The following is a 230,686-nucleotide window of genomic DNA, read 5'->3' on the forward strand; positions in this document are numbered from 1 at the left end:
GCTTTTCGCGGTCCCAAACAAACAAGTGGTGATAGTACTGATCAAATTCATCTATGTCGGTGGCTTTTCCGGTCCCTTCACCAACCGCACGGAAATTCACTTCCCTGAGTCGGCCTAGCTCAGCCATTACCGAAGGAATGCGGCTCGCTAACGCACAATAGACATCAAACTGCCCGGAAGAGAGTAAATGCTCGCTATGATCAAGCAGGCTTATCTCAATAACAAGCTTTTCTGCCGCAACAGGAGACACTATGGGCTCAGCATACCCATCTTTTATCGCCAGCACAGGTTTATCAGCACTTCTCAGCTGGCTGCCTAGCAGGTATGTATTCAGCCTTAAATAGTTCACCAATTGCTTTTGGTCTTCAAAGCCTTTGATTTCATTAAAGCTGATGCTCTCGCCAATCGCCAAGTTAATTTGCCTATCGCGCTTATTGAGCAGCTCTCGTCCCAGCATGAGTGTTCGTAGCAATGGGTGGATGCGACCTGCCATATAAAACTTCCGGCTGTTCTTGCCATCAATATAAACCGGTACAGTCGTCGCCTTATTTTTACTAATCAACCGGCTCACTGAGTGACTCCAGTCTTTGTCAGTAATATTTTGCGTCTTATGGTTATAGGCAGAGACTTCCCCAGCCGGAAAGATCAATAACAGCCCACCATTGGCAAGGTGCTTATTTGCTTCACGTAACGCTTTCACATTGGCCTTAACAGCTTGGGAGCCATCAAAGACATCCACCCCAATAAACAGCTCATCCAGCTCTGGAACCGTTTTCAAATAATGGTTAGCGAGTATTTTGATGTCTTTGCGGACTGAACGGAGTAACTCTGCCAGTATCACCCCTTCCACACAGCCCAACGGGTGATTAGCAACGACGACTGTCGCGCCCAACGCCGGCACTTGGCTAAGTGAACCTTGCTGGATGGAATATTGAATACCCAAAGAATTTAAGGCATAGCGGAGGAAAGCAGATACATCACCACCAGCCGGGCGCGCCGCATAAAACTGATCAAGCTTTTTTAACCCTGTCGCCCACTCAGTTACATGCTCGCCTACGCCGAATGGCGTCTTTCGAGGGAGCCGGAAAGGACTTGTCACTTCCATGTCATTACCTGTTTGTTCATTCAAGCCATTAATAAAAATTATGAAACAGGCAGATGACCGAGCCATGGCACTTTTGCGGCAAAATTATGAGCGAAATACGACGATATGATGAAGCACCATTTCGCGCACCAAATTAAAGAGAATTTCACCCCAATACAGAGGAATTAGAAATTAGCGCCAAGTTGCTGCTATCATGATGGAAAATGATGGAGAAATAAGAATGAACTCAAAAATACTGCTTGCGGGACTGCTTGCCGCAACCACAGCGTTAAGTGGCTGCTCCGATAACGAAGTAGGCGATGTTGGCCTCGGCTGGTTTACGATGAAGGATATAAAAATCGGGCATTTGAAAGATGAAGTCGTCACCGGAGTCACTTGTCATATAGCCTCTATCGAAGCCAACTTAAGCCTTGCCGATCCTAGTGACAGTTCCATTTCCTGCCGTCAAACCGGCGATATTACCCCGGAGATGATTGCACAGATCGATAAGTCAAAATCTGGCGAAGTGGTGTTCAAAAAATCAAAAAGCATCTTCTTCAAAACGATGAAAGTGCGTCGTATCTATGATGCTGAAAACCAGACGCTACTGTACCTGTCGTACACCACTAAAGAGACTGAAGGTAGCTTCAAGCATAGTCTGTCAACTGTACCCTTGTATGGTACAAAAGCTTATCAAGCTCCGACTATTGCAGAATAAATTCGAATTAAGAAGGATGAATTAGCTTCATCCTTCTTAAAACGCAATCGGTTAAAAATTACCAGCATGTAACAAGAACTATTACCTAAATAGCCTTATACCGATTTTTGATTTAGAGCCACTAGATCTTCAATTCGCAGCCTTGCTTATCATCCAAGTTAACACTCTTGATTTTATATTTTGACTGCAAGTTTGCTTTTTCGCTTTACCCTTAACATCAGCCTTGCTGCAATGGCCCCATATATAATGGCCTGCAACCATAGCTGTACCCATAAAGAGAGGACTTGATTAAATTCAGCCCCCATTTGATTTAGGCGCAAAAACGCATTAATCGCTGGGGTTGAGGGTGCTAACTGCGCCAACCATGTAATTGGCTCAGGGATCATTTCAACCGGCCATATGAATCCTGCAGAGAAAACCAACGGCAAGGAGCTTAGCAAAACCACGACGGTTGCCAACTCACGCCGTGGGATCAATTGCCCCAAAATTATTCCCAGGAAGATTATCGCAAGCAAAAAAGGCACGGTGATCAATGATAATTCTGTCATCGAGGCCAAACGGCTGATGCTGTAGAAACTAAAGCTAAAGCCGAAATAGTACATCACTAGGGGCAGGTAAATGAGGGCGAATACAAACCCCCTCACCAACACCACTCGCCTTGCTGGATAATGAACCCAATAGCCGCTTTTTCCTGCCCGTAGGAACTCATTCTGGCCTCCCCCGAGCAAGCCAACCGCAATCAACAAAGTTTGATGCAAGATGAGGACAAAAACAGCAGGAACTACGTAGTTCACATATCCCATCGTCGGGTTGAACACTGGCTGGGCATTAAGCTTGATCGCCATATAGTGATCAGCAGCCAATGCCATGTCACTCCCCGCCATCACCATTCTGGCGACTTTCACCTCAGCACCCAATGTACCTGCAGCGGTCGCAATCCCTTCTGCAATCGTACCGTAGACTAGGAAGTAAGCCGCATCCCCACCGTAAGCCAACGTAGGGCTTTTCCCTAGCAGGACATCGCGCTGGAAATGATTCGGTATCACCAACAGCCCTTGTACAGCGCCTTGATTAACCAGCGCTTTGGCAGCATCTAACGATTCGCCCCTCTCGGCGATCATCACCTGCGGCGTGGCATCAACCATACGCTCAAGCTTGCGCCCCAGCTCCGACTGATCAAGATTAACCACTACAATCCGCTGCTCTCTTGGCAGCTGGTTGGCATAAGGCAGCGGATAGAGAAACGAGTAGATAAGCACGCCGCCAAACACCGTAAACATAATCGAAGGGTTGGTAAATATGGCCTTTAGCTCGAACTTGAACAGTGAGCGCCAACTCATAAGCTTCCTCCTTCCATTTTAGCCAGTTGACCAACCCGCCAAGCTGAAAGCACCAAGGTTAGTAGGAATGCGACTAGACAAAGCATCTGCGGCATTGCATTCAAGGCTGGTACGCCATGATTGACTTGATGTAATTGAATATCTAGGTAGTGGGTCACCGGCAGCAATGCCCGCCATAACAAGGCAAAGCCGGGCATATCCGTTGCCGGAAACGTCACCCCGACAAAGGCAAAGGCCGGTGCGGTGAACCCAGCAGCCAGACTCATGGCCTTGGTGGCATCTAGGGTGAATAAATAGAACAGGCACGCAACGCCCTGGCAGGCTAAAACCATCAACAACTGTGCAAGCAGCAAGATCCACCATTGCCCATGCATAGGCCAGCCAAGCTGGCCATATAGCGCGGTAAGGAAAATGAGGCCCTGAACAAGAAACAACAAGGTATAGGGGATCAGTTTTCCGGCAAAGTTGCTTAGCGGTTCAGTCCCTAGCCACTCATTAATTCCGGCGTTTCGCTGTTCAGCCGATAAGGCAATGATGGTGGCGATCACTATCGCAATTTGCCATATTGCCGGGATCGTCGCTGACACTAGGAATTGGCCATAGTGGCTATTACTGTTGTACAACGGCGTGATCTGATTACTAACAGGTACCGCTTGCCCCAAAGCTTGCAGGGGAACCCGGCTACCGGAGGCCATATTTTTCAGCGTATCAATTTGCGCATTGAGTGTGCCATGAGCCTGTGCCACTGCTGAGTTCACCAGCTTTCCAATCAGCACAAACTGGCTATTGTAGAACACGGTTGCCGTCGGTGATTTGCCAAGCTTGGTGTCCTGCTCCAAGTTTGTCGGTATTACCACCAGCGCATAGATCTCTCCCCCGCGCAGGGCATGGCTGCCTTCGGCCACGGAAGTATAAACACTCGACACTGCCAAAGTCGGGTTGGCATCATAAGAGCGCACCAGCTGGCGGGACACTTGGCTGTGGTCTAAATCGACCACACCTATGGGTAAATCTCTCGCGATACCCGCCGAAAAGATGCCCCAGATGATGGTAAACAGCACCAAGGGCAGCCAAGTCGTTATCGACAACAGCCAACCCTCCTTGCGGATTAATCGCCATTCACGTGCGAGTTGACTCTTCATTCGCTTACAATCACACCCATTCCGACACGAAGCCCACTAATCGGTGCTATCGGACGTGCTTCCACTTCAAACGTACGCATATCAAACCCTTGAGCTGCATCTGTTGTACGCCAAGTCGCAAAATCCCCCATCACGGCGATGTGTGTCACCTTGAAGGTATAAGTTTCCTCACCCAGGGCCGGGATCTTAACCTCAAACTCTTTGCCCCGAGGGTAATGCTTCAGGTTATCTTCACGCACATTGAACAAGGCCCAAGCGTCATCCATATCCACCACACTGACAACAGGGAAGCCTTGCGGCGCAAGCTCGCCTTCATGCAACAGTACCTGGCTCACTTCGCCCTCAAACCAGCTTGAAATTTGGGTATCTGCGGCATAAGCCTCGACTTCCGCGACTGCCCCGGCAGCCATACGGACCTTTTCTGCAGCGGCGCGTTTGGTTTCAACCCGCGCCCCCTCTTTGGCCATGGTATACATCTGGTAAGCCGCCTGTTCGGTATAGCGTGCCGCCTGCCATTGGGTATAAGCTTCATCGCGCTTCTGCTCGGCCATCACCCCTTCTTTGAAGAGGTTATCAACCCGGCGATAGGTCTTTTGCATCAAGGCTGCAGCAGCTTTGGCTTTTTGCCACTGGTCTTGCGCGGCAGCAATTTCCTGCGCCCTGGCCCCTTTTTCTGCCTGTTGAGACATGGCATCGGCAGCCTGTTCTCCGGCACGGGCCTGCTCGAGCTTGGCATCAATTTCCGGGCTCGAAAGAGTAAAGATCAAATCGCCTTTTTCAACCATGTCACCTTTTCGTACCAGCACTTGTTCGATACGGCCTGGTACCTTGGAAGAAATATTGTAATGCTGGGCTTCTATCTGCCCTTGCATACGCACTGGCTGTGGCTGGTAAGCCGACCAAAACTGATAGCCCAGCCACCCAATCACTGCAGTGACTGTCGCCGCCGTGGCGATCAACGTCGCTTTTGATTTGCCGTTTCTCATGACTGAACCTCTAACCCTTGATATTGCTGATATTGTTTAAAACTATTCATTTCACTGCTGACCGCTAGCAAGCGAGTCAAAGAGATAACGTATTGATAGGCAGCAGCCGCACGCTGGGTTTTCACACTCGCTAGGTAAAGCTCGGCATCGACAACATCCAACGAGGTAGACAGCCCTTGGCTAAACGCTTTTTCGCGCAAACTGACGTTTTCTTTGGCAAGGTCCAGACTTGAGGCTAGTCCGTTGTATTCTTCCAACGACTGCATCGCCTCGCGGTAGGTTTTCTCGACCAGTACCGTCAGATCCTGCTCTGCCTGCGCTCGCAGGTAGTTCACCTGGGTAACGGCACTGTGGGCGGCCTTGACTTTGCCCGAGCGCCCCGAGCTATCAAGCAATGGGATATTTACGCCTACGCCAACAGCCCAGTCCGGTGCGGTTTTTGCCGCCAACGTATCGTCTTCGTGTAAGTTGTAATTCCCGTATAGGTAGACCTCTGGATAATATTTACCCTTTTCGGCGGCCATCAGGCCCTGAGCCTGCTTTTTCTTAGCATCAAGGAGTTGCAGGCCAGGATAGCCAGCCAAGGTCTTATCAATAAATGCCGACATTGGCGGCAGCGACTCGTTAACGAACAACGAAGAGGTCGGCATAGCTGGTACATCGGCTTTCAACAACTTGGTTAATGCCACTTGGGCTATCTCCGTATCACGCTCGGCTTTCTGCCTCTCTACCCGTGCTTTATCGTATGAAGCCTGGGCTTGCAACCGCTCGACTTTGGCGATTTGGCCCTGCTGCTCCAGTTTCTGGGCCCGTTCGAAATGCTTCCTGAGGCCGTTTTCCACTTCAATACGGGTATCGAGTACTTGCTGGGAAAGTGCGACGCCGAAGTAAAACTTAGACAGGTCTTCAAAGGTCGCCTGCTGCTTCATGGCCAACAACTGGCTTGCTTCTTCCGTTTGGCCCTTGGCAATATCCTGCGCAGCGGTGATCCGCCCGCCAGTAAAGATTGGCCAAACGGCACGAATAGAGCTGGTGAACACTTCACGCTTTGTCAGTTGCGAGGTAAAGAACTGATCGAGAACGGGCAAGCTCGGCAGTCGGCTGCCAATAGGCATACTGTCGATTAAATCTGAAGGCTTGATCTCTACAGGCTTATCAAGCCGCGTGTACTTCGCCGTGGCGCTGATGGATGGCAGATACAAATCCCGCGCGGCATCTTGCAGGTTTTGGCTTCGCTCTACATTTGCCCGCTCGGCTGCCAGGCCATCATTCTGGTTCTGCACAATATACCAAGCATCAAGAAAGCTAACCGGATGCTGAACGTGTAGCGGACTTTCCGTGGACAACGGTGCTCGTGTTGCATCATTAGAAGTTGTGTCATTGGCACTTGCCGAAGCCGGAGCAAGCATCATTGCCCAGCAGGTGAACACCGCAACTGGCGTTATTCTCATCGTGTAATTACCTATTTGCCTGTTTTCATGGCTAGAATTACCAATTTTAGAGTAATAACTCTAAAAATCAATAACTGTGGTGCAAGTCACACAAGTTAGCGGTAGTCAGTAACTTGTACTGAAGTAGAATGCTGAAATAGAAATAACTAACTAAGGCTCATCGTTCAGACTCAGGACTATTTTCTGGTATACCTTTGGGGTAAGGCCGCTGATACGCTTAAAAGAGCGGGAGAAATGGGCAATATTTGAGTAACCCAACTGGCTGGCAATATGCGTAAGGGATAAATTTTCGCCCATCATATCCGCAGCAACAGTATAGAGGAGGTTATCTTTGATGCGCCTGAAACTGGTTCGCTCTTCGGTAAGCCTTCTTTGCAGTGTCCGCGGCGTCATGCTAAGTAGTTCCGCCGCTTCTTCAAGTGTCAGGTTGTGCTCTCGGACATAGGGCAGCAATGAAGTAAAAACGAGTTCAGTAAAATTCGCATGCCAACTTACCGAAGGCTTTTTCTCCTCAAAGGACTTGGAGCTAATTCTTAGCGGCAATGCTAACACTTCATCATCAATCAGCCATTCAACCCGCTCATTGCCGACAAAATACTGGATCGAGTTACCCAGGATTGATTTATAGACCTCTGCGTTATCTGATTGGATTTTAACCTGAGCAGGCAGCCAATCCCTCTGCGTCAACACACTGATAAACTCTACCGCGTAAAGCACGGCCCAAATTTCTGACCATATAAACAATGCACTATCATCGACTTTACGCTTGCACCAATACCACGTTCTGCCATGGTTAGTTTCCAGCCCCACATTGGCAACGGTAGAATCATAAAGAAACACTGCCTGGCTAAGTTCTAAAGCCTCTTTAACCGTTTTGCATTGTGAGAACTCCCCTATTAGCCTCGGGATTGCTTTACGCCGGATCGCCGATCGTAATATGTCACCAAACTGGGTGATCCCTAATTGGTTTGCCAATAAAAAAAGAAGCTTTTTCACTGGTTCCTGGGGAAGGAACTCCTGATCTAAATCGAACAGATCCGGGGGAAGCCCCGAGTCTTTGATCGCTTGGTGAGGGTCATGGTTATACTCGTAGAAAATCTCGACCAACACGCGGGCATAACCAGACTTTATCAAAGGAACAACAGGATCTTTACTACTACTCATACGCTGGATTCATCCGGCTATACTCTAACTTCTAAGGGTAGAGCGATACCGCTAGATGGCAAATACCAAAAAGAAAACCACCTTTCAATATTATAAAGGCTCAATGCTTCAGGGAGCCATTGAGCCTTTGAGATATGTCGTATGATTGTTAGGTCACTGAAATATCAAAATTACTTTTCACAGCCCCCAGAATAAGTGGAGCCAGACCAGTAATCTGATGGTTCCATATGGTAACTACCGAAATCGCCATATTTTGAAGTGTCATAACAATCCTCTTTCGGCTCACTATCCCCATAGTCTTTGTCATCTTTACCATGATTCAAGTTATCGACCTTGAAGTGGAAGGTTTGACCTGGTTTAACTGTAAAGTTAACGCAGAACTTCTGGTAACCATCATTATCGTAACCCTTCCCGTAGTAAGGATTAAAGACCTTACTTGCTCCCAGCCACTTAATGATCGGTGAGTCAGCAGATTTAATCTCTAGATCAAGCCTTTCATCAGGATACCCATCTTTATCAGAATCAACCAACCAAATAGGCAACCAACCCTGAGGAATATCTATTTCGCAAACCTTGTAAACTTTATTCGGAATCAATTTAACACCGAAATCTAGCTTACTCGGGGGCGTCATAGCATGAGTGTTGACCTCAGGGCCGTACAGCGTAAATAGCCACTTATCTTCAGTCGGGTAACCATTGGTGTGCTTTTTAATGACAACCATACCTTTTTCAATATTGGTATAGGTACATTCAACGGTTTCTCCTGGGTCTAGTTCAATATCGACAACCCGATTTGGTACGCTAATCTGGCTATTTTCTGTCACCGATTCAGTACATACTAGCTGCTTGAGGAAAAAGTCAGGGCCAGGATCGGCTTCCTCAACGTTGTAACTTCCAGGCTCGACATCGTCAAATACCTTGCTCTGACCGTGATCCAGTATAAATGAACCACTGCCATCAATATCCTGCATGAAGCTAAACCCTGAACCGTACTTAGGCTTAGTTATCTTTTTAATGATAATCTTACCTAGCTTCTCGTTCGTGAACTGGCACTGGAAGGTTTTGCCAGAATCATCAGGCAATTCGACATCAAACTCACAATTATTGCTGCCCGTTTGTACCCAACCCTCACGAGGAACCTCAGTGATGGTGTACGAGCCAGTAATTAACTCAAAGTCCGATGAATCACCCTGGAAGGTTTCATACTGATTCGGAGTTCCATCTGAAGTAGTCAGCACGATACCGTCAACACCTGTATTCGGTCCAATCAACACCATTTGCCAACCATTTTCTCCACCGGCAGGGAAGGTCACCTTGTCGACAGCAGCAAAAGCAGGATCTGAAGGTACTTCTGGCTCTTCCAGCTCCAAAACAATTTCGTCAGAGCAATCTTCAATAGTTGGCTCTGAGGATAAGTCGAAAGTCACGCTATCCATCATTTCACCAATAAAATCCCCACAGCTCTTGACCGTTGCGGTATACATATCAGGCTCAAGGTTTTCCAGAGTCTTGGTGATATCGTTAACAGAAGTGGTGAAGTTGTAAGTCAGTTCCTGAGAAAAGTCTCCGGTATTAGTCACTTCGACAGTACAATCCAAAGTTCCTGAATCAAGCTCTGGAATAATAAGTTGCACATCGAGATCAACAAGCGCAGTACTTGTCACACTCACTGAGATGGGTGACATTTCTGTTCCACTTGTTGCACTCGAACCATCAGAAGCAAGCAGTGTAACCCAGTCATCCAAAGAACCTGTCGCAGCAACTATTTCACCATCGGCTACGGAAACCGTTTTGGTAAACTCGACTGAGTCAACAACGCACCCGCTATCTTGGTTACATGCTACTGGGTTTTGGGTATCGGACTCCCAAACCAAAGGGTCATCAGTAGAATCACGTTCCGTACCGAGTGAATAGCTAGGAATGAAATCACCTAAATCATCGGACAAACTATCTACAGAAAAAACAAGGCTGTCACCTGTGATTTTTTCTCTTTCAGTAATCACAGCAGTCGTCGATGTATCATTGATGATCTGGATTTGATCGCCCAAATCAAACTCAACTTCTATCGGTTCACTAGAGAATGGGGGATTTCCAGGCTGTGCCGGATCTCTGATGATCGCAGAGGCTTTATCGCTAAGCTCTGAAACATCCTCAGGAGGAGCATCTATATCATAAGTGTGAGTGACGAAAATCTCACTGTTTGCCGGCACAAGTACATTATTGAACGTTTCCACGTCCAATAATTTCTTTCCATTGCCGTCATTAATATTACCGAAAATTTCATCAGTGATGTCCGCACGAACATCTCGTGATGCCGAGTTCGATACAAAGATATTGGTTATGACTTTGACGCTATCAGCCGATGACGGTATCACACTCCATTCAACAGTAACTTTTACTTCACCCGAATTATCAACTTGCTGATCACAGGTATTACCGAGGTCAAGATTTGTAGGGTTAACACTTTTATTAACATTCCAAGTGACCCCTTCACCCGATGAGGCCGTCATGTTCTTTCGGATCCCCACAGCTACGATATCTTTGACCGGGATAGGGACCGTGCGCTTACCTTTTTGGAAATCCTCGGACTCGAACATGTATGACTGTAATGATGACCCAGGAAACAAGCTTGCACCAATAGCCAACCTATTTGCCCAATCAATCACACAGGTCGAACCTGGACCTTGAGTTATCGTTAGTTCACGATAAATTACATCCTGAATACCACCTGTCACTGTTCCTGATGTATCTATCTGCTGACTGCCAACAGTAAGCTGACAAGAAGGATCTGAAAATACATTTTGGGTATCTGGCGCTGTGATAATTTGTACATCAAAAATCTCATCATAACCTTCAATACCATTGCTGTCGGCGTTGTCTGCAGCAATGAGCACATTATATTCAACGGTGCCACCGTTATTGCTGTTTGTGGCAATCAGGCGATGGGGAACATAATCGAGTTCATTCCAACCTTTACCCAAATTACCTGTTGTATAAGGGGTGTCATTCCCCCCTAACGACGACGGGTCTTGACAGGTGAAATTGCCATCGGTGTTAGGTAATGTGTTACCACCGGGAATAAGTGTTGGGTTACCATCATTGCGGCACCCTTCTAGCCTAAATTGTACTGTATTAGGCGCTTCATCAAACGCCCATACGGAAGCAGCTTGCATGCTCGCTAAAAAAGCAATACTTGGCCAAGCCCCCTTCCTGAATGTATTGAGGATTTTTGTTTTCATCTGTAACAACCCCTTCTACGACAAAATAACGCAAAGTCAGAGCCAAATAATTGGCTCTGTATGCCCCTGAGTACTTAGAAGTTAGTTACAATGAAGGAGTAAATATCCTTAGATTTAAGACCTTAGCAGTGATGAACCGCGTTATCGTCATCAAGACATATCCCAAAATCTGACCTTAATCACCAAATCCGAGATAGGAATAATATTACTCCCTCCGTAGCAATGACTTATGATACTGAGCAACCGTTTCATCGATTAAGTCATCATTACAGCCGAGATAGTGTTGCGGATCACATGCCTCATCAATCTCTGCTGGAGACAAGATGGCTGACACCGCATGATCCTGTTTTAGCACCTCAACCAAGCTTCCCACAGCAGGGGCATTGGCAATCGCTGATTTGACCTTGCTGTAACCTTCACCACGACCGGCTTTTTCAGCCACCTTCATCATTACCGCTTCTGACATAATAAAGTTGCGAGAGGCTTCGAAGTTATCAAGCATCTGCTGCTTGTTGACCACAAGATTGGCTATCAGTCTCTGAGCACGTTCCAATGCTGTCGAGACAGCCAATGATGATTCGGGCACCAAACTCCAGTTCAGGACCCGCATCGAGGCAGAGCGGACATCATGCTGATCCATCAAGTTCGGCGCACTACTGGCGTACATCCAACCCATACGTGACAAAGTCTGAATCATATTGGCTGCGCGAGGATTGGCTTTATGTGGCATGGTGCTTGAGCCACCACCGGCCTCGCCTTCTCGTACCTCAGCAACAGAGGCCCGCCCCATTGTTTCGGTATCGTTGGCAATACGGCACAAGGTGCCATGGATCAGGGCAAAGAACTGGATGAGCTCGGCAATATTATCCAAGCTCGCATTACCCAAGCCTTTTGGCTCTGTCAGGCCAAGGGAGGCAAATAGACCTTTACGAACGGCTAACCCTTGCGGGCCAATCGACGATAAATTCCCCACGGCCCCACCGTACATGCCTGTTGTTGCCCTAGAGTAAAGCTCATCCAAGCGGACGATATGACGGGTAATTTCCTGCAGATAGCTGCTTACCTGTAGACCCCAGGTCGTCGGCAAGGCATCCATCGCATTGGTTCGCGCTACCATCACGGTATGCTTGTGGGAAATCGCCATACTTTCAAGCAAGTCACCCAAGTTAACTAGCTGGGTGCGCACTAAGTCTAGTGTTTGCTTCACCCGCATTGCCAAACTGGTATCGAGCAAGTCTTGGGTTGTACATCCCCAATGCAGATACTTTTTGACGTTATCATCGCCTTGCTCTGTAAGTTGATCGACCAAAGGTTTGATAGCCATACCAACACGCTGGGTGTCCTGTGCCAAACGCGTCCAGTCAATCTTCTCGGCGTTGCAGAGTTGCTCTATCGAAACGGCAGCCTGCTGCGGGATAAGTCCGATTTCAGCCTGAACCTTGGCAATAGAGACCTCGAAGGTAAGCCAAGTTTGGATAAGGTTATCGTCGGACCATATCCGCTTCATTTCTTTTTGGGTAAAAAGCGGAGAGTAAAGTGTAGAGTCAAATACAGAAACGTTCGAACCGGGCATATGCTTTATCCTAAGCGCCAATCAATTGAGAGAAAGATTACTCTGGCATAAAAATGGTTACTGTACGCTTAATAAAAAAAAGCGGGCGTCTGCCCGCTGCAAATTAAGCCTAATCAAGCAACATCCATCTTGCTAAGAACCTTACGCTATACAGAACGCCACAATGTTTAATTACGGTGCACCGCACCATATAGACCTTCGCTATCTAAATCACATACATTGAGCACAAAGCGGCTCTTATTCTGCAGGAAAACTATCAAGTGCAACCAGACGCTTAGGCGCAACATAACAACATGGACCAAACTTATCTGACACCATGTTGCAGGATGTCTCTCATGCGGTTGTACTGGTATGCCGATTGAATTAGCCCCCATCATCTTCGAACTATGCGCGATCATTATCAGCGCAGCGATCTTAGGTACGCTTTTTTTATATGCCTGCCAACCCATAATCTTGGCTTACATTGCTGCCGGAATCGTCATTGGCCCTTACGGCTTTAACCTGATCCCCAATACCGAACACATTACCCAGATCGGCAATATCGGCGTAATTCTCTTGCTGTTTCTCATTGGCTTGAACCTGCAGCCAAGGAAGTTGCTCGACCTGTTCAAAGAAAGTGCCATTATTACCCTTGGTACCTGTGTCTTCTTTTTCACCATCACCTTGCTGTTCTGCCTCGCTATCCGGTTGTCACTATTAGATGCAGTGATCTGTGCGGCAGCCTTGATGTTTTCCAGTACTGTTATCGGTCTCAAGCTGATCCCAACAACGACCTTGCACCACCAGCGCATGGGGGAAGTGATCACCAGTATCTTGCTGGTTCAGGACGTTATCGCCATCAGTGTGATCATCTTCCTCAACATGGACGGTGGCAATGCCATGATGGTTGGGTTCTTATTAATGCTGGGTAAGTTCGTTGCGATCTGTACTCTCGCGTTTATTGGTGTGCGCTACATTATTTTGCCGCTATTTAGAAAGTTTGATGTCATCCAGGAGTACAGCTTTTTGGCAACATTGGCTTGGTGCTTCTTCTGGGCGGAATTGAGCCATCAGGTAGGGCTGTCCTACGAAAGCGGTGCCTTTATTGCGGGTATTTCGATTGCGACCAGCCGGGTATCACAGGCCATTTCTGTCCATTTGAAACCACTTAGGGAATTTTTCCTGATCCTATTTTTCTTTGCCATTGGCGCCAGGATGGACTTCAGCGAATGGAACCAATACACCTTCTTTGGTATCGCATTTGGTGGCTTGATGGTGGTGATCAAATACTGGGGATTCTCCACCGCGCTGAAACTGGCCAAAGAAAAGCCCACCATGCAGCATGAACTAAGTGCCAGACTCAGCCAAGCCAGCGAATTTTCCTTCCTCGTTGCCTATGCGGCTATGGTCAGTGGCCTGCTATCCATGGAGGCCACCTTGTTCATCCAGATGGCCACCATTACGACGTTTATTATCTCAACCTACTGGGTGGTAAACCGATTCCCGACTCCTATCTCCACAGTCAAGAAATTACGCAAGGATTAATCCGAAAATGGCTGACTCACTTGCAGTAAAATTTCATTGTTTTTCACAATGACTCGTACCAGCGTTAATCGCTCGAAACCCCGCTGAGGGTTATTGCCTTCTAGCCAGCTATCAACACTATTAATATCCGCTGTTACGGCTCGCTTGAAACTACGGTGATCTAGCAGGATAAATTCACGCCGCACCGAAAAATCACTATGGTTTGCCAGGGTAAACAGCTGGTCATCAAGGGTTTGTTGATCTAGCACTTTAAGGCCGGATAATACATCAAGCGTTTCACTACCGACGGTCACTTGGGCAAACACAAAGTTTTGACGGCGCAAGCCGGCAAGCACGGCATTGTAGTTGGCCAAGGACATTTCCAACCTGTACTCCACGCTATCGACTCCCCCTTCTAATATGAAAGCCGTGAGCATTCCATCTTTAGTATTGAACAGGTTGGTTTGGTCAAAGCAAAATGCCCCCCCTTCAGACTCAACGTCATCATCTGTTTGGTACAGAGCTGAACAATCAAAGCCTTCAGGCAGTGATCTCATGTAGTCAACAGAATCACCAAATTCAAAATCCTGCTGTAGTAGATTGGCACTCGAAAGTGGCGAAAATAATACCAAAGCAGCGGAAAGAATAAACAAGTAACAAGCTGATTTTTTGAAGAAAGCTGCAAGATAAGAGGGGTGGTTAAACGGGAAAACTAAAGGCATGATTAACGCTCCATGTAATCTGCCAATTATATACCCAAGTCACCGATAAAAAAAAAGCTGCAATCCCTTAGCCTAGCTGGATTGCAGCCACTACGGTCAGCATTAACGTAGTTAAAGTGGGATAACGCAGCTTCGGACACCTTGTTATCCCAGAGCGGTAATGGGTACCTTACTCGTCGAGTATTCGTATTAGCGAGTTAAGGATTGGTTACATTGACCAGATGAAGTAGATCTGGGACTTCATGCGGATAATGATGCCGCGGATGACATCTAAAAATGCCAAGAAATCAATCGGCTTCTCTGCACTTATCCATGCAAGGCCAACCGAGCCCACTGGAATGTCATAGTCACCGGGCTCTGTGAGTTTCAAACGGACAAAATGATGTTTATTCATTGCATTCTGGCCTGTGGTCTGGCGGACGTTATCATCCCTTGCCAGTAAACTGCCCTGAGATTCACCCGTCGCTTCGATAATGCCTTCTACCTCGGCGCTGAACACCTTACCCGGATAAACTGGTGAGGCAAACTCAGCTTGTTGGCCGACTTTGACACTACGGATTGCCTGATGGTTAACCCGCATCAGCACATACTTTTCATTGGTGTACATCTGGATACGCGGCATGACACCGACATACTGGCCTTCACGCATGATGTAGTTGGTCAGGTAACCGTCTGCAGGGGCATATACTCGGGTGTTGTCCAAGTTCCATTGTGCCTGTGCAACATCTTCTTGCTTGTTTGCCACATCCACTTTGCTGCTTTCTACAGATAGCCCTGCTTTCTCAAAAGCTAGCTGGGCACGCTGAGCGGATACTTTGGCTTTATCCAACTGTGACTGCAGTGTCACTTGCTTCGCTCTTGCCACATCCACAGCGGTTTGCTGCTCATCCATCTGAGTTTCGGTTATCGTGTGCTTAACAACACGATTTTGCTCTTGATAACGGCGCAGTGTGGTTTCTTTCCACTCCAAGTCTTCCTTCGCTGCTTCTATCTCGTTCTGTGCAATCTCAATATCTTTCAGAGCTGCATGATGGTTTTGCTTGGCAATCAGCACATCTTCCTTCGCGATAGAAAGAGCCACCTTTGCAGATCCCAATTGGGTTTCGGCTTTATTGAGTGCAATCTGGTATTGCTCATCATCCAAGGTATAAACCAGCTGGCCTTTTTCTACCTTTTCATTTGGCCGTACCAAAATTTCATCCACATGGCCTTTGATTTTGGTCGAGCCTGGACGTAGCTGGATGTGCGGCGACTGCACTACCGACCCGCCGGACATGTCCATTGGCGCAAAGGTGATCAAGCCAATCCACACAAATACCAGCCAACTGGCCCCACCAAGGTAGGAGAAAGCCTTGGTGAACTTATTCCACGGCATTCCTACCAAGCGAAGCAAATAAATAAACAGTGACCATACCGCTAGACCCTCAAGCATTTTTTACCTCCTCATCAGTCATGACCACAGCTTCAGAGGCCGAAGGCTTACTTACAGCAGGTTCAGGGTGGTTTTCTTTCTCTTTCCAAATATCACGGACATGGCGCAGCGCTTGCTCACCATCGACAAAAGCGATAATCACCGCCACAACCCAGACCCAATGCCAAATAAAGCCAATCCACGTCAAGGCCGTAATTAGCCCCAGTTGGTGGTGTTCACGCTTGTGGGCTTTTTGTATTGGCAATTCATGGATACGCCAAAACCCAAAAGCTGCTGCCGCAATAGATCCAAACAGAATGACTGCAGCAACGACATGAAGTGCAGTGTCGACACCGTTATCGACAAAAGGCATGCTGACGAGACTCATAACAGTTCCCCAATTCACTTACGCATAATCATTAGGCCGATACGCTGTCCGTGCTTGGCGCACTGAAAGGTATTGCCTGTTTTTCAATTTATTTTTGTTGGTGAGATTATGTAAATATTAGTGACAAGCATCACAACATTGGATAGGTTGAATCAATTAGGGTCTTAATTTGAAATAATCAAACCACGAGAAAGCAATAAAACGCCTATGCCACTACCTGAGTCACAGTTCCAAGCTGCCTTTGTCCGCTCGATTTTTTTCCAACCGTTTATTCGTGCATTGAGCAAACACTATGGGATCACCCTTGAAGATCTCGGTATACCGGTGAAGTTAAATAAGGAGCCAATGACGTTGGTGCCATTTTCGGATCTCAACCTGAAAATGGAAGAATTGGAGCGTCTTATTGGCGATCAGGCATATCTTTGCAAAATGGCCAAAGACATTAGCTTCAGCAACATGGAAAAATTAGGCGAATGGTTTCTTTCAACACCCGAGCTGGCTCTTACCTTTCGCCGGATTAACTACGGCACGTCCTGCTTACAATCGGGAGCCACGTTCCACGGAGAGTTATCTGGCAATATCATTAAATGGACCTATGACAACCATTTCTCGGCAGGCCGGGGACGGTTTCAAGACAGCTTACGTATCGCATTTATGTTCACCAATACACTGCGATATTTCATGGGGGAGGAATATCACCCTCTCACTGTAGAGATAAGCGGCCCACCCTGCGGCCAGGGCCAATTTGAGCAGTTTTTTGGATGTGATATCCGCTGGAATGCGCCTTCTACCCGAGTTTGGCTGGACATCTCGGTCCTTGAGCACGGCAATACTTTTCCCTTCGAACTGTCACGCCCCATGATGCTGACCAATTTGGAGCTGGATGAGTTCCTTAACATGCCACAGCCCCACGACGCGGCGAAAATGATGTACGAGATGATTAATTACTCTCGTTTCTATGGCTACCCAAGCTTGGATCTTGTTGCTGAAAAGTTCAACTTATCAAGGCAACAACTTCAACGCCGGCTTCACCAATTTGGTTGGAGCTTCAGCTCTATCACCAGCTATGTATTATGCAACCAAGCAATAAAGTACATGCAGGCAGATCTGAGCATAAAAGAGATAGCCCAAGAGCTTGGGTATAATAATGTGCAGAGTTTCAGCAAGGCTTTTCAGCGCCAGCGGGGGCAAACCCCCACTCAGTATAAGGAAAAGCTGCAAGAACGCAGTCGGCGATAAACGCCTTACACCATCGCTCGGGGATCTCGTTTTATGTTTGGCGAAGGCAGTTAAGGGTGAAACGTTGGTCAGGGGTAATGTGGTGGCGCATCACAAACTCGGCGCGATTATCACTTTCAAACTGCGGCTGGAAAAATATCCGGTAGCCGAGCAAATCACGCCTAGCATCACTATCGAACGGATTAACATTATTTTTGTCGACCACGAGATCACGGGTTAACTGCACGGGCTTTAACACATAGTCGATGCCATTGTGGTAAAAGCTGTAATCAACAGCTAATTTGAACTCCAGTTGGACCTGGTTGTTCTCTGACTGCCTCAACCACTCTTCAGAATGAATCGTACCATCAGGCAGAAATGTATACGATGTATTCTCCCTCATATTTTCCGGAGTGTCCGGCCGCTCACAAAACCATGTGCCACCTTCCAGCTGGGTAGCAAAAGTCGGTGCTGCAAACATGCTTCCCATCAGTAGTCCAATCAGTTTTAACTTCATCCTTGAATCCTGACTTAATTACTCTAATACAATTAGTTATAGCAGTATCTAACCAAACAAGACAGTGAAATTACCGCTTCTCTATTGCCACTGCAGAGCTCAGGCTGAACAGAAAAAGGGGAAAGCGCATGCTTTCCCCTTGGTTTCTTTCTGCTTGTTTATACCAGCAGAGATTTTAGAAACGGTAATCTACCGACCAAACAACTTGCTGAGAGTAATCGATCTTCGTACTTTCTTTGTTGTAGTCCTGATCAAGGTAGCGGTAAGTCAAATCAGTTGACCAATTATCATTAATTTCATACATCGCACCTACCTGGCCACCCCAAACGAAATCTGTTGAGCTCTTACTGCCAATTTTATTATCAGCCACACCTGCAGATACACCCGCAAATAAGTTCACATTCTGATGAACTGGCATTAGATAATCATAAGAAGCTAGGAACATGTTCTGAGATGACTTGTCCATATAGCTATATGTACCCATCACACGGTGATGGTCATTCATGATCGCACCACCACGTAGCTGATAAGTTGCATCCTCGCCGTTTTGGGCATTGGCACCTTTTACGTTATCTTCTTGGTAACCTACGCCACCACCCACGAACCATTGCGTATCAGCGGCGAACGCTGGAGATGCTGCCATTACTGCTAGTGCTAAAGTAGAGATTGCTGTGATCTTTTTCATGTATGTCTCCTTGGACTCCCAAGCCTCATTGTTAGGTTGTTTCCTAATGTGCCGGATAAGTCTTATATAATTTGTTTTGTTCGCTAATTAATATACGCCGACATACTGAACGTAAACTTAAGATATAAAACATTGTTTTCTATCTTAATAAATGCTGAACAAATAATGAAATCGCTCAATTATGACTCTCACCAAATAACCAATAATTAATCAAAAAAACCAAAAATGATTAATTGCCAGCAATAACACTATAGAGATAAAAATGCAAGCCCATGAAATATAACAGTTAAGTTATAAAACCAAAACTTAAACTGAATATTTTCTATATAATTGTTGAAAATAAAAAAAGAGGACAACATGTCCTCTTTTTTAAAATCATTCAGCTTAAATTAAAATTTGTAATCAACCGACCATACTACTTGCTGGGTGTAATCAATTTTATTCACGCCTTCTTTATAATCTTGATCTAGGTAGCGGTAAGTAAGATCTGTTGATAGGTTATTGCTCAACTTATATTGTGCGCCTACCTGGCCCCCCCAAACAAAGTCAGTTGAGCTGTTACTGCTAAAAGTGTTTTTGATCTTAGTATCAGAATAACCAACCGTAGCACCTGCAAACAAATTTACCTTTTGATGAACAGGGATCAAGTAATCATACGAAGCAAGGTACATGTTCTGCGTATAGTCATTAGAGAAAATGCCATCAAACTTACTTTCATAATAACTGTATGTCGCCGTGAATCGGTGCTGGTCGTTGATGATGGCACCACCACGGATCTGGTAGGAGGCATCTTCAACATTCTTGTTCGAATATAGCTGGCCACTCCTTTCGATTTTGTCATTCTGGTAACCAATACCACCACCAACGAACCAGTCTGTTGTATTCGCCAATGCAGGAGTAGCCGCCAAAGTAGAGAGAACAAGAGTTGATACTACAGCATACTTTTTCATGTGTGTTTTCCTTAATTCATTGTTTTGTTTACCCAAGTGTATTCTCGGTACTTGGTTTTTCAGTGCAGCTATTCTTGCTGCCCTTTTAATATTGAACACTGTACACAACAAACCTGAACCAAACCTTAAAATAGAAAACACTGTTTTATTTGTAATTTTTTATGTCCGAACACAAGAAAGTACTTAACGTTATCAGGAAAATCCTATATGTGACGCCTTACTTGGTGGCACCCCAAAATAGCGTTTGAATTCTCGGCTGAATTGAGTCGGGCTCTCATAACCCACTTTCAAGGCAGCGATATTCGCTGGCATGCCATCTTGCGACATCATAGTTTTAGCTTTATTGAGGCGAATCTTCTTGATGTACTGCAAAGGGGGATCGGTAACAACCTGCTTAAAGGCGCGGTGAAACGCCGACACACTCATTCCCGCCATATCGGCCAAATCGTTAATCGCCAGTTTTTGATCATAGTGTGATTGGACATGGGTGATCACGCGGGACACCCTCGACAATGCACTGTCTTGCTTACAATATTGTGCGAGCAAATGCCCCTGGTCACTTTTTAGCAATTGATAGTAAAACTCACGCAATAGCTGTTTGCCTAACACTTTGGCATCGAGAGGGTCTTTCAAACAACCTAAAAGGCGGCAAATACAATCCCGTATATCCGGCGTAATTTGGGTGACTGCAACACCACGGCCACTATCAGGTGAAAGGGGTATTTCACTGTGCTGGTGCTGCTCCAAGGTATCAACAAGCTCTTGGATGATGGTGAGATCAAAATCTATATCTAACCCAATCAAAGGCTCTTCCGCAGAGGCAAATGTTTCGCAGGCAATCGGATAAGGCGTTGCCACAATCAGGCAATGGTTCGTGTCGTAATCAAATCGGTAATCATTGAGATGCCCTACTTTATTCCCCTGTAAGATCACCACCACACCTTGCTGATACATTTGAGGCGTCATTTTATGGTACTGATCGATCCGAAACAGGCGAATACCTGGTATTGGCAGCTCAACAAGGCCAGAACCATCTGACAAACCATAGTAACTGCAGAGTTCCTCACCTTTTTGCACGCACTTTTTAGAAGCGAAATCTACGACTGAAACCATTTTACCTACCCTAGAATACAAAAGAATGACTGCCTTTTAGCACAGTAAAAATCACAGCGTTGAGTAAAAGACTAGCACCGCAGTACAAGCAGCAGAACAACAATCTACCATATTACCTCGGCTACCATATCATTAAAAAAGTAGATTTAGGCAAGTATTAAACAGTTTTGAGCATCCCTCTATTCGGATCATTGGCTTAGACTGTGTTCATCATATAGCAACATATACAAAAGCACTGGAGATACTTCATGGACAAGTTTACTTACCAGAACCCTACCCGTATCCATTTTGGTGAAGGCCAAATAGCTGCCATTGCCAACGATATTCCACAAGACAAAAAAGTCTTGGTTATCTATGGTGGCGGCTCTATCAAGAAAAACGGAGTATATGAACAAGTTAAAGCGGCTTTAAACGAGCATAGCTGGGATGAGTTTGCTGGTGTAGAACCAAACCCACAATACGACACTTTGATGAAAGCGGTCGAAAAAATCAAAGCTGAAGGCTTTGACTACCTGCTTGCTGTCGGCGGCGGTTCAGTCATCGATGGGACTAAATTCATTGCTGCGGCAGCCGCTTACCAAGGTGAAGATCCTTGGAATATTCTCGCCCAGCAGCACCCTGTAGAAAGTGCGCTACCACTTGCATGTGTATTGACTCTTCCTGCGACAGGCTCAGAAAGTAACATGGGCGCAGTGGTATCTCGCGGTAAAGACAAACTGGCTTTCATGACACCAAAAGTTCAGCCATTATTCGCAGTACTGGATCCAACAACTACGCTTAGCCTTTCCCCTCGCCAGGTGGCAAACGGTGTGGTTGATGCCTATGTCCACGTTATGGAGCAGTACCTGACTTTCCCAGCCAACGCCAAGGTCCAAGACCGTTTCGCAGAAGGCCTGCTTCTTAACCTTATCGAAGAAGGCCCTAAAGCTCTTGCCACACCTGATGATATCGATGTGCGTGCCAACATCATGTGGACCGCAACCCAGGCGCTTAACGGCTTGATTGGCGTCGGGGTGCCGCAAGACTGGACCACACATATGATTGGCCATGAACTAACCGGTAACTACGGTATCGACCATGCCCGTACACTAAGCATTGTCCTGCCAGCCGTAATGAAAGAGCGCCGTGGAGACAAAGAAGGGAAATTGCTTCAGTACGCAGAACGCGTATTTGGTATTACTGAAGGCTCAAACGACGAACGTATCGACCAGGCAATTGCCCAAACTATTGCCTTCTTCAAGCAGATGGAAGTACCAACCAGCCTAAGCGATGTCAAGTTAGGTAATGCTGATATCGACACCCTAGTTGCCAGCCTTGAAAAACATGGTATGAAAGCATTGGGTGAACGCGGCAATATCACTATCAATGAAAGCCGTGCAATCCTAGAAGCTGCGCTGTAAGTTTGCTCATTAGCATGAAATAAAGAATAAGGGAGGCGAAATCGCCTCCCTTGACAGTAATAACTCTCCCAAAAGCACGGCATCAGCTTTACCGGCGGATCACCATCTGGTTTTCACTGATCACATTTTCATTAGTAATGGGCTCATCAATAATAGACTCATGAAGAGTGTTAGACGCAAGTAATGACGGTGATGATTCTTGCCCTACCATCTCTGCATTAGCCGCAAGAATAATACTGCCCCCCTTGATGAGATCGATAATTTCACGGTTTTTTTCAGGTGGCAGAGCGGGACACCCCCAGCTCCAGCCAATAATATTATTGACAGCCAGAAAGTCAGGAGAGGCATAGTTAGCGCCATGGATGACAATAAGTCGGCGACGGGCATTATCATTGATGCCTTCGGACAGCCCATCCAACCGCAGAGAGTATCCGTATTTGCCATAGTATGTTTCGGCGGTTTTAAATACACCTAGCGACGTTTGTTTGGAGTTTACCGTATTGGAAAAGCGCCTGGCATATAAACCGCCGCTTTCTACCCCATGGGTGGTGTAAGTATGATATTTCAACTTTTTGTTTGCCAAATCGACCACATAAAACCGTTTCTCATTAGAAGGCCGACGATAGTCGATAATCACAAGGTTAGGGTTCGCCCCGGTTCCTTTGTTCATATACGCCGCAACGCCCTCTTTTAGCAAGGCATAATCCATTACCCCTTGCAATGCAGCCCCCGAATAGACTTCGTTGGCCAGATCCTCAATGTGTTCTTCGATATTCCCGGCCAGAGCGAAGGAGGAAAAAAGCAAAATTGGAAGTATTTTTTTGATCATAGGCAATAACAATAAGCGAATTTTTTACGACGATCTTATCTATCTAATATTAACAGATTAATCAGTAATGACTTTTTTATCTCACCAATTCGGACAGGTTTTCATAAAAAATTACAAATACAAGCTTAAGAATAGACAAAACCCTATCAGTCAAATCACCTACACTTAAACGATGATATCGATGTATATCCCGCAATCTGTGGTGTAGGGTTGATATATGAAGTGGATAATGCTGTATACATTTCTGGTCTTTTCAAGCCCAAGTCAAGCCGAAGCTGTTGATCTAACAAAGCTTTATGAAGTCCATACTGACTTTGACTACAGCGATTTAGTCATTGAGGTGCAGGGATTTAAGGTACCGACTCTCGCGGCCTTCAAGGGCTGGGTTTTGATGAACAAGAAACAGAAAGAGATCCAAGAAGGACATCAATATTTTCTAGATCAAGGTGTTAAAGAAGGCATACCTCTACATCTGATTTTATTGCAGGGTACCGATTGGCGATTGAGTAATACCAACGTTTTCAATCTTCCTGATAAGAAAAATTGGGATAACATGGTTCGCACCTTGCTGTTCATTCAAGAGCATGTCATGCCAAAAACCGGTTTGCTGATCCCTGTCTCTGGCGACAGAAGTCAAGAATACAACCAGCATGCTGGCGGGGCACCACGCAGTTCCCACCTTGATTTTTGCGCCCTTGACCTGGTTCCGGTCCGAAATATTTCTCGCACTGAGCTCCACAAAATACTGATGAGTGTTTACAACAAAGTCGGTAGAAAAAACAACATGGGGCTAGGCCTTTACAGTGGTGTCCGCTTTCATATAGATACCTGCGGTTATAGAAGCTGGTAAATGCTGATAGTGACAATCTACTCAAAAAGGGGGATTTCTCCTACTTCCCTTCCTTGATCGGAGTGATAAAATGTTCGGGTGAAAATAGACCAAAATACATACTTATCCGTTTTAATTCACATGCTAGAGCACAGCCCATATCCTGCAGGATTAAAGTCTAAGGACGGCATTTTCGCCTTTGCAAACAAAGCTTACCGCGACTTAGTCAATGCACCGTATGATATCGAGGGCCTCACTGACCGTGATCTACCATGTGACACAGCCCAATTTGCATCTGATTTTGTACAACAAGATAGACAGGCAATAACGGAAAACAAGACAGTGGTAACCATAGATGTGCATAAGTATGCCCATGGTTTCGATGCTTATACTTTTGAAAAACGCCCCGTTATCATCAATGGGGAGCCATGGGGTATCCAATTTAGCGCGACCAATTTAAGGGAACTGGTCAACTTGGCATCTTTCGCTGAAATCATGGCGCTGAACAGTACCAATACCTCTTTCAGTACGATAAAACCTGAATGTATGCAGCTCACGACATCACAGGAAATCGTCCTGTTCTGGTTATTACGCGGCCGTCAGACCAAGCAAATCGCCCAATTGATCCACAGAACACCCAAAGCCGTTGAAAAGCAGATTTCCAACTTGATTGCACGATTTTCTGGTGTGGGTGTGACCAATCGCGCTACATTGATTGAATATGCCCGCTGTAACGGCTGGCTCTCAGTGATTCCAGAACAGCTATTCAAAACCCCAGCCTCAATCATTGTGCAGTGACGCAAACTGCTCACTTTTTCAATCTAACAAGCACAGAAAAGCCAGCATGTTTAATCTGCTGGCTTTAGATACTCATCGACTAGGCTGAAGTGAAATCAATCCCACTCTGGGCAAAATCCGGGTTTGCCAAACGATGATTTCGATTTAATCATCTAACTTGTTCTCCATAGACTGACGGACAAATGCCTGTAGCGCTGTCAACCTGGCAGCATTGCGCAATGATGGTCGGTAGAGCATATAGAGGTCGACCTCAGGTAAGGTGTAGTCTTGCAAGATGCGCACTAGCGAACCGTCGGCCAGCGCCTCGCTTACTTGAAAGGTTGGCTGCAAGGTAATACCGGCGCCTTCCAACGCCGCTGCCAGCATGGCCTGACCACTATTCATGGTAAAACGAGAGCTCACCTGTGGGGTTTTGATTTTTTGGCCATCGAAGAAGCGCCACTTAAGCGGGGCTTGAGGCAGGTTACTTTGCAGACACTGATGTTGTTCAAGCTCGTCAGGATGCTGTGGGGTACCATGTCGCTTGAGGTAATCAGGAGAGGCGCAAACGATCATGGGATAGCTGTGCAACTTGGTCGCGACGAGGTAATCATACCCCTCCAAACGCTCCCGGAAGATCACGTCGTAACCTCCTTTTTGCATATCCGGCGGTTTGTTCTCTAAAGTCAGATCAATGTCGAGCTTGGGGTATTTCTGCTGGAACCGAGCAAGAATAGGTGCCAATGCCTTGATACCAAAATTCAAACCGGTCGCGATTTTCAAGCTACCACTGGGTTCATTCATATTACGGTAGATATCTTCCTGGGCCGCCTTCAGCTCATCCAACACCACCAAACATCGCTGGTAATACAGCTCCCCCACGGCCGTCAGGTTCTGGAAGCGGGTGGATTTAGCCAACAACTTGGCACCGACAGAGGCCTCCAAGCCTCTGACATGTTTGCCCACCATCTGGGCGCTGATCCCGCGCTCCTCAGCCACCGCGGCGAAAGAGCCTAGCTCTACTGCCCGTACAAAAATCTCAATACTGGTTAAGCGATCCAACAGCTTGCTCCATGATTACCAATCATTAGATTCTATTTTAATCAACATTAGAAACCAAGAGTTTCGATTATATTCCCTTTGCGTAGATTTATCGCCAGAGCAAATAGCAATAACATGCTCCATCGTTTTTACACAATATGAGAAGAACAGTGTCGTTTGCCGTTCCCCATGAAGTTGCCTTTGGTGATCTCTATCTTCCCCCGTTGCTGGTTGCCGCCCTGCTAGGGTTGGTATTCACCTCACTGACAGTCCGCGTGTTAAATCGGCTGCGTTGGTTTCGCCATGTCGCCAGCCCTCCTTTGGTCGAGCTTTCACTGACGGTCATATACACCGTTGTTGTTGGTACCTACGTTTTTCCTTCTTAATTTCATTCGGAGCCCATTTTGTTCAAACGTTTAAGTGTCACCCTTTGCTTGGTGCTATTGGCCATCGCCGCCACTGGTTGGAAATACCAACAGTATCTACAAAACCCTTGGACCCGAGATGGCCAAATCCGCGCTCAGGTTATACAGGTGACCCCGCGTGTTACCGGGCCTATCATTCGCTTGCCTATCCGTGACAACAGCGAAGTAAAAGCAGGTGATGTACTGTTTGAAATCGACCCTCGCACCTATAAGGCTGCCCTTGCTAAGGCCAATGCCAGCCTGACCCAAGCACAAGCTGTGCTGAAAAAAGCCCAGGATGAAGCCAAACGCGGCCAGTCGCTGTCTCGCCGCCAACCTGGCTCTATCTCGCAGCTGTCTCTAAGCCAACTTAACAATGCTGTTGAATCTGCCCACGCCGGGGTCATGGTCGCCAAAGCCGCGCTAGAAGAAGCCGAGCTCAATCTCAGCTTTACCAAAGTCATCGCGCCGGTTGACGGCTTTGTTACCAATCTCACACTGAGAATGGGAAGCCAAGTGGTTGCCAACCAGCCTGTTATCGCCCTAGTTGATAAGAACAGTTTCTGGATTGAGGGTTTCTTCAAGGAGACTGACATTCATGATGTCGCGCCCGGAGAGCAAGCGGTAGTCACTTTGATGGCATATCGCGATCAGCCACTTCAAAGTAAGGTCGAGAGTATCGGCTATGGTATTGCCCACCAGGATGGCAGTACTGGTGTTTCGCTTCTGCCTAACGTCAATCCCAACTTCCAGTGGATCCGCCTCGCGCAGCGCATTCCAGTACGAATTGCGCTTGATAACGTTCCTGCTCCTATCCAACTTCGGGTCGGGGCTACCGCATCAATCATGATCAACAAATCGCACCATCAAACTGCATTGTAAGGATTTGCCATGCTCAACCCGCGTTGTATCTTGCCATTGAAAGTGGCCATCGCACTGACTACTGCCATAGTCAGTGCGCTTTGGCTAGGCTGGGAGCGTCCCTATTGGGCTGGCTTTACCGTCGTGGTCATGGCAGCCACCGAAACAGCCGGCCACTCATTGAAGAAAGGCCGACACCGCCTGATCGGCACATTGCTCGGGGTTATGGCCGCTTTCATACTGGTTGGCGGCTTTGCCCAGCAACCTTTGCCGTTGCTGCTTAGCTACAGCCTTTTTGCAGCGATATGTGTCTACCTGCAAGGTAACCCGCGAAATGGCTACATATGGACTATCTGCCTGGCAGTCTGCTCATTGGTGCTAGTTATGGGCCAGCGATTACCTGAGCTCTCCTTTTCAATGGCGGTGTTGCGGGTACAGGAAACCGTACTGGGTATTCTCTGTTTTACGTTGGTTTTCAGCCTGCTCTGGCCAAGCTCTAGTCGCTCAGTTGTTATCTCAACCCTACGTCTGTACTTTGAAAACCAAGCTAAACATCTGCAAACCACCCAAAATGAGCTGCTCGAAAATAGCACCTTAACAAAAGATCTCAACCTGGGTGATAGCCTTAGGCAATTAACACGTTTAGAAGATCTCCTCTACGTCGCCAGCTCTGACAGCTACCATGTTGCTCAGGATCACCCACACTGGCAAGCCTTGCTTGATCAGCTCAACCAGTGGGCATTGTTATGTGGCCACTTGGCCGAACTCAGCGAGCAGACTAGAGGGGAGATGACACCTGAGCAATGCGCAGAATTGGCGTCCTTACTGGAAAGGCTAAGCCTCAGGGTCGATGATGCCTTGATCATGTTGAACACATCTTCGCCAGCCCGGCAAGAAAGCGAGCTGATCATCCCAAGGGAGGTGACATTGCTTCCCCCAAGACATTCAGGGATTACTATAGAAAGCGCTCATGATCTTCATGGCACAACCCTTATGTTAAGCTCACTTCTCACGCAGATTGACCAGTTGCACTATGACATAGTGTCAACACTTGCCACGGTGACAGGAAACACCACTACGGAAGAAACAAGACAAGCTAAAGCGAAACCAACCCAAGCGCCACATCAGGCTGCCTGGGCCTTTCGGCCAGATAGCGCCATCGCGGCGTTGAAGGTCTGCCTAGTGATCTGGATCTGTATGGCCTTGTGGATTTACGTCCCGATGCCCGGTGGTGCAGTTATTGTAATGCTCGGTTCGCTGCTCAGTAGCATTGTCCTATCGCTACCGTTTGCCAACGTCAAGTCCCTGCTGTTTTCGATATTTGCATGGTCATTGTTTTTCCTTGCCCAGTATGTACTGCTGATGCCTATACTGACCGAAGTGTGGCAGCTTGCGGCGTTTTATTTCATCAATGCATTTGGGATTTGGTATCAGCTCAACCAACCCCAACAAATACTTCAACGCTTGATAGGCACTCAGTTGTTGATAATGATGACCAGCGGTGCGATGCAACTGACACCGGTCTACGATATTCAGCTTGCCCTGCTTCAGTTGTTGCTGGTTGGCATCGTCATGCTGATCGTATTTTTAGTTAACCATGCTGTTTTCTCAGGGACTCCCGAGTCGGCCTTTTTGCGCGAGATAAGACGACTTCGATTAGGGCTAAAATCCAACCTGCAACATTTCAGCCATAATCCACACAAGCGCTTCCAATTCCGGCAAGAACCGTTGCGTTCAGTAGCAAAGGCCGAACAGGCTATGGCGAGAATAAACTGGGCTGGATATCCTGAACTCGACCCTGCAAGTGTCAATGTACTGATCACCAGTGCATACAAAGCCTGCCTGCTTCTCAGAACTTTCGAGGATAGCTATCAGAACTGGCTTGATTCATCGCACCAACAAGCGCTGGAAATATATATTTCAAAGATCTTGAAATCACTGGTGACTATTTTGGAGGAACCGACTATTAGCGAGGCGCTTACTTCCCACCAGCAGCTTGATGGTTTATTGAGTGAACTCCAGAATTACCTTATCGGGCTCGATAGAGAGTCTGTATTGCAATTCACTCTCAGTGCAGATGATGTCGATGCCACCTACCGGCTACTGACTTCACTGAAACTGCTTATCGTGTCGTTCAAATCCCTGAGCTTCAATGTGCATAACAGCGAAGTCCATCATTTGCGCCTGCAGCCTTTTGCCATTTAATACCAATCTGGATAAGTGATTAACCTCAATATTTGGCAGGTAAAACGCCACCGTCCCGCTCATGAGGGGACGGTGGCGTTTTTTATAGCGTTAGACAAGCATTGCTTACTATTGGATCAAACGCACCAGCAAGGTACCCGGCTCGCGCATCGGGTCAAGATTCACACTCAGCACATAGCCACTGGTTGGAGCGTGATAGCGCTGGATTTCATCACCAAAGCTGTCATATTGCACCGCAACTAACTGGCCCATCTCTACCTGATCGCCAATTTCGACCTTCGGCAGTGCGAAACCGCCCAGTGTGGCACGAACAGTGAAGATTTTCTTGCCTTCATAACACTCATGCTGCGGCTGGCTGGTATCCCCTTCTAGCACACCTTCTGATTTGAGGATATTGATCACCCCATCGACAGAGCGGGCAATCATATCCGGCTGCAGCACCTTACCTGCACCGACTTCAACGGTAATTGACGGGATCCCGCTACGGTTCCACACCGTTTCCAATACACCATCATCACCAGGATCATCGAAGATACAATCTGGGTTCATCAATCGAGCCATTTTCACAGTTTGTGGAATACGGTAATCCGCAAATACATAAAGTGGATAGGCCGCACCACGGGTTTGGGTATGCAGGTCTATGGCGATATCCGCATTGTGAGCCAGCAAGTCATACCATATCGAGGCGATATAGCGCTGTGCTGCATCCCCTTCGGGGTTACCCGGAAAGATACGGTTCAAATTGGTCGGCGAGGCATCCGGATCGGACATAATGAAGTCACGAGTGTGCATCAACATGCCGGATACATTCACCGTTGGGACTATCACTACCGTTCCCACCACCGACTGCTCAGCAAGGTGCTGGATAATATTCTGGGCAGTGATAACGCCATTGAGCTCATCACCATGCACACCTGCGGTGATCATCACCTTAGGCGCATTGCCAGTCTGCTCGCCGCGGTACACCACAACTGGCAAATGCCAACTCTGGCCAATACCGTTTTCCTGAGGACGGAACCAAAAACGATGACAGCCCATAGGCAATTCATCGACATCCAATCGGGTGATCACCTGATGACCTTGCAAAACGTCATCGGTATATCGGGTCTTCATTTTCGCCATTTTCTCCATCCCCACTCTCCATCCGCATGGTATTGAATTTTTCATATGCAAAAAAAATGGGCAGTTGCCTGCCCATCCACTCTAATCGATCTGTTAGCGATTAGGCAAAGCCCATTACGTGTGCACTCACTACGATGACGCTGGACAGCACAAACAGCATGGCGATAAAGCGCCACACGAACTTCGCCCAGTCCCCCCAGTCGATACGACATACACCCAGGGTTGCCATCAAAGACGCAGACGTCGGTACGATAATATTGGTAAAGCCATCACCCAACTGGAATGCCAGTACCGCTACCTGACGTGTCACCCCCGCCAAATCAGCCAGTGGTGCCATCAGTGGCATCGTCAATGCTGCCTGGCCAGAGCCTGAAGTCACAAAGAAGTTAAACACTGACTGGAATACATACATCAGCCAAGCTGCCATGACTTCCGGCAGTGAGCCGATAACGTTACCTGCACTGCTCAGGATAGAGTTCAATACACTCGCTTCGGTTGCGTCACCGCCACCACCAAGGATCAACAAGATACCTTTGGCACTACCGACCAACAGCGCCGGAGCCAGCATGATGCTTGCGCCCTCTTTGAACGCATCAGCCATATCATTGACTGTCATACCGTTAAGACGGAAGACTACGCCAATCAAGCCAGCGACAAAGCCCATGGTGAAGAACTGGGAAGCGATTTCAGGAATGTACCAAGCATGGGCGACTACGCCCCAGATCACCCACACCATAGTCGCAACAACGGTGAGCATGACAAGAGTATCGCCTAGGTTCCAGCGAGAAGATGTCACAGAGGCTTCTTGGTTTTTAAAATGAACATCGCCTTTGATGCTGAATGACTTGGTCGGATCTTTCTTCACGCCATTGGCATACCACATGGTGAATGCAATACCGATGATGGTAAACATGATCCAAAGACCGATACGTACCGAGGCACCAGAAAGGACAGGCACGCCAGCAATACCCTGGGCCACTGCAACCGAAAACGGGTTCATCCATGATGCAGCAAAGCCAATTTGGGTCGCGACGTACGTCACCATCACCGTTGTGATGCCGTCGTAGCCAATCCTGACCATCAGCGGGGCAATGATAATGGCAAATGCCACCGCCTCTTCACCCATACCAAATACAGCACCGCCCAGTGAAAACAGGGAAAACAGCACAGGAATAAACAGGGATTCGCTGCCTTTAGTACGGTCAATAAGACGAAGAATGCCGTTATCAATAGTGCCTGTGCGCATCACGATGCCAAACGCACCGCCGATCACCAGCATGAACATGATAACGCCGATGGCCGAGCCCCATTTCGAGCCGGATACCAAACCTTCGAACACGAAGTTCATCAGGCCAATGCCGCCACCACTGGCGAACAAACCTACACTGTTGTATACCAACTCGCCCTGCTCATCCGTCGCATAGGCGAAAGACTCAGGATCAAGCACAGTACGGGTCTTTTCTGCCCCGTCGGCAATGTAAGAAATATCTTGGGTTTCAAACATACCTGCAGGTACGACATAGGTGATTGCCGTCGCCAACAGGCCAATAAAGAAGATCAATACCAGGGTGTCTGGCATTTTCCAGGTTTTATTTTGGACAACGTCCGATGTTGTATCGCTCATTATAATTCTTCATCTACAGCTTAAAAATGAAGCATAAAATATCGATAATTTTGCATACAATGTCAATCATATTTTGCAAAATTGATAGATACGCACATTTATCACCATTATGAATGCTTTTATTTGCTCACGGTGGCAACCAAAAAGACAAAGCGCGCCACAATTGGCGCGCTTTTATATTAATTTTCAATGTAATGAAAATAGATGATTACTTTTTGCTGTTAAACTGCATTACCAGCATTTCTGTTGGCTTAACAATAGCCACAATCGCCTCATCGTATATTTTCGCGGCATCATTCAACTTAACTAGGTATTCATTTTGCTCTTGCTTGCTAAGTGACTGGTTGCTCTCCAGCTTGGCAATCAGAGCCTGACCCATCTGAGCCACTTCGATGGTTTTCTCTGCAATGACTACACTGTCCACCGAGCCAACATTAGCCGCAAGAATTGGCTTGGCGTTTTGTGCCGCATCCAACACCTTCGCGTAATGCGCTTTTAGTTCATCCAGCACTTCTTTTCTATCTGCAGCATACTCGCTAACCAGTTTTTCCATCGCATATACTGCATGGCTCTCAACCGGCAGTGCATCGACAAAACGGTTCAGGCGCTCATACTGGTTATATAGGTCACCATGGTTCGAGGTCTGAATCCACTTCTCCCAGTTACGTGCATAGTACTGTGCAGGCTCGGTGTACTCAGCCAGTGCCACCAGCGGCTGGACATCGTTGCCGTTTGCCAGACGCTTGTACATCATCATGGCTTTGTTGTGGTGCTGCAGACCAAGCGAGATTTCTGACCAGTTGTCGATAGCCGCCATACGCTGGTACATACTGTCTTCATCAGTCAGCTCAGCTGGTGACCAAAAACGCTCAGCAATGGCATAGCTGCGAGGCCATAGGCGGTTTTCAACCGTCATAGAGTCATAGTTTTCTGCCCAAGCCGTAATTTCACCACCGAGGATCAGTTTCTGCTGCTCCTCAGTCAGTTCTGCTGGGTAGCCGCCATTTGGCTCAGGGATCACAGAACCTTCAATCTCAGTACCGGCAATCAGCTTACCTGTGGTCGGCCAGCGCACATTACCAATCAACTGGTAGCTATTTTCCGCAAACTCTGTACCTTCGAAAGCAAGGTTGAATTCAGTGTAAGACATGAAGTTGTCAAAGTGGCCGCGGAATACTTTGCCCGGCACGTACTCAAGGATGTATACCTCTTCACGCGACTTGCCGTTGTAGTCGGTAAAGGCACGGAAGTTACCTTCTTTGTCTTCAATAATGGTGATCAAGCCTTTACGCGGGCCGCCCTTAGTACGTGGCTTCTCCCACTCGTATGTCGCAAATTTCTCGCCGCTATGTAACTTGTCATCAACCGTAATACCTGTTGGCATTGGGTCGTTGCGGTAGTGGTAGCTGGTTGGTTGCGGCTGATCGAGGTAGTAACCCGTTGATAGGATACCTTGGTAGCCTTCCTGTGCTGCACGGCCAATACTGTCATGGCCACGCCAGCTTTGGATCACTATCGAAGTCGGTAGATCTTTATGCCAGATTTCATCCCAGCCAATCATCTTCTTGCCGCGCTCATCAAGCATCTTCTCAACACGGCTGTTGAGGTAAGATTGCAGGCCGTGGTTACCGTCTAGGCCCTTCTCTTTGATATAGGCTTGAATATCTTCGTTTTCTGTCCACTGGGAGTAATTTGGCTCATCACCACCAATGTGGAAATACTCATCCGGAAATAGCTCAACCACCTCATCGAACACTTTACCCAAGAAGGTATAAAGGTCAGGGTTCGTTGGATCCATCAGTGGAACAAATACCCCCCACTCACGCTGGTGCGGATAGCTTTGGCCTTCGCCGCCAGACATCAACTCTGGATAAGCATGAGCAACCGCCGAGGCGTGGCCCGGCAATGAGATCTCAGGGATCACGCGGATACCAAGATTACGGGCATACTCAACCACACCACGGATTTCGTCTTTGGTGTAGTAGTCGCCGTCTGACGTCATCTGCCATAGTTTCGGGTAGCTATCCAGCTGAATACGGATTGCTTGGTCATCCCAGATATGCCAATGGAAAATATTCATCTTCGCCGAGGCCATCGCATCGAGCTGACGCTTGATCACATCGATTTCAACAAAGTGGCGCGAGGTATCGTATGACACACCACGCCATGGGAAGCGCGGTGTATCTTCGATGGTAACTTCAGGTACGAAATAACCGTTAGCGTCGGTTTCAACCAACTGAAGCAGTGTTTCAATACCACGAATCGCACCATATGGGCGTTCGGAGGCCAGTACAATCTTGCCGTTCTTGGCTGTCAGCGTGTATGACTCGTCAGCTTCAACAGTCTGTACAGCCGTTTTCGGTGCCTGGTCGATATCGATCACCAGTGTCGCTTTATCTTCGCTATCCACATACGGGTTAAGCATCGGTATACCGGTCTGGCGCTCAAGGCGTTTTAGCAAACGCTTGGCGGTGAAGGCGACACGCTCAGACTGATAGCCTTTAATGAATACCTTGAAATCACCATCAATCTCGACCTTGCCTTCTCGAAGCTCCACAGAGTGCGGATATGGCATTAAATTCAAATCGGTATTCGGGGCGGCAGCATTCACTGCTGGCGACAACATGGCTCCGGCTACCAAAGCAGACAAGATCGTTTTTTTCATGATCATTCCTCAGACATACTCATCATTTTTTATCGGGGCAGATATCCAGCATGGATTTGGGGTAGAACTGGATACCACTCTCACTCGCCCCTTGTGGGTTGCCGAAATATTAAATTCGCCATGCGAATTAAACAGTGAGAAAAACCACAAATCCCTTCTGCTTGTTTGATAGTTTCACACATAAAACAGGTTTTGATAGCAATACAGCCCCATAAATCAACCGCTTAATGCATGTTAGAAACAAAGACAAAGGCAGGTCTTTTTTGTAATTAATTTCATAAACTTATACCTTTATTCCATTTTCGAACAGGTAACAAATTATGAATTTAAGCCTTGTTACTGAGCTCAGGGTTTAGCTGATTGACACACATCAAGCTAACTTTGAAATGTCACGTCAACATCATCAAAGGATGTCGAGTTGATCACAAAAATTGATTACTATGCGGGTTCTATAATTTTTCGCTGATTGGACGAATCAATGTATAAACTGGTTGCCCTTGATATGGACGGCACACTGCTTAACTCGCAGAAGGCCATTTCTCCTCGAACTAAACAAGCTATTCAAGCCGCACGCGATAACGGCGTACAAGTAGTGCTAGCTTCAGGTCGCCCGCTAGAAGGTATGACCAAATACCTCGATGAACTGGGTATGACTGGCGAAAATGATTATGTCCTTAGCTACAACGCCTCCTTGGTGCAGCGCGTTGAAAGCAAAACGGTGATCCGCAAGCAAATCATGACCGGCCGTGATGCCAAAAACATTGCTAGCCTTGCCAGTGACTTCGGTACTTTCATTCATGCTTTCACCCCAGAGCGTGGCCTGATCACCCCAGAGAACAACCCATACACCGAGCATGAGTCGGTGATCAATGGCGTGCCAACTACTGTGCTTGATTTTGCCGAACTTGCTGATGACGAAGAAGTAATCAAGGTGATGATGGTTGCCGATCCTGAGGTGCTTACTGCAGCAATTAACCAACTGCCAGAGAGCCTATACACTCAGTACACTGTGGTGCAAAGTGCCCCATTCTTCCTTGAACTGATGAACCCGAACAGCAACAAAGGCACTGGCGTTGCCATGCTTGCCGAGCACTTGGGCCTGGACGCTAGCGAAGTGATTTGTATGGGTGATGCCGGCAACGATCACCACATGATCAAATATGCCGGCCTGGGCGTTGCAATGGGCAATGCTACCGACGATATCAAAGCGATTGCCAACCACGTCACCGACACCAACGACAACGACGGTGTAGCGAAAGTGATTGAAGAGTTTGTGCTAAGCAAGTAATCAATAAAAAAGCGAAGGTTTAACCTTCGCTTTTTTTTGACTTAATGATCCGGTCTCGCTCATTGGTAGCACGGGTACGGATTTCATGCATCACATAGGTTTGCTGATCACGCGTCCAAGCCTGGCCTGAATCAGGGTCGAACTCGCGTGGCATATCTAGCCCATGTGGTAAATACGCATCAATACCAGCACCTCGTGCGGTATCAACCGTTCGCAAGCTGTGCTCATAAAAGGCAACCACAGCGGTTTTACCCAAATTTGCCACACCACCTGCCTTTGATACTGCTTTCTCCGCAACACCTAAGGTACAAAGGTATTTCATGGTTCCTTTGCCTGAAAAACGCGGATAAATACCATGAAGAACTTGGGCAGGAATCCGGTTACCGATAGCTTCGGCGACCTCCCATTGTGCGTAAACAGGTACGCCGGTACGGCGATATAAAGACACTACCGTATCTGCGATAGCCTCGTTCATTGGACCAGGATGCTGATTGCCGTTTGGGGCAACCCTATTGCCAAACGCAAAGGCGAGAATACTTTCTACCTGTTCTACCGGGATACTCTCTGCCTGCCAATTCAGCAAAGAATCCATAATAAACTGTGCAGTTTGACCGGCAACATCCTTATTGTTCAACTGCTTGTTAAGCCTATCGGCAATTGCCTGCTGCAACTGCTCATCACTCAGCGACTCGATAGGATCGAAGGTCGGCTGATACATCATCGCTGCCATAACCACATCAACTCAATAGAAAAATAAAAAAGAGCCCAGCGACGTTATTGCTGCGAAATAGCGGAAGTAACAGGTATAACGGCGATAAGCTAGTACACATCTGGCTACAGCCTAACTGCTTATCTTTACAGCGGGATGTAACAAGAAAAGTCATCCCGTCCGGTGGGATGGTTTTATACCCAAGCTATTTCAAGATGCAGGTTCAGCGAGAATTTATAAGCTTATAGACAAGGCATTGTTTTGAAGATCTAGTGGCTCTAAATCAAGAAACAATAACGCGGTATAGAAGCTTAGAAAACTCGCCCTTCGGGAGGGTGTCAGCCCATTCACTCCTTCGTTGAAGCTTTTTGAAAGGGGCTGCCATTCCTGCAAACCTTCGCCTTACATTGAATGCGCTGACAACCCTCTGAATCCTGCACCTTGAGGTAACTTGGGTATAGTACTCACAGCTTAGTAATTGCGAATCCTTTTTGGATGCTAATCCAAATTCTGTCTTAAATCTGATACAAGTTTATTGGTACACAAGCACTTGAAGTACAGGTTAGTGTATATCGTGTCGCTAAAACTGCGTAGAGAATTTCAGTGAAATGAAATCGCCGTCTGGCCGGTTTGCAACTTCCAGCTCATTGATCCATTTTAATTCCGCCCTAACCCGCCTTCCTGACCATTTCGACTGATAACTGACAACTGGCCCGAGCCCAACAGACTTGCCTCTGAACCCTCCCTCCACAGCTCCGCTGCCTGAATCATCACTGATCTGTTGGTACCAGTAACCTGACAAACCAATCCCTGTGAATCCCCACAGCAGCGGCACGTATTGGATCACCGTGGAATCAACATACAGTTGGGTACCTGTCTGGTAATCGGTATCATCATTTTTCGTATTCCAATCAATACCACCTGACAGAGTAAATTCTTGCCCGGTCACAGGTTCGATATACTGCAGCCAAGCAACAGGCGAAAAGGTCCAATAGTTTTTACCGACATTGGCCAGCTTCCCAACGTCAAAACTGCCCGTTGGAGAGTAGATATTAAAATGCAGCTCAGATTGCCAGTATTCTGATATTGGGTAAGACAATATTAAGGGTGTGATCATTATATCTCCAACACCGCTATCCTTATCGCTTTGACGACTCCCGGAATCCAGCTTGGTTGGGCTGGCAGACACGTCGATTGAACGATAGGGCAGCGAAATGGCCATTGCATATTGCCAGCCTCCCTTCAATTCAACACCTGGATTCCAGAAAACATTCAGTGAGTAAGATTGATCATTAACATTAACATCGGCCACCGCCAAACCTGCCACGGGAACAGTTAACCCAGCATCGGTCTTACCTTCATACTCATTCAAATCGACAAAAATGTTTACTGATTTACTTGGCGGGATTTTATTTATCCTTGAGCACAGACTTCCAGGCTGATAGTGACCACTTGCACCTTCCTCGGCCAATACTTGGTAAGAACCCCCTATTGATGCCAATCCAGTTATTGATAACAAGGCTGCGTTAAGCACACAAAAACAATTGGCCAAATTGGCATGCATAAATTAATTCCTCAATCTCCCAATAAATTGAAATATAGATTGCTAGAACGGCTCTGACAGCAACTTCATAAAAAAAGAATTGCAAGTTAAGGAATATTCACGGATTAATAACTTATCAAATTAGAAAGGATGCAATATGAACGGGTTTATCATTTCCAGCTGGAACTTTTCATCCGGGGCAGCAAAGCAAAATTCACCAGAAGCAACAAAGCTCCTTGCAGATAATTGGTATCACTGCCAGCGTGATGTCCCTGAACTGAGAGGCTGGCTGGAAGATAACCAGATCCCCGAGTCAATTGTAGATTCTCTTCTCGCCGATGATACTCGGCCACGATTTGAAATGTACAATGATGATTGCTTTCTCATTATTTTACGCGGTATCAATCTCAACGAAGGCTCGGATCCCGATGATATGTTAAGCCTGCGCATACTTTGGTTTAAGGGCGCACTCATCTCTACCCGTAAAGTCCCCTCAAAAGCCGTTGCCAGCATAGTAAAGCGCTTAGAGCAAGGCGCTGGGCCACTTAGTTTACCCGACCTGCTTCAAGCCATGGCGAACAGCGTAAACGGTATTATCTCTGAGTTTTTATCCCCGGTTGAAGACACACTCAACCTAATGGACGACACTGCCTACGAAGACAGGAAATCACTAAACTCAATACATTCTCGCCTATTACGACTTCGTCGGTACCTCAAACCTCAGCGTTATGTATTGGAAGATTTGCTACATGCAGATATCCCCGTGCTAAGCGGACATAAAAACCATTTCAAGAACTGTCTGGATACCATCGTGAGAATGAACGAGTCCATTGAGTTCTATATCGACCAGGTCAATCTCTACCTCGCCAACGTCAGCCAGCAGCAAGCGGAAAGAATGAACAAAAATACCTATTTATTTTCTGTCATTGCTGGCATATTCCTGCCCGCAAGCTTTTTCACTGGTTTGCTAGGTGTCAACATCGGAGGGATCCCCGGGATTGAAAACCCTATGGCATTCACTCTGTTTTGTTTCGGGCTTATCGTCACCGTGGCAATTGAAGTCATTGTGCTCAAAAAACTGAGGTTCATTTAGTGATAGATTTTTTTCTTTCTAACCTGTTAATAAAGCAAATAGCATTAGGTATTTTACTCGTTGCCGGCTATATCATCTTTAAGCATATCGGCCGAAAATGGATTGAGAATTTAGCAAAAAACAAACGCGTTTCTCTTCAGCGAACCCAGTTTGTAGTGAAGTCTTTTACCGCCATCTCTTTTGTGCTTTTTGTGGCGATATTTACAATTACACTCGATCTTGGCTTTGGTGACATATCGCTGTTTTTGTCCTCGATCTTTGCGGTACTGGGTGTTGCCTTGTTTGCGCAATGGTCTATCTTGAGCAACCTTACGGCCAGTATTCTGATTTTTTTCGTTTTCCCTTACCGTATCGGCGACAAGATCAAGGTAGCAGACAAAGATGAAGATATCAGCGGCATCATTATCGATATCACCATGTTCCACGTCATTCTTCGCCATGACAACGGCAATATCATCACCTACCCCAACAACCTGATCCTTCAAAAAGGGGTCACTAAGTTAGTAGCCACAAAAGAAAAAATAGCCCCACTCAACGATTCCAGCGAAACAAAAAGCTAACGCCATTCGCTCTATAAACCCCATAAACCAGAACTTGGCCTATGGGGTTAACAACGCTATCGGCAATCAGTTGGAGCAGATTTAGAAGTTCGCCAAGAAGTACGGGATCATCAATGCATTAACCAAGTCGATGAAGAACGCACATACCAGCGGTACGATGATAAAGGCTAAGTGCGAGTTACCGTAACGCTGTGAAACGGCAGACATGTTTGCCATCGCTGTCGGTGTGGAACCAAGCGAAATACCGCCAAAGCCAGAGCAAATCACCGCCGCGTCGTAGTTTTTCCCCATCGCCGGGAATACGATAAAGATATTGATCAAAACGGCCACAACAAACTGCGCGGTGAGGATGGCGAAAATCGGACCGGCCAAATCAATCAACGTCCACAACTGCATGCTCATCAGTGACATCGCCAAGAAAGTCCCCAAGGCAATATCGGCAATCAGTGCTACTGCAGGTTTTCTTGCCGGCCAACGGGTACCGGTGATCCGGCGGAAGCCGATATTATGGACAATATTGGTCATGACAATACCGGCAAACAGACAGGTGACAAACAGCGGTAACTGCAAGCCCATTTCAGCAATCGACTCATTGAGTATGTAACCGAGAATGACACAGATATGAATAGATAAAATCGCATCAAGGAAATCGAAACCAGTAATTTGGCCATTCGTTTGATCATCCGCGACCCCGACATCCAGCGCTTCTTTTTTCTCCGGCTTCAAGTCGTAGCGGGTGATCAAATACTTGGCGATAGGACCGCCCATCAAACTGGCCAAAATCAACCCAAAGGTGGCACAAGCTACCCCTATCTCCATCGCATTGGAGATGCCGTAACCTTCAGAAATGCGCGGTGCCCACGCAATCGCCGTACCATGGCCACCAATAAGTGAAACACTGCCCCCCAGCATACCCACCGGGCTATCGAGGCCAAAGGCTTTGGCCACACCAATCCCGGTAAAGTTCTGCACCACCATATAGCCAATGGTGATAGCGAGAAGGATAACTAGCGGCAAACCGCCCTTGAGCAAGTCCTTCAGACTGGCATTAATACCGATGGTGGTGAAGAAATACACCAAGAGCACATCACGGGCGACCAAATCAAATTCAATAGCAATATCAGACACGCTGTAAACAATCGCGATGATCACCGAAAACAAGATACCACCGGTGACCGGCTCGGGGATGCTGAACTCTTTGAGCAGCCTGAATACATTGTTGAGCTGGCGGCCCACAAACAACACCAGTATCCCGATGGTGACAGCAAAAAAGGAATCAAACCTCAAAATACCATTGACCCAATCCATTTCCATGTTGTTATACCCTTATCGTTCCGATAACTTTCATTAACCCTAGCAAAACTGTATTAAAAATAGCCGTATCAAGGTCAATAAACGCTGACTGGCACACAAGAATCAGTGTTCTGAATTTCGAGACAAAGCCAGTAACAAAAAGCCAGCGATAATTATCGCTGGCTTAATCAATTAATTAAGTCTGCCAGAGGGTTAAAGCAGCGACTCGATGCCATACTCTTTGCCGTAGTGCTCGACCACAAAATCGATATCTTTATCACCGCGGCCAGAGAGGTTAATCAAGATAGACCCGGTTTCACCCTGTTTGGCGATTTTCAAGGCATAGGCCAAGGCGTGGGCCGATTCGATAGCTGGGATAATTCCTTCGCAACGCGATAGTTCGAAGAAAGCGTCTATCGCTTCCTGATCATCCGCGGTACCGTAGTTAACCCGGCCAATATCTTTAAGGTAACTATGTTGCGGCCCAACCGACGGATAATCCAAGCCACTAGCAACCGAGTAGACTTCCTGCGGTTCGCCCTTCTCGTCTTTTAGCATGTAAGACTTAAAGCCATGCATGATGCCCGGCTCACCCAGTGACAAAGTCGCGGCATGCTCACCGACTTCATCCATAGAGCGGCCTGCTGGTTCCACGCCGTGAATAACCACATCCTGATCGTCCAAGAACGCAGTAAACAGCCCCATTGCATTTGAGCCACCGCCGACACAAGCCACGAGGTTGTTGGGCAGGTTCCCGGTCATCTCCTTGAACTGAACGCGGGCTTCGTTGCCGATGATCGACTGGAAATCACGCACCATCATAGGGAATGGGTGTGGGCCAACCACCGAGCCGATGGCATATAGTTGGTTAATAGGATCTTTGAGGTAAGCTTCAAAGGCAGCATCTACCGCTTCCTTGAGTGTTTTTCGGCCATGGGTTGCCGGGATCACGTTGGCACCAAGAATACGCATCCGAACGACGTTCGGGTGCTCCTTGGCGATATCCACTTCACCCATGTAGATATCACACTCCAAGCCAACCAGTGCCGCTGCGGTTGCCAGTGCCACGCCGTGCTGGCCTGCCCCGGTTTCTGCAATCAGCTTCTTCTTGCCCATCTTTTTAGCTACCAGGGCTTCACCCAAGCAGTGGTTGATCTTGTGGGCACCGGTATGGTTGAGATCTTCACGCTTTAGGTAAATCGGCGCACCATATTTGGCCGATAAGTTCTCGGCATGGAAAATAGGGCTAGGACGCCCGACAAAATGCTTGTAAAGGCGTGCAAGTTCATCTTGGAAAGCGGGATCCTTGCGGCACTCATCATAGGCTGCCGTGATCTCCTCCATCACTTTTTGCAGCTCTTCGGGAATAAAGCTGCCGCCATATTCACCAAAATAACCTTGAGCATTAGGTAAAGCGTGATCAAACGAGTTCTTCATGGCTTCCTTGTCCTATTCAATGAGTACACTCCGTCATAATAAAGTGTTATATGCCATGGTTGAATAGTGACAAGATAAGTATTTGGAATAAGTGTGATCTTGAAGATTCTTTTTCGTTAACGAGCATTAGAAATGACGAAATATCTAATGCCGTTAAATTGAATACCCCTAGATTACAAAATGCTCTTCAACATCTTAATATTCTGCTTTTTTAAATTTTCATCAAGGGCATCATTTTGTTCAATGGCATAGTAGCTCTCCAAACGTTGGATATTTTGCTTTAATGTACTTTGAGCGGTTTTCACATCGCCACGACTTTTGGCTTTAATTTTTTCCGACAGCTCGATTAAAGTACGGTTATCACCCGAATTTGCCGCCATAAACCGCATTTGATCACCACTAAAAATCGCTTTATTAAGCAGAACCTGGGTGGTAGTCAGGTAGATATCATCAAGCTTGTTACTGTGTGCCAGATAAGGCTCGATAAGGGATTTATCTTGCGTCCAAATGGCATACTGAGCAGCACTCATTCCTGCTGCATCCTTGCTGTTGGGATCAACACCATGTTCAAGCAGCAACTCAATAAGATCAGGCCGCCTTGTGAAAGTAGCAATATGCAGTAAATTCCAGTTCCCAACAGTGAATGACGTTCTATTGCTATATTCTTTGTTGAGCTTCAATCGATTTGCTTCAGGCTTTTCTGCCATAGAAACAGAAAACATAAATGGCGCTTCAAGTGCGTTTGGCTGGTTGATAATACTGATAAAATAATCAGAATCGCTGTAATTAGAGCTATGGGCAAACTGCTGGGGATGGCTCTGTGTTTTAACGTCGTCAACATTTATCCCCTGGCTCTGATAAGCTTCGAGAATATATTTCACCTGCTTCTGCGTCGGTGCCTCGCTAAACAAGTAGAGAGCTAAAGGAGGCAGATTGAATGTGACAGCGAGACCCTCAACCCAGATCCCGTTTTCTCCCAGTGACGGCTCAGTAGGATCAAAACCTTCCTGAAGCATCCAGGCTAAAGCCGGTTTATCGACACCATCTATCTCCAAATACCGGGTAGATTGAACAGCTTTGGAGAAGCCTTCGTAATTAAGGTAAAACTGTTTTTTATTCAATTCTTCTCTGACAGAGAGCTGTAACCTATTGTCCAGGCTATCCTCGATAACGGATTCGAGTTCACTGACTTCATCAATATAGTCTGAAACGACCTCCTCCCCGACTGTCACTTGAGTCCACATTGTGCAGTTTTGGGCATCAAGCCAGCGTTCGTTAACGATGACCTCAGGCAAGGTATATTCAGAAACCTGTGATGTTATTTTTTTCGCGTCAGTGATCAACTGCTTGTCTTGGAATGTTTTATTCATCAGCAATTCATTGACAACGTGAGACTCTATCAGAGTTGTAATCGCTAAGATCGCTTGCTGCTCTGAGGCTTGGCGTAGGTCAAAAATAGAGCTATGCAAAGAAGCGTCATACTGTACAACGCCTGCTGCCACAATCTCACTCTGACTATGGCCAAAAGTGCTAACCCAGCTCGGCCTTTCTGAGCTAGCGTCAAATGGGCACACTTCAGCCAATGTTACCGCTGGTACAAATAACAGTGCTAGCGCCATTGTTGAGCCAGTTCTCATGAAATTACTGAATGACTTCACTCGTTAGATCCCCATTTACAAATGTTGTTATTTTGGTTTTTAGTACACTTCTATTGTTCTCTTTAACCGTAACGTACGTCGAAGTACGCTTTGTTATCGGAGCCATGCGCTTTATTTGCTTCGCTATTTTTTCTTTTTGCTTTTGTGGGACATGACTTCCGAACGCGTGAAGCCTTTCTAGCGAAAATGGCAAGGCATAAGCGGTTGAGCTGTTGATATTTTGGTTAAGGTGACCTTTAAAATAGGCAATTTTAAAGGCGATATAGCCATTGGTCTTCATTTGAGCATGTTGCTTAAGTAGTTCATCGGCAAAATCAAAGTTATCCATTTCTATTGCCAGTGCCAAAGCGGTATAACCATGTTTTGACGTTTTATCTAAATCTACACCGAGGGCTTTGAGTGGCTCTATCAGGTCAACCCGATGTTCAAGCACTAAAACGTGCATTAACCCAAACTCTTCCTCTTCTTTAGCAGAGACAAAGTTATACAACATGGGTGTCTTCACTTTGTAATCAAGCATTACTTCTACAAAGGGGTTACCCTCACTTTCATTTGGACGAGCTGTCGGCACGATAGAGCTGGCCATAGCAGGTTGAGGGTTTAGGAAGTTATATTGTGCCTTTTCAGCAAACGGAATAACCTTATTATATTGCTTACCTATTGTGACAACAGCTTGGTTCAAGTCGACACCGTAAGATTTCAGTTTGCCAAGCGCATAACTGATTTTCTCCGTCGAAGAGGCGGAGACAATCACGCTCATTGGTACGTTTAGTGCCGTCACTCCGTTGTAGAACAGTTTGTTGGAATAACGTATTTTAAAGGCCTGATTTTGCTGCTCTTCGAGCCAGTCGAAACCACTTTGCTGATATAAATCTGCAATATTGTATTCATTGCCACGATAGATGGCCGTACTGTTATTGAGTAATGCCTTGGTCGCGTCAGCCGTTGTTGGCGAAAAGCCGTTATCCGATAAGATCTGCTCAATATCTCGCTTGGTTAACTCATCAATGCGCTTAGTCAGCCGTTGCTCCACTTGATTGACGTAGGACTTAACCGCAAAGTCAGCACCTTGCTTGCTGACTTTTACGCGATACCACAACAGGCAGTTATCCGTATCAAGCCACCGCGCATCATCAATAACGGCTGACAAAGCAGTCTGACTCACAAGCTCTGATTTCTGCTTAACTTCCTTTCGAACCTCTGCCGCGGACTTGCCACTTTTTTGGCTTTCAATGGTTCGCTTGGTACTCACTTTGATGGAACTGCGAATAGAGCGGGACAAGTTTTCAATTGCATCATTACGAGCTTGGTTAATTAGCTCATTAATAAGCAGGTAACCATTAGCTGTTTTTCCACTTGCCCCACCGACCGCATAATAATAATCGTTGTCACGAATATCTTTACTTACCCAGTCGGGTGCGTCCGTCTTGGGTAGAAATTGGCACACTGCATTGTTGTTTGCATAGGCTTTGGAGCCAAACATCAATGCTCCACCCAAGACTATATAAAGCACTCTCATCGTCATTCCTTTAGCGTCAATCCGTGACTAGTTCATACTCGAGTTTGGTTAAGATAGCGGGTACTAAATCAGTCAGGCCAACAGCACTGTAGCCATAAAAGTTAGGCTTGATTTGCTGACGTAAACTCACAAGCGCCGAGCTGGTATCTTCTTCCATCATTAACTTATCGTTAAAGGTCGCAAGCAACTGAAGCTGGCTTTTAGTCAGGCTCGACAGATATTCACTGTATCCACCGACCGAGTTATAAAGCAGCTCGTAGCGCCCCCCTTGTGCTTCTTCGATATAGTAATTCCCACTGCGAGCAATGTTGGACACGGCATCGATTGGCAGGGAAGAATCTGCAAAGGTTGTTTCCAGATAGGTCTCATTACCTGCGTGATACTTTATCTCAGGAACAAAGCCTGGCTTTGGGAAGACCAAGAAGGCATCAATGGTGCCATTGGAGGTAATGGCAGAAAGGATGAACTTACTGTCCTTGTAATACTTGATCTCCACCTCGCCATCGGAGTACTTGGTGTAGACCGGAGAGCCGAATGTCTCCTCCAAAATACCGCTGGATGCCCGTATATAAATTTTCGCTAGACGCTCATTCGAGGGCGCATCCGAGAAGTTGGATACCACTAAGTCCCACCCTTTATTGGTCATGTCAATCGCATCATTGAACTGCCCGGCAGCAATGATAAGCGCCACAATGGCGAGAATAGGGTTGGGGGTTTTCTCCCTCAGTTTTTCGAGAATGTCTTGCTCCCCCTGCTCAGAGACAGAGGGGGTTTCTAAATCGACTTCAGCTGTTTGCTCTCTCATGTCACACCTTTACTCAGCAACAATTTGAGGCAAGCGAGCAACAACGCGGGTACATAGGAACTCATCAATATCTTTTTCTACCGATACTGACTCGGATACCCAAGTGTATTTCATCAACTGATTGGCAAGCTGTTTGGATGTCGACTTAGCCGTTATCGACGTGGTTATAATCTTCTCTTTGCGATCTGCCGTTTTTATTTTTTTCGTATCTGAGTTACTGTTCCTCTCAAGCTCTTTTTGCACCATGGCTTCCAACGAAGCAGCCAATGATGCACGAGCTTCCATCGCAGAGATATCCATATCCAGGGTGATATCCCCCATGCTCTCAACACAAGATACACCGGCGATCAGCCCCTCATCCAAATCTGCTTGCGGATTCATTTTCCATTCTGGAAATTCTGTAGCTGCAGAAACTTGGAACGCCATTGCTGTCATGGCGGTTAGCAGTAATGTCTTTTTCATGTTTTATCCCTAAATCATATTCTTTTCGTAGTTCAGCTCTGCACTGTGTACTTTCTTCAAGTAGTTACGGGTTTCAGCAGCCGCGTGTTTGGCTTGAATCGTCTTGAAGACTTTTTCTGGCGGAAGCTGGTTGATGTTGTTGATTGCAACCGAACGTTTGCCACCAAACATGTGGTAGATAGGCCCCATCCCACCGTTGTAAGCGGCAATAACGCAATATTTAAGGCTCTCTTCATTCTCGATCCCTTTGAAATACCGAGAGCGAAGCAGGTGAATATAAGCGGTGCCCACTTCAATGTTCTTTTCAGGATCGAAGAGATATTCGCGGTTGAGCAATTGCTTCTCACCGAACAGAAAGTTGGTTGCGTCAAGGCCTGCCGAGCTGGGGACAATCTGCATTAAGCCAAAGGCAGGAATGCGGGAGACCGCAGTTGGGTCAAAGGCACTTTCTGTCTTGATGATAGACAGCACAAATTCAGGCTCTAGGTGGTATTTCTCTGAATACGTCTCGACAGTATCAAAGAAGCGCTTCTCTTTACGGTTTAGCCATGTTGGCGGAAAACGTATTTCAGCCTCTACGACTTTATTCCCCTTGCTGTCTACAGATTCTGTGACCACCACATTTTCCAAGGCTTTTTCTAGCTCTTGTACCTGCGTTTCTTTGTCTTGGGCTACTGGCAGTAACGGGGCTTCACTCAACGCTTCGACTTTTGTTTCTTCTATCAACGCTGAGGTGTAAACATCGGCCTGCTGTGCTTCACCAATGGTTAGCTCTGACGTGGCAAGAATTTCTTCTTTGAGCTCTTCAACTGTTGTTGTATCACCGGCGATCGTGGTGACTTTGATAACATTTTTTTCAAAGTTAACTTCGCGTTTTAGCTCAAGTGACGGGCTATAACTCACCCAGGAATATTGATCGCTGAAGTTAGGCTCGTCCCACTTTTTATCAACTTTACTTTTGAAGTCATCAAAGGTTTTTTGTGCTTTAGCCAAGTACGCATCGAACTCGCAATTCTTTTGCACCTTATAAAGATCATACTGCGCTTCGCTACATAACTTATACTTTTCGAACTCGTCCTTTGCTTCAAAAGGTTGGCTGATAAAATGGCTCACGCTAGGACATTGAGCGGTATCGATCTTAAGTTCACAGACCTGCTGAAGGGTGTCTGCATGACTAAATGAACTGAATACCAATAACGCCAGTGGTGACAAACGCCAGAAAGTGTTTTTCATTTAATATCCTTTGCTTCATTCGGTTAGCTTTTGCTAATCGACAGCCTCTCCATGACAAACTCACAGTGGTCAAGGTACTTGAGTATCAAGCCAAATCCTGGGGTATCCGTTGAAAGGCGTGATTCGTCAAGTTTCTCAAACCGGGAGGTATCGATTCTTTGCGGGCATAGCAAGGCAACATTGGTATCGTAGGTCTCTCGCCCTTGGTTCAACAGCGCTTCAATACCGTCGTAAAATTTCTTATCGGGAAACTCGATATGGTCGCTTTCCGTAACCCTTTTATTCTCGATAAGAACACCGGTACTGCCATCTTCATAGACCTGGAACAAGGATAAATACCCCGATTGCTCGGCAGTTAGCTTAATAAAATAATAATCACCAGCCTTAAGACGTGTATTGGTTGACTCAATGTGCAACACCTTGGATGGATGATTAAAAAACAAGTGATTGTACTGGGCTTCGGGCAGCACGAGGTGACCCGCACTATTGGTTAATTGCCACCCTCCGGCAAAGCGTTCAATATCAATATTTGGCAAACATTGATGCTGCTGTACCCAGTTCTGAAGCATTGCTGCCTGCGACCAATACGGATGCAAGGTTGAGCGGCATGTCGATTGCTCTAGCCATTGAGAGAGCTTTTGGGCAAATGAGGTTGGGTCGTATTGCACTTCAAGATAAAACAGCCCGTCCTGCTCTTCGCTTTTACTCACCGTAACATTATTGCGAAACACGACATCGGATATGGCACGCTTTGACGACGACGCCGATTTGCTGAGCTGGCCGTCTTTGTATTCTTTAGACGACGAGGTGTCGCTAATCACACGGCTTTCGATTGTTTTTGCCAAATCGTAATAGGCCATATTTTTGGCTTGTTGATAGGTGCTTCCTTGACCAAAACCATAGCTCAATGAGGTATCAGAAGGCACCTCCCCATACCAAGATGGGGAGGCAAAAACACAAGAGCTAGCCAAAGCAGACAGTAAGGCTATATGTTTCATTAGTCTTCTTTCTTACCTGGGTTCGGTGCTTGCATAATTGTCCAACTCGCATCTAAACCATATTTATCATAAATATTAATAGCGATAGTCTTACCATTCTGGCTTGCGGACATAACGTAACTACCTCTGTAAACACCAAAATTAAGGTTGTTTTCAGAATTTTTAATTATTTTTTGGTAAATTGCTTCTTGAGTTATAGCTAATTGATTTCCTTTTAAAGGTCCATTCATTACTTGGCCTGTACGCTTATCGGAGTTTGTACATCCAATATTGTTAGCTGGTTTAAAGAAGCTCCAAGTCAAGCGACCATTTGAAGTAACTGAAGGCCCTTCAACAAACCAACTACAATTATTAGTATCTAAATAATGCCCAGGAATGAGCTGGTTAGCACTTGCAAATGCCACCGACTTCACCGAACTCATATTTTTAAAGATCAGGTTGCCATCCTTATCGGCAGCAAACTCAGCACTCATATCAAAAAACTGAGTCTCACCTGTATCCTTATTGGTGACAGGCACACGTAACATGGTTACCTGATTACCCGCGCCTTGGAAGTGGGCACCTTGAAATGCAATATCTAGATTGGTGTTGTCGATATCAGCGGCAAAAGCGGAAGTTGCAAGCAATGCAGCTGAGGTTGCTAATAGGGTTTTCTTAAACATGGATAATAGCCTTAATCAATGCTTTGAATTATTTAAAGTGAAATAGTCTGGTTACCGGTGATCGTTGGGTGCTGACGCTTCAAGTCACCCATTTCAAATGAAGCCGACTTCACTTGGTCATACACTTGCTGATAAAGCGTATCGATATTTCGATTACCTTCGATCATGGATTTCATGAGGTAGTAGCTAAACAGGCGATGTCCTTTCTCCTGGTACATGTTGGAATATTCTTTATCGCGACCAGCGGTGATCACCACCATGCGCTCTGGGTCGATACTGACTTTTTTCGGTGCCAGGCGAGAGGCTGCGACACCTTTGATAACGGAAACACCATCGGTTGCACCACTGAAGCAGCTATCAACCATGACAACAATCTTGCCGGCTTTACTGCTCGACAGTGTTTTGTAGACGTTATCCAGCTTGAAGAACGGATCGTCCGTGACGTAATCCGGGATTTTGTCTTGCGGCAAAATATATGGGTCGTTATCTGGAATGGCTGGGATACCGTGGCCGCTGTAATAGAAGTAAACGGTATCACCTTCTGCAACGTTATCGAGCATCAAACGCAGCTTGTCTTTAATTGCCCCACTGGTTGCATCACGGTCGATCAATTCGTAGATATGACGTTCTGGTACACCCAGCACTTTAGCCGCGACATCAGACATGATTTCACCACTATTTCGTGCATATGCCACCTGATCAGAATTGGCATAGTCTTCAATAGAGAGGTTAAAGAACCACGAAGAGGAATCAGCCTCGGCAGCGGTGACATTGGCCAGTAAGCTCTTCAGCTCATCGGCTGCTGTGTTATCAGCAACCGATAGCCTTGAATCAACTTCAAAGCTATCAATCAAGTTGGGGTTTTGCATTTCCAAACCAGGAACACTAACGTCCGCTTTGCTCTCTAAAACCACCGAAAGGGCTTCAGGTTTATATTGGCTTTTTGCCACATCCCCCACGAACTCATTGTCTTGATATGAACCTGAAATGTTGATCAGCTCGAGTTGTTGCTGGTCGTAGTTATAGGTAAGCGCCAAATCTAGCTGATCGATGTTGTTATAAACCTCTCGCGCCTGCTCCAAGGGAACATTGAGCACGATATCGCGTTGATAGTTTTGGTTAGACGCTTTGAACAACAAATGCATTTGCTGGTTTTCAGCATCGTAGCTTTTCGTGGTAACAACAGGTTGCCCCATCACGTCCCTAAAAGCGCGGGCAACAAGCTGAGACTTCTTGTCGTCTAGGTTTTCTTTGCGCAGGTCAATGTTGCTCTGCAAGGCTCGGATTTTAGCGTTTCGAGCTTCAACTTGTTGGCGATACTTTTGTTGAATCGCTGCAATCTCTTGCTGGCGCTGCAAACGCAATTTTTCAACGCGCTCTTCAAATTGCGCCTTGGTCTCAAATTGATCTTTGACGATTTCTGGCGCTTCAGGAAGGTCGGGCTCCGGAATAGGCGCAGGAATATCGACACTGCTTAATGTTGTAAACTGTTTTTCGTACAAAGAAGCCACGGCACCGACCAAAGCAATCGGGTCATCGCTTTCAATACAGCCGATAGCCTCTGTCATGTAATGCTGTGTTTTTTCTTTTCCACTGCCGCTTAACGCAGCTAGCGAATTTTGCGGCGCCTCTTTTCCTTCACGAGTAATAAGCGTCCCATTAATGCTTATTGGCGCATCTACTTTCAGCTCACCGCCAAGCAGCCACACATCAGGGTTGACTGAACAAACCGTACCATGAAGGGTATTTGAAAGCTCAAATTGATTACTTGGGGTTGCGAGTGCAACGGTCGGGCACAGTGCGATCAGTAAGCCACTGACAATACGATTCCGCTTCATTAAATTGATTATCCATATGAGGTTGATATCACATCATTTGGGTAACTTATATATTCAACGAAACTAATACAACACCAAGCACTTATAACGAGATCGCTGTCAATAATATTTTTATTAATACGGAATCAAAGTTGTAATATTTTTTGTTAGAGTGTTTAATTCGCCTTCAAAATAAGTCATTTAAACGAACCCTCTACTCTCTGTACGCATAAATAAGAGGGTAAGAGTCAAACACACAAGTGACAACGTCACAGCCAAAGCGGTAATTATTGCACAAAACATGAACAAATACGGATTTTCACCGATGCCATTTACACAGTTTGATGCGCTAATCGAACGATTACGTGGAAACGACCGCGTCATCGTTCAGGCTCATGACTTTCCAGATCATGATGCAATAGGTTCTGCTTTTGCATTGGCTTACCTGCTAAGGAAAAAGGGGCTAACACCCTTTATCACATACCAGGGTTTTATTGACCGTATTTCTCTGCGTAACTTGATTGATTGGCTCGATATCCCTATCGCAAAATCCCATCTGCTTGCTCTCAAACCGGACGACAAAATCATCGTTGTCGATGGGTGTATCGGAGAGAAGAACGTTACCGATCTCCCTGGCCTTGAAGTCGGTGTGATTGATCACCACGAGGTAACGGTGCCAAGTTTTGTTGGGTACAAAGACGTGCGCCCTGATTATGGTTCAACGGCAACTATAATGATTGAGTATTTCAATCACTACCAAATTGCTATCCCGAAAAAAATCGCTACCGCCTTATTGGTTGGCCTGACCTTTGATACCGCAAACTTTACCCGTGCAGTGGGACCAGCAGATACCCAAGCCCTGCTCCAACTCCATAAGTGTGCAGATAGAGAGATGGTCAACCGTATTTGCCGCAACCAAATTGAATTTCATGAGTTATCCCTATTCGATTCTATGCTCAGCACTATGAGGCGAGAGAAAAACTGTGCTTTCGCATCCCTACCAGAAGGCTGCCCCAAAAATATGCTGGGTGTACTTGGCGACTTTTTAATGTCAGTCGATGAAATTGATGTCGTAGTATTAAGTGCCAGGAACAGGGATAAAACCTTTATATCTCTACGCTCTGAATGCCAACGTAACAATGTGGCCGCTATCGTAAAGCGAGTGCTTAATGATTCAGGTATCGGGTTTGGTGGTGGTCATGCTCACATGGCCGGTGGGGTGATTAATGAACACTTCCAGCTTGCGCAAGAGTCCGAATACATTTATGCCCTTTTCCGGCCCCAAGTAGAGCTGAGCCAATGATATTTGAACCTTCCATAGAAAGTATGCAAGTTGTCATTGCGCTGTCTGCACCTGAGGCATGGTGGCCAGAACGTATGGTTGAGGATATCAACAGCCAGATGCCAGCAAACGGGTCGGTTGATGCGATATTGTCATGGCATCCAGAAGCCGAAGCCATACCAGAAACCGATGTGGTCAGTAATATCAACATCTTGCTGAGCAACACACCTGAAGACCCAGCAAGCGCGACGAAGCTACTGGTTACGGTAAAGGAAAAACTGATAGGCCATTCAATGCCAAATAACGTCGACATTGCTGACTTCCGGACATTGCAGCAAATGGGTAAGCGGTTACTGGGGTTTTATGATCTACCAGAACTGTTCAGCTACCTTCGCGAGTGCAACGAAAGCCTAGTCGGCGGCGTGATACTGCTCGATAGCCAGTGCTTGGATGAATATCGCCAGACATCCAACCAAATCAGTGCCTTGTTTCCGGGGACGGCGTATTTATGCTTTAGTACCTCCCCTCGGGCGGGTTCAGGACTGGCGGCGGTGATTGCAATCAGCTAATTGAGGAATGACTCAACTCAATACATCTTTTTTGCACTTTTTACTTCCAAATCAATCCACAATAAATACCCCGTTATTGAACAGCTCATTGATGATTTCATTTGAGGTCGAGCCTGTTCCCAACCCTAATGCCGCGACATCAATGTTTTCCACAGCGATGTTCTGCTGGGTAGTATCGCTTACCGCAACCGATATATTCACTGTCTCATCAGCATCGATACCGGCCGTGATGTTATTGAGCAGGCGATCGAGATCCTCTTCGCCGTTATCCGGCAAGATCTCTGCAATATCGAGCTGATCCAGATTGATTTCGAAATCTTTCACTGTATCGGTAAACGGCGTACCGGAAGTGGATATATCCGCAGACTGCCAGATAAAGACATCAGAGGCACCGTCACCGTTGCCATTGAGCTCGCCGCCCCACAGTTCATCGTTCCCAGCACCGCCAATTAGCTCATCGCTGCCACCCGCCCCCACTAAGATGTCATCTGCTAATCCCCCCAACAAACGTTCATCGGCACCGCTACCGACAACTAGGTTCTCGCCATCGTTATCCCCCGCGCCGACTTCATTACCCGTATTAGCGAGATCATCAATACGAACGCCAATCAGCAATTCGGTCGATTCGGCCTCGCTGCCATCGATTTCCTGCGAGATACCAACTAGGGTCAAGCTATTTGCCCCTTCGGGAAGGTCTGCCACGAAGATATTGTCGAGCTCACTGCTTGCCACCCGCCAGCTACCATCACCATTTTCAGTACCGATTTCAGTACCAGTGCTATCAACCAACCTTCCGGCGCCAAGGTTGCGGACTTCAACAAAAAGGGCTTCATCGGCATCAGCGGGGATCACTACCAACCCCAGCAATGGCACTATGGTACCGAGCGCCGCTCGCGTATCTGCCAATTGGGGAACCGTGAGCTCCAGCGTCGGTGGCTCAGGTTTAGGGGTAACCGTGACATTAATCGTAGAAGTCGCCTGCTGCGGTCCACCCGCCCCCACATTGCCGTTATCGTTGGCAACCACAGTGATCACGTCGTCGCCTTTGAAATCAGGGTTACCGAGGTAGGTGATCCCAGCCGCTAAGGCAGCATTGATATCGGCAAGGCTGCCTTCCAAGGTGACAGCGGCACTGCCATTGTCAGTGATGGTGACACCGGCCGTTTCAACTGCCGTCAAGCTGCCATTAATTGCCGAGACAGTAACTATCATCACTCCACTACTACCCGCCTCGTCGAAGTCGATATCAGTTACACTCAAGCCATTGATCGCTAAAGGTGAATCTTCTTCCACGATCTGATCGCCAATAGTCGGAAGCTCTGGGGCATCGTTAATGGCTTCGATATCTAGGTTAATCGTCACGAACTGGGCAATATCATCCGTTGCTACATCGGTTTGGTCTACCGCGCGGATTTCCAGGTCTAGCTGGCCATTCCAATTGTCACTGTTGGCATCACCAGGGATAAACACCAAACGGTCTAAGTCCGAGCTATCGACCGTGACCAGCCACACTCCGCTACCCTGATCCGTTACCGTGCCCGTTACCCCATCCGGCAGGGCAATTTGGCTTGAATCGGGTACATTACTGATTTGGATCTGCAAGGTTTCAGGTGGGTTTTCCGACACATTTGTGCCTGTACCGGTGTAGCTATCACTGTCATCAAACGCTTCAATATTGAGGACAAGGTCGATATTGTCGTCTTCGGTGCCTTCTGCGGTTGGAGTGACATCAATATCCACCCTATCAGCTATCGGGTTCACGACGACAGTAAAGTTTGCCGTGTTTTCGACTGGCAGATCCAGGCTATCTTCCTTGGAGAAAACCACAATCCCTAGCTCGACCGAGCCGCTGAAATCTTTTGGCGGGATGAGGCCAAGGCTACTCAGATCAAAAGCGTCGCTACCGGGAGGGACAGCCACACTCCATTCCCCGCCACCATTATTGTCAGCGCCACTGATGATGAAGCCTTCAGGTACATTGACGATTTTAAGCGATAAGATCGACTCGGAGCCGTCTATATCGACGACATTACCGCTGATACCGGCAAAACTGATCGACCCGCTATCCTCATCGCCCTCTACCGGTGTATCGATGCCAACAAAATTCACTTCATCATTAACGGCAATGACTTCAAACGTAATGCTACCGTCAAAGCTTGCGGTATCCGTTTGGGTCGATGCCCCTGTGGTTTCGTCATAGTCTGCCGTATCGACAATCGTCACCGTGACATCAAGCGATACGTCACCACTAAAATCTTGCGGCGGGACATACTCAATAGCACTGAGCTCACTGCTGTCGGTAATGGTCAGGCTGGTGACCTGCTCACCCGCCGCATTAAGCAAGAAGCCACCGGAGCCACCCACGCTGATCACGGCTTGTTCGATGGTCTCAAGGCCTTCCAAGGTTGTCGTGCTGATATCAGCAACCGTGGCGGTGACATCCAAAATAATGGTGCCATCCTCATAGGCTATGTCGGGATAGATAACCTCCGGCTCGCCGTCTTCAACAGGCTGCCTATCGGCATCGAGCCCCTGAGTTTCCACCACAGACACACCAATATCCGGCACACGCTCGTTGTCCCCTGTGCGTCCAGGAACATCAACAATCGGGTCTATCCGGACAGGTATCGTGTCGGTCACTTCGTTGAAGTCACCACTTTCGGTATCGGTATTGACGTATTTCACATCCAGCAGAAAGTCACCGGCAAAGTCCTGGGGAAGGTTCAATGTGATGCCCGACAGATCAACACTGCCATCCGCCTGCACGGGCACTTTGATCACATACTCACCGGTCACAAAGTTGAAGTCCATACCTGAAATCGTCGCGCCATTAGGCAAGCTCGCCGCGCTGATAACCAAGGAAAACTCATCATCACCCTGGTTCTCGCCAACTGTACTGAGGCTAACAATCTGATTGAGGAAGGTGCCCAAATTCACCGCTGTATCTTCCTCACCAGTGACGATAATGCTGTCATCAACAACAATATCAGCCGCCAGTTGGTCGTTGAGCGCATTACCTTGGAAATCAATCGTCAGCGTACTGTTGACGATCTCAATGGCACTAGGATTGACATCGTCACTCTGATCTTGCACCTCGGCAGCAATCGCGACCACCACCTCACCCGTAAAGTCGGCGGGGGCGAGGATCTGGATATCCTCCAAACTGCCTTGCGGCACTGTCCAGCTTCCATCACCGTTGTTAATACCACCAATCACCACGAAGTCGGCTTCAGGATCGGGGAAGGTGATCACTATCGATAGGATGATCTCATCACTGCTCGGATCGAGATCTTCAAATACGATCTGGCCGTCAGAGGCAGGGCCACCACCAAGATCCAAGCTGCCATCAATAGACACAATCGTATCGACAAAGTCCGTAGTGCCTGTCGGGATCACACCTATCTCGGCATCCGGCTCAACGACAGCCTGAATGATGACATCCAAAGTACCATTGACCACTTGGACATCGGTTGCCGGCGAGTCGACATCAACTTCAGTCACCGTCACCTCAGTAGTAATCGCCGATGCGCCTGTCAGGTTTAAGTCGGAGTCTTCCGGTGCCAGTAGTTGCAACTGCGCCCCGTTCAGCAATTGGGTTAACTGCGCTTCGGTCAAAGTGACTGAACCTGTTGCATCAACCGTTAATGTGGTAATCGTGCCGCCATCATTAATCTGCAAGCTGTAATCCGCTTGGATATTGTTCACCACCAAGCCAGTGATTTGCTCTTTGCTATCGGTCAGTACAGGTTGCCAGTTGAGGTTAATCGGCTCATCTTCCAGCCCATTGCTTTGCCTAGCGTAGTCCTCGGCATCGACCACGGGTTCGATATGGATCACCAACTGGAACTCAAATTCCCCTTGGTCACCATCGTTTTCTGTCACCACAATATTGGCATCGAGCACAATATCTTCTGTGCTGTTTTCCGGCGGGCGAATACTAATAGCAACCGGTTGGTCAGGGTCGCCAATATCTTCCCCGGTTAGCTTCACTTCGTAGCGAGGGAGGCCATCGTCATCAAACCCCACAAAGACCAAGGTTTGTTCGTTGCCCTCGGCATCAAAAATCCGGGTACCTTCAGGAATATTGGACACCACAAAAGTCAGGGTTTCGGATTCATCCAGCGGCGCATTGGCTATTTCCCCCGAGACCAAACTGAAATCGAGAACAGCATCGGTATCTTCATCAATCGTGGTTTCGATGCCGGGAACTTCACTGCCGACAATATCGGTCCAGTTACTGCCACCGAGCTCAAATTCAGGCTCATCAACCACGCCGGTCAGTGTCACTTCGATAAACTGCTCGGGGGTGACCAATACGTCTTCGACAGTCTCGACCTTGCCGTCTTCAAGGGTAATATCGACCACATCCTTAACAACCCCTTCCACTTTGATTTGAAAATCGACATTACTTTCCGGCACCGGGATCAGCACGACTTGATCCAACTCCTCATAGAGAATTTCATACACGCCGCTGGCATCTGGCGTCAGTACAGTGCCATTTTGTGACAACTGCGCGCCATCAGGTAACTCTGAAATACGCACAAACAAGGTTTCAACCCCGAAATCATCATCGAGATCATCCAGTTCAGTCAGTTCAATAAGCGGAGCCAGGGCAATGGGCTCATCCTCAAGGGATTCAACCCGACTCACTTTCAGTTGGGCATCATCGGCCACAGGCAGAACATTGATCAGGATTTCTTCAGTAATTTCTGCGGTTTCCGAGCCCGGTACAAAATGCCCAAGCTCGGTGCTTTGTGCGGTGAGGTTCAAGCGGATATCGCCGCTGAAGTTATCGATAGGGTCTATCTCTATGGTGTCGACGGCCGTGACTGGCACTTCAAACACCCCCGGCTCTACTTCAGTGATACCCTCACCAATGATCTGGGCTTGGCCTTCGGTAATTGTGATGAAATACGTCAACTCTTCAGAGCCATCGGTATCTTGCAGCAGTGCCTGGAATGACTCGCTGAGGCTGATGTTATCGCCGTCCTCCTCGCCGTCGCCGTAATAAAATACCGCGGTATCAGCAAATGCCGGTTGATCGGCAATGCCCAGCACACTGATAGACAAGGTGCCATCTTGCAGCGGCTGGTTAACCCCATCGGTGGTCACCACTTCGGCAGTCACAGTGAAGTCCAGCAAATTGTTTGGCTCAAACAGAGTGGAATAATCAGGCTCAGGCACAAAAGTGACGCCTTGCAGCTCAAACACGCCATCGCCATCAGGATCGACAAATGCAGCAGGATCGATCAGAACTTGCCCTCCGGCTGGCACAATCTCGACGCCGTTAAGAAAGAATTGGCCGTGGGGATCGGCGGGAAGAATAATAAACACATCGCCGATCTGCTCACCGCGATCCGCATCGCCGATGTCAATCGACATATTGATCGGGATCCCTGTAGTGGGATCACCCAAAGATTCACCAGGATTACGCCCCTGATCTTCGACACCTTCTGAAGGCTGCACTACTAAGGTCGGCTCTTCATCGGTAATGGTGATCGTCAATGTGCTTTGGCTGATATCGTTATCACCATCAGTGACTTCAAAATCCACATTGGCAACAATTGGCTCCGCACCATGGTCGAGACCGGATAGCGAATTGAACAGCACTTGCCCTTCGGCAGTGATCAATAACTGGCCGAGCATTTGGCCGTCTTGGTTAATATCAAAACTGAAGAAGCCCTGTGCATCCGGCGTGCCTGTCAGCTCTTGCCGCACACCTTCAATAATGACCGCAGTGACTTCGGCATCATCAGCTCCTTCTTCTGGCACCGTGAGTACATCCAGGGTTTCTGTCGATTCCCCCTCTTCAATAGATTGGAAGGCCGCATCTTGAGTTTGCGGGATGTCATCTTCAATCGTTACCGCAAAGGTGACGGCAGCGCTAGCGTCGTCATCTTGGTCGATTGCAGTCGCCGAGAACGCAATCGTCAGCTCGGTATCGTTATCTGGCTGGGCATGATCCAGTGCACCCAACAAGGTAAAGCTATAGCTATCATCAGCGGCCGTGCCCGTTGCGCTAAACGCCAAAATGAAGATAACCACACCGTTAACTTGGCCTTCATAGGTATTGTTGGTGGCGTTGAACACCAAAGTAACTTGCTGCCCGCCTGCCGTTAGCGTACCGGTATTGGCAGTATTAAATGCATCGACATCAACTTGGTAATTCACAATTTCATCCGAGCCAGAATCAATCGTGATGGTGCCTGTCGCCACCTGCCCATCTCCATCTGGGTTTGAGCCCGGGTGGAAATCGCCTCCTTCATCAATATCACTTTCCAGTACAGTTACCGAGGTAATGGTGTCAATTTCCGGATCGGTTCCGTCAGTAATGGTGGTCGTGATAAGTGCAGGGGTTATAAGGAAATCACCATCGGTATCTTGCACCTGAATTGGCAAGTCGAACACTATGGTGTCGTCTTGCTGGCGAACCAAGCCGGTATTGTCTGTGCCATTGTGATCCAGCGGTTTCAGCTGGGTGACTGTCGTCGTGATATCAACCTGTTCACCATCGGCGTTTTGCACCGCGGTGATCACCGCAGTCAGTACCGTCTCTCCCCCGGCCGCCTCCCCACCAGCAATTAACGTAAGGGTTCCGGTGCCCGGCTCCCAAGTCGCAGTAACCGGGAGTCCTCCTGCCGTAATTTCCGTCTCTAGCTCTGCCAATAGCGTGGCTAGCTGAGCAGGATCAATATCAACCGTATCAGGATCTAACCTATCGACTCCAGCGGCGATCGTGATCGCCGCATCTCCAGAAACGGGGTAACCTTGTTCACCGCCAGGATCGCTGTCATCGGGCGTCAGATCGACCTCGGTGAAAGCAATTTGTGCCGTATTTCCACCGGCAGGATCCGTTCCGTCTTCTATCGTTACCGTGATAGAACCCAATGCTGTGTCGTTGTCTCGATCTGTTACCTCTACCGCTAAATCCAGTGTAGCGAGATCTGAAGCATCAATTTGATCCAAGGGCTGCAACTGAGTGACACTGTAACCCCCATTAATATCAATCGAGATTTCCAACACCACAATATTTGGGTCATCAGCCCTTACAACCATAATTTGATTGCCTGTTACGGTAAATACCAGCGCAAACCCGTTGCTCGTCAGTGTTTCTAACGAAGGTTGAGCGGCAGAGAAAAGGACAGAAATTACATCATCGCTGCCTTGAATAACTTCGATATTACCCGTTCCCGATGAGAGGCCGTCGTCACCTTCATTGAGAGCTAGACCTGAGTCATTGCCAAAGGCAGGATCATCACCATCTTCAATATTGATAGTGACAATACCAGTGTTGGTATCACCGTCATCATCGGTAACAAGCACATTTAGCGGAAGTGATAAGGTGTCATCAACAAGGTGGTCGAGGTTGTTGTTGAGGGTAAGGGTGTAGTCACCTGTCGGTGTCATAAGTACCGTAAACACAGCCTGCGGGGTGCCGTTAACATCAATGAAGGCATTGATGGTATTGCCACCGACCACTTCGAACTGCACCGGTAGGCCGTCGCTCAATAGCCCCTCAAAAGCAGGCTGATCATCAGTAAAGATAATCGATGCCACCGCATCACTGCCCACATCAACGCCAATTTGCCCCGGTGTCGGTGTGTTAATATCAGCGGTTTCATTGACCGTAATACTGCTGCCTTCGGCCAATTCCGGTTTTGGACCATCAGTAATGGAAACCACCGCGCTGACCAATGTCGTTAGGTTATCACCGTCAACATCTGTGGCTTGCAAGGGAAGGTTAACCGCTATCAGCTCTCCGCTGACCGATACAAACCCCTCGCTGTTGCCATTTGCATTGTGATCCAACGGAGCCAATTGGGTCACCGTCATAGTCAGATCGACATCCTGACCATTGGCGGACTGCACCGGGGTAAACACGATAGTGAGCACCGGTGTGCCGTCACTCAAGATGCCAGTTAAGGTATTCGTTGCAACATCGTAGCTGAACATCAGTGCCCCGCCACCGCCAGAGGTCAGCTCGCTATTTAGCTCTGCGATAATCGCTGCCAGTTGGTCTGGATCAACCTGGACAGATTCCGGCACCAAGCGATCAGAGCCAGAAACAATCACTTCAAGCTGCTGCTCGGTGAGCGGGTATTCGCTCGGGGCTTGATTGGGTGGAGAAAGGTCGGGCTCGATAAACTCAACCTCAATGGTGCCGCCACCCGCAGGGTCATCACCGTCATCAATAGTAATAGCAATTTGCCCCGGCGCCTGATCGCCATCGTTATCGGTGATCACCACCTCCAGCGGCACCACCAAGCTATCACTGTCGGTATGATCAAGTGTGCCGCTAAGCGTTGCCTCAAACTCTCCATCACTGTTAATAGTCACCAGCAAGATGGTATTACCCAGAGAATCCACCAAGGTAATTTCACTGCCTGCGGGCGTGCCGCCAACCACTACACTGACTGGATTGCCATCGCTGGTGAAACTCAGTGCGGCCTGTGTGTCAGCAAATAGCAAAGAGGCAATATCATCACTGCCTATATCAATACTGATCGCCCCTTTAACCACCTGGTTAGCGTCACTGGTTTCATCGAGGATCACTCCGGCACCATCTCCCAAAGCCGGAAACTCACCATCGGTGATCGTCACCGAAACGCTGGCGGGCTGGGAGAGATCGTCACCGTCAGTATCCGTTGCCATTAATGGCAAAGTAAGGACGATTTCTTCACCGCTACTGGTGATATAGGGAGAATCTAGAGTCGTATCAAGGTGATCAAGGGACTGAAGTTGGGTAGTAATGACCGATACTGTTAGATCATCGCCATTGGCTGCCTGTACGCTGCTAATCGCAACCGTTAGCACCAAGCTGCCATCAGGCAGGCGGGCTTCGAGCAGTCCGCTGGCCTCATCATAGGTCACCGCCAACGCTTCGCCTGCTGAGCTCAGCACCGCTTGCAGATCAGCAATCACATTATTGATCTGGCTCTGGTCTAGGGATATCGAACTCGGATCCAATCTGTCTGCACCCGCAACGATTTTCAACGTTGCCTCAACAGACCCAGGGTAATTGCTGGGTTCAAGATCTGGCTCAATCATTGCCACAGCAACACTTTCGCCACCAGCAGGATCGGAGCCATCATTGAGTGTCAGGACAATCTGGCTGTCGTCGGTATCGCCGTCGTCATCTGTTGCTCTTACATCGACAGTCAGGACCAACTGATTAGTATCAATCGGCTGGTCTAGCGAATCACTTTGTTCAAGAGTATAGGTACCATCGTTGGCAATGGTAACAGTAAGAATGGCTTCATTTTGGCTATTGAATATCTGCAGTTGGTTCTTATCAATTTGGTAGCTAACTGGCTCGCCATTGCTGGTAAAGCCTGCAATCAAATCCGCTAAATCGGTGCTATCAACAAACACCACGCTGGCAATTGCATCACTGCCCACATCCAGTTCGATGGCACCGGTGGCCGTACTGACTTGACTCGGAGGAGTGTTGTCAGGATCGGTGATCTCAGCAGCTGAATCGATACCAAAGACAGGAATATCACCATCAATGATGGTGGTCGTGAGTACCGCTGGCGTGTCGAGAAAATCACCATCAGTATCGTTGGCCTGGATAGGCACGGTCACGACGATTTGTTCCCCGTTGACAGAAACCAAGCCACTGCTGTTTCCGCTAGAAAGGTGATCGAGCGGCAGCAATTGAACCAAATCGGCGGAAATGGTGATCCCAAGCCCATCGGCGCTTTGAACAGATGTCAGTGTCAAGGTGACAGCCACCTCACCATTCGGTTTTGCGCCCGATAGCACATCCGTTGCATCGTCATAGGTGAAAGTAAGGGGATCACCGCCTGAACTCAGCTCTTGCTCTAATTCACGGATAAGATTCAGGAGCTCTTGTTCATCGATAGTGACAGTGTCGGGATCCAGACGGTCGACACCCGGTGTGAGTTCAATAGTATCTTGACCACTGCCCGGGTAATTATTGGGTTGCAGATCGGGCTCGGCAAAAATGATATCGCCGGTTTCTCCGCCAGGAGGGCTATTGCCATCAATACTGATCAACACAACAGTGCCGTCAGTGCTGTCGCCGTCAAAATCAGTCGCGGTTACAGCGAGTTGCAACACCAACTCAGCACGATTGAGCTCGTCAAATGGCTGCATCTGGTTAACGACATAAGAACCATCAGTATCGATAGCAATAGTAAGCACTAACTCTCCTCGGCTATCCACCAATTCAAGCTGATTGCCGTTGACCGATACCGATGTCTCAAAGCCATTACTAGTAATGCCTTCCAAGTCAGGCTGATCAGCATCAAACACCAAGGTGTTGATCTCGTCACTGCCCACATCCAAGGGGACTTCCCCTTCTATATCAACGCCCAGTGAATCAGCCTCGTCGATGACAGTACCTGCATCAGAGCCAAATTGTGGGTTTTCCCCGTCAACAATGACAGAGCTCACCTGCAAGGGTATATCTAACGGGTTTCCTGCTAAATCAGCCCCCTGCAATGGCAATAGTACTGTTAGAGCATCATCGATATTAGTAACCCTGCCGCCACCTCCGTCTGCAATATGATCTACTGGCCGCTCAAGCAATGTTGAGACAGTGACCGTGACATCCCTGCCACTCAATTCGGCCGATATTTGAAATGTCACGACCGTATTGCCATTGCTGGTACCAATAATCACATTACTACCAGCATCGAAACTGAAAACGACTGGCTGCCCGCTGGCAGTCACTTCACTATTGAGCTCTGCCAGCAAGTCAGCCAGTTGTGCGGGATCGAAGGTAAACGAATCAGGATCAAGCGGCAGCGAGCCAGCACTTACTATCACTTGGGTGGAAGACTCGGAAGGGTAGGTATTGGGCACAAAGTCAGCTTCTGTAAGCAGCATGGAGCCTGATTGGCCGCCGGAAGCCGCAAACAAAGGCGGAGTTTCATCTTCGGCAGTCTCCTCCCCTCGCTCGAAGCGGGTATCAAATCCCGCTTCAGCCAAGGTTGAATCGCCATTGTAGTTAATAACGACAAAGCCACCGTTTGCCGCCTCACCAGAACTCCCTACCCCACCACTGCTTCCAGCGCCGGAGCTACCCGCCGCAGGAGGTGCAAGAATATCAGTGGGATCCGCGCCGGCTAAGATTTGCTGCTGTATGTCCGCTAACTCTTGCTCGCTCAAACCAAGCTGGGCAAAAGAAGCCTCATCAATAAACTGCCCCAGCGGCTGGACTGTGTAGCCTGGCGGGAAAACCTCCAGACTACTGTCTGAGCCGCCTGCAGGCGCCACCAGCACACAAGTTGGGCAAGGCCAATCGACAAACACTGGCGCGCCATTTTGCATGACCACGTATTGTGCGCTGTTGCCTGCCAATAGCAGTTGACCGGAAGCAATACGGGCACCTTCTGAGCCTACTTCAGCATTTTCCTCACTGGGTTGTATCGGTTTCGAAGACGAGCCTATTGACGATGATTCAGCCATACAAACTACTCTTGACTGGTGAGGGAGAATTTTATTCCCTACAAGTCTAGTCTCGGATCCGAGTCAGCTTTCACAAACCCTAAACGGATCTCAGCTTTTAGAATTCCCAAACTCGCTACGCCATGGCTCCTCGACGTGCTCTATTATCTTGAGCAAGTGTCTGCTCTTACAAAAGCCATAAATAACAAACAAAGAGCAGGTAAATAATTGTTTCCGTTACCACTATATGGATATGGGTTGGCTAACGTGTCTTTCAGTACGAGGTTAAGTACGAAGGCATGACAAAGAAAAATAGTGATATCAAACCACAGCATCTCGATTATGTTCGGGATACTCACTATGCCTTACTACTTGAGGCATCGGGCAAGTCACGCCTGCTGCTTTGGTGTGTCGGGCTGTTTTTTATCGCTGCGATCATCTGGGCCGCTTTTGCCCCCATCGAGCAAGTCACCCGTGGCGAAGGGAAGGTGATCCCCTCCTCGCAGCGTCAGATCATTCAAAACCTTGAAGGCGGGATTATCAAGGCCATCTTGGTACGTGAAGGTGAACAGGTTACTGTCGGGCAGCCTCTCATCCAACTGGATGACACCCGCTTCAAGGCCGACTACGAAGAAAAGAACCAAGACTTGCTTGGAATCAAAGCCGACAGTATCCGCCTCACCGCTCTGCTTAGCAGTATCAAAACATCACCTCCTGACAAGTCACCCAGCAAGCTATGGCGCCAATCTGTCACTATCTCCCCGGCGAGCCTGACGTTTCCTGATCACTTCCACCAACAAAATGCCGATTTGGTAAAAAGGCAGCAGAACGAATACCGTGACCAACTCGCCAGCCTCGATAACCAGCTCACATTGATGGCCCAGCAAATCCAGCAGAAGCTGCGGGAGTTGGAGGAAGCAAGAGCCCGATTGCAAAACCAGAAACAGAGCTATTTCCTTGCCAGTGAAGAATACCGCATCACCAAACCACTGGCCGATGAAGGGGTCGTGCCAAAAGTTGAGCTACTGAAACTGCAACGGCAGGTGAATGAAACCCGCCGGGATATGACCTCGACCGAGCTGCAGATCCCGGCGATGAAAGCCGCCTTGAATGAGGCCATTTTCAAGCGGCTCGATATTGCCCTCAACTTCCGCTCTGATACCCAATCAGAGCTGAACCAAACTTCCGACAAGCTCGATGCCTTGAGCCAATCACACCTTGGCTTACAGGATAAGGTAGTTCGCACCCTTGTCACCTCCCCCGTCAATGGCACGGTGCAAAAAATCCATATCAATACCCTCGGCGGTGTTATCCAGCCCGGGATGGATCTTATCGAGGTGATCCCCACAGAAGACAGCTTGTTGGTCGAGGCGCAGATCTCACCTAAGGACATTGGCTTCCTGAGGCCCGGGTTAACCGCAATGGTCAAATTCACCGCCTATGATTTCACCCAATACGGGGGGCTTAAGGGAACGCTGGAGCACATCAGCGCCGATACCTTGCTCAATGAAGAAGGTCACAGCTATTACCAGATCAGGATCCGGACTGATGAAACCGCTTTTACAGACTCAGCGGGCAATCAGCTGCCAATTATTCCGGGCATGAACGCGGTAGCCGATATCATCACCGGCGAAAAAACTGTCTTGCAGTACTTGCTCAACCCAGTGTTAAAAGCCCAGCATACGGCACTCAGGGAGTGATTTATAAGTTTCTTAACAATGATTTAGGGGCTAATGCTCAATGAAAAAGATGCGAATAACAACACGATTTGTGTCGATCAAGCTCGGATTGATTGCATCATTGTTAAACATTCCGTTAACGGTGGGGCAATCGCTGGAACAAGCGGTGGCTGAAACTCTCGCGACCAACCCTGAAATAAAAAGGGCGTACAATGAGTTCATGAGCCGTAACCAGTCCACCCGCTCCTCGGTTGGTGATTACCTGCCCTCTGTCGATCTCGAGGCCAGTGCCGGATATGAAGACTACGACAACACCACTAACAGCACAGGGGATTATGAACCTCTCGGCGCTACAATCAGCATACGCCAGCTGATCTGGGATGGTTCCATCACCTACCATGATATCCAGCGCAACAAGGCCGAAGCCGAAGCACAGCGCTACCAGCTATTAGCGGATGCACAAGACAAAGCCCTGCGGGTGACAGAAATATACCTTGATACCCTTGAAGCCCAGGAAGTATTAGCCCTGTCGCAAACCAATTATGCCGTGCACCAGAGGATATTTACCGACATCAAGAAACGCACAGATTCCGGTATCGGCTCAACCGCTGATTTAGCCCAAATAGAGGGACGGCTCGCCCGCTCGCGCTCCAACCTGATTGCCGCCGAAAACAACCTTCAGGATAAAATTACTGAATTTTACCGTGAAGTTGGCAACAATCCCGTCAACCTCGAGAAGCCTGAAGTTGACCAGAACTACATCCCCACCTCGCTTGATAACGCGTTGAGCCAAGCAACAGACAATAACCCGGTACTGTTTGTCGCCAAGAACGATATCGATGCCGCCAACTACCAATACAAACAAGCCAAAGGCAACTTCTACCCAACGTTTTCCATCGAAGCCTCCCAAGAGTGGGGCGAAGACTTAGAGGGTACCCCCGGACATACCGATGAATTCAAGGCGATGCTGAAAATGGAGTACAACCTGTACAACGGTGGTTCCGACCTTGCCGAAAGCCGCCGCGCTGCATATCAGTACAGTCAATCTAAAGATGTAAGAGACCGTGCATTACGTTTGCTGGAAGAAAGCACCCGCTTGGCATGGAGCGGCATGGAGCTGGCGCTCAGCCAAACCCAATACCTGCAAAAGCATGTCGATGCCTCCGCCCGCACCGTTATCGCCTACGAAAAGCAATTTAAAATCGGCAAGCGCACATTGCTCGATGTACTCAACACGGAAAACGAACTGTTTGAGGCAAGGAAAGCTTATCTCGACGCCCACTATGCCGGCATTCTTGCCAAGTACCGTGTTCTTAATGCCACCGGGCAGCTGCTGGAGGAAATGCGGATTGATGTCCAGAACCAATGGTCGCAATCGGTTCGCTAGGGGGAGCCATGAAAAGACTTAGTATTTATCAATGGTTGCTGGGTCCACTTCCCTCTGTGTTCGCGGTTGTTGTGTTTGTAGTAACCGTGTTCGTGGTAACCGTGCTAGCAGGATGCTCGACCGAAGCCGAAGCGCCGCCCGTTGCCGAGCAATCACGGGATCTGATGGATGACGATGGCGACGGGGTGATCAACGCACGGGACAAGTGCCCAGGAACGCCACATTCCGCCATCGTTGACAACGATGGCTGCCCGACATTTGTCGAACGCTCCGAGTCCAATGACCTCCACATCTTATTTGCCAATGACTCAACAGTCATTCCTGATAATTTCCTACCGCAAATCAAGCGAATGGCGGATTTCCTCGCCTCCTACCCAGAAGCCCGGATCGAGTTGAAAGGCTATGCCAGCCCTGTGGGCGCATCCGAATATAACCTTGGGTTGTCAAAGCGCCGGGCAACCGTTGTTCGCCAGCAACTGATTGATTACGGAGTTAGCCCCAACCGGATAAAAACGCTCGGCTTTGGTGACAGCGAGCCGGTGGCTGCCAGCACTCGGGAGCAATCCAACACCCTCAGCCGGCGTGTTACCGCCCGGGTACGGGGAGAGCGGGGGAATGTGCTGGAAGAGTGGACTATTTTCTCGCTGCGCGCCGACTAAACGCCAATGAAGAGGACGGAGGTTAGAATGCTATTGATCTCGCTGCTACTCAGCGGTAGCTGGTTACAGCCGGCCCATGTTGCAGCCAAGAAGCCTTCTGAGGAAGCAGTCCAGCTGAGCGCCGAGGAAATACAAATTGCCAAGCGTATCGAACAGGCCTACAGCAAAAAGGCCGCCATGCGGGTAACAGCCTGGCGGAAACTACTCAAGGAAACAAAGCTGCAGGATGAGCTTGACCAGCTCAAACAAGTCAATGATTTCTTTAACCAGCTCAAGTTTCTCGATGATATCGACATTTGGGGCAAAAACGATTACTGGGCCACCCCGCTGGAATTCTTGGGAGCCGGGGCGGGAGACTGCGAGGAATTCAGCATCGCCAAATACCTTTCACTCAGGGAGCTGGGCGTAGAGGATGAAAAACTGCGGCTCATCTATGTCAAAGCTCTCACCCTAAATCAGTTCCATATGGTATTGGCCTACTACCCAACGCCTAGCTCGGTGCCTTTGCTGCTGGACAACCTGACTCCAGAGATCCTGCAGGCAAGCCAACGTCCTGATTTACAACCTATCTACAGCTTCAACGGTAGCAAGCTATGGCTCATGAAACAGCGCGGACAAGGCCAGCTCGTCGGTGATGCCAGCCGGATCAAACATTGGCAATCCCTGCAACAAAGAGTCTTGCATCAACAGTTTGCCAAGCCCATCCTGTGGCTGGACAGGGAATAGGAGGCAAAGCAGAATATGTCACTCTATCGCCAGTTGTTTTTGGGGTTGAGCCTGCTGTTCTTGTTGTTGCTGGCAGGCATTGCCTTCAGCCAATTCACAACGACCCGAAGTTATTTGGTTGAACAGCAAACCATCGAAATAAATAACGCTATCCATGCCGTTGGCCTGGCGATCTCCCCTTACTTGGAGCAAGACGATATTGTCGCCATCGAATCGGTGATCAATGCCATGTTCGATGGCAGCCTGTACCAGACAGTCACGCTGGAATTACTAGAGGACAATACCGTTATTGAGCGTGCTTATCCCTCCCAGCCCAGCGATGTCCCGCATTGGTTTCAACAATGGGTCTCGATCCCCACGGTTACCCGGCAAAACACTTTGACCAGTGGCTGGCTCCAGTATGGCAAGATAACGGTGACCAGTTATCCAACACTCGCTTACAGCAAGCTTTGGCAAAGTAGCTGGCAGCTGTTAACCACCTTCATTATCGGCTTTGTGATTGGCATACTGGCCTTGAAACTCCTGCTGGATCATTTTGTCAAAAAGCCACTCAACCAGTTCCAACAAAAAGCCAACGATATTGCCGAAAAACACTTTGGTCAGCCACTGCCAACACCACCAGCTAAAGAGTTTATCCCGCTCACCCACGCCTTCAACCAGATGTCAGCCAAAATCGAACAGCATTTTAACCAACAAGCTCAAGAGGCCGATCTGCTGCGCAAGCGCGCCTACCAGGACCCAGAGTCTGGCCTCAATAACCGCAAGCGGCTACTTCTCCACATGGAAGATTGGCTGGAGCAAGATTCGTCTGGCGCTTTGGTGATCATCAAGTTAGAAGCCATCAGCCATTTAAGAAGGAAAAAACACTTCAAGAAAGCCGCCCTGCTGGCAGAAAAAGTCGGCCAGCACCTCAGTAGTACAGCTGCTGCCCAGCAAAAGCTCGGCCGGCTGAGCCATAGTGAATTTGTCATTATTCAACCTGAGCACAGCAGTGTGAATAACCCAGAACAAGATCGCAGCGCCATATTGAACCTCATGGATCAGCTCGGCCATATTCAGGCCAGTAACTCGCCTGAGAGCCTCCAGCCTATTTTGGGCAGTATCATCATCAAACATACCCAAAGTTCATTGAGCCTCTCTGAATTACTGGCGCAATGTGACAATGTCCTATCCAAAGCCCAGCACAGCCCTCAGCGATTCGCCGCCGTTCACCACCAGAATGGCTTACAGCAAGCGCAGGCTTTGCCAGCCGAAGCGGGGCAACACATTACACACCACAGTTCACTGCAAGAGATGCACCAGCCCGAACACTTGTTGTGGGGCAAGCAGCAGTGGTTCGAACTGTGTCAAACCGCGATTAAAAACGACAATATTACCCTGTCGTTCCAAACTGCAAGAGACAGCCAGCATCACCCACTTCACCAAGAAGTCTTTGCTGTGCTCAAACACCACGAGCAGTGCTATTCTGCCCACCTGTTTATTCCAGCCCTCAATGCTCTTAAACAGACTGAGGCGCTGGATCGCCATATGATCCAGAAAGCTGTCCATTACCTGTCACTGCACCAGACTTTTCTGGCCATTAACATCGCCCCGACATCCATCGCCGATACGGGATTTATCCAATGGTTAGACAGCTTCCTTGCCGAGCACCCCGTTATCAGCCAGCAGCTGATATTCGAACTGCCAGAAATCGCGTTTCTTGAAGACGGAGCTCAAACCCGTTTGTTCTGTCTCGTGCTCGACAAACACCACTTTACCTATGGTATCGATCATTTCGGCCACCACTTTGATTCTGTTGGCTATTTACGCCAATTCAGTCCCCTGTATGTAAAAATCGATACCGATTTCACCCGCCATCCAACGGATGATGCCCAGCAAGATGCGCTACGTGCCCTTATCCAGACAGCCCATCATCGCAATATCAAAACGATTGCCACGCGGGTAGAACACCAGCCTCAATACCAAGCATTGAAGGAGTTAGGCATTGTTGGCTTCCAAGGCCACTACATCACCGTTCAGAAGGAGGCAAACCATGGCAGACCCACTTCTTAACGCCTTGCATTACCTTTGTCACCATTACGGCCAGCCCCGATCAGTGAACTGCCTGCTGGAGGGCCTCCCTTTGCAAGATGGCCTGCTCTCCCCACATTTGCTACCTCGGGCGGCTCACAATGCCGGTTTCCAAGCCGAGGAAGCAAGACTCAGCCTGCCCCAGCTTTCCCCATTATTGCTGCCAGTAATTGCCTTGCTTGATAGCAACCGGGCCTGTGTACTGCTTGATATCGATCAGGAAAAGCAACGGGCAGAAGTCGCCCATCCCTGCCAGCAAAGCTATGATCCAAGAGAAAGCAATGCCTCAGAAAAAAGCGATGCCCCAGAAAAAAGCTGGATGAGTTTTGATGAGCTGGAGCAGCAATTTCTCAACCGCGTATTTTTACTGAAAATGCCGTTTCAGTTCGATGCCCGGGCTGAAACGGCCGCTGACTGTGATAACGCGAACACAGCCCAAGTAAAACCAACGAACAGTGCTACGTCTCCCCAAACCACATCTCACTCCAGCCAAGCCTGGTTCTGGCAAACACTATGGCAATCCAAGCCCCTGTACCGCGATGTTCTTATCGCCTCGGCTTTGCTCAATGTTTTTGCCTTGGCCATTCCGCTATTCACCCGGCTGATCTACGACAAGGTGGTGCCCAACCAAGCATTCGATACCCTTTGGGTACTGACCAGCGGCATCGTGGTCATATTTGGCTTTGACTTCCTGCTCAAATACCTGCGCAGCTACTTCATCGATATAGCCAGTAAAAAATCGGATATCCTGCTATCAGCGGCAATCTACCGCAAAGTAATGGGCTTGAAACTCGCTGCCCGCCCCCCTTCCGTCGGCGCCTTTACCCGCCACTTGCAAGAGTTCGAGTCGGTCAGGGAATTCTTTACCTCCGCCACCATCACCGCGTTGATAGATTTACCCTTTGCCCTGCTCTTTTTACTAGTGATCTACACCATTGCAGCACCGGTAGTTGTCATTCCCATTGCCGCCATTATTATCCTTGCGATTTACAGCATGCTGATACAACGACCTTTGCAAAAAGCCATTGAAGAAGGCTCGCAACTCGCGGCGCAAAAGCATGCAAACTTGGTCGAGAGTGTGGCCGGGCTGGAAACGGTCAAACTATTCAATAGCCAGCCCCAATACCAGTATCGCTGGGAACAAGCCGTTGCCCACATGGCTAACTGGGGCGTCAAGTCGCGCAGGCTGACTGACTCGGTCCATAATCTGGCAAGCCTCACCCAGCAATGTGTCTCTGTGGGGGTGATTATCTATGGGGTTTACCTTATTGCCGCAGGCGCGTTGAGCGTCGGGGGCTTGATCGCCGTATCTATGCTCACTAGCCGGGCTATCGGGCCCATGGTCCAGCTGTCACAGCTATCGACCCGTTACCACCAGGCTAAGTCTGCCATTGCTATCTTAAGCGATATCATGGCGATGCCCGATGAAACCCGGCCGCAGCAAACGACCGAGCACGCCAAACCGCTGAGTGGCGATATTCAATGCGACAACCTAACCTTCACCTACCCGCATGCCGAAACACCTGCTTTGCAATCTGTTTCTTTGACGATCAAGCCCGGCGAGAAAGTCGCAGTCATTGGAAAAATTGGCTCGGGTAAAACCACCCTGCAGCGGTTATTAATGGGACTGTACCAGCCAAGTTCAGGGGCAATCCGCTTTGACAACACCGACATCAACCAATTTCACCCCCATTCGCTGCGCCAGCAGGTAGGCTGCGTCCCTCAGGACAACGCGCTATTTTTTGGTTCAATACGTGACAACATTACCCTCGGTTCGCCACAAGCCAGTGATGAGGATATCGATAAAGCCTGCCGACACGCAGGCGTCAACCTGTTTACCCAACACGAACCATCTGGCTTAAACCGCCAGGTCGGCGAGGGAGGCCAATACCTTTCAGGCGGGCAGAGGCAAGCTGTCACCATCGCCCGGGCTATGCTCAACCAGCCTAAGGTACTGGTGTTTGATGAACCCACCAGCCAAATGGATAGCCAGTTGGAGCGGCACATCAAGCGCACGCTTAAATCATTCGATAAGCAGCACACGCTGATCCTCTTTACCCACAAAACCAGCATGCTCGAGTGTGTAGACCGCTTGATCGTGCTAGATAAGGGCCATGTCGTGGCTGATGGGGAAAAAGACACTGTCTTGCAAAAACTTAGAAACGGGAGCGGCTAACATGCCTCTATCCAATAGCTGCCTATACTGGCTGGGAAATGATTACCCAGAGCCCAAATACTTTGAAAATATCGGCCTAGTTAGCTGTGCAGAAGACATTCCCGATATATGGGGAGGGATTTTATGTATCAATATTGACGATCCCAAGCAGCAGCATCAAGTATTGCGTTCTATGTTCAGCCAACCCAAATTCTGGTCATGGACTGTATATGTCATTCATTCTGATCACTATTCGGCGTGTCTATGCGATGGGACCTTCGATGAGCATACTGCCTATAATAATTGGCTTGATATCAACCAGCGTATTCAGAAACTCTCCAGCATCGATCAAATAGAGCCGCTAACAGGCTGGTTAGGTATCCTCAGGTCTCGACGGGTTATCCCATTCAAAAAGCTTAATTTTTTAGGTATTTACCAGTATCCGATTGTTGATGCTTTCTATCCGGAGCTTTACTCGACCTATCGCTTTGTCTTCACTGAAAGCAAACGGGATATGTTGGAGCCTGAAGCATTGATCGACCGTATAAGAGTCTGCAAACACTGCAATAGTGGCCACCTTAACTATGTCGAAGTCTGCCCTAACTGCAAAAGTATTGATATTGATGTGCAATCCTCTTTGCACTGCTTCACTTGCGGCCATGTGGGCGACCAACAGCTATTCCTGCGCCGCGGGAAGCTAGAATGTCCCAACTGCCTAACCCAACTCCGTCATATCGGGGTCGACTATGACCGCCCTTTAGAAACTCACCGCTGTAATTCTTGCTCCCATCGGTTTGTCGAGCCCGACACAATTAGCCACTGCTTAAACTGTGAAAAGCAATCAGAAACAGCAGAGCTAGTGATCCAGAAAATATACCGATACAAGCTAGGCCAACTGGGTGAATACGTCTACCAGCACGGCAAGTTATTACAGGCGCCGGAGTTATCAATTAAGGGAAAAGTCGATGCAGGGTATTTTGAAAACATCCTCACCTGGCTCAACAAAGTCGCACTCCGACACGGTGAAGAACACCTATTATTAGCAATGCACCTGCCGGGACTTGAGGCGTACAGTAACCGCTACGGCGACAACAAAATGTTCGCACTGCTCGATCAAATTACCTTCCGCCTAAACGGCCTGTTTCGCGATACCGACATCTGCTGCCAATACAAACAAGATGTTCTGCTGGTGTTGATGCCCAAGACCCCGATGGCCAATCTCTCGGTGTTACAAAATAAAATCAAGCAGCTCAGTGAACTGATTGAGGAGGACGAGTTCGTTATGCATGTCTCTGCCCTAAAGATTCCCGATACAGCGGTTAACGAAGGCGCAGCGGCCTGGCTGGCCAATGCAATAAGAGATATTTATGCTACAAGATAGTTTCGCCGTTCTGGGATACCTCTACCTGATGGTCATCCACAACCATGAGCTCTGGTTGCTATTGTTCCCAATGCTACTGCTGTTCGAACTACCGTTATACCTCCTCGTTCTCACGGGGATATTCCGCTGGTCATATCCAACTCCAATCCCGCCTTTAAAGCACTACCCTAGCCTCAGTTTTATCGTGACCTGCTATAGCGAGGGAGATGACATAGCGATCACCATAGATACCCTTGTCGAGCAACTCTATCCCGGGCAAATCGAGATCTTGGTGATTATCGATGGCGCCAGCCAAAATAAAGAGACTTACCTTGCGGCACTGCGCAGCAAGCACAAGTACCGGGCGATAAAGCAAAGGGAGATTATCGTTATACCAAAATGGCAACGTGGTGGCCGGGTATCAAGCTGTAACGCTGGGCTGGCAATTGCTAAGGGGGAGGTGGTATTTAGCCTCGATGGCGACTCATCCTTCGACAACGACATGGCGCTAGAAATGGCGAAGCACTTTAAGAACCCCAACACCATAGCATGTGGCGGCGCCTTGCGGGTTCGGAACCATCGCACCAACATTATCACCCGGATGCAATCCATCGAATATATGCTATCCATGCAGGCAGGAAAAACAGGCATGGCCAACTGGGGCGTGCTCAATAATATTTCCGGCGCGTTTGGAGCGTTCAAAACTGGCATCGTCAAGCAAGCAGGTGGATGGGATACCCATACCGCAGAAGATCTCGATATCACCATTCGGCTTAAGCAGTATAAAATGCGCTACCGCAATCATCAGATTGACTTTGCACCGCATGCCGTAGGCCATACCGATGTGCCAGATACTCTCAAAGGCCTGGTGATGCAGCGGCTCCGTTGGGATGGCGACTTGCTGTTTTTGTTTTTCCGCAAACACCGACAAAGTTTAACCCCCGCATTACTCGGTTGGGGAAACTTTGTCTTCATGCTGGTATATGGTGTGGTACAAAACATCCTATTACCACTAGTTGTAGCTGGTTACACGGCGTTTATTGTCATCAAATACCCGCTTAGCATCGTGGCCGCTTTGACGATGATGCTCTACTCCGCCTACCTATTCTTCTCTTTGCTGTTATTTACTGTCTACTATTTCCTAATCTCTGAAAGAAAAGAGGATTGGAGATCTGTTGTTTGGCTGCCACTTTATCCCGTTTACCAGTACTTCATGCGCTTGGTAACAGCTTTTGCAATGATCAATGAAGTGATTCGTCGCAGTCATGAAGAATCAAGCATGGCACCTTGGTGGGTGTTGAGAAGAGGTAAGAAATTCTAGGCCATGAAAGTAAAATTTCACCTCAACAAACAGCACAATCCTCGCTCCGAAGATGGTATGAGAGTGATGTACGGCCCAGCCAAGCGAGGAGGATACCGAGTCCGCTGGTACTTGATACTGGCCTTGGTAGTCAGCCCCTTGCTTGCAATGGCTTACTATCTCTACCGCACAGAGTTTCTGGTCATTGCGCCAGCCATAATCACCTCCTATCCCGTCACAATTACATCGACCGAAAAAGCCATCGTCGCCCCGCTTCCCACTGATGTGGGCAAATCGGTAGCAAAGGGCCAAGCGGTTCTATTGCTCAAAGATGACATGCTTGATGCAGAAACACGCTTTATTGAGCAGGAATTACTTAAACTCTCTCCCCCTGCCATAGAAATAAGTCCAATTTATAGGGACGCCATTGCCCAATCAGAGCAAAACTTACAGAAATTCGAGCTGATTAAGCGCAACTACGATACATTTCGAAAGCAAGGCCATGTCTCAGATGTCGATTATGCTTCAATTATTAGTATCAATAACACACTGAATAACCAGCTAAATAATCAAAAACTGGCATATATAGAGGCACAAAGGCACTTAAGCGAAATGGCTCTGGCAGGTCCTGTGAGCCAAGCCCACCGAGCCTTGATGCAGGAGCTAGTCATCAAACGTTCACAGCAAGATAACCTAACGGTACGAAGTCCATTCGACGGTCGAGTTATCGAAATCCATGTGCTAGAAGGTGAGCGTATTGATGTTAACCGCCCATTAATTACCGTTGCGAAAAACAATTCCCCTGAGGTCATTGCCTATCTCAACCCGAAATACATCAAATACGGGCAAATTGGGACTAAAGCCAAGGTCAGCTTCCCTGATGGTGCCAGCTTTGCTGCCACAGTTAGCAAGCCGTTGGAGATGGTCAACAAACTTCCCCAGCAGTTACTCAGTCCGTTCGAAGGCCAACCGGCCTACCTTCGCATAACACTTCAATTTGATATGGCCTTGGAACAAAAATACTGGATTGAAGGAATGGCGGTGAAAGTACAGTTTTAATCATTTCTTAAGGGTTAAGAAATACAGTTGTAATCTAACATCGGTAGCTTTCGCTTCCAGTTTATTGAAATAGATAGGGAAATTACCGTGAAATCCTCACCACTCATTGCAGCTGTCATTGTTGCAGTATCCTCGGCCAGCCACGCTTTCGACTTGCAGCAACCTTCTAACAACAATACCGATAACTTGGTCTGGACTGGTCACCTGAGCCCTGATACCGACACCGTCATGTCAGCAATGCTAGCAGCCCACATCTACGGTGGTACAGCAACGGTACCTGAGAAAATCAACCCTGAGTCTGAGTTTGTCCTAAATTTTTGTAACGCCGAGTCACCTCGCATTGAATCTGACTACAGCCAGTTCCAAGTTGGCCTTGTCGATTTCAACCAGACGACTCAGCTAGCACCGACCATTGACCAAGGCTCTATCGTGGCGGTTATCGACCACCACGCTATCGGCGGCTCACCAATCAACACCTCGCAGATTGTGGCCATGGACATCCGAGGCTGGGGATCGGCAGCCACTATCCTGGCGGACAACGCCGAGAAGCTGGATGTCACTTTGCCAAAACACCTCGCCTGTGTTGGTTTGGGTGCTATCCTGTCGGATACCGTGGTCTTCCAGTCTGCGACGACGACCGATTATGACAAACACTACGCCGAGAAACTGGCTGGTATTGCGGGCATCAGCGATCTCGAAGATTTTGGCCAGCAAATGCTGATTGCCAAATCGGATTTGAGCCACCTTTCCGCCGATACCATTTTGACCATGGACTACAAGAACTTTGAGTACGGCGGCAAGAAAGTCGGTATTGGTGTGGCAGAAACCCTGACAGCCCAGCAACTGATTGATCGCAAAGAAGAGCTTCTGGCTGCGATGAAAGCCTACAAGCAGGCCAACAACCTAGACCACCTATTCTTCTCGATCACCGACACCAAAGACAAAAAAGCCAACCTGCTTTGGGTGGATGACAGTGACTTGAAAGTGATCAAAACAGCCTTCGAGCATACCCCGGCCACAGATATACTAACGCTAGAGGGCATCACCTCACGCAAGCGCCAGATTGGCCCTGCCATCCAAAATGCGGTTGAGAGTTTGTAAAACAGGCGATGGGCGAGCCAGATTGTTTGCAAGAGCCTGACCATGTCTAAATCTTGCTCTTTGCTCTACCTCTAGCCTCTGGCCAGATACGAAAAAGCCTCGTCGTTTGACGAGGCTTTCGAATGTGGCGGAGTGCTCTGGGTATGGCGGATTTGATTCAAATCCCTTACTCGGAACATAGCGCACCACAAAAAAGCCGCTGATTTCTCAGCGGCTTTTTCAGAATGTGGTGGAGCGCTCTGGGTATGGCGGATTTGATTCAAATCCCTTACTCGGAACATTGCGCATACGAAAAAGGCCTTGTCTTGCGACAAGGCCTTCGAATGTGGCGGAGAGATAGGGATTTGAAAGCTATATCCGCAAGATTAAAGCGCTTATTTTACAGTGACTTACGATTTTTATTCAAAAGCCGAATTTGCCAATTGTCGTGTACATCTTAAACTCACTGTAGAAAAAAACAATGATGAATCCAACACGGCAGCAATTCAGAATCATAATCGGGAGCAGTCCCTTGGGTTTATCACTGAAACACAATTTTTTCCCAATAATTCCAATCTAAATTTAGGTTATCCATTTCTTCTTGAGTCCAACGAACTTCAAGATCACTTACATTTAATACAAGCGTTTTGTCATTTGATTTTCTTAAATCAAGATTATTCCTACCATCGCGCAAAATCATTTCATCATACATCTGGCAGCCGCGACATCTACAATCTTGCGAAGTACACCTGTCATTCAAAAGAAGAGTCACATCATTTACAAAATCACGGAACAAATGAGTGTACATTCCTTCATCATTATCGATAGTGAACAAAAGAGAAAACTTTTCGACACTCTCCAAATCATTTGCTTCGCTGCGAGTCTTTATTTCTTCTAAATCTTCAACAATTGAACCTCGCACAAGGCTTGCTTTATGGTCAAAGAAAGGGTCGACGACCACTTTGAGGTTGTTGTCAGTAGCCCAAAACATAAACTTATCAAAGCATGGATCTGTTTCAATGATATCTAACCTATAAGAACCTAGAGTAAAGTCAACCTTGCTCCAGTTCTCAATATAATGCTTTAGCTCGGTAGGGTTAGTAATAAGAAAAATCAAATTGTTGAATGTTATATATTCACCTGTAACTATATTGGTGAAGGCTACCAATGGGGCATAGAAGTTGTTTAACTTGTTGTATTCCATTGCAATGCCTCTGGTAAATTTTGCTACAGAGAATGACTCACACTCAACTAAATCTAGAAGCTTAGATGATAACCTGTGAGCCTCCAATTGCGTTCCAAAAACTTCACCATTGGTCGACAAACATAGAGGATTATTACCCTTTATTGAGTCAAGGCGCCAATTTTCTAGCCTGTCGCAAATGTCTTGTGCCACCCCTAAGTTGTATCTCTGAACTTTTCCTCGCTCTAGACAATACTGAATAGTCTCATCTTTCATTTTAACTTTGATACAATATGCGCCATTTGGATCTCCCAAAGGATTTGAGTTCCAAAAGACATTCTTTACTGGTTGATTTACAGTCTCTCTCAAACCACCCCACAAGCCTTGACTTCTATCTAGTAGCGAAATCCATTTATTAAAGTCAAAATTGCTAAATTCAGGAGCTTGCTCTACCTCACCATTTCCAGTTTTCCCCAAAACCCTGTCAGAAACGCGCAAACACTCTACATGGATATTACCCGCATCAAATGGAATTCCCTCTTCTTGAACTTCTATCAGCATTGCAGGGAAAGAAAGCCCATTTTCACAATGAATGCACTTGGTTGCATTTTGATTTTCCAGAACATGCCGCCTGATTTTTTCTGAGTAAGCTTTAGCTATAGCAGAGTTATCATACTCTCCACTATCGTCACAGTTAATTGGTATTAACAACAGATTGTCAGCAAACTCAGGTTTTTCCTCAAGAAATCGTTCCGCTCCCTTATATGTTGAAAATCGTCCATAAATTTCAAACGTAGACCCATTACTCAACTTGATAGAATTGTCGTTAAACTCAACTCTAAAATTTCCTTGTTCATCAAATCTTTTCAATTCTACCAATTGGAAGCTATGCTCTGGGTAAGGGCTTTTCATTAAGACTAACTCCCTTCCAGAGCATATAATATCGTTATCAGCATCAAACCTAACTTTGAAGTAGTTATCTAAGTAACTAGCTTTTTGTTCAAATTCTTTGAGCTTAAATTTACTTAGTAACTCACTTACCCCCTTACAATCGACGGACTGACGGCTTTTAGACCAGTCTAATGCTTGAGCTATAACCATGTTCCATATCAAACCAGATTCTACATTAAATTTGTTAGTCAAAGACTCAACAAAAGATTTCTCATGGATACCACCTCGTTCAACATCCAATATTACGATGTGGATTTTACTAACAAGCCTATCAATATCATTTTGAGTCACACTACCAAAGCCGTTCTTCTCATAAGACTTCTGGATACATCGTTTTAATTTTTCATAAACAGCTTGTTCAGGCTTGCTGAGTGGGTTGTGTTCTAAAGCGTTTCTGCTCAAACGTGTAGAGTTAGTTATTTTTCTTAAATGCTTGCTTATTGACTTCGACGTTTCGTTTGATGTGATGATTATGTAGGAATCTCTCTCATTTTGAGAAGCTCGGGACTGCTTCACAAATTGATCTATTGTCTTACAAAATTCTGAACCATCTTTATCTGACAGAGCCAACTTTCTTTTAGCCTGTAGATATGACTTTGAGTTTTCGTGGGTTAGTACTATGTCGTCTACACTATCATCAGTTTCAAAGGCGACCTTTAAAATCTTTTCCTTATTTCGCTTATCTAACGAACTCGAACAATCCATATCGAGCCCCATTTGCAGTACAAAGTATGCTGAGACTCTTTGCTGATAATCTGAACCAGCATTTGTAGCCGCTCCACCGCCGTTGTTTGTCAAACAAGACCTCCTTCATAAGATAAATTTCAATGCTCAAAAATGCACGTTTTCAAACGATTAAAACAGAATGTATAAACTTAAACTCCACTTGCATGAATTTTTGACGGGGCGTTACTTTATGCTGAGTTAACTTGCTAAAAGAGTTGCAAACCTCGTTATGGGTAATGATTCATTTGTCGCTTCACTTACTATGTTTTCATAATTCAAAATCAGGTTCGTATCAGTCACTGTGTTTCAACATGGCTGAGCTCTGAAGCGGCGCTTGTAGCGTTCAAAATATCCTCAATAAAACCCTCAAGAAAATGAAAAGGAACTGGATATCGGTAGCAACGACAAGCTGTTAGGAGCAGTGGCAACTTACCTTCTACAGCAGCAGACATTTTCTTGAACGAATCTGACGAATCACATTCCTGAGTTATATGCTCTATGGCTAAATCATTGTTCATTGGAAAGTTGGTCGAAGCCGAGCCGTGCATATCTGAGTTCGAATACATAAATTTCTCACTATACTCATTCGGATACCAGTATTGTAACGTGCAATGCGCTAGCTTATCTGTAGCAAATTTTTCCAGTTCTTGACTAACTGAATTGAGTCCATAAAGAGAGCAAAATACCGTTAGAAGTGGGTATAAAATACTAGCCTCAGTAACTTTGTTCTTATAGTTACCGTCTGCTCTGTCTTTGTTTTGATGCTCAAGCAGCCTCTCGAAGGAGTTATGGATAATTGGATACATACCATTGCTATCAAAAGCGAACATACACATATTAACCACTTCCGACAACCAACTCTTAACAAACTCATCAAGTTCTGAGTTGTTTGAAAGGAGAGTCAAAGCAAGCGCTAAATCAATCGCTTGGGAGTCTTTATACGGTGATAGTAGTAGAGGATTATTAACCACCAAAAGGTTAATGGACTTAGTGATTTCTCTGAGACGGAGGCGCAGCAGTTCTTGCTCTTGGTTCTCTCCATCTGTTGGCGGGTTTGCCGTATAACTTTTTATCAGTGCATCTAAAACCCAATGTCCTTTCACTGACAAACGTCCTAACACATCAAACAGCTTAATATTTACATCGATGGAACTTGGGGATTGGACTGCGTGTGATATCGCGTACTTTAATCCAACATATGGTATTAAGCATTGATCTACGTAACAATCTGTTATTTGTTGGTATGTTTCAAGAATGCTATCGAATGATTTTGAAGTCTTGTTCCTTCCTGTGTAATGTTCTTTAGCCTTGTCCCAAGCCAATAGCAATGCTTGCTCCGATGAAAGATATGCAGCTTCTAAATTCCCACCATCCCGACACCATGAGTATAGAACCCATAGACAAACGTTAATTCGCGTTATAGATGATGCTACCGAATCTGCATCGTTAGCGTTTGACATTACCTGTTCAATCAACAATGAGAAGTGTTGGCTAGAGGTCTCAGGCTCTTCGAGTAAGGCTAAGGACTTCCTCAACAGAGCCTGACTAGAACTGGGAAGTAGCTCTTCTTTCAACAAATGTTGTTGAATCAACTCCGACAACTTATCACCATTCCACTCCTCAAAAGTAATATTGTCTGTAGTGTTCCTTTGCTCATAGCCAGATACTTCTTGCCTGATTCCAGAGTTAACATCGCCCCCAAAACATAAACAGATTACAATCTTTTTATCTTTGTGTTGAGGTGGCAAACGACTAGGGACAAATGAGTCTTGAATTTCATCTAACGAAGGTCTAAGAGCTTGATCTGCGCTTCCATTCCATGTGTCACGAGTAAGGTTCCCAGATTTAACGGAAAATAAGTATACTTTTTCTTCCTCATCAGTTAACCGTCCTACGGCGGCTATATCGACACCATATTCTTTGACACCGCGAGTGGGCGAAATGAACACATTCATTCCCATACTGCTCAACAAATCAGGTAGCACAGCATCCAATTCTTTTCGTTCTTTCAATGAAGCTAAATATTGCTTAAGAATCAACTTCATTTTTCATTCTCCCGTAGCGATAAACCCGTAATTTATAATCTAAGTTCTCAGGATCTAAAACGTTCAGCCTTGGCATTTCGGTAGAGTGAGTGAAAGAGTGCATTTGCATTTCTTGCCGTACTCGACTTCCATCTCCTTGGTGCACGTAGTAAATAGAGCTATTCCCATACAATAATCGTTGTGTCGTCGCAATTTGGCTTATGAATGATGATCTTGATGCTTTTTCGTATGCTGCTTGCATATCTTTATTGGAATTTTTCCAATACGCCTGTAAATTTTCACTCGGAGCCATTAACTCTTTCAAACCAGATACTTGCTCAATATCAGCATGGTAAGCCTGAAGTTTGCCAAGTAGACGTTCACATAAGCTAACTTGCACACCTTTATCAACACACGATTGGAAGAACTGCTTAAGCTCTCCTGGATAGCTTAAAAGTAATGGGTCATACAATACCTGTTCAAGTTGTTTACGAGTGGTTTCCGAAGCTACATCGTAGATGGATAGAATGAAGCTCACTGCAACAACAGGACGAGTAAACAGCCAACCAACAGCCTTATGACCAACAAACTCTTGCTTCATTCCATCGCCTAGTAATGCAATTTCGGCTTCTAGTTCTATATCGTTGCCTGAAACATCATTAAGTAGATCTGAAACACCGCGACAAAGTGAAGATGTACCTGACAGCAACCATTTTGTAATGATGTGACTCAATAAATCTCTGTGTCTTGTCAATAACTCGCGGGAGAAATAGTCAAATGCTAGAATTTCCACATCAGCGACCACAAGCGATTCCAGTAGCTCGACGGCATCTGAAAGCGATCCCTTCTCTACCAATTTGACTAGCAAATGATCAATATTATCAATGGTGCCTTTATGGTCTGGGGCAACATTAGCTAATTTATTTAGCAGAAGATTCATGACACTTTCTGGAAAATTGATTCTTTGAAAGGCAGTAAGTTCCGAAATTACATATAGTGCCTCTGGGTGAGTAACCTCTGAAAAGGTAGATATAAGGTCTTCGATTTTCGTCCAGTAGAGTGGGAACTTTTCTCCAAAGTGGAGTATTGCCCTTAGTATTGCAGCACGACAGCCACTTTCTTCCTCGTTAGTGGCACTGCTACAAAGTAGCTCCCAAATAGTGCGAGCTTGCAACTCACCTGCATCAATGCGCCCCAGAGTAAAATAAGCTTGATGTCTGACAGCGTTATTTCCTATTGCAATCAAGCGTTCTGTAGTCTGGATAGCTTCAACCGCGCTACCTGAGTCATATGAAAGAATTGAACTAGAGAGAAAAGGAGCATATGCGCTAACGTCACTTTGTTCTAGGAGAAATCTAACACTATCTCTTGGGCGATTAGTTTCCATACGACAAAAGCGTTCATAAGCGCTATAGACACCACCAGCAGCCAAATCTCTTCCTGCCAACTGCGTCAGGTTAACAAGGCAACGTAGGACATCTTCAATGTTTGCATGTAAAGACGGCAGCACGTTTTCAAAGGCGTGTAAAATGGTGAAAAAATCATATCTACTTGAGCTCTTCTCAACCGTGCTTACAATGTTGACAAGTTCGAGACTCCCTGAGTTATGCAGCTCTATTAGAGCCTGCTCCAAAACCTTATCGTCAGAGCTTATTTCCTCATAATACAGCTCATCAATGAGGGCAAGTAGGTCTTCTTTCGTATTACTTACCTCTTGGAACCTAGCCTTTATTTCTTCCAATGACATTTCTTACCTCTAACTAGACAGTCAATAAGCACGTTGTTGGATAAATCGGATAAAATCAAATTGAAGTAGTCGAAACTGAGAATTGATTAGACCGTAAAACATATATGTACAGAGATACACTCACTGTAAGTGCAATCCATCGTGTTTGGTTTAACCCATATCAACGAGCCACACACTATGACGTTCTTTAACCCCTTCCATCTTTAACTCAATCATTGCACGTAGTAGTGATAAGCGTCGGTTGCCTTCGAGGAGATGATATGGAGTAAACATCGCGTCCAGAGCTGGATACTCAAAACTTAAAATCGGATGGACTTGATTATTGGCATTATGAGCTAATATGATCGGTCTAATGAAAGTTCCTTGTTCTAACATCCTATCAAACCATATCGGCCGTAAAGGAACACCTTTAGGACTCAGCCATTCATGAGCTTTTGGAAATAGCCTACTCTCGTCATATGGATAATGGCGTATAGTCAAGATCTCATTACTTGTCAGTTCAACTAGCCTATATGTCCAATGAACAAAGTCCTTTCTTTGATTCAGTGCCTTTCGAACAACTTCAACTTCAAAAGGCCATTGTTCTAATACATCATCAGGTACATTTTTGAGTCGATGAGGTAATCTAGTTTTATAATTTGCAAACAATTCATTGTCTCGAACCTCTGGGAGTTCAGTGGATAAATAAGACCTGATATGTTTCATTTTGCGCTTGGTTCCAGTTCTACCCATAACTAACTCCTAGAAAACAAAAAACTGACTATTAACATCTGCAAGCATTACAACTACGAAGGTGATAGAGGAGTGCTCCAAATATCGGCAAAGTTGGCATCTGTTGAAGCAGGGCCAGGTTCAGCCTCATCAATAGTCATTCGAACAGGAATGTTAAATGCTGAACCAAAGCCTACAGCATCACCTCTAGGTAAACCTGAAATTTCGCTTAAGACATTTTCATTTCCGTTTTCCATTGCATGTCGCAATGCATTGAGGTCTCTTTCATTGGTTAATCTTAATGACAACCAGTTGGAGCACATAGCTAGAACGGTTGATGAAAGTTCTGATGGTCTTTGTGTACTAACTATTAATGAGCAACCAAATTTACGACCTTCTTTGGCTAATCGCTCATAAGCTTTTAATTGATTTGCTTCCTCAGCGTAAGGGTCTCGCAGATACTGATGAGCTTCTTCCAATAGAAGTAACGTTGGGTAGCTGTTATTTTGCCCTCGTTTGAAAAGTACCTCTGCATACATTTCTAACAGAGCCCCTAAAACCAAAGGAGACAAATCATCAGCCAATCCGTTTAAGTTAACTATATGCACATTCCAATCTTGAGGAACGCCTTTGGGTTTGCCAAAAATGTAGTCAACTTCCTGTTGAAGTGGAACATCCCAAGTATCTGATGCATTTATCATTTGCCCACCAGAAGTGTCTAAAACTTCAGTGAATCGTGAGTCTTCAGAAAGTTGATGGATGATTTTGATTAGAGGCAAAACATTCCCATAATTGAATGCATTCCTTTCACTTGTACCTGCGTTTCGACTGGCAGCCACACAACCAAACTCCGCCACAAGGTTTGCCAACGCTTTAAATGGAGGCCACTGAGTTTGCCTCTGTACATTCTGTTGTTGCAGTACATTTAGCCACCCACCTAAGTAAGCCTGATTGTTTGGGCTGCAGTCATCTACTAACGGAAAGCTAGTCCTGTTACCAGTGTTGGCATCAATTTGTTCTACCAACACTTCATTGGAGTTGACTGGATTGGTTTTTACAAAAGGTAAAGAGCGAAGTGCGTTCCGTAGTGCTGGTAATTGAGTTTTGTCACTCGGCCTAAGTAGTTTGATTAAGCCAGCCCACCCAAGTGACTGATAGGGTATACGATGGTAGTTAATATGCTCTTTTGCAAAGACACTCCCAAACTCTGTACTTGTCCCTGTCCCTAGTGCAGTTTGCTTTACATTTTTTAAGCCTTCAAATGCTTGGGCATACTCACCATTAATATCGAAGATTACTATTCTAGCGCTTGGAAATTGTTCTGCTATCTGTCTTGTAATCAGAGCATTGAAATTCGATTTTCCATACCCTGTACTTCCCAGTACTGCTAAGTGTCTACTCAGTAACTTATTTACACCCGCTCGAATTTCAACTGTACGAGTTCTGGCGTCACTACCTAGCCTTAAAGAAAATTTCCTGTCTTCTGTTGGTATACCAAAGACAACATTTAATAGTTCTTTATCTAGTGGTACAGCTTTGGCTCCTAAAGGAGGTAACATCCAGTTTTCTGAAATAAAACTCAGCCTACCTTCGCTAGATTTTATATGTCCGATAGCATGGCAAACTAGTTGTCTTAACGGTATATCTGAGACATTCATTGTCCCAAACTTATTAGTATGCGCCTTCTCAGGTTCAACAAAAGACATTTCAGCCACTCGCGCTACAACTAAATGCCTTCCCGCTTCAAACCCAATTAAGTCTCCAGGTTGAGATACAGAGTTTACTCCCCCTCGATGCGAAGCTAGCTGTCCTTTATGGCTATCCAAAAGGTTAACTCGAACCTTAGTTCCTTCGAGGGATACCACATACCCTATTTGAGACACGTCATTATAGCTCATTGCTTACTCCCCCTTGCTTGTAGAACCAAGGTTGTTGAGAGCTTCGGCTATCACGTTAACTGCGCTATTTTTAGGGAACAATACAGGCTTGGGAATCAAATCAACGAAGTTGTCAAAGTAAGCATCTGAACCACCTATGATTGTGACTTGATTTAGTTGCATTTTCCTAATTTTATCAATGCATTGTTGCGCTGGACTCAATCCATTTTCTAGTTGGCTGTTAGCACTAAGTTCTGCCAATTCTGGGTAACAGATAACAATATGTAGAGATGGATTCAGTAAAGCCCCGAGAATTATTCTATTTATATGGTAATCACCAAAGCCGTAACCGTTAACGAATAGGGTTGTTTGTGGCTTAGTAAGAAACTCACTGAAGCGACGGAACATCTCACCGTAGACGAAACCTATTGTATGATGGTACTTGTTAGCTCCTGGGTAAATAAGACGCTGTTTATCATTAAAACTACCTTCTCCAACTAATGGATTGATAAAATCTTGATAAGCCTTCGAACTGTTGCACTCAATGACATCACCGCTTTCATCTTGATACCACGTCAATGAACCGTGAAGTTTATATAAGTACATGTTGTAGTGCCCGAAGCGAGCTTCGCCAACCGCATTTACATTGCGAAACCCCAAATCAAAGGAATGAGGCTGAAAGGTTCTTGAATGTATACCTGAAAATCCGTTTACAAGGTTTATCCCAGACGCTTCGGCTGACCATTCGATAGCTAAATCGTAATTAGTGGTAAAAATAGCTGGAGCCGCTTGACCTGGCTGTCTATTCGAAATTAGTTTTTCTAATAAATTCTTATGCTTATCGAACTTTTCCTTTTCTCCAACGTGAAGCTTAGGAAAATCTGAGTCGACTAGCAAAGCCGCCTTAGTAACCGAACGGTATAGTTCAACCAACAAATCTTGAAGCTCAGTCGAGTCTTGTTGCCATGTATCTATAACATTTTTGTTTTTAAGTACCTCATCGATCAAAAGCTCAATATTGACAGAATTCGCTTCAATCTCTTGCTGACGAATCAGTTTATACTTATCTCTTAGTATTGGTATCTTAGGTTCATTACGAGCTTTAAAGTCTAGCCAAATCTCTTTCATGACCATACCACCAGCACTTTTAGATGCCCCAGCGCCGAGTAGTATCCCAACGTTTTCTAGCTGACATAAAGAAGATAGGTGACTTTCTAAGTCTCTACGTTCAATTTCACCGCCACCTTGAAAAAACAACTCTGCCATACTCATGTATCCACGAACCAAAATTGGTGTGCATTGTAGCATATGCATTAAACTTCAAACTTGAACCCATGAGCAGAATTAACTTTATTTAGAGTGAGCTTCGCCTTAGCTTCAGGTAAGCTGTCTTTGGCTTTCTCATACTCAGCAATGCTGAGGCTTATGGCTTTCGTTCTCACTTAGCGCAGAATCCAGCTTTACTTTCAAGGATGTATACTCGTTTTGTAGTGCTGATAGCTGTTCGTTGATGCCTTGGTAAGTCCCTTGAAGTATTTCGTACTTCTCCGTAATGGAGTTTAAATTGCTTGTAAGTTTAAGATTGTGTTGAAGCAACTCCGAGTGGCTTTGCCGTGATTCAGCCAATTCAAGTTCTAATTCTTCAATTGTGTCCTCAAGCCGTTCCTTTTCCTCAACTTGCTTCTTAAGGCGTTCTTCAATATCAGCATAGTCAGCTTCAGCTTGCTCCTTGGCTCGATACGTTAGGTTGTACTTTGCGTCGAGATCTCTGATACGAATAGCCATCATGGTTTCATAATGCTCGTGCGCCTTGTTATTCAAAGCATTCGTCATATCACGCATTACTTTACAAAGCTCTTCCTCCCGCTTAGCTAAAAGTTCCTGCAACTCCACTGGAAGATCATAGGACAGAAAAGCACGGGTAGCTTCACACTCTTTATAGTCTTGCGCATTAAGCGCTTCAACCGAGATATGTCCACTTTTTATAAGGCGATCTAAGTCCGATTGAATTGCGGAAATTTTTCCTCGGCCTAATACTTCTTTTATGCTCCAGCCCGAAGGCTTTTTTCCTTTGCTGATCAGCTGAGTAGCAATTTTGATGACATCGTCATCGGTATATGATTTCGGTCTAGCCATTTTTCACCTGTTTTTAGTTATCATTTTTAGGTTTGTTAGTTAGTGAAGTAAGTTAGTCACGTTAACTAACTTACTTATCCATTGAAGCTTCGGCTTCAATTGCAGTATTGGTCTTTTTAATAGCCTTAATTTCCCTGGTAATCCCTTGCGTTACCGAAGGAGGAAGCTCTAACGCAGCACTGAAAGCGGAATCAAGATACTCAATCTGTTTCGTTGCCATCTTTTGGTCACGAGCATTGAGAGCAAGCAGCACTTTCTTAAACACACTGACCAACTTTGGCACAATAGCTTCTGATAATTCTTTCGTTAGCTGAGATAGACGCGACTTTTGTGCCTGTAGCTCTGATACTTCTGTCATTACAGTATCTTTTTCAACTTGCAGCTCGCTGAGATTAATTTGTACTTCAGTGACTTCATCAAGTAATTTTTCAAACTGCCCTTCTAGTGACTGGGTATTTTCTAGCAACTTGTCATACTGTTGCTCTGCCGATTGAATCTTTGCTTGAGCAAGCTCTAATTGATGAGTGTAATAATTATGGCTACGTTCAGACTTGGGTGAGCTTGCCTCTCTGTCCATTTTCTTGCGAAGCTCTGACTTCTGCTCCGTTTCAGGTGCAAAGTCTGCTCTTAGCTCTTTACTTTTAAACAAGTGCTCGTTCGCGTAATCCAATACCATGCATTGAAAGTAGTGGCCGAATTTTTTGGTTAATTTTCTGCTTAGTTTCCCATCAGCAGGTAGCAACTCCTCATCGGGAAAACTAGAACTGATGTATTCATTAACTACTCTAATCTGAGTCTTCCTTAAGTCATATTTACCTGTCTGGTTATTTTGCCCCGATATAAAATAGTGAGTATGTGCTCCTTTAGTTACTTCGATGCTACGCTCATCGTCATGCGCAATGATTGCGCGAACAGGATAGTCAGGGAAATGGTCGTCCAAAAATTTTTGTGTAAAGAGTATGTATTCCTCAACGCTGATAACATCAGTGCCAACATCCCACCGATGCGGAACTTTAAAGATGCCTTCTTGCAGAAAGACATGATTAGCGGCAGGTCGCTGTTGTAATTGGTTGTATGCGTTCAAATACGTTTCGAGCATTTTGATGCGTTGACCTTTCCTTTGCATTGGAAGCTTTTTAAACTGCTCTATGCGAGAGTACGAAACATGACCTTTTGTATTTAAGACATCTTGCAAAAACTTAGCAGCATCGACGTTACCTTTGTTCGTTTCACTCTCTATAGCTTTCTTAATTTTGAGGCGATATTGCCGCTGCTGAGTTTGCAGTTTGGACTGATTACGAATTTTAGGCTCTGGTGCGAATTGATATAGCAGCTCCAGACGCTCCTCTTCAGACACTGAGTTCAAAGGCAAAATGTTTGAACCAAGCCAGATCAAGTTGGAATCTGCAAGCTCCTCATTCCACTCCAACTTCTTAGCTTTATTAGCGGCTGTTGGTGGAGCAATACGCAATGAATGGGCAAGCGAGTGTTCGCATTTAACTCTATCACCAGGTTTTGATGTGAAGTTAAAGCGTCGATAAAAGAATCGAATTTCCTTCATACTCACCTCCGAAGGGGTGAGTATGGCAGAGAGTCAAGAGAGCCATCTCTTGCCCGCAGCTCACGTTCATCTTTTGCGCAGCAAAAGTGTGACGGGAGCGCAGCGGGTTGCTTAGTCATCTCACTTTTTAAGTGAATGACTTTGGCACCAATGGTGCCATTCTTGGCAGTGAAACTGCCATGGCTGACAACACAGATGACAATGGTGTCGAGAGTAATCATGGCTGACTCCCGACAAGCATTTTTACCGCAGCGAGAAGCTCAGGTTTAGTTTGTAGCACTTGAATCAAAGCTACGAACTCAGATGAAATTTCTGTCACAGGCACGGGCTCAGAGACTTCCATATCAAACGTACTAGACAGGTTCCTTGCCGAGGCACTTGCGTAGTCGGGGGAGTCTACAGCTATCCATTTGCCATAATGTTTGTCTATCATTGCCGTATCGCTATGGCCCATCTGACGCGCAATCCACTCTTTAGAAATACCTGCCGTCAGGTTTTGACTCGCAAAAGTATGTCGAAGTTGACTTGCGCCACGGTGCTCCACTCCAGCCTTTTCTAGAAATGGCTTGAAAAAGGTTTTATTAAACTGCGCTGCGTGAATGAAAGGGGCATCAGTTTGACTGTTGTAAAAGACAAACTGTAAGTGTTCTTTGATACGACTTTTGTTATCACTTTGCAGCACCGAGATTTCACGAGTCGCCTTGTCACCTGTCAGCTTAAGCTGTTTTAGCAACACTTGAATAGCCAACTCATTGAGCTCGACTTTCCTTATTGACTCTTCAGTTTTTGGAGTCTTGTAATCACTGAGCACCTTGGCCCGACGAACAAACATTTCCTTGCGCTTAAAGTCGATATCTTCCCAAGTTAGTGCAATCAGTTCACTAATCCGAACACCAATAAGAACATTCAACATGAGCGCATGCTTGCCATGTAGACACCCATGAGTACTGTGAAGGCTGTTCAGTTCCGCTTTAGAGAAAGGCTTCGGTTCAACTTTGCACGCTTTAAAGTTCTTGACGTCTAACATTGGGCTAACACCAATAGCACCATCACTGGCCGCGTGCTTAAAAGTACCTCGCAATACGGTCATGAACTCATTGATTGTTTTGTTCGCATAACGCTCGTGGAGGTCGTCAAATAAATCTAGAATGTCGCTATGACAAATGTCGGAGATTAATGTCTCACCGAAGTAGCGCTTCAAGGCGTTCGCTTTGCACTTGTTGTTAACAAGAGTTGATGGAGCAACTCTGAATTTTCGGCTTTTGATGAATTTATCTGCGTAATCTTTAAATTTTTTGGGGTTCCTGTTTTCCATTTTCTCAACTTAGGCAGCTATGGCTGCTCTTCTATTTGAGAGCATCATATCTAGGCAAAATCAGGAAGTCTAAACTGAAAATACTAATATTATTAGTTACTTATTATAAAATCAGAGCACTTTCGTTCTTAATCAATCAGTTAAGAGTTAGCATTTTTTTTCAAAAAAAATGGAAGGCGGTACTGCCTTCCAGTGGTTGAACTTCAAGAGGTGTAACGGCTGATCTCTTTGAGGGTAAACCGACCGATTAAACTTTTCTTGCTGCTTTACTGACATGTTCTGCAAACTTCTCAGCCTCTTGTTCTGAGTAGTATTTACGCTTTCGTCGATGCTTCATTTTGCTATCTCCTCGCTCAATTTTTGTTTGGCTATTGAGTTCTACAGACGATGACTTTCTAACGAACTCATCAGGTTGATTTTTTGTTTCACTCATGTCTTTGCTTCAGTTAGATAGCAGCGCTTTCAAAAGCGCTGCGAATACGGGTGATTAAAGTTCTGCTCATAAGTAACTCCATCGGATTACCATGAGTGAGCAACGACATTGATTTTGTAAATCTGTCGCTGCAACAATGGCTATTTAATTCACTTCTGGGATTAAACTAAGTAGAAAATTGCTAGGATTGCCATGAGTAAGCAAACGGACTCCTCGTGTTAATTGATGATGCAAACTGCCTACTGAGTTCTTCACGGCATCATTCACTGCATAAGTCAGCGTAACGTCATCACACAGCTCTTTATTTTGTTGATTTACCAAACCCGTTTCAAACAGGTATTGCATTATCAGCAGATACAGCTCATCGACGTAATCGTTCCTGGTTGGTATGTGGTTCTTATAAGCAAACTCCTCATACTCTTCTTCAACGATATTCCACAAACTGTAGAGCGAGAAATTAATCGCTTGAAGCTCAGAAAACCAACTAATATCGTCACCAATACCTGATTCTCCTTTTTTTCAAAACGGCACTCGTTTTCATAGTGATCAACAATACTCTGCGTCATTATCTCTGCAAGTCGATAATGCTCATGTACAAACAAGAGCAAAAGATGACAGTCACGCAATTGATGAAGTTCGTTATAAAGGGAAGAGTACTGACTATTCAGTTTAGGTGCATGCCGATAAGCATCAATTAGAACCTCGTTACATGAAAGTGACATGATCTTATAGCTCTGTTCATCAAAAGCAGAATAACGCTCTTTGACACTGCTGGGAGTGTAAAGGCGCTTATTATCTAGTCCCGTCCATGAGTTGGGAACGATCATGTTATCTCGTGAAGGAAGATGCCATTTTAAAAGATAATGACCTGTGGATGCTTTTGTTTCGTTTTCATCCGTTACTAAAACAAATTCGATACCGAGTGCACTTTGAAAGCTCATAGATATTAAAGATGGCTCTAAATCTAACAGAGCTGGTTTGATAGTGCTTGCGACTAACTCGATCAACTGCTCTTCCGATAAGCTGTAATCGCAGAAAGCCCTGGTGACACGTTGCCAAATGGTGTTTTGAAAGCGAGCCTCTAAAACGGAGTCACTTTCTTGCTTCCAATCCACCAATACATCTTTATTTCGACTTAACCTTTGGTGGACTTCATTAGGGCTGAGATTAAACAAAATGTACGCAAGCATATTATCCCTCTGACGAAAAGGAATACTTAGCTCTAGATTGCGTCTTAGATGTTCATTGAAAGCGTTGGTTAACTTAGTGTAAGTCGATTTGTTGCGTAAACGCATAGCTGTCTCTCCGACATGCAATAGCAAGCTGCGGCTGGCGTTTACAAAAGCTTACTAATGCACTGGGTTTCAGCACAAAGACTTTAAATTAAGTTAAATTGAGTACGGACAGAGGTAGGTATCGCCAGCGACCAGTGTATGTCATCCGCACTCATTGTAATCGGTTCTAAATTTTCAATGCAAGAGATTTAGAACCGATTAAGCGTAAATGCATTAACAGCATGCACCAGCTTCTCTGCTGGAAGTTGCTTGCCGTAGTGTCCGTAGGTCATGCTGGTATTTTTATGCCCTACGATTTGAGCTACCACATGTTCTTCAATATTAGCTTGCTTTAGTTCATCGACGAATGTGTGTCGGAAAGAGTACGCAGTGGGGCGACTACCTGCTTTAAACCCACAAGCAGTCAGAACGTCACCCATGCTGTCTCTGAAATCCTTTGACCAATCGGAATCCTTACCCCGAGGGGTAAAATCAAAGAGCTGCATTTGTTTTTTATCTTGCCGAGATTTCACATATTCGAGAAAGCCCATTTTTATTAACCCTTTATGGATGGGAACTTTCCGTTTAGAAGATGCATTTTTCAGGTGTTGCTGCTCTCCGTTGTCGGTAAAAGAGATGGTTGGTATCGGGCCATCTATGTGGATATCAGCTACTCGAAGTTGGCAAGCTTCCGAAGGACGGCAGCCATGCAACATCATGACTTTAGTGGCCCATTGGAAGGATGAATCCTGCTCTTGAAAAGCACGACTGGCAAGCAGGCGTGTTAGCTCCTTTTCTCCCCAGCGTAGGCGCTGGGAATGAGACGAGGTGTTTTGGGAGGGTAGCTTTACATGTGCAAATGGGTTGTTGGCTATCAGCTCTTGCACGACACACCAATTCATGAATTGTTTGATGGCCGCGAGATAGTCCCTTAAAGTCTTATGGCTTAATCCTCGACCTAAGAGCTTATCTCGATAAGCCATAGCAACGCTACTGGTGATACTCGTTCCTTCCTGTTGCTCTACAAACTTTAAAAAATCCCCATTACGCTGCTTTAACTGCTTAAGAGTGAGGTTAGTGACTTTTTCTAGGCGCTTAGATTCAATAAAACGATTAAGAGCATCATTATTGATGGATGGTATCTGTTTATTTGGCTTGGGCTCATACGTTTCCGAGAGCAGACGACATGTTGAGTCTCCATCACCTGTTTGTTTATTAAAAGAGACTCTAAGCTTGTTAATCTCAGCATTAAGCTTTTGCTTAAAATCTGGAAAGGGTAAAAACTTTGTCTGTGCTAACTCGAAAAGCTCGAAGATTACTTTTGTCTGGTCAAGATTGCGTTTGTAAGCCATACGGCGATCACGCGTGGCTAGGGATAAGCGAATTTCCTTAGGAAAACCGTTTTTTTGAAGGGAAGTCGGGATTGCAACGCGTGTGTAGTACACGCTATTAGGTTGTCGAAACAAATACATCTGTATCATCCTCTTGTATTTGTCGACTTTTGAGTTATGAAAACGAAAAAACCGCTGTAAAAACAGCGGTTTAATCTTTAAAAGTGGCGGAGAGATAGGGATTTGAACCCTAGATACGCTATTAACGTATGCCGGTTTTCAAGACCGGTGCTTTCAACCACTCAGCCATCTCTCCGTAAGTGCGGTGAATACTACGGACTTCGTTGATGGCTGTAAAGAAGAAAAATCTCACCCAGCGTCTAAGTGGTCACTATCACATCATAACGCTGATTATCGACGCTTTTATCTATAGATCACGACGAAAACGTGACGTCAATGAAGCAAAAACATCTTTCGCGTCATCTTCGATAATATCGCCATGAGTCACTATGATCTTGTCAAACGACCACTCCTGCACACTTTGCAGAAAACGATGGAAAGCCGGTTTGTCTTTAATGGTAAAACCCATTTTTAGTGGAGGGGCTACACAGCAACCTTTAAAGCCGATAGGTTCAAAAACGTACTTGGTCATGGCACCAGCCAAACCTGCCTTATTGGGATTTTCAGGATAGTTTTGCACCAAATCCGTCACAATCAAAGACGATGAACGAAGGTGAAAGAAAACAGTTTCGTTGAACATAGGAACCGCCGGCATAGTTTGCCATTCAAGATCCCCTTGCCAAACATTTTCCATGCCGCGTTGCAAAATGTGATAATTGGAGAGCGGTACTTTACGGGGGATCCCCGCACTGACATAAACTTCAGCATCGGGATAAACATCAATCCAGTCTTGCAGCCATCTACTGTGGTGGTTATTGGCAGCGACCAAGTACCGAACAGATCCCAAGGCATTTATCTCTTGTTGCAATGACGGAGAGATAGCTGTTGGTGAATGTACCCATAGCCGGCCGCCTTCAAGCCGAACAATGGTCATCCGTAAGCCAAGCTTGGTACCCAGCATCTTCATTGAGTCTTCATGAACCCAAATATCATCGCCTACCTGTCGCATGCCTTCTCCGCTAGTTAGTTGTTTCTAATCAACTTCTCTATCCATCAACTATAGTGCCAGAGGGCGCAGCAAAGGCATGCTTTTGAGATCACAGAATCGCCAATTCACATTAACCTGTCGATTAGATATATGGCTTAGTGTCAATTAGTGAGTCAACAATTGACGTTGCACGAAGTACCACGTCTTCCGCAGGTACTAACAAATCCGGGATCATAATCGCCTGACAACCTGCATCAAGCCCTGAGCGCATGCCATTATTGGAGTCTTCCAATACCAGGCAATTAGCTGGCGCGATATCTAGCTGGTTGCTCGCCATCTGGTAACAATCAGGAGCCGGCTTGCCGTGCTCGACATCTTCGGCCGTCACCATAGCATCGAACTGGGTAATGTAATCGCTACCTGCAAAGTGGTGTTCTACCTTATGTCGAGGTGAAGACGTGACAAGCGCACACTTAATGCCTTTTTGCTTAATATGTGAAAATAACTCTGAAAAGCCAGCTTTGTAGGGAATACCTTTATCTTGCTCAGCCTTGAACATCGCATCTCTGACCTGGCAAAATCGCGCTAAATCGATATTATCACCAAACATTGCCGCCACTCTGCGCTCGCACTCTACATCCTGCACCCCGATGAAAGACTGGTAGTCTGCATCGGTGAGTACCAGACCTTGCTCTTGGGCGGCATATTGCCAGCAGGCTTTGTACAACCCTTCGGTGTCAAAGATCAGGCCGTCCATGTCAAACAATACCGCTTTTACTTCTTTCATATCCTTCCTCAAAGTTGTTGTGTACAAAGAGTAGCCAACGCTGAGTGGTACCATTACAGCGTAATTTCCAAACGGTTACCTTCAGGGTCAAGTACTACGCTCTCATAGTAACCATCGCCGGTTCGCCGCGGACTATCCACAACGTTATAACCGTCATTGGCTAAACGCGCGGTTAATGCATCGACCTCTTGCTCAGTACCGACAGACATCGCCAAGTGTATCAACCCGGTAAACTGAGCCATGGGATCATCTGCCGTCACAGGAAACGTATCCAAATCCTTTACCTACATAGCGCCATGACGGAATGCACCTGAGCGCTAATACCATTTCAAACGTGCTCAATCAAAGGTGATTTTGCTGAAATGAGGGTTATCGATGAGGACCTCAAGTGCTGAGATATCTTCCAATGCAATGAGTTCAGCACTGGCATCTTCTGTTTTTATCTCAATGCATTCTTGTTTATTTTCATCCCATTTTGTATCTAGCGCAGTGCCGAGCACTTCCTTGCCCGACCTCATAGTCAACTTGATGGGATAGCGATACATACAAGCAATTTCGACATAATCTGTTTGGTGACAGGTAACCATTGGCGTTCCTTTTCTTACGGGCCTCACTTAGCTCACTGGTATTGGGCAGATGTAATAAACTGGCCAAATGTTTCACACCACACAATCACTGTGTTGTATTGCGCAATATCGACACTCTCGCTCACAGGCAGCATGAATTGGTTAAAGGTTTTGATATCGCCGATCCTGACCATAGTCGATTTTAGGCGATTGAAATCGTCTTCTGTTTCAACAAACTCTGGCGATAGGTAGAGCTTATAATCAGGCCCCGGAGCTAACTCCCCGGTAAAACTGATGCTGTCTGCTGCCAGTGCAACTTTACCTTCCCCCCAGTGCAGGAAGTCACTGTCTTGACGCTCTTTATCAAAGGTACCGGTAAACTGTGCTTTTTCCTCCACCGACTGAATAGTGGAAACCGGTGGTGCCTCCGGCGCAATCAAAATGGGTAGCGCGTAAATACCTAGCGCAAAACCAATCCCAACCGCTATGATGTGTGTGGCCAATAACCCAAAAACTCGTTTCACCCCTGCCTCCTGCTGCATCAAAATACGTCCAACTCATTACCATTGAACTATAGCAAAAACAGCAAAGTAGCCAGGACATTGCTAGCAGAAATCTACAACCTTGGCTTCGAAGCGAGAGCCTTTTCTAATAGGCGCAGCATTGCTTGTCGAACCGGCCCCTCGGTATAACGACGAGTTTGGATCACATCGACTGTTGTCAACCAACCGTCTGGCTCAAAGGCCAAATCCAACACTGCCAACTTACCTTGTTCAACAAATGGGGCAGCTAGCCTCTCGGGGACAATCACCCAACCTAAGCCTTGGGCAGCCAATTCCAACAGCAGCTGATGATTATTGGCATACCAGACCTGTGTGCTGATGGCATAACTAAACCACAGCTCTTTGCCACTGGACGAGCGCTGTACGACTTGGCGATAATTACGCAGATCACCATCTTTGAGTGCTTTTTTCTGAGATAAAGGGTGCTCGGGAGAAGCTAGAGTCAAAAACCGATTATAACCCACGGTGGCAAACTCGGTATCTTCCAGCATCTTGCCATCTGAGTAGACTACCCCGACGTGTGCCCGCCCTTCACACACCATAGTTTTGATATCAAAGGTCGATGCCGAAACCAGTTCAATATTGGTCATCGGAAACTGCTCACCTAGCGCAACTAACTGCGCCAGCAGTTCAGGCTCAAGCACACTTTCTTCTATTGCTACCACTAGCTCATGCTCTTGGTCAGCATCCAATGCCATGACCTTTTGATCTAAGCGTTGCTGTTGCAACAAAATGGCGCGGGCAATAGGCAGCAATGCTTCTCCCTGAGCGGTAAGCCTTGGCATATTGCTGGAGCGGTCAAACAAAGTCTGATTTAACGCGATTTCCAGGTTCGACACCGACTGGCTAACCCCAGATTGCGCCCGTTTATATTTTCTCGCCGCTGCAGAAAAAGAACCACACTCACAAACGGCGACAAACATTTTCAATTGTTCAAAGCTGTACATTATTGATTAACCATTGTCTACGCTATCTCCCGCCTCTCAGCATAGCTATCACGAGTCGTGATAGCTACTAACTTTCACCCTATAATAACTTTGCTACGCTGCTACCTGAAATGAGGCGGGGTATTCGTATATCCCCCATGAATTAACACCTTAAAGAAAATCAGAGTATCAGCATATATGATAGTAGAGCTCTGAACTGAACAACTGCCGGAGCTGCCATGAATATTGACCAAGCCGTTGCTCTCATCCACCGCGGAGCTGAGCAAGTTACCCCTGAATCTGGGTTGATTGAAAAGTTAAAAAAAAACCGGCCTTTGGTGGTCAAGCTGGGGGCGGATCCTACCGCTCCCGATATCCATCTCGGCCACACTGTTATTCTGAACAAGCTAAGGCAGTTTCAAGACTTGGGCCATAATGTTGTCTTCTTGATTGGCGATTTTACCGGAAAAATTGGCGATCCAAGCGGCAAGAATATAACCCGCCCACCGCTGACGACAGAACAGGTTCTTGCCAATGCCGAAACCTACCAGCAGCAGGTGTTCAAGATCCTCGACCCAAACAAAACCGAGATCGTATTCAATTCCCGCTGGCTCTCCAAGCTGGGCGCTGAAGGTATGTTGAAACTTACCGCCAGCCAGACAGTCGCCCGGATGCTTGAACGGGAGGACTTCAAGAACCGCTTTGCTCAGCAACAATCCATCGGTATCCATGAGTTTATCTACCCGCTTCTTCAAGGCTACGACTCAGTAGAGCTAAAGGCCGATATCGAACTGGGCGGCACGGATCAGACCTTTAACTTGCTGATGGGCCGTGAGCTGCAAAAACAGCACAACATGGAGCAGCAAGTCGTTATCACCATGCCGTTGCTGGTTGGCCTCGATGGGGTTAAGAAGATGTCCAAGTCAGCGGCTAATTACATTGGTATTACCGAATCGCCAGAGGAAATGTTCGGCAAACTGATGTCCATTTCAGACGACTTGATGTGGAATTACTTGGAGCTATTGTCATCCCGTCCTATGGATGAAATTGAGCAGTTTAAGCGGGATATCGATTCAGGGCGCAACCCCAAAGAGATCAAGGTACTGCTGGCAAAAGAGATCGTCACCCGCTTCCATTCCGAGCCCAAGGCAGATAATGCAGAAGCCATGTTCAACCAGCGCTTTGCTGCTAAAGTTTTGCCTGACAATTTAGAGACAATTGACGTGCGGCACGGCTTGAGCATCAGTCAGCTGCTCAAACAAACTGGATTAACAGCGTCAACCTCAGAGGCGATTCGCTTGATCAAGCAAGGGGCCGTGAAGATAGATGGGGTTAAAATTGAAGATCCCACACTGACGCCGGCATTGGGCGAAGAGATCTACCAGGTTGGCAAGCGGCGGGCGGCCAAGATCAGGATTATGCCTCAGTAGACTTCGACGATGACCACAAGGCCAGACGCTACTGGCCTTTGTTCGCCATAGCTTTCATTGCAAAATGGATTTGAGCACTGCGATACACTTGCGGGTGACATCTGTACCATTACCAGTCAGGTGTGCCGTTGTAATCGCCCCTTCCTTCATAATGCAAATAGCATCGAGTAGCAGCGGATGTTCACCAGACAACTTCTGTGCAATCACTTCTCTGACCTGCTCTTTGTGATAGCGGCAGTACTTCGCGATGTCACTATCCAAATCACTGAACTCTGCAGACGTATTGATAAAAAAGCAGCCTCTGAAATGACCAAGCTCAGCCTCTTTATCATTAAACCAATCATCGAGAGCTTGAAATAGGTAAGTGATCACCTCCTCATCCGACGACACTTCACTGAGTTTCCGCTCGAGCCAGGACATAAAGCCCTGGTGCCTCTGCGCTAAAGCGGCGACAACAAGATCATCTTTACTCTCGAAATGACTATAAAGCGTCCGTTTAGCAACACCAGAGACCTTCAAAACTTCATTGATCCCAATTGATTTAATTCCGTAGCCGTAAAACAGCCCTAATGCTGTATCAACCAATAACTGTCGCTTTTTACTCATAGCCAACTCCTCGAACAACAGCACCATCTTGACAAAAGTAGACTGATTTGTCTATCTTACCAAGTAGACAATTCGGTCTACTTTTTTGAGGTGTATGATGAATCATCTTATGTATGCGGTTTTAGCCGGATGTGGCGCAGCTGTAGCCATTGGCTTACTTTCGTTTATGGATGCAAACCTTGCGGATGTGGCGCTATTGATGGCACCGTTTGGTGCGACGACGGTTCTTGTCTTTGGATTACCAGACAGCCCTTTGGCACAGCCTAAAAATGTCATTTTTGGCCATTTACTGACTGCTGCTATTGGCGTGTTTTTTACGCAATATGTCGGAGTCTCGGCAATGACATTGGCGATAGCTACTGGGGCCGGAGTGAGTGCAATGCTGATGACAAAAACCACTCACCCACCAGCTGGGGCTAACCCAATATTAATTATGCTATCAGGCCAAAGCTGGGGCTTTCTATTTACACCCGTTTTAGTTGGGGCTGTGATGATCGTCGTTGTTGGGAGATGCATGAAGCTGCTACAGCAACGTTTTATCGCTGCTTAAAGATAATCATCATAAGTTGTAATGATTGATGGTAATGACCAACAAAAAGGCCACCCTGCGGTGGCCTCAAATTACTCTGACAGGGCAAGTTTTACCGCCGCTTCTGCATGAATTATCGTCGTGTCATATAAGGGTACATCGGTGTTTTCAGAGGAAATCAACAGAGCGATTTCCGTACAACCTAAAATTACCGCTTCAGCCCCATGTTCAGCCAACGATTCAGTGATCCTTACATATTCAGCGCGGGATTCATCTTTGATAATCCCTTTGCACAGTTCATCGTAAATCACTCTGTGGATGATTTCCCTATCAGGCAAGTCAGGAACAATCACCTCTATACCAAATTTCTCGGTAAGACGGTTGATATAGAAGTCCTGCTCCATCGTAAAGCGGGTGCCGAGTAAGCCAACCTTCTTAATACCATCGGCCTGCAATTGTTTTGCTGTGGCATCGGCAATATGGAGCAATGGTATAGACATCACCTGCTCGATATCTTTCGCGACTTTGTGCATGGTATTAGTACAGATCAATAAAAAATCCGCTCCTGCAGCCTCTACTGATTTTGCCGCATTGGACAAAATCTCCGCGGTAGCTGGCCAATCGCCTGCATGCTGGAGTTTCTCAATTTCGTCAAAGTTTACACTGTAAAGTGCTACTTTTGCCGAATGTAACCCCCCAAGCTCCCGCTTGATACCTTCGTTAATTGCCTTGTAGTAACTGGCTGTAGATTCCCAGCTCATTCCCCCTAACAGGCCAATGGTTTTCATGGTGTCTTTATCCTTACTTATTCGACAAATATATTCACTATTAGCATTGATAGATGTATAAAAACAGATAAAGATAGAGTAATTAACACAGCAACAGGGAAAAGTGCGAGTGATACAACAAGCCAGCTTTCGGGATATTTCTGACATTATTGCCCTCACTGGCCGGGCAATCAGAACGTGCATAGATGAACCTTCTGATATCCAGGACGGGCTCATCGCCAGTTGCGCCGACAGTGTGATGTGGTGGCGGGCACATCCCGACCTCGCGCTGCATTACGTCTATCGTATCGACGGCAGCGTGGTGGGTGCGCTTTTGGTCAAAGAGTACTGGAACCTCTCCAACTTGTTCGTCGATCCGGCATACCATCACCAAGGCATTGCTCGCCAGTTAATTAACAAAGCCCTCGAAGAATGTAAAACACGCTCTCCTAAGCAAGCTGTGCATCTTAATGCCTCAAGGTATGCCGTAAACTTCTATCAAAAACTGGGGTTTGTCCCGAATGGCGAGCCAAGAGACTTACCCGGCGGGTGTTTCCCTTTCATCTATAAGTTCAATCAAAGCCCCTGAAGCAATAACACTGCAGACAGCACAAAGGTCACCATCGCTGGTACCCCGTCCCGCCAAGTATCAAACCACAGGTGGCAGGCAATCGCACCAATAGAAACAGCAGCAAGAGCTGTCGCCCCAACCAAAGAAGCACTCGCAACGAACGATGTGCCCATGAAGATTGGCGCCATGATCAGCAATGCTGAAATTAACTCAACGCTCCCAACCACAAACATCCAGTTGCGGTTAAGGCCATACTTCACGAAGAAGGCCAACTGGGTAGTAAAAATCGTCTTCTGCCAACCTAACAGCTTGATAGAGCTAGCAAACACAAAGAAAACAGCAAGAAGAACGGTAATAATAACTTGAGTTGTAGTCATGATATTGGCCTCAAAAAATAAACTGAGAGCAATCATAAACATTCCAAGTGAGCCAGATATAGAGCTAAAATTGATTACCAAGGATTCCATTTAGGAATAGATATGGACAAACTAGACTGCATCAGAACCTTTGTCAGAGTTGTGCAACTAGGCAGCTTTACTGTTGTCGCCAATCGCCAAAACATTACCCAAGGCAGCGTAAGTAAAAAGGTCGCCTGGCTGGAACAACAACTTTCAATTTCATTGTTGCACCGAACCAGCCGCCAACTGTCGCTGACTGATGCGGGGGAGGCTTATTATCAGCATGCCCTTCGCCTACTGGAAGATCATGACAGCTTCGAAGCCACACTCAAAGGTGAACAGATCAAAGTCAAAGGAAGGCTAGCCCTATCCATGCCAACATCTCTAGGCTTGCACCTGCTATCCAAGCCAATTGCTGACTTTATGGCCATACATCCCGACGTTGATATCGATCTTTCACTCAACGATCAACACATAGATCTTTATCGCGACAACATCGATATCGCTTTTCGCGCGTCTTTCCTTAAGGATTCAGGGCTCAAAGCGAAGCGCATAATGGATAACACCATGGTCTATTGCGCCTCCCCCGACTACCTTGAGCGAGAAGGCACGCCAAAATACGCCAGTGATCTCACTGAACATCAATACCTGAGTTATTCGCTAGCCCATCCCTCTAATGTTTTGCGCTTCACCAATCGAGACGGCAAGTCAGAAAAAGTGACAGTGAGTGAGGCTTTTCGTACCGACAGCCCGGAAATGCTGTTGAAAATGGCCATTTTAGGGCAGGGAGTTACCTTCTTACCTCAATGGATGGTTTCTACTTATGAAGCAACAGGTGAGTTGGTTGAGGTGCTAACAGATTACCCAAGGCAAACTATTCCGCTTTATGCTGTTTACAAAGACAGTCAGTCTCAGCCTTTTCGTATCAGAGCTTTCATTGACTTTATTGCTGACACCTTTGATGGGAATGACAGTTGAAACCATTTGCCAAACCTTATTGAACACTGTATTAATAGTGTTTTGCTCGTAGGAGATCAGCGATGTTCGCCATTAGACAGTTTTTCAAGCGAAGAGCAATTCGCCAGTACATCAAAACACTCAGCCCAATGCTAGTGAAATCCTATGGTCCAAGAGAAAGCTATACCGAGGGGCAGATCAATGCCGTGCTGAACGAATCTGGCCTAAGCCATCGGTACCAGCAATATGCTCACGCTCTCTTTGGCGAGCAATATCCTACAAAACATCAAGAACTGGCTAGCAGCTTATTCGAAGGTAGCCCCTTTAATGCCCTGGGTATCATTGCTATTGCCAAACCTACTGGCTGGAAAGGAGGGTCTAACACCGATAACCTTTCAAACCACTATGGGCAAAACAGCAGGTACTAGTATTATTATCGATAAATAGTCCTGTCCTTATTTTGATATTTTTAGTCTTTATACTTGTAATAGACACTTTTTAGCTTCCCTACAATGGCTCTCGACATTAACGACAACCAACTGGAGCCTTTGTATGTCTGAACTATCTACTTCAAAGCTATCTACATCAAAGCTATCAATAACAAAATCGTCAACAGCAGAGCAACCAACATCACATCACACAAGCAACACACACCAGTCGATCAGCTTGTTGATTACCGAAGATCACCCAGCTTACCAGTGGGCAAAGAAGCAATCTGATTCAATTAATGCTTTTGGCCACATTGGTACTCATATCGACTGTTACACCAAAGTACCGGAAAGCAGCCACTACGTCACTGATACCTTATTACTGGATTGTACCCAGGCCATGCCTTGCATGGATGATATCGAGAAGCTTGATATTTCAGGAAAATCCCTAGTGCTATTTACCGCAAACCTTGAAAACAACGGTTACGGCACACTTGAATATGGCAAAGCCGATACCTCACTTGATAGTGATGTACTGGATGCCATTCTCGCCAAACGCCCTGCATTTATTGTTATTGATAGCTACGGTATCGGTGCGCATGGTGATGAGCATATTAGCTTCGACAAGCGCTGTGAGGAAAATGACTGCTTTGTGATTGAAAATGTGGTGCTGAACCATGAAATGGCTGACAGATTGACCCAGCTGGACATTTATTTTGATGTCACGAGCGCTTCAACCGGCAAACGCTGCGAAGTCACCGCCATCTTTCGCTAGCGGGACAAGGCGTTGATCACCAGCCTCGGAGGCATCAGGAGCAGATATGTGAGGCCAAGACGAAAATCTTAGGAAATGGGACATAATTGCCCACTATAGGGAAGATAGTCGAACGTATTTCGATGAAGATGTATCCATCAAAACCAAGCATACAAAGGAACAGCCATGCATCACCCAAAAATTACCTTCATCGGGGCCGGTTCTACTATTTTCGTCAAAAACATCCTTGGCGACGTTTTCCATAAATCGGCACTAAAAGGGGCTGACGTTGCCCTGATGGATATCGACCCTGTCCGCCTGGAAGAGTCACAAATTGTTGTCAGCAAGCTGATGGAGTCAGCTGGTGCAACGGGCAACATCCATTGCTACACCGACCAAAAAGACGCTTTAAAAGGTGCAGACTTTGTCGTGGTCGCCTTTCAGATAGGCGGCTACGAGCCTTGTACCGTCACTGACTTCGAGGTCTGCAAGAAGCACGGCCTGGAGCAAACAATCGCCGACACGTTGGGCCCAGGCGGCATCATGCGCTCACTGCGTACCATTCCTCACCTATGGCAGATCTGTGAAGATATGACTGAAGTCTGCCCAGAGGCCACCATGCTAAACTACGTCAACCCAATGGCAATGAACACTTGGGCGATGTACGAAAAATACCCACACATCAAGCAAGTTGGCTTGTGCCACTCAGTACAGGGCACAGCGGAAGAGCTTGCTCGTGATCTGGACCTCGACTACGGCGACCTTCGCTACACCTGTGCAGGTATCAACCACATGGCCTACTACCTGACACTGGAGAAGAAAACCGAAAACGGCGAGTACGTCAGCATCTATCCGGATCTGCTAGAAGCTTACGAAATGGGACAGGCGCCGAAGCCAAATATTCATGGCAACCCTCGTTGCGAAAACATCGTTCGCTATGAAATGTTCAAGAAGCTGGGTTACTTCGTTACCGAATCTTCCGAGCACTTCGCCGAGTACACACCTTACTTCATCAAGCCTAACCGCCCAGATTTGATTGAGCGCTACAAGGTGCCATTGGACGAGTATCCAAAGCGTTGTGTCGAGCAGATCGCCAACTGGAAAAAAGACTTGGAAGCCTTTAAACAGGCAGACCGTATCGAGCAGAAAGAGTCTCATGAGTACGCCAGTACCATCATGAATGCGATCTGGACCAATACCCCAAGCGTGATTTACGGCAACGTGAAGAACGAAGGGCTGATTGATAACCTGCCACAGGGCTGCTGTGTCGAAGTGGCTTGCCTGGTTGATGCCAATGGTATCCAGCCGACCGCAGTGGGCAAACTGCCAAGTCATTTGGCCGCCTTGATGCAGACCAACATCAACGTCCAGACCCTGCTGACAGAAGCAATCCTGACCGAGAACCGCGATCGCATCTACCATGCCGCCATGCTAGACCCTCACACCGCAGCGGTACTCGGCATCGAGGAAATCTATGCCTTGGTCGATGAGCTCATTGAGGCGCAGCAAGACTGGTTGCCTAATTGGATTTAATCCATTAAAGCAACACCATCAATAGAATTAACAAATCACCATCACGCCATTGCCGTGGCGTGATGGAAAAGAACAAGAAGCACATTTATCAAATTGCAGAAAGACTCTGTGCCCAATTCTGGGTGCAGAGGCTTGAAGCAGTTTGGGCACATCCTTATCGTGAAACAAACAATAATTGCCTTTCCTACAAAAAGCAGTAAAACAGGGAAAAGGAAAAAGGAGCTTTTATGAGCGTCTCAATGAACACCAAGTTAAGCTACGGCTTTGGGGCATTTGGCAAGGACTTTGCCATCACCATCGTCTATATGTACCTGATGTTTTACTACACCGATGTCGCCGGGATCTCGGCCGGTATTGTCGGTACCATTTTCCTCGTCGCCCGTATCTGGGATGCGGTGAACGACCCGATTATGGGCTGGATAGTCAACAACACCCGCAGCCGCTGGGGTAAATTCAAGCCATGGATTTTAATCGGTACCATCGCCAACTCTGTTGTACTTTACCTGTTGTTCAATGCCCACTATTTTGAAGGCCCTTGGCTTATTGCCTATGCCGCAGTCACTTACATTTTATGGGGCATGACCTATACCTTAATGGATATCCCGTTCTGGTCCTTGGTACCTACCCTCACACTGGATAAACGTGAACGCGAAGAGCTTGTTCCCTACCCTCGCTTTTTTGCCAGCTTAGCCTGGGTTGTTACCGCAGCCATTGCCATGCCATTTATCAACTACGTTGGCGGTGAAGACAAAGGTTACGGTTTCCAGGTATTTACCATCCTGCTTATTGCCTGCTTTGCGGTATCAACCTATATCACGCTTCGCAACGTTAAAGAGCGTTACTCTACCGCACAGCTTGAAGACCAGTCTATGCAGGAGAAAGTCTCGCTCAAAGAAATGGTTGGCCTTATCTACAAAAACAGCCAGTTAAGCAGTGTACTGTGCATGGCCTTGGCCTATAACCTAGCAACCAATATCATCACTGCCTTTGCTGTCTACTACTTCACCTATGTTGTTGGCAATGAAGCGCTATTCCCTTACTACATGGCCTATGCGGGTATCGCTAACCTGATCACCCTAGTCCTGTTCCCGAAACTTGCTGGTATGTTCTCGCGCCGTGTGCTTTGGGCATGCGCTTCTGGCTTCCCTATCCTAGGTAGCTTGGTACTGATTTACGTTGGTATGTATGACCCACAGAGCATTATCTTGATTTCAACTGCAGGTGTTTTCTTGCAAATTGGTACGGCACTGTTCTGGGTACTTAACGTCATCATGGTCGCTGACACTGTGGACTACGGCGAATATAAGCTAGGCGTTCGCTGCGAAAGTATCGCCTACTCGGTACAAACCTTGGTAGTTAAAGCTGGCTCAGCCTTTGCGGCCTTCTTCATCGGTATTGCCTTGACAGCAGTCAACTACGTACCGAACGTTGAGCAGAATGCTGATACTGTCTTTGGCATGCAGTGCATCATGATTGGCTTGCCTAGCTTCTTCTTTGCCATTGCGCTGTATATATACTTCCGCTACTACAAGCTAAACGGCACACTGCTCAATGATGTCCAGCACAAGCTGATGCAGAAATACGGTGATGAAGAACCTGAAGCAGGTAATACCCCGCTAACACCAGAGCCACAGTTAGCGCAAGAAAATCGTTAGAGTTAGGTCGAGACATTAATCAAAACAATGCCCACTCAATATCAAAGAGTGGGCTTTTTGCTAATACGTTTTTCGTGTGTGACGTATGTGAGGGTTAGCCCGTTACGTTCTCGATAAAGGTTGCCAGTTCATCAACAGCCTGTTGATTGGACGACTGTACGACCACTTCTGTACCTTGTACCAATGCCAGTGTCTGCAGCTTGAACAGGTTTTTAGCGGTTGCTGCTTTGCCGTTAGAAACAACTTCGATTTCTTCGGCATATTTTTTCGCTGCTTTTACGAACTGGGCTGCTGGTCGGGTATGAAGACCGCTCTCTGCGGTAATGAGGGCTTTTTTCTTGTACATAATCAAACTCCTTAGGTATCTGTTTGATTTTGTACCGCTTTAAAGAAATAGATTCTGAGATATCCGCTCAAGATGAATACAAAAAAGCCATGGTGATTCCCAAAATGGGATCCCACCATGGCTCCAGGATGCAATAACGGTAAATGAATGACTTATCGTTTGATAACACGCACGCGGAACGTACGGCCTTTCATCTTGCCTTTCTCAAGTTTCTTAAGGGCAACACGTGCCACATCGCTCTTCACGGCAACATAAGCCACCATATCAAAGACATTGATCTTACCGACTTGATCGCCTCGGATCCCATTTTCACCAGTCAGTGCACCAAGAATGTCACCCGGGCGTACTTTCTGTTTCTTACCACCCAAAATCTGAAGCGTGGTCATCGCTGGGCGGAATGTCGGCTGATTCAGCAAAGACTCAGATGGCAGCTCAGAGCCTACGATGTCTTTTTCTAGGTAGTCTTCAAGAAGTGCGACCTTGTAGTGCTCTTTGTCACTAAAGAAAGAACATGCCACGCCCTTGCTGCCCGCACGACCTGTACGGCCAATGCGGTGAACGTGCACTTCAGTATCACGCGCTAGGTGATAGTTGATCACACAATCCAGCGCTTCGATGTCCAAACCACGAGCCGCGACATCGGTAGCCACCAGCACCGAGGTACTCTTGTTGGCAAAACGTACCAATGTCTGATCACGCTCACGCTGCTCTAGGTCACCGTGAAGTGCCATCGCACTGAAGCCATACATATCCAAGTCATCTGCTACTTCCTGAGCTTCTCGCTTGGTGTTACAGAACACCACTGATGATTCTGGCTTATGCAGAGACAGCAACAGGCGAAGTGCGGTCATACGATCTTCATTGCTCTCTACATGGTAGAAGTGCTGGTCGATGGTGTTGTCATCATGAGTAGACTCTACCTTCACCATCACTGGCTTATGCATAATTTCGCGAGCGATAGATTCAATCTGTTTAGGGTAGGTCGCACTAAATAGCAGCGTTTGGCGATCTGCAGGCGCAGCATCAACAACAGCATCCAAAGCATCTTGGAAACCCATTTCCAACATGCGGTCTGCTTCATCCAGCACCAGCAGGTTCAGATCATCAAGAGATAGGAAACCTTTACGGATATGCTCTTCAACACGACCCGGCGTACCAACAATGATATGGGCACCGTGCTCTAGCGAACCAATTTGCGGGCCAAATGGCATACCACCACACAAAGTCAGCACCTTGATGTTATGGATAGAGCGTGCCAGCTTGCGGATTTCTTTGGCTACTTGGTCGGCCAGTTCACGTGTCGGGCAAAGTACCAACGACTGGATGCGGAAGCGCTTTACATTAAGGTGGTCAAGCAAGCCCAAACCAAACGCTGCGGTTTTACCCGAGCCCGTTTTACCCTGAGCAATAACGTCTTTGCCCGATAGAATATGCGGTAGGCTCTGGCTCTGGATAGGCGTCATAGATGCATAGCCAAGGGTCGCTAGGTTAGCTTCTAATTCAGGCTTTAGGTTAAGGGTTGAAAACGCGTTGTTGCTCACGGGCATAGTCCTGTCATTACCTGCAAAATCAACATCGCTTTGCAGGTTCAAAAAACACTGGCAACACCGGCGAAAATCACTGTCTATCTAACCCCGTTACCACAAGGGGTGCGACACTAACAGCCTTGAGGTAAAAAAGATAGGTCAGGGCTGATATTTTCAGCCCTATAGTACACATTCGAAATGCAGTTCTGTCATTCAGTGACTAAATCAACTTCGCTAGCCCTACCAATTACTTTTATTTCCTTTTCCTGGGCCTCGTGGACTCATCATCTGATGACTCAGAAATTCCTGTTCTGAAATCATATTATCGCCATCGGTATCGATGTCGGAAAACTCTGGACGCTGACCCGCATTCTGCATACGCCCTCCGCTCTCAGCACGCGCTTGCATGCGCTCAGACTGAAATGCTAAGAACTCTTCCTCCGTAATGTAACCATCATTATTAGTATCGAAATCACTAAATGCAGGCCTTGGTGGTGGATTACCTAATTGCGGGCCAGCAGCCCACGCCGATACAGATACGATTGATACTGCCAGCAAGGCAGTAAGCAGCATTCTTTGCGCTTTCATAACAGCCCCCTTTATTGCTGTACTATCAACTTAAATATATGCCCTCTAATGTATATTAACGTGATCAGGTGTAAATATTTGTAAACTATCACGGAGGTAACAAGAGTGCCGTTTGATTGAGTACAAAAAGGATCTGGCAACAACCATTTCCTTTTTATACAGAGCTCCTGCGCTTACTACGCCTTTGGCGTCAGCATTCCTTCGGTAATAATGAAATCAATAATGGTATCTAGCCCTTTGCTCTCTTTAAGGTTGGTAAACACATAAGGGCGGGTTGGTCGCATCCGTTTGGTATCTTGTTCCATCACTTCAAGGGAAGCCCCAACATAGGGGGCAAGGTCAATCTTATTGATCACCAACAGATCCGAACGGGTAATGCCGGGGCCACCTTTACGCGGGATCTTTTCACCTTCTGCGACATCAATGACATAAATGGTGAGATCGGCCAGCTCCGGGCTAAAAGTCGCACTCAGGTTATCACCACCGCTTTCGACAAAGACGACATCCAAGCTCTGGTGGCGTTTTGCCAACTCTTCGACCGCTGCCAAGTTCATAGAGGCATCTTCTCGAATCGCCGTATGTGGGCATCCCCCGGTTTCAACCCCCATGATCCGGTCGGGATCAAGCGCCTCGGCACGGGTTAGGATTTTGGCATCTTCCTGGGTGTAGATATCGTTGGTTACCACCGCGATGTTTAACTTGTCACGAATCGCTTTACATAACACTTCAAGTAACGCAGTTTTACCTGACCCAACAGGGCCACCAATTCCGACTCGAAGCGGCTGCTTATATGTTTCCATAACAATCCTTATTTTCTCTTTATTTCTAGCCCTTCGGCTTATGAACGGAACAAACGGGTATATTGTGTTTCATGTAGGCTGCTGGCCAGGGACACCACAGGGGTAAAGCTCCCCATCATGGTCTCATCAACCTGTGAGGAGATTAATTCCATTTCAGGGAACAAGTGCGTCAGTTCCACCAAAGCCCGCTGCCCATCTGTCTGGCCTAGTGGAACAAGCTTCACCCCAACCATCACCAAGTTTTCCGCCCAGCTCCAAAGGTAGCCCTGCTTCATCGCTTGTGGGCTTATCCCCCATTGAAGGCCGGCAACACACAGCCCGACGAGTTGGTTAGGATCAGCGTTGCTTCCCAAGTACTCGTCCACCGGGATATCCAGTTGCTTGAGCAGTACATTCAGTGCTTTTCCCCGCTGGGTCTCTTCGGCCCTTAACTCTTTGGTCTCACGGCTTGAGCAAAGCAGGTTACTCAGCGCTTCAATCCTTGGCAGATCGCGACCTTCAATCGCTTGGTAAAACCTATCGATCAACGGCAGCTCGAGTGTTGCCACGCTATAACGCAGTTGGTTCTCCAGCCAAAGCACCATCGTTGCCCTGTCTTTAACCCAGCCTGCCTCAACAGCCCATTCCAGCCCTTGCGAATAGGTGAAACCACCGATAGGCAATGAGGGGCTGATTAGTTGAAACAAACGGTAGGTCGCAAACTGGCTGTCACCTTGGCCGATTTCGCTTGTCCCCATCGCCTCGGCCGCCATATCAAGCCACCAGCAAATAAACTAGGCTGGCAAAAGCGACACCTGCAGAGATCCAGCGGCTGGACGCAAAAGCAGCTAGTCGGTTACCCAGCAACATTAATGCTGAGGCTGAAATCGCCATCGCAACCGCAAACATGGAGACATTGCCTGTCGCCTCAACGCCATGGGCATAGCCATGACAAAAGATAAGGGCAACACAGACTGCTACTGCCATACTTTTTACCTGCTTACTGGCTGTAAACACCTGCCAAAGGGCGGCGCTAACCACCAATAACGAAGCAGCAATTGCTCCTTCAATACCGCCTAGTTCGCCAAAATTTAGCCCTGCAGCCACGCCACCTACCATGGCAATGAGCGCAGCAGCCAACAGGCTCAGTTGGGCGCTTGTTTTCTTAACCGTGAAAAAAACCAATGCACCAAATGCAAGCAGCATTATCAGGTGATCGACACCGGTGATGGGGTGTACAAGCCCACTAAAAAAAGAAGAATGTTCATGGCCTGGGTGGGCATGCGCTGAAACAGGGAGAGCCATCGCAGCAACAGCGAATAGGGAGAGCAATGGAGAGAGATTCGGAGAGAAAAATTTAGATGGTTTCATTGTCATATCCTTGTACAAAAACGAGAGCTTTCTTTCTAGTGATGATGGTGACCGCCAGAGCGGCCGCCGTAAGCGCCGCCTTCTGGTTCAATCGGTGCGTTTTCAACAGTTACCTGAGCACCCAGCCCAACCACCATCTCGTCTAACACATGGTCGTGTTGGTAACGCACCCAATCTGCTTCCACCTGAAGCGGTACATGGCGGTTACCCAGATGGTAAGCAACGCGCATCAGCAAATGGCGATCAGCGCAATACACTGTCGATACCTGCTCGCTGGCGGCCTTGATCTCCACAACCTCGCCACAACGGCTCTTGAGCTGCTCGCCACCACGTAGAATGTGGCCTCTTGGCAGAAACAAGCCCGCATCACGACCGTCATCCAGCACCACCTTCAAACGGCTTTTGATCCGGCTATCTATCGGAAGGCTCAAATACGCATCGGGCTGCGATGTTGCCTTTTCTGTCACTTCAACCAACTCAATCATTTACATTTTCCTTATTCTTATTGGAACAGCTTTTATTTGATTTTTTCTTTAACCAAATGAATCAAAACAAAAAATAGCGTTGTGCCATTGGCAGTACCTCTGCCGGCTCACACACTAAAAGCTCACCATCAGCACGAACCTGATAGGTCTGGGAGTCCACTTCAATACGGGGCTGCCAATCATTAAGCTTCATATCAGCCTTGCTAATTGTCCGGCAGTTTTTGGCAACGCCAATTTGGCTGCCTAGCTGAAGCTCTTCAGCAATCCCAGCCTCTTTGGCCGCTGCCGAGACAAACAACATCGAGGTATTCATGGCCGCTTTGCCGTAACTTCCAAACATTGCGCGGTAGTGGACTGGCTGCGGGGTAGGAATAGACGCATTAGGATCTCCCATCGGAGCCATGGCTATCATGCCGCCTTTGACAACGACGCTCGGCTTCACCCCAAAGAAGGCGGGTTTCCACAACACTAAATCCGCCAGCTTACCAACTTCAATAGAGCCAATTTCATGCCCCATACCATGGGTGATAGCCGGGTTGATGGTGTACTTAGCGACATAGCGCTTGAGGCGGAAATTATCGCTGAAGCTGGAATCTTCAGCCAAGCTGCCACGCTGAACCTTCATCTTATGGGCTGTCTGCCATGTACGGGTGATCACTTCACCAACCCGCCCCATGGCCTGAGAGTCCGATGCGATCATCGAGAACGCGCCCAGATCGTGAAGGATATCTTCTGCGGCAATGGTTTCCCGCCGGATGCGCGATTCAGCAAAAGCGACATCTTCGGCGATAGCCGGGGACAGGTGATGGCACACCATCAACATATCCAGATGCTCATCAACCGTATTCACCGTGTAAGGGCGGGTTGGATTGGTCGATGACGGCAAGACGTTCGACTCTCCGGCAGCCCGGATAATATCCGGCGCATGGCCGCCACCCGCTCCTTCGGTGTGATACGTGTGGAGCACCCGATCGCCAATCGCCGCCAGGGTAGACTCGACGAAACCTGACTCATTGAGGGTATCGGTATGAATAGCGACCTGAACATCCATCTCATCGGCAACTGACAAGCAGGTATCAATCGACGCAGGTGTCGTGCCCCAGTCTTCATGGAGCTTGAGCCCCACCGCTCCAGCGGCAACTTGTTCACGCAATGCCTCTGGCTGGCTGGCATTGCCCTTGCCCAACAGGCCAAAGTTCATTGGGAAGCCATCCAAGGCTTGGAGCATTTGTGCCATATTCCAAGGCCCCGGGGTACAAGTGGTCGCATTGGTACCTGTAGCAGGACCTGTCCCGCCACCAATCATGGTGGTGACCCCAGAAGCTAATGCTTCTTCGATTTGCTGCGGGCAAATAAAGTGGATATGGGAATCGATACCCCCCGCGGTGAGAATGGCACCTTCACCTGCCAGTACTTCAGTCCCTGGGCCAATAATGATATCTACCCCAGGTTGAATATCAGGATTACCGGCTTTGCCGATACCGCTGATCCGGCCATTTTTCACCGCGACATCTGCTTTCACTATGCCCCAGTAATCAAGCACGATGGCATTGGTGATCACCAAATCTGGCGTTTCGGCACTTGGGCGCTGGCTCTGTCCCATTCCATCGCGGATAACCTTACCGCCGCCAAACTTCACTTCATCCCCATAAACAGTGAAGTCTTTTTCGACCTCCAGCCACAACTCGGTATCGGCAAGACGCACCCGATCACCCACTGTTGGGCCAAACATTTCGGCATAAGCCTGACGTGAAATGTTTGCCATAACTCTTCCTTGTATAATTCTTAGAGATAATGCTAACGGCCTAGACTTGGCCCATCACTTTTCCTTGGAAACCGTAAACTTCACGCTTACCCGCATACTCAACCAACTCCACCGTCCGGGATTGGCCCGGTTCAAAACGCGTTGCCGTACCAGCAGGTATATTTAGCCGGAACCCTTTGCAGGCTTGTCGATCAAATTTAAGGGCGTCGTTTACTTCAAAGAAATGGTAATGTGAACCAATCTGAATCGGCCTATCACCGAGGTTCTCAACCGCAACAGTGATGGTTGTCCGGCCCGCATTGAGCTCGATTTCACCGCTTGCTGTTTCAATTTGCCCGGGTACAAAAGCGGAGGTATTAAACGCGCTGCTCCCTGCCATTTTGACTCCTTGTTGATCTGCGTTTTCTACGTAAAAAGAGCCGCTATACAATCGGCTCGTGTACCGTCACAAGCTTGGTGCCATCGGGAAACGTCGCCTCAACCTGCACGTCTGGGATCATCGCAGCCACCCCTTCCATCACATCATCAACCGACAACAGGGTACGGCCATAGTCCATCAACTGAGCGACCGTCTTACCTTCCCGCGCACCTTCCAAGATGGCACTACTGATAAAAGCAATGGATTCAGGGTAATTGAGCTTAAGCCCTCTCTCCTTGCGCTGTTTGGCCAACATACCGGCACAAAAAATCAGTAGCTTGTCCTTCTCCCTTGGCGTCAACTCCATGTCTTTCTCCCGCTTTTACTAAGTGGCCCAGATTCGAGGTGGGCTAGGTAAAACCCCAGTCATCTCAGACCTTGCTTGCTGCCACACCTTGGTGAAGCAAGACAAAATATCTTCACTCCAGTTTCCCAGAGCCCTGACAACAACCAGCCCCTCTATTTGGGTAGCCGCCACTATCAACTTATCGCGACCTAATTGATCCTGAATATCAGATAGCAAAGCCTGTACCAACTGAAAGAAGTCCTGCCCCATTTCGGTTAAGTACAGAGTCCCCATCATGGGGAAATTCTGCATCCCTATATTTATCAATACCTTATCGCCTCCAGACATATTCAAGCCTTCTGTGAGCACCCGGCGTTTTTCAATATAAACCTCTGTTTTGCCGACGAGTTTTCCACTGTCGAAGCACTCATTTAGTGCAGGCCGACCAAAACAGTGCAGCTCCCAGCCCACAAATTGTGCACCGCTCTCTAGGTGGATAACGGTATTGAGCTGGGCATGAGCGTCAGGGAAGAAGATATTTTCTTGCGGTAGCCACTCGAGCCTGCCGCCAGCTTCAACAGTTAAGTGTTGGGTTTGCTTGGCGAAACGGCTCTCTGAGCGATAAAACTTTGTTGCCCCTGGCGTTGTGACCAATACTTTGGCTCCCGCGCCGACATCGACGCGGATATCAAGGGTATCGCCACCTGCAACTCCCCCCGGGGGATGGAGCAGGTAGCTATGGCAGATCTCGCCTTCCGGGTACAGTGCCTGCTGCACCGCTAACGGGCCTTTCTGCTCACGGTGCTTAAGTACAGTTTTGTCGCCCCTATCGCGGTAGCACAAGCTCAACTCAGCAAGCCAACCATGGCGGGTATGCTGGGCAATTTGGTTGGCTGTCGGTTGAGAGAAAACAGGTGATATAAGCGCCGTCATACAGTCAGGTACTCCTTGACCAAGCTGTCATTGAGATCGGCCATTTGCCCGCTGGCAACATGGCGCCCCCTATCAAGAATGCAGAACTGATCGCCTACCCGGCGGGCAAACGGCAGCTTTTGCTCAACCAGCAACACGGTCAGCCCCATTTTTTCGTTAAGCATCCTGATAATATCGCCTATCTCCTGCACGATATTCGGCTGGATCCCTTCTGTAGGCTCATCCAAGATCAACAGCTTTGGATTAACCACCAACGCCCGCCCTATCGCCAGTTGCTGCTGCTGCCCCCCTGATAAATCTCCTCCTCGGCGGTGGAGCATCTCCTTAAGGACAGGAAACAAATCAAAAATATAATCAGGGATCTTGCGGTCGCCCCGGTCGCGGATAGGCAGGCCGATTTCTAGGTTCTCCTGCACCGTCAGCATCGGGAAAATCTGCCTCCCCTGCGGGACATAGCCTATCCCACACCGTGGCCGGGACTCCGCCGGCTCAGAAAGTATTGATTGGTCATTAAAGGTAATGTCACCACTTTTCGCGCCCACTAGCCCCATAATGCATTGAAGCAAGGTTGTCTTCCCCACTCCGTTCCGGCCCATCAAGACCGTACATTTACCCTCGGGGATCTGCATATCCACATCCCACAATGTATGGCTCTCGCCGTAGTACTGATTGAGTGATTTGATTTCTAACATGCTATTCCCCCAGGTAAACCCGCTTCACTTCAGGATGATTTTGTACTTGATCCATAGTGCCTTCAGCCAAGACATGGCCCTGATGAAGCACTGTCACCTCACTGGCAATCGAACGGACAAAGTCCATATCATGCTCAACCACTACCACCGAGTGCTTGCCCGCTAGCGAATTAAGCAACTCTGAGGTTTTATCCATTTCCTGATGGGTCATCCCTGCTACGGGTTCATCAACCAGCAGCAACTTGGGGTTTTGCATTAGCAGCATGCCGATCTCCAGCCATTGTTTTTGGCCATGGGATAAATTGCCAGCCAACAGCGCAGCATTGTCAGCAAGATTGATGAGTTCCAGAACAGACTCAAGCTTGTCCTGCTGCTCGCCGGTCAATTTAGCCCTAAACGTTCCCCAAACGCTCCGTACCCCAGACATCGCAAGTTCAAGGTTTTGCCAAACAGTGAGGCACTCAATCACCGTGGGCTTTTGAAACTTCCGCCCTACGCCAGCATTGGCGATCTGCGATTCATTCATTGTCAGCAGGTTGATATTGGAACCTAGCCAGACTTGCCCTGAATCGGGCTTGGTCTTTCCGGTGATAATATCCATCATGGTGGTTTTACCGGCTCCGTTAGGGCCGATAATGCAGCGCAGCTCCCCCTCGCGAATGTATAAGTTGAGGTCGTTAATCGCCTTGAAACCATCAAAGCTTTTGTTCACCCCTTCGACATAGAGCAAGATGTTGTGCTTGGTATCGATTAAGGGGTGCTCTTCGGGGATCAAGAACGAAAAGACCTCATCGCGCTTGGTCATTTCATGGGCAAAGTTCTGTAGTTTTTTTGCCGTTTCCAATACTGTCATGACGCCACCTCACTGCCATTGCACTCTTGCTGGGGTTTCGATGATTTTGGAGAATCCCCACCTTTTCGTTTAAAGCTAAACCGGTTAATGCCATCAGAAATAAACCCAATCACCCCTCTCGGGAAGTACATGGTAGAAAGCACAAACAAGCCGCCGAGGGCAAAGAGCCACACTTCTGGGAATTCGACCGTAAACCAGCTTTTGGCATAATTGATAATCAAGGCGCCGACAATGGCTCCAAATAGCGTTGCCCGTCCGCCAAGTGCTACCCACACCACGATCTCGATAGAATTCAGTGGCGCAAACTCACCTGGATTAATGATGCCCACTTGCGGTACATACAAAGCCCCGGCTATCCCAGCTATTACTGCAGACAACACAAAGACCCATAACTTGATGCCGTCGACGTCATAGCCCATGAAACGAGTGCGCGATTCAGTATCTCGGATAGCCATCGCGACACGCCCCAACCGGCTGCTAACCACCGTGCGGCACACGATATAGCTAACCGCCAGTGCCAAGCCGGTACAGACAAACAATGCGATTTTGGTTGTATCCTGCTGCAGGCTGTAACCGAGGATGTCCTTGAAGTCCGTCAGGCCGTTGTTACCGCCGAATCCCATTTCATTGCGAAAGAATGCCAGCATTAGGGCATAAGTCAGGGCCTGGGTCATGATCGACAAATACACACCTGATACCCTAGAGCGAAAAGCCAGGTAGCCAAAAATGTATGCCAAAAGGCCAGGGACTAGCACCACCATCAGGCAAGCAAGCCAAAACTGATCGAAGCCGTACCAGAACCACGGTAGCTCTGACCAATTGAGGAATACCATAAAGTCCGGCAAAACAGGGTCGCCATACACGCCCCGGTCACCGATTTGGCGCATCAGGTACATTCCCATGGCATAGCCACCAAGGGCAAAAAAGGCACCATGCCCAAGGCTAAGGATGCCAAGGTATCCCCACACCAAATCTACCGCGAGCGCGAGCATGGCATAGCTGAGGTATTTACCCATCAGCGAGATAGTAAACGTTTCGATATGTAGCGGGTGGCCAGCCGGCAATAATAGGTTGGCCATCGGCACCAGAATAACGGCAGCGAGCAGGAGCGTGAGGACGACTTTACCGCCCCGATCCTGCCCCAAAGCCGAGAGAATAATTGATTTAGACTGCATCAAGCGCTCCTTAGCTTTCTGCCGCACGGCCACGTTGCGGGAATAGCCCGCGAGGACGTTTCTGGATAAACAGGATGATGAACACCAGCATCAAAATCTTCGCCAGCACTGCCCCGGCCCAAGGTTCCAATAGCTTGTTGAAGAGCCCCAGCCCCAAGCCAGCGACCAGGGTGCCCCAGAGGTTTCCGACCCCGCCAAACACCACCACCATAAAGGAATCGATGATGTAGGCTTGGCCCATGTTCGGTCCGACATTCGTCAGCTGTGACAATGCCACCCCGGCAACACCGGCTACGCCTGAGCCCAACCCAAATGTCAGGGCATCGACCCGCTCAGAGCGGATCCCCATTGCCCTAGCCATCGCCCTGTTTTGGGAGACAGCCCGGACTTGCAGGCCAAGAGGGGTTTTCTTCAACACCATCACCATGGCGATAAACACCAAGGCGCAGAAAAGAATGATGTAAAGGCGGTTATAGGTCAGCGACAGCATGGGGTTTAGCTCCCAGGCACCCGCCATCCAGTCCGGCGTACTGACCGAGCGATTGAGGGGAGAAAAGATAGATCTTACTGCTTGCTGGAGGATCAAACTGATCCCGAATGTCGCCAGTAGCGTTTCCAGTGGGCGGCCATAGAGGTGCCTGATCACACTGCGCTCAATCGCAATGCCCACCAGCCCCGAAATAATGAAAGCCATTGGAATAGACAGTATTAACGCAACACCAATCTGTTGGGGGAAAAGCTGCTGCATCACATAGGTGGTGTAGGCGCCAATCATGATCAGCTCACCGTGGGCCATGTTGATAACCCCCATCACCCCAAAGGTGATGGCAAGGCCTATACCGGCAAGTACCAGTACCGACCCTAAGCTAAGACCAAAGAAAACCGTTTCCACCCCGGAGTAAAAGCGCTGACTCTGGTGGTACTTATCCAGCCCTTTTTCTACCGCCGCTGAGAGCTCCGGATCGAGCGCCTGAGGCTGCAGCCTATTAAGGGTTTGCAGCACAATGGCTTGCTTGTATTCAGACAGTGTCTCTACCGCCGCTATACGTGCTTGGGTTGATTCGCTGCTATCCACCGCTTTACTGACTGCTAATGCAAGTTGCAACCTGTCTTGAACTTGGGGATCTTGCTCCACACTTAGCTGGGCAGTGATCCTTTCAAGGATCTCATCATCAGTTTGCCCCAGCAGCCCGTTTGCCGCTTGCAGACGGACGGCGGGATCAGGCGAGTTCAGACCCAGTGATGCCAACTGCATCCTAATCATGCTGCGCAACTTGTTATTAACCCGCACTTTGCCAAAGTCCCGCGAGCGCGAAACGGTCAGTTGCTCGGCATCCCAAATGCTATCGGCCTGTTTGCCGTTTCTTCCGGCAATAATATAAAGCTTCTGATAAGCTTCACTTTTCTTGTCTTTGTAATAAAACAAATCCCCTTCCAACCACGCACGCAGAATAGGCTTCGCCTTTTCTGTTGGCTGATTGGCCACTAGCCACTCAATGGCTGTTTCCTTGTCTTTATTATTTTTCCCAAGCAATACCCGATCAAAATCATCCGTTGAACTGACCGAAGCAAACGCCATGGGTGTACATAACAAGAAGACAATGAGTGCTTTGACGAGCTTCATTAAAGGTGTCATTTCTTGTGTCCTTACTGGCAATTAACGACTTCCAAGGTGGGCAGAAACCCACAGAACATAGCGCTTCAGCTATCCACTGAAGCGCTATCAATAAAGGGCAAACTGCCCTTAATTTTTACGAGGGGTTAATTCGAGCCTGAACACTTTTTGGTTTCGGTGTTGAAGGCCCCACAAGAGAATGGCTTAGACCAACTAGAATATAGCTTGGCTGACTCAGGAAGATACTTAGACCATGCATCACCTGCCACTAGCCCAGTTGTCTCCCAAACTACATCAAACTGACCATCGTCTTGGATCTCGCCAATCAGCACTGGCTTGGTGATATGGTGGTTTGGCAGCATGGTCGAGTAGCCACCAGACAGGTTAGGCACCGCAATACCGATTAGCGCATCTTGTACCGCTTCCGAATCAGTGGTACCGGCATTTTTCACCGCCTGCACCCACATATTGAAACCGATGTAGTGTGCTTCCATCGGGTCATTGGTCACCCGCTCTTCACTTTTGATAAACGACTGCCAGCCATCAATGAACTCTTCATTCTGCTCAGTATCAACACTCATGAAGTAGTTCCAGGCCGCAAGGTGACCAACCAATGGCGATGTATCCATGCCAGATAGCTCTTCTTCGCCCACGGAGAACGCGACAACAGGGATGTCTTCAGAGGAGACGCCCTGGGCACCTAACTCTTTGTAAAAGGGAACGTTCGCGTCACCGTTGATGGTTGAGACTACCGCCGTTTTCTTACCTGCAGAGCCAAATTTCTTGATATCAGACACTATCGACTGCCAGTCAGAGTGGCCAAACGGGGTGTAGCTGATCATGATGTCTTCTTCAGCAACACCTTTGGCTTTTAAGTAAGACTCAAGAATTTTGTTGGTGGTGCGCGGATAAACATAATCGGTCCCAGCCAACACCCAACGCTCAACGTCCAACTCGTCCATCAGGTATTCAACGGCAGGGATCGCCTGCTGGTTAGGCGCAGCACCGGTATAGAAGACATTCTTGGATGATTCCTCACCCTCATATTGCACAGGGTAAAACAAGATACTATTGAGCTCTTCAAACACCGGCAGCATTGATTTACGGGAGACCGACGTCCAACCACCAAACACTACATCAACTTTTTCTTTTTCGATAAGTTCACGGGCTTTTTCAGCAAACAGAGGCCAGTTCGAAGCAGGATCCACAACCACCGCCTCCAGCTTCTTGCCTAATAGTCCGCCTTTTTTATTCTGCTCATCGACTAGCATCAATACTGTATCTTTCAGCGTAGTCTCACTGATCGCCATTGTGCCCGACAGCGAATGGAGAACCCCGACCTTGATCGTTTCTTCAGCCGATACTGCCGCTGAGAGCAAAGATAAACTCAGACCAAGTGTTGCTAGATTCAATTTGGACATCGTGGACATACTTAACATCTCCGTTTGTAATAAATATTCAGTTATGTCCAATCAAAATCGATGCCAAAATACCCAACCACACTTAAAATGCATTAACATTCTGATTTTATTGATTTAATTATTCATTCCAAAAACTCAATCACGTGCTGGACATTATTCCTCAAGCGCATATTGGTGCAATAAAACTACACTTGCCCCAAAACAGTGACTCGGCATTAGGTACTGTTTCAAATCGGGGCAGATAAGCCAATTTATTGGTATTTTCGAAGCATTTAAGCACAAAAAGCCACAAAGCAAGGCATAGCCGACACTTTTGCATGACTTTGAAGACAAATGGCAATTTGAACCACTGAGGCATTTGCACAGTTAGCTGTGCAAATGCTTGTATGGCTTATCGAAATGTCACCAAGGGTTGATGATGCTAAGTGGATGAAAGGAAGAATAATCCTTTGAGCTGCTGCTCGCTAAGCTGAATATCTGCGTTTATTCCAACAGCAAAATCAGCTTATACCTACTAGTTTTTCTTTTTTGCACAGATTAAAATCCCTACAGTCAGTAAGGAAAAGAAGATCTGAGGTATAACGTCAAAAAAGACAGGCCTCAAGATAAGCTCAAAAGTTAGTTATTTCTATTTTTAGCAGCTTTACCAAGGGCGCAGAAGCAATGAATACCTATGATTCAATTTATGATGTTCTCCAAGTGAAGGGAGCACAATGGAAAAACGATGCAACAGGTACAATCACCCACGACATCGAGAAACTGATCTTCGAGCTTGAACCTTATGTGAGTGGTAGCAAAAACGCGTCTCACATGAGCTTTTTGCTCAAGGACTTACTTGAAGTGCTGTCGATTGACTTTAAATGCCAAGAGGATCAAAAATCAGCCTCTTTATTGCTGATCGAAGAGATCTTGCAGGCATCTCTAATGGAAGAGACTCCCGAACCAGGTTACTGCCACTAATGCAACAACTGAGTATCGACTTTGCCAATGTGGCCCCTAACCACAAGGCACAGTCGACAAACTCACCTCGGTAAACACTCGCTAACACTGACAAACAAAGTGATGACTAGAAATCACGAAATCATGCTTCAGATAAAACTTATGCGCACCATAACGGTGTACCCCTGAATCCAGGTGGATCTGATCTATCTGGTTGATGTGGGCATAGTCCTTGAACCACTCCATCAAATACTTTCCGGCTCCCGTCGAGCGCTGAGCTTCATCAGTAACCAAATCATCTACGTACAGATAATTGCCCCAACCCAGTTTATGACCAGTGACAAAGCCTGCGACACATAAAATAGCGTTGTCCGCTTTGACATAAACAAGCTGATAGCCGTTTTTACGTTGTTGGCTCATTAGGTCTATCAATTGCTCCAGTTCATACTTCGGCCGTAGCTGCTGCATGATAGGCGCAATTTCAACGACTTCTTCATTCGTTGTTGCTAGAATGACTTCCATGCTTCCCCACATCTAATCCACTAAAGCTAAACCGCGAGCCATTTTACTCATCGATTATGACAACATGCCGACATAACGCGGATGTTCGCTAATTTTTTCTAGCCATGCTTGAATATGTGGGTATTGCTGAAGTGTAAAACCGCCTTCGTGGGCAACATGGGTGTAAGCATACAACGAAATATCGGCGATACTTATAGACTCACCAGCCAAATAAGGGGAATGTGATAATTGCTTCTCCATCACAGCCAGTGCCTTATGACCACCTTGTTGCAACGAGTCATATTCGGCCTTACGCTCCTCGGGCAACCCTAGATATTTCTCAATGAATCTCGCTACAGCGATAAAAGGCTCGTGGCTATATTGTTCAAAGAACAACCATTCCATCACTTTAGCTTTGTGGTATTTGTCTTCTGGTAGCAACGGTGTATCTTCAGCAAAATACGTCAATATGGCGTTAGATTCTGCCAAATACCGGCCATCTTCTAATTGGACTGTGGGGATTTTGCCATTGGGGTTTACCTGCAAAAAGGCGGGAGTCTTGGTTTCCCCGGCGAGGATGTCGATATGCTGCCACTCGTGATGAGTCCCTAACAGTGAGAGCAGCAACTTTACTTTGTAGCAGTTACCCGATTGGATATCACCATATACCCGTAGTGCCATTGCCATCTCCATTTGGCTATTTGTTGTTCACTCACGTTAATGAATTACCTTAACTGCCACAACCACAGCCGGGCAAAAAACGATAAAATTCTTATCGCGCCGATGAAAAAGGTATTTAATGCAGGCATTACCGTTTATTGGCAGTTTTCATCATCGCCTGCATGTTCGCAGTAACTTCGAGGTTAATTTCATCCAACCATTGGTAACGCTTGGTATACAAACGACGTTTAGTTTTCTTCAGGCTAGACGGATCTTTACGCGGCGGCTTCAGCGGCAGTTGATAGAAATAGGCGCACTCTTTTGTAGCCCCGTACTCTTGCCACAAGTCGTCATAATCAAAGGAGACTGCCTTTCGCTTCGAGCCAATGTAGCGCAGAGCTTGATAGATATGCCCTTTGTTAGAAACACCTCGCACCTCATCCATACCAAGCACATTGGCAACGATCAACACCAATTCAGCCATCAAGGCTTTGGTACGCAAGCCATGCAGTGAGCGAGTCAGGGTTTTGATCACCTGGTTTCGCTCAGTAATCTCTTCTTTCGGCCCCTGCAAAGCCCCCACATAAAGGATCTTCTTATCACCCGTTGCAATATGGCAGGTCAGCGAGTAGATATTGCGGTTACTCTCATCAACCAAATACAGTCCAAGTGAACCCTCACGACTCATTCCCTGACAAAGCTGAACTTTATACCTCACCTCTTGGTTATCGGTGAATTCAAGGATAGTGGTCCCTTTTGCAGAAAGTACCGATTGTGCCTGACTACCAAAGGTGTCTTTTATAAACAGGTAATGCTCCCGAATTCGAGCAATTTTTTCTTTTCGTGTCCAATTGACGCACAGGTAGGGTTTAAGCGGCTTTTCGAAAATTTTCGGATTTTTTTGCAGCACTGGTGCCAGCTCTGGATGAGCAAATACTTCTGATATCGCTTTTACCGCATCAGCATTCAATACACCCCATAGGCAAAAACGGGCATTTTTCTTTATCTTCCTAAAACCTCGGCTGTTTGGATAAACCGTATCAGCCAATTGAGGGAGACGACGCAGGTAATCAAAATGATCAGTAGAAGAAGGCACAGCAGAACCACACAAAAAGACAAAATTTCAAACAGTGTACAATTGAAAGAGGCGATTTTCTGTCGAGAGAAACAATGACAATGTATGGAATTGTATGCCCGGAGCGGAAATCCTACTGGATCAGCCTACCCGGGCACGATTGTGGCTGAGTTAAACGCCGCACAGAACAAGAGATTATGCTGTTACCGCGGCTTCCCAATCTGTCAGCAACTTCATGATCTGCCTTGAATCCCCTGTCCTTGCTGCTGGTCGCGGCAATTGAGTTTCCTGGCAGTCCAACGCCTTGAGTACTGCCCTGACCTGATACAAGAAACCGTCCCCATCAGCGGGTACATCAATCACTTGTGGCGTTTGTTCATATTGGGTAACCGTTAATTGGTTATTCACTTCAGGCAGCCAAGGATTACTCGTTACCTGCAAACTCCCGCTGGAACCCAAAACAGTAAACTCGGCATGCAAACCGTAATCTTCGGCAGTATGGAGCTGCGCCATCAGGCCGTTGGCAAACTGAAAATTAGCTAGTGCCTCACAAATATTGCCGTCTTGTCCACGTCGCCCCATGGCAGAGACCGTGTAATTGCCCGCAGCTTCACTACCGCAACATTGTTCAATGATCAGGTGCAGCAATGACACCGGATAACACCCCAGGTTATAAAGTGCCCCTTTACTATCAGGGTTCACAAATTGCGAAATGGCCGCAGTATACTGGCCCTGGATCGAGCGAAGCTCACCGATTTGCCCTGACTTAACTACCTCAAGGATCTTGGCGGTGAATGGGTGATTCAAATACATCAGCCCTTCAGCAAAAAAGACTTGATGCTGCGAAACCGCAGCAAGGGCAGCATCGGTTTTTTCCATATCAACCGACAGGGACTTTTCGCACAATATCGCCTTGCCTGACTGCGCAGCTTTGATCACATACTCGTGGTGGAGATGGTTCGGTAATGCGATATAAACAATATCCACCTTAGGATCGGCAATCAAAGCGTCATAGCTATCATGTTGTACTGGAATATCATACTGCTTTGCCAGTGCTTCACGAGGTTCAGGACTACGTCCTGCCACCGCATAGATTTGGCTTTGGCCATCCTGGCGAATGGCCTCAGCCATAACGCCAGAGATAAAGCTAGTGCCCAAAATACCCCATCGTTTAGCCTGATTTTTCGCTTGGCATGTTAACTCGCTCATTGCTGCTCTCCTGCTTCCATCAAGCTAGCCTCAAATGCTTGCTCCAACTGGGTATAACCTAAGGCAATGAAGTCTTGCGTATGCTTAGCTTGAAAATGGGCATCGAAGGCTGCATTATCGTCATAGCGCTCCCAGAAGATAAAGCGACGAGCGTCTTTTGTGTCCTGCATCGCTACCGCCATTGAGCACCCTGGCTCACTGTTCATGTCACGGCAAAACTGCTCCACCGCCGCCTTGGCCTCTTCCAGAGACACTCCCTCATTTACACTCAGCGCAGCTGTGATAAATAGCCCTTGTTCAAACATTGTATTAACCTATTACTACTTAATATGGCCATCAATGTAATTGACATCGATAACTTGATAAATAATGATCCATTCAAGTATTTATCAACTTATAGTTTGTAATATGGATAAGCTTAAAAGCATGCAAGTTTTTGTCGACGTGGTAGAGCGAGGCAGCCTGGCAAAAGCCGCCGCCCACTTTAACGTCACCTCGACCATGGTTGGCAAGCACATCAAAGCGTTAGAGCAAAGCTTAGGAACCAAACTGCTAAACCGAACGACACGCCGGCAATCACTTACAGAAACCGGTGAAATGTACTTCCATGAATGCCAGCGGATCCTCGGTGATATCAAGGAGGCCGAAGAGAACTTACAGACCTTAACCAACACCCCGATGGGTACAATTAGGATCAATGCTCCTGTCACCTACGGGAATACTGTTATTGCTCCGCTACTCGCCCAATTTATTGAGCTGCACCCCCATATCAATGTTGAGCTGATCCTAGATAACAACCGCATTGACCCACTACATGACCGTTACGATCTGGTCTTTCGTATTGGTGAACTAGATGACTCTAGCCTAGTCGCGAGGAAGGTTGGTGATTACCAACTGATATTCTGTGCTTCAATGGCTTATCTCGAACGCTGTGGCACACCTCAAGTACTGGTAGACCTGAATCAGCATCACTGCTTAGGGTTTCACTATGGGGATATCCTGCCCCAGCAACGGGATCAGGAAGCTCACTACTTCAGCCGCCAACAATCAAGGCTCAGCAGCAACAGTGGCGACGTTCTCAAGGTGGCAGCTTTGCGCCATGCAGGGATCATTTTGCAGCCAGATATCCTGCTGGACAAAGAACTAGAGCTCGGGCTACTTAATGAATGCCTGCAAGCCTATCGTCCAGCTTCGAAGCCAATTCATATGTTGTACAAAGGGAAATCACAACCACTAAAAGTCAGAACTTTCATCGACTTTTTTCTTGAGTACTCTCGAGTCACATCAGAGCAAAAAGAGCTAGCCAACCGTCAAAAAAACAACACCCACCAATAGCAAAATATACAACTTAATGACGTGGTTAATAATTCAACTCTCATTACGTAAAGAAAACTTAATATTATATCTAAAGAAATTTGACTGGGCCTCACAATTATTATTGTACGCCTAAACAATGAAAGATAATAGCGACCTAAAAATTAAACCCGCTTAGATTTATGCTAACATTTCCATATAAGTTTCAAACAGAACAGAAGGAGAATGGGAAATTAAAAGCAAACAATTGCAATTAAAATTGAAAATTAATAAAACACACACCTTTATTTAATCAATTAAGTTTGGAGTCAACACGATGTTTTTCAAAAACCTTTGTTTTTTGAAAAAGGCTATCGTAGTACTGCTCTTTCAAGTTATTGCATCTCATGCATACGCTGTTGATTTGATCGATAATGGTAGCGTTCAAAAAACATTAAATTACACCTATTTTCCGTACACTGTAAAAGTGACTGTTTTAAATAACAATACCCCTACCGAATCCTTTGAGTGCCAAATTGCTAAACGTAGTCACAATCGAGCAGCACAATGGCCGTACCGTATTGGTCAATGTATCAATGATAGCAGTACAGAGGTTGTGGTAGGCCAACTGCAAACAGATGGAACGATTGCTCCCGTTAAATCTAAAACAGATAACCTTCTTTGGGCAGCGTCCGCCGATTACAGCCTTAGCTTCGAGCATATAGACATCCCGTTGATATTAGATTTCCACAATGCCTCGCGCTTGCTTGAACGCGGAACTTTTGGCCCAACGTTAGCTGATATCAACGCGACAGTCGGCCTCACTCCAGAGCAATGGGTAGCAGCACAACTGGCATTAACACCGTCATATCATGAGGATGAATATCTACGAATCCAAGAAATCCGCGCAGGTGAAAACGGCAGCAGCCAGGAGCATCGCAACTATCGAAGTAATGCCTGGTGGGGAGTCGCCCTCCATGGTGAAGACCAGCTGCGACAGCGGGTCGCCTTCGCGCTTAGCCAATTAGTAGTCGTCTCACAAAACGATGCAGGGCTGTCCGGTGATGATAGGGCAAAAGGGTTAGCCATCTATTACGATATTCTGGTCGAACATGCCTTCGGCAATTACAAAGATTTAATCCGCGATGTTACCTACTCGCCAGCCATGGGTCGCTATCTCACCATGGCCGGTAACTTGCCGCCTGATCCAGAAAATAACCAATACCCCGATGAAAACTACGCCCGAGAGTTATTGCAACTTTTCTCGCTCGGTGAGTGGAAGGTCAACTATAAAGGCGCGATAAGAAAAGACAAAGAAACCCAGCAACCTATTCCTGCCTACACCGAGGAAGATGTACTGGAACTGGCAAGGCTGTTCACCGGCTGGGATGAAGACAATGGCTTGCTCAGCCCTATGGTCGTTACCGCCAGTAACCATGATACAGAGCCAAAGCGTATTCTAGGCCGTAGTTTCCCAGGCAATGAGACAGCCGAAGAAGAGCTGGAAAGATTGCTCGATATCCTCGTTACCAGACGTGAAACCGCAGTATTTGTCAGTACCCACCTTATCAAACAACTTGTTACCTCAAATCCTGACAAATACTACGTTGAGCGTGTTGCCCGTACTTTCAACCAAACCCAAGGTGACTTAGCCGCAGTGGTGACCGCAATACTCACCGACCCACAACCTTATGAATCAAACCCTCTCTCCGTGTCGAAAGCCCGTGAGCCGATTGTCACCATGACCGCGCTATACCGTGCGTTTAACAGTCAAATGGGCGACAGCTATCCTCACCATAGGGATACGTCACTGGGCTACGGTTACGATGCGCAATACTCGCCAGAAGGCCATCGCTTTTCGCAAGGGCCACTGTCGGCACCCTCTGTGTTCAACTTCTTCCCCGCTAACTTTACGCCTAGCGGCCCATTGGAAGACAACGGATTAATAGGCCCAGAATTTGCCCTATACACATCGGCCGAGATCCCGCACCTCTCCAACTTGGTGTTCCGCAAGCTCAAAGACGACAACACTCTAACAGGGGATGTAGCCGGTTTAGCGGATAACCGTTTATTCCTCGATTTCTCCGCGTTTACCGACCTTTGGACAACTGATGGCAAAGCCAACTTCCTTGCTTTGTTGGCTGATACTTTGTTCGATGGCTCGCTTAGCCCACAGTTGGAGCAACGGCTCGGCGATGTCTATGACGATATGCCGAAAAGTAACCATGACAACATGTACAAGGTGTTCTGGATGGCCGCCATGTCCCCCGAGTTCCAGATTCAGGAGTAATGATGATGAAATTATCGAGACGTCGATTTTTGCAACACAGCGCCCTGATGACTGGGGCGACGGCAATGCCGATGGCATTCTCCCTTTCGAACAAGGCGTATGCGGCTGAAGATTACAAAGCCTTGGTCTGTGTCTTCCTGCGAGGAGGAAATGATTCGTTCAATATGATGATGGCGGGCGATGATGATCTCTATGGCAAATATGCCGCAAGACGCCCTAACATCGCCATTGATAAAGCTAGTTTGCTGATGACAGGCAAAACCGACAGCAACGGAGTACCAATTGGTCTTCACCCCAATATGCCGGGCGTTCAGTCATTGTTCCAAGATGGCCTTGCCGCTGGGTTAATCAATATAGGTACGCTTGTTGGCCCTGCCGGATCCGGAGCCCCCTATCCAACAGGGTTGTTTAACCATTCAAAGCAGCAGTACGCATGGGAAAGTGCATGGCATTCCAGTGCCTATGCTGCCTATGGCTGGGGTGGTTTGTTGATGGACATCTTAGCTCAGGGAGGTGCAATACCTGAACTACTCTCACTCGGTGGCAACAGCTGGCTAAGCGGTGTAAATGTCAGTGATCTGCGTACTAATACCCAAGGTTCGGTATCGGCGGTAAACGCCTTTAGTGCATCAGGAACTTTGGAGAGAGAGTATAGCGAAATGGTAGAGGAGGTGTACATGTCGCCCTTCCACCAGCAGTACACCAAGCAGCATAGTGACTTCCTCGCTCCTTACAATAACTTCCGTTCGCTTATAGACTCAACGGAGCTCGATCCGGCCATCAGCCGTAACAGTTCTATCGGGTCGCAGCTATCGGCTGTTAAACGCATTATTGATGCATCGGTTGCTTCCGGCAGCGTGGGGAGACAGGTCTTTATCGTTAACCAAGGTGGCTATGATACCCACAAAAATCAGGTACCGCGTCACCAATCCTTGTACAGCCAACTCGATACCGCTCTGACCGAATTCACCCGGGCATTAGGTGCACTGCAGCCCAATGTCACCAGCTTTACCATGTCGGACTTTGGTCGCACCATGCACAACAATGCCAATGACGGGACCGACCATGGCTGGGGCAGTAACCAACTGGTGATAGGCGGTAGCGTATCAGGCGGCTGCTACGGCGCTTATCCAGATTTTAGTGTCGGAAGTCCAGACGATAACGGCAGGGGCCGCCTGATCCCGACTCAGGCCCACGAGCAGATGGCTGCCACTCTGTCCAGTTGGTTTGGCGTCGGCCAATCAGGCATAGAAGCCATTTTCCCAACGGCTTCGGCCAACTTCGCCACCATGGACTTAGGCTTTATGGTGTAAACCCTGCCCGAGTAGAACTAAAAAGCCACGATGTACTGGGAGCACATCGTGGCTTTTTTTAATTTAGGTTTTTGAGACCTAAGGATTACTCAGTGACAACTTTAGCTGTCTCTACCGGCTTTTTAGCATCACGTTGATAAACAACACTGGCAATCACTACCGTAAGCGGCACAGTCATAATAAGCCCGATACTACCAGCTAGACCATGGATCATTGCCAGCGATAAAGCCGGGATATTCATGAACTGCATCACTGGCATCTGGAAGCCCCATACCATCATAATGGTGGTCAGTGCACTGCCGACAAAAGCCAATACCAAGGTATTGGTCATGGTTCCCAGGATATCGCGGCCGATACGGATGGTCGCCAATAGACGTTCTTTTTCTGATTGCTCCGGCGACATTTCACGAAGCTCGTGATAAGAAGAGGCCATGGAAATCGCTACGTCCATTACCGCGCCAAGTGCCGAGATCATAATGGCAACAAACAACAGCCAACGCACCTGCACTTGTGCTTCACCACCGAGATAGAGGATGTCTTCGCCTTTCTCAAGGTACAGGCCGTTAAGCTGGGCCATCTCACCAAAAAACTGGGCCATCAGGCCAGCCATCACCACGCCAGCCAGCGTACCCAACATGGAGACCAGTGATTTCTTGTTCCAGCCCGCCACCAGCAGGAAGTTGACCACGATCTTGACCGCCATCAAACCGATAGTCACAAGGATCGGGTTCCAACCGGCAAACAGAGCAGGTACTAAAACGCCAATCAACAGAGCACCAGTAAAGTACAAAGAAATGACCGAGTTCACGCCTTGCAGGCCGGCAAACAGTACGGTTAACACCACAATGATCCCGACCATCCAATACACCGCCGAGGAGCGGTCATGATTGTATGGCCAGTAAATCGTCCGGCTGCCCTGCTCTCTCACCAGCAGGATAAACCTATCGCCTTCAGTTACATACACATTGTGTAGCCGGCTTAATTGGTTTTCGACTTCGACCTGCTTGCCTGCCTCTGCCCCTTCGAGCAATTCCACTAGCAACCGTTGACGTCCTGTCTTAACTGAAGGCACTAAAGGATCTGACTGAGTACTCTCAGCTAAAACATCGATCACACTCGCGCGGACAAATTCCTGGTTGCTGTAAGCCTTGGGCCGAAATGATTCACTCACCGATGGCGAAAACCACAAGATGGCCGTTGAAATTAAAAAGACGACAAAAGGAAATAATAATCGTTTTAACATCATAATGTTCCAAAACAAGAAGGCGCCGAAGCGCCTTCTATATCTTATTGCAATAAATTCAATTACTCAGACTTAGGCTGGTTGCCGTAAGTACAGCCTTCGTATGGGTTGCTTGCATTCGGGTTCACAAACCAAGTATCTGCTTTTTCGTGGTTTACCGACACATTAATAGCATCACGTGCACCTGGGCCAGAACGCATCACACAGATTTCTTTGTTCTGTAGACGGTTCCAAAGGGCTTCGCCGTCAGCGCCGTCTTCACGAGCCAACAGAATGTCACCTTTATCTTCCTGGGCAATGTTACCGTTTGCATCAGCAGGGCCATACTGTTCGATATACCAGTTCACGTTCTCAAACTCTGAACGGTCAAGCACACCTTTGTCTGCAACGTAGGCTGTCAGCATGTCACGTACGGCATACACTTGCTCAGCAGACGATTCCCAAATGATGCTCTCGTCTGAAACCCAGCCTTTTTCTTTCATTGGCGAACCGAAGCGGTAATCGTTAATTGCAAGAACGTAAGTCGCAGAAGGATCTAGGTCTACACCACGGATCTTGATGTTCTTGATACGCTCACCAGCTACTTCAGCTAGGTCGACAACATACTCGATGTGACCATCAAAGATGTCGTAGTTAAATGCAGGAACATCTTCATTAAAAGATACCGTGATGTCACCATCTTGGTACTGGTTGAAGTAGCTGTATGACCACTCCATGTACTCTTTAAGGTGCTCACCCGTGATGTTTACCGCCACCAACTGGTTGTCGTACATGTATAGGTTGGCACTGTCTTTCTTGCGGTAGGTTTCGCCATCGAACAGGTTAGAGCCGTCAGAGAACAGAGCCGCAGCCGATACATCGACGTGGATTTGCTCACCAATTGCTGCACTGCCTTTTGATTCAACGTTCATGATCTGAATTTGGTTAATCAGGTCAGTTAGAGGCATATCATGCAATTTAGCACTATGGATAGTCGAGTACAGGCGCAAACCTTCGCTGTTTAGTACTTGCTCTTCTAGTACCGCTTCATCAGCAAAGCCACCTTCAGAGTTAGTGAAGTTACCGCGAACAACACCGATTTCGATATTGGCATCTTCTACAGAAGCATCGTGGATATGCTGCATTTCATTCTGCAGTGCTGCGTCTTCTTCAACATCAGCAACAGTGCGGTTTGAAAGCGTGGTATCAAAGATCTTCCAGTTGCCATCTTGGTCTTTGAAAAGATCGATTTCAGCTTTCGCCAGTGCCCAACCCCAGTTACCCGGCTCGATAACTTTTACTTTCGAGTCACGGTTACGCCAGTTGTATGTACCAGACTTGGCTTTATCTTCAACTTGGTTAGCTTTATCACCAGATACAGTGATGTCGTCCATGCCATTTTCGTAAGGTGCGCCTAGATCGATTTGCTCAATGAAGCGAGCATGTTCGTGACCCATGAAGATCACATCGAACTTATCAGCCATCTTAGAAGCGATTTCGTTTACACCACGGGCATGTGACTCACTACGGCCGTGGTGAAGCGCACCAATCACCACATCTGGCTGGTACTGGGCAATCACTTGGTCAACGGTATTTTCCAGTGACTCGAACTCTTCTTTGAAATCTAGGTTACGGAAGTTTTCTGGGTTTGAAGCATTCCAGATTTTCACATAAGAAGGCGTTAGGCCGATAACCGCAACTTTGGCACCATTGTAATCAAAAATCTGGTAACCACGTAGGAAAGGTACTTCCTGACCATTGGTTTTACAGTCAGCTGAGTTCTTGTCCCAGATGATGTTTGAAGAGATCACTGAACCATTGAAGCCTTCAAGGCTACGCTCAAGGAAAGCACGCTCGAAATCGAATTCATGGTTGCCCGGAACCCAAACGTCGTAATCCATGAAGTTCATGGTTTCTACAACTGGGTGTACCGGTAGGTCGTTGAACAATTCAGCCGAGTTACCCTGAACCGTATCACCAAGATCGATCATCAAGAAGTTATCGTTGTTGGCACGCTCTTCGTTCAACAGCGTAGCAATCTTGGTAAAGCCAGCATTCACATCCACGCCGTCAAGTGCGTAATCATACGCAAAGATACGGCCGTGCATATCACCAGTTGCACCAACAGTAATTGTTTGGAAGTTAAGGTCAGGGTTATCACCCTTAACGATTACCGACTGGGTTGGCTCGTAGGTTTTACACTCAGCGATTGATGGACGTGATGGTTGTGTTTTGTCATCACTGCTACTGCTATTACATCCAGCTAGGGCGGTAACAATCGCTGCACTCAGCGCTGCTACTTTAATAGTACTCTTAGTCATGTTTAGGCAATCAAAAAATAAAAAAAGAAAATGGGAACGCGAGCAAATATACGCACCAGCAATAGAATAAAAACTCAAAATGCACCCAGAAGGTTTCTAAATGTAAATTCGGTAAGTTCGATAAATGAATCGTTAATTGTAAACCGTTGCATGCTGCGCAAACGTTAAACCTCAACAACCCCTCAACACCCCAGTGTTCAAAAAACAAACAGGCAAACGTTTACCTATGTGATATCGACCCCAAAACAATAAAGGCAAGTGAACCATTAAAAACACACATAAGTGACAAAGATCACACAATAGCAACTAATAACCTTATGCCACCAACTTCATTCGTTAAATATGTGGTGACTTACAAAATGAAAGAAGATGTTCACTTACTAACCATAAAGTAGGAGTTACCCTCTTTTTCGGCCTCTCAATACCGTTAAACAACAATGTTTTCACACCTAATGTAAGCCTGTGTAAGGATATGATTTGCAAGTGTGTTCAAAAACGACGATCGATAACCCCAAGTATCTATACTCAAAAAATATTTGGGATATGCCACATATCAACCGATATGAGACAGCAGGACAGCTTGTGCATCACAATACTCAACAACCAGAATGGGCGCAGCAGAGACATAAAAAAACGGTAGGTACCTTGCAGTACCTACCGTCTTTATTGGATCTCATAACAAAGCTATAGCCTAGCTTTGTTCAGGCATAGGATTAGATACCTAGCGCCTGACCACCACCGATCTGTAGCGTTTCAGCAGTGATGAATGAAGCATCTTTGCTTACTAGGAAAGAAATAGCAGAAGCCACTTCTTCTGGCTGGCCTAGGCGACCAAGCATGATGCTGTTAGCCCAAGAAGCAAATACTTCAGGCTTAGTTTCTTTGATTTGCGCGTGGAACGGCGTATCGATAGTACCTGGAGATACAGCGTTAACACGGATGTTTGCTGGCGCTAGTTCTTTTGCAAGAGCACGAGTTAGCGTGTGAACTGCAGCTTTAGATGTACCGTAGATACCTGCACCTGGGCCACCAGCGTTCCAAGCAGCGTTAGAGGTGAAGTTGATGATTGACGCGTTGTCAGACTTCTTCAGGAACGGGATTGCCGCACGAGAAACAAAGAATGCACTGTCTAGGTTAAGTGCCATTACTTTGCGGAAGAACTCAGTTTCCATGCCTTCGATTGGGCTACGACCACCTAGGCCACCAGCGTTGTTAACAACAACATCGATCTTACCGTATTTTTCACCGATAGCATTGATGTTTTCAGTTACAGCATTCTCGTCAGTTACGTCAAAACCACGGTATTCCGCTTCGATGCCTTCACCTGTTAGCTCAGCAACACAGCTTGCGCCTTTAGCGTCTTCGATACCGTTAAGAATCACAGTGTAGCCATCTTGACCAAGACGCTTAGCAACTTGGAAACCGATACCACCTGTAGCACCAGAGATAAATGCAACTTTGTTAGACATATCAATGTTCTCTTTAAGTTAGTTAATGGCTATGCCGAAGCTCTGAGGAAAAGTACGCTTCGACATCTAGCAATCAATAATATTGTATTACAATAACACCTTTCATTGAAAATTCAAACCTCATGTCAGGATCAAAAGTGATCTTCATCTGGTTTAATACCAACCTGGATAAGTAATTGCTCTATATATTGCGAAGGAAAAAATGGTGTTATCAAGGCAGAGATTGCAGGAACTAGCGGTTCTAATTTCAAAATCTCTAACGCAGAGAACAACATTTTTAACCAGCAAGATTGTTCAAATACTTATTTAGGTTGGTATAAATAAAAAAGGCGCCGAAGCGCCTTGAATTAGAATAAAGGGAGGAAATTATTTTGGCTGGTTGCTATACGCACAACCTTCATACAGGGCTTCCTGAGTCGCCTCTGCTGAATAGTTCGGGTTTGCAAACCAAGTGCTGTCGTCGGCAAGGTTCACTGACACGTTGATTGAATCACGTGCACCAGGACCTGAGCGCATTACACAAATCTCTTTGTTTTGCAGTTTCTGCCACAACTCGGCACCTTCGCCTTCACGCAATGATAAAATGTCACCTTTCTCTGCAACCTCACCAGCAGCATTCGATGGGCCGTATTGCTTGATGTACCAGTTAACATTCTCGAACTTGCTGCGATCCAGCACACCTTCGTTCTCAACGTACTCAGTGATCATGTCACGTACAGCATAAACAGGCTCATTCGAAGAATCCCAAATCACCTGTTCGCCAGTGATCCACTCCTGGCCAAGCAAAGTGCCTAGACGGTAGTCATTGATCGCCAGCACATAATCAGCTTCTGGGTTGAATTTACCACCACGGATTTCGCCAATATCAATACGCTCACCCACCGCTTTGCTCAGATCAACGGTGTATTGGATAGAGCCATCGAAGATATCGTAGTTGTAAGCTGGGATAGCAGGGTCGAAAGACACGGTAATGTCATTCTCTTGGTAAGTATTGAAGTAACCGTAAGACCACTCCATGTACTCTTTCAGCTGCTCACCCTTGATGCTAACAGCAACCAATTGGTTGTCGTACATGTATAGGTTGGCACTGTCCTTCTTGCGGTATTCCTGACCATCAAAAAGGTTCGAACCGTCCGAGAATAGTGCTGCGGCAGACACGTCAACTTTAATGCTGTTGCCTTTGGCGTCAGAACCTTTCTGCTCGATGTTCATGATTTGGATCTGGTTGATCAAATCAGTGATCGGCATGTCGGCAAGTTTGCCGGTATGGATAGAGCTATAAAGGCGAAGACCTTCACTGTTCAGTACTTGCTCTTCCAATACTGCTTCATCGGCAAAGCCACCAGCTGAGTTAGTGAAATTACCTTTAACCTTACCGATCATGATATTGGCATCTTCAACCGAAGAATCATGAATGTGCTGCATCTGCTGTTGCAGGTGCTTGTCTTCCTGTACGTTCTCTACCTTACGGTTAGATAGCGTGGTATCGACAATCTGCCACTTGCCTTGCTGATCTTTCTCTAGCTCGATTTCCGCCTTGGCCAGTGCCCAGCCCCAGTTGCCCGGCTCGATAACCTTCACTTTCTCGTGACGGTTCTGGGCGTTGTACACACCAGATTTAGCCTTGTCTTCCTGCTCGCTGTTACCATCGACAGAAATCTCAGGCATCTCAGCGGTGATATCCGCGCCTTTCTCTACTTGTTCAATAAAGCGAGCGTGCTCGTGGCCCATGAAAATCACATCGAACTTGTCAGCAAGTTCAGAGGCAATTTCGTGTACCCCACGGCCATGCTCTTTACGGCCATGGTGCAAGGCACCAATCACGACATCTGGTTGGTATTGGTCGATAACCGTATTCACGGTCTCGGTCACCGCTTCCAGTTCATCTTTGAAATCTAGGTTGCGGAAGTTTTCTGGGTTAGAGGCGTTCCATACTTTTACATACGACGGCGTCAGGCCGATAACGGCCACTTTGGCACCGTTGTAATCGAAAATCTGGTAACCGCGCAGGAACGGGGTTTCTTCTTCGTTCGCTTTACAGTCAACCGAGTTCTTGTCCCAAATCACATTGGAAGAGATCACCGAACCGTTGAAGTTCTCAAGGCTACGCTCCAGGAAAGCGCGCTCGAAATCAAACTCGTGGTTACCCGGCACCCAAAGGTCATAATTAAGGGTGTTCATGGTTTCTACTACAGGGTGAACCGGATCATTGTTGAACAGCTCTGCCGAGTTACCCTGCACCGTATCGCCCAAGTCGATCAGCAGGAAATTGTCGTTACTTGCGCGCTCATCACGCAGCAGGGTAGCAATTTTCGAGAAGCCGGCATTTCTATCAACGCCGTCCAGCGCGTAATCATACGCAAAGATACGGCCGTGCATATCACCGGTCGCACCAACGGTGATCGTCTGGCTTGTTAGTTCGTTATTCTCGCCTTTTACGATTACCGAAGGAGTAGGTTCAAAGGTTTTACACTCAGCGATAGTTGCAGGGTTTTTGGCATAGCTTCCAGCCGATGCCATCAGGATTGCGGCACTGAGTGTCGCAAGCTTAAAGGTTTTATTTTTCATCTCACAGAGCCTAATGTCAGGATAAAGTCTTATATCCAAGGAACTTGGGTATGGGCAATATAAGGAAAAAAAATAGAATAAATACGTAAAAACCACTCAATCTGTTGCGAAATGTAAAATCGGTAAGCTGGAGAAATACGGCGTTAAATGTAAACCGTTGCATGCTGCAGGTTAGTTAAAAAAACATGTAAACAACCAGTGGCTACCATTAAGGAAAGTTTCTTATCTCTTATTGTGGCTTGCTCGGCCACCAACAAAATCCCCAGCAGAGCGCTCCACTGGGGATTCGTTTTATCGCAATTACACGTCGTTAAATGGCACTTTCGATTTTATGGCCTTTCGGTAGCTGGTGGGCGATCCCCTTGTGACAATCAATACAGGTATTGCCGTCTTCGATTGCCCGGCTATGGATGCCGGCAGCGACCGACTTCTGGGTGCTGAAGTCCATGTATTCAAAGTTGTGGCAGTTGCGACACTCCTGAGAATCATTGGCTTTCATGCGGTCCCACTCTCGGGAGGCCATTTCAAACCGGTGATCCTCGAACTTCTGCGGGGTTTCGACCAGCCCAAGCGCTTTGGCGTACAGCTCTTTCGAGGCTTGGATCTTTCGCACCATCTTCGGTGCCCACTCTTTGGGGACATGGCAATCCGGACAGGTTGCCCTGACACCGCTGCTATTGTTGTAATGAACGGTTCCAACATACTCTTGGTAAACGTTGTTCTCCATCTCATGACAACCGATACAGAAGCTTTCCGTGTTGCTGTACTCCATCGCAGTGTTAAACCCGCCCCACAAGATGACACCTGCAACAACACCCACGGTCAGGACAGTGCCAATCGCAAAGTGGCTGGGCTTTCTGTACCACTGCCAAAAACGCCGGATGATTCCAGGTCGTTGACTCTCCATAGCCCCTCCTATTGGCCGAACTTACCAGCCGGTTTAAAGGTATTCTCCACCAGCGGCGCGGCATCGGCCTGCGGTACATGGCACTGCAAACAGAAATAACGGCGGGGGGCGACGTCACTCAGGATCTTGTTGTTGCTATCCATGTAGTGCGTCGGGCTCACCCTCGGAGCGCCCGTTCTACGGTACTTGTCGACATCATGGCATTGCAAGCAGCCATTGTTGCTCGGGTTGATCTGCACCATTTCCGTTGAGTGCGGGATCAGTGGGGGTTGATGGACATATTCCAAGGCCAGCTTATCTTGCATTTTTGGCACCGGCTTGATGGGCGCAACGGTATTGGTATCCCCTATCTCCTGCGCGCCACGTAACGAGGTCACCTCTGCAAATGCTGCCAGGCTCACGACAGCCGCCAGCAGCGCAGACACAACATACTTACCCTTCATTTTTATTGGCTCCAATTCTTATTTTAAATTCCAATACTTCCTCGGAACAGACATCAATACAGCGTCCACAACTGATACAGTCTTGGCTCATCACCTTGCGATCCCCGCCTTTGAGCGGTTGCCTCAGCACTTCCGGCTCGGGGCACACATTGAAGCAATCCATGCACTTGTTGCAGGCTTCGCGGTTGGTGGCGGTGATACGAACCAGGCTCTTGCGGCCAATCACCCCATAGGTCGCGCCAAGCGGGCATAAATGACCACACCAGCCATGCTCGACCAATACCAGATCCAGCAAGAAAACCAGCAAGATCAGCACCCAACCCGCGCCCATACCGAACACCAAGCCTCGGTGCAGCGCCGCAACGGGATCAATCCAGCTCCACAGCACCGTACCCGATACCGCACTACCCAGTAGCAGCACCGGCAACAACCAGTAACGCAGGCTTGATGGCCAGCGGTAGCTGAGCTTGATCCCCAGTTTTCGCCTCAGCCATGCGGCCAAATCCGTCACCATGTTGAGCGGGCAGACCCAGGCGCAGAACACCCGAGGGGCCAGCAAGGCGTAAAACCCCACCACGATAGCGCCACCGACCAGGGCAGCCAGCTCAGGCCAGTGGCCTGCGGCAATGGTCTGCAGCAAGATCAAGGGGTCGGTCAGTGGCACTGTGTCGAACAAGGTGCTTGCCGACAGGTTGCCCCGCAGCACACCCAGTGTCGGGCCGATCATGAACAAGGCGATGATCAACAACTGGCAGCTGCGGCGCAGCAGCAAGAAACGGTGGGCTTTCCACCAGCCCAGGGAGGCGGTCGCTGCCTTGCCGGCATCTTTTGCCAAATGCTTAGCCATTACTGACCTCCTCCACTGTTACCCGGCTTGTGAGCTGGCAAAGTCAGATCCTCAGGGATCAGACTTTCCCCTTTCTTGGCCTTTTCTTCCCAACCCAAGCGGTAGTGGTGACCGAGCTCGCCTTTGGCTAATGCCGTCGGCACAACCTTGATCGCCGCTTCATCCAGCACACAGGCTTGCTCGCATTTACCACAGCCGGTACAGACATCGGAATGTACCGTCGGGATAAACTTGGCATGGTAGCCGGTACGTTGGTTGCGGATCGGCTCTAGGGTGATCGCTTCATCTATCAGCGGGCAAACCCGGTGGCACACATCACAGCGCAAACCCAGCCAGTTGAGGCAGGTTTCATGGTCAATCAACACCGCGGTGCCCATCCGGGCATCATCGATATCGGTCAGGCCATGATCCAGCGCGCCACTCGGGCAGGCTTCCACACAGGGAATGTCTTCACACATCTCACACGGAACCGCTCGGGCGGTAAAATACGGTGTCCCCGAGGCCACTGGCGACAACAAGCTTGCCAGCTTCAAGGTATCGTATGGACACGCCTGAACGCATAACCCACAGCGCAAGCAAGCCTGCAAAAACTCCGGCTCAGGCAATGCACCCGGCGGCCTTATCGGCACACCGCTGCTGTCAGCCTGGCTTTGTTTGCTCTGTAGTCCGAGTACGGTCGCTGCCGCTCCCACACCCACAGCCGTTCGTGCGGCATCCCGGAGGAAACGGCGGCGGCTTTGCGATGATTTGAGAGGTGAACGCTTCATCAGTCTGTTTCCGATAGTTAGGCTTTAACCACCTTCACTGCACATTTCTTGAAGTCCGTTTCTTTCGAAATGGGATCGGTTGCATCAAGCGTGAGTTTGTTGGTCAACTGCCCGGCGTCAAAGAAAGGCATATACACCAAGCCTTGCGGTACCCGGTTACGCCCGCGAGTTTCCACATGGGTGAGAACTTCACCACGACGGGAAACAATTTTCACTGCATCGCCCCGGCGCAGCCCGCGCTCTTTGGCATCGAGCGGGTGCATGTAGAGCACAGCATCAGGGAATGAGCGGTATAGCTCCGGCACACGACGGGTCATCGAACCGGTATGCCAATGCTCCAGTACTCGACCGGTTGATAGCCACAGGTCATACTCGTTATCCGGTGATTCGGCTGGCGGCTCATAGGGCAGGGCGAAAATCACCGCTTTCTTGTCCTGCTTACCGTAGAAAGAAAACTCTTCGCCTTTCTTCACATACGGGTCATACCCTTCGGAGTAACGCCAGACCGTTTCCTTGCCATCGACCACAGGCCAACGCAGACCGCGAGACTGGTGGTACATATCAAACGGTGCCAAATCATGGGCATGACCGCGGCCGAAATAGGCGTACTCTTCGAACAAGCCTTTCTGAACATAGAAGCCAAAGTGACGGGATTCGTCGTTGAGCTGGTCGGCGGCGATTTCATCCAAGCTGTACTTATCGGCCTTGCCGTTTTTGAACAGTACTTCAAATAACGTTTTACCTTTGAGCTCTGGCTTCTTGGCGATCAATTCCTGCGGCCACACTTCCTCGACCTTGAAGCGCTTGGAGAACTCCATCAGCTGCCACAGGTCCGATTTCGCTTCACCCGGCGCACTGATCTGCTGGTGCCAGAACTGGGTACGGCGCTCGGCGTTACCGTAGGCCCCTTCTTTTTCCACCCACATCGCCGTTGGCAAAATCAAATCTGATGCCATGGCGGTAACGGTTGGGTAAGGATCAGAAGTCACGATGAAGTTAGCCGGATCGCGATAGCCCGGCAGACGCTCCTCGTTAATATTCGGCCCTGCCTGCATGTTGTTGTTACACATCACCCAATAGGCATTGAGCTTGCGATCTTTGAGCATCCGGTCTTGCAAAATCGCGTGGTAACCGGGCTTCGGCGGGATCGTTCCTTCTGGGATATTCCAATGGGTTTCACACATTTCACGGTGTTTCGGATTCATCACCACCATGTCGGCTGGCAAACGGTGGGCAAAGGTGCCGACTTCACGTGCCGTACCACAGGCAGATGGCTGGCCGGTCAACGAGAACGGACCACAACCCGGCTTGGAGATCTTGCCGGTCAGCAAGTGGATGTTATAAATCAGGTTATTGGCCCACACTCCACGGGTGTGCTGGTTGAAGCCCATGGTCCAGTAAGACACTACCTTGGTTTCTGGGTTGGCGTACATTTCGGCCAAGGCGTTGAGTTGATCAACTGGTACCCCTGTCAGTTCCGATGTGTATTCCGCGGTATAAGTCGAAACAAACTTGGCGTAATCGTCAAAGCTCATCGGCGTCGAATCACCACTACCCGGGTTCTTGGCCGCTTTTTCCAATGGATGGGTCGGACGCAGACCATAACCAATATCTGTCACACCCTTGCGGATGTTGACGTGCTTGTCCATGAAGTCCTGGTTGACCTTGTCATTGGAGATAATGTAGTGGGCAACAAAGTTGAGGATAGCCAAATCGGTTTGTGGCTTGAAGATGATTGGGTTGTCGGCCAACTCATAGCTGCGGTGGGTAAACGTTGATAGCACCGCAACTTTCACCTTGTCAGAAGACAAACGGCGGTCGGTCAAACGGGTCCAGAGAATTGGGTGCATCTCAGCCATGTTAGATCCCCAAAGCACGAAGGCATCGGCATGTTCGAGATCGTCATAGCTACCCATAGGCTCGTCCATACCGAAGGTACGGCCAAACCCAACTACCGCTGACGCCATACAGTGGCGGGCGTTCGGGTCAATATTGTTGGAGCGGAAACCCGCTTTGTACAATTTCGCAGCGGCATAGCCTTCCCAGATTGTCCACTGGCCAGAGCCGAACATGCCAACGGCAGACGGACCTTTGTCTTTCAGTGCCTGCTTGAACTTGTCGGCCATCACATCGAAGGCTTCATCCCAGCTCACTGGGGTGAACTCACCTTCCTTGTGATACTTACCGTCTCTCTTGCGCAATAACGGTTGGGTCAGGCGATCTTCCCCATACATGATCTTAGGCAAGAAGTAGCCTTTGATACAGTTGAGGCCATTATTCACCGGTGCATCAGGGTCCCCCTGTGATGCTACCACGCGACCATTTTTGGTCCCCACCAGCACACTACAGCCCGTCCCACAGAAGCGGCATGGGGCTTTGTCCCACTTCACTTCCTGCTCGCCCTCTGCGGCATTGGCCACCGAAACAGGTATGGTTAACCCTGCTGCGCTGGCTGCAGCAATGGCTGCATTGGCCTTTAAGAAACTACGTCTAGTAACTGTCATGTTACGCTTCCTTTAGCTCAGATTGTTCTTCCATTTGGTGGTAAACCAGCGTGGTATCGAGTACCCTGGGCAACTGTCTGATATAGTCAAAATGACCAACAATATCGTTCTTTTGCTCGCCCTCTAGCACAACAACCAATTTCCCTGATTCACCCAAAATCGGCACTTCTGCCCCTGGTAAGCTCTCTATGGTCTTTTTTATTGATTCAAGCTGCTCAGCCACGACGTAAACAATCAAGCTGCAGACATGGAACTCACTCACAACAAAGCCCCCCTTTAAGGCACACCACCGAATCCTTCCCAAATCAAAAAGTGCAACAAAATACACTTAATGATTTAGTGGTTATTGACTAATTTATGCCTAATTTGAATAGGTTGGATACCCAGAAAGGGGTATTGAAAGGGTTGGTTGTTTTAGATCAAAAAAACACCAATACCGAGCTCACATTACTGTAAATCAGGAAGTTAGGAGCCTCAGAGCTCACTGCACCATTTGGCTAAATAGGCTGCCAGCTGCCCAGCTTCTTTCTCCACCGGCATAGCATGGCCCATAGGACTAAAGAAAACAGGCTCTACGCCATAGAAATCCGCCGAGGCCTCAACGAGAGAGGCGGGTACCAACTTGTCTTCTTTTGCGCCAATAACAGTAACGGGAACACTCAAGTGAGCACTATCTTCTACAGGGTGCGGCTCTACGAACAACCGAAGATCTTCGGCTTTTAGCGCACAGAGTAACGCATCTAGCTGTTGCTGGTTGGGTGTTTTGGCAAACAAGGCATCGACCAAAACGCTGCGGTAATACGGATTAAGCAGCGCCATATTCGGCATTGCCATTACCTGACCGAGCACCATAGCCAGCACTGGATTTTCAAGCCACATAGCTTGGTTCAGTTGATTAAAACCTTGCGGCGGGACCGATGCCATCAACGCCATTCCGGCTAACTTAGGCTTCAGTTCTTCGTGTTGGTAAACATGCTGGGCAATCAGGCCCCCGAGTGAATAGCCAACCACAACGACAGGTTTGTTCTCTTGCTGGTAAACGTAATTAACAAAGGCTGCCACATCGTTAACGTGATCATCAAAAGGGCTTGAAGATAGCTTTGCTTGATGGGTTCCATGGCCTCGCAGGGTAAGTGCATACGAAGAATAACCCTGGCTGAATATAAATGGCATGAGCTGGTGAGTAAATAACCGGCCGCTACTCAAGATACCGTGGATAAAAACAATAGGTGGAAGCGATGTAATTTGCGGTCTCGTTTGCTGCAAGCTCTCAGAAAAATAATACTCAAAACTCCGATTTGAGTAATTCACATTTTGACTCTTCATCACTCACCTAAATAACTAACCTTGGAATAATAATAAAGTGAAAATTCATATTTTTATTGAATGAAGATAACAATTTAAACTAATAACAAATCAGTCATCATTCAAATCACAAATTATTCACCCAGCAAATAATTAGCAAAAACCAATAGATTGCATCTTGTAAGCAACTAAAAAGCAAAGAGTTGAAGCATTCTTGTAAACACCTAAACCAATGAATAATAAAAGTGTTTTATTTCTGTCATCTTGAGTATTTATTCTCTTCCGGCAAAAAATAAACACCTTCTTTTCGAGATATAAAATGACAATAAAACACTCAGCAGTGGCATTATTCACCGCTCTTGCATTGGCTGGTTGTAATTCAGATTCCAGCAATGATGATGGCAAAACACTCCCAGTAGAAGGCGTAAAAGTCGCCTTTATGCCTGATATCCATTTTCATGATGTCTATGGTGATTTCCAAGACGGTTCATTTGACGGCTTATACAACTCACAATCAGGGCAAGGCGCGACCATTCGTACCATGATGTCGCAAATGAAATCGACCCGCCTGTTCAACGAAAACTACTTCGCCATGATTGCAGCACTTGATGACATTGTCGCGAGAGGTATCAAGTACGTCGCCTTACCAGGTGATTTTAGTGATGATGGCCAGCCTGTTCACATGCGCGGACTGGTAAAAATCTTTGACCAGTACCGTGAAGAGCATGGTCTTGAGTTCTTTGCCGCACCGGGTAACCACGATCCTGTACGCCCTTTTACCCAACCCGCCGGTAAATCAGATTACCTCGGTCGCGACGGCCATGAGCAGCGCATTTTCAGTAAAGGAAAGGACGAGTGTGTCGGCTACGAGGGTGATTGGACCATCATACCTACAGATAATCCACTGCCAACCATCTGCACCGAGGAAGTCAAAGAGTGGGGCTATAAGGAAATCATGGGGATCCTCAGCCACCATGGCTTCGATCCCCAGCCAGAATACAAGTATTTCGAAACCCCTTATAGCTCTGATGAAGCCCGTAAAAACTATTCTTACGATGTTGCATTGCAAGAAGCAAACTATGCCAACCGCATGTATGAAATCTGCCATGAGGGGACTGGTGGAGAGCACAAGGAAGACAGCTATACCGCATGTTCGATGGTACCAGACAGTACGTACTTGGTTGAGCCTATCGAAGGCCTATGGCTGATGGCCATCGACGCCAATGTTTACCGCCCGAAAGCAGACTCTACTGGTGGGGAAAACAACCCAGGTGATTATGACGGCTCAAGCAGCGCGGGCTACAACATGATGCTGACCCACAAAGCGCATGTCGTTGAGTGGATCAGCAACACGGTAAAAGCGGCTAAAGAGCAGAACAAAGTCCTGCTATCGTTCAGCCACTTCCCGATGACTGATTTCTACAATGGAGCCTCAGAGGAAATCGAAGATATTTTCGGCGAAGGCAACTTCCAACTTGCGCGCCAGCCTGAAGATGACACTAGTAAAGCACTGGCCAAAACAGGTTTGAGCATCCATGTCGGTGGCCACATGCACTTCAACGATACTGGCATGAAACAATACAATATCGACGGTGAAACCTATACCCTATTCAACATTCAAGCACCTTCGCTGGCAGGCTATATCCCAGCCTACAAGGTATTGGAAATCAAACCGAACAGCCAGGTAGAAGTTGAAACTGTCGTACTAGAAAACGTTCCTCGCTTCAACGAACTGTTCGAGCACTATGCCAAAGAGCACGATCAACTGGTTGAATCAGGTGCTGGTGAGATCTGGAACAGTGAGATCCTTGATGCCGAAAGTTACTACGAGCTAACAGACTGGCACATCAAAGAGTTGACCCGACTTCGTTTCCTACCTGAAGAATGGCCGCAAGATATCAAGAACATGCTGTTCAACATGGATGGCAAGCAGATGCTCATCCTGTCACAGCTAGAGACAGATATTACTGTATGTCAGCTAAAAGAAGCGCTTGGCCTGCCATGTGTGAAAACTGATGGTGCAGGAGCAGAAGGTCAGGATGACCTAAATGACTTCATTCAAGACTGGAGCCTAGGGAAGGAGAAGGCAGAAGAGCTGGCCAACCAGCACGGTATGGCATTAATTGATTTTGCCGAGTGGGATGGTGAAGAACTGGCTATCGACTTCTACCGCCTGCGCAACGCTGATGAGCTGGCGTTCCGAGATATCGAACCGTCTCGTCTGCCTCAGTACAAGCTATTGAGTGAAGAACTGTACGATATGGAAAGTGAAATCCACTTCGGTGAAGACTACAGCGTATCGACGCCGGTTGGCGATGTCTTCAAAGTCCGCTTTGGTACTTTGTTCTACATCCTTGACCGCTTCGCAACTGGTGAGGCCAGCGATAACTTCCTGATTGATGTTGAGCAGGGCACTCTGACTGACCTCAAGACAGTTGCTGACCGCGAGAGCTTGCAATAAAACCCAGTTATTAGAAATATGACTCAATTACAAAGGGCAGGTATTCCTGCCCTTTTTTGATTCGCCTAAGCTTAGGAAAGCCAACTGAACATATAAAAAGGAATACAGGATGGGCCATAAGGAGAACCACCGCTCGAATCGGGTCGGCTGGCTGCGAGCCGCTGTACTGGGGGCCAACGATGGGATCGTATCAACCTCCAGCCTTATCATTGGTGTTACTGCAGCCAGTGCGACCCAACACAATATCTTGCTTGCAGGTATTGCCGGTTTAGTTGCCGGAGCAATGTCTATGGCTGCCGGAGAATATGTGTCGGTAAGCTCACAGCTAGATACTATTGAGGCTGACCTTGCTATAGAGAAACAAGCATTGGAGCAAGATTACGAAGACGAGATCGATGAACTCGCCCAAATTTACGAGCAACGAGGGCTCGATCCGATACTGGCCCGTCAAGTTGCCGAACAACTGATGGACCATGACGCACTCGGCGCCCATGCCCGAGATGAGATAGGACTCTCTGATACTCACGGGGCCAATCCTATCCAAGCTGCCATGTTTTCAGCAACGACATTTACAATCGGTGCCGCCCTTCCATTGCTGGTCGCCTGGCTTGTACCCTTACCCCTGCTGATCCTTATGGTTGCAGTCTGTTCTCTCATATTCCTGGCTTCCCTCGGAGCTATTGCCGCAAGAACTGGCGGAGCCTCAATGGTAATAGGGGCAGTACGAGTGACTTTTTGGGGAGCTTTAGCCATGATCCTTACTGCTGTCGTCGGTCAAATATTTGGGGTTGTTGCCTGACCAGAGTGCTCCTTTCTTTGCGAGGAAGCAGCCACAAATTTCCGCAACAAGACTACCATTACATTCAAGCTGTTTTTCATCCCTCAGTGCGACCAAGGTAAATCGCTTTTTCGCTCTATCGAGGTAAAAGTACATTTTTCAGTATCGATGCTCGCTATTATGACTAACCCACCAACGTATTATTTACTCTTGCTTTGGATGATTATCACTTCAGGACAAGTGGTAGCGGCTGTATCACCAAGCAAAGCTAAATCATTGACTTTGACTACCTGGAACCTCAATTGGCTCACTGATCAAATTCCGAATGAAAAAAGCCGCCCAACCATTCCGTTAAGATCGGCCCGTGATTATCAAGCAATGGCAGCGATCATCAATGATATTTCACCTGATGTATTCGCCTTTCAGGAAGTTGCTAACCTACAGTCGATAGGTAAGGTGATCTCGCTAGACCAATATCAAATTGAGTTCTCGAGCAGGAAAGATAAAAAAAATGACGAGATCTGGCCGCAATTTGTCGGCTTTGCGATACGAAAAGGAATTGCCTATCACCGTCATCCCGATCTTCATCAACTTGATGTGTGGGATAACCAGTACTTACGTTACGGTGTCGATATTTCTTTATTTCAACAAGGAAAACCGACCCTAAGAATATTGGCGGTACACCTGAAGAGTGGTTGTTACAGCAACCGTCACCGCAACAAAAGCTGTACTGTATTGAAAGAGCAATTTGAGGTGCTCGAAAACTGGATAACTAAGCGACAAGAACAAAAACAGTCTTTTATCATTTTGGGGGATTTTAACCGCAGATTGGCAAGCATGGGAGATAAGTTCTGGCAAAAGCTCACTTCTGCGCTGACACCGACTCCAGCACTTATCACCAAAGACATAGAGAGTCATTGCCGTTCTCAAGCCTACAACAAACGCAAAAAGCAATGGGAAGTCAGGCAATATCCGGGCTTTATCGATCACTTTGTTATCGATAGGCGAAAACAAGAAAAGGACACCGAGGTATCCTTTTCCGAGTACCTTTATTCTGACCACCAACTGAGACAATTTCAGCTTAGTGACCATTGCCCGCTGTCTATCACCCTGCAATTTTAAGGCTGACTCTCGTAACGTAAACTGCTTGTAACGACAAGCCTTATTCACCCTGTGGATTATCCTTTTCATGGTTTATATCGCGAACATGGGACTACTGGTGCCAAATGCCATTTGATTTCAATACCGCCTGCCACTCACATAGCCTCCAAGCACACAGCTAATGTTAAAGTGTAGATGCCTGTGCCTCTGAGGGGTTATCAAGATTAATACCTGTTGGGGCTACACTTAGTTAAGCGCATAGATATGAACCAGGAGAGACGTGATGACCTATAAACATATTTTAGTCGCCGTTGATTTAACGGAATCGAGCAAGGAAGTGATTGATAAAGCGACCTCATTAGCCAAAGGGGCAAATTGCAAACTGTCCCTGGTATACGTCGATGTCGATGATGTGGTCTTAGAGTCCCGGCATCGAGTCGCATTAGAAAGTAAAATGCAGGCAATGGTGGATCAGAGCGACTATCCCATCACGGAAAGCTTGGTCGTCATTGGCGATCTCCACATCAAACTGGCAGGGATAGTTAAGAAATCGAATATCGATTTGGTGGTGTGCGGCCATCATCATACCTTTTTCAGCCGTCTATTTTCCTCGGTCCCAAAACTGGCAAACGCTGTTGAGACCGACTTATTGGTTGTCTATCTCAATCAATAGCATTGGCTTAACAACAAGTGACGAAATTAAGCTAAGGGTTACTCACTATACGCCACTAACTGCATTGCAGGCCAACTCACTCCTAATGCCTTATTAAACTTGGGAGTGAGTTTTACTTTTTTTACAAGGCAAGAATCAAAAAAGCCCCAGTGCCATATCACACTGAGGCAAAGATCCCAAAGGAGCACTCAAAAACACACAGAATATTAAGCTATTGGCCAATGCTCGAAGTAGATATGGTTTGCCTGCCAATCAACTTTGTCTGGATTTCCAGCAAGCAGCATTTTGGCAACCGTGAAAGAAAACTCGAAGCTTACGCCAAATCCTCTTCCGGTAATGAATTGATCAGACACAACTACTTTACGCTCCACATACTCGCCATCAGCAAACTTCTCAGCCAATTTGTCTCCAGTAGTATAGAGACGGCCTTCTAGCAAACCATGAGCGGCAAGTACTTTCGCACCAGATGAACACAATGCGCAGATATATTTCCCATCAGAGATATGTTGCTTTAAAAACTCAATCACCATCGGATTTGAAGTCAAGCTATCAGTCCCTTGTGGACCACCCGGCATCATGACAGCGTCATAACGCTGGCTGAAACTATTGGATATCGTATCATCCGCCGAAATACGGGTCCCGAAGTAAGAATTCAAAGCAGTTGTTTCCATGCATGAAAGCACATCAACCTTAATATCAAGACGGCGCATGATATCAATAAATATGACCGCCTCACCTTCTTCAAAACCATCGGCCAATAACACCGCAACATGTTTCTCTGCCATCACTTCACACTCATTACATATTTTAACTTACCGTAAAAAGCCATACCTGCCTTAATAGGGGGGAACTTGAGCAAGTATGGCCTAGAGAAGGTGCAGAGGGTGCAACCTATCTACCTTTACGTCTAACTCTATAATTTGCCAGCACTGCCACAAACGGCAATTTTTTCCATCACGACTTTCTTCATCGCTTCCTTGCCAGGAACAATATAATGGCGAGGATCGTTAGCATTCGGGTTTTCAATAAAATACTGCTTAACTGCATCAGCGAAAGCGATTTTTAGCTCTGTTGCTACATTGACTTTCGTAATACCCAACTCGATACAGCGACGCACATCTGCATCGGGCACTCCTGATGCGCCGTGTAATACCAATGGCACATCGACTTTATTGCGGATCATGCCTAGACGATCGAAGTCAAGACGAGGTTCTTCTTTGTACATGCCATGTGCCGTTCCAATAGCTATAGCCAGAGAATCAATACCAGTACGGTTAACGAACTCAGCTGCTGCATCAGGATCGGTATACATTGCATCTTTTTCGTCGACAATCAGATCATCTTCCTGACCACCTAAGCGGCCAAGCTCTGCTTCTACCGAACAATCCCAACCATGACAGAAAGACACCACTTTTTTCACCAAGTCGATGTTTTCTTCAAAGTTGAAATGGGAGCCATCAATCATGGCCGACTTGATGCCCGTTTCAACTTTCTTCTGGATATCAGAGAAGGATTCATGGTGATCAAGGTGAAGCGTGATCGGTGTTTTGTATCGCTTGGCAGCTTCTTGGCAAATGCCAACCAAGTAATCAGTGCCAGCATAGGAATACGTACCAGGTGTACCTGCAAGAATAACCGGAGATGCCATCTCAGCCGCAGTCTCAAGTACGACTTGAACAGTTTCCAAGTTATGAATATTAAAAGCAGGAACGGCGTAACCACCTAGCTGCGCCTTGTGTAACATTTCGCGTGAAGAAACCAGAAACATATAAAACCTCAAAACCTTCGTTAGCTTTCGGTTTAATCATATTCGAAAACAAAAGCAAAATAAAAGATCTGGATCACATAAACACTTTCAAATCGAAAGATTGCGAAATCAAAAGAAATGGTACATTTTCGATGTGTAACACGTAATTCCTTTCCTTAACAAGTTATTCTTTGGTCTTTCTGCTCTCCCCACTATGACTTCTAGAGCTTTATACCAAATCTTTTGTTTTTCCAACCGCCGAGATAACGGGGTTTGTTCTTGGACATAATCAGAATGAAAAACAACAACCACCTCTTTCGTTTTGAAAGTCCCCAGAACACTGGCATCAATGGCTGGAATTGAAAAAGAAAAGTCGTCCTTTTCCACCTCGAAAAGCTGGCACTCAGCTTCCCATAAACCAATACGTTCGCCGCAAAATAGTGCAATATTCAACGCTCGTAACGACCAAAAGCTGCTCGCTGGCCCACTGTAATTATCAATAAGGCGTGAATCTTCAGCAAAAACACCTTGAGTCGGTGCGCCATTTTTTAATGCACCTTGAGAAATGAAATAACGAAGACTGCTTTGCAAAGCATGCTTCGCCTCACCGATTGTCAACAAAGAGGGATATGCTTCACATACCCCGATACCCAAGTCTACGGCAGCCAGTTGTGGTACCGATGCCGCCAAGCGGTAACACGCGCTACGACCAAATAAAGGCAGTCCCTGAGGAGTAAAGAAGTAACGATAACTATGAATGAATTCAGATAAACTCTGACGGATAAAATGCGGATCGAACTCAGGATCAATTTGCTCGATCCAATACAATGCATAGAAAAAGCCCCACGCGTTGTAATAATCATAATTACCTTTCGCCCCGTCGCGAAACCAACCATCACCGACATAGAACTCTTTTATTCGCGCGTAACGATGTTGCTCTACAGTATCTTCCCCCGTTAATGCCTTCACCACGAGTTGAACCGTTAACGGAAACAAGTGCCAATTGTTATCAACCGTTTGGCAATGATTAACTTGCTTGAACCAGGTGATCACTTGTTGTTGCTGGACGACTGAGAATTTCTGCCATACCCATTCTCGACTTAGCCACAGCGCCAGAGCCAAGTCAGCACTTTCACAAATTCGCTGATCATAGTCGTGCAGATTTCCCCAATAACCTCGATGAGTAGGGTCCGTTCCTGCCACAAAAGCCTTCGTTAAAATATCTCCAACATCAATAGGCTTACCGTTTAGCCCTGCTAGCTCAGACTTTCCTTTCTGTTTCGATAACCAAGCAGCCAAGGTAGGTAGCACACGGCTACACCCTTCCATGGCATCGGTTCTGGCACTCTGCTGGCTTGGTCGCCCGGGGTAATAAGCATGGGTATAATCCCAGACCGCATAGTGCTCAAACGCCTCGGCAACATATTGAACTAATAAGTCACATTGTTGACGTATGGCGTATTCGGGGTTGGAAAATGCGTCTTTTATCCGCTCATCATGCTTGGTATAAGCCGTTTTTTTATATCGTAAGCGGATAAGATTTTCTTTGCACAACTTAAGATACATCTCAGCATCTGGATGTTCATAAGGGATTCTAGGGCGTGGCTTCGCGCTGATGGTCTTTTGCATAGACTTGACTCAATCGGAGAAAAGGCCTCCGAAGAGGCCTATATGAAGGTTATTTTGCAGATTCAGTGATAATCTCGTAGCGATCTTGTCCCCATGCAATAGGTGCTGGCTTATCTTTAACCCAGTTATAGAAAGCCGTTTTCAACTCTTTCACTTTTTCTGGATATTTATCAGCCAAATTAACCGATTCCGCAGGATCTTTTGCGTAGTTATATAGCTCGAATTCTGCATTGCCATCATCGTAATAATGTAATGACCAATTTTGATCTTTAATTGCCCACTCACCTTTAGAATGGCGCTCGATGTATGGACTAGGAATGAATTCCTCTTCTTCGAAGGTGATCCACTTCCAGTAATGATTCCAGAAATCACCACTTTCCGGTGAGTAATGCAACGCACGAGGGCCAGCCCAGTACAAGTACTTATGTGGCTCCTGCTCTTCACCCATAAACAACGGCATAATATTCTGGCCGTTTACCTTCATCTCGGCTGGCACTTCAATATTCGCAGCATCTAAAGCCGTCGGCAGAATATCCATTGCTGAGATCATAGTATTATTAACTTTGCCTTCTGGAAGTTGGCCCTTCCAGTGAGCAATAAACGGTACGTGCACTCCACCACGATAGCGGGTTCCCTTAAAGGCACGATCCATACCATTCATCGGCATTGGCGACTCGAACACAGCACCGTTATCCGATAAGAAGAAAATAAGGGTATTTTCATACTCACCCATCTCTTTTAGCTTATCGACAATTTTACCGATACCTTCATCCGACGCGTTTACGTGAGCGTAGTACTTATCAACTTCAACGTTTCCCGTATTGAAGCGATCCATATACTTTGCTGGTGCAGGCTCCTCTAACGGAATATGCGGCACACTATAGGCGAGGTTGACAAAAAATGGTTTGTCTTCCTTATTCGCCTGCTCGATAAACTTCACAGTTTCATCAGTTAGGTTATGGGTAATATACCCAGGCGCTGGTACATTCTCACCATTTCGGAACATTGCCGGGGTATCGTATAAGGCAACGCCAGAGGCGTAGTAGCTGTAAGAGTAATTAAAGCCGCGTTCTTCTGCGCCATAACCTTCATTGGCAAACGGGATCTCATTTTCATGGTAATCGCGAGTACGTACGTCTTCTGGGACTAACTTTTTCGTCACAGGAGCATTGTGCCACTTACCAATATTGGCCGTCGCATAACCGTTTTCAGTAAACAATTCTGGCAACAATTTTATATCCAGCGGGATACCCAGTTTCGCATCATCATTACTGTATGTGCCAAAGCTATGTGGGTTACGGCCAGTCATCATTCCCGCACGAGAAGGACCACAAACGGGTGTTGCTACATAGGCGTTGGTCATTCGCACACCTTCATTTGCCAACTTGGTAATATTTGGCATTGAACGCTTGGCTGCATCGTATAGCTTGTCAAAATCGCCATCATAACGAGCTGGTACAGGACGTTTTTGCAACTCTTCCTTATCAATGGTATCCATTGCGAAATCAAGCTGCGCTGTGCCGAGATCATCCATAACGATCAGTAATACGTTTGGTTGTTCCGCTTTTTCTGCCGCAATAGAAATTGCAGGGGCCGCGGCGCAAGCGGCAGCAACAAAACCTGCCAGTACCGTCTTCTTCGATGAGGACAGTTTCATGGGTTACTCCTTTATTCGTAGGGTCAGTTAGCCGTCATTCTGGCTAAAATTGGCATTACATTAGCGGCATTGCCGCCTCGTTGTATTTCTTGGGCCATCAAGTGCATTGCTGGCGCTGTATGACTAAAGATTCGTTGGTAAGAAGTGCACAGATAATTGTGCTTGTGGCGCTCACCTTCTACCGCTTGGATGCGGTATTTTGGGCACCCCCCAAAGCAAAGTGCCTGAAAATCGCACTGTTTGCATTGCTGGGTAAGCTTTGAGGATTTTGCACTGCCAAAACGGCGCTGCTGTTTGCTGGTTGCTAAGGTAGCGATATTGGTTTGACTGATGTTACCTAATTTATTGGCTGGATAGACGTAGTGGTCGCAAGAATACAGATCACCGTTTGCTTCAATCACCATCGCCTGCCCACACTCACGCGACTGCACACACACCGAGGCTGGATACCCCATCCACGTTGCCAAAACACTATCAAACATACGGACAAATACTTGGCCAACGTCTTCTTTAATCCACTCATCAAATACATCTGTCATAAACTTCCCATAGCCATGGGAAGGCACAGAAAAAGGCGCTAGTTTATTTTCTCCACTGCCTACTTGGCTGTAGTGACCGTTGTTGATGGTTTGGCATTCAGGCTGCAGCTCTACAATGGGGATAAACTGAAGATGCTGTGAACCCAGTTTTTTTAAAGCGTGATAGGTTTCTCGGCCTTTATGCCAGTTCTGATCATTAATCACGGTTAGGGTATTGAACTCAACCCGGTGCTGCTTCAGTAGTTCAATTGCCCGTTTAACACGCTCAAATGTTGGACGTCCATTAACTGAAATTCGATACTTATCATGCACTTCTTCGATGCCGTCTATCGACACACCAATTAAGAAATGATTCTCAGAAAAAAACTGCGCCCACTGCTTGTTTATCGCCACCGCGTTGGTTTGGAAGCTATTGGTAATATTTTTTCCGTCAGCATATTGCTGCTGGTATTTCACCGCTTGTTTATAGAAATCAATTCCAGCGAGGGTCGGCTCCCCTCCCTGCCATGCGAAGTCGATATCATGACTGTCTTGTGAGCGGATGTAATCGCGAATGTAACGCTTGAGCATACCATCAGTCATATAGTTCGTTCGTGGATCTGATGCAGACGAGAAGGTGTCTTCTTTTTCAAGGTAGAAACAATAGTCGCACTTCAAATTACAGTGAAAACTGGTTGGCTTCGCCATCATATGAAAACGGGCTTTATGTGCTTGAGTCATTTTCTACCTTTCCACTTCGAAGAACTGCGAAAGATAATATGAAAGCAAACGAAGAAAATAAATGACGGAAATCACAATAACGCAAATTCAAAAACAAACAAAAGAAAAATAGAATTATAAAATTGAACAAACGCAAACATGAAAGACAAATCGAAAGAAAAGTGAAGATTTGAATTAATCGTGAATAAGCAAAAAAGATGGGTGAGTAGAGGTAAAATAGTGGCTGCATCTAGGAGCCACTATTTAATTCTAGGGAATGACGAATTCCGATATTGAGCCTTTTAGGCACTTACTTCACAGTAAATTGGTAACTCATACCCTGCAACCCAGAAACATCAACCACAAACTCTGTCTCTGAGTGCTGCTGCACCCTCCCTTGAGGATCAGACTTTATCTGGGCTCCATGGCCAAGCTTAAAGCGAACAAAAGTTTGAATTTGCAATGGATCGGTTACAGCAACTTTCAGCTCATCATCCTCGCCACCTTGAAGCATAATCGCCATAGGGCTGTATGTGGTGAGCAATGGATTAATAACAACTTCCTGCTCACTCCATACGTTAGCTGCCAGTAGCTCTAGCGAGTGATCAAAAATTGCGTGGGCTTGATGATCATTCTGCAAAATATCTAGCTGTGGATTTTCCGAAAATTGTTCCAGACTCTGACTACTTGCATTTGGCAACAATACATAAGCGTAACTATTATGTTCACTCTCATGCTTCTGCTCGGCTGAAATAAACGTCGCAGATGCCTCCCCATCTCGGGTACCGATATCTGACCAGTCACCTAATCGCAGCTCACGTTTCAACTCTAAATCAGTTGGCGCTAAGAAAACATAACTTAAGTCGCTACCTGCTAGCTCAGCATTACGGATACTTAAGGTCAACACATTCTCCAAACTGCCTTGGCTATTTTCCCACAACTCACCATTCACATAGATATTCGTAAGTCCTTCATCAGCGACCTTACGGTTAGCAATAACGGTTGATAATTCAGCACCAATAGAAGACTCAATATCTGAGCCTAACATCACCACTCCATCATCCAGCATAAACCAAGATTTTTTTGCCGTTAGCGTTTCATCCCAGTTATAGAAGTCCATTCCGGCAATACCGTAATCACCTAACTTCAGGGTACCGACCCAATCCATATCAGCTTTACGACCGCCTTTAATTTCGTTGCGCTGACCTTCACATTCCTGCATTTGCTGACTATCAACCGTTGTACCTTCCAGCTTATAGCTATCGACGACTGGCCAAAAATCAGTGTAATGCCCTAATTGGGTATTGTAGAGATAAGTCATACCATCACCGGTATACCATCCCTTGCGGTTTTCCTCATTCATACACTCATAGTTACCTAAACGGCTAGAGTGCATTGCAACACTAAATAACCAACCATCCCTGCGATGAATAGCCCGTTCCATGGATGGATAGCTGTAATGGCCAATCAACTCGCCACGCTCAGGAATAGTATCGTCATTCACTAGCGCAACTGATTTCTGGTAATTCACAACATTACTGGTTGAAGAAAAGAAGTCTTGGAAGGTATCTTCATTAATTAAAGTTTTGAGCATAGATTCTAGGCGAGCTTTATCTTCCGGGGTTGCCCCATCTATGTAATGCAGTATCGAGCGCATAACTTGGTGACCAACATCATGACCTTGCTCCTGTGGTCTCGAAATAGCACGCCCATTGACAAACTCAAGCATTGTTCCTTTATAAAGAAGCGGTTCATAACTCTTATAGATTATTGGGTAAACCTCTTGTAAGGCAGGATCCGTTGCCTCCCATGGCGAACCTGCCACTAAGTTCAGCTGAAGCCCTAGCCCATTCAGCAATACATTGCCGTATGTTCCGTTATAAGCAATATCATAATGCTGTAAAAATGAACCATCTTGGTAGAAACCATCACTGGTTGTCACATACTCCAATACAGGAGGCAATGCGGCTATGGCTTCTTCAATTTCAGCAGCATTATTTCCAAGCACCCCACGCAATAACACTACTTGAGTATTATCCGTTCTATTACCACCAGTTGATTCCCTATAGTTCGGGTTAGTTGACCACGCGGCACCAGGACCTGCACCTAAATGAGTTGCTTCAGGTGTAAAGTATTCGGTCGCATTCAAATGATTCGTTACCAAAGATTGCGGTACATCGTCATAGATTAAACTCAGAATATTATGAACATCACGTGGAGTGCCTAACTCCCAATTCCACCAATTACCCCACTCTTTAGCCCCTACTTTATAATAATGGGTATTTAGAAAATCCATGCCGTCAACAATTGCCGCCAGAAGCTCGGGATCATTTTGATATTGGCCATCTCTCAATCGGTAGGCTTTTGCCATCGTAAAAATACGCTGGTAAGACGCCCGAATATTTTGTCCGAGAACTACACGCCCTTCCTCTGTACTTTCATTCAACCATAAATCATCCCAAAGGCTTTCACGGTCGACATTTGTATTCATCGCTTGCCACTGGTTATAGGCATTGTTGTTAGTGCTGACCACCATCTGATTTAGCCTGTCATCGAAAGGAATATCCGGATCGCCAAGATAGTTTTCGGCCCAGCGAAGTCTTAATTCCTGAAAGTCTCGCTGGATCGCGCCAGTTAATTCTGTTCGGTTTTGTGAGTTAGTGTCAGCTGTTGTTGCCCATACGGGCAATGAAGCCATTGCTAATGCTGCTGTAATTGAAACAACTAAGGGGAGCGTTCTCATTTATACCTCCGACATTGCGTAATAATTAGACGATAACGTTAGCAAAAGAGAAGAATTGAAAGATAACGAAGATCACACAGCTGACATAATGAAAGAAAGTAAAATACATTTCCCCCAAGAATATCACCATCGAAACCTACCAAAACAGTAAAATGAAAACTGTAGAATAAAATGTATAACAACTACGTCTAGAAAAGAACAGCACTTAAAGCCCAACAGTAGAGGAGGCTTGATACACAAGCCTCCATCCCACTACAAATAAGCCGCAATATAGTTTGCCACGGCTTCATCGGCACAGCAGCCTATCACCTCATGACGATGCAAGCATTGCTTCAATCGCTCTTGCGCTGTGGCCATAATTAGCCCTTTTCCCGCATACTCCAGCATCTCTTTATCATTCATGGCATCACCAAAGGCCAAGGTTTGCTCCCGTGCAATACCGAGCTTTGCTATTACCACTTCAAGGGCGTTACCTTTGGTTGCCTTCGGGGCTGTTACCTCTAAGCAAAACGGGCTGGAAAACATGACATTTGCCACACCTTCAAGCATCGGCGAGAGGATCTGCTCATATTGAACTAGATATTGATGATCTGGATAGGTCAGCGACAATTTCGCAATATTCTCTGGTTTCAAAGTGGCGTGATGAAATAACGAGTAACTAAAGCCACTAATACGGTGGTATTTCTCAATATTTTCGTTCTTTCGACTCGACAGCCAGCCTGTATCTTGGAACAGGTGAACGGTTAGTGATTTATCGTCCCAGACCTTGGCGAGTACTCGCTCAATGATATCACCAGGTACATCATGGCCCAGCACAAGGTTGCCATCAGGATCATGAACACGGGCGCCATTGGCACTGATAACATAGGCAGGTAACCCTAGGTACTCACGAATGCCAAACACATCAAGATGGTGACGCCCTGAAGCAAATACAAAATGGCATCCCTTTTCTACCCACTGCTCCAAGATACTTTTGGTATATTGACCAATAACATGGTCGGGTGTCAGCATTGTTCCATCTAAATCTGAGACTACTAATTGATACATCGCGCTCTCCCCTATGATAAAAAAATACCCAGCAAGGCTGGGTATTGTCATGATCGGTTCTTCAGCTCTATAGCCTTAGCTTAGTCAGCTAGCTTGGCGATTTCTGTGGCCGCCAATAGAAACGCGCCCGCACCATAATCGATATTGTGTTCAAAGTTCACATCTCTCGGATTAAATGCAGGAAGCTGGACCCACCCAATCATGCCGTTGTCATGAATACAGCCCTGCAGTGCTTGCCATGCTTTTTCTACCACCGGTAAGTAAGTTTCACGATCAAGCTGGCCTGTATTGATACCCCATGCAAGGCCATAACAGAACAGGGATGTTGCGCTACTTTCTGGCGCTGGGAAGTTTTCAGGATCGAGCAAACTGGTACGCCAGAAGCCATCATCCTGCTGGTACTTGATCACTTCTACAGCCAAGTTGTTGAACAACTCAAGATAGGGCTGTTGCTGGTCAAAGTCATCCGGGAAGCGTGCCATCAATCGTGGTACAGCTGCCAGCATCCAGCCTATTCCACGCGACCAAAACACCTTCTCACCGTTGGCTTCACGAAGTTCTGCCCCACCGTCGCCAAACTCATCACGATATTTCTGACCAACTTCTGTAGGCATGTAACGGTAGTCACGGTAGAACAACTTCGTGTCAGGATCATAAAGGTGATCAATTGAGTCCCAAAACGCCGTATGCATGTAATCAACATACTTACGCTCACCAGTCACTTTAGACAACGCAGCAAAAGCGGGCGGCGCCATGAACAATGAATCGACCCACCACCAATCACGATGACCCGGTTTCGGATCATCAAGCATTATATCAAACGCCATAATGGTCGATTCAAGCGCTTCAGGGGTGTTTATTTCGGGATACACATCCAGATAAGCTTGGGCACATACGTGGTCATCAGCAAAACGAGGAAATGCTCCCGTTCTAAAACCAGTATGTAGGGTGTAGTCCATAACCCCATTTAAATATTCTTTGTCTTCTGTTGCTTTCCATGCTGCGGCAACGCAAGACCAGAATACCCCGCGCTCCCAGTCAGTATCTTTAATAAAGCGAGTTTTGCCACTGCGGCGTATCACACTGCGAGTTTGGTTTGCCGCCTGATAGCGATAAACACATTTCATCGTCTCAAGGATGTGTTGCTTGGTTCCAAATGTCATCATAGCCCCTTAGCGTGCCAACCAACCGCCATCAACAGCAATAGTGTATCCATTTACGTAATCACTCGCAGAAGAAGCCAGGAATACAGCAGGGCCTTCCAGATCTGAAGGTGATCCCCAGCGATTAGCAGGAATACGCTCAAGAATCGCGGCATTACGCGCTTCATCAGCACGCAGAGCCTCGGTGTTATCCGTTGCCATATAGCCTGGGGCAATCGCGTTCACATTAATATTATGCTCAGCCAGCTCAGTCGCCAATGCACGTGTTAAGCCCATAACCGCAGATTTACTTGCCGTATAAGAAGGAACACGTATACCACCTTGGAAAGACAACATTGAGGCAATATTTATAATTTTTCCGCCACTACCTTGTTTAACAAATTGCTTAGCCACAGCCTGAGATAAAAAGAATAATGTTTTCTGGTTAATGTTAATGACATCATCCCAATTTTCTTTAGAAAACTCTAAAACATCCTCACGGCGAATAATACCTGCGTTATTTACAAGAATATCAACCTGTCCCATCACTTCAGCTGCTTCAGCAACCAGTACTTCAAGGTTGTCTTGCTCCATTAAGTTCGCAGTAATGTAATGAAATTTACGGCCAAGTGCTTCAATTTGCTTTTGCGTGTCAGTAGCCTCAACATGGCCAATACCAACTATATCTGCACCCGCTTTTGCCAACCCTAAAGCCATACCTTGCCCAAGGCCAGTATTACAACCGGTAACAATGGCAACTTTATTAGTTAAATCAAATTTAGTCATTTTAATTCCTGATAATCATTCACGACGATACGGCAGGCTCGTAATATCGAGCCAATAATATTAGCCGTAACATTAATTAGTAAGAGATGAGGTTATTTAAGATCGCACATCGCGATATGATCCATATCGTGGAAGGTTTGATTCTCGCCCACCATACTCCAAATAAAAGTATATGCAGCCGTACCTACCCCAGAGTGAATTGACCAACTTGGACTGATCACCGCTTGTTCGTTGCGCATGACAATGTGGCGAGTTTCTTGTGGTTCACCCATGTAATGAAAAACAATGTTGTCATTTTTCATATTGAAATACAGATACACTTCCATACGACGCTCATGGGTATGGCACGGCATCGTGTTCCACAAACTTCCCGGTGCTAGCTCTGTTAATCCCATTGTCAGCTGGCAGGTAGGTAATACCGCAGGGTGAAGATATTTATTGATCGTGCGGACGTTACAGTTTTCCTGATTGCCCAGTGTTTCTGGCGAGGTATCTTCACGGGTAATTTTACGTGTCGGATATGTCATATGGGCAGGTGCGCTATTGACATAAAAACGCGCTGGCTTCTGTTCGGACACGCTAGTAAATAGCACTTCTTTAGCCCCTTTACCCACATAAATAGCTTCACGGTGACCAATTTCGAATGTCTCGCTGTCAACGGTTACAAGGCCCGGCTCGCCTATATTGATGGCTCCCAGTTCACGGCGTTCAAGAAAGAAATCCACAGCTAGCTCTTTGCCACCTTCAAGCGACAAAGCCTCAGTAGTTGGCACTGCGCCACCAACAATAATGCGATCGATATGGCTGTAAGTTAGGTTTATTTTCCCTTGCTGGAACATACCTTCGATCAGGAACTGCTCCCTTAGCCCTTCAGTATCTAGCTGTTTGGCATGTACGCTATGAATCGGTTGACGAATATCCATTGTAAAACCTCTCAAAATTCATTGTTCTGCATTGAAGGCGGGCTTGTGGCTATTAATTCATATCTGGGCCACGGTATACCCACTCGCCCCGAATTATTGTTCCTTGCACCTCTAATGCTGTATTCATGATGGTTAAGCTCGCGTCCATACCTTCACAAATGCTGCCAAGGCGGTCTTCGATACCAAGATATTTAGCCGGTACCGACGAAGCCATCTGTACCGCTTCCCAAGCCGGCACTTTGGTATCGAAGACCATGTTGCGAATGGCCTGATCCAAGCTACAGGTGCTACCCGCCAATGAACCGCACGGGCTTCTTGCCTCACCGTTGGTTACCGTAATGGTCTGGGCCCCCAGCTGATAATCGCCATCAGAAAGGCCTCCAGCCCGCATGCAGTCAGTAATAAGGGCAATACCTTGATAACCTTTCATACGGTAAGCCAGCTGCATCATCACCGGATTAACATGGACTCCATCTGCTATGAGTTCAGCCAACATGTCATGGTAAAGCACCGCTCCGCAGCACCCCGGCTCTCGATGGTGTAAACCGCGCATACCATTGAACAGGTGCACGCCACAATCAGCACCGTGCCGATGGGCTTCTGTCACTTGTTCGAATGTTGCATCGGTATGGGCAACCGATGTTTTTATATGGTGTTCGCTTAACCAGCTGATCGCTTCCATCGCCCCTTCGGCCTCAGGCGCAACGGCTGCACGCAACAATGAAGCACCGCCAGCTTCGCGTAATTGGCGAAGTTCATCGAGTGTTGGCGCTTTTAGATAAGCGGGCGGATGTGAACCCCGGTGAGGCTCGGTAAAATATGGACCTTCAAGAAAGCTACCCAACAATTCAGCACAATATCCTTGTGGCTGCTCGGAAAACGAACGAACTTGCTTGAGGGCGAGTAAAATATCATTCCAAGGGGCTGTTACGGTCGTTCCAACCCAGCCAACAACCCCTGTTTGCGGTAATGCTTCACCAATGGCCTGCAACGCTTCATCGGTTGCATCCATGACATCAAAACCCTGCCGACCATGAATATGGATATCAATAAACCCCGGCATTAACGAATGGCCCGTTAGCCGAATAACCTCGCAATCTGTTGGTATTATTGCTGTAATGGCTTCGATCTTTCCATCAGCCACAACCACAGCGGTGTCAGTTTTGATCCCTTCAGGTGTAAATACCTGATCAGCAAGCAAGGCATAGTGCATAATTACAATCCGTCTTCACATTTTAGTTCTGGCTCTGGGGCCATCACAGCTTCTAGCTCTTTACGCATGTCTTGCATGCATGAACCGCCAATGTCTAGTAGCGTTTCAACCAATTCTTTCAGCTCTGCGCCATCACGTTCGAATGCTGCATTAGCGATCATCGGTAAATTAACACCGGCGATTAGCTCAACATTATCCGTATCCATCATTATTGCGAGAGCGCGGTTACAAGGTGAACCACCAGGAATGTCAGTCAGGAACAGCACACCTTCTCCACTATCAACACGCTTTGCAGCCTGACGAAGTTCAGCTTCTAGCTCGTCGGTCGACATTGATTCAACAAAGTCGATAAACTCAAGCTGATCTTGCTCACCAGCAATCGCTTTTACTGCTGACCCCATGCCCGTTGCAAAATTAATGTGACCTGAAACTACAATACCAATCATTTAAAAATCCTTACTAAGGGGGCTGCATGTGCCCCCTTTTTACCTATTACTTATGTATTTAATTGCCTAAATGGGTTTGTTACAGAATGCCTAAGGCGTGTCCGATAACACCACTGGCCAAAGTTGCAAAAATCAGCACTGGGGGTTTCGCCCAGAAGCCAGTGCCCTTCACCATCTTGAACATAAAGAACACTAAACACAGCGGTAATAGGTTGGGCATTATCTTGTCGAACAGCGCCTCTTGTAATTCGACCGTTTTACCCCCGAGTTCGACCGATGCTGTGGTCTGGACCCGTATGAAGGTGGCCGAGAGTGCCCCGATAACAAAGATACCCATGATATTCGCCGCTTTGGCCAAGCGCTCAGTTGCATCACTGAGGTTAACCATCGCTGCAGTGCCCGCTTTGTAACCCATGAACATCAGAGCAAAATAGACAAAGAAGTGCACAACTTGGTACAGAGCAAAGAATACGAATGGACCTGCAATCGAGCCTTCAATTGCAATCGATGCACCCAGTGCTAGGGTAAGCGGCATCAACGTCATGTGGTCGATAGCATCACCGATACCACCAGTTGGCCCCATGCCAGCCACTTTCATAACGTTGACAGTCGATGGCTTTTCTTTGTTTTCTTCCATTGCAATGGCAGTACCGAGCAAGAAAGTAAACAGCTTAGGACTCGCATTGAAGAACTGTAGGTGGTTCTTCAAAGACTTAGCAAAGTCACGTTTATTGTTACCGTGGATCTTTTTCAATGCAGGGATGATAGAGTAAGCAAAACCACCGGCCTGCATACGCTCGAAATTGAAGTTACCCTCCATGAACAGGCCACGGATAGAACATATCCACAGATCCTTTTTGGTAATAACTTTGCGTACTTCGGTATCTTCATAAGCATCTACACCATCAACCAGGTTTACATGCTCGTCAGCTTTTTTGTCGGTTAGCTTGCCCGCTGTGATATCAGATGCCATCTTCGAATTCCTCTACTTGGTTGTTTCCGTTGCCATTTCCATTGTTACCGCTGAAGAAGTAGTACAGTGCCGCTGCTGACGCACCTAGTACCGCTACCGCCATGACAGGTAGGTGTAGATAGGTTGTCATTACGAAACCAATAAAGAACACACCAGCCACTTCTTTTGACCACATAATCTTAAGAAGCATTGCAAAACCGATTGCCGGTACCATACGAGCACCAATACCTAGACCTTCAAGCAAGACTGTTGGCGCATTTTCATCAATCCAGGTTGCAGCATGCTCACCAAAGTAAACCGTAACAAAAGCAACGATGGAATAAAGAAGTGCACGTAGTCCAATGGTGGAGAGCAGCAACCTATCTATACCGCCTGAATCACCTCGCTCTGCATAGCGATCCGCTTTACCCATAGTGAATGATGTTACAGCGAAGAAACCAATAACTAGCATCTGCATAAGTACGGCAATTGGCATACCTACGCCCATTGCCACTTCTGCTGATTGGCCCGTCATTACCGCAAAGGCAACAGCAGCAATCGTGCCAAGTGTGACATCAGGTGGCTGGGCACCTGCGTTAGGCACTAGGCCCAACCAAGCTAGTTCAAGTGTTGCACCAGCAATCAAACCAATTTGCATGTCGCCCATAATCAGGCCAACGACAGGACCGGTGATCAATGGACGGTGAATGTTCAACGCAACATCGTATTTATCGATACCACAGAAGAACGCCCATATCGCAACCAGCGTAGCTTCAAAAAACATGATTTATTCCTTTTGTAAATCTCTGTTTGTAGGGGGAATCCGAGTTAAATTAAGCAGACTCTTTCGCCAGCTCTAATACATCAATCGGGGTTTGATCCGGTGTGTTTTGAATCGTACATGTCACACCGCGTGCAACCATCTTTTCAAACGCTAGGATGTCTTTGTCATCAACCGATACTGTTTTCGCAATTTGCTTTTTACCTTCGTGGAAGTGCATGTTGCCAACATTACAGTGAGTAATTGGCACACCGCCTTCAACCAAGCGCGCAACATCTGTTGGGTTATTACACAGCACGAAGATACTCTGCTTTGGTGATGCCTTGTGGATGACATCAATCGTCTTTTGGATAGAGAAGAAGCGAACAGCGTATTCACCACCCGCAGACGCTTTCATTCCAGCCTGCATAAATGCGGCATTCGGGCCTTCTGCTGCTTCATCATTGGCAACAAGAATAAGATTGGCTTCAGTATGTTTACCCCAAGTAATACGGATTTGGCCGTGAAGCAAACGCTCGTCGATACGGGTCCAGACAATATTAGGTGCAGTCATAATTGTTCTACCTGTTCTACTTATTTAATTTGTGAATAATTACCCCTTGTACAACACGATTTACTTCGCCGGTCGGACATGGGTTATCAGGGGTGTTACCCAGTGCTAATGCACGGTGGAAAGAATAAATTTGAGCGAAAAGAATGTATGGGAATAGCAGCTCTGCATCAGTAGCCGTATCCATCTGTGGTAGTTGCCAGTAATCGCCCTCTGTAACGCGATCATCAAGCTTCGCGGTTATTGCAATAACCTGGCCGGCAATATTGTCACGGCGAAGTTCAGCAAGTAAATCAAGATCATATTTTCGGGTATGAGGATCATTTGAAATGAAAACCACAATCATTGTTCTAGAATCAACGATTGATTTAGGGCCATGGCGGAAGCCTAGTGGCGAATCAAATGCTGCAACGACCTTACCTGCAGTAAGCTCAAGCAACTTCAATGCTGATTCCTGTGCGAGGCCTTGCAAACCGCCACTACCAAGGTAAATAACACGTTGAATATCATAAGCGGCAATATCGCTTATTTTTGCATTAAATTCCTTGATCAACACCTCAGAACACTGGCTGAAATTTTCAATCACTTTCGTGTAATCGTTCTTGCTATCAAGAATCGAAAGCGCAGACAACATCATTGAAGAAAAGCTGGATGTCATCGCAAATGACTGATCATTTGTTTCTTTTGGCATTAATACCGATAGTGACTTGTCATCATTTAAACTATTTTTGTATAGCTGGCCTTCAGCATTACAGGTCAGTACTAAATGGTAACAATTTGTTAGGCACTGTTTACCTAGCTCAACCGCCGCAACACTTTCAGGGCTGTTACCCGAGCGAGCAAAAGACACCAACAATGTAGGTACATCTTCAGCAAAATACTGAGTTGGGTTCGAAACAATGTCCGTAGTGGCAATAGCTTCAACTCGGCGCTCTAGCTTTTCGGATAGCAGCGGCGCTAAAGCACGGCCAGCAAATGCTGATGTGCCAGCTCCAGTCATAATAATCCGCAGTTCCGGCTGCGCTAGCACCGGTGCCATGAACTCTTGAATTACGGCATTGCATTCAGACAAAATTGCACTGGTTTCACGCCAACAAGTTGGTTGCTGTTCAATTTCTTTTGCCGTCCAATAGCCTTTTAAGCGTTCTAGCTCTTTCTCTGAGTAGCCCAGATAATGATTCATAATTTACCTCTTAACCTTTATTTGTTTTGCAAGCCTTCGCATAGCTACGAAGTACCTGACGAATCTTGTCTAACACAAGAGCCTTCGGCGTTGACTCAATTGTGCCCTCACGAACGGCGTGGAACTGTTCAGGCAAATATTGACTTAATAGCGGCAGTGGCATCCCTGAGCGAGAAAGATTGCCGAAGAGTTTTTCTTGGGCTTGATTAATTTGCTGATTTGGCCAGTAATAGCGAATACGATCACTGAAGCTGTAGCAACGGGCAAAGCGCTGTTGTGATTCATCACCCTGATAATATTTATTCCAATATTCAGGAGCTTCGCACATTTGCTGTTCAAGCATTTCACGTAAATTCGAGCAGTGCGCTTTAGCCGTGATTTGTTCTTCAATCTCGCAAAGATTGAATAGAGCCTCACGCATTGCAAACGTTAGCGCGGGACCGACTTTCAATATTGCAAAATGATCTTGTACCAACGCGTGATATGCTTTGTCGGTTTGATAGTCTGTCGAGTGTGCTTCAAAGATAAGGTGCTGATAGTCATCGACGACACAGCTAAGCGCTTGGGCTTTTTCAGGGCGGTAATCAATCACACCAGTATGGTCAAACTCAACACCTGGTTGAACAACCAAGCCAATCACACGTTCCCAACAGCTAGAAACACCAGCGGTTAAAAAAGCTGCTCGGTGGCAATCGATAGTTTTACGAGCCGCCTCTGGGGAGGTCACTTCTAACTCATCAAGTTCTTCTGCAGCGCCACCCGGCACCGGAACTTCAGTGCCAATGACATAAGTAATATCGCTACAACCAAATGTTTCCAAGGCAGTTTTTTCTGCGATAACAGCAAGTCTGGCAGCACGCTCTGCAACCACTTCATCAGTAAGTGGTACTGGCTCGTCCTTACACGACATACTGCAATCAAGGTGTATTTTCTTAAAGCCTGCAGCGACATAAGCTGCAATTAAGTCATCGGCCTTTGCCATTGCTTCTTCGGCTGGCAAGTCTTGCCAACGGTTAGGGCCAAGGTGATCACCACCTAAAATGATCTTTTCAGTTGGAAATTGAAGGCTCTCGGCCTTATTAAGAACGAAGTTACGGAAATCTACAGGAGTCATCCCTGTGTAACCGCCAAATTGATCGACCTGATTGGAGGTAGCTTCGATTAATAATAAAGAATCATCGCTCAACGCTTGCATCAGTGCGGCTTCAATCACCAAAGGGTGCGCCGAACAAACAGAGTAAATACCTATTTGTTCGCCTGCTTTATGGCGTTGAACGAGATTAAGAAGGGTGTTCATGTACTAACTCCACAATCAACATCTGAAATGCAACTATGGAGCTAGTAGTTAGTAGTCTTTCTCTACAATAATAACGTCTACTTTCATTTCTCGAAGACCTTGTAAGTAATCTTCAGGAATATCAGAATCAGTTACTAAGATATCAATATTTCCAAACTCGCGAATCATGTGGCAGCTGCGTTTACCAAACTTACTTGAATCCGCAACAGCAATCACTTGTTCAGAAATTTCACACATCAAGCGGTTTAAACTCGCTTCCTGCTCGTTATGTGTAGTGATACCGGCTCGTAAATCAAAACCATCTACTCCAAGAAAAACCTTATCGAAACGGTAATTCTTCAAGCTACTCTCGGCTTGCGAGCCTGAAAAAGACAATGCGTTCTTACGAAGCACACCACCAGACATCAATACCTCTATACCAGGTGCCGATGCCAACTCCATCGCAACATCCAGACCATTGGTCATTACCACTACATCTTCCAGCGACTTAAGACTGGAGGCGATTTCTCGCGTAGTAGTACCCGAATCTAGAATAACGGTGTCACCACTTTCAATTAGCTTTGCAGCCGCTTGACCAATCAAAGATTTAATACCTGCATTCTGGCGGCGTTTCTCTTGAACGGTAAGCTCTGCAATCACCCCTGTATTCGGAATAGCTGCGCCATGCGAACGAACCACATAACCATTTTTTTCCAAAAAACTCAGGTCGCTACGAATAGTGACACTTGAGACATCAAACTGTGCAGCAAGGTCCTCGACACGGGCTTTACCTTCTCGGTTAACCACGTCTACGATTTCCATTCGCCTTTCGACAGCACTTTTCACTTTACTTGTCTCCTTACGAAACCAGCAAAATACCTTTCGCTTGATTTCGAATACAGCTTACACCTAAAAACGAAAGCAACAATACGGAAGTTGAAAACTTTTGATCTCTTTCACAATCTTTCGCATTCCTGCACTTTACTTACGTAACCTTACGCATTGAGTCCTATGATAACCTTCGAAAAGTTGAAAGCCAAACCAAAAACCATAATATCCCAGCACTAATCACCTTCTTTTGCTTTTTCTAAGCCGCACTTTACTTTCACAATCAGTCTTCTTTCCTTTCGATTTACTTTTTGTGATCAATTACACAGCCAACAAACTTTCGATCACTTACGATTCAGCACAACCAACGCAACAACAAAAACAAACGAACAACAAGCATAACCAAATGACACCAAGAAACTTTCATTTTGTTTGCGCCGAAGATCGAAACCTCAGGAGCCTTACATGTCCATAACTCGACGAAGTATATTGAAAGGAATAGCAGCAACCAGTGCTGTTGCCGCTACAGCAGCAACTACAGGCTGTAGTTCAGCTCAACCTTCTCTTGCTGCAACAAGCTCTGAAAGTCCTCAGAAGAAGAAGCCCAACCTGTTAATCGTATTTCCAGATGAAATGCGTACCCAGTCTTTAGGCTTTATGAACCAAGACCGCTCCGATACACCAAATATTAATCGGTTTGCTAAACAAGGAGTCTTCCTACGCCAAGCGGTATCAAACTTTCCGTTATGTACACCATTTCGCGGCATGTTAATGACTGGACAATATCCTTACCGCAACGGTATTCAGGGCAATAGCCATACCGCCATGGAGGGAAATTTTGGTGGCAAAGATTTTGGTATTGAACTGAAAAAAAGCACCGTTACATGGTCTGATATTCTGAAACGCAATGGCTACAGCATGGGCTATATCGGAAAATGGCACCTTGATACGCCAGAAGCCCCTTTTGTACCTAGCTATAACAACCCAATGGAAGGTCGTTATTGGAACGATTGGACAGCGCCAGATCGCCGCCATGGGTTTGATTTTTGGTACGCCTATGGCACCTACGATCTTCATATGAAGCCTATTTATTGGACCAATGATACGCCACGAGATAAACCGCTTGAGATAGACCAATGGAGCCCGGAGCACGAAGCCGATATCGCCATAAAATACCTACGCAATGAAGGAGGCAATTACCGAGATAGTGAACAGCCATTCACTTTGGTCGTCTCGATGAATCCGCCGCATTCACCTTACGATCAAGTCCCTCAAAAATACCTAGACCGATATAAAGGCGAAACATCTGAAAGCCTTAATACACGTCCGAATGTTAACTGGGATAAAGAGTATCTAGACGGGTACGGCCCCAAATACTTCAAAGAATATATGGCTATGGTTAACGGCGTTGACGAGCAGTTTGGCCGAATCCTCGATGAACTAGAACGCCTCAAATTAGAAGAAGATACATTAGTTGTCTTTTTCTCAGATCACGGCTGTTGCATGGGCTCAAATGGCAACCCTACCAAGAATGTTCATTATGAAGAATCAATGCGAATTCCAATGATCTTCCGCTGGCCGGGGACACTATCGCCAAAAACTGATGATCTACTGTTCTCTGCACCTGATATCTACCCAACCATTTTCGGTTTAATGGGAATATCAGATCAAATTCCAGACACAGTCGAAGGCTTCAATTATGCCAATACCGTTTCTGGTATCGAAGGTGATAGTAGGCCGACCTCGCAAATCTATACCTTTATGCCTTACGGCGGCCAGTCGTACGGACGTCGCGGTATACGTACTGATCGGTACACCCTGATGATTGACAGAAAAATCGGTAAACCACTCACTTTTGTCCTTCATGACAACGTCAACGATCCATACCAAATGGAAAACATTGCAGAACAAAACGAAACCCTAATTAAAAAATTGGTCGAGGAAGAGCTCCTTCCATGGCTTGAACATACTGGCGACCCATGGCGACCAACAGAAGTGCCAGCCTATACCGCCAAAGCTTACACCTAATTAATTACGCAATCCTATAAGAGTTAGAAAGGTAATGATGAAAACAACAATCAAATTCGTAGCAGCTTCGATACTTCTCGCAACGGCATCGCACGCTATCGCAAACGACTATAAAACAACGGTTGAATACCGCCACCAATACTCTGATGAATCAAAAAAGCATAGCGACCGTTTCAAGGTATTCCTCGATACGGGAAATAACATTGGCTTTGAGTTGGACGCTCGTTACTCAAACGACGACGGTGCTTTCGACTCCATGACATTAAGCGGATCCGAATTTTCTGCCTTTTATTACGACAAACTAAACGATAATACAGTTTACCTACTCGGATCTTCACTTGATTTCACATCAGCTGGTATTGTTTACGTTCCCTATGCACGTTTGAATTACGCCTTTGACAATGGATTCCGCCTGCAAGGCCGATATAAGTGGAAGCTGTGGGATTACAGCCAAACAGGTGTGAACGGCGAAAGCTATAACTCGAAAATCCAACAATTTGACACCTGGCTTGGTTACAACACCGGCAACTGGGACTTCCAATACGAATTCAATATTTGGCGAGAAATGGAAAGCAACGGTCAGAACCTATTTGACGATGGTAAAACTGACTACCTGCATAATTTCCGTTTACTGTACATTTATAGAACGACAAATGGAGACATCTGGCGTCCATTCGTTGAGCTCGGTAACGTGAAAGTGAATAGCATTAGCGACGAACGTCAGAACCGCTACCGTGTTGGTATTAAATACACCTGGTAACCATAACTTGGCAGCTCTAGTATATTCTTCTGCTGTTAACCTGTAATGATAAACTGTTTGATTCAGCCCAGCCTTTTCACAGAGAAAGTCTGGGCTTTATCGAACAATCAAGAACGACATTAGAAGTTAGAGCAGACAGAATTGTCGATAACTTTGTGAAGCAATATTTCTTATCTCAACCATCCTCTACTTACAAACAGCGTAGTTTTCATTTAAATTATCCAGAAGCCATTGTCATTATTGACTTGGTTATTTATTTTCCATCACGCTGTAAGGACACACTGTGGATATTCTTTCTCACCTTCATTCCCACCGCTCTATTCGCCAATATACCGACCAACCTGTAAGCGACGATGCACTTAACGAGATCCTACAAGCTGGGATCAGGGCATCATCTTCGGGAAACATGCAGTCATATTCCATCATAGTGACCAAAGATAAGGCCCGACGAGAATCGCTCTTCGAGCCGCATATGCAGCAGAATATGGTGGTTGATGCCCCTGTTCTACTCACCTTTTGCGCCGATTTCAGGCGAATGAAAAAGTGGCTGGCGCTCAATGACGCCAAACCCAACTTTGATAACTTCATGAGTTTTATGATTGCTGCCATTGACGCAACATTGGTATCGCAAAATGTTGCCATCGCTGCCGAAGCCAAGGGGCTTGGGCTTTGCTATATGGGCTCAACGCTGGCAAATTGCGATAAGATCGGTGAGATACTAGAGCTGCCACCGGGTGTTGTCCCTGTCGTGGGCTATTCATTGGGTTATGCAGATGAAGCGCCACAAACCAGAGACCGCCTGCCGTTGAATGGCTTGATTCACAACGAAACCTACCACGATCACAACGATGAAGAAATTAAGGCTATCTACCACCAGCGCGAAACCGATGGCTGGAATCGCTATATGTCATACCCCGAGATAAAAGCGAAAATAGAAGCTTCCGATGTGCAAAATTTGGCGCAGATATACACCAGCCTGAAATACACCCGTGAGTCACATGTTGGTTTTTCAGAAACCGTGCTTCACTACCTTGAAAAACAAGGTTTCATGAATCACTCAAAATAATTGAGATTAAGGTTTAAGAAAAACGTAAAAAAGACGCTTGTTATTACTGTAACAAGCGTCTTTTTCTAACACATCAAGAAGAGTTATACCCGATTGACTTCAGTTACTTAGGTATATTAGAAGTGGAAGACGAGCTGTGCAGAAGCGCCGTAGTTATCTTCGTCCCCATACAATGCAGCTATATCCAAGCCAAACTTGCCAAATGGCTTGAGGCCAATACCTGCGGTGAACAGATCATCTGCATAGTCGGTCATGCTGTGGATGTAGCCCAAGCGTAGCTGAGCCAAACGCCAGGCATCCGCTTCAAGGCCGATGCGGGCGAACTGGGTCTTATATGATTTCTCTTTGAAAGGTTGCTTGCTGTTCAAATCAACATCAGCAGCAACAGTGAAGCGGGGGTGGTTGTAGGCAACCGCTGCAGTGTATTGGGCCTTCACCTCGTAAGTTGCCTGAGTACCATTGCTGATATTGGTTTTCAGCGACTGGGAAAACACGTTCTGTGCGCTCAAGCCCAACATCACATTGCGGCTTAAGGCATAAGCTGCGCCCAAATCAGCATTGAACGCGGACTTATCGACATAATCGGAGCTGAAGTCAAAGTCATCATCATCGAAAGTGTCGATATTATCTTGGTAGTTGTAAGCCAATATTTGTTGGAACTTCGGCGAAATACCTAAGCTTAGGTCGCGATCAAGAAAGATAAACTCTTTGGCAAAGGTCAAGCCAATGTCGACGGTTCCCCCGACAACCCCTTGGGCATTAGAGTTCACAATCTCATTGTTCTCTAAATCGCTCTCATCGATATCCGTTGTTAAGATAGCGGTAACATGACTTGATACAAAGAAGTTGCTACTGACGACGCGGTTAGGGATCGCAATGACCATACCCACATTGGCATCACCATCAATGCGCTCATTATCGAGATCTAGCAAGGCTGCACGCCATTGGTCTTCAAGATCAGGATTCGACGCTATCTGATCATTCAAATCCTGGAAGTCATCTACCCGATCATGAAGATCATCACCATCATAAACTCGCGCCCCTACAACAGGGAGAATCATTCCAAAACGATCATGAGTTTGGTTTTGAGTTGCCAGTGCCGGGTTATGAAAACTCGCCGTCAGATAATTGGCTGATGCTACCCCAACGCCGCCCATACCCACACTGCGAGTATCTGAAAGCGTGTTAGAAGCCGCTGCTGAGAGCGATAAAAAGGCCATTGCTATCCCTGCAGCTGCTCTTTTCATTGTCACCATGTTAGTCCCTGAAATCTGTTTTCAATGTTCTTTTGAATATTGTGCAATTTAAACATGATGAGGGATGCTCAGGCTAGTCACATTTTTGTTTCAAGTTAATAAACAGTGATAGGGGTAACAGATCATCGAAGCCGAGTACAAGCCTCGGCTTTGTAAAATAGCAAGCTCTCCAAATTAGGCACTATTTGAGTCGGGCCCCCACTCAACACCACCTTTACTTACCTGATGGCCAAAGTGCCAGAGCATACTCTGGCACCACAAATCTCAGCGGTTAAAATTCACCCGCACCAGTGCTGAAATATCAGCCAACAATTATTGTAATAGTACCCTTTACTATAACGCCTAATTTAAGCCACTTAATACGCCGCCATTTAAACATATTAAAAAACACAACCGAACATCCGGCCAAGTTAAAAAAACCACCCAGATTGCTATTTTGCCCCCTTATTTTCGCCATTTTCACACACTCAAAAAAGTTGTTTTTCAGTTGAGATTTTTCTGGATTCACAGCAGTTTTTGCAGGTACTCTTCCCCCATAAAGACCACAAATACTGGCGATCTCCAATGAAAGACCAAACCTATCTCGACCACGATTTTTCCGAGCAAGACTTTGAATACAGCAAATTCGAAAACTGTACCTTTATCCGCTGTAATTTCAGCAGAACGAATTTAAACGAAGCCGAATTCATCAATTGCCAATTCATAGAGCGCGGGGATGTCGAAGGTTGCCGTTTCGAATTTACCAAACTCAAAGAAGCCAGTTTCAAAGACTGTGACCTCAGTATGGCCAATTTCCGTGGCGCGCAGTGTTTTGCTATCGAGTTTCGAGCCTGTAACTTAAAAGGGGCCAACTTCTCCCAAGCCAGTTTTGCCAACTACTTGACCACAAATAACTACTTTTGCTCGGCCTACATATCGGCCAGCAATCTAGCTTACGCCAATCTGGAAAACCAAAAACTGGAGCAATGCGAGTTATTTGAAAACCGCTGGATAGGAGCCAATTTAGTCGGCGCTTCCCTCAAGGGATCAGATCTCAGCCGAGGCGAATTCTCAGCCGATAGCTGGGGCCAGTTTGATATCGAGGAATGTAACCTATGCCACGTTGACCTCAACGGGCTAGACCCTCGGCGTGTTAGCCTAAAAGGCGTCATGATCTGTGATTGGCAGCAAGAGCAATTGCTCGAGCCTCTCGGGTTAATCATCACGGCTGGTTAGCCCTTATCCAGTTGTCAAAAAGTGATCAACTTATTGGTTCAACAAGTTTAATCATACTTTCCTCTACTTTTTGCAGGGAAGTCAGGTCGATACTGCCAAAGCTGCTATCCTATTAGGTGCAATTAGCCCGAGTGTAACTATTTTTAGGTTGTTCCAGGAGGTTGTATGTTAGGAGAAGATCACTCACTAGTCAGTGAGTTCCCCCAGTTCAAAGATACTATTTTCGACTTATCCGCAAGCAACGAGGTGTTTGCCAAAGACGCCATAAAATACGATTCTCTTGATAAGGAAATTCGTGAATTGGAGCTCAGCGGCTCCCCCATCGATGATATTGCGATGCACGATCTCAAACACCAAAGAGCGGAACTCAAAGATTCGCTCCATCAGCGTTTAATTAACTGCCGCTAACAACAGATGTGTTTCGGGCCATCGCTAGATGGCCTATGATTCATCGCTACCCTCGCCTCCTTCCTAAACTCAGATCAATCCCACAAAACCAGTCTCATAAATGCGCATTTCTGTTACCAAACATGAACCGGGCAGGTAAACGAAAACCAACCGATATAGACTAAATTAAAAGCCACAAATTTTTGCGTGTTTAAGGAGGACATATGAAACTCAATCGACTATTGGTTACCATTGCTCCTGAGCAACCGCTCAATGATTCCTTCCACCAAGCATTTTGGTTTGCCAACCAATGTTCTGCACGGGTTATTCTTCTGACAGTTATCGAAGAGCTCAGTGAGTTAAAGGAGGTGGCCAATTATTCCGATACAGCGGTCAATATCATCGAAGAGGCCCAGAAGTTTTACCACCGCCAACTAAATCAACACGTTGAGGTACTCCAGACCCAATACCCCAATATCACTTTCGACACTCACGTTCGTATCGGTATCCCGCACATTGAAATCGTTAAGGAAGCCAAGAGATCACAGGCCAGCATGGTGATCATTGACTCAACCAGAGATGACAAAAAGCTAGCCTGCCAACGCGGTCGCAACACCTTAAACATCATACGCAAATCCGAAGTGCCGATTTGGTCGATCAGCTCCTACTCCAAACCGATCGAGCAGGTTGTGGCCGCTGTCGACCTCAGTAATATCGAATACCAAGAGTTTAATAAAAAGCTGGTTGCCCTGGCGGTTGAGTATTGCGAAATAACGGGGGCCGATTTAACCCTGTGCCATGCCTGGCGGCTTGATTCAGAGGGCTACCTGAGAAAATGGAGTGGCTACGATGACAATGATATCGCGCAACTGTCAAAGAAGATGAGAGAGGAACGCATTGAACGCTTGAAGTCTCTGCTAGAGCCACACAAAGAAAGCGCGGTAAATACCAAGATAGAAATTGTCGAAGGGGAAGCCAGGGAAGTCCTTCCGCTGTATGCGTCAGCAAAAGGCGTTGATGTGGTGATATTGGGATCGCTTTCCCGAACCGGTATCGCGGGCTTCCTAATGGGGAACACGGCCGAGTCGATGGTCAACCAGCTAAGCTGCTCGGTATTGACCCTCAAACCGGACTCATTCGAATCACCGGTATGATGCCTGCACGTTGCCTCAATTAACAAAAAGCAAATAGCAAAAAGCCAGTACCTAATGAATGGTACTGGCTTTTCTGTATCCGATTCAGTTATACCAGAATCTGGTATATTAGAATAAAAGCTTAATTAGCGCATGATCATCTGCTCACGGCCTGGGCCTACAGAAACCATTTTCACGGGTACACCCATTAGCTCTTCGATACGTAGCACGTAATCTTGTGCCGCTTTTGGCAGCTCTTCAAACTTGCGGCAACCGGTAATATCTTCGCTCCAACCTTCCATCTGCTCATAAACAGGCGCTAGAGAAGCAGTCTGCGGCCAGATTGGGTTTTCGCTGTGGTCACCATCGTAAGCGACACAGATTTTCAGATCGCTCAAACCGCTTAGACAATCCACTTTGGTCAGGGCAATTTCAGTTGCGGCTTGAAGTTCAACACCGTTCTTAGTCGCAACAGCATCGAAGTAACCCATATCACGTGGGCGGCCTGTTGTTGCACCGAACTCGCCAGCAGCTTCACGGAACGCATCTTGCTCTTCCATTGCTGTGATCAACGTACCTGTACCGACCGATGAGCTGAATGCTTTGGCAACTGCAATCACGCGCTCAGGGCGAAGTGCTGGCAGGCCACTACCGATACCGGCATACATAGAGACAACGTTAGATGATGTTGTCCATGGGTACTCGCCGTAAGTTAGGTCACGACCTGCACCTAGCTGGGCTTCAAATAGCAGGTTCTGATTTTCTGCCTGCAGCGCTTTTAGCGGCAAAGTCACGTTGCAGATAGCATCGCGCCAAGGTTCAGAGACTTTTAGCAACCACTCGGTCATCTCTTGTGCGGTCTGGTTGAATTCGAAAGTCGGGTAAAGGGCTTTCAATTGAGGCAGTTTCCAGTCCATCCAGAACTGAATGCGCTCGCACAGTACTTCTGGCTGCTTCAACCAGCCAACCAAGATGCCTTTTTTCATTACGCGGTCGCCGTAAGCAGGTGCTATGCCCTGACGGGTTGAACCGTAGGCTGCATCACCCAAGCGAACTTCTTCTAGGGTATCTTCAAGAGCGTGGAGTGGAAGACACAAAGTAGCACGGTCAGAAATGCAAAGGTTAACGTTAACCCCAGCAGCTTTGACTTCGGCTAGTTCGGTAGATAGAGGCTCAGGGCTGATAACCATACCAGGGCCTAGCACCGCAAGACAGTCTGGGTTAAATACGCCGCTTGGCAGCTGGTGTAACTTGAAGGTTCCCAAATCGTTAACCACAGTATGGCCAGCATTATTACCACCTTGGAAACGAATACTTGCAGAGGCTTTCTCAGCAAGGAAATCAACGATTCGGCCCTTGCCTTCATCACCCCAGTTAGCACCAACAACAACAATAGACGACATAATTAACTCTCCCAAACAAAGATGCGATTATGCTAAGGCGACCAAGCCAATAAGAAAAATTAATAATCGTTATAACTACAATAAGGATCTCATATGGGATTTTGTGACAAAAGGCGTAGAATAGTGCTATTCGGCGTTAGTAGTTCAACAGGCGAGCCTTTATGCTAGATCTCAATTGGCTAAATACCTTTGTCACTCTTTCTCGGTTGGAGCATTTCGGCAAAACAGCGTCAGAGCTGCACATGACCCAGCCCAACGTTAGCTTGCACATCAAGCAGTTGGAGCAAGCGACCCGGGTAAAGTTAGTCGAACGCAACCCGTTTCGTCTGACCCAAGCAGGTGAACGCTTACTAAAAAGTGCGCAGTCGACCCTGCAAGAGCTACAGGTATGCCAGTCTGATCTCAATGCCATCAATGACTTGTCGCAAGGCACACTTTCCATTGCTGCCAGTGACATTATCTCCCGGCTACTACTAATCAAACCCTTCCAGTCATTCAAGCACGAGTTTCCCGGAATAGATCTTTCCCTGTTCAACACCACATCGACCCAGGCAGCTGAACTGGTTAAAAGCGCCAAGGCCGATTTAGGCTTTGTGATTGCCCAGAAAGAAAGCCAGCCGCTGCACTTTACCGAATTGCGGCAAATACGCTGGTGTGCGTTTGGAAATGGCTTGAGTGAATGGCAACAGCAAGCTAAGGAAGGAAAAATTACGCCATCAGGCGAAGAGCCGACACTGATCTTATTAGGCCATGATACCCGCACCCGGGATCTGATTGATCTTGCCCTACCCAGTTTGCACTTACCCAAATACCGGGTGATGGAAGTCGGCAGTGTCGATGCCCAAATAGATTGGGCCGAAGCGGGATTTGGCATTGCCATCGTGCCTGCGTTTTCGTTGCACCCCAAGCTCAACCTGAAAAGTACCATCACCCCACTGCCAGATTTTCCGACTACCAGCTTGGGTTATATCGTGCGCCAGAACCAAGTGTTATCCCGTGCAATTAAGCAGCTTCTGCATTGGGTAAGCGAAGAGATTGCTAACTCTGCACATGGAAACCCGGCGAATTAAGCACACCGATTTATAAACATACAAAAAAGCCCTTGTCTTTCGTCGGGGACGCCTAGTTAAGGGCTTCAATGTAGTGGCGGAGCGGACGGACTCGATGGTCCGGCACCCCGGCTCGCAGACAAAAGTGCTGCGCACTTTCGGGAGCGATAAATATGAAAAAAGCCTGACACTTTCGCATCAGGCTTAAATCATTGGCGGAGGGCTGGGGTCGCACTCGACCGGGACTCATTCGACCGAAGGACGAACGCTTAAATTCAACACATACAAAAAAGCCCTCGTCTTTCGACAAGGGCTTCGATGTAGTGGCGGAGCGGATGGACTCGATGGTCCGGCACTCCGGCCCGCAGACAAAAGTGCGCAGCACTTTCGGGAGCGGTAAATACGAAAAAGCCCGACGCTTTCGCATCGGGCTAATGTCGTTGGCGGAGCGGACGGGACTCGAACCCGCGACCCCCGGCGTGACAGGCCGGTATTCTAACCAACTGAACTACCGCTCCAATTCTGTATAAAATCAGGTTCAACACCCAACTTTTAGAATGTGGTGGAGACGCTCTGGGTATGGAGGATTTGAACCCTGCTTACCCAGAAGGTCAAATAACCAGTATGATTACTGACTATTGAAATGTGGCGGAGAGATAGGGATTTGAACCCTAGATACGCTACAAACGTATGCCGGTTTTCAAGACCGGTGCTTTCAACCACTCAGCCATCTCTCCGTAAGTGCGGCGAATAATACGGGCTTAGCCGGTTGATGTAAAGGGCTTTTCAAGCTCTTTACGCCCAACCGAACAACAAATCCGCACTTCGCTTAAACACCCAACAACTAATTGTATGCGCGAGCAAACTTACCGTCAGATGTTGCTAGGTAAGCACCTGCATTGGCCGGGATGAAGACAGATTCGCCTTTGGCAATCGTCAGCGTTTCGCCGTCAGCATGGGCAACAGTCAAAGGCGCATCAACAGCCAGAAGGATTTCTGCACTGTTTGTCTCTAGCGCTACATCGTTAGCCTGCTGGTAAACGCTGAATTTGAAGTCTGGCACTGGGATTGGGTAGTGCAAAGCGCCATTTTCAACTTGCGGTGCCATCAATAGCGAATCAAAAGGAATTGGCTGGCAGGTAGTACAAGATACCAGCTCCGGCACGTCCATATACTTAGGTGTCAAACCGGCACGAAGCACGTTGTCAGAGTTTGCCATAATCTCCAAGCCCGTACCCTTAATGTAAGCATGTGGGGTACATGCATACAGGAACATAGCTTCGCCTGGTTGCAATGTCAGTGTGTTTAGCATCAGCGGTGCAAACAGGCCAATATCACCCGGGTATTGCCCAGCCAAATCTAAGATAAGTGCAAACAACTCATGATCTTTGTGTGCTTCGGCATAAGCCAGCAGCTTGGCCACAGATGTCTCTTTGATTTCACCGTCCAGTGACAGCATTGATTCAAAAAACGCCTCTAGACCCGCTTCATTCTGATTCGCTTCAAGAGAATCAACCAACGCGCTGATCTCGGCAATATCCAGCTTACGGAAATTAGCCACAATCTCAGCAAACTCACGGAAACCGTTCATTGCCTGATAAGGCGTCAGAGCATAAACCAGCTCAGGTTTGTGGTTTGGATCCTTGTAGTTTCGGTTACCCGCCGTGCGAGGTACGCCCTGCTCTTCTTCTTTTGCGAAACCCGCTTCTGCCTGGGCTTTGCTTGGGTGAACCTGGATAGACAGGGCTTTTTCAGCAGCCAGCACCTTGAAAAGATAAGGTAGCTCACCAAATGTCTCAGCCGTCTGTGCCCCAATCAATGTCGCTTTATCCGATTCAATATAATCAGATAGCAGAGTTGTCTTACCATCTACGTCAATTTGCGAACAACCGTTCTGGTGCGCCCCCATCCAGATTTCCGCTTGCGGCTTACCTTCAGGGTTTTCAAAACCAAACAACTGACCAATCGAGGTTGTGCTGCCCCATGCATAATCTTGAATCACGTTATGCATACGATAAAAACGAGGGGAAGTAGACATAGCTTTCCTTATTTCAAATGCAGATTTCATCAAGGCCCCAATCTGTCATTGAGACACTGATGGAATCCGATTAAACATCTTATTCGTTTCCCTGTCATGACCATCGCCATTCCAGCAGCGCATACTACCAAAATACGCAAGCAAAGAGAGGCTTTTCATTACTTTTCATCGATTATTCATGGTTAATCAAACTAACCAATCTTTGACAGCAACAGAAACTATAACAACTGAAACCAGTCTAGGAATAAGTCTTCTAGCCAAAAAGCTCCCTCAATGAAGGGAGCTTCAAGGACACAGTCACTCAGGGTTTACTGTGTAGTGCTATTGCTTGCGGGGGAAATTAAGCAACAGCGGTTTGTTGTGCTTTACCCTGACGCATCTTTTTCAGTGATACTGCAACCAGTGCTGTCACTACTGCACCTGCTGCCATACATGCTAGTGCCAGAACCGGTTTGTTCATCGCGCCAAGCAGAGCCACAACCGGGCCACCGTGAGCAACACTGTTTGTGATACCAAATGAGAAGGCCATTACAGCAGCGACCATAGAGCCCAGTACGTTCGCAGGGATAACTGACATCGGGTCTTGCGCCGCAAATGGAATCGCACCTTCAGAGATACCCACCAAGCCCATTGCACCTGAGGCTTTACCAGCTTCAATTTCAGACTCTTCGAAGATATTGAACTTACGACCAATTACAGTGGCTAGCGCCATACCTAGCGGAGCGACTGGGATTGCACACGCCATCGCACCCATGAATTGTGTCTGGCCACTTGCAATCATACCTACAGAGAATAGGAAGGCTACCTTATTGAATGGGCCCCCCATATCGAAGCCAGCCATACCACCCAATACAATGCCTAGCAGTACAACGTTACCGGTACTCATGCTGGTCAGTAGTGCGTTCAGGCCATCCATCAAGCTCGCAATCGGTGCACCGATAACGAAGATGAACAAGCTCGAGATAAACAAACTACCGGTAATTGGCGCAATCATAATTGGCACAAGTGGCTGAATGAACTTGTGGTAGTTACGAGTGACGATAAATTTGACGAAGTAACCGACCAACAGACCCGCGACAATAGCACCAATGAAACCTGTACCGGCTTCCGCGCCGTAGAACGAACCGTTGTTAGCAATCCAGCCACCGATCAGGCCCGGGGCAAGCGCAGGACGATCAGCAATGGCGTAAGCGATGTAACCAGCCAGAATTGGGATCATCAATGTGAATGCAACGACACCAACATCCAGTACCTTGTTCCACATGCTGCCATCAGGAATGGCCATGCCCGCTTCTGTTGGTTGGCCGCCAATTGCCAGCGCAAGGGCGATCAACAAACCACCGGTAACAACAAACGGGATCATGTGCGATACGCCGTTCATCAGGTAGCGGTAGAGATCCGAGCGAGCCTGGGTTACTTTGCTTTCTTTCTCGACTGGCGCGTCATCGCCAGACGCTTGGTATGCAGGCGCAGCCAACGCTTGGTCAATCAGACCTTTGGCATCTTTGATGGGTGCCTTCACACCAGTTTTAATCAAACGCTTGCCAGCAAAGCGGGTCATGTCCACCTGCTTGTCACAGCTGACAATGATCGCCTCGGCACGTTCGATCTCTTCGGCTGTCGGGCTATTCTTCACCCCGATAGAGCCATTGGTTTCGACCTTGATTTCGTAACCCAGCTCTTTCGCACCTTTCTCCAGCGCTTCCGCTGCAAGGTAAGTGTGGGCAACACCAGCAGGACAGCCGGTTACGCCAATAAGGAAACCATTTTCAGCCGCTGGTGCCTCTGCGCTTTCTGTTTTTTCCAGTAGCAGAGCCAGGGCATCTTTTTCAGATTTTGCTGCAAGGAAAGCGTCAATAAAGCCGTCCTCGATCAGCTTGGAAGATAGCTCGGCCAATACTTCGATATGGTGGTTAGCACCTCCGTCTGGAGAAGCAATCATGAAGAAAAGTTTAGAAGGCAGGCCGTCTTCTGCGCCGTATTCAATACCGGTTCGGCTGATGCCGATAGCGACAGCAGGCTCGCTTACAGCAGCACTTTTCGCATGAGGTAGGGCAACGCCATCTTCAAAGCCGGTATTGCCCAGCTCTTCACGAGCATGGATATCTGCCAAGAACTGTTGCTTGTCGCTGACTCGACCCTGCGCATGCAGGATATCGATCATTTCAACAAACACCTCTTCTTTCGTTGTTGCCTTAAGGTTTAGGCAAATCAACTGCTCATTAATCAGATTGGTGATCATGAGTGTTCCCCCTTTGATTATTTATATCGGCATACTGTTTGTTGCCGTTGGGGATATTTTCGGCTTTTTAGCACACCTCTTATAGTGTACCAGAGGGGCATTTACTGGATATTTGTAACACCTATATTGTTGTGTGATCGGACTCTCACAATGACACGCTTAACAGAAACCAATCCAAAACCACATAAAAACCTATAAAATCAGACATTTAAACACAAAATATCAATCATAAATGCTGCATATATAAAATCAAAAATGAATAATAGCTAGACTTAAGTAACACGATTTTTCATCCTAGGACTGCAATTTTTAGTGATCCGCTTCACGGTATCTAACCGAGAACAAGGACAATAGAGGCAAGCTCAAAAGATAATAGCCACAACACGTCTACCCTAGCCAAGGTCAATTTGTACCATGAGCCAAGTCTTCCACCAGCTACTCGAAACCCTGCTTGCCGAGCGGGAGCACTTCAACCGAATTTGGTTTGCCGGCGATCATGTCACCCCGCCACCATTTAGCTATCAGGTTAACTTCCCGCGGTTGGAAATGGTCATCAGCGGTGAATACCTCAATGAGCTGGAGGATCCGGATCATGGCATCACCGAAGTAAAGATCATGGCCGGTGATGCGCTATATATCCCGCCCAACAGTTGGAACAAGCCCAACTGGGATACTGACTGCTCAGTACTCAGCCTGCTATTTGGTAAGCGTCAACTCGGATTTAGCCTGGTTAGTAAGTCCAAGGGGCAAGCAAGCTTCTATGATGTGCAAAAGCACAGTATCCAGACCCGAACCGGCTTTGCTATTGACCATATACTTGCGGCACTGAATGCCTTAGCGAAAGAGCCCCTGCAAAAACCGATGGATGAGCACCTGCTGCAAGCCTTGATGAGCTATTGCCAACAGATGCTCGCAGCCCCGAGCAACACCAATAAAAAGCGCAGCGAAGATCTCTACCAGGGGATCTGTATTTACATTCAGGAGAACTTCCACCGCCCAATTACCCGTGATTCCATTGCCAAGCGCTTTAACATCACACCCAACCACCTATCACGGCTATTTCGCCAGCAGGGCCACATGCGCATGGCCGATTACATCACTTGGGTAAGGATTGAACGGGCAAAGTTCATGTTGAAAAAGTACACCTTCCGCTTAAACGAAGTTGCAACCCGTTGTGGTTTTCAGGATGTGAACTACTTCTACCGGGTGTTTAAGAATAAAACAGGGATGACGCCGTCTGACTACCGGGGAAGAGAATAGTTTAGCTAACGCCTTATTACCTAAACGGCTTTTTACCGAAACGGCAGGGACAAGCTATCTAGGACAACAGCTCGCAGTACCTCTGGGCGTGCATCTTCAGTGAGCAGTTGACAAAAATCAGGCTCTAGCAACCGTTTTGAGAATGACGAGAAAGCCAGTAAATGCTCACGTTGTGGAGGAGCAGGTAGTACCAATCCCACAATACTGGTCACAGGACCGCGCTTTGAACCCCAGTCTAAAGGTTGTTCTAAAGTCGCCAAGACCAAGGTTGGCACCTCGACATCTGGGGTTAAGATATGTGGCAATGCAACACCATTGCCCATTGCCGTTGATGAGATAGTCTCTCTCGCCTGAATTTGCTCTAAAAGACGGTTGGCTTTATTGGGTTGGTTGGGGGCGCACTGGCGGCAGATTTCGGTAAGGACATCTGCTTTTTTAAACGTGCTGACTGATAACTGGGAAAGCGGCGGCAAAAAACTAAGTTCATAGTCAAACGGTAGGGTAATGCGACCCGTCCCTTCACGCTGGCTGATGTGACGATGGCCAGTGCAAATAAGATGGCAATGCTCGGAGACAAAGTCGGTCAACACCATACAGGCCAGCTCGGCATCCGAGCCTTCAATCATCAGCTGGCATAAATCGCCCGGCATCGAACCCAAGCTCATCATCCGCATCGCCTGCTCGGCATTAGCCATCCTAAGCTGAGAGATATTGTGTATCACTACCACTGAGCGGAAAAAACCCGCCAAGGTTTTTAGCCGGTTGAGTTTCCAGGCTGGCAAGCCCTCTTCATCGAGAGTGAAGGTGATACGGCGTTCTATCATAAGTCGTTTAGGCGATTAATCATCAATAAGTAGGTGTTTGATTACAGCTCTTTGCAGCGGTTGATCACCCCAACCGGGTCGGTCAGCACCTCTTCAATAGTCACGCAGTGGATCTTGCTACCGGTAAATCGAGCACGGTGTTCGATTTCGATATCTGATGCAATCAGAACCACATCAGCCCGACCGATATCCTGAAAACTCAATTGGTTTTCGATCCCCATCGCCCCTTGAGTCTCGACCATCATCTGCACCCCCAACTGCTGGGCGGCTTTGGTCAACTCTGAAGCAGCCATGTAAGTATGGGCAATCCCGGTAGGGCAAGCGGTGACAGCAACTATTTTCATTGATATCTCTTCTCTTTATTATTCTCTGTTTTTCACAATACCCAAGAGACTTGAGCCTTTGCTTTGTACCGTTTTCATCGCTAATAATCTAGCAAGAGAGAGAAAATTGGTTCAAATTTCAAAACAGAACTTGATCTAGCCCACCAATCAACCTGCCTTTCAACCCGTCTTTCAAGCTATAACCCCTAGCCAGACCGCCTTGGTTACTGATAAAATCCGCCTCCAACAGAAATCCCAAATATCTAAAAGAGAGTGATTCCTATGGGACGCAGTTTCGAAGTCCGTAAAGCCTCTATGGCAAAAACACAGGGCGCAAAAATCAAAGTTTATTCAAAGTACGGTAAAGAAATTTACGTAAGTGCGAAAAACGGTGGTATTGATCCTGATAGCAACCTTTCCCTGAAACGCCTAATTGAAAAAGCGAAAAAAGATCAGGTTCCAAGCCATGTTATCGAGAAAGCGATCGACAAGGCGAAAGGTGGCGGCGGTGAAGATTTCGCAACTGCACGCTATGAAGGTTTCGGTCCTGGTAACACCATGGTGATCGTTGACTGTCTAACAGACAACAACAACCGTACGTTCATGGACGTTCGCCAAGCATTCGTTAAGAACGGCGCAAAAATCGGCTCTCCAGGTACCACTGCTCACATGTTCGAGCACCAGGCTGTATTCCAGTTCAAAGGTGACGACGAGGAAGCAGTACTTGAGAACCTAATGATGGAAGATGCTGATGTATCTGACATCGAGTGTGAAGACGGCGTAATCACTGTATTTGCTCCGCACACTGAGTTCTTCAAGGTGAAAAACGCACTGGCTGCGACCATGCCTGAAGTAACACTAGACGTTGAAGAAATTTCTTTCGTTCCTCAAACCATGACTGAAGTTGCTGGTGAAGACGTAGCGAAATTCGAGAAATTCCTTGATGCGCTAAACGATTGTGACGACGTTCAGAACGTTTACCACAACGCAGAAATCGCAGAATAAGTCATTATTCTCGAGAAAACAGCCGGCAATGCCGGCTGTTTTTTTATCCACGCTTTTTGCCGTCATCTATTAGAGCTTCAATCATATTAGAACTTCAACTGGCCATAGCGGTTAAAGGCAGAGCGGCTGGCAACCGTCAAGGTCGTGGTTACTGACATTGTGGCTGAGATAAATATCGCCACCATAATCACCAACTGGTATTTCACTGCCAGCAAAGGTTCAGTGCCACCAAGGATCTGACCTGTCATCATACCTGGCAAGCTGACGATGCCTAACGTCGTCATCGACGCTAGCTGTGGGGCCAAGGCGGCTTTCACCGCCGTGCGGATAAATGGCTGCTCCGGCTTAGGCGCCCCCATCGCCAAGTAAAACTGGTATTCGTCCTGCTTGTCTTTCAAGCTACTGTACCAACGCTCCAACGCCAATACATTCGCGGCCAAGCAGTTACCCAACAACATTCCAGCGACCGGAATCAGATATTGCGCCTGCCACCAAGGCTCAGCCTGGATCACACCTGCCAACAACAAAGGCAACACCACCAGCAGCGCAACGATATGGCCACTCAATACAGCCGGTAATACGGATTTTGGCGGTACGCCTGCACGGCGGCAGATACTGAACCCGGCCACAATCACCATCACAGACAACCACAAGGTGTTGAGCCAAGGGTTCTGGAAGGAAAACAGGGTTTGTAAGTAAATACCCACTATCGAAAGTTGAATTGTCATTCTGAGCACGGCTGACACCAAGGTCTTGCTCAGGCCAAATTCCCAACGGTGAAATAAACCTAGCGGAATGAGAAACAACAGATAAAAACCAGCCAGTGCCCAGTTGCTGATCACTAAAGTATCACTCATCGCTCCCTCCCATCACATGCTGTAGCTGTGCCGAGTTAACCCATACCGGATCGTGAGAAACCGAAATCACGGTAAGTGATTGCTTAGCAATTAGCTCAATCACCTTATTTCGGCTGGCAGGATCAAGTGCAGAGGTCGGCTCATCCATCAGCCAAAGAGTACGCTCCATCAGCAGTGCACGGGCAATCGCCAAGCGCTGCTTCTCCCCACCAGAGAGTTTGTGTGTTGGCTGCTCGAGTGAATGGGAAATCCCTAGGGATACCAATACCTGTAGGCACTTCTCATGTGTGGGCTCTGGAAGGTTAAGGGCTTTAAGGTGCCAAGGCAGTAGTAATGCCTTTAAGATTGTCTCACCGCCCATTACGGCTTGCTGTGGCAAATAGCAAAACTGCTGGCGCCACCAAGGCAGGTTCTGTTCTTTAATCTTGTTTTGTTGCCATTGAATGGTGCCTCCTGCAGGGGGAAGCAAACCGGCGATGACTTGCAGCAAGCTCGATTTACCACAACCTGATGGACCACTGATTGCCAAATGTTGCCCGGGCTGAAGGCTCACTGTCAGATGCGATGTCTGATCGGCTTCAAAGCCAGATCCTAGCCGCTCAGCGGTGAATATTTCTGTACGTTGATCTGTCATACACTACTCCAATCGTACAGATATTTTACGGTTCTATCCCTTATGACTCAAACCGTTGGTAATCATCAGAAACATTAGTTTCAGTAATAATATATCCAAGCTACTTCAAGATGCAGGTTCAGGGAGGGTATCAGCACCTTTAGGTAGCTTGGGTATACTACCGATTAACAGTCTGAAATAACCGTCAGTGAAGTGTAAATTCCGTCGGCGCTTATGCCTTCAAAGGCCATTTCATGGTATGGTTGCCGAAGCTAATAAAACAATATCCAAAATGGCGCGCAGCTGATTTTGCTGTGCTTTTTTCCTTTTGTCTTTCGCCTTCTTTGCAATCATTATGCGCCCAGAAAATAACAAACATGCTGCTAACAAGCAGCCCACGTCGCCAGAGATTCCAGGTGCGACAAAACCGGTTAAGTCCCCCCTGAAGAAGATCAGCAAATGGGTAGGACTTGGCCTGCTCACACCTGCTGCCATTATCACCGCAGCCCTTGCCGTAGGCATCAAGGTTGACCTCACCCCTTATCGAGACGATATCAACCAGTGGGTAACCACCAACCTAGATCGCGAGACCCGTATTGACGGGGAGATGGGCTTGGTGCTGTCATTCCGCCCCGAGGTACACCTTGAAGGGGTGCACATTGACAACATTGAAGCCTTCAACTGGCAGCCGATGCTGACCTCCGGCAAGATCAATGCAAAAGTCGCCGTGCTACCACTGCTTAAAGGCACGTTGGCTATTGACTATCTCGAGCTTGAAAATATCAACCTGCACCTCGCCAAGGCTCATGACGGGCAAGCGAACTGGTTACTAGGCCCTCAAGCTAAACCCGCTAGCCCAGGTGACGATTCCGTTAATGAAACCGCCGATAATGAAACCGATAGTGAAAACGCCTCTGACGAAAAGACCGCAGATGGAAACTCATCGCTGCAGTTAGCACTTACCGACCAAATCAGAGCCAGCAACCTCTCGGTTGTCTTCGAAGATCAGAGCCAAGGACAGTATTTCGACTGGTACCTTGATTCACTTAACCTCAGCCAACCCAATGAACAATGGGAATTTATAGCTAAAGGGGCAATGATCGGCCAACCCTATGATATCCAGCTAACGGGCGATCTGGAGCAGCTCGTCAACCAGCAAACCGGTAAGGTTATAGCCAAAGGCTCATTCGCCGGTGCCGAGTTGAATATCGAGGCCGATTCGTCTGATTTCGTCAACGCTGATATCAAGCTGCAATGGCAGGATACTGGCCCGATTGAAGCCTTGTTCGGTTTAGATGTTAAACACGTGGCACCATTGACAGTTTCAACCCACGTCAGCGCGGCCGCCAACACTATCAAGGTCAGCGATCTTGTCATTGATAGTCCAATCACCCATGGTAAGGGCTACCTGGATATCGAGCTTGGCGATCACAATGTGATAGACGGCGAGCTGAATATCCCTTTGATTGACCTGCGCCCATGGTTGCAGCCGGAGCCGCAGCCTATGATGCGCGCCTTTGCCGCTCCACCTCAGCAGTCACCACTGCAACGTGCACTTGAGCAATGGCTGGAAAAAACCACCACCCGCGTCGATCTCTCCATTAATGAGATCAAAGGGCTGGGTACCCCGGTTGAAAACCTGTCCCTGTCAGTCGATGGCAAAGCCGGCGTGCTATCGGCTCCGATGACAGCCGATATTGCCGAGGTGCCTTTCCGAGGCCAAGCGTCGCTCGATGCCACAGGCTGGGTATCTAACCTGGATATCCGACTGGGTGCGGAACAATCCCCATTGGGCGAAATGGCACGCTGGCTAACCGGTATACCCTACTCCCGTGGCCACCTTGACCGCGCTGAGCTAGCTGTCACCACCAACGGCACCAAACTGAGCGAATGGCTGGAGCGTGCCGAGCTCTCCCTTGCTATCGACAATGCCTTGGTCGAATGGGGTAGCGAAGCCAGCTTCAGTATTGACCAAGCTAGGCTCAACGCCGGTATCAGCCGTCCGTTCCAGTCAGATATCCAAGGCCAACTAATGGGTATTCCGGCCCACGTCCAAGCCGAAGCCGGGACCCTGCAAGATATCATGATGGGCCGTGACTGGCCGACAACACTAACCTTCGATTCACCGGCGATCTCTGTCGAAGCCAAAGGCTTGCTCAAACATACTCGCTGGGAAGAAGGCAGCTGGTTTGATCTCAAGGTCAACAGCAAGGATGCCAGCCTACTTAACCCTTGGCTGGGCACCCAAACCAACATCTCCGGTACCATCAATATTGACGGTAAACTCAGCTACCAAAATGGCTGGATAGATCTTGCCATGCCAGATCTTGCCCTGCTGGAAAGCTACGGCGATGTCACTCTACGTTGGCAGCCTGATCAAGTTCGCCCATTCCTAGTGATGGATGCCCAGTTCTCGCAGTTGGATTTCACCCAGTTCGGCCAGTTCATTAATGATGAAGAGCTGCCACAGGTGGAGCAGACAGTCCCGACCCAAGGGGTCAATCTGGATGTACCGCTGCTGGGCAGTGAGTTGGTCATTGCAGATGCTGATCTGACCTTCCGTGCAGACAAACTAAAATGGGCTGACCAGCAGCTAGACAAATTGTCTTTCAACGGCAAAGTCCGCAACGGCCAAATGAGCAAAGCACCGATCAGTGCAAGCTTTGCCGGTAGTGTCTATGAAGGTGACCTGAGCTTGGGTGTCAATGCAGCCAATATCGAAGCCAACCTCAACCTTGCAGTAAACCAGCCGGATATCGGAGCTATTCTGAGCCAATTCGATGTGACCGATGATTTTGATATGCGCTTGGACCGAGCCAAGCTAGCCGTGTCTCTATCGGGCCGCACTATCTTGGAGCTGATGGAACACACAGAAGTCGATGCGGCTCTGATTGGCGGCCAGGCCAATATTGCTGACAGCTACACCGGCAAAGCACTGGCGGTTAAATTGGATCAAGGCCGTTTCGTAACAGGCCCTGACACATCAACCCGCTTAACTATCAATGGTATGGCTGCAGGCAAAGCAGCCTCTTTCAAACTGTCATCGTTATCTCTCAAAGAAGCCAATGACGGTCGCTCGACGCTACCGGTCACATTGGCAGCCAATCTGGGTGACATGCGTTTCAATGCCAGCTCTAACCTGACTCTGCCGATTGACCCGCAAGCACTCAACCTCAGCTTCGAGGCATTTACGCCAAACCTCGACCGACTCGAAGCCTTCAGTGATATTGATTTGCCGCCTTACGGCCCTATCACACTGGCAGCCAGCCTGTCGATGGATGCCAAGGGCTATCACCTCAATGATATGAAGGTACAGGTCAACGACAGCCAGCTAACTGGCAAGGGAGCATGGTTACCTCCGCTCAAAGCGGATCAACGTCCTCGCCTTGAACTGGCATTCCGAGCGCCATTTATCCAGCTTGACGATTTCAAGGTTGGCGACTGGCAGGCTTGGGAGACAGAAAGCACTGAGCAAACAGCTGGCAACGAGCAACCAACTGACGAGACGGCGAATACTGACGATCTTCAGAACACTGCTTTGATCAGCACCGACGGTCTAGACATGCTCAACGCCAACTTCGCGTTGGATGTCGATGAAGTTCGCTCTGGCAAAGACTGGTTAGGAGCAGGCCAATTGCACTGGGCGCTGGAAAACGGCGTATTCACCCTCAAGCCAATGACAGTCCAGCTACCGGGCGGCAACATCGAGCTAGCCAGTGAAATCAAGGCCAAGGACGATATGTTCGACATCCAGCTCACGGGTAACGTCAAAAACTTCGATTACGGGATACTGGCCCGCCGCTTAGCTCCGGAAAGTGGAATGCACGGCAATATTTCTACCCAGTTCAACCTGACTAGCTTAGCCAATTCGCCTGATACCTTGATGAACAACGCCAACGGCTTTATTGGTTTTGCTGCTTGGCCGCAGGAGTTTGAGTCAGACTTGATCGACCTTTGGGCTGTCAGCCTCACCGACGCGATCATTCCAAACTTTACCAACAATGATCCGTCTATGCTCAACTGTGTCGCTGCCGGTTTGGATATCCGCCAAGGGACGATGAGCCAACGTGACTTGCTGCTTGATACTTCCCGTATCCAGGTCAATGGCCAGTTCGATGCCAGCTATGCCAACCGCGACTTTGCCCTGTACCTAAGGCCACAGTCTAAGCGGGCGCAGATCTTCAGCTTGCAAACGCCGGTTGAAGTCTATGGCAAATTCGAAGACTTTGACTTCTCGGTACCACTGTCTGCGATTCTGGAAACCTCGGTACGGTTCACCACCAGCCCAGTTGTTTCCCCACTGCGTTGGCTGGTTGAAAAGCCGATCGCCCAAGATGGCAGCCAGCAATGTGAACTGATTTGGCAAGGCCAGAGTTAGAGAAAGGGCTATGGGCTATGGGCTATGGGCTATGGGCTATGGGCTATGGGCTATGTAGCCTAGTGGATTAAAAAAGCCGCCAGCATAAGTGCTCATGCTGGCGGCTTTTCTTTTGCTTAATCGCCTGAATTAATCACCCTGGCGATAGCGCTGTTCGACCTCGTCCTGGGCTTCAAACTCATCAAACTCAATCGGCGTCACTTCGTCCGAGCTGAACTTTAGCACCGCAGGCGCCGAGTAATTTGGCACATTGTCGTAGTTGAACACCGAATAGTATTTGGCCAGGTTGGCATTGCCGAACTTGTCAAAGGTGTAGCCGTCTTTACCGGCATACAACTTGACGCCATCAAACGGTGAACGCGGTGGATGGAAGCTGTTACGCACTACGTAAGTCCCCACCCAGTCGCTATCATCGGGGTTATCCCATGTAAGTTTGACCATGCCGCCTTCAAGGCTGGCTTGGAAGTTCTCTGGCACCTCAAGCGGCTGCTTGCGGCGTTCAATATACTCAACCACCAGCTGGGTCGACATGGTGCCGTCATTGGAGTCCGTTTTCCACTCAACGACCGCATCTTGCTGCCTGGAGGCCGAGGTCGCTTTGATCACCAGCTTCACCGCCCGGTTCTGGTCGTAGCAGTCCTCAAGGTATTGACGGGCTGAACTGTCGAACATAAACGTCTGGCGAGCGGTTTTGGCCAGCCCTTCGCTACTGACTTCATAACCAATAAACTCTATTGGCTCACTGGTCGTCAGCAGCTCAAAGTCCGGCTCTTCCACATCGACCATTTCGACCAAGAAGCGCATTGGCTGGTTGATCCCCGTCAGCGATGCACTTTCCAGTACAAAATAGGCGTCGGTGAACACCACATCACTTTGCTCAGACATCCTCGGCAAGGTGAAGTCCACCACCCCGAATATCCGCTCACCGTTGGCATCGTAGCCGCTTTGCAGCTTGGCAGCCTCGACAGCACCGGCTTTCACTGTATGGCAAGCGCTGGCTCCCACCGACAATTGGTACGGCTTGCGGTGGTAGATCAAATCCAAGCTCGGACGATAATGGATGCCACCGCCGAAACGACCATAGCCAATATCGAACTGCATCATCTGCGAGTCATTGCCCATCGGCAAACTCACCGGGCCTTGTAGCCTAAGCAACAAACGTCCTTTCTCAAGCTGCTGCTCAATCAGTTCTTTTTCCATTGCACTGAAATGCCAGCTTTTCCAAATACCCTGGGTCAGCTGATCCGAGTCAATGGCATCACCCAGCGTCTGGATAGGCGCTGCGTTGTGGATTTGCTCGAAGTCGGTAATGTCGCTGATGTCGTCTGGGTCGAGGATCGACACCGACCACTCACCGTAATTTTCGATTTTCGCCCCGACCCGGTTCATCGGATAAAGCGAAAACAGCGCATCTTTGATCTTGGCATCTGCCGGTAACCGGCTCATGTCGTAATCAATCACCCCGTAGCAAACCCCTTTGGTTTTATTCACCCCGATAAACAGCGAATTATGGCCAAAGTGTTCAGCATTGTTGGCGCGGGTCAGCTCCCCGACATAACCGATTTTTTCCGGGCTGGGGAACAAGGTAAACGAGAACTCATCACGCTCCAGCAAGGTTTTGATCTTCAGCTCTGGGGCAAACGGCGATTTGATCCGCGTTACCCGATTCACTTTGCGCAGGTTATAAAAATAACGGCGGCCAGATTTGAGCTGCTTGTCGGTATAGCGGAGCTGCGAGGTGATGGCGATCAGGTTATCCCGGGTACAAGCCGCTTTCGGCGTTTCACTGCGGTAGATCTGGTAATAACAGCCTTCATCTTCAGCGCCCGCCTCCCAAACCAATTCAACCGTATTGGCAGTGATCTCCTTGGTCGAGAAACTCTCCGGACGGCTTGGCGCAAGCTTCGAATAATCAATAGTGGTACGCAGGGCATAGAGCAGCGCTGGAATGTTTTCATCGACACTCTGGGACATATTGATCAGGTAATCCGGTATGTTTCGGCTCCCTACCTCAACCACAGTCGATAAAATCCCCCTGTCATAGTAATACTCACGCCCACTACCGTGGATCAGGTTCGCCGGCGGCTTGCCACGGTGAATACCATACTGGCGATTGGTGACCTTGTAGATTTCCCGCGCCATGTTGGCACAGAGAATATTGAGATCAGTACCCTCGATTTCAGCCTCATGGTTGAACTTGTGGGCAGGGAAAAACACATTGCCCTGCGAGTGGTAATCCAACGCGACACAGATATTGTCACGGTTTTCGACAAACTGTTTGATCGCCTGGGTTTCCGGTTCTGAAAAAGGCCCCGGACCACCGTATATATTCGAGCTGGTCTGAATCGACTGGCGGAAGTTGATCCCGAAGTTACGGTTGAGATCGACCCCAAACGTGCCGTCACCATTATCGCGGCGGTTTTTACGCCAGAATGAGAAGTGCTTACGAGAGTACTCAAAGCCATCAGGGTTGAGGCAAGGCACCATATATAAAGTGTTGCGGGTCAACGCCTCCACCACATCCGGATTTGACGGGTAATTATCCAGTAAGTACTGGACGAAGCTCACCGCCAGCTCAATACCAATCCACTCCCTGGCATGAATGGTACCGGTATAGAGCAATGCCGGTTTTAGATCCGCATACGCCACATCCTGCGACATAGTGACCATCATGATGGGCCGCCCTTCATGGGTATCGCCAATACTTTGCAAGCGGATCAAGTCCGGGTATTTCGCCATCGCCTCTTCCAGGAAGTCCATCATGTCCTGGTAAGAGATATATTGTTTCTTCATTCAACCGCCTCTTCATAGCGATACTGGTATTCGGCACAATACTCACACCATGCATCCATGATTATGGCTAACTTCTTGTGTTTGAGGTTTCGGAACTGCAGCAGAATTTCGGGTTGGTGATTGAGCACCCTAAGTGTCTCGGCAGCGCCTAACGTAGAGACGATATCGCCCGCCAACGTTTTGCCAACGCACTTCACTTGCAGGAAAAACGCCAGCAGTTCTTCTTCACTCAGCGATTTGCTATCAGCAGCATTGCTTTGTTCCGGGGCAATCATCACCTCTTGCAGCTGCTCGATACCGGTATCAAACTCCTGCTCGATGTGTGGGTTTAGGCTTGGGCTGGCTTTCTCAAATGGGCTGTCATCTGCTGCAATCACTTTGTACGGTGTATTGCCCTGGAAATTCCAGGCTTCACTCGGCCACTCTTCCTCGCGCTGGTAGCTCGTCTCAAGCAGGCGGTAACGGTCATCGGCGGGTGCATATTCGCCAGTATCAGTCGAGTAATCTGCCTGGCCAAAGGTGATATAGCGCATGGTACGAAGCAGCGAAGAATCGATCTTGCCTATTTCTTCCCAATTGCGGTGGGCAAAATACGGTTTGCGGAAGTCTTGCGGCGCTAACAGCCATATCAAGTACTGGCCAATCCAGTCACGGATATACGGGAAGGCGGCAAAAGCGGTGGCACACTCCAAGATGGTGTAGTCATCGTCCATGCTCACCGCAATATCACAGGCCCAATATTCGGCATTGGCCGCCTTGGAAGCTTTAACCGCCAACTCAAGCACGCCATCAGGTACCGCCTGGTAATCCATGCTGCCGCCCTGGCTGGTGTTGGTCAGCCACTCACCTTCCGGCGGTCGGCGCCAGAAAGCACAGACAGGCTGGTGCCCCACGAGCATTACCCGAATATCTGCCTTCATCGGGACAAAGTCTTGGATATAGGCTGGGTAATAACGTTTTTCCGAAAACAGGCGCAGCGCCTCCTCGGCATTATCGACCTTATGAACAAAGTAGCCACCGTAATTGGACGGGCCGTATGAACGCTTAACGATTTTCGGGTAATCCGTACTGGTCAAAAAGGCCAATGCTTCTTCAACTTCGTAGAAAATACGGGTGCGCGGGATCGGCAAATCATATTTCTCACAAAAATGAGTCACATTTTCTTTCGATTTGTTGCTGAACTGGCTATCGAGGGAAGGCAAGAAGCGGACACCTGGCAACTCACGGGCTATCTCACGGAACGTCTCGTAGGCGGTCGCCGGAATGTTGCCGATCAGCACATCAATTTTCTTGCGTTTGACCTCAGCCACGAAACGGTCTTTGTCATTACCCCAATGATAAGTGACCTGTTCGATTTTATCCCGCCAGCCCTTGAAATTAGAGCGGTTAAAGAAGCGCAGTACATGGTCTAGGTACAACAGGCCGATTTTTGGACGAGTGTGGTTCTGGGTGTTCATACTGCAGCTTCCTCGGTAAGCAGGTTAGGTTTGATTAGCGCTTCAGAAAGAGAAGGAATGAAGCCTTTGGCAGGCTGTTTAGCGTCTTTGGTAACGGTGCGGTCAATTAGATCCACCAAGTAATCAATCTTGGTGTCATTGAAATCAAGCCCGAACAACTCTTGATCCGGGGTGGCAAACGCAGGGATACCGTTAACTTCAATCACCACATAACGCTGGTGTTCAACGTCATAGATAATATCCACCCCTGCGACTTCCAGGCCGGTCACCTTCGCCGCCTTCAATGCCAGTTCGATAACTTCAGGAACAGGCTCGCGTTTAATCACACTGCCGCCGCTGGTGACATTGGTTTTCCAGCTTCCTGGTGCGGCTTTGCGGCCGTAGCATGCGACAAATTTGTTGTCGACAATATCGATACGGTAATCAGAAAAGTCATTCTCGATGACCCGCTCGATATAAAACTGCGGTGCATGTTGTTGGTTGATAAATGGCGTCAACAAGTCCAGATCCCGCTCACTTTCCAACTTGATAATACCGTTGCCACCCCAGCCATCGACCGGCTTACAGATTGCCTTGCCGCCCCAGAACTGCATGTGGGCACGCACCTGCTCCAAGTTATGCTTATTGCAGATCATATAGTCGGTAGTTGTAATGCCGTTGGTCTTCAACACATGAGCAGTGCGGAATTTATCTTCCGTCAACGCAAAGGATTCATAGTTGTTGATCATCGGCATCATTGAGTTGAGTACCTGGTACAGGTACACCTGATAGGGCGTCTGCTGGCCCGCGTTATAAGAGAAAAACAGGTCGAGTTCGTTCAGTTGTTGCCCATTGCATACAATATTGCCGTCAAATGCCGTCGCATACGCCAAGTTCAGCCCAGTTAAAGCATCAATTTCTCGCTCTCGTAACTTGGTGACGATTTTTTGTTCTATTTCTTTGCCTCCACAGTTCTCATACATCCATAAACCGACCCGATGCCTTGCCATGTGTCACTCCTTTTGTGAGCAGTTCAAAAAAATGCCGATATGGCATTGTGTGTAAAACCTTTAGGGTATTAACATAGTTTGACATCATAATGTTGCATATATGTGGTAACAGTGAGCTATGTGGAACTTTCATTCAAACAGCGCAGAAAAAACACTAAAGCTGTGCAAGGAATCAAATTATGGCAACTATCGATTTCACTGATTTAAAAACAATTGTCGAAATAAACAGCTGGACAGGTAACAAAGAAGGTGTAGATTTGAGTGGTCAGACCATGAAAAAATGGTTTAAACCACTAGGATTCAATGTTGAGGTTTTTCATCGGGAAAGTGTTGGAAATCATTTACTGTTTACGTCGCTGCAGCATAAAAACGCCCCCAAACTGTTACTGCTTGGTCACCTGGACACGGTATTCCCTCCGGGCATTTTCGAGAGTTTCAGTGAAGATGAAGACTGGGTCTATGGCCCAGGCACCTGTGATATGAAAGGCGGCAATTTTGTGGCCTTGAGTGCGCTACGAAACCTTCACCAGAAATATGGACAAATCTGGAATATCGATGTCCTGCTAGTCAGCGATGAAGAGACAGGCAGCGACGACAGTAAGTTTGTCACCCGCCAGATAGCCCACCAATATGCCGCCTGCCTCGATTTCGAAGCCGCGGGTTCTGATCATGAAGTAGTTGTCGGCCGCAAGGGGGTAGCCACCTACAAAATAGTACTCAAAGGTGTTGCTGCCCATGCTGGCAATAACTACCACCTTGGCAAAAATGCCAACCTTGCTGCCGCCAAGTTGCTGATTGCTTTAGATGAATTAACAGACATTTCGCAAGGAACAACGGTCAACGTTGGAAAAATTAAAGGTGGGATCAGTACCAATACCATTTCGCCCAACGCTGAATTAATGGTTGAAGCACGCTTTACCCAGCCAGATGAACAACAAAGAGTGCTAGGTGTCATCCCTGAATTGATCCACCAGCATGGTATCGAAGGGGTTACGGCAAGCATTGAAGGCGGATTGCAGCGAGATGTCATGACCCCTACCCCAGAGCAGCAAGCCTTGCTCGATACGATCGCGTCTATTTTGGGCTATGAACTAAAAACAGAACAGCGCGGCGGTGTCAGTGACGCCAATATTATGGCGGGGGCTGGCATCCCGACTCTCGATGGATTTGGCCCTTTTGGCGATGGCGATCATACCGAGCACGAGCGCGCCTCCAAGGCCAGTTTTGAGCGGCGGATAAAAGAGGTCACCGCCATCCTAGAACATTACAGCTTGGCAGAGTAATATGATTATCCATGGGCAATTGCACCCTCTGGAATTGCCCTTTTATCTTCAAGGTTTCCCAAAAAAAGAAAAATATCTTAACTGTAATGAAAAATAAGTTATCAGTTTATTACTTGAAAAAAGATAAAAGAGATAAATAATTCCTAAACACATGAAGAGTTTATTTTCCACTAATAGTGGCTCTGTATGACTCTAAGTGATTAATCTCCTTGATAAGAAAAACCCTCAAGATTGTGCTTTTACATTTTCCTCAAGAAAAACCCCTCTCGATGATAGGAAAAAGGAGTGAAACTTGATTGTACATCAGTAAGATAACGCAGCCTTTTTAAAAACCACTTCCCTTTGTCAGAACAACTATTCAGTAGAAACATGAAGTTTGAATGATATTCATCGATCGCCAAATGCCGCCGAAACCGACAAGTAATTGTATTTCTGCAAACAAAAGAATGTGTTAATTGTATCTCAAAATAAAATAGCTCATAATACTGCGCCTTATATACAAGCATAATAATAGACAGCTACAGGGTTTGAGTGATGGAACAAAAAATTTTGGTGGTCGAGGATAGCCGCCCATTCCGTCGAGTCATTGAAAGTGAACTAAGACAAGCAGGCTACACCCCGGTTATTGCCAACTCCATCGCTGAAGCAGAAGCTGTGCTAGACAACAGCACCGATTTCCTGTGCGCCATTCTCGACTATTGTTTGCCTGACGGTCAGGACGGTGAGATCATCGATGTTTGTTTATCAGTTGGGATAAAAGTCATTGTTTTGACGGCACTAATGGACGAAATGACCCGTGAAAAAGTGCTGGCAAAAACAGTCATCGACTACATCCCAAAAGACAGCCCGACCTGTATTTCCAGCATTATTCCTATCTTGCAGCGCCTAGAACGTAACCATGACCATACAGCCCTGGTGGTTGATGACTCTGTCACAGCGCGCAAATACATCCGCAGCCTGCTAGAGCGGCAATACCTCACAGTGCTGGAGGCTAAAAACGGTGAGCAAGCGCTGGAGATAATCAACAAAAATCAGTCGATTTCTCTGGTGATCACCGACTATTCAATGCCGGAGCGCGATGGCGTCAGCTTGATCAAAGAGCTCAGGAAACGCTTCCGGCTGGGTCAACTTGCTATCATTGGTCTGTCGGCCAGTGAAGAGCCTGCACTTACTGCAAAATTCCTCAAAGCGGGTGCCAACGATTTTCTCAAGAAACCCTTTAACCAGGAAGAATTCTACTGTCGACTGCACAGCACCCTGAATATCCTCGACTCTGAGCGCAATCTATATCTATTAGCCAACCGTGACTACCTCACTCAATCATGGAACCGCCGTTACTTCTTCAATCACCAACTGGTGAAGAAAAACAACGGACCACGTTGCCTTGCCCTGCTGGATATCGATAACTTCAAACATCTCAACGATAACTATGGCCACCATATCGGAGACATGGTTCTGATTGAGTTAGCGAACACCTTGCAGGTGTACTTCCCTGATGCTTTGGTTGCTCGTTTTGGTGGTGAAGAGTTCTGTATTCTGTTCGGCAATTCTCCAGAAATTTTCGTCCAGAGGTTGAATCGGATGATTGAGGAAATAGCCGAATCCGAGTTAACGATCCTCGGTAATACCATCAAATACACCATCAGTATGGGTATGACCCATGCAGAGAGCGATATTCACAGCTTGATCCGACGCGCTGATAACTGCTTGTACCAGGCCAAAGAAGAAGGGCGCAACTGCCTTGTCGTGGAGTGACTTGGGGAGTAATGCGCCCGATTTTAAAGCAGACTTAAAGGACGGTTACCAGCGGCTCTTTAATGCCAGTCCAATCAACTTGAGCCGTTAATACCCGGCCAGGGCCGTTGGCGCTTTCGGCACTGGTTACGACTAGCTGATCCCCTTTCTCACCACCGAGTGCAACCATGGTTGGGTTATCCGCAGGGACAGGGATCACGTGGGTAACAACACCATCAGTACCGATGCGCACAACTGACTTACCGCTGTACATCGCTACCCAGTAAGCGCCTTCACTATCGACGCTGGCTCCATCAGGGCGGCCGTCAAAATCAGTCAAGTCACAAAATACTGTGCTTTCACCATACTCGCCGGTTTCAGGGTTATAGTCAGCACGGTAAACCAAACTCGTCCCTGTATCTGCCCAATACAAAATCTTGCCGCAAGGGGAGAATGCCAAGCCGTTACAAGTCCAGGCAAACATCGGCATTTTTTCGAGCTTGCCACCTGCCATCAACTGATGGAACTGACCCTGATCGCCTTCTTTAGCACCATTTCGGGTACCAGCCATGAAGCGCCCCCCCGGTGCCGCTCGGCCATCGTTGAAGCGCATTCTCGGGTGCGTTTTTACCAGAGGGGCAATTTGCTGGCGTTCCGCTTCCCAGCTTTCCAACAGGTACACGCCAGATTTAGTCCCTAGAACGAAGCCACTTTCACCCCACATTGCCGCACAGCCTAACATGTCATTCCACTGGCGTGACTCGGCTTTGCCATCTTTCAAGCGCCATAGCTCACCGGCAGGGATATTCACCCAGCACCATGCTTTCTGGCGCCAGTCCCAACGTGGACACTCAGCAAGGTCAAAGCCTTGCTCGACCAAAGGGGAAAATTCGAGGTTGAGTTGCTGACTTTCTTTCATTGTTCTTCCTGTTTTAAATTTCTCTACTCAGTCTAGACGCATTGCCATCTTGAAATAAGGCACCTCGCCTTTGTAAAAGCGTTCGCCTTCCTGCGCCATACCGAATCGATGATAAAACCCACCAGCCGATTCCCGGGCATCACACCAAAAATAGCCGACACCTTTATTCTTAAGATCCGCCAATATATGCTCGATCACCGCCGATCCTATTCCTCGGCCTTGGTATGCTGGTAATGTTGCAAACTTGCGCAGCCTAGCCTGCTCACCCATGATAAATACCGAGGCGACACAGGCCAGCACTTCGCCCTCATAAACACCGAAATGCAGCCCATCAGCATCATCAGGTACCCGGCAAAACTCAATGCTTTCATTAGGCCAAAGGACTTGATGCCGAACGGGCAATGTTAACTCGGCTGAAATTTCCGTAATTCTCACACTTTCCTGCCTGTTTTAAAAATCAGAGCCTTATTTCATCCCCTACCACCTAACTCGTCTCTCATCCGCTATCAAGGCAGTGTTCAAAAGCAGAATTAGGCAAGATTGAAATAGAAATAAGACTTAACCTCTTAGTTGCACAAATGTACAATCAATAACCATAATGTGTATGCCCTTGCACATTCCTTTTTCCTGTCGGGATATCGCTCCGGTTTCACATATCACTGTGCCGACTATGCTGCGCACCCAATTTTCGTGATCCCCCGAGCGTTAGCCTTCGATAGAGCTATTTTGCCAAACACATCCGCCAGACTGGAACCATCATTTTATGTACAAACGTTTCGAAAAGCTCGCACAGGCTTTCCCGCCTCATGAGCCAGAGCAGCCACCCAAAGGGCTGTTCGCCTTCTGCCGCCACTATACTCGCGGCTTTGAGTTACCCCTGCTTGTTATGTCGGTACTCAGCGCACTGATTGCTATCGTAGAGGTATCACTGTTCGGTTTCATGGGCCAGCTGGTCGACTGGCTTGCCGAGCACAACCCGGATACCTTCTGGGTAGAAGAAGGCGGCAAGCTGCTGGGCATGGGGTTACTGGTAGTGCTCGTCGTTCCTATCCTGATCACTCTGCACTCACTGGTTGTTCACCAGACCTTGCTGGGCAACTACCCGATGTCAATTCGCTGGCTGGCACACCGCTACCTACTGCGCCAGAGTGTTTCCTTCTACCAGGATGAATTCGCCGGCCGTATTGCCACCAAGGTGATGCAAACCTCCCTGGCTGTCCGGGAAACCGTCATGAAGTTGCTTGATGTCCTGGTTTATATCACTGTCTACTTTACCTCAATGGTGGTGATGATCGGCCAGTCTGATGCCCGCTTGATGATCCCGATGCTGCTGTGGCTAGCGGCGTATGTCGGTATCCAGCTGTACTTTGTCCCTAAATTGAAAGCTGTTGCGACCGAGCAGGCCGATGCCCGCTCAATGATGACCGGGCGTATTGTCGACAGCTACACCAATATCTCGACAGTAAAACTGTTCTCGCATACCAACCGCGAAACTGAGTATGCCGAGCAGGGCATGAGCGGCTTTATGGACACCGTGTACCGCCAGATGCGCTTTGTCACTGGCTTTAACATCTCGGTAGAAGCTATCAACTACCTGCTGGTTTTTGTCATTGCCGGGATGTCTATCTGGTTGTGGTCGAGCGCTGCTATCTCCATCGGTGCCATTGCGATTGCAGTCAGCTTGGCCCTTCGGATCAACGGCATGTCAAAATGGATCATGTGGGAAGTCGGCGGCCTGTTTGAAAACATCGGTACCGTGGTTGATGGTATGAAAACCCTATCCAAGCCTGTTGCCATTGAAGACAAGCCGAATGCACCAGATTTGGATGTTTCCAAAGGCGGTATTGAATTTAACGATGTCAGCTTCCACTACGGTGAAGGGAAAGGGGTGATTGAAAAGCTCAACCTTAATATCAAACCGGGTGAGAAGATTGGCCTGATTGGCCGCTCCGGTGCGGGCAAGTCGACCTTGGTTAATCTATTGATGCGCTTCCACGATGTCGAATCTGGCGCCATCAAGATTGATGGTCAGACTATCTCCGAGGTGACTCAGGACTCACTGCGCGGCCAGATCGGCATGGTGACTCAAGACACATCGCTACTTCACCGCTCCATCAGGGAAAACATCCTCTACGGCCGCCCGGACGCGACGGAAGAAGAGTTACTCACTGCCACTAAGCAAGCCCACGCCCATGAGTTCATCGAAACCCTGAGCGATCCCCATGGCAATGTCGGCTACGATGCCCAGGTCGGCGAGCGCGGCGTGAAACTATCCGGAGGCCAGCGCCAGCGTATTGCGATCTCCCGCGTGCTGCTAAAAGATGCGCCAATATTGATCCTGGATGAAGCGACTTCGGCGCTGGACTCTGAGGTAGAGGCCGCTATCCAAGAAAGTCTTTACCAATTGATGGAAGGCAAAACGGTTATCGCCATTGCCCACCGCCTATCGACAATCGCAGCCATGGATCGCCTGATTGTGCTCGACCAGGGTGAAGTCGTCGAACAAGGCACCCACCAAGAGCTGCTGGATCACAATGGTATTTACGCCCAACTGTGGGAGCACCAGACCGGTGGATTCATCGCCGAAGAAGTGGAGCTGAAACAAGCCTAGCAACACCCGCAGCCCAGCTGAAGCTGGGCTTTCCCCCCACAGCATTACGACAAAAAAAGCCTATCCATAAACATTTTTTATTGCGCTTTTTGTTTCTTAAGCCTTTCTTAAGTTTTCCCCTCTAATTTGAACACAACGGAAAACGTTTTTGGGGAAACAACAATGCTGTCAACCTTTCAACTCAAACTCATCGGTTGCCACCATCCTTTGCGCCAGGATGTCGAGCAGCATATTACCGAGCGCTACAGGCTGGCATTCAATGCCAACGTCACCGACTTCATGCCGCTGCTGCTTGCTGTTTTCAATGCACAGCAACAACTCAAATCAGCATGCGGTATTCGTGTTGCCAGTACCGAAGCCTTGTTTCTGGAAAATTACCTTTCTGCTCCTGCGGAAAAGTTAATAATGGATACCTATCATCAGGCTGTTGAGCGCAAAAACCTCATTGAAATAGGCCAGCTAGCCTCATTCTCCCAAGGCTCGGCTCCCATGCACTTTCTATTGTTAACCCAATACCTTATCGAGCAAGGGTACGAATGGTGTATTTTCACCGCAACAGATCCCCTCTATGCAATGATGCGGCGTCTCGGCCTTGCCCCCATGCCGCTCATCGAAGCACGAGCCGAACATATCACCAATGCCCCGAAAATATGGGGGAGCTATTACCAGCACCACCCAAGGGTCTGCTGCGGCTATCTTCCCAGTGCCTACCAACAGCTACTCGGGCGTATGGATAGATTAACTACACAGGTTTCGGCCAGATAACAACATCACGGCCAGCCAGCCAATTATTGCCTGCAATCTTAGCTGGTACGCCTCCTGGAGTGAGCCTATGTCACAAAATACTAAGAACCGATTGCCGTCCAAGGTTCTCGCTGCTATTTCCAACTACGCTACAACCCGACCATCGGCAATTGCACTTCAAGGATGCGCAGTCAGCCGTACAAGCTCCCCCCAGCTAAAGCTGACTTACCTGCAGCTCTGGCAGTCCATCCAGTGCCTACAGCAGACGTTCGAGACGCACAATGCCGGGCAGATCGCCCTGCGGCTAGAAAACAGCCTAGCTTGGGCGATCGCTGATCTCGCCGCGGTCGCGGCACAAAAAGTTGTTGTTCCCGTCCCGGCTTTTTTTCACCCCGACCAAGTCAGGCATTTACTGCAAGAGGCGGATGTCACGCTATTGCTGGGCGACTGGCCCGAACCGCTACTCAACAGCTTGCCAGACGCATACAGCGAACCGCTTGCGTTGTCGCTTCTCCCCGAACTCAAGGAGCCTCTTATCCTACGAAGCCGGGTAGCAAGCTCCCTGCAGGCTGGCAACTCGCCCAAGGATCTCCCTACAGGAACCCGTAAAATCACTTTTACCTCTGGCTCTACCGGGCAGCCCAAAGGGGTCTGTTTGGGTCAAAATCTGCTCGACAACGTGAGCGATTCACTGGCAACGCAGTTACAGGGGAAACACACCCCCACCCGTCATCTGGTGATCTTGCCGTTGACCACACTCCTAGAAAATATCACGGGTTTGTATGTACCGCTTCTGCTGGGGATCACATCGATCATCCTGCCAGGCAAACACGTCGGTTTGACAGGATCGGCCCAGTTTGATGCTAACCAATTTGCCGCTGCCATTGCCCGGTTCCGCCCCGAGAGTCTGGTGCTGACCCCGGCCCTGCTCCATGCCCTATGCCATCTCTGCCGGCAGCAGCCTGCGCTGGCCGAACCACTCAAGTTTGTCGCTGTCGGCGGTGCCAAAGTTGCCCGCCCCTTGCTCGAACATGCCCGGCATTTAGGTATTCCTGTCTTCGAAGGCTACGGGCTCTCCGAATGTGGCTCGGTGATCAGCCTAAATACACCGGAAAATTACCAACCCGGCAGTGTCGGAAAGCCCCTTCCCCACTGCTCTGTCCGGATAAGTGGTGGAGGGGAAATCATCGTCTGCGGCCCCTCTATGCTCGGCTATACCCAGGACCACCTTTTCGAGCCGCTTGATGAAATCCGCACCGGGGACTTAGGTTACCTTGACGCACAGGGTTTCCTTCACATCACCGGCCGCCGCAAAAATGTTCTGATCACCCGGTTCGGCAGGAATGTTTCCCCCGAATGGATTGAAGCCGAAGCGCATATCCATCCGGCATTGCAACAATGCGTCATCATGGGCGATGGCTGCGACAAACTCGCCGCTATCGTCGGCCTAACCGATTGCACCGATACCACCACACAGATTACGGCTATCGAAGATGCGATTAGCCAATTAAACGCAGGGCTTCCCGATTATGCCCGTATCGGCGGGATCATTATTACTCCTAGCTTCAATTCTCAACCCGAGCTGCTGACGGCGAATGGTCGCCCACGGCGCGAAACATTTACCCAGCGATTTACCGCCCCGCTGTGCCAACTGCAAACACAGTGGTCCCGAGCGATGCACAGCGATAAACAGACCAAGCCCATTACTTTATTTGCCTTTTCTAAGGACAGCCCAATGACCAATGACATAACCCAAGAACGCAACGTGACAGCGTGTTTTTTTGACCAACTAGAGCAACAAACCCAAAACGCCCGTGAACAGATGTACCAAGCTCCGGTGTTCCGCGCTGCAGCCCATGGAGGCATAAGTCACGCCACCTACACCGCCTTTCTTACCCAAGCCTACCATCATGTCAAACACACGGTACCGCTTCTGATGGCGTGTGGCTCGAGGCTGCCGGAGCAATATGAATGGCTTCAACAGGCGATAGGGGAATACATCGAGGAGGAAAAAGGGCATCACGAGTGGATCCTCAGTGATCTCGAGGCTTGCCACGTCGACACGACTCCTGTTCGCGCCAATTCTGGCCCCGGCAAAGTCGGCTGCCATATTGAATTAATGGTCGCTTACCTCTATCACCAAATCGACCGTGGCAACCCCCTCGCCTTTTTCGGCATGGTGTGGGTACTTGAAGGAACCAGTGTCGCCGCCGGGGGGCAGATGGCGGCACACATTCAGGCTACCCTGGGTTTGCCGGATCAGGCAATGACCTACCTCACGTCCCACAGTGCCCTAGACCAGCAACATATTCAACTGTTTGAGGGGCTCATGAACCGGGTCACCGACCCTGCCGATCAGCAAGCCATTGTTGACGGAGCCAATATGGTTTACCGGCTATATGGCGCAATGCTGGCCCAGCTTCCGCTAGACGAAACAACAGCCGCAGGCTCCGTCCCCCAACAACATTCCGCCGCATAGAGGGAGGCCAATATGCAACTGACAAACAAAAGGGTATTACTCACCGGCGCTTGCGGCGGCATTGGCTGCGAACTAGCCCGTCAGCTAGCCCACAAAGGGGCAAACCTTATTCTGATCGGCCGCGACCAACACAAACTGGACAAACTGTTACTGCAACTGCCCAGCAGCCATCAGCAAACCAACCTGCAGCATACAAGCTTCATCGCGGATCTGGCCCGCAGCAATGGTCTCAACGCACTAGGCCAGCAGTGCCAGCAATGGCGCGATGATGGCCTTACAATCGATATTGTGATCAACAATGCCGGCGTCAACCAGTTTGCCTTTTTGGCACAGCGGGAAAGCCAATCGATCGAACAGGAAATCCAGCTCAACCTCGTCGCACCAATATTGCTCAGCCAAAAAGCATTATGCTGGCTCAATCGGCCGGGGATCATCCTCAATATCGGGTCGACCTTCGCAGCCATTGGTTATCCCGGTTATACCACCTATTGCGCCGGCAAGGCCGGGCTCCACAGATTTAGCGAGGCCCTCAGCCGCGAGCTGGAAGAGGCCAAGATCAAGGTCTTGTATATCGCGCCAAGGGCAACCGAAACCAGCCTTAACGATCTGCGAGTCAGTCAAATGAACAGCCAGCTGGGTAACACGACCGATACGCCATCAGCCGTGGCCGATGCCATCGTCAGAAGCCTGGAGCAGGAAATCTCGGCCCGGTGGATTGGTTGGCCGGAGAAAGTGTTTGCCCGCCTTAACCAGCTGTTCCCCGCTGTTGTCTCTGCGGCAATTCGCAAACAGTCTGCCATCATCAGTGCGTTTGCCCATAAGACCCATTAACCCGTTCATAGCGATTACCCTAGGAGCCAGCCATGAGCCATAACACAATCCTCACCGCGCTTTTTCTCGTTATACCTGCAACAAGTTTGGCTGACGAGCCTGTTTCTTTGCAGACGATTCAGCACCAATGGGCCAAGTGCCAATATGACACCTTCAACTATGACAATAAAATTAGCTGCTTACAGAACAATATTTCCTTAAATCAGCAAGCGCTCGCGAAGCAGCCCGATCGTACCGACCTCAAAGTCTGGCTTGCTATCAACAAAAGCACGCTGGCGGGTGCCGATGGTGGGCTGAGTGCGCTATCATTGGTCAAAGAGTCTAAAATTTTGCTTGAAGATGTGATCCAGAACGATCCAAAAGTCCTTGATGGATCAGCATTTACCAGCTTAGGGTCACTATACTATCAGGTACCGGGGTGGCCGATTAGCTTCGGTGATGATGACCAAGCCGAGGCACTACTAAAACAGGCCCTAGCGATTAACCCCAACGGCATTGACCCCAACTATTTTTACGGTGACTTTCTGGCCCGTAACGGACGCAAATCCGAAGCGATTACCTTCCTAAAGAAAGCTCAGCACGCCGCCCCTCGCCCAGGGCGGCCGTTAGCCGACAAAGGAAGACAACAAGAAATTGCAACTAAACTCAAGGAACTGCAATAGCCATGCGAATACTACTTGTAGAAGACGACTGTATGCTCGGTGAATCGATGGTCGCTTCGCTCAGCCGCCATGGTTATACGGTCGACTGGCTTCAGCTCGGAAACGGGGTCGAGCTGGCCTTGCGAACGGAAACCTTCATGGCAGTCATACTCGACCTCACCCTGCCCGATACCGATGGCCTGGACGTGCTTCGCCGAGTTCGCCGCGAAGGGCACTCCCTGCCCGTCCTAATATTGACCGCCAGGGATGATATTGAAGATCGGGTCAAGGGCTTGGATGGCGGCGCGGATGACTATCTGGTGAAGCCTTTTGCCCTTGAAGAACTGCTGGCCAGGCTGAGGGTCTTGATCCGGCGTGCTGCCGGTTGCACCGAAACCGTACTTGAGATCGGCGACCTATCGCTCTCGTTGAAAAATAACGAAGTCACCGTACAAGACAGGCCGATCTCGCTGACCAAAAACGAATTCAAACTGCTGGCCACCCTGGCGACCCAAGCAGGCCGAGTGCTCAGCAAAGAAAAACTGCAGCAGGCCCTGCATGGGTGGGACGACACCGCCAGCAACAATGCCATCGAAGTGCATATCCACAACTTGCGTAAAAAAGTAGGGGGTTCACTGATAAAAAATATCCGAGGTGTAGGGTATATCATTGAAAACAATTAATCACCGAGGAGACAAGGTCATTTTTTCGTTCAAGCGCCGACTAATCATTGCCAGTGTCAGCATCACCACGGTGCTTGCCCTTATCTCATGGGCGGCGATCTTCTCCGAAACACACCATGAAATCGAAGAGATCTATGACGCCAGACTTGGCCAGTCGGCCAAGATCCTCGCCCTCAGTGTGCCCCATATGCTAAAGGAGCCGGAGGAAACCCGCGCCAAGGCATACGCCAATTGGTACCAGGACATTGAGCAGTTCGATGACGACGATGCCGCCTCTCCTTTCGGGCACCCCTATGAGAAAAACCTCATGTTCCAGTTCTACCAACAGGAGAAAATCGTCATTAAGTCGCCCGGGGCCCCCGAAACACTGATCGGCTATCCAGGCCTGTCGGGGTTTACTCAAACCACAATAAACGACGAGGAATGGCGCCGTTTCCAGATCCAATTGCCAGCTCTGTTGGTAGGAGATCAACCCGCTTACCTGGTCGTTGCCGAGCGGCTGACAGTCCGAAATGAGTTAATCGGCGAGATAGCCTTGTCCACCGCCATCCCTCAGCTTGCCTTAATTGCAGCCATCGCTGTGGCAATTATTTTGCTCACCAATAAATTCTTTCAGCCCATCAAAGAATTGCGTGAGGCAATTGCCGATCGCCACATCAACCATCTTGCCGAGATAACCGTCAGCCAACCAACAGTCGAACTGGCCCCGCTGGTCTCTCAGCTCAACTACTTGCTCAGCGAGCTCGACAAGGCCTGGCAGCGAGAAAAGCGGCTTACCCGCACAGCCGCGCACGAGCTGAAAACCCCACTGTCCGTTTTGCGGCTCAACACCGAAAACGCGCTTGTTGCCCTTTCCGGCGGCCACCGGAAAGAACTTGAAAGTGATTTGCAACAAATCCTCAAGGGCATAGACCGCACCGATCGGCTGATCCAGCAACTCCTGATGCTGTCAAAAATCGAAGCACACCACCAATATCATCTTGCCAAGTGTGATATTGCCGACATCCTGCGTGAAGTTATTGCCACTATGGCTCCATTAGCCCTGCGCAACCAGCAATCACTGGAGCTAAGGTGTACCGACGCCCTTCCACTTAACGGCCACGCGCTATTACTCTCGGCTCTGTTCAGTAACCTTATTGATAATGCCATCCGTTACGCTGGCAGAGCAGCCAACATCACTGTGACCGCCCAGTTCACCGGCCCGAACATTGTTATCAACGTCAACGATAGCGGGTTACCTATTCCGCCTGATATCCGCGACAAAATTTTCGAAAAATTCTTTCGCGCCCATACCGAACGAGGTGACGGGGCCGGGTTGGGAATGTCAATTGTGCGGGATATCGCCAACCTTCATAACGGCGAGATCAGACTACTTGCTGCATCTTCGGGCAACGGCAATACCTTCCAGGTCATATTGCCAGCTGTAAACAGCCAATAGATATACTGTACACATATCAAGGTCCGCCTCGCGGTGTGTGGCTAATTCTATTGAGCGACACTGTCACACAATGCAACTTGGGTAATATTCTGACGATTTGTCCTGATTTCAGCTCATTTTCAACCACAAAGCTCGGCATCACCGCGCCTCCTTCCCCCCGCCAAATCCCTCAGCATGCCCGTGGCGCTTTCTCTGACGGCAACAGCCAAGAGTTCGAAATGCTGACAGGCCGTAAGCCCCAGAACTTCTCTCAGTGGCTTGAAACCAATAAAGCTATGTTGAGCCAAATCGCCCAGGGCGTATAGTTAATATCACAAGAGATAAAAATAGGAAGTCTCGATATCGATGTCCTAGTTAGCGGACATCGATATCAATTGTGCACATCACCACACTTTTCATACATTTAACAGCATTAATGCCGATTTTGGCTACACTTTAGGCATCATAACAAGAAAAAGGGTAGCCCATGGAAAGCCAGAATATCCCGCCCTACTCCGATCCCAAGCAGGCTGCCCATTCATTGCTCGACTTGGTCACTGAACTGGCCAAGGAAGTCAATCCGGACAATTTCGATAGCAGCACGGTTCAACTTGATAGCAGCCTCGACCAAGATCTTGGCCTCGACAGTTTAGGCCGCGCAGAGCTGATCCAGCGTACCGAACAACAATTTGCCCTTACCCTGCCATCGCAAACCTTAGCAGAAATCGACACCCCGCGAGATTTGCTCAATGCTATCTTCAATGCCGAGCAACACCCGACCGCGATTAAAGCGACCGCAGAGAAAATTGAACTGCCGACTGCATCGAGTTATCCAGACCAAGTCCAAACCTTACAAGAGTTACTGCGTTGGCATGTTGATCAGCATGGTGACCGCCCTCACCTGTATGTCTACCAGGATGCAGACAATGTTGAGTCGATCAGCTACCAAACCCTGTACCAGCAGGCGAAGATCATCGCCAGCCGTCTTCAGGATCTCGGTATCGGCCCCGGTGATACCGTGGCGATCATGTTGCCGACCTGCAATGCCTATTTCTATTGCTTCTTCGGGATTTTATTGTCGCGGGCGATCCCAGTTCCGATATACCCGCCCGCAAGGCCATCGCAAATCGAGGATCACCTTGTCAGGCACAGTAAAATACTGCAAAACGCCGAGACAAAAATGCTGATAACGATAGAGCAGGCCAAGGGCTTATCGACCCTGCTTAAGCTCCATGTACCCGCACTCGAGCACATTATCACCGCAGAAGAAATTGAAATGCTGTCAGCTGAATCCGTCTCTTCCGAGCAGCAGCAAATAGGAAATGCCCACCCTGACGACATCGCTTTTTTGCAATATACCTCGGGCAGTACTGGGGTACCGAAAGGGGTGCAGCTCACCCATGCCAACCTGCTTGCCAATATACGGGCTATGGGCAAGGCTGTCGGCGCAACCTCCGATGATGTGTTTGTCAGTTGGTTGCCGGTCTATCATGACATGGGTTTGATCGGCGCTTGGTTCGGCAGCCTTTACCATGCGATCCCCTTGGTGATCATGTCGCCGCTCAACTTCCTGACCCAACCCAAACGCTGGCTGTGGGCACTGCATCATCACCGTGGAACCATTACCGCCGCCCCTAACTTTGCCTATGAATTGTGCGTAAACAAGATACCGGATGCCGACTTAGAAGGCTTGGATCTCTCTAGTGTCCGGCATTGCTGGAACGGCGCTGAGCCCATCAGCCCGACGACTATGGAGGCATTTACCCAACGATTCCAACCGCATGGTTTCACCCCTGAAGCCATGACGCCGGTTTACGGCCTTGCAGAGTCTTCAGTGGGGTTGACCTTCCCGCTCAATACCCGTACCCCAAGAGTTGAATGGGTCGACAGACAAACCATGATGAACTCGGGTAAAGCGGTGATGAACTTAGGCGGAGCGGTGATAAATTCAGACAAAGCCGCTGCAGACAAAGCCTCAAACCCTAAAGGAAACGATGACGAGCAACAAGATATCAACGCCCTGCTAGAGCACAGTATTCCCTTGATCGGCCTAGGCCACCCCCTTCCCGGGCACCAAATCCGTATTGTCGACCCCCAAGGTAGGGAGCTGCCTGAGCGCCAAGAAGGCGAATTGGAATTCAAAGGGCCTTCTTCAACATCGGGCTACTATCGCGCGCCAGATAAAACCGCCGGACTTTACCATGGTGAGTGGTTGCGCACCGGCGACCGCGCCTTAACCATGGAAGGTGAGCTTTTTCTAACCGGGCGGGTCAAAGACATCATCATCAAGGCAGGCCGCAACATTTACCCGCAAGAGCTGGAATCTGCTGTCAGCCAATTAGATGGGATCCGCAAGGGCTGTATCGCCGTATTTGCCAGTGCCAACCCAAAAACTGGGACCGAGCAACTGGTTGTGTTGGCCGAAACCAAACTCAATGATGAGCAGCAAAAGCAAAAACTGCGGGATGAAATCCAAAACCTGTCTATCAACCTGCTTGGCATTCCTACTGATGTGGTAGAGCTCTGTCCCCCCCGTACGGTACCCAAAACCTCCAGTGGTAAAATCCGTCGCTCTGCGTGTAAAACGTTATTTGAGGAAAACAAACTCAATGCCCCGCAGCGTGCAGTATGGTGGCAAGCAACCCGTTTGTTCGTATCCAGTGCCAAACCGGCTTTTCTCCGGTTCAAACGACTGGCAGCCGACTGGGGGTTTGCCTGCTATATGTGGTTGGTTATGGCTCTTTTAGCACCACCGGTATGGGTTCTGGTAGCGGCTTTACCTTCCCGGCAGTCCTGTTGGTCAGTAGCCCGCTGGGGAGCCAGATCGCTCATCAAGCTTACCAGAACCAAGATGGAGATAACGGGTATCGACAACCTGCCCCAAGATGACTCTCCCTACCTGGTTATCGTCAACCACGCCAGTTACCTTGATGGCTTGGTGCTCTTGGCAGCAACAGGCAAAGAACATCAGTTTGTTGCCAAATCCGAGCTCAAGGAGAACTTCTTCGCCAGAACTTTCCTCGACAAACTGGGAACCCATTTTGTCGAACGGTTTGATACCCAAAAAAGCATCACTGACAGCCAGCAGTTAGCCGCCTTTGCTGATAAACCAAGCCCGCTAACCATTTTCCCTGAAGGGACGCTATACCGCATGGCTGGTGTCCATGACTTCCATCTCGGCGCGTTCCAAATTGCAGTTGAAAAACAGCTTCCAATTTTGCCAGTCACCCTCAAAGGCACCCGCTCAATACTGAGGGATAAGTCTCTCTTCCCCCGCAAGGGCGATATCGAAGTCATCATTAGCCCCCTCATCAAACCTGATGGCAGTGACTGGCAGGCAACACTGGCACTGCGTAATACCGCAAGGAAAATCATTTTGGAAAACAGCGGCGAGCCCGATTTGGCAAGGGAGAATACCCGCTGATAGAAATAAAAGAGAAAAAGTAAAAAGAGCACCTATCTCTATTTGAATGACAGGCGCTCTTTTTCCATATAACACTCTATTTCAACCATTAAAGCAAAGCAGCTTCAGTCTCGATATCAAAGAGATGGCAATGTGACATATCGAAGTGCAGCGGCTTTAGTTCGCCATGGCTGATTGACTGCTGAGGATTAAACGCTACCCGCGCCACCAGCTTCACATCACCAATATTGAAATAAAGGTAAAGCTCGTTACCCATCGACTCCACCACATTGATTGTTTTCAGCTCAATGTCCTGGGTTGAGTTCGCCATGTCCTGCTCGTCCACCACACTGATGTGCTCGGGACGAAGGCCTAACCAAACCTGCTGGCCGACCTTGTCCATCACTTTACCGGCCTTGTCTGCTGGTAATAAAAGCTTAGGGCCGTTTTCCGGCTGTAGGTAAACATTGCCCTCTTCGAGCGATACCGCAGCCTTGATCATATTCATCGCCGGCGAGCCAATAAACCCTGCCACAAACTTGTTGGCTGGGTACTGGTACAGGTTCATCGGCGTATCGACCTGCATCACCTGGCCTTGGTTGAGGACACAGATCCGGTCGCCCAGCGTCATCGCTTCGACCTGATCGTGTGTCACATAGATCATAGTGGCTGTTTGGCCTTCATTTTTCAGATCATTGTGCAGCTGGGCAATGCTCACTCGGGTCGATACGCGTAGCTTGGCATCAAGGTTGGACAGCGGCTCATCGAACAAAAAGACATCCGGCTTCCTTACCATGGCGCGCCCCAGTGCCACTCGCTGGCGCTGGCCGCCAGACATCTCTCCCGGTTTGTTGTTCAACAGGTGGGTGATCTCCAGCGTCTCTGCCGCTTCGCGAATACGGCGGTCAATCTCATGGCGGTCTAGTTTCTGCTGCTTGAGGCCAAACGCCATATTGTCGTAAACCGACATATGGGGATACAGCGCATAGTTTTGGAACACCATTGCGATCCCGCGATCTTTTGGCGGCAGATCATTGACCCGCTTGTCACCGATCATGATGTCACCGTCGGTGATCTCTTCCAGACCAGCAATCATGCGTAGCGTCGTGGACTTTGCGCAGCCAGACGGGCCGACAAACACCATAAATTCGCCTTCTTTGATCGTAAGGTCGACCCCTTTCACAGCTTTAAATCCATTTGGGTAGACCTTCTCTACCTCACGAAGTACGACTTCAGCCATAATAATTTCCGTTATGTCTTTTGTTCTAATAAATCACTTACGCGGACTTGAGTAGGCAAGGAGTAAACTCGGCCACAGAATCAAGCACCAACTCAGCATGTGAGGCCAGCTCTTCTTGAGACGCTGTACCGGTCAAAACACCCACGCTTCGCGCCCCGCTGTTAATGCCAAACTTCATATCCGACACCGTATCCCCCAGCATCACTACCTCGGCAGCATGCAAATCACAGTGCTGGCAGAAAGCTTCCATCAATGCCGGAGCTGGCTTTGGCTCAATGTCGCCATCGGAGTAACCGATGAAGTCGAATAGCTCAATGATCCCTGCCTGCTCAAGGGAGTAGAGAGTGGCATCCTTGGTATCAGCGGTGGCAATGCCAAGCTTAAATCCCTTTTGTTTCAGATTTATGAGTGTGCTTTTAATCCCTGGCAGGGTTTGGATCAGCTCCGGCATCTGCTCTACTTGCTGGTTGAACAAGCCTTTCACTTCATGATTAAAAGCCACGAAATCGCACTGTGGGGCCAGCATGTCAAACCACTTTTTGGAGGTATCTTCGACCGGATTCGAGGCCAACAAGCCGTAGTTATCAACCCGCTCACCATATACGCCAATCGCTTCAAGCAACGCCGTTGCCGTTACTTCAACTTGCGTCGGGTAACGGGTCAACAATGCCGCGACAACCCCTTGTGATACCTTGAGCCACATCTGGTGAAATTCGAGCAAAGTCCCGTCTTTGTCGAACAATACGCCTTTAATTTCCATTTTTTTCCATCGTCTCCATCAACTCACCCCAGGTCGCTACCGAAGGTTGAGCGAATACTGCTTGTAGACCGTTAAATACTGGGTTGATCACCCCTTCAAACTCGCCTTTTTCATCCGCTGCCATGATAGACAGATCACCGCGGCGAATATCGATACGCACCCAGTTGTGGTGTTTCATCTCAATACCAAATTCAACGCCTTCAGGGCTGATTTGGCAGCGCGCAATGACCTCGCCGTCTGCCACAAGTTCGGCAAAATAAGGTGATGATTTATCCGCAACCGCAAGCTGGTAATTCAACTCGCTCTCACCGACATCCTGGCCCGGCAATACACTGCCGTTATTGATAGAAACCGCTAACCCACACCGTCGCTCCAGGTATACATGACCCTGTCTAAGCCCAGCCAAAATACCTTCACCACTCAAGCCATGTGAGAACACAAAGGTTGACGGATCGCCATAGATGGAAGGTTCGGTCGCTTTGGGGTTGCGCTCGTGGGGTTCGAGATGCGAGTCGCTGCCGCCCACGGCATAGATACGGTGGCCGCAGTTCCACATCGCGCTGAGCACGTCCAGCGCCGATTCCGTCGATGCTGGTGACGTCGACCAAGTCGGATCGCAACACAACTCCATAGTGTCGACACTGGCCAAGGGCATATCAGCGTAGTGCCAGTGCCAAGGCTTCATCATCGGGTGGTTAATACTGATATTGCCAGCAATCGCCAAACCCTGATGGATCAATGCCTCGCTGCGGTAGTCGGCATTGCGCATCGCAAGACCAGCCACTGGCCCGTGGACATTGAAATGGCCTTTGTCGGTCGTGACCTCAACACCCGGCAGGATCAGGGTTCGCTGACTGTCAGGCAAAGCCGGATGGCAAATGTTGTGCTCGGTCAGAAACATAAAGTCCAATTGCTGGCGCTCGATGATCTCTGTCGCCGCTTCCAATGTGTTATGGCCATCAGACAACACGGTATGCGCATGCAAGTCGCCCCGGTACCAACGGGACTCTGGCGACTTGATTTTGGCGTAATCAAACTCTATTTGATTCGCTGCGTTCAAGCTGGCTATGGTCGGCACGGCAATGGCAGAAGCTAATGCTTGTTCACTAGGCTCATCGGTAGCAGCGTCAAGCTCAATATCAGCCTGATACTGCATCGGTTTATGGTTACGGCCCTCGCCTTCCAGGTTATAGATATGAAGCTCCCACTCACCGGCAGGAAGCTCACCAGCTATGCCGCCAAGTGAAGCCATATCTTGGCTTATCACTACCTGCTTCTCAGGCTTTACCCATAAGATCGCCGCGCGCAGTTGCTGTTTGGCATCATAGAGGTAAGTGTAAAGAAAACCCTGTTTTACCGTAGTACCTGTCAACGATATGTTTTGGGTACCGACAGGCACCACAAAGCGTTCGACTTGATGGCCGAAAGCCAACTCACCCGAAAACGTCAGCATGAAAAATTCTCTTAGATATGTTTTTCGATAGTGAACAGGCACCAAGCTCGATTGACTTGAAGCCTGTTCACCCTTAAAGCAACTTGGTAATTAAGAGCGGTTCGCTCTATCCAAGGCACGTTGCGCACGCTTGGCGGCATCCTTCAGGGCTTTTTCAGCCGGAATATTCTCAATCTGCACCTGATCAGCGGCGATAGACAGGGCATCTTGGATTCGGCCATTGGTTGGATCCATGAAATCAACCGATGCCGTTGTCGCCTGCTTGAGCGGGATCAGCGCCTGTGGGTTTTCTTTGGTGAATGCTTGATACTCAGGTACCTCATTCACGCTCTGGCGGACTGGGATATAACCAGTGAACATTGACCAGCGCGCGGTGTTTGCCGCACTGGTGTAGAACTCCATAAATTCAAACGCGCCCTGTGCGGCTTTGTCGTCAGTACCCTTAGGCATGACAAACATCAACGAGCCTGCCTGAGGAGCCGCAGGGTGATCGCCCCAACCCGGCTGGGTCGTTGCAGCCAACTTGGTGAAGTCCAAATCACCTTGGTCACCTGATGAACCGGTGTAGCCCAGTGCATTGTCCTTCATCACATCATCAATGGTCTTGTACCAGTATTCCCAGCCTTGGCCACCGTGGTGGATACGCATCACATTGTCATCGTGGATCCACTTACGGAAACTTTCCCACACTTCAACCCACTCTGGCGAGTCAATCATCACGGTTTTGCCGTCATCACTGATCACCTTGGCACCGTTGGAGAATGCCGCGTCAATCAGGTTGTCCTTACCCCACATTGGCTCCCAACCGTAGTACTCGGTATTGCCGCGGGCATCTTTAACCGCTACTTTTTCAGCCACTTTGGCAAGGCCCTGCCAAGTGGCTAGATCCGCTTCGGTAAAGCCGTGCTCAGCCAGTTTGGCTTTGTTGTAGTAAAGCACCTGCGTTGTACCGTATGCCGGCAGGCCGAACACCTCACCATCTTCGGCTGTGCCCTGAGCACGGAAAGCTGGGATAAAGTCGTCGTAGTTGAAATCATCCGTGATGAAATCTCGCAGGTCACGGGTCAGGCCGCGGTTTTCCATCGAGCTAGCTTCAGAGGCACCCACCAAAACAAACTCTGGCGCAGTACGTGATGCCATGCCAGCCTGCAGCTTCTGGAAAGTTTCTTGGTAGTTGCCCTGCAATGCGCCGCGAATAACGTATTCGTCCTGGCTCGCGTTAAATTCTTCAATAAGCTTGGTCATCATCTGCTGGGGCTGGGTACCGCCTGAGTACCAGAAGTTAACCTCAGTCTGGGCCATTGCCGTTCCTGAGATAGCCATTGAGCCTATTACAACAGAACCTTTTGCAATAGATGCACATACAATTGCGAGTGTTTTCAGTTTCATATCCATTTACTCTTTAACACCGTTATCGGCAATGCCGGACAAAATCGTTTTTTGACAAATCATGAATAGAACAAGCAGAGGCACAACAGCAATAGTGCTGGCAGCCATGATCTGCGACCAGTTAAGACCGTAGTTACCCTCTGCAATAAAGAACTGGCGGATCCCGGTTGCAATCAGGTGCAACTCTTGGGTTGTGATCACCAAGCTCGGCCACATGTAGCTGTTGTAGTTGGTGATAAATGTAATCAGGAACAGGGTGGCCAATGCTGCCTTGCATTGAGGCAGCACGATGGCCCACAGAATTTTCAGTTCCCCAGCACCGTCGATACGCGCCGCCTCAATCAAAGACGGGTGGATCTTCAGGAACACCTGGCGCAGGTAGAACACCCCGAATACACTAGCGGCACTGGACAAGATAAGACCTGCATGGCTATCAAGCAGCCCCATATTTGCCAAGGTGATATACGACGGAATGTAAGTCACCGCCCCCGGCAGCATGTAACTGCCCATCACCACGAAATACAGCAAGGTACGTGAGCGGAACTTGAGCTGGGTGATGGCATAGGCAAACATGGCCGAGTTCACAATCACAAACAGCGTGGTGAAAAATGCCACCGAAAAGCTGTTGAATATGTATTGGCCGAACGGAGCCAACTGGAACGTATCGACAAAGGTCTCCCAGCGGAACTGCTCAGGAATGATGTTGAGCGGGTTACTGAAAATCTCATCATTCGACTTCATCGACCCCGATAGCATCCAGATGAACGGGAACACCATGATCAGGCCGGAAAAAGCCAGGAAGACATGTTTCGCTACATTCGCCTTGGCAAGACTGGCCGTGACAGAAAGCTTGCCCAAAGATGGAGACTTATCACCTGCCGTTATGGTCGTTTCAGCCATACCGCCCTGCGCCGACTTGGCCAATTTGAGCGCCTTTGCCGCAGGCTGGTTGCCGGTTGGAAAATCTACAGATTGCATTGTCATAACACTGTCCTTAGTAATACACCCAACGTTTACCCATAACGGTATTGATAATGGTGAGCACCCCGGTAATAAGCAGGATGATCATAGAGGTCGCAGCTGCAGGCCCCATGTCGTATTGTTCGAATGCCGTTTGGTAGAACAAGTACAGCAGGGTGCGGGTACTGCCACTCGGGCCGCCTTGGGTGAGGATCTGGAACTGGTCGAATGCCTGAATCGCATTGATGACATTGACAATCACCAAGAAGAAGGTGGTCGGTGATATCAATGGCAGAGTGATTTTGAAAAATCGCGTCAGCGGACTGCAGCCATCGATCAGTGTTGCTTCATACAAGGAGGTTGGGATCTTGTTCAAGGCACTGATATAGAACAGCATGGTCCAGCCAATCGCCTGCCACACGGTGACAATAATAACAGCCACCATAGCGGTATCGCCGCTTTCCAGCCAAGGGATCGGGGCAAAGCCCACTTTATCCAGCAACAGGTTGGCAAGCCCTGCCTTGGTTTCGAACACCCAAGACCACACGATCGATACCGCTACGGTCGGGGTGATCCATGGTGAGAAAATCACTGCCCGGTAGAACTGGCTACCGGCAAAGTTCTTGTGCAGCATCAAGGCGAATATCAAGCCAAGGCCAACAGTCGGTACCACCACACCCAATGCAAACCAAAAGGTATTGAGCATCGCTTGGTGGAAATCGCGGTCTTCCAGCAGATACTGGTAGTTTTCAAAACCGACATAATAGTAGTCAGGTGAGATATAGTCCCAGTCGGTAAAGCTGATATAGACGCTCCAGCCAAATGGGATCAGCCAGAATGCCATCAGTGGCGCCATCAAGGGTGCGATGAACAGCAAGACCCTGGCTTTGTCCGTTAGTATTTGAGATGTAATTTTCATGGAATTAGCACTTCCTTTACTCTATGCCCGCTATCCTAGTTGCCGTGTATGACAAGCTTGTTTGGCTCAACGTCATATTTTCCGATGTTCGCCATAAGAAAAACTTAGGGGTTGCTCTGTTTGGGTTTAGAAATGGTATGGGGCTCAGCGCTATTTTGCTCCCCAGCCCCCTGTGGTGGCTGACTGCCCTGCGTCTGCTTGTGGAGCCAGTCACAGAAGAAATTCACTTTGGCATCACGCTTATTGGCAGTGATCAGATAGTGGCCAGATTCCGAGGGCATGCAGCCATCAATGGCGGTTACTACCTCGCCGGACAACAAATCCCGCTCGGCAACTAGTGAGCGAACCAGCATCATGCCGATCCCCTGCTTGACGGCTTCAAGGCCATGCAGAGAGTTACTCAGCTCCAACTGGATATTCGGCAACTCTGGCAAGCGCTGGTTATGGGCCAGCCACTGCATCCAGCTTTCTTCATAGCCTTTGACTTGTATCGCAGGTAAAGAGGCAATATCACCGCAAGCAAGTTGTTCGGCATGGGATTGCTTGAATGCCGGAGAGCACACCATTAACCATTGCTCCTCGAACAGCCGCTCGGCCCGGGTTGTCTCCGTCTCCAGATAACCATTGGTAATTTCAACATCGGCATCAATACATGGCTCCCTTGACGGCCAATCGACCAAGGACAGATCAAGCCGAATGAAAGGAAACTTCTCGGTGAAGTCTTTGAGTTTTGGGATCAGCCAGTTATGGCCAATAGAATGGTTGACTTTCACCCGCAACACATCGGGCTGCTGCTTACCGAACAACAACTCCGTTTGCAGCTTGAGGTGGTGAAGAGAACCAGTGACCGCAGGCAAATATTGCTGCGCAGTGGATGTCAGCATGACACCACGCTGGCTCCGCTCGAAAAGGGCGCAATCAAGGAACTGCTCCAGGCTTTTGAGCTGCTGGCTAACAGCCGCCTGTGTAACATGAAGTTCTCTGGCTGCTGCCCCGATAGAACCTAGCCGGGCAACCGCTTCGAAAGCCACTAGGGCACGTAATGGAGGCAACATATTTCACCTTTATTTCAGAAAAAGGCAAAATAATTCAGTTATTTGACGCTAAGGTGACAAAGATAAGAAAGTATAATGACAGGTCAAATTCAGCTCTATTACAAACTCGAACAATAGTTCGCAAAATTATTCACTGTTTTTGCCTATTCATGATTGCGATCAACAAACTGCCAACAATTCAGCCCATATGCTGGTCACACCACAACAACGGTGATATTACATTGCATGCCTTTTATTTCTGCCGTTTTGGCACAATTTTTGTGCCACATACTTTAGAGTCATAAAAGGCATAACAGCAAAGCTGACATGAAGTCAGTAGAAATTATAAGGAGTGTTAAATCATGTTGTGCCCAGATTGCAAACAACCTATGGTCAAAGCAAAGGACAACCATAACCACTGTGTTGAGCTTAACTGCCCACCGACGCGGACCCACTGCCCGAAATGCGATTCTGAAAACACCCAGATCATCAACAAAAGCATCAGCGATGCCGAAATCTGTTGTAATGACTGCCAATCAACTTGGGTTATCTCGCGCAGTTAGTCACTATTGAAATAGAAATGGCTGCACAAGGCAGCCATTTCATTGCTCACATAAGATGAGCTCAAGATGAGGGCGGCAACGAACTCCTTCTATGCCGCCTGTTCTGCCTGGCTCAACTGAATATAAATCCGTTCTTCTGTCTCGCCATCAAATAGTAAGGCATCACCAATATTGAAACCAACATCAATGGTTTCGCCTTCTTGGATCCGGTACCGGCGATCCACACAAAGAAGGAACTTGTGGCCGTCACAGCGGCAATGAATAATACGATCACTTCCTGTTGTCTCTACCAATTCAACATCCGCCTGCCAACGAATATCCTTGGCAAAGCTCGCATCCATGATTGCCATTTTATCCGGTCGAATACCCAGCAGGTAATTTCCTGATGTAAAACAGCTATCAGGCACCAGCCAGCTGGCAATATCACCCATAAGCTGTGCACGGCCAGTGTTAACTTCCAGCGGCAAGATATTGGTTGGCGGCGCACCAATAAACGAAGCTACGAAAACATTGGCCGGGTTATCATAGATCTCTTCTGGGCTGGCGAATTGCTGTAACACACCGCCTTTCATCACCGCGATCTTATCGGCTAAGGTCAGCGCCTCTATCTGATCGTGAGTCACGTATATGGTGGTATTGCCCAGGTTTCGATGGAGCTGTTTGATCTGCGCGCGCATCGAGTTACGCAGCTCGGCATCCAAGTTCGACAGCGGCTCGTCCATCAGATAGATACCCGCATCACGGGCAATTGCACGGCCCATAGCAACACGCTGGCGCTGGCCACCGGAAAGCTGCCCCGGCTTTTTATCCAAGTACTCTTCCAGGCGGAGTGTTTTCGCCACTTCTTCTGCTCGCTTATGACGAGTTTTCTTATCCACGCCGCGAAGCTCCAAGCTAAACGCAATGTTATCGCGCACGCTCAAGTGCGGGTAAAGGGCATAGTTCTGGAACACAAACGCCAGATCACGATCTTGTGGCAACACATCATTCATCCGCTGATCGTTGATGATCAGATCGCCACCGGTGATCTCCTCAAGACCTGCGATCATCCGTAGCAACGTCGACTTGCCACAGCCTGACGGACCGACAATCACGATAAATTCACCGCTTTCGATATTCATGTTGACATCGAAGACAACCTGATTGCCTTCCTGATAAGTTTTATCTATGTGCTGCAGGGCAATAGCGGTCATGATGCTTTCTCCAACATAAATGCGTTGCGCAGTGTGATAGCCAAGTCTGGACGGTCGGTGGTAAAAGCATGTACCTCATGCTCGAGGGCGGTTTGGATCAATTCAGCGCTATGAGCGCCGTAACACCCGTATTTCAAGCCACTTGCCAATACTTTGTCTTTAGCCCCTGTATCAAGCTGGGTAACATGGACTGAGATTTCATTCACCTTCATGGATTGGGCAAGGCTTATCGCTAAATCAGTACCAAGTAAGCGTGGCATATTTCTTTGCATCAACCAGATAGTAAAGAGCTCCGGAGCTTTTTCAGCTAGCTCCGCCAACACTTCGCAGTTGAATGAAGAAATAATTGTTTGGCTAAACATGCCCGTTTGCTGAAGTATATCCAGCACCTTGTCCACCACGCCTGGATAGGGCTCCTTGTTAACATCTGCCTTGATTTCCAAGCGCAGCACAATGTCACTGCCCTGATACATCTCGCAAAGCTCTTCCAGCGTCATCATGCGCTGACCACCAGAGTAATTCACGCTCCCCTGCGCGAGCTCTTGCCAAGTTTTGGCATTGACCGGACCGGTCATATCAGTCGTGCGATCCAGTGTCGCATCATGATGGACAACCAGAATACCGTCTTTGGAAGGGTGGACATCAAATTCAACCAGCTCTACCGGGAGGTTCAAAGTATTTTCGAATGCACGGCGGCTGTTCTCACCCCAGACAAGCGTCCCGCCACGGTGTGAAGCAATTTGTGATTTCATCATGTTATCTCTTACTTTAACGCTCCCATGGCTATACCACGGACCAAGTGTTTTTCTACCAACTTAAAGCACAGCAATGTCGGCAACATAGTCAGCGTCGCCCCCGCCATCACCAACGGCCAGTTGACCATGCCGTCATCTGCAGCACTGGCGTAAAGCCGGGACAGCGCGATCTGAAGGGTGCGCACTTCCTCACTGTCGGTAGCGATTAATGGCCAGATATAGGAATTCCATTCGCCAAGGAAAGTAAACAATGCCATCGCGGCAATCGCTGGACGTGCCATCGGGACAATCACTTTCCAAAGCACCTGAAGGTGGTTAGCACCGTCAATCCAGGCAGCTTCGTCCATCGCCTTTGGGATCCCTTTGAAGTACTGGCGTAGGAAAAAGGTGACAAAACCACTGGCAATCGAGGGCAAAATCAATGTCCAGTAACTATCAAGCAAACCGACTTTTGCCATATTGAGGTAGTTGGGGATCAAACTGATATGCCCCGGGACCATCAAAGTTGCGACCACCAGCCAAAACAACAGCTCACGCCCCTTGAATTCAATCCGACTGAAGGCATAGGCTGCACAAATAGAAACCGTCAAACTCAGCACCGTCACAGCCACCGACACAATGGCCGTATTCAATAGGTACAGCGGGAAATTCATCTGGGTAAAGGCGTAGGCATAGTTCTCCAACGAGAAACCAATTTGCCCAGAGGCATAAGTATCAAACGGTATAAACGAGAGAAATACACCGTACCCAATTGGGAACAAAAACATCAGCGCCAAAGCTGTCAACATCACCATCGACAACGACCACCGGGTTTTCTTCGGCGCTAACAGAATCACTTTAGCTGCCTTCATAGTGCACCTTCTTTCCAATCAACTTCGATTTCACTACGGCCAATACCAGCAAAATCACAAACAAAATCACCGCCAGCGCCGAGCCCTGACCGATATCAAACAAAACAAAACCGGTACGATAAAGCAGGTTCACCAACATATCGGTGGCAAATGCCGGCCCGCCATTGGTCATCACATTAACTATGGTGAAAATCTGGAACGACTCCACAACAGAGATGATCAATAGGAAATAGGTGGTCGGCATCACTAATGGGAAGGTCACACGGCGGAATACATGCCATTTCTTGCCCCCATCAACCTGTGACGCTTCGTAAAGCTCATTGGGAATAGCTTGTAGACCAGCAACATAAATCACCATGTCGTAGCCCAGCTGTTTCCAGGTATTGACGATGATCACCACCCACAGCGCGAGCATCGGTGATTGCAACCAAGTCACTTTCTCCAACCCGAACGTGCTGAGGATGCTGTTCACCAAACCGAAATCAGTGGCAAAAATCCAACTCCAGATCACCGAGATAGCGACCGTTGAGGTAACAGATGGCAAGAAGTAAGCTCCGCGCAGGAAGCGTACCAGCTTGGTCTCATTAACCAGAAAGTTAGCCAGCAACAAAGCAAGGGCCAGGCGAACCGGCACCGAGATCACCACAAATACCAAAGTAATATAAAGCGAGTTCCGAAACTCTTCGCCTTCGAGCAAGTAGCGGTAATTTTCCAGCCCGACGAAAGGCATGTCGCTACTCAGAAAATTCCAGCTATGGAAGCTGTAGATAAAAGACGAAACTATCGGCCAATAAGTAAAAATGCCTATTAGCAACAGGCAAGGTAAAACAAATAAATACGGCGCAAATCTTTTCATGGTCATGCTTATTAGGCGGGATTGCTCCCGCCTACAGAAAAATTAAAGGCGGGATTCAACACGGCGGTTAAAAGCTTTCAGAGCCTTGTCTGCATCTTGCTGGCCAAGGGCAATGGACTCCCAGATACCTTGCTCCTGGGCACGGATCCAAGCCATTGCCGGTGGACGGGCACGGCCTTGGGCAACCGGCAATTGATCCATTGCCGCACCGAAATCTGGATTTTCG

Annotated in this window: 192 protein-coding genes, 3 tRNA genes and 2 pseudogenes (2 of these 197 only partly in view); 63 read left to right on the forward strand and 134 right to left on the reverse strand. The window is 47.7% G+C overall.

The genetic code is table 11. The annotated features are described in order from the left end of the window. Nucleotides 1-1,105, reverse strand: the 5' portion of a protein-coding gene (locus tag R2X38_RS03210; protein WP_317520648.1) for a lysophospholipid acyltransferase family protein. 665 nt of this gene lie to the left of the window's left edge; only the first 1,105 of its 1,770 coding nucleotides appear in the window; it begins with the start codon at nt 1,103-1,105; the stop codon falls past the left edge of the window. 220 nt (nt 1,106-1,325) lie between these two features. Here R2X38_RS03210 and R2X38_RS03215 point away from each other — a divergent pair, with 220 nt between their 5' ends. Then, nucleotides 1,326-1,802: a CreA family protein gene (locus R2X38_RS03215; RefSeq protein ID WP_317520904.1), complete on the forward strand. Its 477-nt coding sequence runs from the start codon at nt 1,326-1,328 to the stop codon at nt 1,800-1,802. A gap of 173 nt (nt 1,803-1,975) precedes the next feature. Here R2X38_RS03215 and R2X38_RS03220 read toward each other — a convergent pair whose 3' ends face one another. From R2X38_RS03220 to R2X38_RS03250, 7 genes are all read right to left on the reverse strand, one after another. Then, complete coding sequence (locus tag R2X38_RS03220) at nt 1,976-3,142, reverse strand: ABC transporter permease (RefSeq protein WP_317520649.1); 1,167 nt, start codon at nt 3,140-3,142, stop codon at nt 1,976-1,978. Next, nucleotides 3,139-4,284 (reverse strand): ABC transporter permease, encoded by a 1,146-nt coding sequence (locus tag R2X38_RS03225; protein WP_317520651.1) that lies wholly within the window; start codon nt 4,282-4,284, stop codon nt 3,139-3,141. Before R2X38_RS03225 ends, R2X38_RS03220 begins: the two co-directional genes overlap by 4 nt. Continuing rightward, a complete protein-coding gene (locus R2X38_RS03230) occupies nt 4,281-5,270 on the reverse strand; it encodes an HlyD family secretion protein (protein ID WP_317520653.1) in 990 nt (329 codons plus the stop codon). Before R2X38_RS03230 ends, R2X38_RS03225 begins: the two co-directional genes overlap by 4 nt. Continuing rightward, complete coding sequence (locus R2X38_RS03235; protein ID WP_317520655.1) at nt 5,267-6,721, reverse strand: TolC family protein; 1,455 nt, start codon at nt 6,719-6,721, stop codon at nt 5,267-5,269. The genes R2X38_RS03230 and R2X38_RS03235 overlap by 4 nt, the downstream gene beginning before the upstream one ends. A gap of 150 nt (nt 6,722-6,871) precedes the next feature. Further along, the gene (locus R2X38_RS03240; RefSeq protein ID WP_317520657.1) at nt 6,872-7,885 is read right to left on the reverse strand and encodes a helix-turn-helix transcriptional regulator; all 1,014 of its coding nucleotides are present in this window, start codon (nt 7,883-7,885) and stop codon (nt 6,872-6,874) included. Between the two features lie 170 nt (nt 7,886-8,055). After that, nucleotides 8,056-11,124 carry a hypothetical protein gene (locus R2X38_RS03245; protein ID WP_317520658.1) on the reverse strand — a complete coding sequence of 1,023 codons (3,069 nt, stop codon included), beginning with the start codon at nt 11,122-11,124 and terminating at the stop codon, nt 8,056-8,058. A 205-nt stretch (nt 11,125-11,329) separates the two neighbouring features. Beyond that, the gene (locus tag R2X38_RS03250; RefSeq protein WP_317520659.1) at nt 11,330-12,697 is read right to left on the reverse strand and encodes an adenylosuccinate lyase family protein; all 1,368 of its coding nucleotides are present in this window, start codon (nt 12,695-12,697) and stop codon (nt 11,330-11,332) included. A 351-nt stretch (nt 12,698-13,048) separates the two neighbouring features. On the opposite strand from R2X38_RS03250, the gene R2X38_RS03255 reads away from it, so the two are divergent. Continuing rightward, a complete protein-coding gene (locus tag R2X38_RS03255; protein WP_317520660.1) occupies nt 13,049-14,221 on the forward strand; it encodes a cation:proton antiporter in 1,173 nt (390 codons plus the stop codon). Here R2X38_RS03255 and R2X38_RS03260 read toward each other — a convergent pair. The 3 genes from R2X38_RS03260 to R2X38_RS03270 form a co-directional block, all read right to left on the reverse strand. Then, nucleotides 14,218-14,922: a hypothetical protein gene (locus tag R2X38_RS03260; RefSeq protein WP_317520661.1), complete on the reverse strand. Its 705-nt coding sequence runs from the start codon at nt 14,920-14,922 to the stop codon at nt 14,218-14,220. The genes R2X38_RS03255 and R2X38_RS03260 overlap by 4 nt on opposite strands. A gap of 208 nt (nt 14,923-15,130) precedes the next feature. Beyond that, a complete protein-coding gene (locus tag R2X38_RS03265) occupies nt 15,131-16,354 on the reverse strand; it encodes an HlyD family secretion protein (RefSeq protein ID WP_317520662.1) in 1,224 nt (407 codons plus the stop codon). Then, nucleotides 16,347-16,721 (reverse strand): MFS transporter, encoded by a 375-nt coding sequence (locus tag R2X38_RS03270; RefSeq protein WP_317520663.1) that lies wholly within the window; start codon nt 16,719-16,721, stop codon nt 16,347-16,349. The genes R2X38_RS03265 and R2X38_RS03270 overlap by 8 nt, the downstream gene beginning before the upstream one ends. A gap of 207 nt (nt 16,722-16,928) precedes the next feature. Between R2X38_RS03270 and R2X38_RS03275 the strand changes: the two genes are divergently transcribed. After that, a complete protein-coding gene (locus tag R2X38_RS03275) occupies nt 16,929-17,960 on the forward strand; it encodes an AraC family transcriptional regulator (RefSeq protein WP_317520664.1) in 1,032 nt (343 codons plus the stop codon). A 31-nt stretch (nt 17,961-17,991) separates the two neighbouring features. On the opposite strand, the gene R2X38_RS03280 is transcribed toward R2X38_RS03275, so the two are convergent. From R2X38_RS03280 to R2X38_RS03295, 4 genes are all read right to left on the reverse strand, one after another. Continuing rightward, entirely contained in the window at nt 17,992-18,456 is a 465-nt protein-coding gene (locus R2X38_RS03280) for a hypothetical protein (protein WP_317520665.1), read from the reverse strand. Nucleotides 18,457-18,631: 175 nt separating this feature from the next. Further along, nucleotides 18,632-19,141, reverse strand: a complete 510-nt coding sequence (locus tag R2X38_RS03285; RefSeq protein ID WP_317520666.1) for a porin family protein — start codon at nt 19,139-19,141, stop codon at nt 18,632-18,634. Nucleotides 19,142-19,530: 389 nt separating this feature from the next. Next, nucleotides 19,531-20,091, reverse strand: a complete 561-nt coding sequence (locus R2X38_RS03290; protein WP_317520667.1) for a porin family protein — start codon at nt 20,089-20,091, stop codon at nt 19,531-19,533. Between the two features lie 192 nt (nt 20,092-20,283). Then, nucleotides 20,284-21,204: an AraC family transcriptional regulator gene (locus R2X38_RS03295; protein ID WP_317520668.1), complete on the reverse strand. Its 921-nt coding sequence runs from the start codon at nt 21,202-21,204 to the stop codon at nt 20,284-20,286. 248 nt (nt 21,205-21,452) lie between these two features. Between R2X38_RS03295 and R2X38_RS03300 the strand changes: the two genes are divergently transcribed. Next, the gene (locus R2X38_RS03300; protein ID WP_317520669.1) at nt 21,453-22,604 is read left to right on the forward strand and encodes an iron-containing alcohol dehydrogenase; all 1,152 of its coding nucleotides are present in this window, start codon (nt 21,453-21,455) and stop codon (nt 22,602-22,604) included. Between the two features lie 217 nt (nt 22,605-22,821). Here the strand turns inward: R2X38_RS03300 and R2X38_RS03305 are convergent. Beyond that, nucleotides 22,822-23,430, reverse strand: a pseudogene (locus R2X38_RS03305) (murein L,D-transpeptidase catalytic domain family protein); the annotation flags it as partial. Between the two features lie 235 nt (nt 23,431-23,665). Between R2X38_RS03305 and R2X38_RS03310 the strand changes: the two are divergent. Both R2X38_RS03310 and R2X38_RS03315 read left to right on the forward strand, forming a co-directional pair. Then, a complete protein-coding gene (locus R2X38_RS03310; RefSeq protein ID WP_411184596.1) occupies nt 23,666-24,283 on the forward strand; it encodes a D-Ala-D-Ala carboxypeptidase family metallohydrolase in 618 nt (205 codons plus the stop codon). A gap of 120 nt (nt 24,284-24,403) precedes the next feature. Then, the gene (locus tag R2X38_RS03315) at nt 24,404-25,060 is read left to right on the forward strand and encodes a helix-turn-helix transcriptional regulator (protein ID WP_317520671.1); all 657 of its coding nucleotides are present in this window, start codon (nt 24,404-24,406) and stop codon (nt 25,058-25,060) included. A gap of 144 nt (nt 25,061-25,204) precedes the next feature. Here the strand turns inward: R2X38_RS03315 and R2X38_RS03320 are convergent, their stop codons facing one another. Beyond that, entirely contained in the window at nt 25,205-26,101 is an 897-nt protein-coding gene (locus tag R2X38_RS03320; RefSeq protein ID WP_317520672.1) for a LysR family transcriptional regulator, read from the reverse strand. A gap of 149 nt (nt 26,102-26,250) precedes the next feature. Between R2X38_RS03320 and R2X38_RS03325 the strand changes: the two genes are divergently transcribed. Genes R2X38_RS03325 through R2X38_RS03335 form a run of 3 tightly spaced genes read left to right on the forward strand, consistent with a single transcriptional unit; the run spans nt 26,251 to nt 29,550 of the window. Next, nucleotides 26,251-26,466 (forward strand): DUF1656 domain-containing protein, encoded by a 216-nt coding sequence (locus tag R2X38_RS03325; protein WP_317520673.1) that lies wholly within the window; start codon nt 26,251-26,253, stop codon nt 26,464-26,466. Nucleotides 26,467-26,484: 18 nt separating this feature from the next. Next, nucleotides 26,485-27,366 (forward strand): HlyD family secretion protein, encoded by an 882-nt coding sequence (locus R2X38_RS03330; protein ID WP_317520674.1) that lies wholly within the window; start codon nt 26,485-26,487, stop codon nt 27,364-27,366. Between the two features lie 9 nt (nt 27,367-27,375). Then, nucleotides 27,376-29,550, forward strand: coding sequence for an FUSC family protein (locus R2X38_RS03335; protein WP_317520675.1), 2,175 nt, complete (start codon nt 27,376-27,378; stop codon nt 29,548-29,550). 108 nt (nt 29,551-29,658) lie between these two features. On the opposite strand, the gene R2X38_RS03340 is transcribed toward R2X38_RS03335, so the two are convergent. The 3 genes from R2X38_RS03340 to R2X38_RS03350 form a co-directional block, all read right to left on the reverse strand. Next, a complete protein-coding gene (locus tag R2X38_RS03340) occupies nt 29,659-30,663 on the reverse strand; it encodes a succinylglutamate desuccinylase/aspartoacylase family protein (RefSeq protein WP_317520905.1) in 1,005 nt (334 codons plus the stop codon). 109 nt (nt 30,664-30,772) lie between these two features. Continuing rightward, nucleotides 30,773-32,251: a putative basic amino acid antiporter YfcC gene (gene yfcC / locus R2X38_RS03345; protein WP_317520906.1), complete on the reverse strand. Its 1,479-nt coding sequence runs from the start codon at nt 32,249-32,251 to the stop codon at nt 30,773-30,775. A 253-nt stretch (nt 32,252-32,504) separates the two neighbouring features. Next, a complete protein-coding gene (locus R2X38_RS03350) occupies nt 32,505-34,961 on the reverse strand; it encodes a family 20 glycosylhydrolase (RefSeq protein WP_317520676.1) in 2,457 nt (818 codons plus the stop codon). Between the two features lie 478 nt (nt 34,962-35,439). Between R2X38_RS03350 and yidA the strand changes: the two genes are divergently transcribed. Beyond that, nucleotides 35,440-36,249 carry a sugar-phosphatase gene (gene yidA / locus R2X38_RS03355; protein WP_317520678.1) on the forward strand — a complete coding sequence of 270 codons (810 nt, stop codon included), beginning with the start codon at nt 35,440-35,442 and terminating at the stop codon, nt 36,247-36,249. Between the two features lie 19 nt (nt 36,250-36,268). On the opposite strand, the gene R2X38_RS03360 is transcribed toward yidA, so the two are convergent. Together R2X38_RS03360 and R2X38_RS03365 are read right to left on the reverse strand one after the other, a co-directional pair. Further along, a complete protein-coding gene (locus R2X38_RS03360) occupies nt 36,269-36,979 on the reverse strand; it encodes a hypothetical protein (protein WP_317520679.1) in 711 nt (236 codons plus the stop codon). A gap of 559 nt (nt 36,980-37,538) precedes the next feature. After that, nucleotides 37,539-38,522: a transporter gene (locus tag R2X38_RS03365; RefSeq protein ID WP_317520680.1), complete on the reverse strand. Its 984-nt coding sequence runs from the start codon at nt 38,520-38,522 to the stop codon at nt 37,539-37,541. 136 nt (nt 38,523-38,658) lie between these two features. On the opposite strand from R2X38_RS03365, the gene R2X38_RS03370 reads away from it, so the two are divergent. Next, a complete protein-coding gene (locus R2X38_RS03370) occupies nt 38,659-39,594 on the forward strand; it encodes a zinc transporter ZntB (protein ID WP_317520681.1) in 936 nt (311 codons plus the stop codon). Beyond that, nucleotides 39,594-40,154 (forward strand): mechanosensitive ion channel family protein, encoded by a 561-nt coding sequence (locus tag R2X38_RS03375; RefSeq protein ID WP_317520682.1) that lies wholly within the window; start codon nt 39,594-39,596, stop codon nt 40,152-40,154. Before R2X38_RS03370 ends, R2X38_RS03375 begins: the two co-directional genes overlap by 1 nt. A gap of 81 nt (nt 40,155-40,235) precedes the next feature. Here R2X38_RS03375 and gltS read toward each other — a convergent pair whose 3' ends face one another. From gltS to R2X38_RS03425, 10 genes are all read right to left on the reverse strand, one after another. Further along, nucleotides 40,236-41,462 (reverse strand): sodium/glutamate symporter, encoded by a 1,227-nt coding sequence (gltS, locus tag R2X38_RS03380; RefSeq protein WP_317520908.1) that lies wholly within the window; start codon nt 41,460-41,462, stop codon nt 40,236-40,238. A 198-nt stretch (nt 41,463-41,660) separates the two neighbouring features. Beyond that, nucleotides 41,661-42,884 carry a tryptophan synthase subunit beta gene (gene trpB / locus R2X38_RS03385; RefSeq protein WP_317520683.1) on the reverse strand — a complete coding sequence of 408 codons (1,224 nt, stop codon included), beginning with the start codon at nt 42,882-42,884 and terminating at the stop codon, nt 41,661-41,663. 173 nt (nt 42,885-43,057) lie between these two features. Further along, the gene (locus R2X38_RS03390) at nt 43,058-44,503 is read right to left on the reverse strand and encodes an ankyrin repeat domain-containing protein (protein ID WP_317520684.1); all 1,446 of its coding nucleotides are present in this window, start codon (nt 44,501-44,503) and stop codon (nt 43,058-43,060) included. Nucleotides 44,504-44,525: 22 nt separating this feature from the next. Continuing rightward, a complete protein-coding gene (locus R2X38_RS03395; protein ID WP_317520685.1) occupies nt 44,526-46,061 on the reverse strand; it encodes an LPP20 family lipoprotein in 1,536 nt (511 codons plus the stop codon). 16 nt (nt 46,062-46,077) lie between these two features. Next, the gene (locus R2X38_RS03400; RefSeq protein ID WP_317520686.1) at nt 46,078-46,866 is read right to left on the reverse strand and encodes an ETEC_3214 domain-containing protein; all 789 of its coding nucleotides are present in this window, start codon (nt 46,864-46,866) and stop codon (nt 46,078-46,080) included. A 9-nt stretch (nt 46,867-46,875) separates the two neighbouring features. Continuing rightward, the gene (locus R2X38_RS03405) at nt 46,876-47,328 is read right to left on the reverse strand and encodes a hypothetical protein (RefSeq protein WP_317520687.1); all 453 of its coding nucleotides are present in this window, start codon (nt 47,326-47,328) and stop codon (nt 46,876-46,878) included. 9 nt (nt 47,329-47,337) lie between these two features. Beyond that, nucleotides 47,338-48,561 (reverse strand): murein transglycosylase domain-containing protein, encoded by a 1,224-nt coding sequence (locus R2X38_RS03410; RefSeq protein WP_317520688.1) that lies wholly within the window; start codon nt 48,559-48,561, stop codon nt 47,338-47,340. Nucleotides 48,562-48,584: 23 nt separating this feature from the next. Next, nucleotides 48,585-49,559: an LPP20 family lipoprotein gene (locus R2X38_RS03415; protein WP_317520689.1), complete on the reverse strand. Its 975-nt coding sequence runs from the start codon at nt 49,557-49,559 to the stop codon at nt 48,585-48,587. Next, a complete protein-coding gene (locus tag R2X38_RS03420) occupies nt 49,559-50,221 on the reverse strand; it encodes a hypothetical protein (protein WP_317520690.1) in 663 nt (220 codons plus the stop codon). Before R2X38_RS03420 ends, R2X38_RS03415 begins: the two co-directional genes overlap by 1 nt. Nucleotides 50,222-50,253: 32 nt before the next feature. After that, nucleotides 50,254-52,059: a caspase family protein gene (locus R2X38_RS03425; protein ID WP_317520691.1), complete on the reverse strand. Its 1,806-nt coding sequence runs from the start codon at nt 52,057-52,059 to the stop codon at nt 50,254-50,256. A gap of 304 nt (nt 52,060-52,363) precedes the next feature. Between R2X38_RS03425 and R2X38_RS03430 the strand changes: the two genes are divergently transcribed. Next, nucleotides 52,364-53,341: a DHH family phosphoesterase gene (locus R2X38_RS03430; protein ID WP_317520692.1), complete on the forward strand. Its 978-nt coding sequence runs from the start codon at nt 52,364-52,366 to the stop codon at nt 53,339-53,341. Then, entirely contained in the window at nt 53,338-53,889 is a 552-nt protein-coding gene (locus tag R2X38_RS03435; protein ID WP_317520693.1) for a hypothetical protein, read from the forward strand. The genes R2X38_RS03430 and R2X38_RS03435 overlap by 4 nt, the downstream gene beginning before the upstream one ends. Nucleotides 53,890-53,940: 51 nt before the next feature. On the opposite strand, the gene R2X38_RS03440 is transcribed toward R2X38_RS03435, so the two are convergent. Continuing rightward, nucleotides 53,941-65,325 carry a retention module-containing protein gene (locus R2X38_RS03440; protein ID WP_317520694.1) on the reverse strand — a complete coding sequence of 3,795 codons (11,385 nt, stop codon included), beginning with the start codon at nt 65,323-65,325 and terminating at the stop codon, nt 53,941-53,943. A gap of 278 nt (nt 65,326-65,603) precedes the next feature. Between R2X38_RS03440 and R2X38_RS03445 the strand changes: the two genes are divergently transcribed. The 10 genes from R2X38_RS03445 to R2X38_RS03490 all read left to right on the forward strand — a co-directional run bounded on the left by R2X38_RS03445 (nt 65,604) and on the right by R2X38_RS03490 (nt 78,800). Then, nucleotides 65,604-67,004 carry an HlyD family type I secretion periplasmic adaptor subunit gene (locus R2X38_RS03445; protein WP_317520695.1) on the forward strand — a complete coding sequence of 467 codons (1,401 nt, stop codon included), beginning with the start codon at nt 65,604-65,606 and terminating at the stop codon, nt 67,002-67,004. A gap of 49 nt (nt 67,005-67,053) precedes the next feature. Next, nucleotides 67,054-68,370: a TolC family outer membrane protein gene (locus tag R2X38_RS03450; RefSeq protein ID WP_411184599.1), complete on the forward strand. Its 1,317-nt coding sequence runs from the start codon at nt 67,054-67,056 to the stop codon at nt 68,368-68,370. Between the two features lie 8 nt (nt 68,371-68,378). Further along, nucleotides 68,379-69,029 (forward strand): OmpA family protein, encoded by a 651-nt coding sequence (locus R2X38_RS03455; RefSeq protein WP_317520697.1) that lies wholly within the window; start codon nt 68,379-68,381, stop codon nt 69,027-69,029. 27 nt (nt 69,030-69,056) lie between these two features. Further along, complete coding sequence (locus R2X38_RS03460; RefSeq protein WP_317520698.1) at nt 69,057-69,755, forward strand: transglutaminase-like cysteine peptidase; 699 nt, start codon at nt 69,057-69,059, stop codon at nt 69,753-69,755. Between the two features lie 15 nt (nt 69,756-69,770). Then, nucleotides 69,771-71,807, forward strand: a complete 2,037-nt coding sequence (locus R2X38_RS03465) for an EAL domain-containing protein (protein ID WP_317520699.1) — start codon at nt 69,771-69,773, stop codon at nt 71,805-71,807. After that, the gene (locus R2X38_RS03470; protein WP_317520700.1) at nt 71,788-74,001 is read left to right on the forward strand and encodes a type I secretion system permease/ATPase; all 2,214 of its coding nucleotides are present in this window, start codon (nt 71,788-71,790) and stop codon (nt 73,999-74,001) included. The genes R2X38_RS03465 and R2X38_RS03470 overlap by 20 nt, the downstream gene beginning before the upstream one ends. Nucleotide 74,002: 1 nt before the next feature. After that, nucleotides 74,003-75,361 carry a diguanylate cyclase domain-containing protein gene (locus tag R2X38_RS03475; RefSeq protein ID WP_317520701.1) on the forward strand — a complete coding sequence of 453 codons (1,359 nt, stop codon included), beginning with the start codon at nt 74,003-74,005 and terminating at the stop codon, nt 75,359-75,361. Further along, the gene (locus R2X38_RS03480) at nt 75,348-76,661 is read left to right on the forward strand and encodes a glycosyltransferase (protein WP_317520702.1); all 1,314 of its coding nucleotides are present in this window, start codon (nt 75,348-75,350) and stop codon (nt 76,659-76,661) included. The genes R2X38_RS03475 and R2X38_RS03480 overlap by 14 nt, the downstream gene beginning before the upstream one ends. Nucleotides 76,662-76,664: 3 nt before the next feature. Then, nucleotides 76,665-77,699: an HlyD family secretion protein gene (locus tag R2X38_RS03485; RefSeq protein ID WP_317520703.1), complete on the forward strand. Its 1,035-nt coding sequence runs from the start codon at nt 76,665-76,667 to the stop codon at nt 77,697-77,699. 87 nt (nt 77,700-77,786) lie between these two features. Further along, nucleotides 77,787-78,800, forward strand: a complete 1,014-nt coding sequence (locus R2X38_RS03490; RefSeq protein WP_317520704.1) for a manganese-dependent inorganic pyrophosphatase — start codon at nt 77,787-77,789, stop codon at nt 78,798-78,800. A 520-nt stretch (nt 78,801-79,320) separates the two neighbouring features. Here the strand turns inward: R2X38_RS03490 and R2X38_RS03495 are convergent. The 20 genes from R2X38_RS03495 to R2X38_RS03590 all read right to left on the reverse strand — a co-directional run bounded on the left by R2X38_RS03495 (nt 79,321) and on the right by R2X38_RS03590 (nt 100,019). Further along, nucleotides 79,321-81,711, reverse strand: coding sequence for a hypothetical protein (locus R2X38_RS03495; protein ID WP_317520705.1), 2,391 nt, complete (start codon nt 81,709-81,711; stop codon nt 79,321-79,323). A 224-nt stretch (nt 81,712-81,935) separates the two neighbouring features. Continuing rightward, on the reverse strand, nt 81,936-83,684 hold the full coding sequence (locus R2X38_RS03500) for a hypothetical protein (protein WP_317520706.1): 1,749 nt from the start codon (nt 83,682-83,684) through the stop codon (nt 81,936-81,938). Next, nucleotides 83,668-85,410 (reverse strand): hypothetical protein, encoded by a 1,743-nt coding sequence (locus tag R2X38_RS03505; protein WP_203505680.1) that lies wholly within the window; start codon nt 85,408-85,410, stop codon nt 83,668-83,670. Before R2X38_RS03505 ends, R2X38_RS03500 begins: the two co-directional genes overlap by 17 nt. Nucleotides 85,411-85,560: 150 nt before the next feature. Beyond that, entirely contained in the window at nt 85,561-86,142 is a 582-nt protein-coding gene (locus tag R2X38_RS03510; protein ID WP_317520709.1) for a hypothetical protein, read from the reverse strand. Nucleotides 86,143-86,195: 53 nt separating this feature from the next. Beyond that, the gene (locus R2X38_RS03515; protein WP_317520711.1) at nt 86,196-88,019 is read right to left on the reverse strand and encodes an ATP-binding protein; all 1,824 of its coding nucleotides are present in this window, start codon (nt 88,017-88,019) and stop codon (nt 86,196-86,198) included. A 3-nt stretch (nt 88,020-88,022) separates the two neighbouring features. Further along, the gene (locus tag R2X38_RS03520) at nt 88,023-89,264 is read right to left on the reverse strand and encodes an SIR2 family anti-phage-associated protein (protein ID WP_317520713.1); all 1,242 of its coding nucleotides are present in this window, start codon (nt 89,262-89,264) and stop codon (nt 88,023-88,025) included. A 141-nt stretch (nt 89,265-89,405) separates the two neighbouring features. After that, nucleotides 89,406-90,134 (reverse strand): DNA-binding protein, encoded by a 729-nt coding sequence (locus R2X38_RS03525; RefSeq protein ID WP_317520714.1) that lies wholly within the window; start codon nt 90,132-90,134, stop codon nt 89,406-89,408. A 70-nt stretch (nt 90,135-90,204) separates the two neighbouring features. After that, nucleotides 90,205-91,695: a hypothetical protein gene (locus tag R2X38_RS03530; protein ID WP_317520715.1), complete on the reverse strand. Its 1,491-nt coding sequence runs from the start codon at nt 91,693-91,695 to the stop codon at nt 90,205-90,207. A gap of 2 nt (nt 91,696-91,697) precedes the next feature. Further along, entirely contained in the window at nt 91,698-91,916 is a 219-nt protein-coding gene (locus R2X38_RS03535; RefSeq protein WP_317520717.1) for a hypothetical protein, read from the reverse strand. Further along, nucleotides 91,913-93,010 (reverse strand): tyrosine-type recombinase/integrase, encoded by a 1,098-nt coding sequence (locus tag R2X38_RS03540; RefSeq protein ID WP_258677637.1) that lies wholly within the window; start codon nt 93,008-93,010, stop codon nt 91,913-91,915. Before R2X38_RS03540 ends, R2X38_RS03535 begins: the two co-directional genes overlap by 4 nt. A gap of 247 nt (nt 93,011-93,257) precedes the next feature. Then, on the reverse strand, nt 93,258-93,443 hold the full coding sequence (locus tag R2X38_RS03545; RefSeq protein ID WP_061066152.1) for a hypothetical protein: 186 nt from the start codon (nt 93,441-93,443) through the stop codon (nt 93,258-93,260). A gap of 347 nt (nt 93,444-93,790) precedes the next feature. Further along, nucleotides 93,791-94,738, reverse strand: coding sequence for a hypothetical protein (locus R2X38_RS03550; RefSeq protein ID WP_317520718.1), 948 nt, complete (start codon nt 94,736-94,738; stop codon nt 93,791-93,793). A gap of 188 nt (nt 94,739-94,926) precedes the next feature. Next, nucleotides 94,927-96,189, reverse strand: coding sequence for a tyrosine-type recombinase/integrase (locus R2X38_RS03555; RefSeq protein ID WP_171757873.1), 1,263 nt, complete (start codon nt 96,187-96,189; stop codon nt 94,927-94,929). A gap of 84 nt (nt 96,190-96,273) precedes the next feature. Then, a tRNA-Ser gene (locus tag R2X38_RS03560) sits at nt 96,274-96,364 on the reverse strand. Nucleotides 96,365-96,475: 111 nt separating this feature from the next. Then, nucleotides 96,476-97,177, reverse strand: a complete 702-nt coding sequence (locus R2X38_RS03565) for a DUF4336 domain-containing protein (RefSeq protein WP_317520719.1) — start codon at nt 97,175-97,177, stop codon at nt 96,476-96,478. A 121-nt stretch (nt 97,178-97,298) separates the two neighbouring features. Then, a complete protein-coding gene (locus tag R2X38_RS03570) occupies nt 97,299-97,943 on the reverse strand; it encodes an HAD family phosphatase (protein ID WP_317520720.1) in 645 nt (214 codons plus the stop codon). A 53-nt stretch (nt 97,944-97,996) separates the two neighbouring features. Then, nucleotides 97,997-98,218, reverse strand: a complete 222-nt coding sequence (locus tag R2X38_RS03575) for a VOC family protein (RefSeq protein WP_317520721.1) — start codon at nt 98,216-98,218, stop codon at nt 97,997-97,999. A gap of 63 nt (nt 98,219-98,281) precedes the next feature. Next, a complete protein-coding gene (locus R2X38_RS03580; protein ID WP_317520722.1) occupies nt 98,282-98,530 on the reverse strand; it encodes a Rho-binding antiterminator in 249 nt (82 codons plus the stop codon). A gap of 32 nt (nt 98,531-98,562) precedes the next feature. Continuing rightward, on the reverse strand, nt 98,563-99,033 hold the full coding sequence (locus R2X38_RS03585) for a DM13 domain-containing protein (RefSeq protein ID WP_317520723.1): 471 nt from the start codon (nt 99,031-99,033) through the stop codon (nt 98,563-98,565). A 92-nt stretch (nt 99,034-99,125) separates the two neighbouring features. Next, entirely contained in the window at nt 99,126-100,019 is an 894-nt protein-coding gene (locus tag R2X38_RS03590) for a LysR family transcriptional regulator (RefSeq protein ID WP_317520725.1), read from the reverse strand. A 218-nt stretch (nt 100,020-100,237) separates the two neighbouring features. Here R2X38_RS03590 and tyrS point away from each other — a divergent pair, with 218 nt between their 5' ends. Further along, the gene (gene tyrS / locus R2X38_RS03595) at nt 100,238-101,428 is read left to right on the forward strand and encodes a tyrosine--tRNA ligase (protein ID WP_317520727.1); all 1,191 of its coding nucleotides are present in this window, start codon (nt 100,238-100,240) and stop codon (nt 101,426-101,428) included. Between the two features lie 54 nt (nt 101,429-101,482). Here the strand turns inward: tyrS and R2X38_RS03600 are convergent, their stop codons facing one another. Then, the gene (locus tag R2X38_RS03600) at nt 101,483-102,034 is read right to left on the reverse strand and encodes a TetR/AcrR family transcriptional regulator (protein ID WP_317520729.1); all 552 of its coding nucleotides are present in this window, start codon (nt 102,032-102,034) and stop codon (nt 101,483-101,485) included. A 97-nt stretch (nt 102,035-102,131) separates the two neighbouring features. Between R2X38_RS03600 and R2X38_RS03605 the strand changes: the two genes are divergently transcribed. Further along, a complete protein-coding gene (locus R2X38_RS03605; RefSeq protein ID WP_317520730.1) occupies nt 102,132-102,584 on the forward strand; it encodes an HPP family protein in 453 nt (150 codons plus the stop codon). Nucleotides 102,585-102,655: 71 nt separating this feature from the next. On the opposite strand, the gene R2X38_RS03610 is transcribed toward R2X38_RS03605, so the two are convergent. Continuing rightward, entirely contained in the window at nt 102,656-103,351 is a 696-nt protein-coding gene (locus R2X38_RS03610) for an aspartate/glutamate racemase family protein (RefSeq protein ID WP_317520731.1), read from the reverse strand. Between the two features lie 103 nt (nt 103,352-103,454). On the opposite strand from R2X38_RS03610, the gene R2X38_RS03615 reads away from it, so the two are divergent. Then, nucleotides 103,455-103,919 carry a GNAT family N-acetyltransferase gene (locus R2X38_RS03615; protein ID WP_317520732.1) on the forward strand — a complete coding sequence of 155 codons (465 nt, stop codon included), beginning with the start codon at nt 103,455-103,457 and terminating at the stop codon, nt 103,917-103,919. On the opposite strand, the gene R2X38_RS03620 is transcribed toward R2X38_RS03615, so the two are convergent. Then, on the reverse strand, nt 103,907-104,278 hold the full coding sequence (locus R2X38_RS03620) for a DoxX family protein (protein ID WP_317520733.1): 372 nt from the start codon (nt 104,276-104,278) through the stop codon (nt 103,907-103,909). The genes R2X38_RS03615 and R2X38_RS03620 overlap by 13 nt on opposite strands. Before the next feature lie 102 nt (nt 104,279-104,380). Here R2X38_RS03620 and R2X38_RS03625 point away from each other — a divergent pair, with 102 nt between their 5' ends. From R2X38_RS03625 to melB, 5 genes are all read left to right on the forward strand, one after another. Continuing rightward, nucleotides 104,381-105,277, forward strand: a complete 897-nt coding sequence (locus R2X38_RS03625) for a LysR family transcriptional regulator (RefSeq protein ID WP_317520734.1) — start codon at nt 104,381-104,383, stop codon at nt 105,275-105,277. Nucleotides 105,278-105,339: 62 nt separating this feature from the next. Beyond that, nucleotides 105,340-105,684: a DUF6559 family protein gene (locus R2X38_RS03630; protein WP_317520736.1), complete on the forward strand. Its 345-nt coding sequence runs from the start codon at nt 105,340-105,342 to the stop codon at nt 105,682-105,684. Nucleotides 105,685-105,808: 124 nt separating this feature from the next. Beyond that, nucleotides 105,809-106,459, forward strand: coding sequence for a hypothetical protein (locus R2X38_RS03635; RefSeq protein WP_317520737.1), 651 nt, complete (start codon nt 105,809-105,811; stop codon nt 106,457-106,459). 165 nt (nt 106,460-106,624) lie between these two features. Then, nucleotides 106,625-107,971 carry an alpha-glucosidase/alpha-galactosidase gene (locus tag R2X38_RS03640; protein WP_317520738.1) on the forward strand — a complete coding sequence of 449 codons (1,347 nt, stop codon included), beginning with the start codon at nt 106,625-106,627 and terminating at the stop codon, nt 107,969-107,971. A gap of 227 nt (nt 107,972-108,198) precedes the next feature. Beyond that, a complete protein-coding gene (gene melB / locus R2X38_RS03645) occupies nt 108,199-109,626 on the forward strand; it encodes a melibiose:sodium transporter MelB (protein ID WP_317520739.1) in 1,428 nt (475 codons plus the stop codon). 94 nt (nt 109,627-109,720) lie between these two features. On the opposite strand, the gene R2X38_RS03650 is transcribed toward melB, so the two are convergent. The 16 genes from R2X38_RS03650 to urtA form a co-directional block, all read right to left on the reverse strand. Beyond that, nucleotides 109,721-109,972: an HPr family phosphocarrier protein gene (locus tag R2X38_RS03650; RefSeq protein WP_222549866.1), complete on the reverse strand. Its 252-nt coding sequence runs from the start codon at nt 109,970-109,972 to the stop codon at nt 109,721-109,723. A 152-nt stretch (nt 109,973-110,124) separates the two neighbouring features. Further along, complete coding sequence (gene dbpA, locus R2X38_RS03655; protein ID WP_317520741.1) at nt 110,125-111,513, reverse strand: ATP-dependent RNA helicase DbpA; 1,389 nt, start codon at nt 111,511-111,513, stop codon at nt 110,125-110,127. A 225-nt stretch (nt 111,514-111,738) separates the two neighbouring features. Continuing rightward, nucleotides 111,739-112,086 carry an EF-hand domain-containing protein gene (locus tag R2X38_RS03660; RefSeq protein ID WP_317520742.1) on the reverse strand — a complete coding sequence of 116 codons (348 nt, stop codon included), beginning with the start codon at nt 112,084-112,086 and terminating at the stop codon, nt 111,739-111,741. Between the two features lie 176 nt (nt 112,087-112,262). Beyond that, nucleotides 112,263-112,886, reverse strand: a complete 624-nt coding sequence (ureG, locus tag R2X38_RS03665; RefSeq protein ID WP_317520743.1) for an urease accessory protein UreG — start codon at nt 112,884-112,886, stop codon at nt 112,263-112,265. 38 nt (nt 112,887-112,924) lie between these two features. Continuing rightward, entirely contained in the window at nt 112,925-113,638 is a 714-nt protein-coding gene (locus R2X38_RS03670; RefSeq protein WP_317520744.1) for an urease accessory protein UreF, read from the reverse strand. Nucleotide 113,639: 1 nt separating this feature from the next. Further along, nucleotides 113,640-114,236, reverse strand: coding sequence for a HupE/UreJ family protein (locus R2X38_RS03675; RefSeq protein WP_317520745.1), 597 nt, complete (start codon nt 114,234-114,236; stop codon nt 113,640-113,642). Nucleotides 114,237-114,271: 35 nt separating this feature from the next. Then, entirely contained in the window at nt 114,272-114,721 is a 450-nt protein-coding gene (ureE, locus tag R2X38_RS03680) for an urease accessory protein UreE (protein ID WP_317520746.1), read from the reverse strand. Between the two features lie 61 nt (nt 114,722-114,782). Continuing rightward, entirely contained in the window at nt 114,783-116,486 is a 1,704-nt protein-coding gene (gene ureC, locus R2X38_RS03685) for an urease subunit alpha (RefSeq protein WP_317520747.1), read from the reverse strand. A gap of 40 nt (nt 116,487-116,526) precedes the next feature. Then, entirely contained in the window at nt 116,527-116,865 is a 339-nt protein-coding gene (locus R2X38_RS03690) for an urease subunit beta (RefSeq protein WP_317520748.1), read from the reverse strand. A gap of 43 nt (nt 116,866-116,908) precedes the next feature. Then, nucleotides 116,909-117,211 (reverse strand): urease subunit gamma, encoded by a 303-nt coding sequence (gene ureA, locus R2X38_RS03695; protein ID WP_317520749.1) that lies wholly within the window; start codon nt 117,209-117,211, stop codon nt 116,909-116,911. Nucleotides 117,212-117,229: 18 nt separating this feature from the next. Then, nucleotides 117,230-118,123 (reverse strand): urease accessory protein UreD, encoded by an 894-nt coding sequence (locus R2X38_RS03700; protein WP_317520750.1) that lies wholly within the window; start codon nt 118,121-118,123, stop codon nt 117,230-117,232. Beyond that, nucleotides 118,120-118,815, reverse strand: coding sequence for an urea ABC transporter ATP-binding subunit UrtE (gene urtE / locus R2X38_RS03705; RefSeq protein ID WP_317520751.1), 696 nt, complete (start codon nt 118,813-118,815; stop codon nt 118,120-118,122). The genes R2X38_RS03700 and urtE overlap by 4 nt, the downstream gene beginning before the upstream one ends. A gap of 1 nt (nt 118,816) precedes the next feature. Further along, nucleotides 118,817-119,668, reverse strand: a complete 852-nt coding sequence (gene urtD / locus R2X38_RS03710; RefSeq protein ID WP_317520752.1) for an urea ABC transporter ATP-binding protein UrtD — start codon at nt 119,666-119,668, stop codon at nt 118,817-118,819. After that, nucleotides 119,665-120,843 (reverse strand): urea ABC transporter permease subunit UrtC, encoded by a 1,179-nt coding sequence (gene urtC, locus R2X38_RS03715; RefSeq protein ID WP_317520753.1) that lies wholly within the window; start codon nt 120,841-120,843, stop codon nt 119,665-119,667. Before urtC ends, urtD begins: the two co-directional genes overlap by 4 nt. 10 nt (nt 120,844-120,853) lie before the next feature. Beyond that, nucleotides 120,854-122,479, reverse strand: coding sequence for an urea ABC transporter permease subunit UrtB (gene urtB, locus R2X38_RS03720; RefSeq protein WP_317520754.1), 1,626 nt, complete (start codon nt 122,477-122,479; stop codon nt 120,854-120,856). 125 nt (nt 122,480-122,604) lie between these two features. After that, nucleotides 122,605-123,888 carry an urea ABC transporter substrate-binding protein gene (urtA, locus tag R2X38_RS03725; protein WP_317520755.1) on the reverse strand — a complete coding sequence of 428 codons (1,284 nt, stop codon included), beginning with the start codon at nt 123,886-123,888 and terminating at the stop codon, nt 122,605-122,607. Between the two features lie 654 nt (nt 123,889-124,542). Here urtA and R2X38_RS03730 point away from each other — a divergent pair. Next, entirely contained in the window at nt 124,543-124,839 is a 297-nt protein-coding gene (locus R2X38_RS03730; protein ID WP_317520756.1) for a hypothetical protein, read from the forward strand. A gap of 81 nt (nt 124,840-124,920) precedes the next feature. Here R2X38_RS03730 and R2X38_RS03735 read toward each other — a convergent pair whose 3' ends face one another. The 5 genes from R2X38_RS03735 to R2X38_RS03755 all read right to left on the reverse strand — a co-directional run bounded on the left by R2X38_RS03735 (nt 124,921) and on the right by R2X38_RS03755 (nt 128,568). After that, complete coding sequence (locus R2X38_RS03735) at nt 124,921-125,340, reverse strand: GNAT family N-acetyltransferase (RefSeq protein WP_317520757.1); 420 nt, start codon at nt 125,338-125,340, stop codon at nt 124,921-124,923. A gap of 54 nt (nt 125,341-125,394) precedes the next feature. Next, entirely contained in the window at nt 125,395-126,000 is a 606-nt protein-coding gene (locus R2X38_RS03740; RefSeq protein ID WP_317520758.1) for a glutathione S-transferase family protein, read from the reverse strand. 127 nt (nt 126,001-126,127) lie between these two features. Beyond that, entirely contained in the window at nt 126,128-127,075 is a 948-nt protein-coding gene (locus tag R2X38_RS03745) for a VirK/YbjX family protein (RefSeq protein WP_317520759.1), read from the reverse strand. A 174-nt stretch (nt 127,076-127,249) separates the two neighbouring features. Next, nucleotides 127,250-128,263, reverse strand: coding sequence for a Gfo/Idh/MocA family oxidoreductase (locus tag R2X38_RS03750; protein ID WP_317520760.1), 1,014 nt, complete (start codon nt 128,261-128,263; stop codon nt 127,250-127,252). Beyond that, on the reverse strand, nt 128,260-128,568 hold the full coding sequence (locus tag R2X38_RS03755) for a putative quinol monooxygenase (protein WP_317520761.1): 309 nt from the start codon (nt 128,566-128,568) through the stop codon (nt 128,260-128,262). The genes R2X38_RS03750 and R2X38_RS03755 overlap by 4 nt, the downstream gene beginning before the upstream one ends. Nucleotides 128,569-128,671: 103 nt before the next feature. Between R2X38_RS03755 and R2X38_RS03760 the strand changes: the two genes are divergently transcribed. From R2X38_RS03760 to R2X38_RS03770, 3 genes are all read left to right on the forward strand, one after another. Continuing rightward, the gene (locus tag R2X38_RS03760; protein ID WP_317520762.1) at nt 128,672-129,598 is read left to right on the forward strand and encodes a LysR family transcriptional regulator; all 927 of its coding nucleotides are present in this window, start codon (nt 128,672-128,674) and stop codon (nt 129,596-129,598) included. A 295-nt stretch (nt 129,599-129,893) separates the two neighbouring features. Next, nucleotides 129,894-131,846 carry a DUF1800 family protein gene (locus tag R2X38_RS03765; RefSeq protein WP_317520763.1) on the forward strand — a complete coding sequence of 651 codons (1,953 nt, stop codon included), beginning with the start codon at nt 129,894-129,896 and terminating at the stop codon, nt 131,844-131,846. 2 nt (nt 131,847-131,848) lie between these two features. Next, nucleotides 131,849-133,159, forward strand: coding sequence for a DUF1501 domain-containing protein (locus R2X38_RS03770; RefSeq protein ID WP_317520764.1), 1,311 nt, complete (start codon nt 131,849-131,851; stop codon nt 133,157-133,159). Between the two features lie 85 nt (nt 133,160-133,244). Here R2X38_RS03770 and R2X38_RS03775 read toward each other — a convergent pair whose 3' ends face one another. The 11 genes from R2X38_RS03775 to R2X38_RS03825 all read right to left on the reverse strand — a co-directional run bounded on the left by R2X38_RS03775 (nt 133,245) and on the right by R2X38_RS03825 (nt 147,533). Further along, nucleotides 133,245-134,402 (reverse strand): YibE/F family protein, encoded by a 1,158-nt coding sequence (locus R2X38_RS03775; RefSeq protein ID WP_317520765.1) that lies wholly within the window; start codon nt 134,400-134,402, stop codon nt 133,245-133,247. 62 nt (nt 134,403-134,464) lie between these two features. Then, the gene (locus R2X38_RS03780; RefSeq protein ID WP_317520766.1) at nt 134,465-136,702 is read right to left on the reverse strand and encodes a bifunctional metallophosphatase/5'-nucleotidase; all 2,238 of its coding nucleotides are present in this window, start codon (nt 136,700-136,702) and stop codon (nt 134,465-134,467) included. Between the two features lie 713 nt (nt 136,703-137,415). After that, nucleotides 137,416-138,171, reverse strand: coding sequence for an SDR family NAD(P)-dependent oxidoreductase (locus tag R2X38_RS03785; protein ID WP_317520767.1), 756 nt, complete (start codon nt 138,169-138,171; stop codon nt 137,416-137,418). A gap of 366 nt (nt 138,172-138,537) precedes the next feature. Further along, nucleotides 138,538-140,739 (reverse strand): bifunctional metallophosphatase/5'-nucleotidase, encoded by a 2,202-nt coding sequence (locus R2X38_RS03790; RefSeq protein ID WP_317520769.1) that lies wholly within the window; start codon nt 140,737-140,739, stop codon nt 138,538-138,540. Nucleotides 140,740-141,049: 310 nt separating this feature from the next. Next, nucleotides 141,050-141,646: a cytochrome c-type protein NapC gene (napC, locus tag R2X38_RS03795; protein WP_317520770.1), complete on the reverse strand. Its 597-nt coding sequence runs from the start codon at nt 141,644-141,646 to the stop codon at nt 141,050-141,052. Between the two features lie 8 nt (nt 141,647-141,654). Beyond that, the gene (locus R2X38_RS03800) at nt 141,655-142,089 is read right to left on the reverse strand and encodes a nitrate reductase cytochrome c-type subunit (RefSeq protein WP_039465999.1); all 435 of its coding nucleotides are present in this window, start codon (nt 142,087-142,089) and stop codon (nt 141,655-141,657) included. Then, on the reverse strand, nt 142,079-142,936 hold the full coding sequence (napH, locus tag R2X38_RS03805; protein ID WP_317520773.1) for a quinol dehydrogenase ferredoxin subunit NapH: 858 nt from the start codon (nt 142,934-142,936) through the stop codon (nt 142,079-142,081). The genes R2X38_RS03800 and napH overlap by 11 nt, the downstream gene beginning before the upstream one ends. Then, nucleotides 142,936-143,703 (reverse strand): ferredoxin-type protein NapG, encoded by a 768-nt coding sequence (napG, locus tag R2X38_RS03810; protein WP_317520775.1) that lies wholly within the window; start codon nt 143,701-143,703, stop codon nt 142,936-142,938. The genes napH and napG overlap by 1 nt, the downstream gene beginning before the upstream one ends. A gap of 17 nt (nt 143,704-143,720) precedes the next feature. Then, nucleotides 143,721-146,207, reverse strand: coding sequence for a nitrate reductase catalytic subunit NapA (napA, locus tag R2X38_RS03815; RefSeq protein ID WP_317520777.1), 2,487 nt, complete (start codon nt 146,205-146,207; stop codon nt 143,721-143,723). Nucleotide 146,208: 1 nt separating this feature from the next. Beyond that, a complete protein-coding gene (locus tag R2X38_RS03820; RefSeq protein WP_317520779.1) occupies nt 146,209-146,469 on the reverse strand; it encodes a chaperone NapD in 261 nt (86 codons plus the stop codon). A 212-nt stretch (nt 146,470-146,681) separates the two neighbouring features. Beyond that, nucleotides 146,682-147,533, reverse strand: coding sequence for an alpha/beta hydrolase (locus R2X38_RS03825; protein WP_317520781.1), 852 nt, complete (start codon nt 147,531-147,533; stop codon nt 146,682-146,684). A gap of 304 nt (nt 147,534-147,837) precedes the next feature. On the opposite strand from R2X38_RS03825, the gene R2X38_RS03830 reads away from it, so the two are divergent. The 4 genes from R2X38_RS03830 to R2X38_RS03845 all read left to right on the forward strand — a co-directional run bounded on the left by R2X38_RS03830 (nt 147,838) and on the right by R2X38_RS03845 (nt 152,525). Beyond that, nucleotides 147,838-149,973 (forward strand): metallophosphoesterase, encoded by a 2,136-nt coding sequence (locus tag R2X38_RS03830; RefSeq protein WP_411184601.1) that lies wholly within the window; start codon nt 147,838-147,840, stop codon nt 149,971-149,973. A gap of 109 nt (nt 149,974-150,082) precedes the next feature. After that, nucleotides 150,083-150,772, forward strand: a complete 690-nt coding sequence (locus R2X38_RS03835; protein WP_317520783.1) for a VIT family protein — start codon at nt 150,083-150,085, stop codon at nt 150,770-150,772. 159 nt (nt 150,773-150,931) lie between these two features. After that, on the forward strand, nt 150,932-151,873 hold the full coding sequence (locus R2X38_RS03840; RefSeq protein WP_317520784.1) for an endonuclease/exonuclease/phosphatase family protein: 942 nt from the start codon (nt 150,932-150,934) through the stop codon (nt 151,871-151,873). A 262-nt stretch (nt 151,874-152,135) separates the two neighbouring features. Next, the gene (locus R2X38_RS03845) at nt 152,136-152,525 is read left to right on the forward strand and encodes a universal stress protein (protein ID WP_317520785.1); all 390 of its coding nucleotides are present in this window, start codon (nt 152,136-152,138) and stop codon (nt 152,523-152,525) included. 206 nt (nt 152,526-152,731) lie between these two features. Here the strand turns inward: R2X38_RS03845 and R2X38_RS03850 are convergent, their stop codons facing one another. The 18 genes from R2X38_RS03850 to agaR all read right to left on the reverse strand — a co-directional run bounded on the left by R2X38_RS03850 (nt 152,732) and on the right by agaR (nt 172,684). Then, the gene (locus R2X38_RS03850) at nt 152,732-153,310 is read right to left on the reverse strand and encodes a DJ-1/PfpI family protein (protein WP_317520786.1); all 579 of its coding nucleotides are present in this window, start codon (nt 153,308-153,310) and stop codon (nt 152,732-152,734) included. Between the two features lie 128 nt (nt 153,311-153,438). After that, complete coding sequence (locus tag R2X38_RS03855) at nt 153,439-154,293, reverse strand: tagatose bisphosphate family class II aldolase (protein WP_317520787.1); 855 nt, start codon at nt 154,291-154,293, stop codon at nt 153,439-153,441. 108 nt (nt 154,294-154,401) lie between these two features. Further along, nucleotides 154,402-155,901, reverse strand: a complete 1,500-nt coding sequence (locus tag R2X38_RS03860; RefSeq protein ID WP_317520788.1) for a DUF2264 domain-containing protein — start codon at nt 155,899-155,901, stop codon at nt 154,402-154,404. A 49-nt stretch (nt 155,902-155,950) separates the two neighbouring features. Then, complete coding sequence (locus R2X38_RS03865; protein ID WP_317520789.1) at nt 155,951-157,558, reverse strand: sulfatase; 1,608 nt, start codon at nt 157,556-157,558, stop codon at nt 155,951-155,953. A gap of 23 nt (nt 157,559-157,581) precedes the next feature. After that, nucleotides 157,582-158,817, reverse strand: coding sequence for an anaerobic sulfatase maturase (locus tag R2X38_RS03870; protein ID WP_317520790.1), 1,236 nt, complete (start codon nt 158,815-158,817; stop codon nt 157,582-157,584). A gap of 289 nt (nt 158,818-159,106) precedes the next feature. After that, nucleotides 159,107-161,539: a polysaccharide lyase 8 family protein gene (locus R2X38_RS03875; RefSeq protein WP_317520791.1), complete on the reverse strand. Its 2,433-nt coding sequence runs from the start codon at nt 161,537-161,539 to the stop codon at nt 159,107-159,109. 252 nt (nt 161,540-161,791) lie between these two features. Further along, nucleotides 161,792-162,586, reverse strand: coding sequence for a Cof-type HAD-IIB family hydrolase (locus R2X38_RS03880; RefSeq protein ID WP_317520792.1), 795 nt, complete (start codon nt 162,584-162,586; stop codon nt 161,792-161,794). Nucleotides 162,587-162,666: 80 nt separating this feature from the next. Further along, the gene (locus R2X38_RS03885; RefSeq protein WP_317520793.1) at nt 162,667-163,749 is read right to left on the reverse strand and encodes a glycoside hydrolase family 105 protein; all 1,083 of its coding nucleotides are present in this window, start codon (nt 163,747-163,749) and stop codon (nt 162,667-162,669) included. A 9-nt stretch (nt 163,750-163,758) separates the two neighbouring features. Beyond that, entirely contained in the window at nt 163,759-164,514 is a 756-nt protein-coding gene (kduD, locus tag R2X38_RS03890) for a 2-dehydro-3-deoxy-D-gluconate 5-dehydrogenase KduD (protein WP_317520794.1), read from the reverse strand. A gap of 92 nt (nt 164,515-164,606) precedes the next feature. Further along, nucleotides 164,607-165,437, reverse strand: coding sequence for a 5-dehydro-4-deoxy-D-glucuronate isomerase (gene kduI, locus R2X38_RS03895; protein ID WP_317520795.1), 831 nt, complete (start codon nt 165,435-165,437; stop codon nt 164,607-164,609). Nucleotides 165,438-165,489: 52 nt separating this feature from the next. Continuing rightward, nucleotides 165,490-166,650: an N-acetylglucosamine-6-phosphate deacetylase gene (gene nagA, locus R2X38_RS03900; RefSeq protein ID WP_317520796.1), complete on the reverse strand. Its 1,161-nt coding sequence runs from the start codon at nt 166,648-166,650 to the stop codon at nt 165,490-165,492. Between the two features lie 2 nt (nt 166,651-166,652). Beyond that, on the reverse strand, nt 166,653-167,096 hold the full coding sequence (gene agaF, locus R2X38_RS03905; protein ID WP_317520797.1) for a PTS galactosamine/N-acetylgalactosamine transporter subunit IIA: 444 nt from the start codon (nt 167,094-167,096) through the stop codon (nt 166,653-166,655). A 79-nt stretch (nt 167,097-167,175) separates the two neighbouring features. Then, a complete protein-coding gene (locus tag R2X38_RS03910; RefSeq protein WP_317520798.1) occupies nt 167,176-168,069 on the reverse strand; it encodes a PTS system mannose/fructose/sorbose family transporter subunit IID in 894 nt (297 codons plus the stop codon). Beyond that, nucleotides 168,059-168,832, reverse strand: a complete 774-nt coding sequence (agaW, locus tag R2X38_RS03915; protein ID WP_317520799.1) for a PTS N-acetylgalactosamine transporter subunit IIC — start codon at nt 168,830-168,832, stop codon at nt 168,059-168,061. Before agaW ends, R2X38_RS03910 begins: the two co-directional genes overlap by 11 nt. 49 nt (nt 168,833-168,881) lie before the next feature. After that, nucleotides 168,882-169,382, reverse strand: coding sequence for a PTS N-acetylgalactosamine transporter subunit IIB (agaV, locus tag R2X38_RS03920; protein ID WP_317520800.1), 501 nt, complete (start codon nt 169,380-169,382; stop codon nt 168,882-168,884). Between the two features lie 16 nt (nt 169,383-169,398). Next, a complete protein-coding gene (locus tag R2X38_RS03925) occupies nt 169,399-170,562 on the reverse strand; it encodes an SIS domain-containing protein (RefSeq protein WP_317520801.1) in 1,164 nt (387 codons plus the stop codon). 10 nt (nt 170,563-170,572) lie between these two features. Beyond that, nucleotides 170,573-171,859 carry a tagatose-bisphosphate aldolase subunit KbaZ gene (gene kbaZ / locus R2X38_RS03930; RefSeq protein WP_317520802.1) on the reverse strand — a complete coding sequence of 429 codons (1,287 nt, stop codon included), beginning with the start codon at nt 171,857-171,859 and terminating at the stop codon, nt 170,573-170,575. A 48-nt stretch (nt 171,860-171,907) separates the two neighbouring features. Beyond that, nucleotides 171,908-172,684, reverse strand: coding sequence for a transcriptional repressor AgaR (agaR, locus tag R2X38_RS03935; RefSeq protein ID WP_317520803.1), 777 nt, complete (start codon nt 172,682-172,684; stop codon nt 171,908-171,910). Nucleotides 172,685-173,131: 447 nt separating this feature from the next. Between agaR and R2X38_RS03940 the strand changes: the two genes are divergently transcribed. The 3 genes from R2X38_RS03940 to R2X38_RS03950 all read left to right on the forward strand — a co-directional run bounded on the left by R2X38_RS03940 (nt 173,132) and on the right by R2X38_RS03950 (nt 176,520). Next, entirely contained in the window at nt 173,132-174,694 is a 1,563-nt protein-coding gene (locus R2X38_RS03940; protein ID WP_317520804.1) for a sulfatase, read from the forward strand. Nucleotides 174,695-174,731: 37 nt separating this feature from the next. Beyond that, entirely contained in the window at nt 174,732-175,454 is a 723-nt protein-coding gene (locus tag R2X38_RS03945; RefSeq protein ID WP_317520805.1) for an oligogalacturonate-specific porin KdgM family protein, read from the forward strand. A gap of 283 nt (nt 175,455-175,737) precedes the next feature. Continuing rightward, entirely contained in the window at nt 175,738-176,520 is a 783-nt protein-coding gene (locus R2X38_RS03950) for a nitroreductase family protein (RefSeq protein ID WP_317520806.1), read from the forward strand. Nucleotides 176,521-176,636: 116 nt separating this feature from the next. Here R2X38_RS03950 and traF read toward each other — a convergent pair whose 3' ends face one another. Together traF and R2X38_RS03960 are read right to left on the reverse strand one after the other, a co-directional pair. Beyond that, entirely contained in the window at nt 176,637-177,767 is a 1,131-nt protein-coding gene (gene traF, locus R2X38_RS03955) for a conjugal transfer protein TraF (protein WP_317520807.1), read from the reverse strand. Between the two features lie 310 nt (nt 177,768-178,077). Continuing rightward, nucleotides 178,078-178,341: a hypothetical protein gene (locus R2X38_RS03960; protein ID WP_317520808.1), complete on the reverse strand. Its 264-nt coding sequence runs from the start codon at nt 178,339-178,341 to the stop codon at nt 178,078-178,080. Here R2X38_RS03960 and R2X38_RS03965 point away from each other — a divergent pair. The 3 genes from R2X38_RS03965 (at nt 178,341) to R2X38_RS03975 (ending at nt 180,532) form a co-directional block, all read left to right on the forward strand. Then, entirely contained in the window at nt 178,341-178,991 is a 651-nt protein-coding gene (locus R2X38_RS03965) for a Qnr family pentapeptide repeat protein (RefSeq protein ID WP_317520809.1), read from the forward strand. The two genes, R2X38_RS03960 and R2X38_RS03965, sit on opposite strands and share 1 nt — an antisense overlap. 165 nt (nt 178,992-179,156) lie before the next feature. Next, nucleotides 179,157-179,399: a YdcH family protein gene (locus tag R2X38_RS03970; protein ID WP_317520810.1), complete on the forward strand. Its 243-nt coding sequence runs from the start codon at nt 179,157-179,159 to the stop codon at nt 179,397-179,399. A 203-nt stretch (nt 179,400-179,602) separates the two neighbouring features. Beyond that, entirely contained in the window at nt 179,603-180,532 is a 930-nt protein-coding gene (locus tag R2X38_RS03975) for a universal stress protein (RefSeq protein WP_317520811.1), read from the forward strand. 125 nt (nt 180,533-180,657) lie between these two features. Here R2X38_RS03975 and R2X38_RS03980 read toward each other — a convergent pair whose 3' ends face one another. After that, nucleotides 180,658-181,914, reverse strand: coding sequence for an adenylosuccinate synthase (locus tag R2X38_RS03980; protein ID WP_317520812.1), 1,257 nt, complete (start codon nt 181,912-181,914; stop codon nt 180,658-180,660). Nucleotides 181,915-182,075: 161 nt separating this feature from the next. Between R2X38_RS03980 and R2X38_RS03985 the strand changes: the two genes are divergently transcribed. After that, nucleotides 182,076-182,984 carry a LysR family transcriptional regulator gene (locus R2X38_RS03985; protein ID WP_317520813.1) on the forward strand — a complete coding sequence of 303 codons (909 nt, stop codon included), beginning with the start codon at nt 182,076-182,078 and terminating at the stop codon, nt 182,982-182,984. 420 nt (nt 182,985-183,404) lie between these two features. On the opposite strand, the gene R2X38_RS03990 is transcribed toward R2X38_RS03985, so the two are convergent. The 4 genes from R2X38_RS03990 to R2X38_RS04005 all read right to left on the reverse strand — a co-directional run bounded on the left by R2X38_RS03990 (nt 183,405) and on the right by R2X38_RS04005 (nt 187,243). Further along, a tRNA-Asp gene (locus R2X38_RS03990) sits at nt 183,405-183,481 on the reverse strand. Nucleotides 183,482-183,609: 128 nt separating this feature from the next. Beyond that, a tRNA-Ser gene (locus R2X38_RS03995) sits at nt 183,610-183,700 on the reverse strand. A gap of 107 nt (nt 183,701-183,807) precedes the next feature. Then, complete coding sequence (gene manA / locus R2X38_RS04000; RefSeq protein WP_317520814.1) at nt 183,808-185,001, reverse strand: mannose-6-phosphate isomerase, class I; 1,194 nt, start codon at nt 184,999-185,001, stop codon at nt 183,808-183,810. Between the two features lie 340 nt (nt 185,002-185,341). Beyond that, nucleotides 185,342-187,243: a fructose-specific PTS transporter subunit EIIC gene (locus R2X38_RS04005; RefSeq protein WP_317520815.1), complete on the reverse strand. Its 1,902-nt coding sequence runs from the start codon at nt 187,241-187,243 to the stop codon at nt 185,342-185,344. A gap of 414 nt (nt 187,244-187,657) precedes the next feature. On the opposite strand from R2X38_RS04005, the gene R2X38_RS04010 reads away from it, so the two are divergent. Continuing rightward, nucleotides 187,658-188,503 (forward strand): AraC family transcriptional regulator, encoded by an 846-nt coding sequence (locus R2X38_RS04010; protein WP_317520816.1) that lies wholly within the window; start codon nt 187,658-187,660, stop codon nt 188,501-188,503. A gap of 32 nt (nt 188,504-188,535) precedes the next feature. Here the strand turns inward: R2X38_RS04010 and R2X38_RS04015 are convergent, their stop codons facing one another. Further along, complete coding sequence (locus R2X38_RS04015; protein ID WP_317520817.1) at nt 188,536-189,327, reverse strand: PTS sugar transporter subunit IIA; 792 nt, start codon at nt 189,325-189,327, stop codon at nt 188,536-188,538. A gap of 41 nt (nt 189,328-189,368) precedes the next feature. Continuing rightward, nucleotides 189,369-189,671, reverse strand: coding sequence for a PTS fructose transporter subunit IIB (locus R2X38_RS04020; RefSeq protein WP_107297288.1), 303 nt, complete (start codon nt 189,669-189,671; stop codon nt 189,369-189,371). 261 nt (nt 189,672-189,932) lie between these two features. Here R2X38_RS04020 and R2X38_RS04025 point away from each other — a divergent pair, with 261 nt between their 5' ends. Then, nucleotides 189,933-190,655 carry a YebC/PmpR family DNA-binding transcriptional regulator gene (locus R2X38_RS04025; RefSeq protein WP_044620594.1) on the forward strand — a complete coding sequence of 241 codons (723 nt, stop codon included), beginning with the start codon at nt 189,933-189,935 and terminating at the stop codon, nt 190,653-190,655. A gap of 86 nt (nt 190,656-190,741) precedes the next feature. Here the strand turns inward: R2X38_RS04025 and R2X38_RS04030 are convergent, their stop codons facing one another. Together R2X38_RS04030 and R2X38_RS04035 are read right to left on the reverse strand one after the other, a co-directional pair. Then, nucleotides 190,742-191,512, reverse strand: coding sequence for an ABC transporter permease (locus R2X38_RS04030; RefSeq protein WP_317520818.1), 771 nt, complete (start codon nt 191,510-191,512; stop codon nt 190,742-190,744). Beyond that, complete coding sequence (locus R2X38_RS04035; protein WP_317520819.1) at nt 191,505-192,146, reverse strand: ATP-binding cassette domain-containing protein; 642 nt, start codon at nt 192,144-192,146, stop codon at nt 191,505-191,507. The genes R2X38_RS04030 and R2X38_RS04035 overlap by 8 nt, the downstream gene beginning before the upstream one ends. A gap of 334 nt (nt 192,147-192,480) precedes the next feature. Here R2X38_RS04035 and R2X38_RS04040 point away from each other — a divergent pair, with 334 nt between their 5' ends. Then, a complete protein-coding gene (locus R2X38_RS04040; RefSeq protein WP_317520821.1) occupies nt 192,481-196,503 on the forward strand; it encodes an AsmA family protein in 4,023 nt (1,340 codons plus the stop codon). A 129-nt stretch (nt 196,504-196,632) separates the two neighbouring features. Here R2X38_RS04040 and R2X38_RS04045 read toward each other — a convergent pair whose 3' ends face one another. The 3 genes from R2X38_RS04045 to R2X38_RS04055 are packed head-to-tail and all read right to left on the reverse strand — an operon-like array spanning nt 196,633 to nt 201,742. Further along, complete coding sequence (locus tag R2X38_RS04045; RefSeq protein ID WP_317520822.1) at nt 196,633-199,296, reverse strand: M14 family zinc carboxypeptidase; 2,664 nt, start codon at nt 199,294-199,296, stop codon at nt 196,633-196,635. Further along, on the reverse strand, nt 199,293-200,753 hold the full coding sequence (locus tag R2X38_RS04050; protein WP_317520823.1) for a hypothetical protein: 1,461 nt from the start codon (nt 200,751-200,753) through the stop codon (nt 199,293-199,295). The genes R2X38_RS04045 and R2X38_RS04050 overlap by 4 nt, the downstream gene beginning before the upstream one ends. Beyond that, nucleotides 200,750-201,742: a RimK family alpha-L-glutamate ligase gene (locus R2X38_RS04055; protein ID WP_317520824.1), complete on the reverse strand. Its 993-nt coding sequence runs from the start codon at nt 201,740-201,742 to the stop codon at nt 200,750-200,752. Before R2X38_RS04055 ends, R2X38_RS04050 begins: the two co-directional genes overlap by 4 nt. Nucleotides 201,743-201,921: 179 nt before the next feature. Here R2X38_RS04055 and R2X38_RS04060 point away from each other — a divergent pair, with 179 nt between their 5' ends. Together R2X38_RS04060 and R2X38_RS04065 are read left to right on the forward strand one after the other, a co-directional pair. Further along, entirely contained in the window at nt 201,922-203,025 is a 1,104-nt protein-coding gene (locus R2X38_RS04060; RefSeq protein ID WP_317520825.1) for a M20 family metallopeptidase, read from the forward strand. A 534-nt stretch (nt 203,026-203,559) separates the two neighbouring features. Then, a complete protein-coding gene (locus R2X38_RS04065; RefSeq protein WP_317520826.1) occupies nt 203,560-204,780 on the forward strand; it encodes a response regulator in 1,221 nt (406 codons plus the stop codon). Nucleotides 204,781-204,814: 34 nt separating this feature from the next. Here R2X38_RS04065 and R2X38_RS04070 read toward each other — a convergent pair whose 3' ends face one another. Continuing rightward, a complete protein-coding gene (locus R2X38_RS04070; RefSeq protein WP_317520827.1) occupies nt 204,815-205,678 on the reverse strand; it encodes an SMP-30/gluconolactonase/LRE family protein in 864 nt (287 codons plus the stop codon). Nucleotides 205,679-205,705: 27 nt separating this feature from the next. Beyond that, a complete protein-coding gene (locus R2X38_RS04075) occupies nt 205,706-206,113 on the reverse strand; it encodes a GNAT family N-acetyltransferase (RefSeq protein ID WP_317520828.1) in 408 nt (135 codons plus the stop codon). A 328-nt stretch (nt 206,114-206,441) separates the two neighbouring features. On the opposite strand from R2X38_RS04075, the gene R2X38_RS04080 reads away from it, so the two are divergent. The 10 genes and pseudogenes from R2X38_RS04080 to R2X38_RS04125 all read left to right on the forward strand — a co-directional run bounded on the left by R2X38_RS04080 (nt 206,442) and on the right by R2X38_RS04125 (nt 218,508). Further along, nucleotides 206,442-208,289, forward strand: coding sequence for an ABC transporter ATP-binding protein (locus tag R2X38_RS04080; RefSeq protein ID WP_317520829.1), 1,848 nt, complete (start codon nt 206,442-206,444; stop codon nt 208,287-208,289). Nucleotides 208,290-208,451: 162 nt separating this feature from the next. Continuing rightward, nucleotides 208,452-209,054: a thermostable hemolysin gene (locus R2X38_RS04085; protein WP_317520830.1), complete on the forward strand. Its 603-nt coding sequence runs from the start codon at nt 208,452-208,454 to the stop codon at nt 209,052-209,054. 67 nt (nt 209,055-209,121) lie between these two features. After that, nucleotides 209,122-210,219: pseudogene (locus R2X38_RS04090) on the forward strand (AMP-binding protein); the annotation flags it as partial. Nucleotides 210,220-210,768: 549 nt separating this feature from the next. Beyond that, nucleotides 210,769-211,512: an iron-containing redox enzyme family protein gene (locus R2X38_RS04095; protein ID WP_317520910.1), complete on the forward strand. Its 744-nt coding sequence runs from the start codon at nt 210,769-210,771 to the stop codon at nt 211,510-211,512. 12 nt (nt 211,513-211,524) lie between these two features. After that, nucleotides 211,525-212,343 carry an SDR family oxidoreductase gene (locus R2X38_RS04100; RefSeq protein ID WP_317520831.1) on the forward strand — a complete coding sequence of 273 codons (819 nt, stop codon included), beginning with the start codon at nt 211,525-211,527 and terminating at the stop codon, nt 212,341-212,343. Nucleotides 212,344-212,375: 32 nt separating this feature from the next. Continuing rightward, nucleotides 212,376-213,005: a tetratricopeptide repeat protein gene (locus R2X38_RS04105; protein WP_317520832.1), complete on the forward strand. Its 630-nt coding sequence runs from the start codon at nt 212,376-212,378 to the stop codon at nt 213,003-213,005. A 2-nt stretch (nt 213,006-213,007) separates the two neighbouring features. Next, entirely contained in the window at nt 213,008-213,667 is a 660-nt protein-coding gene (locus R2X38_RS04110; protein ID WP_317520833.1) for a response regulator, read from the forward strand. After that, complete coding sequence (locus R2X38_RS04115) at nt 213,654-215,105, forward strand: ATP-binding protein (RefSeq protein WP_317520834.1); 1,452 nt, start codon at nt 213,654-213,656, stop codon at nt 215,103-215,105. The genes R2X38_RS04110 and R2X38_RS04115 overlap by 14 nt, the downstream gene beginning before the upstream one ends. A 35-nt stretch (nt 215,106-215,140) precedes the next feature. Next, the gene (locus tag R2X38_RS04120; protein ID WP_317520835.1) at nt 215,141-215,410 is read left to right on the forward strand and encodes a hypothetical protein; all 270 of its coding nucleotides are present in this window, start codon (nt 215,141-215,143) and stop codon (nt 215,408-215,410) included. A gap of 161 nt (nt 215,411-215,571) precedes the next feature. Further along, a complete protein-coding gene (locus R2X38_RS04125) occupies nt 215,572-218,508 on the forward strand; it encodes an AMP-binding protein (protein WP_317520836.1) in 2,937 nt (978 codons plus the stop codon). A gap of 88 nt (nt 218,509-218,596) precedes the next feature. On the opposite strand, the gene R2X38_RS04130 is transcribed toward R2X38_RS04125, so the two are convergent. The 7 genes from R2X38_RS04130 to R2X38_RS04160 form a co-directional block, all read right to left on the reverse strand. Next, complete coding sequence (locus tag R2X38_RS04130) at nt 218,597-219,727, reverse strand: sn-glycerol-3-phosphate ABC transporter ATP-binding protein UgpC (RefSeq protein WP_317520838.1); 1,131 nt, start codon at nt 219,725-219,727, stop codon at nt 218,597-218,599. A 37-nt stretch (nt 219,728-219,764) separates the two neighbouring features. After that, a complete protein-coding gene (locus R2X38_RS04135) occupies nt 219,765-220,487 on the reverse strand; it encodes an HAD family hydrolase (RefSeq protein ID WP_317520839.1) in 723 nt (240 codons plus the stop codon). Next, nucleotides 220,477-221,940 carry a CehA/McbA family metallohydrolase gene (locus tag R2X38_RS04140; protein WP_317520840.1) on the reverse strand — a complete coding sequence of 488 codons (1,464 nt, stop codon included), beginning with the start codon at nt 221,938-221,940 and terminating at the stop codon, nt 220,477-220,479. The genes R2X38_RS04135 and R2X38_RS04140 overlap by 11 nt, the downstream gene beginning before the upstream one ends. 90 nt (nt 221,941-222,030) lie before the next feature. Next, nucleotides 222,031-223,329, reverse strand: a complete 1,299-nt coding sequence (locus R2X38_RS04145) for an extracellular solute-binding protein (RefSeq protein ID WP_317520841.1) — start codon at nt 223,327-223,329, stop codon at nt 222,031-222,033. A gap of 6 nt (nt 223,330-223,335) precedes the next feature. After that, the gene (locus R2X38_RS04150; RefSeq protein WP_411184604.1) at nt 223,336-224,229 is read right to left on the reverse strand and encodes a carbohydrate ABC transporter permease; all 894 of its coding nucleotides are present in this window, start codon (nt 224,227-224,229) and stop codon (nt 223,336-223,338) included. Nucleotides 224,230-224,323: 94 nt separating this feature from the next. Then, complete coding sequence (locus tag R2X38_RS04155; protein WP_317520845.1) at nt 224,324-225,208, reverse strand: sugar ABC transporter permease; 885 nt, start codon at nt 225,206-225,208, stop codon at nt 224,324-224,326. 104 nt (nt 225,209-225,312) lie between these two features. After that, on the reverse strand, nt 225,313-226,263 hold the full coding sequence (locus R2X38_RS04160) for a LysR substrate-binding domain-containing protein (protein WP_317520847.1): 951 nt from the start codon (nt 226,261-226,263) through the stop codon (nt 225,313-225,315). Between the two features lie 341 nt (nt 226,264-226,604). On the opposite strand from R2X38_RS04160, the gene R2X38_RS04165 reads away from it, so the two are divergent. Then, nucleotides 226,605-226,805 (forward strand): hypothetical protein, encoded by a 201-nt coding sequence (locus R2X38_RS04165; protein WP_107297314.1) that lies wholly within the window; start codon nt 226,605-226,607, stop codon nt 226,803-226,805. A gap of 89 nt (nt 226,806-226,894) precedes the next feature. Here the strand turns inward: R2X38_RS04165 and R2X38_RS04170 are convergent, their stop codons facing one another. The 5 genes from R2X38_RS04170 to R2X38_RS04190 form a co-directional block, all read right to left on the reverse strand. Continuing rightward, the gene (locus R2X38_RS04170) at nt 226,895-227,998 is read right to left on the reverse strand and encodes a sn-glycerol-3-phosphate ABC transporter ATP-binding protein UgpC (protein ID WP_317520849.1); all 1,104 of its coding nucleotides are present in this window, start codon (nt 227,996-227,998) and stop codon (nt 226,895-226,897) included. Then, nucleotides 227,995-228,753 carry a glycerophosphodiester phosphodiesterase gene (locus R2X38_RS04175; RefSeq protein ID WP_317520850.1) on the reverse strand — a complete coding sequence of 253 codons (759 nt, stop codon included), beginning with the start codon at nt 228,751-228,753 and terminating at the stop codon, nt 227,995-227,997. The genes R2X38_RS04170 and R2X38_RS04175 overlap by 4 nt, the downstream gene beginning before the upstream one ends. An 8-nt stretch (nt 228,754-228,761) precedes the next feature. Continuing rightward, a complete protein-coding gene (locus R2X38_RS04180) occupies nt 228,762-229,604 on the reverse strand; it encodes a carbohydrate ABC transporter permease (RefSeq protein WP_317520851.1) in 843 nt (280 codons plus the stop codon). Further along, the gene (locus R2X38_RS04185; RefSeq protein WP_222549441.1) at nt 229,591-230,334 is read right to left on the reverse strand and encodes a carbohydrate ABC transporter permease; all 744 of its coding nucleotides are present in this window, start codon (nt 230,332-230,334) and stop codon (nt 229,591-229,593) included. The genes R2X38_RS04180 and R2X38_RS04185 overlap by 14 nt, the downstream gene beginning before the upstream one ends. A 168-nt stretch (nt 230,335-230,502) precedes the next feature. Continuing rightward, nucleotides 230,503-230,686, reverse strand: partial view of an ABC transporter substrate-binding protein gene (locus R2X38_RS04190; RefSeq protein ID WP_317520854.1) — the 3' end only. 1,049 nt of this gene lie beyond the right edge of the window; only the last 184 of its 1,233 coding nucleotides appear in the window; its start codon lies beyond the right edge, outside the window; its stop codon occupies nt 230,503-230,505.

Origin of the sequence: Photobacterium rosenbergii (assembly GCF_033022775.1) — a bacterium.
Taxonomy (GTDB): domain Bacteria; phylum Pseudomonadota; class Gammaproteobacteria; order Enterobacterales; family Vibrionaceae; genus Photobacterium; species Photobacterium rosenbergii_A.

Coding starts and splice junctions, on each gene's coding strand:
- R2X38_RS03565 (WP_317520719.1), bottom strand. CDS start 97,177: ATGCGACAGGTAGGCGATGATATTTGGGTTCATGAAGACTCAATGAAG.
- R2X38_RS03420 (WP_317520690.1), bottom strand. CDS start 50,221: ATGTTTAAGAAAACCCTATTAGCAACCTCAGCTGCATTGCTTGCAACT.
- R2X38_RS04070 (WP_317520827.1), bottom strand. CDS start 205,678: ATGAAAGAAAGTCAGCAACTCAACCTCGAATTTTCCCCTTTGGTCGAG.
- ureA (WP_317520749.1), bottom strand. CDS start 117,211: ATGGAGTTGACGCCAAGGGAGAAGGACAAGCTACTGATTTTTTGTGCC.
- R2X38_RS04160 (WP_317520847.1), bottom strand. CDS start 226,263: ATGTTGCCTCCATTACGTGCCCTAGTGGCTTTCGAAGCGGTTGCCCGG.
- R2X38_RS03970 (WP_317520810.1), top strand. CDS start 179,157: ATGTTAGGAGAAGATCACTCACTAGTCAGTGAGTTCCCCCAGTTCAAA.
- R2X38_RS03790 (WP_317520769.1), bottom strand. CDS start 140,739: ATGAAAAATAAAACCTTTAAGCTTGCGACACTCAGTGCCGCAATCCTG.
- urtD (WP_317520752.1), bottom strand. CDS start 119,668: ATGACAGTATTGGAAACGGCAAAAAAACTACAGAACTTTGCCCATGAA.
- agaV (WP_317520800.1), bottom strand. CDS start 169,382: ATGACTGCACCTAATATTGTCTGGACCCGTATCGACGAGCGTTTGCTT.
- R2X38_RS03835 (WP_317520783.1), top strand. CDS start 150,083: ATGGGCCATAAGGAGAACCACCGCTCGAATCGGGTCGGCTGGCTGCGA.
- urtB (WP_317520754.1), bottom strand. CDS start 122,479: ATGACACCTTTAATGAAGCTCGTCAAAGCACTCATTGTCTTCTTGTTA.
- R2X38_RS03800 (WP_039465999.1), bottom strand. CDS start 142,089: ATGAAGGGTAAGTATGTTGTGTCTGCGCTGCTGGCGGCTGTCGTGAGC.
- R2X38_RS03770 (WP_317520764.1), top strand. CDS start 131,849: ATGATGAAATTATCGAGACGTCGATTTTTGCAACACAGCGCCCTGATG.
- R2X38_RS03510 (WP_317520709.1), bottom strand. CDS start 86,142: ATGGGTAGAACTGGAACCAAGCGCAAAATGAAACATATCAGGTCTTAT.
- R2X38_RS03750 (WP_317520760.1), bottom strand. CDS start 128,263: ATGAGCGAGTTAACATGCCAAGCGAAAAATCAGGCTAAACGATGGGGT.
- R2X38_RS03280 (WP_317520665.1), bottom strand. CDS start 18,456: ATGAAGTTAAAACTGATTGGACTACTGATGGGAAGCATGTTTGCAGCA.
- R2X38_RS04060 (WP_317520825.1), top strand. CDS start 201,922: ATGGCAACTATCGATTTCACTGATTTAAAAACAATTGTCGAAATAAAC.
- R2X38_RS03640 (WP_317520738.1), top strand. CDS start 106,625: ATGCATCACCCAAAAATTACCTTCATCGGGGCCGGTTCTACTATTTTC.
- R2X38_RS03455 (WP_317520697.1), top strand. CDS start 68,379: ATGAAAAGACTTAGTATTTATCAATGGTTGCTGGGTCCACTTCCCTCT.
- R2X38_RS03535 (WP_317520717.1), bottom strand. CDS start 91,916: ATGATTACTCTCGACACCATTGTCATCTGTGTTGTCAGCCATGGCAGT.
- R2X38_RS04150 (WP_411184604.1), bottom strand. CDS start 224,229: ATGGCTGAAACGACCATAACGGCAGGTGATAAGTCTCCATCTTTGGGC.
- R2X38_RS04175 (WP_317520850.1), bottom strand. CDS start 228,753: ATGATGAAATCACAAATTGCTTCACACCGTGGCGGGACGCTTGTCTGG.
- R2X38_RS03465 (WP_317520699.1), top strand. CDS start 69,771: ATGTCACTCTATCGCCAGTTGTTTTTGGGGTTGAGCCTGCTGTTCTTG.
- R2X38_RS03940 (WP_317520804.1), top strand. CDS start 173,132: ATGTCCATAACTCGACGAAGTATATTGAAAGGAATAGCAGCAACCAGT.
- R2X38_RS04125 (WP_317520836.1), top strand. CDS start 215,572: ATGGAAAGCCAGAATATCCCGCCCTACTCCGATCCCAAGCAGGCTGCC.
- R2X38_RS04040 (WP_317520821.1), top strand. CDS start 192,481: ATGCGCCCAGAAAATAACAAACATGCTGCTAACAAGCAGCCCACGTCG.
- R2X38_RS03435 (WP_317520693.1), top strand. CDS start 53,338: ATGATATTTGAACCTTCCATAGAAAGTATGCAAGTTGTCATTGCGCTG.
- manA (WP_317520814.1), bottom strand. CDS start 185,001: ATGTCTACTTCCCCTCGTTTTTATCGTATGCATAACGTGATTCAAGAT.
- R2X38_RS03780 (WP_317520766.1), bottom strand. CDS start 136,702: ATGACTAAGAGTACTATTAAAGTAGCAGCGCTGAGTGCAGCGATTGTT.
- R2X38_RS04155 (WP_317520845.1), bottom strand. CDS start 225,208: ATGAAAATTACATCTCAAATACTAACGGACAAAGCCAGGGTCTTGCTG.
- R2X38_RS03775 (WP_317520765.1), bottom strand. CDS start 134,402: ATGTTAAAACGATTATTATTTCCTTTTGTCGTCTTTTTAATTTCAACG.
- R2X38_RS03730 (WP_317520756.1), top strand. CDS start 124,543: ATGAATACCTATGATTCAATTTATGATGTTCTCCAAGTGAAGGGAGCA.
- R2X38_RS04185 (WP_222549441.1), bottom strand. CDS start 230,334: ATGCCTTTCGTCGGGCTGGAAAATTACCGCTACTTGCTCGAAGGCGAA.
- trpB (WP_317520683.1), bottom strand. CDS start 42,884: ATGAAGAACTCGTTTGATCACGCTTTACCTAATGCTCAAGGTTATTTT.
- R2X38_RS04005 (WP_317520815.1), bottom strand. CDS start 187,243: ATGATCACCAATCTGATTAATGAGCAGTTGATTTGCCTAAACCTTAAG.
- R2X38_RS03250 (WP_317520659.1), bottom strand. CDS start 12,697: ATGCCCGGTTCGAACGTTTCTGTATTTGACTCTACACTTTACTCTCCG.
- R2X38_RS03605 (WP_317520730.1), top strand. CDS start 102,132: ATGAATCATCTTATGTATGCGGTTTTAGCCGGATGTGGCGCAGCTGTA.
- R2X38_RS03230 (WP_317520653.1), bottom strand. CDS start 5,270: ATGAGAAACGGCAAATCAAAAGCGACGTTGATCGCCACGGCGGCGACA.
- R2X38_RS03865 (WP_317520789.1), bottom strand. CDS start 157,558: ATGAAACTGTCCTCATCGAAGAAGACGGTACTGGCAGGTTTTGTTGCT.
- R2X38_RS03740 (WP_317520758.1), bottom strand. CDS start 126,000: ATGGCACTACGGGTATATGGTGATATCCAATCGGGTAACTGCTACAAA.
- R2X38_RS03690 (WP_317520748.1), bottom strand. CDS start 116,865: ATGGCAGGGAGCAGCGCGTTTAATACCTCCGCTTTTGTACCCGGGCAA.
- R2X38_RS03260 (WP_317520661.1), bottom strand. CDS start 14,922: ATGCCTTTAGTTTTCCCGTTTAACCACCCCTCTTATCTTGCAGCTTTC.
- R2X38_RS03370 (WP_317520681.1), top strand. CDS start 38,659: ATGAACGGGTTTATCATTTCCAGCTGGAACTTTTCATCCGGGGCAGCA.
- R2X38_RS04095 (WP_317520910.1), top strand. CDS start 210,769: ATGACCAATGACATAACCCAAGAACGCAACGTGACAGCGTGTTTTTTT.
- R2X38_RS04020 (WP_107297288.1), bottom strand. CDS start 189,671: ATGAAAATAGTTGCTGTCACCGCTTGCCCTACCGGGATTGCCCATACT.
- R2X38_RS03350 (WP_317520676.1), bottom strand. CDS start 34,961: ATGAAAAAAACGATCTTGTCTGCTTTGGTAGCCGGAGCCATGTTGTCG.
- kduI (WP_317520795.1), bottom strand. CDS start 165,437: ATGGATATTCGTCAACCGATTCATAGCGTACATGCCAAACAGCTAGAT.
- traF (WP_317520807.1), bottom strand. CDS start 177,767: ATGAAAAGAGCAGCTGCAGGGATAGCAATGGCCTTTTTATCGCTCTCA.
- R2X38_RS04050 (WP_317520823.1), bottom strand. CDS start 200,753: ATGAACACCCAGAACCACACTCGTCCAAAAATCGGCCTGTTGTACCTA.
- R2X38_RS03425 (WP_317520691.1), bottom strand. CDS start 52,059: ATGAAGCGGAATCGTATTGTCAGTGGCTTACTGATCGCACTGTGCCCG.
- R2X38_RS03765 (WP_317520763.1), top strand. CDS start 129,894: ATGTTTTTCAAAAACCTTTGTTTTTTGAAAAAGGCTATCGTAGTACTG.
- R2X38_RS03335 (WP_317520675.1), top strand. CDS start 27,376: ATGCTCAACCCGCGTTGTATCTTGCCATTGAAAGTGGCCATCGCACTG.
- R2X38_RS03225 (WP_317520651.1), bottom strand. CDS start 4,284: ATGAAGAGTCAACTCGCACGTGAATGGCGATTAATCCGCAAGGAGGGT.
- R2X38_RS03855 (WP_317520787.1), bottom strand. CDS start 154,293: ATGTTTCTGGTTTCTTCACGCGAAATGTTACACAAGGCGCAGCTAGGT.
- R2X38_RS03360 (WP_317520679.1), bottom strand. CDS start 36,979: ATGGCAGCGATGATGTATCAGCCGACCTTCGATCCTATCGAGTCGCTG.
- R2X38_RS04180 (WP_317520851.1), bottom strand. CDS start 229,604: ATGAAGGCAGCTAAAGTGATTCTGTTAGCGCCGAAGAAAACCCGGTGG.
- R2X38_RS03860 (WP_317520788.1), bottom strand. CDS start 155,901: ATGCAAAAGACCATCAGCGCGAAGCCACGCCCTAGAATCCCTTATGAA.
- kduD (WP_317520794.1), bottom strand. CDS start 164,514: ATGACTAAATTTGATTTAACTAATAAAGTTGCCATTGTTACCGGTTGT.
- melB (WP_317520739.1), top strand. CDS start 108,199: ATGAGCGTCTCAATGAACACCAAGTTAAGCTACGGCTTTGGGGCATTT.
- napC (WP_317520770.1), bottom strand. CDS start 141,646: ATGGAGAGTCAACGACCTGGAATCATCCGGCGTTTTTGGCAGTGGTAC.
- R2X38_RS03735 (WP_317520757.1), bottom strand. CDS start 125,340: ATGGAAGTCATTCTAGCAACAACGAATGAAGAAGTCGTTGAAATTGCG.
- R2X38_RS03875 (WP_317520791.1), bottom strand. CDS start 161,539: ATGAGAACGCTCCCCTTAGTTGTTTCAATTACAGCAGCATTAGCAATG.
- R2X38_RS03580 (WP_317520722.1), bottom strand. CDS start 98,530: ATGGTTACCTGTCACCAAACAGATTATGTCGAAATTGCTTGTATGTAT.
- R2X38_RS03405 (WP_317520687.1), bottom strand. CDS start 47,328: ATGAAAAAGACATTACTGCTAACCGCCATGACAGCAATGGCGTTCCAA.
- R2X38_RS03430 (WP_317520692.1), top strand. CDS start 52,364: ATGCCATTTACACAGTTTGATGCGCTAATCGAACGATTACGTGGAAAC.
- R2X38_RS03945 (WP_317520805.1), top strand. CDS start 174,732: ATGAAAACAACAATCAAATTCGTAGCAGCTTCGATACTTCTCGCAACG.
- R2X38_RS03525 (WP_317520714.1), bottom strand. CDS start 90,134: ATGGCTAGACCGAAATCATATACCGATGACGATGTCATCAAAATTGCT.
- R2X38_RS03410 (WP_317520688.1), bottom strand. CDS start 48,561: ATGAAAAACACTTTCTGGCGTTTGTCACCACTGGCGTTATTGGTATTC.
- R2X38_RS03500 (WP_317520706.1), bottom strand. CDS start 83,684: ATGAAGTTGATTCTTAAGCAATATTTAGCTTCATTGAAAGAACGAAAA.
- R2X38_RS04140 (WP_317520840.1), bottom strand. CDS start 221,940: ATGCTGACGTTTTCGGGTGAGTTGGCTTTCGGCCATCAAGTCGAACGC.
- urtE (WP_317520751.1), bottom strand. CDS start 118,815: ATGTTAGAAATCAAATCACTCAATCAGTACTACGGCGAGAGCCATACA.
- R2X38_RS03545 (WP_061066152.1), bottom strand. CDS start 93,443: ATGAGTGAAACAAAAAATCAACCTGATGAGTTCGTTAGAAAGTCATCG.
- R2X38_RS03965 (WP_317520809.1), top strand. CDS start 178,341: ATGAAAGACCAAACCTATCTCGACCACGATTTTTCCGAGCAAGACTTT.
- tyrS (WP_317520727.1), top strand. CDS start 100,238: ATGAATATTGACCAAGCCGTTGCTCTCATCCACCGCGGAGCTGAGCAA.
- R2X38_RS03825 (WP_317520781.1), bottom strand. CDS start 147,533: ATGAAGAGTCAAAATGTGAATTACTCAAATCGGAGTTTTGAGTATTAT.
- R2X38_RS04165 (WP_107297314.1), top strand. CDS start 226,605: ATGTTGTGCCCAGATTGCAAACAACCTATGGTCAAAGCAAAGGACAAC.
- ureE (WP_317520746.1), bottom strand. CDS start 114,721: ATGATTGAGTTGGTTGAAGTGACAGAAAAGGCAACATCGCAGCCCGAT.
- R2X38_RS03365 (WP_317520680.1), bottom strand. CDS start 38,522: ATGCATGCCAATTTGGCCAATTGTTTTTGTGTGCTTAACGCAGCCTTG.
- R2X38_RS03255 (WP_317520660.1), top strand. CDS start 13,049: ATGCCGATTGAATTAGCCCCCATCATCTTCGAACTATGCGCGATCATT.
- R2X38_RS03550 (WP_317520718.1), bottom strand. CDS start 94,738: ATGCGTTTACGCAACAAATCGACTTACACTAAGTTAACCAACGCTTTC.
- R2X38_RS03440 (WP_317520694.1), bottom strand. CDS start 65,325: ATGGCTGAATCATCGTCAATAGGCTCGTCTTCGAAACCGATACAACCC.
- yfcC (WP_317520906.1), bottom strand. CDS start 32,251: ATGCCAGACACCCTGGTATTGATCTTCTTTATTGGCCTGTTGGCGACG.
- R2X38_RS03625 (WP_317520734.1), top strand. CDS start 104,381: ATGGACAAACTAGACTGCATCAGAACCTTTGTCAGAGTTGTGCAACTA.
- R2X38_RS04015 (WP_317520817.1), bottom strand. CDS start 189,327: ATGATAGAACGCCGTATCACCTTCACTCTCGATGAAGAGGGCTTGCCA.
- R2X38_RS04025 (WP_044620594.1), top strand. CDS start 189,933: ATGGGACGCAGTTTCGAAGTCCGTAAAGCCTCTATGGCAAAAACACAG.
- R2X38_RS03415 (WP_317520689.1), bottom strand. CDS start 49,559: ATGAAACATATAGCCTTACTGTCTGCTTTGGCTAGCTCTTGTGTTTTT.
- napG (WP_317520775.1), bottom strand. CDS start 143,703: ATGAAGCGTTCACCTCTCAAATCATCGCAAAGCCGCCGCCGTTTCCTC.
- R2X38_RS04170 (WP_317520849.1), bottom strand. CDS start 227,998: ATGACCGCTATTGCCCTGCAGCACATAGATAAAACTTATCAGGAAGGC.
- R2X38_RS03235 (WP_317520655.1), bottom strand. CDS start 6,721: ATGAGAATAACGCCAGTTGCGGTGTTCACCTGCTGGGCAATGATGCTT.
- R2X38_RS03220 (WP_317520649.1), bottom strand. CDS start 3,142: ATGAGTTGGCGCTCACTGTTCAAGTTCGAGCTAAAGGCCATATTTACC.
- R2X38_RS03555 (WP_171757873.1), bottom strand. CDS start 96,189: ATGTATTTGTTTCGACAACCTAATAGCGTGTACTACACACGCGTTGCA.
- R2X38_RS03870 (WP_317520790.1), bottom strand. CDS start 158,817: ATGACTCAAGCACATAAAGCCCGTTTTCATATGATGGCGAAGCCAACC.
- gltS (WP_317520908.1), bottom strand. CDS start 41,462: ATGGATTGGGTCAATGGTATTTTGAGGTTTGATTCCTTTTTTGCTGTC.
- R2X38_RS03530 (WP_317520715.1), bottom strand. CDS start 91,695: ATGAAGGAAATTCGATTCTTTTATCGACGCTTTAACTTCACATCAAAA.
- R2X38_RS04110 (WP_317520833.1), top strand. CDS start 213,008: ATGCGAATACTACTTGTAGAAGACGACTGTATGCTCGGTGAATCGATG.
- R2X38_RS04065 (WP_317520826.1), top strand. CDS start 203,560: ATGGAACAAAAAATTTTGGTGGTCGAGGATAGCCGCCCATTCCGTCGA.
- R2X38_RS03265 (WP_317520662.1), bottom strand. CDS start 16,354: ATGCTTGAGGGTCTAGCGGTATGGTCACTGTTTATTTATTTGCTTCGC.
- R2X38_RS03635 (WP_317520737.1), top strand. CDS start 105,809: ATGTCTGAACTATCTACTTCAAAGCTATCTACATCAAAGCTATCAATA.
- R2X38_RS04135 (WP_317520839.1), bottom strand. CDS start 220,487: ATGGAAATTAAAGGCGTATTGTTCGACAAAGACGGGACTTTGCTCGAA.
- R2X38_RS03450 (WP_411184599.1), top strand. CDS start 67,054: ATGCGAATAACAACACGATTTGTGTCGATCAAGCTCGGATTGATTGCA.
- R2X38_RS03845 (WP_317520785.1), top strand. CDS start 152,136: ATGACCTATAAACATATTTTAGTCGCCGTTGATTTAACGGAATCGAGC.
- R2X38_RS03245 (WP_317520658.1), bottom strand. CDS start 11,124: ATGAAAACAAAAATCCTCAATACATTCAGGAAGGGGGCTTGGCCAAGT.
- R2X38_RS03395 (WP_317520685.1), bottom strand. CDS start 46,061: ATGAGAGTGCTTTATATAGTCTTGGGTGGAGCATTGATGTTTGGCTCC.
- agaF (WP_317520797.1), bottom strand. CDS start 167,096: ATGATTGGTATTGTAGTTTCAGGTCACATTAATTTTGCAACGGGCATG.
- R2X38_RS03630 (WP_317520736.1), top strand. CDS start 105,340: ATGTTCGCCATTAGACAGTTTTTCAAGCGAAGAGCAATTCGCCAGTAC.
- R2X38_RS03240 (WP_317520657.1), bottom strand. CDS start 7,885: ATGAGTAGTAGTAAAGATCCTGTTGTTCCTTTGATAAAGTCTGGTTAT.
- R2X38_RS03460 (WP_317520698.1), top strand. CDS start 69,057: ATGCTATTGATCTCGCTGCTACTCAGCGGTAGCTGGTTACAGCCGGCC.
- urtC (WP_317520753.1), bottom strand. CDS start 120,843: ATGCAGTCTAAATCAATTATTCTCTCGGCTTTGGGGCAGGATCGGGGC.
- R2X38_RS03840 (WP_317520784.1), top strand. CDS start 150,932: ATGACTAACCCACCAACGTATTATTTACTCTTGCTTTGGATGATTATC.
- R2X38_RS03400 (WP_317520686.1), bottom strand. CDS start 46,866: ATGAGAGAGCAAACAGCTGAAGTCGATTTAGAAACCCCCTCTGTCTCT.
- R2X38_RS04100 (WP_317520831.1), top strand. CDS start 211,525: ATGCAACTGACAAACAAAAGGGTATTACTCACCGGCGCTTGCGGCGGC.
- R2X38_RS03215 (WP_317520904.1), top strand. CDS start 1,326: ATGAACTCAAAAATACTGCTTGCGGGACTGCTTGCCGCAACCACAGCG.
- R2X38_RS04085 (WP_317520830.1), top strand. CDS start 208,452: ATGCTGTCAACCTTTCAACTCAAACTCATCGGTTGCCACCATCCTTTG.
- R2X38_RS03910 (WP_317520798.1), bottom strand. CDS start 168,069: ATGGCATCTGATATCACAGCGGGCAAGCTAACCGACAAAAAAGCTGAC.
- R2X38_RS03650 (WP_222549866.1), bottom strand. CDS start 109,972: ATGTACAAGAAAAAAGCCCTCATTACCGCAGAGAGCGGTCTTCATACC.
- R2X38_RS03505 (WP_203505680.1), bottom strand. CDS start 85,410: ATGTCATTGGAAGAAATAAAGGCTAGGTTCCAAGAGGTAAGTAATACG.
- R2X38_RS03885 (WP_317520793.1), bottom strand. CDS start 163,749: ATGACATTTGGAACCAAGCAACACATCCTTGAGACGATGAAATGTGTT.
- R2X38_RS04130 (WP_317520838.1), bottom strand. CDS start 219,727: ATGGCTGAAGTCGTACTTCGTGAGGTAGAGAAGGTCTACCCAAATGGA.
- R2X38_RS03850 (WP_317520786.1), bottom strand. CDS start 153,310: ATGGCAGAGAAACATGTTGCGGTGTTATTGGCCGATGGTTTTGAAGAA.
- R2X38_RS03670 (WP_317520744.1), bottom strand. CDS start 113,638: ATGGCGGCCGAGGCGATGGGGACAAGCGAAATCGGCCAAGGTGACAGC.
- R2X38_RS04030 (WP_317520818.1), bottom strand. CDS start 191,512: ATGAGTGATACTTTAGTGATCAGCAACTGGGCACTGGCTGGTTTTTAT.
- R2X38_RS03485 (WP_317520703.1), top strand. CDS start 76,665: ATGAAAGTAAAATTTCACCTCAACAAACAGCACAATCCTCGCTCCGAA.
- R2X38_RS04045 (WP_317520822.1), bottom strand. CDS start 199,296: ATGAAGAAACAATATATCTCTTACCAGGACATGATGGACTTCCTGGAA.
- R2X38_RS03315 (WP_317520671.1), top strand. CDS start 24,404: ATGCTAGAGCACAGCCCATATCCTGCAGGATTAAAGTCTAAGGACGGC.
- R2X38_RS03700 (WP_317520750.1), bottom strand. CDS start 118,123: ATGACGGCGCTTATATCACCTGTTTTCTCTCAACCGACAGCCAACCAA.
- R2X38_RS03675 (WP_317520745.1), bottom strand. CDS start 114,236: ATGAAACCATCTAAATTTTTCTCTCCGAATCTCTCTCCATTGCTCTCC.
- nagA (WP_317520796.1), bottom strand. CDS start 166,650: ATGCACTATGCCTTGCTTGCTGATCAGGTATTTACACCTGAAGGGATC.
- agaW (WP_317520799.1), bottom strand. CDS start 168,832: ATGTTTTTTGAAGCTACGCTGGTTGCGATATGGGCGTTCTTCTGTGGT.
- R2X38_RS03975 (WP_317520811.1), top strand. CDS start 179,603: ATGAAACTCAATCGACTATTGGTTACCATTGCTCCTGAGCAACCGCTC.
- R2X38_RS03620 (WP_317520733.1), bottom strand. CDS start 104,278: ATGACTACAACTCAAGTTATTATTACCGTTCTTCTTGCTGTTTTCTTT.
- R2X38_RS03610 (WP_317520731.1), bottom strand. CDS start 103,351: ATGAAAACCATTGGCCTGTTAGGGGGAATGAGCTGGGAATCTACAGCC.
- R2X38_RS04105 (WP_317520832.1), top strand. CDS start 212,376: ATGAGCCATAACACAATCCTCACCGCGCTTTTTCTCGTTATACCTGCA.
- ureG (WP_317520743.1), bottom strand. CDS start 112,886: ATGGAAACATATAAGCAGCCGCTTCGAGTCGGAATTGGTGGCCCTGTT.
- R2X38_RS04010 (WP_317520816.1), top strand. CDS start 187,658: ATGAGCCAAGTCTTCCACCAGCTACTCGAAACCCTGCTTGCCGAGCGG.
- R2X38_RS04055 (WP_317520824.1), bottom strand. CDS start 201,742: ATGGCAAGGCATCGGGTCGGTTTATGGATGTATGAGAACTGTGGAGGC.
- R2X38_RS03390 (WP_317520684.1), bottom strand. CDS start 44,503: ATGGCGCTAGCACTGTTATTTGTACCAGCGGTAACATTGGCTGAAGTG.
- R2X38_RS03515 (WP_317520711.1), bottom strand. CDS start 88,019: ATGAGCTATAATGACGTGTCTCAAATAGGGTATGTGGTATCCCTCGAA.
- R2X38_RS03540 (WP_258677637.1), bottom strand. CDS start 93,010: ATGGAAAACAGGAACCCCAAAAAATTTAAAGATTACGCAGATAAATTC.
- R2X38_RS03480 (WP_317520702.1), top strand. CDS start 75,348: ATGCTACAAGATAGTTTCGCCGTTCTGGGATACCTCTACCTGATGGTC.
- R2X38_RS03925 (WP_317520801.1), bottom strand. CDS start 170,562: ATGAATCATTATCTGGGCTACTCAGAGAAAGAGCTAGAACGCTTAAAA.
- yidA (WP_317520678.1), top strand. CDS start 35,440: ATGTATAAACTGGTTGCCCTTGATATGGACGGCACACTGCTTAACTCG.
- R2X38_RS03985 (WP_317520813.1), top strand. CDS start 182,076: ATGCTAGATCTCAATTGGCTAAATACCTTTGTCACTCTTTCTCGGTTG.
- R2X38_RS04080 (WP_317520829.1), top strand. CDS start 206,442: ATGTACAAACGTTTCGAAAAGCTCGCACAGGCTTTCCCGCCTCATGAG.
- R2X38_RS03270 (WP_317520663.1), bottom strand. CDS start 16,721: ATGAGTCTCGTCAGCATGCCTTTTGTCGATAACGGTGTCGACACTGCA.
- R2X38_RS03570 (WP_317520720.1), bottom strand. CDS start 97,943: ATGAAAGAAGTAAAAGCGGTATTGTTTGACATGGACGGCCTGATCTTT.
- R2X38_RS04145 (WP_317520841.1), bottom strand. CDS start 223,329: ATGAAACTGAAAACACTCGCAATTGTATGTGCATCTATTGCAAAAGGT.
- R2X38_RS03470 (WP_317520700.1), top strand. CDS start 71,788: ATGGCAGACCCACTTCTTAACGCCTTGCATTACCTTTGTCACCATTAC.
- R2X38_RS03285 (WP_317520666.1), bottom strand. CDS start 19,141: ATGAAAAAGATCACAGCAATCTCTACTTTAGCACTAGCAGTAATGGCA.
- napH (WP_317520773.1), bottom strand. CDS start 142,936: ATGGCTAAGCATTTGGCAAAAGATGCCGGCAAGGCAGCGACCGCCTCC.
- ureC (WP_317520747.1), bottom strand. CDS start 116,486: ATGGCAAACATTTCACGTCAGGCTTATGCCGAAATGTTTGGCCCAACA.
- R2X38_RS03445 (WP_317520695.1), top strand. CDS start 65,604: ATGACAAAGAAAAATAGTGATATCAAACCACAGCATCTCGATTATGTT.
- R2X38_RS03660 (WP_317520742.1), bottom strand. CDS start 112,086: ATGAAAGCGCAAAGAATGCTGCTTACTGCCTTGCTGGCAGTATCAATC.
- R2X38_RS03590 (WP_317520725.1), bottom strand. CDS start 100,019: ATGTACAGCTTTGAACAATTGAAAATGTTTGTCGCCGTTTGTGAGTGT.
- R2X38_RS03600 (WP_317520729.1), bottom strand. CDS start 102,034: ATGAGTAAAAAGCGACAGTTATTGGTTGATACAGCATTAGGGCTGTTT.
- R2X38_RS03340 (WP_317520905.1), bottom strand. CDS start 30,663: ATGAAGACCCGATATACCGATGACGTTTTGCAAGGTCATCAGGTGATC.
- R2X38_RS03290 (WP_317520667.1), bottom strand. CDS start 20,091: ATGAAAAAGTATGCTGTAGTATCAACTCTTGTTCTCTCTACTTTGGCG.
- R2X38_RS04035 (WP_317520819.1), bottom strand. CDS start 192,146: ATGACAGATCAACGTACAGAAATATTCACCGCTGAGCGGCTAGGATCT.
- kbaZ (WP_317520802.1), bottom strand. CDS start 171,859: ATGAACACCCTTCTTAATCTCGTTCAACGCCATAAAGCAGGCGAACAA.
- R2X38_RS03300 (WP_317520669.1), top strand. CDS start 21,453: ATGGACAAGTTTACTTACCAGAACCCTACCCGTATCCATTTTGGTGAA.
- napA (WP_317520777.1), bottom strand. CDS start 146,207: ATGACAGTTACTAGACGTAGTTTCTTAAAGGCCAATGCAGCCATTGCT.
- R2X38_RS03755 (WP_317520761.1), bottom strand. CDS start 128,568: ATGTTTGAACAAGGGCTATTTATCACAGCTGCGCTGAGTGTAAATGAG.
- R2X38_RS03785 (WP_317520767.1), bottom strand. CDS start 138,171: ATGTCTAACAAAGTTGCATTTATCTCTGGTGCTACAGGTGGTATCGGT.
- R2X38_RS03980 (WP_317520812.1), bottom strand. CDS start 181,914: ATGTCGTCTATTGTTGTTGTTGGTGCTAACTGGGGTGATGAAGGCAAG.
- R2X38_RS03760 (WP_317520762.1), top strand. CDS start 128,672: ATGGATAAGCTTAAAAGCATGCAAGTTTTTGTCGACGTGGTAGAGCGA.
- R2X38_RS03275 (WP_317520664.1), top strand. CDS start 16,929: ATGCCACTACCTGAGTCACAGTTCCAAGCTGCCTTTGTCCGCTCGATT.
- R2X38_RS03475 (WP_317520701.1), top strand. CDS start 74,003: ATGCCTCTATCCAATAGCTGCCTATACTGGCTGGGAAATGATTACCCA.
- R2X38_RS03295 (WP_317520668.1), bottom strand. CDS start 21,204: ATGGTTTCAGTCGTAGATTTCGCTTCTAAAAAGTGCGTGCAAAAAGGT.
- R2X38_RS03880 (WP_317520792.1), bottom strand. CDS start 162,586: ATGTATCAATTAGTAGTCTCAGATTTAGATGGAACAATGCTGACACCC.
- R2X38_RS03520 (WP_317520713.1), bottom strand. CDS start 89,264: ATGGCAGAGTTGTTTTTTCAAGGTGGCGGTGAAATTGAACGTAGAGAC.
- urtA (WP_317520755.1), bottom strand. CDS start 123,888: ATGTCCACGATGTCCAAATTGAATCTAGCAACACTTGGTCTGAGTTTA.